The organism is Williamsia muralis (assembly GCF_051487485.1).
GTDB lineage: Bacteria > Actinomycetota > Actinomycetes > Mycobacteriales > Mycobacteriaceae > Williamsia > Williamsia muralis_B.
On sequence record NZ_JAHVCV010000007.1, the window covers coordinates 170,210 to 357,101 of the forward strand.

At 65.6% G+C, this 186,892-nt stretch carries 147 protein-coding genes, 1 tRNA gene and 1 pseudogene (1 of these 149 only partly in view); 77 read left to right on the forward strand and 72 right to left on the reverse strand.

Annotated features, from left to right (window positions below):
• The 3 genes in view from KXR83_RS19710 to KXR83_RS19720 are tightly spaced (at most 58 nt apart) and all read left to right on the forward strand, a layout consistent with a single transcriptional unit that may run on beyond the window.
• Positions 1–843: the 3' portion of an ABC transporter permease gene (locus KXR83_RS19710; protein WP_437426258.1), read on the forward strand. The gene continues 33 nt to the left of window position 1, outside the view; only the last 843 of its 876 coding nucleotides appear in the window; the start codon falls outside the window, past its left edge; its stop codon occupies positions 841–843.
• A gap of 58 nt (positions 844–901) precedes the next feature.
• On the forward strand, positions 902–1,957 hold the full coding sequence (locus KXR83_RS19715) for a taurine ABC transporter substrate-binding protein (protein ID WP_437426259.1): 1,056 nt from the start codon (positions 902–904) through the stop codon (positions 1,955–1,957).
• Positions 1,941–2,735 carry an ABC transporter ATP-binding protein gene (locus tag KXR83_RS19720; protein WP_437426260.1) on the forward strand — a complete coding sequence of 265 codons (795 nt, stop codon included), beginning with the start codon at positions 1,941–1,943 and terminating at the stop codon, positions 2,733–2,735. Before KXR83_RS19715 ends, KXR83_RS19720 begins: the two co-directional genes overlap by 17 nt.
• Before the next feature lie 585 nt (positions 2,736–3,320).
• Here KXR83_RS19720 and KXR83_RS19725 read toward each other — a convergent pair.
• Positions 3,321–4,064: a pirin family protein gene (locus KXR83_RS19725; protein WP_437426261.1), complete on the reverse strand. Its 744-nt coding sequence runs from the start codon at positions 4,062–4,064 to the stop codon at positions 3,321–3,323.
• Positions 4,065–4,225: 161 nt separating this feature from the next.
• Between KXR83_RS19725 and KXR83_RS19730 the strand changes: the two genes are divergently transcribed.
• Positions 4,226–5,866 carry an NTF2-like N-terminal transpeptidase domain-containing protein gene (locus tag KXR83_RS19730; RefSeq protein WP_437426262.1) on the forward strand — a complete coding sequence of 547 codons (1,641 nt, stop codon included), beginning with the start codon at positions 4,226–4,228 and terminating at the stop codon, positions 5,864–5,866.
• Positions 5,867–5,877: 11 nt separating this feature from the next.
• Here the strand turns inward: KXR83_RS19730 and KXR83_RS19735 are convergent, their stop codons facing one another.
• The 3 genes from KXR83_RS19735 to KXR83_RS19745 all read right to left on the reverse strand — a co-directional run bounded on the left by KXR83_RS19735 (position 5,878) and on the right by KXR83_RS19745 (position 9,540).
• Positions 5,878–7,239, reverse strand: coding sequence for an MFS transporter (locus KXR83_RS19735; RefSeq protein ID WP_437426263.1), 1,362 nt, complete (start codon positions 7,237–7,239; stop codon positions 5,878–5,880).
• 214 nt (positions 7,240–7,453) lie between these two features.
• Positions 7,454–8,443 (reverse strand): 3-hydroxybutyryl-CoA dehydrogenase, encoded by a 990-nt coding sequence (locus tag KXR83_RS19740; protein WP_437426264.1) that lies wholly within the window; start codon positions 8,441–8,443, stop codon positions 7,454–7,456.
• Positions 8,440–9,540, reverse strand: coding sequence for an NAD/NADP octopine/nopaline dehydrogenase family protein (locus KXR83_RS19745; protein WP_437426265.1), 1,101 nt, complete (start codon positions 9,538–9,540; stop codon positions 8,440–8,442). Before KXR83_RS19745 ends, KXR83_RS19740 begins: the two co-directional genes overlap by 4 nt.
• A gap of 135 nt (positions 9,541–9,675) precedes the next feature.
• On the opposite strand from KXR83_RS19745, the gene KXR83_RS19750 reads away from it, so the two are divergent.
• Positions 9,676–10,662 (forward strand): Lrp/AsnC family transcriptional regulator, encoded by a 987-nt coding sequence (locus tag KXR83_RS19750; protein WP_437426266.1) that lies wholly within the window; start codon positions 9,676–9,678, stop codon positions 10,660–10,662.
• A gap of 70 nt (positions 10,663–10,732) precedes the next feature.
• On the opposite strand, the gene KXR83_RS19755 is transcribed toward KXR83_RS19750, so the two are convergent.
• The 4 genes from KXR83_RS19755 to KXR83_RS19770 are packed head-to-tail and all read right to left on the reverse strand — an operon-like array spanning position 10,733 to position 16,010.
• Positions 10,733–12,094 (reverse strand): phosphotransferase family protein, encoded by a 1,362-nt coding sequence (locus KXR83_RS19755; RefSeq protein ID WP_437426391.1) that lies wholly within the window; start codon positions 12,092–12,094, stop codon positions 10,733–10,735.
• A 5-nt stretch (positions 12,095–12,099) separates the two neighbouring features.
• Positions 12,100–13,371, reverse strand: a complete 1,272-nt coding sequence (locus tag KXR83_RS19760) for an acyl-CoA dehydrogenase family protein (RefSeq protein ID WP_437426267.1) — start codon at positions 13,369–13,371, stop codon at positions 12,100–12,102.
• Positions 13,372–13,403: 32 nt separating this feature from the next.
• On the reverse strand, positions 13,404–14,420 hold the full coding sequence (locus KXR83_RS19765; RefSeq protein ID WP_437426268.1) for a cyclase family protein: 1,017 nt from the start codon (positions 14,418–14,420) through the stop codon (positions 13,404–13,406).
• Between the two features lie 21 nt (positions 14,421–14,441).
• Positions 14,442–16,010, reverse strand: coding sequence for a long-chain-fatty-acid--CoA ligase (locus tag KXR83_RS19770; protein WP_437426269.1), 1,569 nt, complete (start codon positions 16,008–16,010; stop codon positions 14,442–14,444).
• 259 nt (positions 16,011–16,269) lie between these two features.
• Here KXR83_RS19770 and KXR83_RS19775 point away from each other — a divergent pair, with 259 nt between their 5' ends.
• Entirely contained in the window at positions 16,270–16,935 is a 666-nt protein-coding gene (locus tag KXR83_RS19775) for a TetR/AcrR family transcriptional regulator (protein ID WP_437426270.1), read from the forward strand.
• Between the two features lie 34 nt (positions 16,936–16,969).
• On the opposite strand, the gene KXR83_RS19780 is transcribed toward KXR83_RS19775, so the two are convergent.
• Positions 16,970–17,710, reverse strand: a complete 741-nt coding sequence (locus KXR83_RS19780) for an SDR family oxidoreductase (protein ID WP_437426271.1) — start codon at positions 17,708–17,710, stop codon at positions 16,970–16,972.
• Positions 17,711–17,848: 138 nt separating this feature from the next.
• Here KXR83_RS19780 and KXR83_RS19785 point away from each other — a divergent pair, with 138 nt between their 5' ends.
• A complete protein-coding gene (locus KXR83_RS19785; RefSeq protein ID WP_437426272.1) occupies positions 17,849–18,751 on the forward strand; it encodes an RNA polymerase sigma-70 factor in 903 nt (300 codons plus the stop codon).
• Here the strand turns inward: KXR83_RS19785 and KXR83_RS19790 are convergent.
• Together KXR83_RS19790 and KXR83_RS19795 are read right to left on the reverse strand one after the other, a co-directional pair.
• A complete protein-coding gene (locus KXR83_RS19790; protein ID WP_437426273.1) occupies positions 18,741–19,145 on the reverse strand; it encodes a DUF3054 domain-containing protein in 405 nt (134 codons plus the stop codon). The two genes, KXR83_RS19785 and KXR83_RS19790, sit on opposite strands and share 11 nt — an antisense overlap.
• A gap of 30 nt (positions 19,146–19,175) precedes the next feature.
• Positions 19,176–20,333 carry a lysylphosphatidylglycerol synthase transmembrane domain-containing protein gene (locus tag KXR83_RS19795; RefSeq protein ID WP_437426274.1) on the reverse strand — a complete coding sequence of 386 codons (1,158 nt, stop codon included), beginning with the start codon at positions 20,331–20,333 and terminating at the stop codon, positions 19,176–19,178.
• Positions 20,334–20,448: 115 nt separating this feature from the next.
• Between KXR83_RS19795 and KXR83_RS19800 the strand changes: the two genes are divergently transcribed.
• The 3 genes from KXR83_RS19800 to KXR83_RS19810 are packed head-to-tail and all read left to right on the forward strand — an operon-like array spanning position 20,449 to position 23,646.
• Complete coding sequence (locus KXR83_RS19800; protein ID WP_437426275.1) at positions 20,449–21,747, forward strand: AI-2E family transporter; 1,299 nt, start codon at positions 20,449–20,451, stop codon at positions 21,745–21,747.
• Between the two features lie 8 nt (positions 21,748–21,755).
• Positions 21,756–22,994, forward strand: a complete 1,239-nt coding sequence (macS, locus tag KXR83_RS19805; protein ID WP_437426276.1) for a MacS family sensor histidine kinase — start codon at positions 21,756–21,758, stop codon at positions 22,992–22,994.
• Positions 22,987–23,646, forward strand: a complete 660-nt coding sequence (locus KXR83_RS19810; RefSeq protein WP_023955867.1) for a response regulator — start codon at positions 22,987–22,989, stop codon at positions 23,644–23,646. The genes macS and KXR83_RS19810 overlap by 8 nt, the downstream gene beginning before the upstream one ends.
• A 20-nt stretch (positions 23,647–23,666) precedes the next feature.
• Here the strand turns inward: KXR83_RS19810 and KXR83_RS19815 are convergent, their stop codons facing one another.
• Positions 23,667–24,278, reverse strand: coding sequence for a dihydrofolate reductase family protein (locus KXR83_RS19815; RefSeq protein ID WP_437426277.1), 612 nt, complete (start codon positions 24,276–24,278; stop codon positions 23,667–23,669).
• A gap of 211 nt (positions 24,279–24,489) precedes the next feature.
• On the opposite strand from KXR83_RS19815, the gene KXR83_RS19820 reads away from it, so the two are divergent.
• Positions 24,490–26,700, forward strand: a complete 2,211-nt coding sequence (locus KXR83_RS19820; RefSeq protein WP_437426278.1) for a DUF2339 domain-containing protein — start codon at positions 24,490–24,492, stop codon at positions 26,698–26,700.
• A 78-nt stretch (positions 26,701–26,778) separates the two neighbouring features.
• Here the strand turns inward: KXR83_RS19820 and KXR83_RS19825 are convergent, their stop codons facing one another.
• From KXR83_RS19825 to trmB, 3 genes are all read right to left on the reverse strand, one after another.
• Positions 26,779–30,093: an MMPL family transporter gene (locus tag KXR83_RS19825; RefSeq protein WP_437426279.1), complete on the reverse strand. Its 3,315-nt coding sequence runs from the start codon at positions 30,091–30,093 to the stop codon at positions 26,779–26,781.
• A 112-nt stretch (positions 30,094–30,205) separates the two neighbouring features.
• On the reverse strand, positions 30,206–30,946 hold the full coding sequence (locus KXR83_RS19830) for an NYN domain-containing protein (protein ID WP_437426280.1): 741 nt from the start codon (positions 30,944–30,946) through the stop codon (positions 30,206–30,208).
• Positions 30,943–31,743, reverse strand: coding sequence for a tRNA (guanosine(46)-N7)-methyltransferase TrmB (gene trmB, locus KXR83_RS19835; protein ID WP_437426281.1), 801 nt, complete (start codon positions 31,741–31,743; stop codon positions 30,943–30,945). Before trmB ends, KXR83_RS19830 begins: the two co-directional genes overlap by 4 nt.
• A gap of 122 nt (positions 31,744–31,865) precedes the next feature.
• Here trmB and KXR83_RS19840 point away from each other — a divergent pair, with 122 nt between their 5' ends.
• From KXR83_RS19840 to surE, 9 genes are all read left to right on the forward strand, one after another.
• Positions 31,866–32,708 carry a hypothetical protein gene (locus KXR83_RS19840; protein ID WP_437426282.1) on the forward strand — a complete coding sequence of 281 codons (843 nt, stop codon included), beginning with the start codon at positions 31,866–31,868 and terminating at the stop codon, positions 32,706–32,708.
• Positions 32,705–34,174 (forward strand): hypothetical protein, encoded by a 1,470-nt coding sequence (locus KXR83_RS19845; protein ID WP_437426283.1) that lies wholly within the window; start codon positions 32,705–32,707, stop codon positions 34,172–34,174. Before KXR83_RS19840 ends, KXR83_RS19845 begins: the two co-directional genes overlap by 4 nt.
• 110 nt (positions 34,175–34,284) lie before the next feature.
• Positions 34,285–34,629 (forward strand): DUF6802 family protein, encoded by a 345-nt coding sequence (locus KXR83_RS19850; protein WP_437426284.1) that lies wholly within the window; start codon positions 34,285–34,287, stop codon positions 34,627–34,629.
• A 203-nt stretch (positions 34,630–34,832) separates the two neighbouring features.
• On the forward strand, positions 34,833–36,665 hold the full coding sequence (locus tag KXR83_RS19855; RefSeq protein ID WP_437426285.1) for a phosphoenolpyruvate carboxykinase (GTP): 1,833 nt from the start codon (positions 34,833–34,835) through the stop codon (positions 36,663–36,665).
• Between the two features lie 57 nt (positions 36,666–36,722).
• Positions 36,723–37,817 (forward strand): esterase-like activity of phytase family protein, encoded by a 1,095-nt coding sequence (locus KXR83_RS19860; protein WP_437426286.1) that lies wholly within the window; start codon positions 36,723–36,725, stop codon positions 37,815–37,817.
• A gap of 202 nt (positions 37,818–38,019) precedes the next feature.
• Positions 38,020–38,802 (forward strand): ABC transporter ATP-binding protein, encoded by a 783-nt coding sequence (locus tag KXR83_RS19865; RefSeq protein ID WP_247210412.1) that lies wholly within the window; start codon positions 38,020–38,022, stop codon positions 38,800–38,802.
• Positions 38,803–38,816: 14 nt separating this feature from the next.
• The gene (locus KXR83_RS19870) at positions 38,817–41,339 is read left to right on the forward strand and encodes an ABC transporter permease (RefSeq protein WP_437426392.1); all 2,523 of its coding nucleotides are present in this window, start codon (positions 38,817–38,819) and stop codon (positions 41,337–41,339) included.
• Between the two features lie 105 nt (positions 41,340–41,444).
• Complete coding sequence (locus KXR83_RS19875; RefSeq protein ID WP_437426287.1) at positions 41,445–42,389, forward strand: PfkB family carbohydrate kinase; 945 nt, start codon at positions 41,445–41,447, stop codon at positions 42,387–42,389.
• Positions 42,386–43,153, forward strand: coding sequence for a 5'/3'-nucleotidase SurE (gene surE, locus KXR83_RS19880; protein ID WP_437426288.1), 768 nt, complete (start codon positions 42,386–42,388; stop codon positions 43,151–43,153). The genes KXR83_RS19875 and surE overlap by 4 nt, the downstream gene beginning before the upstream one ends.
• Here surE and KXR83_RS19885 read toward each other — a convergent pair.
• Positions 43,148–43,954: a class I SAM-dependent methyltransferase gene (locus KXR83_RS19885; RefSeq protein WP_437426289.1), complete on the reverse strand. Its 807-nt coding sequence runs from the start codon at positions 43,952–43,954 to the stop codon at positions 43,148–43,150. The genes surE and KXR83_RS19885 overlap by 6 nt on opposite strands.
• A gap of 57 nt (positions 43,955–44,011) precedes the next feature.
• On the opposite strand from KXR83_RS19885, the gene KXR83_RS19890 reads away from it, so the two are divergent.
• Positions 44,012–45,205 (forward strand): glycosyltransferase family 4 protein, encoded by a 1,194-nt coding sequence (locus KXR83_RS19890; protein WP_437426290.1) that lies wholly within the window; start codon positions 44,012–44,014, stop codon positions 45,203–45,205.
• On the opposite strand, the gene KXR83_RS19895 is transcribed toward KXR83_RS19890, so the two are convergent.
• Genes KXR83_RS19895 through KXR83_RS19905 form a run of 3 tightly spaced genes read right to left on the reverse strand, consistent with a single transcriptional unit; the run spans position 45,195 to position 48,795 of the window.
• Positions 45,195–45,662, reverse strand: coding sequence for a nuclear transport factor 2 family protein (locus tag KXR83_RS19895; RefSeq protein WP_437426291.1), 468 nt, complete (start codon positions 45,660–45,662; stop codon positions 45,195–45,197). The two genes, KXR83_RS19890 and KXR83_RS19895, sit on opposite strands and share 11 nt — an antisense overlap.
• 3 nt (positions 45,663–45,665) lie before the next feature.
• Positions 45,666–47,387: a hypothetical protein gene (locus KXR83_RS19900; protein WP_437426292.1), complete on the reverse strand. Its 1,722-nt coding sequence runs from the start codon at positions 47,385–47,387 to the stop codon at positions 45,666–45,668.
• Between the two features lie 19 nt (positions 47,388–47,406).
• A complete protein-coding gene (locus KXR83_RS19905) occupies positions 47,407–48,795 on the reverse strand; it encodes a PLP-dependent aminotransferase family protein (protein ID WP_437426293.1) in 1,389 nt (462 codons plus the stop codon).
• Here KXR83_RS19905 and KXR83_RS19910 point away from each other — a divergent pair.
• The 3 genes from KXR83_RS19910 to KXR83_RS19920 are packed head-to-tail and all read left to right on the forward strand — an operon-like array spanning position 48,794 to position 52,003.
• Positions 48,794–49,807: a DMT family transporter gene (locus KXR83_RS19910; RefSeq protein WP_437426294.1), complete on the forward strand. Its 1,014-nt coding sequence runs from the start codon at positions 48,794–48,796 to the stop codon at positions 49,805–49,807. The two genes, KXR83_RS19905 and KXR83_RS19910, sit on opposite strands and share 2 nt — an antisense overlap.
• 22 nt (positions 49,808–49,829) lie before the next feature.
• Positions 49,830–51,026 (forward strand): polysaccharide biosynthesis protein, encoded by a 1,197-nt coding sequence (locus tag KXR83_RS19915; protein WP_437426295.1) that lies wholly within the window; start codon positions 49,830–49,832, stop codon positions 51,024–51,026.
• Positions 51,023–52,003: an LLM class F420-dependent oxidoreductase gene (locus KXR83_RS19920; protein ID WP_437426296.1), complete on the forward strand. Its 981-nt coding sequence runs from the start codon at positions 51,023–51,025 to the stop codon at positions 52,001–52,003. The genes KXR83_RS19915 and KXR83_RS19920 overlap by 4 nt, the downstream gene beginning before the upstream one ends.
• 21 nt (positions 52,004–52,024) lie before the next feature.
• Here the strand turns inward: KXR83_RS19920 and KXR83_RS19925 are convergent, their stop codons facing one another.
• Positions 52,025–53,563: a DUF3068 domain-containing protein gene (locus KXR83_RS19925; RefSeq protein ID WP_437426297.1), complete on the reverse strand. Its 1,539-nt coding sequence runs from the start codon at positions 53,561–53,563 to the stop codon at positions 52,025–52,027.
• Between the two features lie 131 nt (positions 53,564–53,694).
• Here KXR83_RS19925 and KXR83_RS19930 point away from each other — a divergent pair, with 131 nt between their 5' ends.
• Positions 53,695–54,912, forward strand: a complete 1,218-nt coding sequence (locus tag KXR83_RS19930) for an acyltransferase family protein (RefSeq protein WP_437426298.1) — start codon at positions 53,695–53,697, stop codon at positions 54,910–54,912.
• On the opposite strand, the gene KXR83_RS19935 is transcribed toward KXR83_RS19930, so the two are convergent.
• From KXR83_RS19935 to KXR83_RS19945, 3 genes are read right to left on the reverse strand one after another with little or no spacing between them, the layout of a single operon-like run.
• Positions 54,814–58,974, reverse strand: a complete 4,161-nt coding sequence (locus KXR83_RS19935) for an alpha-(1->3)-arabinofuranosyltransferase domain-containing protein (protein ID WP_437426299.1) — start codon at positions 58,972–58,974, stop codon at positions 54,814–54,816. The genes KXR83_RS19930 and KXR83_RS19935 overlap by 99 nt on opposite strands.
• Before the next feature lie 35 nt (positions 58,975–59,009).
• Positions 59,010–59,210 carry a DUF2613 domain-containing protein gene (locus tag KXR83_RS19940; protein ID WP_023960227.1) on the reverse strand — a complete coding sequence of 67 codons (201 nt, stop codon included), beginning with the start codon at positions 59,208–59,210 and terminating at the stop codon, positions 59,010–59,012.
• Complete coding sequence (locus tag KXR83_RS19945; RefSeq protein ID WP_116917061.1) at positions 59,207–59,767, reverse strand: universal stress protein; 561 nt, start codon at positions 59,765–59,767, stop codon at positions 59,207–59,209. Before KXR83_RS19945 ends, KXR83_RS19940 begins: the two co-directional genes overlap by 4 nt.
• Positions 59,768–59,988: 221 nt before the next feature.
• On the opposite strand from KXR83_RS19945, the gene KXR83_RS19950 reads away from it, so the two are divergent.
• Both KXR83_RS19950 and KXR83_RS19955 read left to right on the forward strand, forming a co-directional pair.
• Positions 59,989–61,122: a glycoside hydrolase family 3 N-terminal domain-containing protein gene (locus tag KXR83_RS19950; protein ID WP_437426393.1), complete on the forward strand. Its 1,134-nt coding sequence runs from the start codon at positions 59,989–59,991 to the stop codon at positions 61,120–61,122.
• 106 nt (positions 61,123–61,228) lie between these two features.
• Complete coding sequence (locus KXR83_RS19955) at positions 61,229–61,825, forward strand: TetR/AcrR family transcriptional regulator (RefSeq protein WP_030174971.1); 597 nt, start codon at positions 61,229–61,231, stop codon at positions 61,823–61,825.
• A gap of 81 nt (positions 61,826–61,906) precedes the next feature.
• Here KXR83_RS19955 and KXR83_RS19960 read toward each other — a convergent pair whose 3' ends face one another.
• Together KXR83_RS19960 and KXR83_RS19965 are read right to left on the reverse strand one after the other, a co-directional pair.
• Positions 61,907–62,782, reverse strand: a complete 876-nt coding sequence (locus KXR83_RS19960) for a MaoC/PaaZ C-terminal domain-containing protein (RefSeq protein WP_437426300.1) — start codon at positions 62,780–62,782, stop codon at positions 61,907–61,909.
• Position 62,783: 1 nt separating this feature from the next.
• Positions 62,784–64,145, reverse strand: coding sequence for a 3-oxoacyl-ACP reductase (locus KXR83_RS19965; RefSeq protein ID WP_437426301.1), 1,362 nt, complete (start codon positions 64,143–64,145; stop codon positions 62,784–62,786).
• A gap of 156 nt (positions 64,146–64,301) precedes the next feature.
• Here KXR83_RS19965 and KXR83_RS19970 point away from each other — a divergent pair, with 156 nt between their 5' ends.
• On the forward strand, positions 64,302–65,597 hold the full coding sequence (locus KXR83_RS19970; RefSeq protein WP_437426302.1) for an acetyl-CoA C-acetyltransferase: 1,296 nt from the start codon (positions 64,302–64,304) through the stop codon (positions 65,595–65,597).
• A gap of 335 nt (positions 65,598–65,932) precedes the next feature.
• Entirely contained in the window at positions 65,933–66,097 is a 165-nt protein-coding gene (locus KXR83_RS19975; RefSeq protein WP_437426303.1) for a hypothetical protein, read from the forward strand.
• A 73-nt stretch (positions 66,098–66,170) separates the two neighbouring features.
• Here KXR83_RS19975 and KXR83_RS19980 read toward each other — a convergent pair whose 3' ends face one another.
• Positions 66,171–67,550, reverse strand: a complete 1,380-nt coding sequence (locus tag KXR83_RS19980) for a cytochrome P450 (protein WP_437426304.1) — start codon at positions 67,548–67,550, stop codon at positions 66,171–66,173.
• A gap of 461 nt (positions 67,551–68,011) precedes the next feature.
• Between KXR83_RS19980 and KXR83_RS19985 the strand changes: the two genes are divergently transcribed.
• Complete coding sequence (locus KXR83_RS19985) at positions 68,012–68,890, forward strand: siderophore-interacting protein (RefSeq protein ID WP_437426305.1); 879 nt, start codon at positions 68,012–68,014, stop codon at positions 68,888–68,890.
• Positions 68,891–68,902: 12 nt separating this feature from the next.
• Here the strand turns inward: KXR83_RS19985 and KXR83_RS19990 are convergent, their stop codons facing one another.
• The 3 genes from KXR83_RS19990 to KXR83_RS20000 are packed head-to-tail and all read right to left on the reverse strand — an operon-like array spanning position 68,903 to position 71,699.
• Positions 68,903–69,688, reverse strand: coding sequence for an ABC transporter ATP-binding protein (locus tag KXR83_RS19990; protein ID WP_437426306.1), 786 nt, complete (start codon positions 69,686–69,688; stop codon positions 68,903–68,905).
• Positions 69,685–70,680, reverse strand: a complete 996-nt coding sequence (locus tag KXR83_RS19995) for a FecCD family ABC transporter permease (protein WP_437426307.1) — start codon at positions 70,678–70,680, stop codon at positions 69,685–69,687. The genes KXR83_RS19990 and KXR83_RS19995 overlap by 4 nt, the downstream gene beginning before the upstream one ends.
• On the reverse strand, positions 70,677–71,699 hold the full coding sequence (locus KXR83_RS20000; protein ID WP_437426308.1) for a FecCD family ABC transporter permease: 1,023 nt from the start codon (positions 71,697–71,699) through the stop codon (positions 70,677–70,679). Before KXR83_RS20000 ends, KXR83_RS19995 begins: the two co-directional genes overlap by 4 nt.
• 31 nt (positions 71,700–71,730) lie before the next feature.
• Between KXR83_RS20000 and KXR83_RS20005 the strand changes: the two genes are divergently transcribed.
• The 6 genes from KXR83_RS20005 (at position 71,731) to KXR83_RS20030 (ending at position 77,649) form a co-directional block, all read left to right on the forward strand.
• On the forward strand, positions 71,731–72,666 hold the full coding sequence (locus KXR83_RS20005; RefSeq protein WP_437426309.1) for an ABC transporter substrate-binding protein: 936 nt from the start codon (positions 71,731–71,733) through the stop codon (positions 72,664–72,666).
• A gap of 118 nt (positions 72,667–72,784) precedes the next feature.
• Positions 72,785–72,907 carry a streptamidine family RiPP gene (gene amiA / locus KXR83_RS20010; RefSeq protein ID WP_023960198.1) on the forward strand — a complete coding sequence of 41 codons (123 nt, stop codon included), beginning with the start codon at positions 72,785–72,787 and terminating at the stop codon, positions 72,905–72,907.
• Between the two features lie 92 nt (positions 72,908–72,999).
• Complete coding sequence (locus tag KXR83_RS20015; RefSeq protein ID WP_437426310.1) at positions 73,000–73,713, forward strand: hypothetical protein; 714 nt, start codon at positions 73,000–73,002, stop codon at positions 73,711–73,713.
• Entirely contained in the window at positions 73,710–75,047 is a 1,338-nt protein-coding gene (locus KXR83_RS20020) for a CocE/NonD family hydrolase (RefSeq protein ID WP_437426311.1), read from the forward strand. Before KXR83_RS20015 ends, KXR83_RS20020 begins: the two co-directional genes overlap by 4 nt.
• Entirely contained in the window at positions 75,044–76,426 is a 1,383-nt protein-coding gene (locus tag KXR83_RS20025; RefSeq protein WP_437426312.1) for a YcaO-like family protein, read from the forward strand. The genes KXR83_RS20020 and KXR83_RS20025 overlap by 4 nt, the downstream gene beginning before the upstream one ends.
• Positions 76,423–77,649, forward strand: a complete 1,227-nt coding sequence (locus KXR83_RS20030) for an MFS transporter (RefSeq protein ID WP_437426313.1) — start codon at positions 76,423–76,425, stop codon at positions 77,647–77,649. Before KXR83_RS20025 ends, KXR83_RS20030 begins: the two co-directional genes overlap by 4 nt.
• On the opposite strand, the gene KXR83_RS20035 is transcribed toward KXR83_RS20030, so the two are convergent.
• Positions 77,563–78,339 carry a SagB/ThcOx family dehydrogenase gene (locus KXR83_RS20035; RefSeq protein ID WP_437426314.1) on the reverse strand — a complete coding sequence of 259 codons (777 nt, stop codon included), beginning with the start codon at positions 78,337–78,339 and terminating at the stop codon, positions 77,563–77,565. The two genes, KXR83_RS20030 and KXR83_RS20035, sit on opposite strands and share 87 nt — an antisense overlap.
• A 52-nt stretch (positions 78,340–78,391) precedes the next feature.
• On the opposite strand from KXR83_RS20035, the gene ykgO reads away from it, so the two are divergent.
• The gene (ykgO, locus tag KXR83_RS20040) at positions 78,392–78,514 is read left to right on the forward strand and encodes a type B 50S ribosomal protein L36 (protein ID WP_030174925.1); all 123 of its coding nucleotides are present in this window, start codon (positions 78,392–78,394) and stop codon (positions 78,512–78,514) included.
• A gap of 14 nt (positions 78,515–78,528) precedes the next feature.
• Here the strand turns inward: ykgO and ligD are convergent, their stop codons facing one another.
• The gene (gene ligD / locus KXR83_RS20045; protein WP_437426315.1) at positions 78,529–79,488 is read right to left on the reverse strand and encodes a non-homologous end-joining DNA ligase; all 960 of its coding nucleotides are present in this window, start codon (positions 79,486–79,488) and stop codon (positions 78,529–78,531) included.
• 136 nt (positions 79,489–79,624) lie between these two features.
• On the opposite strand from ligD, the gene KXR83_RS20050 reads away from it, so the two are divergent.
• A complete protein-coding gene (locus tag KXR83_RS20050; protein ID WP_437426316.1) occupies positions 79,625–80,425 on the forward strand; it encodes a HugZ family protein in 801 nt (266 codons plus the stop codon).
• On the opposite strand, the gene KXR83_RS20055 is transcribed toward KXR83_RS20050, so the two are convergent.
• On the reverse strand, positions 80,422–81,126 hold the full coding sequence (locus KXR83_RS20055; RefSeq protein WP_437426317.1) for an SDR family oxidoreductase: 705 nt from the start codon (positions 81,124–81,126) through the stop codon (positions 80,422–80,424). The genes KXR83_RS20050 and KXR83_RS20055 overlap by 4 nt on opposite strands.
• A gap of 142 nt (positions 81,127–81,268) precedes the next feature.
• On the opposite strand from KXR83_RS20055, the gene KXR83_RS20060 reads away from it, so the two are divergent.
• The 11 genes from KXR83_RS20060 (at position 81,269) to KXR83_RS20110 (ending at position 113,105) form a co-directional block, all read left to right on the forward strand.
• The gene (locus tag KXR83_RS20060) at positions 81,269–82,249 is read left to right on the forward strand and encodes a histidine kinase dimerization/phospho-acceptor domain-containing protein (protein ID WP_437426318.1); all 981 of its coding nucleotides are present in this window, start codon (positions 81,269–81,271) and stop codon (positions 82,247–82,249) included.
• An 82-nt stretch (positions 82,250–82,331) separates the two neighbouring features.
• Positions 82,332–84,131 (forward strand): ABC transporter transmembrane domain-containing protein, encoded by a 1,800-nt coding sequence (locus KXR83_RS20065; RefSeq protein ID WP_437426319.1) that lies wholly within the window; start codon positions 82,332–82,334, stop codon positions 84,129–84,131.
• Positions 84,128–85,942: an ABC transporter ATP-binding protein gene (locus KXR83_RS20070; RefSeq protein ID WP_437426320.1), complete on the forward strand. Its 1,815-nt coding sequence runs from the start codon at positions 84,128–84,130 to the stop codon at positions 85,940–85,942. The genes KXR83_RS20065 and KXR83_RS20070 overlap by 4 nt, the downstream gene beginning before the upstream one ends.
• A 187-nt stretch (positions 85,943–86,129) precedes the next feature.
• Entirely contained in the window at positions 86,130–86,408 is a 279-nt protein-coding gene (locus KXR83_RS20075; RefSeq protein ID WP_437426321.1) for a phosphopantetheine-binding protein, read from the forward strand.
• A gap of 8 nt (positions 86,409–86,416) precedes the next feature.
• A complete protein-coding gene (locus tag KXR83_RS20080; protein ID WP_437426322.1) occupies positions 86,417–87,289 on the forward strand; it encodes a sugar phosphate isomerase/epimerase family protein in 873 nt (290 codons plus the stop codon).
• A 32-nt stretch (positions 87,290–87,321) separates the two neighbouring features.
• Positions 87,322–88,911, forward strand: coding sequence for a (2,3-dihydroxybenzoyl)adenylate synthase (locus KXR83_RS20085; RefSeq protein WP_437426323.1), 1,590 nt, complete (start codon positions 87,322–87,324; stop codon positions 88,909–88,911).
• 114 nt (positions 88,912–89,025) lie between these two features.
• Positions 89,026–90,369: a lysine N(6)-hydroxylase/L-ornithine N(5)-oxygenase family protein gene (locus tag KXR83_RS20090; RefSeq protein ID WP_437426324.1), complete on the forward strand. Its 1,344-nt coding sequence runs from the start codon at positions 89,026–89,028 to the stop codon at positions 90,367–90,369.
• Positions 90,350–90,625: an MbtH family protein gene (locus KXR83_RS20095; protein WP_437426325.1), complete on the forward strand. Its 276-nt coding sequence runs from the start codon at positions 90,350–90,352 to the stop codon at positions 90,623–90,625. Before KXR83_RS20090 ends, KXR83_RS20095 begins: the two co-directional genes overlap by 20 nt.
• A gap of 36 nt (positions 90,626–90,661) precedes the next feature.
• A complete protein-coding gene (gene panD, locus KXR83_RS20100) occupies positions 90,662–91,069 on the forward strand; it encodes an aspartate 1-decarboxylase (protein ID WP_437426326.1) in 408 nt (135 codons plus the stop codon).
• Between the two features lie 65 nt (positions 91,070–91,134).
• Positions 91,135–112,080, forward strand: coding sequence for an amino acid adenylation domain-containing protein (locus KXR83_RS20105; RefSeq protein WP_437426327.1), 20,946 nt, complete (start codon positions 91,135–91,137; stop codon positions 112,078–112,080).
• A gap of 56 nt (positions 112,081–112,136) precedes the next feature.
• Positions 112,137–113,105, forward strand: coding sequence for an ABC transporter substrate-binding protein (locus tag KXR83_RS20110; RefSeq protein ID WP_062796892.1), 969 nt, complete (start codon positions 112,137–112,139; stop codon positions 113,103–113,105).
• A 96-nt stretch (positions 113,106–113,201) separates the two neighbouring features.
• Here KXR83_RS20110 and KXR83_RS20115 read toward each other — a convergent pair whose 3' ends face one another.
• Positions 113,202–113,891, reverse strand: coding sequence for a formyltransferase family protein (locus tag KXR83_RS20115; RefSeq protein WP_437426328.1), 690 nt, complete (start codon positions 113,889–113,891; stop codon positions 113,202–113,204).
• 60 nt (positions 113,892–113,951) lie between these two features.
• Between KXR83_RS20115 and KXR83_RS20120 the strand changes: the two genes are divergently transcribed.
• From KXR83_RS20120 to KXR83_RS20130, 3 genes are all read left to right on the forward strand, one after another.
• Positions 113,952–120,167: an amino acid adenylation domain-containing protein gene (locus KXR83_RS20120; protein WP_437426329.1), complete on the forward strand. Its 6,216-nt coding sequence runs from the start codon at positions 113,952–113,954 to the stop codon at positions 120,165–120,167.
• A 28-nt stretch (positions 120,168–120,195) separates the two neighbouring features.
• Complete coding sequence (locus KXR83_RS20125) at positions 120,196–122,031, forward strand: SIP domain-containing protein (protein WP_437426330.1); 1,836 nt, start codon at positions 120,196–120,198, stop codon at positions 122,029–122,031.
• A gap of 147 nt (positions 122,032–122,178) precedes the next feature.
• Complete coding sequence (locus KXR83_RS20130; RefSeq protein WP_437426331.1) at positions 122,179–123,129, forward strand: AMP-binding protein; 951 nt, start codon at positions 122,179–122,181, stop codon at positions 123,127–123,129.
• 33 nt (positions 123,130–123,162) lie between these two features.
• Here KXR83_RS20130 and KXR83_RS20135 read toward each other — a convergent pair whose 3' ends face one another.
• Positions 123,163–125,097, reverse strand: a complete 1,935-nt coding sequence (locus KXR83_RS20135) for a sigma factor-like helix-turn-helix DNA-binding protein (RefSeq protein WP_437426332.1) — start codon at positions 125,095–125,097, stop codon at positions 123,163–123,165.
• A 378-nt stretch (positions 125,098–125,475) separates the two neighbouring features.
• Between KXR83_RS20135 and KXR83_RS20140 the strand changes: the two genes are divergently transcribed.
• Genes KXR83_RS20140 through KXR83_RS20150 form a run of 3 tightly spaced genes read left to right on the forward strand, consistent with a single transcriptional unit; the run spans position 125,476 to position 128,432 of the window.
• Positions 125,476–126,456 carry an iron chelate uptake ABC transporter family permease subunit gene (locus tag KXR83_RS20140; protein ID WP_437426394.1) on the forward strand — a complete coding sequence of 327 codons (981 nt, stop codon included), beginning with the start codon at positions 125,476–125,478 and terminating at the stop codon, positions 126,454–126,456.
• Positions 126,453–127,547 (forward strand): FecCD family ABC transporter permease, encoded by a 1,095-nt coding sequence (locus KXR83_RS20145; RefSeq protein ID WP_437426333.1) that lies wholly within the window; start codon positions 126,453–126,455, stop codon positions 127,545–127,547. The genes KXR83_RS20140 and KXR83_RS20145 overlap by 4 nt, the downstream gene beginning before the upstream one ends.
• Before the next feature lie 45 nt (positions 127,548–127,592).
• A complete protein-coding gene (locus KXR83_RS20150) occupies positions 127,593–128,432 on the forward strand; it encodes an ABC transporter ATP-binding protein (protein ID WP_437426334.1) in 840 nt (279 codons plus the stop codon).
• 31 nt (positions 128,433–128,463) lie between these two features.
• Here the strand turns inward: KXR83_RS20150 and KXR83_RS20155 are convergent, their stop codons facing one another.
• On the reverse strand, positions 128,464–129,444 hold the full coding sequence (locus tag KXR83_RS20155; RefSeq protein ID WP_437426335.1) for an ABC transporter substrate-binding protein: 981 nt from the start codon (positions 129,442–129,444) through the stop codon (positions 128,464–128,466).
• A gap of 123 nt (positions 129,445–129,567) precedes the next feature.
• Here KXR83_RS20155 and KXR83_RS20160 point away from each other — a divergent pair, with 123 nt between their 5' ends.
• The gene (locus KXR83_RS20160; protein WP_437426336.1) at positions 129,568–130,344 is read left to right on the forward strand and encodes an SDR family NAD(P)-dependent oxidoreductase; all 777 of its coding nucleotides are present in this window, start codon (positions 129,568–129,570) and stop codon (positions 130,342–130,344) included.
• Positions 130,345–130,437: 93 nt separating this feature from the next.
• On the opposite strand, the gene KXR83_RS20165 is transcribed toward KXR83_RS20160, so the two are convergent.
• From KXR83_RS20165 to KXR83_RS20175, 3 genes are all read right to left on the reverse strand, one after another.
• A complete protein-coding gene (locus tag KXR83_RS20165) occupies positions 130,438–131,262 on the reverse strand; it encodes an HpcH/HpaI aldolase/citrate lyase family protein (protein WP_437426337.1) in 825 nt (274 codons plus the stop codon).
• 132 nt (positions 131,263–131,394) lie between these two features.
• A complete protein-coding gene (locus tag KXR83_RS20170; protein WP_437426338.1) occupies positions 131,395–133,227 on the reverse strand; it encodes an acyl-CoA dehydrogenase in 1,833 nt (610 codons plus the stop codon).
• A gap of 171 nt (positions 133,228–133,398) precedes the next feature.
• Positions 133,399–134,667, reverse strand: coding sequence for an APC family permease (locus KXR83_RS20175; protein WP_437426339.1), 1,269 nt, complete (start codon positions 134,665–134,667; stop codon positions 133,399–133,401).
• Between the two features lie 65 nt (positions 134,668–134,732).
• Here KXR83_RS20175 and KXR83_RS20180 point away from each other — a divergent pair, with 65 nt between their 5' ends.
• Entirely contained in the window at positions 134,733–135,488 is a 756-nt protein-coding gene (locus KXR83_RS20180) for a GTP pyrophosphokinase (protein ID WP_437426340.1), read from the forward strand.
• A gap of 4 nt (positions 135,489–135,492) precedes the next feature.
• On the opposite strand, the gene KXR83_RS20185 is transcribed toward KXR83_RS20180, so the two are convergent.
• Positions 135,493–136,266, reverse strand: a complete 774-nt coding sequence (locus KXR83_RS20185) for a deoxyribonuclease IV (protein ID WP_437426341.1) — start codon at positions 136,264–136,266, stop codon at positions 135,493–135,495.
• A 116-nt stretch (positions 136,267–136,382) separates the two neighbouring features.
• Here KXR83_RS20185 and KXR83_RS20190 point away from each other — a divergent pair, with 116 nt between their 5' ends.
• Complete coding sequence (locus KXR83_RS20190) at positions 136,383–137,783, forward strand: WS/DGAT/MGAT family O-acyltransferase (protein ID WP_437426342.1); 1,401 nt, start codon at positions 136,383–136,385, stop codon at positions 137,781–137,783.
• Between the two features lie 18 nt (positions 137,784–137,801).
• On the opposite strand, the gene KXR83_RS20195 is transcribed toward KXR83_RS20190, so the two are convergent.
• The 3 genes from KXR83_RS20195 to KXR83_RS20205 form a co-directional block, all read right to left on the reverse strand.
• Positions 137,802–138,650 carry an alpha/beta fold hydrolase gene (locus KXR83_RS20195; protein WP_437426395.1) on the reverse strand — a complete coding sequence of 283 codons (849 nt, stop codon included), beginning with the start codon at positions 138,648–138,650 and terminating at the stop codon, positions 137,802–137,804.
• Positions 138,651–138,745: 95 nt separating this feature from the next.
• Positions 138,746–139,855, reverse strand: a complete 1,110-nt coding sequence (locus KXR83_RS20200) for a DNA adenine methylase (RefSeq protein ID WP_437426343.1) — start codon at positions 139,853–139,855, stop codon at positions 138,746–138,748.
• Positions 139,856–139,968: 113 nt separating this feature from the next.
• Entirely contained in the window at positions 139,969–140,184 is a 216-nt protein-coding gene (locus KXR83_RS20205; RefSeq protein WP_023960130.1) for a hypothetical protein, read from the reverse strand.
• 180 nt (positions 140,185–140,364) lie between these two features.
• On the opposite strand from KXR83_RS20205, the gene KXR83_RS20210 reads away from it, so the two are divergent.
• Complete coding sequence (locus tag KXR83_RS20210; RefSeq protein WP_437426344.1) at positions 140,365–141,444, forward strand: phosphatase PAP2 family protein; 1,080 nt, start codon at positions 140,365–140,367, stop codon at positions 141,442–141,444.
• A 35-nt stretch (positions 141,445–141,479) separates the two neighbouring features.
• Here KXR83_RS20210 and KXR83_RS20215 read toward each other — a convergent pair whose 3' ends face one another.
• On the reverse strand, positions 141,480–142,406 hold the full coding sequence (locus tag KXR83_RS20215) for an alpha/beta hydrolase (RefSeq protein WP_437426345.1): 927 nt from the start codon (positions 142,404–142,406) through the stop codon (positions 141,480–141,482).
• 51 nt (positions 142,407–142,457) lie between these two features.
• Here KXR83_RS20215 and KXR83_RS20220 point away from each other — a divergent pair, with 51 nt between their 5' ends.
• The 3 genes from KXR83_RS20220 (at position 142,458) to KXR83_RS20230 (ending at position 144,536) form a co-directional block, all read left to right on the forward strand.
• Positions 142,458–142,676 carry a TetR/AcrR family transcriptional regulator gene (locus KXR83_RS20220; RefSeq protein ID WP_437426346.1) on the forward strand — a complete coding sequence of 73 codons (219 nt, stop codon included), beginning with the start codon at positions 142,458–142,460 and terminating at the stop codon, positions 142,674–142,676.
• 39 nt (positions 142,677–142,715) lie between these two features.
• On the forward strand, positions 142,716–143,063 hold the full coding sequence (locus KXR83_RS20225; protein ID WP_437426347.1) for a hypothetical protein: 348 nt from the start codon (positions 142,716–142,718) through the stop codon (positions 143,061–143,063).
• A 258-nt stretch (positions 143,064–143,321) separates the two neighbouring features.
• Positions 143,322–144,536 (forward strand): DUF222 domain-containing protein, encoded by a 1,215-nt coding sequence (locus KXR83_RS20230; RefSeq protein WP_437426348.1) that lies wholly within the window; start codon positions 143,322–143,324, stop codon positions 144,534–144,536.
• A gap of 201 nt (positions 144,537–144,737) precedes the next feature.
• Here KXR83_RS20230 and KXR83_RS20235 read toward each other — a convergent pair whose 3' ends face one another.
• On the reverse strand, positions 144,738–145,859 hold the full coding sequence (locus KXR83_RS20235; protein ID WP_437426349.1) for an EamA/RhaT family transporter: 1,122 nt from the start codon (positions 145,857–145,859) through the stop codon (positions 144,738–144,740).
• 118 nt (positions 145,860–145,977) lie between these two features.
• Between KXR83_RS20235 and KXR83_RS20240 the strand changes: the two genes are divergently transcribed.
• A complete protein-coding gene (locus tag KXR83_RS20240; RefSeq protein WP_437426350.1) occupies positions 145,978–147,144 on the forward strand; it encodes an ATP-grasp domain-containing protein in 1,167 nt (388 codons plus the stop codon).
• 8 nt (positions 147,145–147,152) lie between these two features.
• On the opposite strand, the gene KXR83_RS20245 is transcribed toward KXR83_RS20240, so the two are convergent.
• The 5 genes from KXR83_RS20245 to KXR83_RS20265 form a co-directional block, all read right to left on the reverse strand.
• Positions 147,153–147,989 carry an alpha/beta fold hydrolase gene (locus tag KXR83_RS20245; RefSeq protein WP_437426351.1) on the reverse strand — a complete coding sequence of 279 codons (837 nt, stop codon included), beginning with the start codon at positions 147,987–147,989 and terminating at the stop codon, positions 147,153–147,155.
• A 35-nt stretch (positions 147,990–148,024) separates the two neighbouring features.
• Positions 148,025–148,840 carry an acyl-CoA thioesterase domain-containing protein gene (locus tag KXR83_RS20250; protein WP_437426352.1) on the reverse strand — a complete coding sequence of 272 codons (816 nt, stop codon included), beginning with the start codon at positions 148,838–148,840 and terminating at the stop codon, positions 148,025–148,027.
• 13 nt (positions 148,841–148,853) lie between these two features.
• Complete coding sequence (locus KXR83_RS20255; protein WP_437426353.1) at positions 148,854–150,059, reverse strand: MFS transporter; 1,206 nt, start codon at positions 150,057–150,059, stop codon at positions 148,854–148,856.
• Positions 150,056–150,691 (reverse strand): GntR family transcriptional regulator, encoded by a 636-nt coding sequence (locus KXR83_RS20260; protein WP_437426354.1) that lies wholly within the window; start codon positions 150,689–150,691, stop codon positions 150,056–150,058. Before KXR83_RS20260 ends, KXR83_RS20255 begins: the two co-directional genes overlap by 4 nt.
• Before the next feature lie 76 nt (positions 150,692–150,767).
• Positions 150,768–151,202: a tetratricopeptide repeat protein gene (locus tag KXR83_RS20265; protein ID WP_437426355.1), complete on the reverse strand. Its 435-nt coding sequence runs from the start codon at positions 151,200–151,202 to the stop codon at positions 150,768–150,770.
• 123 nt (positions 151,203–151,325) lie between these two features.
• On the opposite strand from KXR83_RS20265, the gene KXR83_RS20270 reads away from it, so the two are divergent.
• Positions 151,326–152,747 carry a YibE/F family protein gene (locus KXR83_RS20270; RefSeq protein ID WP_437426356.1) on the forward strand — a complete coding sequence of 474 codons (1,422 nt, stop codon included), beginning with the start codon at positions 151,326–151,328 and terminating at the stop codon, positions 152,745–152,747.
• Positions 152,748–152,749: 2 nt separating this feature from the next.
• On the opposite strand, the gene KXR83_RS20275 is transcribed toward KXR83_RS20270, so the two are convergent.
• From KXR83_RS20275 to KXR83_RS20285, 3 genes are read right to left on the reverse strand one after another with little or no spacing between them, the layout of a single operon-like run.
• Positions 152,750–153,742 carry a fumarylacetoacetate hydrolase family protein gene (locus tag KXR83_RS20275; protein WP_437426357.1) on the reverse strand — a complete coding sequence of 331 codons (993 nt, stop codon included), beginning with the start codon at positions 153,740–153,742 and terminating at the stop codon, positions 152,750–152,752.
• Positions 153,739–154,737: an MBL fold metallo-hydrolase gene (locus KXR83_RS20280; RefSeq protein WP_437426358.1), complete on the reverse strand. Its 999-nt coding sequence runs from the start codon at positions 154,735–154,737 to the stop codon at positions 153,739–153,741. Before KXR83_RS20280 ends, KXR83_RS20275 begins: the two co-directional genes overlap by 4 nt.
• A 59-nt stretch (positions 154,738–154,796) precedes the next feature.
• Entirely contained in the window at positions 154,797–155,942 is a 1,146-nt protein-coding gene (locus KXR83_RS20285; RefSeq protein ID WP_437426359.1) for a DUF418 domain-containing protein, read from the reverse strand.
• Positions 155,943–156,019: 77 nt separating this feature from the next.
• On the opposite strand from KXR83_RS20285, the gene KXR83_RS20290 reads away from it, so the two are divergent.
• On the forward strand, positions 156,020–156,286 hold the full coding sequence (locus tag KXR83_RS20290; RefSeq protein WP_437426360.1) for a hypothetical protein: 267 nt from the start codon (positions 156,020–156,022) through the stop codon (positions 156,284–156,286).
• Positions 156,287–156,312: 26 nt separating this feature from the next.
• Here the strand turns inward: KXR83_RS20290 and KXR83_RS20295 are convergent, their stop codons facing one another.
• The gene (locus tag KXR83_RS20295) at positions 156,313–156,741 is read right to left on the reverse strand and encodes a hypothetical protein (RefSeq protein WP_437426361.1); all 429 of its coding nucleotides are present in this window, start codon (positions 156,739–156,741) and stop codon (positions 156,313–156,315) included.
• A 160-nt stretch (positions 156,742–156,901) separates the two neighbouring features.
• Between KXR83_RS20295 and KXR83_RS20300 the strand changes: the two genes are divergently transcribed.
• The 3 genes from KXR83_RS20300 to KXR83_RS20310 are packed head-to-tail and all read left to right on the forward strand — an operon-like array spanning position 156,902 to position 159,987.
• A complete protein-coding gene (locus KXR83_RS20300) occupies positions 156,902–157,558 on the forward strand; it encodes a response regulator (protein WP_437426362.1) in 657 nt (218 codons plus the stop codon).
• Positions 157,555–159,333 (forward strand): sensor histidine kinase, encoded by a 1,779-nt coding sequence (locus KXR83_RS20305; RefSeq protein WP_437426363.1) that lies wholly within the window; start codon positions 157,555–157,557, stop codon positions 159,331–159,333. The genes KXR83_RS20300 and KXR83_RS20305 overlap by 4 nt, the downstream gene beginning before the upstream one ends.
• Before the next feature lie 48 nt (positions 159,334–159,381).
• Complete coding sequence (locus KXR83_RS20310; RefSeq protein WP_437426364.1) at positions 159,382–159,987, forward strand: HdeD family acid-resistance protein; 606 nt, start codon at positions 159,382–159,384, stop codon at positions 159,985–159,987.
• Here the strand turns inward: KXR83_RS20310 and KXR83_RS20315 are convergent.
• Positions 159,981–160,757, reverse strand: coding sequence for a lytic transglycosylase domain-containing protein (locus KXR83_RS20315; protein ID WP_317712211.1), 777 nt, complete (start codon positions 160,755–160,757; stop codon positions 159,981–159,983). The genes KXR83_RS20310 and KXR83_RS20315 overlap by 7 nt on opposite strands.
• Before the next feature lie 209 nt (positions 160,758–160,966).
• Entirely contained in the window at positions 160,967–161,806 is an 840-nt protein-coding gene (locus KXR83_RS20320) for a DUF1542 domain-containing protein (RefSeq protein ID WP_437426365.1), read from the reverse strand.
• 102 nt (positions 161,807–161,908) lie between these two features.
• On the opposite strand from KXR83_RS20320, the gene KXR83_RS20325 reads away from it, so the two are divergent.
• Positions 161,909–162,478, forward strand: coding sequence for a DUF4334 domain-containing protein (locus KXR83_RS20325; protein ID WP_437426366.1), 570 nt, complete (start codon positions 161,909–161,911; stop codon positions 162,476–162,478).
• Positions 162,479–162,485: 7 nt separating this feature from the next.
• On the opposite strand, the gene KXR83_RS20330 is transcribed toward KXR83_RS20325, so the two are convergent.
• Positions 162,486–163,742, reverse strand: coding sequence for a DUF4185 domain-containing protein (locus tag KXR83_RS20330; protein ID WP_317712208.1), 1,257 nt, complete (start codon positions 163,740–163,742; stop codon positions 162,486–162,488).
• A gap of 120 nt (positions 163,743–163,862) precedes the next feature.
• Positions 163,863–164,513 carry a UdgX family uracil-DNA binding protein gene (locus KXR83_RS20335; RefSeq protein ID WP_437426367.1) on the reverse strand — a complete coding sequence of 217 codons (651 nt, stop codon included), beginning with the start codon at positions 164,511–164,513 and terminating at the stop codon, positions 163,863–163,865.
• A gap of 38 nt (positions 164,514–164,551) precedes the next feature.
• On the opposite strand from KXR83_RS20335, the gene KXR83_RS20340 reads away from it, so the two are divergent.
• Positions 164,552–165,190 carry a nucleoside/nucleotide kinase family protein gene (locus tag KXR83_RS20340; protein WP_317712206.1) on the forward strand — a complete coding sequence of 213 codons (639 nt, stop codon included), beginning with the start codon at positions 164,552–164,554 and terminating at the stop codon, positions 165,188–165,190.
• Here the strand turns inward: KXR83_RS20340 and KXR83_RS20345 are convergent.
• The 5 genes from KXR83_RS20345 to KXR83_RS20365 all read right to left on the reverse strand — a co-directional run bounded on the left by KXR83_RS20345 (position 165,174) and on the right by KXR83_RS20365 (position 168,732).
• Positions 165,174–166,661, reverse strand: coding sequence for a flavin-containing monooxygenase (locus KXR83_RS20345; RefSeq protein ID WP_317712205.1), 1,488 nt, complete (start codon positions 166,659–166,661; stop codon positions 165,174–165,176). The two genes, KXR83_RS20340 and KXR83_RS20345, sit on opposite strands and share 17 nt — an antisense overlap.
• Positions 166,662–167,168 (reverse strand): hypothetical protein, encoded by a 507-nt coding sequence (locus KXR83_RS20350; RefSeq protein WP_023960101.1) that lies wholly within the window; start codon positions 167,166–167,168, stop codon positions 166,662–166,664.
• 15 nt (positions 167,169–167,183) lie between these two features.
• Positions 167,184–167,405, reverse strand: coding sequence for a hypothetical protein (locus tag KXR83_RS20355; RefSeq protein WP_030175790.1), 222 nt, complete (start codon positions 167,403–167,405; stop codon positions 167,184–167,186).
• 183 nt (positions 167,406–167,588) lie between these two features.
• A complete protein-coding gene (locus tag KXR83_RS20360; RefSeq protein WP_317712204.1) occupies positions 167,589–168,296 on the reverse strand; it encodes a GAF and ANTAR domain-containing protein in 708 nt (235 codons plus the stop codon).
• Between the two features lie 169 nt (positions 168,297–168,465).
• Positions 168,466–168,732: a helix-turn-helix domain-containing protein gene (locus tag KXR83_RS20365; RefSeq protein ID WP_030175798.1), complete on the reverse strand. Its 267-nt coding sequence runs from the start codon at positions 168,730–168,732 to the stop codon at positions 168,466–168,468.
• A 91-nt stretch (positions 168,733–168,823) separates the two neighbouring features.
• Here KXR83_RS20365 and map point away from each other — a divergent pair, with 91 nt between their 5' ends.
• Positions 168,824–169,612, forward strand: a complete 789-nt coding sequence (map, locus tag KXR83_RS20370) for a type I methionyl aminopeptidase (RefSeq protein ID WP_437426368.1) — start codon at positions 168,824–168,826, stop codon at positions 169,610–169,612.
• Positions 169,613–169,634: 22 nt separating this feature from the next.
• Here the strand turns inward: map and KXR83_RS20375 are convergent.
• Positions 169,635–169,708, reverse strand: a tRNA-Gly gene (locus tag KXR83_RS20375).
• A gap of 101 nt (positions 169,709–169,809) precedes the next feature.
• Between KXR83_RS20375 and KXR83_RS20380 the strand changes: the two genes are divergently transcribed.
• Positions 169,810–171,177, forward strand: coding sequence for an HNH endonuclease signature motif containing protein (locus tag KXR83_RS20380; RefSeq protein ID WP_437426369.1), 1,368 nt, complete (start codon positions 169,810–169,812; stop codon positions 171,175–171,177).
• Here the strand turns inward: KXR83_RS20380 and KXR83_RS20385 are convergent.
• Positions 171,174–172,052, reverse strand: coding sequence for a sigma-70 family RNA polymerase sigma factor (locus KXR83_RS20385; RefSeq protein WP_437426370.1), 879 nt, complete (start codon positions 172,050–172,052; stop codon positions 171,174–171,176). The genes KXR83_RS20380 and KXR83_RS20385 overlap by 4 nt on opposite strands.
• A 94-nt stretch (positions 172,053–172,146) precedes the next feature.
• On the opposite strand from KXR83_RS20385, the gene KXR83_RS20390 reads away from it, so the two are divergent.
• From KXR83_RS20390 to KXR83_RS20400, 3 genes are all read left to right on the forward strand, one after another.
• Positions 172,147–172,605 (forward strand): carboxymuconolactone decarboxylase family protein, encoded by a 459-nt coding sequence (locus KXR83_RS20390; RefSeq protein ID WP_437426371.1) that lies wholly within the window; start codon positions 172,147–172,149, stop codon positions 172,603–172,605.
• A gap of 27 nt (positions 172,606–172,632) precedes the next feature.
• Complete coding sequence (dcd, locus tag KXR83_RS20395; RefSeq protein WP_099383528.1) at positions 172,633–173,202, forward strand: dCTP deaminase; 570 nt, start codon at positions 172,633–172,635, stop codon at positions 173,200–173,202.
• A gap of 71 nt (positions 173,203–173,273) precedes the next feature.
• Positions 173,274–174,632 carry a UDP-glucose dehydrogenase family protein gene (locus KXR83_RS20400; protein ID WP_437426396.1) on the forward strand — a complete coding sequence of 453 codons (1,359 nt, stop codon included), beginning with the start codon at positions 173,274–173,276 and terminating at the stop codon, positions 174,630–174,632.
• Here the strand turns inward: KXR83_RS20400 and KXR83_RS20405 are convergent.
• Positions 174,622–175,350, reverse strand: a complete 729-nt coding sequence (locus tag KXR83_RS20405; protein ID WP_062796964.1) for a MerR family transcriptional regulator — start codon at positions 175,348–175,350, stop codon at positions 174,622–174,624. The genes KXR83_RS20400 and KXR83_RS20405 overlap by 11 nt on opposite strands.
• A gap of 183 nt (positions 175,351–175,533) precedes the next feature.
• On the opposite strand from KXR83_RS20405, the gene KXR83_RS20410 reads away from it, so the two are divergent.
• A complete protein-coding gene (locus tag KXR83_RS20410; protein WP_437426372.1) occupies positions 175,534–176,580 on the forward strand; it encodes a hypothetical protein in 1,047 nt (348 codons plus the stop codon).
• A 1-nt stretch (position 176,581) separates the two neighbouring features.
• Here KXR83_RS20410 and KXR83_RS20415 read toward each other — a convergent pair whose 3' ends face one another.
• The gene (locus KXR83_RS20415; RefSeq protein ID WP_437426373.1) at positions 176,582–177,175 is read right to left on the reverse strand and encodes a TetR/AcrR family transcriptional regulator; all 594 of its coding nucleotides are present in this window, start codon (positions 177,173–177,175) and stop codon (positions 176,582–176,584) included.
• 119 nt (positions 177,176–177,294) lie between these two features.
• Here KXR83_RS20415 and KXR83_RS20420 point away from each other — a divergent pair, with 119 nt between their 5' ends.
• Positions 177,295–178,881: a DHA2 family efflux MFS transporter permease subunit gene (locus tag KXR83_RS20420; RefSeq protein WP_437426374.1), complete on the forward strand. Its 1,587-nt coding sequence runs from the start codon at positions 177,295–177,297 to the stop codon at positions 178,879–178,881.
• Here KXR83_RS20420 and KXR83_RS20425 read toward each other — a convergent pair.
• From KXR83_RS20425 to KXR83_RS20450, 6 genes and pseudogenes are all read right to left on the reverse strand, one after another.
• Entirely contained in the window at positions 178,863–180,341 is a 1,479-nt protein-coding gene (locus KXR83_RS20425; protein WP_437426375.1) for a flavin-containing monooxygenase, read from the reverse strand. The two genes, KXR83_RS20420 and KXR83_RS20425, sit on opposite strands and share 19 nt — an antisense overlap.
• 27 nt (positions 180,342–180,368) lie before the next feature.
• The gene (locus KXR83_RS20430; RefSeq protein WP_437426376.1) at positions 180,369–181,505 is read right to left on the reverse strand and encodes a PDR/VanB family oxidoreductase; all 1,137 of its coding nucleotides are present in this window, start codon (positions 181,503–181,505) and stop codon (positions 180,369–180,371) included.
• Positions 181,502–182,380, reverse strand: coding sequence for a metal-dependent hydrolase (locus tag KXR83_RS20435; protein WP_062796975.1), 879 nt, complete (start codon positions 182,378–182,380; stop codon positions 181,502–181,504). The genes KXR83_RS20430 and KXR83_RS20435 overlap by 4 nt, the downstream gene beginning before the upstream one ends.
• Positions 182,381–182,393: 13 nt before the next feature.
• Positions 182,394–184,187 carry an SDR family oxidoreductase gene (locus KXR83_RS20440; RefSeq protein ID WP_437426377.1) on the reverse strand — a complete coding sequence of 598 codons (1,794 nt, stop codon included), beginning with the start codon at positions 184,185–184,187 and terminating at the stop codon, positions 182,394–182,396.
• A gap of 86 nt (positions 184,188–184,273) precedes the next feature.
• A complete protein-coding gene (locus KXR83_RS20445) occupies positions 184,274–185,527 on the reverse strand; it encodes a pyridoxal phosphate-dependent aminotransferase (protein WP_031332719.1) in 1,254 nt (417 codons plus the stop codon).
• Positions 185,528–185,566: 39 nt separating this feature from the next.
• Positions 185,567–186,892, reverse strand: a pseudogene (locus KXR83_RS20450) (Fe-S oxidoreductase); the annotation flags it as partial.

Below are 186,892 nucleotides of genomic sequence, written 5' to 3' on the forward strand. Positions count from 1 at the left end.
GATCAGGACGGCGACCGGGCCATCGCGCCGGCATCGTCACCCCGTGGGCGGCGCAGCTCGAAGGTGTTGTCGCGCATCGGGTTGCCGGTTCTGTCGCTGATCATCTTCATCGGGCTGTGGCAGCTCGTGGTGAGCCTGAAGATCTGGAACGAGACCCTTGTTCCGGCCCCCAGTGCGGTGTGGGACGCCTTCGTCCAGACCTCGACGACCAACGACGGGGTGCGGGGCTACGCCGGCAAGTACCTGTACGAGCACCTCCTGATCAGCCTGGAACGAATCGCTTACGGCACCGTGATCGGCATCGCCGTCGGTATCGCCTTCGGTTTGCTGATGGGCACGTTCGGCAAGGTCCGCGCGGTCTTCGAACCGTGGATCACGTTCCTGCGCACCCTGCCGCCGCTGGCCTACTTCTCCCTGCTCATCATCTGGCTGGGCATCAACGAAGAACCCAAGATCACCTTGCTCGCCATCGCTGCGTTCCCACCCGTGGCCGTCGCCACCACATCTGCGGTGCTGGCAGCCCCGCAAAGTCTCACTGAAGCAGCAAAAGCGCTGGGCGGCAGCAAGTTCGACGTGATCAAGGATGTGGTGGTGCCGTCGGCATTGCCGGAGACCTTCACCGGGATCCGGCTCGCGGTCGGCGTCGCCTACTCATCGTTGGTCGCGGCCGAGTTGGTCAACGGTCTGCCGGGCATCGGCGGGATGGTGCGAGATGCGGCCAACTACAACAACACTCCGGTGGTGCTGGTCGGCATCGTCGCCATTGGTACCTCAGGGCTCATCATCGACGGTCTGCTGCAACTCATCGAGCGCAAGACCGTGCCCTGGCGTGGTCGCGCCTGACCCACGCCGCCTGAACTCCATACAGCAAGTCCCACAGAGAGAAAGAACCCGAACGAACATGAGTGATACAGCCCTGCCCGGACGCCTGCGTCGACGATGGACAACCGTGGTCGCCGCGCTCGCGGCGCTGACCCTGACGCTCGGCCTCGCCGCCTGCTCCGACGACAGTGACAGCGGCAAGACCATCACCATCGGATACCAGGCCTTCCCCAGCGGCGACCTCATCGTCAAGAACCAGAAATGGCTCGAGCAAGCGCTGCCCGACCACACCATCAAGTGGACGAAGTTCGAATCCGGAGCCACCATCAACCAGGCGTTCATCGGCAACTCGATCGACATCGGCGCAATCGGTTCGAGCCCGGTGGCCCGTGGGCTCTCCGGCGCCTCGCCCATCGGCTACAAGGTAGCGTTTGTCCTGGATGTCGCCGGTGACAACGAGGCGCTCGTCGCCCGGAACGGCACGAACATCAACAGTGTTGCCGATCTGCGCGGCAAGACCATCGGAACCGCGCTCGCGTCCACAGCTCACTACAGTCTGCTGGTCGCCCTCGAGCAGGCCGGTCTCAAGGCGAGCGACGTCAAGATCGTCGACCTGCAGCCCCAGGCGATCCTGGCGGCATGGGAACGCGGCGACATCGACGCCGCCTACACCTGGCTGCCAACGCTCGACGAGCTGCGCAAGACCGGCAAAGACCTGGTCACCAGCCGGGCCATCGGTGAATCAGGCAATCCCACACTGGATCTCGGCGTGGTGTCGAACAAACTGATCGAGAGCGACCCGGAAGCGGTCAACGCATGGCGCAAGGTGCAGGCCCGCGCCCTCGAGCTCATCAAGTCCGATCCCGCCGCAGCGGCCGGGTTCATCGCACCCGAACTGGGGATCAGCGCAGATGAGGCACTCGGCCAGCTCAAGCAGGGCGTGTACCTGACCCCGGAGTCGATCGCGTCGCCGCAGTGGCTCGGCACCCCAGGGGCTGTCGGCAACCTCGCCAACAACCTGCTCAGTGCTGCGGAGTTCCTGGTGGAGCAAAAGCAGATCGACAAGGCGCCCACCCTCGAGGAACTGCAGCAGGCGATCTACGTCGAAGGTTTGCCCGGTGCCTTCGCACAGTGACGCCTCGACGTCGGGCGCGATCCTGCTCGACAACGTCTCGCACCGCTATGGCAAGGGTTCGGACACCGTCACCGCGGTCGGTCCGGTGTCCCTCGATGTCCCGGCCGGGGAGTTTCTCGTCCTGGTCGGGGCGTCGGGATGTGGCAAGAGCACCCTTCTGCGGCTGATCGCGGGATTCGAGAGGCCCACCGAAGGGCGCGTCGACGTGCTCGGCCGCCCACCCATCCCGGGTGACTCGGCGGGCGTCGTGTTCCAGCAACCACGCCTCTTCCCGTGGCGAACCGTCGGCGGCAACATCGACCTGGCGCTGAGATACGCCGGCGTCGCCAAATCCGACCGGCCGGGCCGACGGGATCAACTACTGGAACGGGTCGGTCTCGAGGGCACCGCAGATCGGCGGATCTGGGAGATCTCGGGCGGACAGCAACAGCGGGTGGCCATCGCCCGCGCACTGGCCGCCGAGAACCCGCTGTTCCTGCTCGACGAGCCATTTGCCGCCCTCGACGCTCTCACGCGGGAGCGACTGCAAGAAGACGTGCGTGCGGTGAGCACCGAAACCGGCCGTACCTCGGTGTTCGTCACCCACAGTGCCGAGGAAGCAGTGTTCCTCGGATCCCGGATCGTCGTGTTGACCAGGCGGCCCGGCCGGATAGCACTCGACATCGAGGTCGACCTACCGCGAGGCGACGTCGATGCCGAAGCACTCAGGAGTTCGTCCGAATACAACGCATTGCGGTCGGAGGTCAGTCACGCGGTGAAGGCGGCTGCTGCTGTGTAATTGGCTCGCTTCGCTCGCGGGCTGACGGCCTGTGTGAGTCCTCGGCGACAGCATTGCTTGCCGACGCACGGCTTTGTGCCTCGCGCCCGTGTTCAAACTTGGGCGTGAGGCACAGACAGGTGCGGGAGTAGATGCGGGAAGCGACAGTCGGGACGTGGTTGGGGTTCTCCACCAACATCGGCCCCGTGACCTTGCACCGAGGGCGCATTCCCGTCCATGCATGGTGACGGGGACGTTTGTGGTGGGTTTGCGGGGATGCTCGGCCTATCAAGCCGGCTGTGTTTGTTGGCTCGCTTCGCTCGCGGGCTGACGGCCTCTCGCGCGTGCTCTTCCTTCGTCGACTCGGTCGCTGCGCTCCCTCGCTCCTCTGTCCAGAGCACGCGGGCCGTCTGCCGGGCGGTGTGCGTCCGCGAGGAGATTGTCGTGCGGGAGCTTGATAGGTGGGGCGAGGCAGTCGGGCCGTGGTTGGGTTCTCCACCAACATCGTCCCCGCGCCCTTGCACCGAGGGCATATTTCCGTCCGTGCACGTTGACGGGGACGTTTGTGGTGGATTTCCGCGGAGGGCCGGGGCAACCGGTTGTGAACTAGCGGCCCAAAGCCGTATGCATCTCCCAGATGAGGACTTCGGCGTCGGTGTGGGCGGTGAGTCTCTCTCCGCCGCCATCGGTGATCCGGACTGCGTCGCCGGCGTCTGCCTGGCCGGTGGATTCGAGATCCACAGACCCCAACGCCACGAAAACGTGGCCCCACGGCAGATCCGGCAAGGTGATCGATTGGCCGGCCGAGAGTCGGGCCACGTGCAGGGCAGCCGAGCGGTTCGCGATCCGGATCGCCGAGTCGTACTTCGGCATACCCGACGCCACGGTGACGAGCCCGCCCGACTGCAACTGATCGCCGATGTCGAGCTGGTCGTAGCCGGGCTCGATACCGGCTTCGTCGGGAAGCACCCACATCTGCACGAAGTGGACGGGGTCGGCGCCGGTTCCCTGTTGTAGCTGCCAGGTGTCGTTGCGTTCGGAATGGCGGATACCGGTGCCCGCGCTCATCCGCTGGGCGAGCCCCGGATAGATGACGCCGGAATGGCCCATCGAGTCCTGATGCACCAGCGAACCCGACAGCACCCACGTGACGATTTCCATGTCCCGATGAGGATGGGTGTCGAAGCCCTGCTGCGGGGCGACGCGGTCGTCGTTGTTCACCAGCAGCACACCGTGATGTGTGTTGGCCGGGTCGTAGTTGTCGCCGAACGAAAAGCTGTGCCTCGAATCGAGCCAGTCGATGCGGGTGGTGGGTCGTTCGTCAGCGCGGACCAGTTGATGGAGACTCACCCCATCCATCTTCCGCCTGCTCGGCCGTCGTCGCAAAAGTGGACGAATAGGGCCGAAAAGCAGCTGATTTAAGGGTAGTTACTCGATTGTGACGGTCTCGTAAGCAAGTCGGAAACTACATTGGTGCCATTCACCCTGTTACAGGAGTGAAAATTGTGACTATGCGTCGTTCCCCCGGCCGTTCCGCGGCCATTGCAGTTCTTGCGCTCGTCTGCGCGCTTGCCGCCACGTCTTGTGGCGCCTTCGGCAAGGAACTCGACACGGGCGCCGCGGCGATGCTGAACCAGTTCGCCGCTGCGATGGAAGACCAGGATTCGACTGCTGCGGCCGGGTTCACATCGGCGCCGGGACCGGCGGGCACCGCGCTGCAGGCCACCCTCACGGGGATGTCGGCACAGAAGGTCGACGTGAAGGTGGGGCACGCCCAGGAGTACACCGACGGCACCGCGACCTTCGACCTCGAGACCACCTGGCAACTCGGCGACGAGCGCGAGTTCACAACGAAGACGGCTGGCTCCGCTCGCAAGCTGTCCCTCGGCTGGAGGGTGAACTGGCAACCCGAACTACTAGCCGACAACATGCCCGCCGGGGGAAGCCTCCGGAACATCCGCACCGACGCACGGCCCTCCCCGGTGGTACTCGACCGCTCCGGCAAGCCGATGCTCAACCTGCAGACCATCAACGAGGTCGTTCTCGATCCCGGCGCCACCCGTGACCTGGGGGCGGCGACCACGGCACTCGCCGGGATCATCGCCCCGCTCGCGCCACTGGTCACCCCCGCCGTGATGACCCAGCAGCTCCGCGATTCGGGCAACCAGCCCGTCACCGTCGTATCCGTGCGCGAATCGGACATGGTGGCGCTGGCCGGCGACCCCAGGTCGGTGCCCGGAGTCTCGATCCGGAAGGTGCCGCAGCTGGTCCTAATCGACCGGCGACTGGATTCGCCCGTACTCGACGGCGTCCACGACTACTGGCAGGCCATCCGCGACGCCACATCCGGGTGGGCGGTCCAGATGCTGGCGCCCGGCCAGAAGCCGCTTCAGCTGGCCGGTGAGCAGGGGCCGGCCGGTCCGAACGTGCCCACCACCATCGACCCGATCACCCAGTTGGACGCCCTCGACGCCGTCGTCGAGGTCGCGCAACCGGCGAGCATCCTGGTGCTCGACGCCAAGACCGGGGCGATCCGCGCGTCCACCCGTAACGACCTGGCCACAGAGCACGGCATCACCATCGGCAGGCAGTACCCGGCGGGCACAACGCTGGGCCCGGTCGCCAAGGTCATCAACGAGGTTGCCGGATCCGATGATTCGAAGGCGGCCGCGTTGCTGGCTCAACTCGGCCTCGACGTGGACTTCACCGTCCCCGGTGTCCGCCCCGAGGGTGGTGGGCAGGGCATCGACGCCAAGCCGGTGACCTTCCGCTCCGAGGACCTCACCGTGTCCGCGCTGAACATGGCGACCCTCGGGGTTGCGATAGCCCGCGGCAGTTCGATCGCCCCGTCCATCATCGTGGGACAACCGGGCCGGGTGTCCGGGGGAGAACTCGGGACCGTGGATCCTGCGGTGCTCGGCACGGTCGGCAAGGCCATGCGCGACACCGCCACCACCGGTGACGCCAGCGACCTCACAAACGCGTCCGGGATGCGAGCGCTCGTGGGCACCAACGGCCCGCAGGGTCCGGGCTGGTTTGTCGGCATCTCGGGTAGCAAGGTCTTTGTCGTCTACTGCGAGGGCGAGCGGTCGGGCACCGCGGCACTTGCTGTGGCACAACGTTTCCTGACACCCCGGGTACATCCGCAGTAGTCCCGGATCGCTCAGTGGGTCCTGGCCAGGGCGTCCGCCTGGCGGCGTGCCTCGCGGCGGTCCTTGACCACCGGAGCGCTCTCTTTGATCAACAGCAGGCACACCAGACTCACCGCCATCAGGGCTGCGGCGTAGAAGCCGACGGGGATCACGCTGCCCGTTGCGCTCACCAGTCGATTGGCGATCATCGGAGCGAAACCGCCGCCCAGCACCGCCCCGACCTGGAAGCCGATGCCGATCCCGCTGTAGCGCTGGCTCACCGGGAAGAGCTCGGCAAACGTGGTGAGGATCGGTCCGTAGACGAACCCGGTCAACGCGAACCCGATAGAGATGACCGTGATGCATGCGGTGAACGACCCGTTCTCGGTGACCCAGAAGAGGTATGGCGCGAACAGCAGTGCGGTGACCATGCCGAACCCGATCACGGGTTTGCGTCCGATCCGGTCGGACAGATAGCTGCCCAGGACGACGGTTGCGGCGTGGCACGCAAGGGCCACGGTGATTCCGAGGACAACCTCGGAGCGGACGAAGCCCCGGCCGGGAGATGATTCGGTCAAGAACGAGAGCATGAACGTGAACAGCAGAAACGCGTAGCAGTTCTGGCCTATGTTCATGCCCGCGGCGAGTCCCACCCGCTTCCAGTTCTCCTTGACAACCGCGAGCGCCTTGGGGGCGTCGACGTCTTCTTCGGAGGTGGTCGCCACGAAGTCGGGTGTCTCACTGATCTTCACCCGGGTCCAGATCCCGATCGCGAGCACCAGACCGCCGGCGAGGAACGGGATCCGCCAGCCCCACGCGATCACGTCTTCCATGGGGAGCAGCAGCACGAGCGCGAACGACAGATTGGCCAGGATTCCGCCGACCGGTGAGCCCAGCGTGACAAAAGCGCCATAAAGTCCTCGGCGCTCGCGGGGTGCGTGTTCGGCGGCGAGCAGGGTGGCCCCGCCGATCTCCCCGCCTCGCGAGATGCCGTGCACCATGCGCAGGAATATCAGGATGATGGGTGCGGCCACACCGATGGCGTTGCTGTCGGGCAGGATGCCCATCACCAGAGTTGCCCCTCCCATCAGGAGGAAGGCAGTGGTCAGTGCGGTTCGCCGGCCGAATCTGTCACCGTAGTACCCGAAGATCACCGCGCCGATCGGGGCCATGATGAACCCGACCGCGAACGTGGCGAAGCCGAGGAACGTGCCGAACCACGGGTCGTCGACGTTGAAATACACCTTGTTGAACACCAGTGCGGTGGCGGTGCCGTAGATGGCGAAGTCGTAGAACTCCAGGATGGTTCCGGCGCCGGATGCCACCCCGATGCGAGTGGCTCCTTCGCGGCGGTCTTCGCCGGCTTGTGCGACTGGATGATTTGTGGCCACCATGTCTATGCTCCTCGTGACGGATGAAAAGTGCCGGGTCTGGCGAACGTGCCAGGGTCCGGGTCTGGCGGATGGATCGATGATGCGCGCATCGCGGCGCGCTGCGAATAGGGAAAAGCCTTACTGCGCAGCCACCTTGGCTGCGGCGTCGGGTTATCGGGGCAGCGTCGAGCGCAGCGCCGGGCAGACGCTGTCCTGAGAGTTGCTGTGTGCTGGTCTAAGTCGCGGGAACGAGGTCCCCGTAACGGGGGAGTTCACCCAATGCGTCGAGGATGCGGGCGAACTCGGCGGTCCGGCGGGCCTGGTACTCGTCGACGGTGAGCGGGTCGAAAGTATAGAATCCCTGCCCGTCGGAGATGCCTCGACGACCGGATGCCATGTTCGATTCGACGAGCTCTGCAGGCGAGAACCTCTCGCCCAGTTCACCTCTCAAGTAGTTCGACGCGTGGTACAAGATGTCGCACCCGCCCCAGTCGATGAACTCGAGGAGCCCCAGAACAGAGAACCGGGCCCCGAAACCGATTCGGACCGCACGGTCGATGTCTTCGGCACTGGCAACACCTTCGGCCACCATCCTGGCTGCCTCGTTCATCACCAGCGCCTGCAGGCGCGGCACGATGTAGCCAGGAGAAGGTGAGCAGGTCACCGGGGTCTTGCCGATGGCGATCATCAATTCCCGTGTGGCCTCGACCGCCCGCTCGCTCGTGTGCACGCCGGCGCTGATCTCCACCAGGGGGATGAGGTCGGCGGGATTGAGCCAGTGCGCGTTCAGGAATCGCTCTGGGTGGGAGACGAACTCGTAGAGGTCGGTCACGAGGAAGCTCGACGTCGTGGAGGCTATCGGTACATCGTCTGCGATGGTGTCCTCGATCCACGACAGGGCAACGCGTTTGACCTCCATGATCTCCGGGACTGCCTCGAATACCAGCTGAGCAGACGACATCGCGGTCAGGGCATCCGGTGCCGACACGACCGTGACCCGATCGAGCACTTCTTCCAGGTCTGTGGGGTGCAAGAGCCCAAGGATCACCTTTCGCTCCAGCATGGAGCGGATCGACGCCTCCACCGCCTGGAGGTACGGCCCCGTGTCGTCGCCGCGGTCACGGAGGTCCACGACGGACACCGTGACGTGCCCGAACGCGAGCGCCGCCGCGATTCCCTGGCCCATGCGCCCGGCGCCCACTATTGCGACATTCGAAATGGTCACCGAGAGAATCCGTTCCGCAGGAAGTCCGACATCGAGTCGCGATCGAGGTCGGACAGACCGAGCGCCTCGAGTGTGCGGCCACCGGTACCGGTGGCGCGTCCGGTGATCGCACCCGCGAGGGCGAGCAGGCCGTCGGCGACCGGTGTGGGCACCGATGCCCAGTGGCCGACCGACGACAGCAGCGCCAGCCCGATCTCCACGTCTTCGGTCATGTAACGGTGCGTGTGCAAATCGATCTCCTCGCGCCAATCCCCACTGTCCGTGAGCTTTTCGTGTGCCGCATTCCCGTACATCCACTCGTCGCCGTCGGCCGAGTAGTGGTCTGCGAGCGGGAAATGTGGGGCCGCGTAGCCCAGCGCCCGGCGTACGGCGATGCGCTCTGCATCCAATGCCGATGTGACCCTGCGGATCGAATCCTGGGTTCCCTCGTTGTGGATGTCCCAGGCCGGGAAATGTTCCAATGGGCCGGCATTCATGAGGATCAGCGGGGGATGGATGATCGGCCCGGCATTCATGAGCGCTCCGCTGAGTGCGTCCTCGACTCGTTCCACCGAAGGGTAGACCTCGGCCAAGGTGGCAAGTGCCCGGTCGGTGTGGCGTGCCGGGAACACCCCGGTGGGTAGCCGGGTGGCATACCCGCTCACGACCACCCTGGACTCGCCGTCCTTGCGGGCAAGGTAGGGGAGCGTACCGGTCTCCGCGAAGGCAACATCGGCCGAATTCCCCGAATCATGAAGTGCGCGAGCAAAGATGAACGAGCCGAAGCTACCTGGCGGCAGGTACACGACCTGCCCGTCCTGCAGATGTGGGGCAAGGGCGGTGGCGAGATCATCATGTGCGAAAGCAGGTATCGGGATGACGATCACATCGGCCGCTGCGACCGCATCACGGAGATCGGCAGTCACCGATATGCCGCCACCGTCGACCGGGATCCGGCGTTCTCCGCGATGGTCTTTGATGTCGAGGTGACCCACCGACGTGAGGGCGTCGAAAGCACTCTGCTCCCGGCGCCACCACGTCACATGGTGATCGTTCTCGGTCAGCTCTGCAGCCGCGGCATAGGCGCCGTGGCCACCACCGATGACACAAACCTTCATACCCGTTTCCTCGTCTCTCACCGTGCCGCTCGCGCAGCTCCAATTGCGATGCGAGAAAACTACAATCGCGACCCGCCGGCGTCTCGGCTCCGGCGTCGACTGAAAAATTTCGCGCTCATGTTGCACGATTGTGCTGTGACCGACGACATCGATGATCAGATCGTGCATGCACTGCAGGTCGCGCCGCGCGCACCGTGGGGAGCCGTCGGGGACGTACTCGGTATCAGTGCGGCAACCGCCTCGCGGCGGTGGGACCGCCTGGTGGAGAACGGGCTCGCGTGGATCGTGACGTACCCGGGGGGTGCGTATCTGGACAAGTGCTGCAGCGCATTTGTGGAAGTTCACACCGCGGCGCGCCCGAAAGGTCTACTCGACGAATTGATCCGGGATCGCCACGTGGCGACCATCCAACGCACTGCCGGTGACAGCGACCTACTGTTGACGGTGATGGTGCCCGACCTCGGTTTCCTCGGCGACTGGGTTCAGCGGCTGGCCGATACCGACGGTTCGGCCAGGACCCGCACCCGCGTCGTCATGCGTGTTCACGGCGAGAGTGAACGCTGGCGGGTGCACGCGCTGTCCGACACACAAGAGGCGGCGCTCACCGAGTACCGACCTGCGCCCGTGCCGATGACACACGAGCCGGACGAGGCGGACCTCGAACTGATGGCTGCCCTGGCCACCGACGGCCGCCGATCCGCGGTCGACCTCGCCAACCTCACGGGGCTCAGTGCCCCGACCGTGCGGAGGCGGCTGACCCGGCTGATGGCCGAACGAATCCTGTCGATCCGCTGCGAGGTGGCGCATGCCTACAGCGCGTGGCCGGTGACCGCCAACGTCTGGGCCCGTGGGAACTCACGCGCCCTCGACACCCTGGTCGAGTCACTCGACGCGTTTCCTCAGGTACGCGTCTGCTGCGAGGTGACGGGGACCGCGAACGTGATCATGACCGTGTGGCTGCACCACATCAGTGAGCTGTCGCAGTTCGAACACGAGCTGGAGCGGAGTGTGCCCGGGCTGACCGTGGTGGACCGGTCCGTCACGCTCGAGACCTCGAAGAGGCTCGGCTCCGTGCTCGACCGAGACGGCCGGCGGACCGGGTCCGTGCCGGTGGTGTTGTGACCGTGGCACCACCGCAAGCAGCAGGCCGCACGGCGAGCGAGGGCCGCTGCCGAACGGGCCCGCGTCGTTCCTACATGTTCAGATATCGCGGGTTGGCCACCATCAGACGATCCGTCACAGCGGCACGTGTGGCGGCCACCACTGCCGGGTCGTCGGCCGCGATCGACCCGGAGCGGATCGCCAGGGCCAACTCGGCCTCGGTGTCGAAGCCCAGGTCAGAGAGGCGACTCCATCGGCGCTGCTGCTGAACGCCCCCGTAGGTCAATTCACGCTCGACGATGTCGAGCACATTGGCGGCGACCCGGGCCTGGAATGCGAGCGCCGGGTCGGCGGCGGTCATCACGGACGCACGGAGGAACTCGGTGACCGCACCGACCAATTCCGGGGTGGTCGGCCTGCCGTGCAACTCGGTCCACGGCAGTTCGGTCAACTCGGTCGGAGCGGGGTCGGCCGGGTGACCGAGGGCGAGCAACAGGTCGTGCTCCTGCTCGCAGACCCGCCTGCCGATGGCGGCGAGCTCCACCGACCGGACCTCGCCCGACAGATGTCGCTGCGCCATCTGGGCGCAACCGATACCCCACCATGCCGTGCGGTAGATCTGCCACCAGCGAACCGCGTCCACGTCGGGCCGCGACCCGCTGATCTCGGCGTAACCGTCCAGCAGCTCGTCGATCGAGCCGAAACCACCGACCTCGGGTTCGGTACCGAAACGCCAGCACTTGACCAGCAGCCAGCCCAGGTCCTCCCGGGGATCGCCGATGTGGGTGAGCTCCCAGTCCAGGACGGCGGCCAGCCCTCCTTCGTCGATGATCAGGTTGCCGTTGCGGAAGTCGCCGTGCACCACTGCTTCCCCGACCGGTTCGGGTTGGTGAGCGGCCAACCACGCCAACGCGATCTCGGTGACGGCCGACGGTGTGTCCAATTCGAGGTAGAGAGTGCGCAGATGATCGAGATCCGCAGTCGGGGCACTACGCAAGGCCGGCACCGAGCCGAGCGGGATGGAATGGATCCGGGCCAGCGTCCGACCGAGCTCCGATGCCATCGAGCTGCGAGCGTCGGCATAGCGGTTGTCGCGCAGGATCTTCCGTGGAATGGTCTCGCCGTCGATGTGGTCGGCGATCAGGTACGGCGCGCCCAGTGCTTCACCGTCATCGGCGTAGTCCACCACACGGGGTACCGGGACGCCGGCAGCGTGCGCGGCCGCGATGGCCTCGGCCTCCCTTGTCATACCCATCGGGCCATGGCCACCACCGGGTTGACGACGCAGCACCATCCGCTGCACATGCGCGCCGTGGTGTGCCGCGAACGCCCACGTCTCACTGTTCGCCCCGGCAGTCAGCCGCTGCAGCTGCTCGATCCGGACCGCTTGGCCGAGAACAGATGTCAGTTGCTCGGCGAGGCGTGGCCCGATGTCGTCGGTGCCGGGTTCCATCGGGGTCACGCCTGCTTGTCGGTCTTGATCTTGCCGGGCCCGGCGAATCGGAACAGGTAGCCGGCCACCTTGCGGATCTGAACCTCTTCGGAGCCTTCGGTGATCCGGTACCGACGGTGGTGCCGATAGATGTGCTCGAACGGCATGTGGCGGGTGTAGCCCATCCCCCCGTGCACCTGGATGGCGCGATCGGCGGCATCGCAGACCAGCCTGTTGGCCCGGTAGTTGCACATCGACACCTTGTCGCTGATCTGCATGTGCGGCAATCGGTCCAGCTCCCACGCGGTCTTGCGGACGAGGCCGCGAACCATCTCGGCCTCGGTGTGCAATTCGACGAGGGGGAACTGGATGGCCTGCCTGCTCGAGAGTGGAGCGCCGAACGTGATCCGCTTGCGCGCGTATTCCACGCTGCGGTCGATGCAGTACTGCGCCGCACCGACTCCGGAGGCGGCCTGCCGGATCCGGTTCTCGTGGACAAACGTCTGCGCGACCGCAAGGCCTTCGCCTTCGGCACCGAAGATCGCCGAATTCGGTACCCGCACATCACTGATGGTGACTTCGGCGTGGTCTGTGGGCATGTTGAACGTCCACCACTGGAAATCGACGGAGAAGCCGGGCAGGTCGGTGGGAACGAAGAATGCCGTGATACCGCGGGCATCGCCGTCCTTGCCCGAGGTGCGCGCGAACACCACATCATGGGTGGCGTTGTGCATGCCGGAGTTGAATCGCTTGCCGCCATTGATGACCCAGTCGTCACCATCGCGACGGGCGGTGGTCTCCATCCACGTGGCATCGCTCCCGTGGTCGGGTTCGGTGAGACCGAAGCCGATGCGGGCTTCCCCGCGGATCATGGGCTCGAGGAACTCCTCGCGCTGCTCAGGGGTGCCGAACTGCATCAACATGTGGGCGAACGGGAAGTTCCCGACGATGGACGACTCGTTCTGCAGATCGTTGTGCAGACCCAAACCTTTGTGCGCCAGATGCTCCCGGATGACGGCCATGTCGAAGTTCGACCCGTCACGGCCACCGACCTCGGCGGGCAGCGCATACCGCAGCCAGCCGGCGCCATCGGCGAGCCGATGCATCTGGCCGAGCAGCTCTTCCCACTCCCGGCGGGGCACCCCGCCGCCCTCGAAATCGGTGCGTGCGTACTCGCGCCGATGGTCGAAGAACCGCATGTTGTCGTCGGCTTCTTGCAGAGGCTTGATCTCCGCCTCGATGAACTCGTCGATCTCCCTGAGTGTTTGCGTGATCGATTCGGGCAGGTCGAAATCCACTGAAATGTCCTTGCTGATCGGTGAGCGGGCGGTTACAGGATCGCGATGGGGTTCAATGGGGAGCCGACGGCGTTGGTGACGTTCAGCGGTGGGGCGGACAGGAAGAACTCGTAGCGGCTCTCGGCTGCACATGCCTCGGCGAGGTCGTCGAGCCACCACACCTCACCCAAGGTGAGTCCCAGATCGCGGATCAACCGGATGTGCAGTGGGTACAGGCGGTCGCTCGGGTCCTCGGCGGGCTCGACCTCGGTGGCGATGTTGTCCAGTGCCACGGCGGCGATCTCCTTGCGGTGGATCCACTCCACACAGTCGCGTCCGAGCCCGGGCGACCCGGCCGACCAGAACTCGGATTTGTCTGCGAGCGAATAGAACCAGGGAACATGCCCGGTGCGCAGCAACAAGATGTCGCCCGTGCCCACCGTGACCCCTTGCTCGGCGGCACAGGCGTCGAGGTCGTCGGGGGTGATCGCGACCCCGGGTTCCAGTCGGTCCACGCCCCGCCACCGGGCGAGGTCGAGCAGGACACCGCGGCCGGCGAGCGATGTCTTCAATTGGTGGATGGAGTTGCGGCCCGCGCCGCCGCCGGACTCGGTGTTGCCGATCCAGTAGCCGTTGTACATGACGTCGTCAGAACAGATGTGGGCCAGGCTGTCCCACTGGGTGCTGCCCTGCAGTGGCATGAAGATGTAGTCGTCGGCGCCCTGGATGCGCGGTGCGATCAGCTGTAGCTGTGAGCCGACCGTGAAGTCGGCGCCGGTATAACCGAACAGGTGCACCACCCCAGGCCGACTCGGGTGGACCGGGCCGGAAGCGTCCAGCGGAATCGCGCAACTGACAGTTTGTCCCGTACGAACCAGCGCCGCAGCGGCTTTGACCATGTCCGGGGTGATGAAGTTGGCGGTTCCCCGCTGATCGTCCTCGCCCCACCGACCCCAGTTGTTGGGCGCAGAGGTGTTGACGTAACCGACGCGCTTGCCCTTTTCGTCGACGGTGTAGTCCGGCGGGGTCCAGGCCAGTGACCAGTTGCCGCCGTCTTGTGTGCGTCCCATGGTGCTCCTGTCGTGAGGTGACTATTGCTGCGCCAGTTGGTCGCGCAACTTGAACTTCTGCACCTTGCCCACGGCGTTCCGGGGAAGGGCATCGACCACCAGGATCTCCGTCGGCTTTTTGTACGACGCGATCAGTGACTTGCAGTGCTCGGAGATCTCTTCCAGGGTGGGCGGGTCTGCGGGGTCGGAGGGAACGATCACTGCCACAGGGGTTTCGACCCACCGGGGGTGGGGTTTGGCCACCACGGCGACCTCGGAGACCTTGCTGTGGGAGTCGATGGCGTCCTCGACCTCGGCGCAGTAGATGTTCTCCCCGCCGGAGTTGACCATGTCCTTGGTCCGGTCGACCACCTTGATGTAGCCCTCATCGTCCATCACGCACAGGTCGCCGGAATGAAACCAGCCGCCCCGCATGGCGTCTGCGGTGGCATCCGGGTTGCGCCAGTATTCCTTCATGACGGTGGGTCCGCGGTACACGATCTCACCGACCTCACCGACCGGCACGTCGTTCATGTCGGGGTCCACCAGACGGACTTCGACATTCATCAGAGGCTTGCCCACCGAACCGTTCTTCCGGAGCGCGTCCTCACCGCGCAGAATGCAAGTGGCAGAACTCATCTCGGTCTGACCGAAAACGTTGAAGACCGGCACGTCGCCGAACGCGTCCGACATCGCCTGAAGCACCGACGGCGGAGCGGCCGAGGCGCCCCAGGCGATGCGTTCGAGTGAGTAGTCGAGCTTCCTGGCCGATGCGGCCTCGCAGATGGCCTTCCACTGGGTGGGGACGAAGTACCCGGCGACCACACCCCGTTCCGACATGGTCTCGAGCGCTTTGACGGGGTCGAAGTTGAGGACGTCGATGAGAATCGATGTGCCACCGACGAAGACGTAGGCGAGCATCCCTGACAACCCGCCGATGTGAAACAGCGGCAGGCCAGACAACCCGACTTCTCCGTCACCGCTGACCCCTTGCTCGAGGCAGACGTTGATGGTGTTCATCAGCAGGTTCATATGGGTGAGGACCGCGCCCTTGGGCTTCCCGGTTGTTCCCGAGGTGTACATGATGAACGCGGGCTCGTTCTCGTCGACGTCGATGTCGAGCGGGCCGTCGTCGGTCTCGAGGAGCGTGTCGTAGTCGATTGCCTGCTCGATAGTCTCGTGGTCGCCGCCGCTGACAACAAGGGTGCGCGACCCCGTCGCCTGTGTGGCCCTGGGCGCCAGCAGATGGTCCGCGAACAACACCGTGGCGTCCGAATCCTCGAGTACGTAGACGATCTCGGCCACCGACAGCCTGAAATTGACCGGCACGACAATCGCACCGAGCTTCAGTGCGGCGAAATAGGTCTCGATCAGCTCGAGGCGGTTGAGCATCAGCACGGCGACCCGGTCGCCACGTTCGACGCCCAGGGTCTGCATTCCGCGGGCCAGCCGGTTGGTGCGGGCGTCGAGTTCGCGGTAGCTCAGAGCGCGGTTGTTGTACTCGAAGGCGACGCGGTCGGGAACCTTCCTCGCGTTGCGAGCGAGCTGATCCCCGTGGGACATACGCCGTCCGGGCGCCACCGCCACCGTAGTGGTCTCGAATGTGCTCATGCTGCTCCTCGGCGTCGAGCTGGTGAACAAGCGTTCAGCGGCACCGTAACCGATGTCCCGATGAGCGCGCAGCGGTTTGCGGGACTGGCGCTGAGGCCCTGCTTCGACGGCCTTTTCGCATGCGATGGTTGGTAGACTGGCCATCGCCGGGTTGTTGCCGCCGTCAACTGGGCGCTGACTGATCGTTCACCGGCGGCCGTGTGATCATCGGTGCGCGCCCGGATCGGTGGACTGGAGATCGCCTGGTGAAGGGAGCCTGATGACCGAGCGTCCGAGGGGAACAGACCCGCGCTTCGTCACCGACCCGCACTTCACCACGGCTGCGGTTCGGGAAGGTGATGACCCCACAGCGCAAGCCATCCTCAGTGCTGCGGTGCAGATGATCGCTGCACGCGGCTACCACGGGACGTCGGTCCGGGACATCGCGGGATTTGCCGGGCTCAGCGCCGGGAGCATCTACAACCATTTCGGGTCGAAACACGATCTGCTGGTCACCATTCTGGTGCGCGGTGGTGACGCGCTGGTGGAGAGCACCGAGAAGGCGCTGCTCGACGCCCCCGCGAATCCGGCGGACCGGCTTGATGCGATCGTCCGCAACCATGTGGGAGTGCATGCCGAGAATCCACTCGAGAGTTACATCGGGAACTCCGAGCTACGCAGCCTCGACGCCGTGTCCCTCGAGCGCGTCATCGCCAATCGTGATGCGCAGCAACGAATCTTCGACCGGGTGGTGGCCGACGGTGTGGATCGCGGGGTATTCCTCACCACCAACCCGACCGAGGCGTCCCGATTTGTCGTCACCGCCTGCACTGCGGTGGCGATGTGGTTCCGGCCCACGGGGCCGGCGAGCGAGGAGCAGGTCATCGAGCGGTACCAGGCGGTGGCCCGCGACACGGTGGGTTACCGCTCGTTCACCGACAACTGAAGGCCGTTCGCCGACAACTGACGGCCGCCCGGGGTCAGCTGTACTTGTCCGTCAGGTACCGGGAGAACGTCTCGTGCCCGAAAGGTGTTCCGGGAACCAGGTTCTCGCCGTCCTTGAAAGCCGCAAAGGTCTTGCCCGGAAGCCGTACCGGAAGGTCGGGGCGGCGACGACCCGTCACGCGTTTCCATTCGGCCGACAGGTCGTGCGCCGTCCGCTGCTCCGGTCCGCCGATGTCGTCGACGCGTCCCATCGGATCGCCGGCCGCCAGGTCTACCAGTCGGGCCGCGACCTCGTCGGTAGCGATGGGCTGAAAGCTGATCGACGGATACAGCAGAACCGGCGAGAACCGCTGGGTGAGGAACATCTGCTCGACAAACGGATGGAACTGGGTGGCTCGCTGAATTGTCAGTGGGACCGGACCGGCGGTGGCGATCGCCTCGATCTCGAGTCGCTGACGGTAGAAGCCGAAGGGGATCTTGTCGATCCCGACGATCGACAGCAGGACGATGTGGTCGACGCGCGCCTCTGTCGCCGCACTCACAAGATTCCGCGCGACCTCGATGTCGCCGGCCCCGTTGGTGGTGGCCAGGTGGATCACGGTGTCGACCCCGTCCATCGCCTCGGCGATGCCGACGCCGGTTTTGAGATCGCCGGCGACTATGCCGTCGCCCGCACGCCGACTGAGCGCTTTCACGTCGTGCCCCGCTTGCCGCAGTCGGCTGGTGGTGGGGACACCGATCCGGCCGGTTGCTCCGGTGACCAGATAAGTCGTCATGCTCAAGCCCTTCGTCGTGGTGATCCTCTCGCAGTCAAAGACCGGCAGCCACCGGCGAATGTGACAAGCTCATGCGGGCAGAAGGGCCTCGAGCGTTCACCGGCAGAGGAACGGCCCGGCACGAAAGGGTGACGTCATATGGTGCAGGAAGCGGGACTGGCCGAGTTCGAGCAGGTCAGACCTCGTTTGTTCGGGATCGCCTACCGGATGATGGGTACGGCATCGGACGCCGACGATGTGGTGCAAGACACATGGCTGCGGTGGTCTCGAACCGACCGATCGGCTGTTCGCGACCCGGGGGCATTCCTGGCGACCACAGCAACTCGATTGGCCATCAACGCACTGACGTCCGCGAGGGCGACCCGGGAAACCTACGTCGGACCGTGGTTGCCCGAACCCGTATCGACCGCCGAAGATCCCGCACTAGGCGCCGAACGAGCAGAGGCACTCGAGATGGCCGTCGTGCGCTTACTCGAGCGTCTGGCTCCCAAGGAGCGCGCGGCGTACGTCCTGCGCGAAGCCTTCGACTACCCGTACCGCGACATCGCCGAGCTGCTGGACACCAGCGAGGCCAATGCCCGACAACTCGTGCGCCGGGCCCGCGACCACATCGCTGTCGAGAGGGCGGTACCGGCGGACCCGGACCAGCAGGCACAGATCCTCGGCGCGTTCCTGACCGCCGCGCAGTCGGGGGATCTGGCCGCACTCGAGTCGGTGCTCACCGCGCAGGTGACGGCGGTCAGCGACGGTGGCGGTGTGGTCAGCGCCGCGCGGGTACCGATCATCGGCCGCGCCAAGGTGGCGAGGTTCATCCTCGGGACACTCGAGAAGTTCGCCGCCGGCGCCTATTCGACGCTGGTGGAGGTCAACGGGTCACCGGCTGTGCTCACCATTCGGGATGGCCGGCCCGACACCGTGTTGTCGTTCGACATCGCGGCCGACGGGATCAACACGTTGCTGTTCGTCAGGAACCCCGACAAGCTGCACGCGGTCGCGACGTTGTCGGCGTCGATCGCGCCCGACGAGGCCGTCAGGTGGTGACCGTCTGGCGACGCCGAGTGAGCACCATGCGTGCCGCGCGCCAGCCGAGCAGGAAGAGGCCGAGCACGATGGTTGCCACGATGATGAAGCTGAGGGCCACACCCTGATGGAACTGCTGGCGCAGGATCATCCCGATGGCCACGGCGCCGACCCACACCAGGACTCCGTCCGGGAACACCCGCTCGGGGTGGAACGGGTAGTCGAAGCCGTGATCGGCGCGCATGTGCGCGTACAGGTAGGCGAGCGACCATCCGATCGCTGCACCCAGGGCAAAAGGCCAGGTGGTGCTGAACAGTCCGTGAAGCGACAGGCCTTCGGCATGGTTCATCCGACCGATGAAAGCGAAGACCAGCACCGCGAAGAAGTCTGCTGAGGCGGTGAACAATCGGCGCATAGAGGCCACCGTAGCGTTTTGCCGAGTGGCTCAGCGAACCGAATCGGGGGAATTGGGCTCGTCGTCGGGCGGATGGATGACAGGCGGGTCGGGGTCCGAAGTGCCCAGGTTGCGGTCCGTTGACGTGCTGTCTTGGAGCTGGGCGTCGACCTCTTTCTCCATCAACTCGACGTTCTCTTCATCGCGATATGTCCCCCGGAACATAACGAAGATCACCACCCAGCCGATCAGGGCGACCAGCAGGTAGCTGATCATCCGGTAGACCAGCACAGCGGTCACCGACTCCGCGGCGCCCATGCCGGCGGAGGTCAGCGCCGGAACCAGCACGCCGTCCACCACCCCGAGCCCACCCGGCAGAAGGGGGATGGCGGTACCGACCGCCTTGCCCGCCGCGTAGGCGACCATCAGGCCGGCGATGCTCGGCTGGCCGCCGACGGCGTAACAGGCGAATGCCAGACATGCGACGTCGGCCACCCAGTTGAACAGCGACCAGCCGAAGGCGATGGAGGTGTCCTTGGGTTTGAGTTGCACCGCGCGCAGCTGCACGAGGATCTCTCGCCAGCGGCCCACCCCGTGGTCGGCGGCTTTGTCGCGCAGATGATTGATCCACCGCAGGATCGAGACGCCGATTCCCTCGATCGACTCCGGATGCCGGGCGATGTACTGGGCCACGAGAGCAAACGCGATGAAACCGCTGATCGAGAAGATGATGGAGAACGGGCTCGTCTTGGCGCCGGCGAGCAGGGCGCCGCCAAGCCCGAGAACCGCCAGGCCGACGCCCATGAGCAGTCCCGACATCACCACCTGCCAGGAGGCAACGACAGGCGTTGCTCCCCACTTGCGGGTCTGGCGGTAGGTGAAGGCCGGGGCCATCACCTGACCACCGGGCATGGTCTGACTCAGCGAGTTGGCGGCAAGGATCACTGAAAGCGATTGCCACTGCTTGATCTTGAGGCCTGCGGACCGCAGGAGTGCGCGTTGGACCTGCGCGAAGCTGTCCATCGACAACATGGAGGCGAGGATGCAGAGCACCACCCATTCCCACTCGATGTCATCGATGTGGACCCAGGTTTCCTTCAGTTTCGGCCACACCAGGTAAGCCTCAACGGCCAGTACCACCAGGACGAGGGCGAGAACCACCCAACGCACCCACCAGAACCGGCGGCGGGCCCCGCGCGTCGCCGTCATGTCCAGCACCTTATCGGGCGGGTGTGCCACGGCTCGGAAATGGTCGGCCAGACGGTGTACTGCCGACGACATCAGTTGCCCGCGTAGACGGTGTTTCGGGTCTAGTGTTGCCCGGGTGAGCGATGGAAAGTCCCAGGACAGCGGTGTAGTCGATCGACTTCAGGTACATCCGGTCGTGCGGGCTGCCGCGGAATGGGCATGGCGCCTGCTGGTCATCGGCGCCGCCGTCTACGCATTGATGCGGGTGATCCAGTCTTTCGAAGAGGTGGTCGTCCCGATTGGGCTCGCGATCCTGGGTACTGCATTGCTCGTGCCGGTGGTGGACTGGCTCAACCGGCGGGGGATACCGCGGTCCCTGGCTGTGGTGGGAACTCTCATCGTCGGGATCGGTGCCATCGCCGGGATTCTGACCTTTGTTGTGCAGCAGTTCATCGACGGTGTACCCCAATTGACCGATGAGGTCACCAAAACGATTGACGACAGCCGGGGTTGGCTCGTCGACGGGCCACTGAACCTGAGCCAGGACCAGATCGACCACCTCGGCGACGACGCGATCAAGGTACTGCAGGACAACGAGGACAAGGTCACCTCCGGCGCGCTGGCCACCGCCACCACGGTGAGCGAGATCGTCACCGGCGCACTGCTGATGCTGTTCCTGATCATCTTCTTCCTCTACGGCGGCGGTCAGATCTGGCGGTTCCTCACCCTCGCCATCCCGCAGGCCTCACGGGAAAAGGTCTGGGAGGCAGGGCAACGCGGGTTTGGCTCGCTGGTCGGTTATGTGCGGGCGACCGTGGTCGTGGCGGCGGTCGACGCGATCGGGATCGGCGTCGGTCTGGCTATCCTGCAGGTGCCCTTGGCATTACCGCTGGCGTCGTTGGTCTTCATCGGTGCGTTCATTCCCATCGTCGGCGCGCTGGTGACCGGCAGCCTGGCGGTGCTGGTCGCGCTGGTCACCCAGGGGTGGGTCGCCGCTGCGATCTCACTCGCGATCGTCGTCGCGGTCATGCAGGTGGAAAGTCATGTGCTGCAACCATTCCTGCTCGGACGGTCGGTTCGCCTGCACCCCGTCGCCGTGGTGCTCGGTATCGCGGCCGGCCTGGTGACGGCAGGGATCATCGGTGGGCTCCTCGCGGTGCCGATCATCGCCTTCCTCAACACGGCGGTACGGACGTTGCAGGAGCGGACGGCAGAGGAGCACGGTGTTGCTGCGGCTCGGGAGACTGCCTTGCGGAAACACGGCGATGCCGAGCGCATGTACGAGGCCGAGCCCGATGGCCCACTGTGGGACCAGAAGGATGCTCCCGGTGTTCGCGGCGATGTGGTGGACGAGTCGCCGGTACCCGGCACATCCGATACCCGCGGAAAGCCCGAAACCGGTGGGACAGCGGGCAGTACCGCCGATTCGAGCTGAGTTCGGTGATGACGTACCGTCCCGGGCGGCTCGGATTCCTCACCCGGCGTGACGCCACCACCGACGACGCCGACCCGGTGGCGCCGTTGTGGCGGGCGGCGCAGGTCTTTCGCCTCCTGAGCTACATCTACGCCTTGGGGTTTCAGCTCGCTGTGTTCGGGGACTACGAGCGCGTTGCCTGGAGCTGGTTCCTCTTCGCGATGCTGACCTTCTGGACCGGCGTGAGCACCATCCTCTATCTCAAGGGCACCGGCCGCCGATGGCTCTGGGTGGGGATCGAGCTGGTGGTGGTGTGTGCGCTGATCGTCGCCACCAGGTTCGTCGCCTCTGCCGACTGGGCGGCGTTGAACCAGTCGTTTCCGACCACGCTGTGGGCGACCAACGCGGTGGTGTCCGCGGCCATCCTCGGCGGACCCCTGATCGGCGCAGCGTTCGGACTGGCGGTGCGAATCGCCAGCGCGGTGGCCAAGGGCGGCTACGACCTCAACGTGGGGCGAGACGCGACCGTGGTCGTACTGCTGGCCGTGGGAGTGGGGGTGGGACTGGCGTCGGTGACCGCCCGCCGTAATCATGTCCGGATCGAACAGGCCATGCGCGTGGCAGCTGCCGCCGACGAACGCGCCAGGTTGAGCCGCCAGGTACACGACGGCGTACTCCAGGTGCTCGCGCTGATCAGTCGGCGTGGGGCTGAGATCGGCGGCGAGACAGCTCAGTTGGCGGAGCTCGCCGGACAGCAGGAGCGATCGCTGCGCCGCCTGATCGCCGACATCGAACCGGCCTTGGTTCCCGGCGAGCCCGCAGAAATCGATCTACGTATGCTGCTCCGGCCCCACGCGAGCGACCTGGTCACCATCAGCGAGCCGGGTGAGCCGGTACCGGTGGATCACCGGCTTGCCGTGGAGTTGGAGGCCGCCGTGGTCAACGCCCTCGACAATGTTCGCCTGCATGCGGGCCCCGGTGTGCGCGCCTACGTGCTCATCGAAGACCTCGGCGAACAGGTGGTGGTGAGTATCCGCGACGACGGGCGAGGCATCGCCGAGGGCCGGCTGTCGCAGGCCGTGGCGGAGGGGCGGATGGGGGTGTCGGAGTCGATCGTGGCGCGGATCGAGGCGCTCGGGGGCACGGCCCGGCTCGACACGGCACCGGGGGAGGGAACCGAATGGGAACTCGAGGTGTCCAAACGGATGGCTGGCGGGAACGCGAGCCGGTCCGCAGACGATCAACGGAGGGGTTCTGCTCATGCCTGATGTGTTGCGGGTGATGGTGGTGGACGACCATCCGATGTGGCGAGACGGGGTGGCGCGTGACCTCTCCGACGCCGGATTCGAGGTGGTCGCCACCGCGGACAGCGTGGATTCGGCTGCCCGGCGCGGGGAGGCCGTACGCCCGGATGTGGTGCTGATGGACATGCAGTTGCCCGACGGCAACGGCGCTCAGGCGACAGTGCGTCTCCTCGAGGCGTCACCCGCCACGCGGGTTCTGGTGCTGTCGGCGTCCGATGAACGCGACGACGTCCTCGAAGCGGTCAAGGCCGGAGCCAGTGGGTATCTGGTCAAGAGCGCGTCGAAAGAAGAACTGTTGTCGGCGGTGCGTGCGACAGCCGCCGGCCAGGCAGTCTTCACCCCCGGGCTGGCCGGCCTGGTCCTGGGCGAGTACCGGCGAATTGCGCGAGACCCAGACCGCGGCGTTGACGCACCCGCTCTCACCGACCGTGAGACAGAGGTGCTCCGATACGTCGCGAAGGGCCTCAGCGCCAAGCAGATTGCGTCGAAACTGTCGCTCAGCCACCGCACGGTGGAGAACCATGTGCAGGCGACGCTACGCAAACTGCAGTTGGGCAACCGGGTGGAGCTGACGCGTTACGCCATCGAGAACGGTCTGGACACAGAACCCGGCTGACCTCGGTGTGTGCCCGAGTGTCACCGTTTGACGCGGTAACGCAGGTGGGCCACCCCGGGTGCCTCCAGAACCCGTTCGAGTTCGAGCTGCGGGGTCCCGGCGTCGAAACCGTCGAACAGCCGCTCCCCCGAGCCCAGGATGACGGGGCTCACCTGTAGGTCGATCTCATCGACGAGGCCCGCCTGAATCGCCTGCCGGGCGCACGAAGCACCGCCCGCGATGCTGATGGGGCGTCCATCGGCGACCGCCACGGCCTGGGCGTACGCGGACTCGATGCCGTCGGTGACGAAGTGGAACGTTGTGCCCTCGAGGGCAATCGGCTCATGGGCGTGGTGGGTGAGGACGAAGACCGGGCAGTGGTAGGGCGGCTCATCGCCCCACCATCCGGTCCAGTCCGAATCGCCCCAGTCGCCCCGAACCGGCCCGAACATGTTGCGCCCCATGATGGTGGCGCCCATCCCGTCCATCATCTCGGAAACTATCTGCTTGTTAACGGGATGGTCGCTGGCGTCCCCGATGTGCCAACCGTGCACCAGCTGACCGCCGACACCCAACGGATTGTCTTCGCTCTGATCCGGGCCGGCGACATAGCCGTCCGCCGACATGGACATGGAGAGGTTGGTGCGCGGCATGAGTGGTCCTTCTGGTTGAGGGGCTGACGTGAAGTCAGACTCGTGTGGGCGACAGAACTCATCGGCAAGGTACCGCGACACCTTGCCGGGGCGTTGCCTTCTCGGGCCGTCACATTTGGGCCGGGGTGGGTCGCCGGGTCGCGGTAAGTCCCTATGAGTAATGAGTAGAGTTACTCATCCGCCGCGGCGGGGCGTTCGCGACCATCGGTACATGACCGAACCGAATCAGGCCGTCATCAGCCGGCTCTCCGCTGACTTCAACTCGTTGTCGAGTCAATTCGCCCGGGTATCAGGCGAATTACTTGAGCTGGGCACCGTTCTGGCGCGTTCGTCGCAGGCCGAGCCCACTCACCGTCCAGCTGCAGAGGCCGCTGCACCGGGGGCCGCGGCACCGGAGGCTGCTGCACCTGAGGCAGCTGTGCAGTCGCAACACCAGCCCCCGCCCCACACGCAACCACCCCTTGGCGCCCAGGGGCCTCAACCACCCCAGTACCCACGGCCGGGCATGCCGGCCGGCTCATACGTACCCGGCCGGGCTCAGCAGGTTCCGCCGCAGCAGGTTCCGCCGCAGTATCCGTCGTGGATGATGCCGCAACCCCCGACAACCCTGGTGCAGCCGACCACGCAGTTCCAGAATCCCGGAGGAACTCGCCCGGCAGCCCACGGCCCAGCGCCCCAGGGTCCCGCGCCTCAAGGTCCCGCAGCCCAGCATCCCGGAAGCCAGAACCTCGCGGCTGCGACGGCGGCGCACTATCGAAGCGCTCTACAGAATCCGGCCGGTCCGCCGCCACCGGCGACACCGTCGCTCTGGCAACGCATGACCGCTGACCCGGGCGGGGGACTGATCGGGAAGATCCTTGCCGTTGCCGGTGTTGCCGTCACATTGGTCGGTGTGGTGATGATGCTGGTGCTCGCCGCTCAGGCGGGAATCCTGCGCCCGGAGATCCGGGTGGGTGCCGGTGCTGCGCTCGCCGTCGCTCTGGTGGTCATCGCGATGAGGATGTCCACCCGGCCCGGTGGGCGTGTCGGTGCCATCGCGCTGTCGGCAACGGGTATCGCGGCGGCCTACCTCGACGTGGTGGCGGTGACACGTTTCTACGACTGGCTCCCGGACTACGGGGGACTGTTGCTGGCCGCTGCGGTCACATTCGGTGGGCTGCTGCTGGCCCGGCGCTGGGATTCGCAACATCTGGGACTACTGGTGCTCATCCCGGTGTTCGTCCTTGCCCCGGTGCTCACCGACGGCGCATCACTTCTGCTCATCGGTTTCATGCTCGCCATGTCGATCGCTGCCTTTCCCATCCAGCTCGGCAAGGACTGGCCGCTGCTCCATGCAGTTCGGGTTGTTGCGAGCACATCGGTTCTCACACTCTGGATCTGCACGATCGCATGGGATGGCGGAAGTCATCTCGCCCTCACCGCCGTGGCGATCGCTGTGAACGCAGTGTTCGGTGTGGCGTCGTCGGCAGTGTTGTTGCGCACCACTGCCCTTCCCCATCTGGGTGCTCTCCTGGGCTGCGTCACAGTGATTCCCGTGCTGCTGTCCCCGGTTGCCTTGAGCAGGCCTGTTTCTGCTGGTCTCATCGCCGGGGCGTCGTTGTCGCTGCTGGCCCTGGCGGCGCTCGACCGTTCGTTGCCGGCGGTGTCGCGGCACATCTACGCAAGCACGTCGGCTGCCGCAGCGGTCATCGCCGTCGTGGTCGCGTTCGAGGGCCCGGTGGTTGCCCCCGTACTGCTGGCGATGTCGATGGTCGTTGCCGTCGGAGCACGCCGAGACCACGTGGCGCGGTTGATCGCTGTGGCGATCGGGTTGATCGGCGGTATGGCCTTCCTCGTGATCTGCTCGCCGGCCGATGTGGTGGAGGCGCCGACGATCGATGGGGGACAGGCCATTTCGGTGATCATGGGCAGCGTGCTCCTGATCGCCGCTGTGTGGACCAACTTCTGGGCCTGGTACCGGTCGCGTAGTGCCCGGCCGTCTGCGGACAACATCCAGGCCTTCGGCATTCTGTCTGCGCTCATCTCCCTGTATGCGCTCACTGCGCTGACCGTCACCGCAGGCGTCGCGCTCGGCGGACCGGACGGTGGATTCCTCGGTGGCCACGTCGCCGCGACGATCTGCTGGATGGTGGTCGCGGCCACCTTGTTGATCGTCTCGATCTCGATTGCCCGGGGACACAGGAGTTTCGGTGGACTCAGCCGGAACATGGCCGTCGGTGCGGGGCTCGGCTTGACCGCGGCCGCCGTGGCGAAGCTGTTCCTGTTCGATCTGGCGACCCTGGACGGGATCTTCCGGGTGACCGTGTTCATCGTGGTCGGATTGATCCTGCTCGCAGTGGGTGCCGGCTATGCCCGGGCGCTGGGGCAGGGGGCCGCTGAACCCGGCCGACCCACCAGCGAACCCGCGCCTGCCCGGCACTGATCAGCAGCCGTACGCAGCAACGCGCAAAGAAAGGTGACCGCCACCCAACCGGTGGCGGTCACCTTTCGTATGAGCAGGTCAGTTGTCTGACTCGGACCCGGACTCGGGACCGGGGCCATCGGTGCGGCGGCGCAACAGATCTCGCACGCTGATCTGACCGTCGCCGGCACCGCGGACGCGTCGGCGCCCGCTCGACGAGTCGTCCTCATCTGGTGCCGGTGCGGGTGGCGGTGGCGTCGGTCGTGGCGACGGAGGTGTCGGTGCCGGCCCGGAATTCTGCGGACGCTGCGCCTGCTCGGGGTTGAGCGAGGCGATCAACGGCTGACCTGCCGGGGTTGCCGGACCCAGGTCGGGCCGTCGGCGCAGTGGGCTGCTCGGGTCGCCGTCGGATCGGCCCGGGCGGTCCTGCCGGCCCGCGGGCACGCCGCGCGGACTCGAGACCGGTGGACCACTGGGCCGCGGCTCGGCCGGGCGAGGGTCCTGCTGCGGTCCGATGCGATCGGAACGGATCGGCTGCGGACGCGGTGGTCGGCCGGGTTGGCGATGCTGCTCAGAGCCGTTTTCGGACGGGCCGGGGGTGCCGTTCGCAGGAACGGGGTCACCCAGGCGGATCCCGCCGGCGCCGAGACTCCACCCGCCGGTGTCCGGACGGTTACGGCGGGCGTTCTCGCGATTGGGTGTGCGCGGCGCAACCGGGTCCGAATCAGGAGCGGGCCTGCTCGGTGCCCGCCGGACGACGCCGCCCACCGGAGGTTCGCTGGGTCGACCGGGCTGTTGGGGCTGTCCTGGCCGGGTCGGGTCGGGCCTGCGGACCTGACCGATGCGTCCGTTGGTGTCGGCCGGGCGGGGACCGGCATCCGACGTGCTGTCGGTCCACGACGACGGCTTGCGGACGCCACCCATCGCGGGAACCGGTGTGGCGCGTGGCTGCGGTTCGGAATCCTGCTGTGGCACAGCCCTATCCGGCGCCGGACGGGACATGGGGCCGGAAGGCCTCGGAGCCGGGGGGCGTCCGATCGGACCGGACGGGCGCGCTACGGGGGCACCAGCGGGAACCGGTCGACGACCGTCCGTGGCAGGTTGCATCCGCATCGCCGACGTGGGTGCCTCCGCGACCACGGTGCCGGCGCTGCGGGCCCCGCGGACAGCTCGCGCCGCACGGCCCGGGTCGTTCTCGTCGTCGAGGATGGTCTCACCCAGACCGATCTTCTCCTGGATCGCCTTCATCCACTGCGGGGCCCACCAGCAGTCGTCGCCGAGCAGCTTCATGATGGCCGGCACCAGCAGCATGCGGATGATGGTGGCGTCGAGGATCAGTGCGGCGATCATGCCGTACGCGATGTACTTCATCATCACGATCTCGGACAGCCCGAACGCACCGGTGACCACCACCAGGATGGCTGCGGCCGCGGTGATGATCCGGCCGGTGTGCGCGGTGCCGCGGCGGATGGCGTCGGTGGTGCTGGCGCCCTTCTGCCGTTCCTCGACCATGCGGGAGAGCAGGAACACCTCGTAGTCGGTGGACAGGCCGTAGATGATGGCGATGATCAGGACCAGGACCGCAGACATCAGCGGGCCCGGCGTGAAGTTGGCGATCGACGACCCGTGACCGTCGATGAAGATCCAGGTCAAGATGCCCAGCGTCGACCCGAGTCCCAGTGCCGAGACGAGTGCCGCCTTGATGGGCAACACCACCGAGCCGAACGCCAGGAACATCAGCAGGCTCGTCACCAGGATCAGCAACGCAACCATCAGGGGTAGGTCGTCGAGGAGCGCGTTGATCGAATCCTGCGTCAGGGCAGGGGTTCCCGCGACGTACATGTTGAGGCCCTGCGTGTCGATGTCACGCAATTCCTTGACCGCTTCACCTGCGGTGTTCTGGTCGATGAGACCGGCAGCCAACTCGACGACGTTGCCCTCGGCCTGCGCGCCGTCGAGGGTGAACTCCTTGGTGAAACCGGGGATCTTGTTGGCCTCGTCGGCGATGGTCTGCAGCTTGGCCGCGTCGTCGCTGCTCTCCGGGTTGTACTCGATGACGAGCTTGATCTCTTCGGTGCGCTCGGTCGGAAAGAACTTGTCGAAGTTCTGCTGCGCGATGCGGTTGTCGTTGTTCGGCGGCAGGTACTTCTCGGTGATGCCACCGAACTGGATGTTGGCGAACGGGATGACCAACGCGAGGAGTAAGAGCACAACCGGGATGGCTGTCTTGAGCGGGTGGCGCATGACCCAGCCGGCAAGGCGGCCCCAGAAGCTGTCCTCGACCTCTTTTTTGGTCTTGGTACGTCGCAGGAACGAGAAGCCCCACATGTCGATGCGTGGACCGAGGATGGCCAGGATCGCCGCGAGCACGGTGATCGAGCAGATGGCCGCGAGACTGACCGACGCGATCGCGCCGTACGCGACCGATTTGAGGAAGCCCTGCGGGAACAGCAAGAGGCACGCGAGAGCGGCGACGATGATGGTTGCGGAGAACACCACGGTCTGACCGGCCGTCATGACGGTCCGGCGCACCGCGTCCTTGGTGGTGTATCCCTCGGCCAACTCCTCGCGGAACCGGCTGACGATGAACAACCCGTAGTCGATGGCGATACCCAGCCCGATGAGTGTCACCACCGATTGGGCGAAGATGTTCAGTTCGGTGACCTGGGTGAGCAGCTTCATGATGCCCAGCGAGCCGGCGATGGTCAGGCCACCGATCACCACGGGCAGACAGGCAGCGATGACACCGCCGAAGATGAAGAACAACATGACGGCGACCAGCGGCAGCGCGATGATCTCGGCGCGCTTGATGTCTTCGTCCATCCCCGCCGACATCGCACCGGCCACAGGCTGCAGGCCGGCCATCTCGATGGTTGTGCCGGGTAGGTCGTACTTCTCCGGGAGGTCGTGGAAGAAGGGCTCGATCTTCTTGTAGTTGTTCAAGATGGTGGTGTCGTCGTCACCTCGGACACCGATGCTGACGAACCCGTGTTCGCGGGAGGCGTCGAAGAGCCGAGCCTGCACCTGCGCCTGGGTGGCCTTGTCGAAGTCGTTCGCGGCCGGTTTGAACGGGTCCACGATGCCGGGGTCGGTGCGGTCCACGACGTCACCGTGCTGTGCGATCAGGTCTTCGACGATCCGCTCGACCTTGGTGGCGAACGCCGGGTCGTCGACCTTGGTGCCCGCCGGCGGTGTCACCAACATGATGACGTCCGACTTGTGGTCGCGGCCGAGTACCTCGTCGCGCAGCTGCGAGCCCTCGACCGAGGGAGAGCCCGGGTCGAACCATCCGGACTGGCTCAGATGCTTGTTGAGGTCGAGCCCGTAGAGGCCGAGCCCGGCCATCAGGGCAACCATGACCGCGATGACCACAAAGCGCAGCCGGTATACGAAGTTGCCTATGGCACCAAACACCGCAGGTTCCTTTCCGTACTCGCTAGTTCGTCACTCGCTGGTTGAGAGTGGTCGCGCGGGGGACGTCCGTGACATCGCCGATCGTGCGTCGATGTCACAGCTCGCTCGTCGCTCAGGTGGGGCGGCCGGACAGCAGTGCCGACAACGGCCGGAACGGAGCCAGCCACGCGCCTTCTTCGGGCAACGAGTCCAGACTGATCCGGGGCAGGGGCTCCCGGAACACACCTGGAATGTCTTCTAGATCTACAAACTCCAAACTCTCCGACGTCAGTGCCCACGCTGCGTGCTCGCGGAATCCGAGCACCTGCACCGGGACCCCATCGGCGGCGACGTCCTCGAGAAGCTCGCGGAAGGCCTGCCCGTCCGCCGAGGCGACGATCAGACCCGCCAGCCCCACAGTGTGCCTGCGCATCTCGATGTGGTCGAGCATGTCCGAATCCACGTCACTGTCTTCGTCCACTTTGGGCTTGGCGAAAACAGCGAAACCAACATTACGCAACGCCTCGACCCAGGGGCGCACGACTTCGGCCGTACCAGGGGCGATGTTGGTGAAGACGGTCGCCTCGGGGACCGCGGCGAAGCTCCTGCGAGCACCTGCGGCGCCGTCGACCGACGGCGTGGTGGACGCGGAGATGTCGGCTGTGCGGCCCAGCAGCCAGCGCCCCAGGGCGTCGAACCTGGGCCGGTGAGCTGCGGTGGGCCTGCCGCCGAGGATCGACCCGAGACCCATGTCGAGGTTCGGTGCGTCCCAGATCAGCAGCACCCGGGCTTCCTGGCTGGCCCCCGAGATGGTGTGGGCGACCGAGTTGTCGGGTGTGCTGACGGGCTCGTCCGAATAGGTTGCAGGACTCATCGCGGGACCCTTGTGAGAACGAACTCAGTGACCGGGCGGCCTTCGCGTTCGGCGCGTCCCTCGAACTTCGTGACCGGCCGGGCCGTGGAGAACGGCACGGCGGTCTCGGCCGGCACCAGCAGGGACTGACTGCCGAGCACCTCCGCGATCGAGTGTGCGTAGTCGGCATGGTCGGTGGCGATGTGCAGCGCACCGTGGTCACGCAGCACCTCGGCGATCAGCTCGATGGTGCTGGGCTGCAGCAGACGCCGCTTGTGATGCCGTGCCTTGGGCCATGGATCGGGGAAGAACACCCGGACGCCGGTCAGCGAGGCGGGCGCGATCATGTGCCCCAGCACGATCACGGCGTCACCTCGGATGACCCGGATGTTGGTGAGGTCCTCCCGGCCGATCATCCCGAGGAGTTGCGCGATCCCTGGGCGGTAGACGTCGACGGCGATCACGTCGATGTCGGGTTCCTCGGCCGCCATAGCGGCAGTCGAGGTGCCCGTTCCGCAGCCGATCTCGAGGATCAGGGGAGCGCTGCGCCCGAACCAGGCCTCGGCATCGATCCGGTCGTTCTCGCTGACCTCTCGACCCACCGAAGGCCACAGCCGCTCCCAGTTGTCCTGCTGAGCGGGCGTGAGACTGCTGCGGCGCGACCGGAAGCTGGTCACCCGAGGGTAGAGACGCGCGCGTTCACGGCGGGCCGCGTCGATCTCGGCCTTGTCGTCCGGAGCCGACTGCTCGTCCGGCGCCGACAACACACTGCGTTGGGCCTTCGGGTTTGGGCTAGTCACCCGGCCATAGTCCCGCATTACTCACCGATGTGACAGCAGGGGTTTACCAAACCGCGATCAAGCCGTGTTGCGGCGAGGCGGAACCGGGCACCGCAATCGTGCGTCTGACCAGGTGGCAAGGCTCTTCGGGGAGGAATCGCATGTATCGGCACGATGATGGGGTGGCCGACTCTCGGATCGGCGAGTTGATGGACCGGCTGCACGCTCTGTGCGACCACCTGCCGGGGGCCGTCGCGTTGCGCCGCGCGGTCGACGATCTGCAGGGGCCGCTGCGGGTGGCCGTGGTGGGCCGCTTCGGTACCGGCCGCGACACCATGGCCCGCGCGCTGAGGCAGTCCTACGATGTCAGCCCGATCGGACCCGGCGACGACGCGGACGATGCCGATGCATGGCTCCACGTGCTCTCGGGTTGGCCCCGGCCGGACGACGTCGCCGCGATCGCCGACCTCGATCCCCGTCGAAGCCTGGTGGTTCTCGGGAAAGCGGACTCGCTGGGGTCGTGGCCGGCCGCTCGCGATCGCGCAGCGCAATGCGCTGCATCGCTCGGCCGGGCGGTGGTGCCGGTGATGCCGTTGCTGGCGGTACCGGATCTGCGGATGGACGACATCGACTTCATGGCCGCGATGGCCGCGGCAGGTGAACAGGTGCCGCCGATGCAGGCCGAGTTCCTCGACGCGGGCGGGCCGAATCAGCGCCTGCAACGGCTGTCGTTGTTGCGCAGGCTCGATACGTACGGCATCGCCAGTGCGCTGGCCCTGCTGAGCGGAGGGCCCCTGACCGCCGAGGAACTCGCCGCCCGGCTCCACCAGCGCAGTGGTCTCGACGCCCTGGCCGACCCGTTGACGGAGTTCGCGTCCCTCGCCGAGCACAGACGTGTCGGACGTGTTGTCGATGAACTCGAGATCATCGCGGCCCAGGGAATCCTGCGAGACGAGATCGAACACATCCTGTCCGGATCGATGCTGTCCGGAGCCCTGACATGACCGCGACCGCGGACCCGCAGGAGATGCGGGCCGTGGTGGCCGGTGTCTCGAAGCTGACCGGTTCGTCGATCGACCGGGCCGATTCCGACGTGGTGATCGTGGCAGGGCTCGGTCGCGTCGGGGTCACCTCGATCGCCGCTGCGCTGGGTGCCGCAGGCATCAATGCCTCCGAGTGGTCCGGGCCAGGTCAACTGAATGGGCTGGACGGTGATGTCCTCGGAAAAGGCGGCGGCGCGGCCATCGCCTTGTTGATCGTGGATCCCTCATCGGGGGTGGGGGAACCCGAGGTCGAACTGCTGCGAGCCCTGACCGCCACCGCATCGATCGTCGCGCTGGTCTGCAACAAGATCGATGCGTTCTGGGATTGGCCCACGTTGCTCAAGGCCAATCGGCAGCTACTCGACCCGCACGGACGGCTGCCGATCTTTGCCGTGTCAGCCGCGGCGGCTCTGGCCGGTCATCACACCGGCTCAGGGTTCGAGGCCCTGACGGGCTGGCTGCACGAGCAACTCCAGCCCACCGATCGCGGCGAACGGTTGGCGACCGTGACCGCTGATCGCACTCTCGAAGCGTTTGTCGAGGACTTGGCCACTGTCGACCATGGCTCGGACCCGGCCGCCGCATTGCTGGACGAGCGGGCAGTGCTCGCCGGAACCCGCGACCGCGGCCGGATGGACCGGTTGGCTGCACTGCGCGCCGGTGCCGGCCAGATCCGCGGCGACGTGACGGGCGCACTCGATTCGACGACGCGAGCCATCGACGCGGGGGCGACGGCAGCTGCCGTGCGACTCAACCGTTCCGGGGAGACGTCGTTCGTGCAGTGGCTCGAAGCCGAGCTGACAGAGTTCCGCGCCGGCATCCTCCACCAGCTCGACGACGAGCTCGACGGCCTGCAGGCGCGCACGATGCTCGGGCTCGAGGACGCGGCCCCCGCGGCGCCGGCCCGTCCCTACGGGACGGTCAATGTTCCCGCCCTGCCTGTGCCGCGCCGGGGAGCCGAGGAGGCGTTGCTCGTGGTGTTCGGGGCCTCGGCGGGTCTGGGTCTGGGCCGTCTGGTGGTGACGCCGATGGCGTCGGTCGACACGTTGCAGTGGATCTCGATGCCGCTGACGCTTGTCCTCGGCGTGGTGATCGCGGTGGGGATGGTCCGGATACGCCGGCTGTCGTCCAGACGGGCGGCGATGGCGACATGGGCGCACGACGCGGTGGGTGATGTGCGGTCACAGATCGAGCGGGAGATCGTGCGGCAGGTCTCCAGTGCGGAGTCGGTCATCGGCGGCAGGCTCACCCGCCACTACGAGAGACGGTCGCAAGGGGCGGCCTCCCGGATCGCCGAAATGGACCGCGAGATCAGGCGGGTGCGGCAGGCGGCGGTCGGTCGTCGCGACGGCGACCTCGCGAAACTTGCAGCTGCGGCCGAGGTGCGCGATCGACTCGACCCCCTCCTCGAGGCGATCGGACATTGATCTGACTCGACCTGCCTGATCCGACCTCGGTGTGCGGGAACCGTGCCGACGTGTTGCGCGTCCAACTCACCGGGACACTATTTTCTTCGACGGGCGGGTGGGTGCACGGTATGGACAACGACTTCCTTGCCGGATGCGGCGACGACCAGAATGAGCCGGTGTTCGTCCAACCGGCCTCGGCGCCGCCCATCGACGGCGTCTACGACAACCTCTGGATCGTCGAGAACGACCGGGTCTGGGATCTCGGGCCCGCCGACATCGACACCGACGCCGACGGGATCGCGGATTCGCTCACGAGGCCAGGACCAGCTGGTTTGACCGTCTACACCGATAGTGATCGTGACGGTCAGGTGGATCTGATCACAGAGGTGCGTGGTGATGGCGGCTACAGCTCACACCGGCTGGACCCGGCGACCGGGGAATGGACAGCCACCGACGCCGGTCGTCTTCGATAGTTCGGCTGGTCAGGGCACTGATGGGCTGACTACAATGTTCGTCACTCACATGGTGAGATGTGCCCTGATACACGCCCCGATTGATGCCAGCGGGTACGCCCGAAGTAATCTGAATAAAAGGCCGCCACGGAGGGGCTGACCGGCGCAGACGCAGAGCCTATGCGGTTCCTGTGCCCGTCGGTCACCGGTAGGAGAGATGACACATGACTTCAGCAACCATTCCCGGTTTGGATCCCGACAGCGCGCCGACGTCGCACGCCGAACTGTTGGCATGGGTGCGAGAAGTCGCAGAACTCACCGAACCGGAGCGGGTTGTCTGGTCTGACGGCTCCGACGACGAGTGGGATCGACTCACCACCCAGCTCGTCGCCGCCGGGACCATGACCAAGCTGGACGAGAAGAAGAAGCCCAACTCGTTCCTGGCCAACTCCGACCCCGCCGACGTCGCACGGGTGGAATCACGCACCTACATCTGCTCGAAGAACGAGATCGACGCCGGTCCCACGAACAACTGGGTCGATCCGACCGAGATGCGCGCGACGATGACCGAGCTCTACCGCGGCAGCATGCGCGGCCGCACCATGTACGTCATCCCGTTCTGCATGGGACCGATCGGCTCCGACGACCCCAAGCTGGGTGTCGAGATCACCGACTCCGAATACGTCGTGCTGTCGATGCGTGTGATGACCCGGGTCGGCCCCGAGGTCGTCGCGGCGCTGGGCGAGGACCGCTTCTTCGTCAAGGCGCTGCACTCACTGGGTGCCCCACTCGAGGCCGGCCAGGAAGACGTTCCGTGGCCGTGCAACGAGACCAAATACATCACCCACTTCCCGGAAGACCGCGAGATCTGGTCGTACGGTTCGGGTTACGGCGGCAACGCGCTCCTGGGCAAGAAGTGCTACTCGCTGCGTATCGCGTCGGCCATGGCCCACGACGAGGGCTGGCTCGCAGAGCACATGCTGATCCTCAAGCTGATCAGCCCGGAGGACAAGGCGTACTACATCGCCGCGGCGTTCCCGAGCGCCTGTGGCAAGACCAACCTCGCGATGATCCAGCCCACCATCCCCGGATGGCGTGCCGAGACCCTCGGTGACGACATCGCCTGGATGCGATTCGGCGAAGACGGTCGCCTGTACGCGGTCAACCCGGAGTTCGGTTTCTTCGGTGTCGCGCCCGGTACCAACTACAGCTCCAACCCCAACGCCATGAAGACCATGGAGGCGGGCAACACCATCTACACCAACGTCGCGCTCACCGACGACAACGATGTCTGGTGGGAGGGCCTCGAAGGCGACCCCCAGCACCTCATCGACTGGCGCGGGAACGACTGGACCCCGGACTCGGATACGCAGGCAGCGCACCCGAACTCGCGGTACTGCACCCCGATGAGCCAGTGCCCGATCATGGCGCCCGAGTGGGATGACCCGCAGGGTGTGCCGATCTCGGCGATCCTGTTCGGCGGCCGGCGCAAGACCACCATCCCGTTGGTGACCGAGGCCCGCAGCTGGCAGCACGGCGTGTTCATGGGCGCCACCGTCGGCTCGGAGCAGACCGCAGCAGCCGAGGGCACCGTCGGCGCCATCCGCCGCGACCCCATGGCCATGCTGCCGTTCCTCGGGTACAACGTCGGCGACTACCTCAACCACTGGATCGACCTCGGCAAGAACGCCGACGAGTCCAAGTTGCCGAAGGTGTTCTACGTCAACTGGTTCCGTCGAGGCGATGACAAGCGCTTCCTGTGGCCAGGATTCGGTGAGAACAGCCGCGTGCTGAAGTGGATCGTCGAACGCATCGAGGGCAAGACCAGCGGTGTGGAGACCCCCATCGGCATCGTGGCGACACCGGAAGCACTGGACCTCGACGGCTTGGACGTGTCCGAGGCCGACGTCGCGGAAGCGCTCGCGGTGAACCCCGAGGAGTGGCGCGGCGAGATCCCGTCCATCGAGGAATGGTTCGACTTCGTCGGCGAGAAGCTGCCGTCGGGCATCCGGGACGAGTTCGAGGCTCTCAAGCATCGGCTCGGCGCCGATTCTTGATCCTTCAAGTCACTTCTGAACGCGCGCAGGCGGGGCCGCGCCGGTAACATCCCGCTCATGAGGCGAGCGAAGCTGCGCGGTGTATTGGCAACGGCCACAGGAGTTGTCGCGGCTACGCTGGCAGCGGGTGTGATTGCGCCGGTGAATGCGGCGGCAGCACCTGTGGTGTCCGCGAAGTTCCTGTCGACGACAAACCTGCCGTTCGACTGGATCCCGGCGCCCGCCCGCTTCGGCGGCATCTCCGGCATCGACGGTGATGGTCGTGGCAACTACTCGGTCATCACCGACGACACCGGCGCCAACGGACCCACCCGTTATTTCGACGTCAGCGTTCCACTCAACCGTGACGGCATGTCGGTCGGCGCCCCCGCGCTGGTCGGCGGTGGTGTGGTGCTGGGGCCGGGCAACATCCCGATGCTGCCCGGCTCCGGCTACGAGTTCGAGGCCATCCGGCACTACGGCACCTCGTTGATCGTCGCCAGTGACGGGCCCGAGCCGTTCATCCGGATGGTCTCGGCCCCGGGGCTCCACCAGCGGGACTTCGCGCTCCCCGCTGCGTATGTCCCCAAGAAGGGCAGTGGGCTGCGGGGGCACCTGGGTCTGGAATCCTTGGCGGTGAGCGAGGGCGGCCTCATCAGCACCGTCACCGAGAACTCACTCGCCCAGGACGGCCCACGGCCCACCCTGGCCGCAGGCACCAGCTCGCGGCTGCTGCAACTTCGCGCCAACGGCAGTGTGAGCGGCGAGTTCGTCTATCGCACCGACCCGCTTGCGCCGGGTTCGTCCGGCCGGGCGTTCAAGGGTGTTTCGGAGGTCCTGGCCGTCAACAAGACCGACTTCCTGGTTCTCGAACGCGGTTACGATCCCGCGCGGAACTTTTACGACATCAAGATCTTCTGGACCACCACCAACGGCGCCGACCGGGTCACGGGTAAAGCAGCCCTGGCCGGGAACGAGAAGGCGATGCCGAAGCACTTGGTCTACAACCTGAGCAGTTTGTCGAATCTGAGGCCGGGCAACGTCGAAGGTCTGGCGTGGGGGCCGAGACTCTCGAACAATCGGCGCGCTCTTCTCGCCGTGTCCGACAACGGCTTCAACTCGCCTGCCGTGCCCAACAAGCTGCACGTGATGGCCGTGCAGTTCCCTGGCTGACCGGTATTCGCTGGACCGCGACCTCACTCTGCGGTACTACTGCGAGGGGGCCAAATCATCCTCACGGCCGATTCGTCGGCGGGATGTAGGGGGAAAGATCAGGGTGGTCCCCGATGATTCGGCGATGGCATGGCAGTCAGTATTTGTACTGCCGGTAGCCAGGCATCGTGCATCAACTGACCGAGAATGAGAAAGGCCAGACATGACCGCCCCACCCACCGCAGTTGCGGCCCGCGCGACCGATCTGAAGAAGATCTACGGATCCGGAGACACCCAGGTGCATGCATTGGCGGGTGTCACCGCGGAGTTCGTTCGAGGTGAGTTCACGGCTATCATGGGCCCGTCCGGGTCCGGCAAGTCCACGTTGATGCACTGCCTCGCCGGACTCGACACCGCGACCAGCGGAACGGTGAGCATCGGCGACACCAATCTGACCGATCTCTCCGACAAGCAGATGACGCTTCTGCGCCGGGACCGGATCGGCTTCGTGTTCCAGTCCTTCAACCTGGTGCCGACCCTGACGGCCCGGGAGAACATCACGCTGCCGCTCGATATCGCCGGCCGCAAACCCGATCAGCAATGGTTCGACACCGTGATCGGGCGCCTCGGTATCGCCGATCGTCTGGGCCATCGCCCCAGCGAGCTGTCCGGTGGTCAGCAGCAGCGCGTGGCGTGTGCTCGAGCACTGGTCGGGCAACCCGAGATCATCTTCGGTGACGAGCCCACCGGCAACCTCGACTCGAGGTCGTCGGGCGAGGTGCTCAGCATTCTTCGCGCCGCGGTCGACGAGTTCGGCCAGACCGTTGTGATCGTCACCCACGACCCCCGGGCGGCAAGCTACGCCGACCGGGTGGTCTTCCTCGCCGACGGCCAGATCGTGCAGGAGCTCCGCAATCCCGATGCCGACGAGATCTTCGAGTACATGAAGAACCTCGACGAGACCCCGTCGACCGGAGGCTTCTCGCGCGCTCCCAAGGAACTGTGATGGCATCGAATGCGATGCGCAAGGTTTCACTGAGAAACCTTGGCGCGCATAAGCTTCGCCTTGTCCTGACTGTTCTGTCGGTCGTCTTGGGTACCGCATTTGTCGCTGGTTCGATGATCTTCACCGCGACCGTGTCCAGCGCCTTCGACGGGATCTTCGACAAGGTCGCACTCGGTGTGGACACCCAGATCTCACCGGAGGACTCCAACTCGTCGGGTGTGCCCGATTCGGTCCTCACCCAGATCGAGGACAACAAGGCCGAGCTCGGAGTGGCAAAGGTGTTGCCGCAGTACAGCGGTCCGGCCACCATCGCCAAGGCCGATGGCAAGGCGTTGCAGACGGGCGGCGCCCCCAGTGTGGGCAGTGCCTTCCAGTCGCCGGACCAACGGCTGTCCGACACCGAGAGCAATCTCATCGACGGCCGTGCTCCGGCTGCCCCCAACGAGATCGCCCTCAACGATTCGTCCGCCGACGAGGCCGACCTGAAACTCGGGTCGACCACCAAGGTGGCGGTGGGCCGTGGCAGCGGCGCGCCGATGGAGGTGACGGTGGTCGGCATCCTCGACGTGCCGGGCGCCACCAGCGGTTTCACCAGCATCCAGTTCCAGGAGGAGACCGCCAAGGACCTGTTCACCGACGGCTCGCATTCGCAGGCGATCGACCTGCAGGCGGTGCCGGGTGTCAGCCCCGAGCAGTTGAAGGAACGCGTCGGAGGCCTGATCGGCGACGACTACAAGCTGCGTACCGGCGACCAGGTGCGTCAGGACGAGAAGGATTCGATCAACCAGTTCCTCGACGTCTTCAACTACATCCTGCTGGCGTTCGCCGCGATCGGGCTCATCGTCGGCACGTTCATCATCTACAACACCTTCTCGATGATCGTGGCCCAGCGGGTGCGAGAGTTGGCTCTGCTCAGGGCAATCGGGGCGAGTCGCAAACAGGTCACCCGTTCGGTGCTGCTCGAGGCGTTTGTCGTCGGCCTGATCGGCGCGCTGGTCGGATTGGTCACCGGCATCGGGATCGCGGCGGTGCTACGCGCCGTGACGTCCTCGACGGGACTGCCCACCGCGTCGCTGCAGGTCGGTCCGCCGGCGATCATCGCCTGTCTGTTGGTGGGCATCGTGGTGACGATGGTCAGTGCGTATGCGCCGGCCAGGCGGGCATCGAAGGTGTCGCCCGTGGAGGCGATGCGCGAGAGCCTCACCGACGGTCAGGCATCACTCAAGGTGCGCACCATCGCAGGCATCGTGCTGGCCGTCATCGCACTGGTGCTGCTGGCGATCGGTGCCTCGGGTGAGGGGTCCGGAGCTGCGAGCATCGTCGGACTCGGTGCCCTGGTGATGATCTTCGCGGTGGTGTTCGCCGCGCCTGCGCTGTCGCGTCCGGCGGTCACCGCGCTCGGTGCGGTGCTGGCCAGGCCTTTCGGCAAGATCGGTCAGCTAGCGCGTACCAACGCTGTCCGCAATCCGAGGCGTACTGCCGCAACAGCTTTCGCGTTGACACTCGGTTTGATGCTGGTGGCGGTGATCGGCACTCTCGGTTCGACGTTCAAGGGCACGATCGACGATGCGATCGACACCGGACTGACAGCGAATCTGCTGGTGTCCGGCGATCAGGGCAGTGGGTTCTCGCCCCTGGTGGTGGAGGCCATCGCCGAGATCGACGGGGTCGAATCGGTTGTCGGCTTCGGGGGCATCCAGGCCGAGGTCGATGGTCAGGGCGTGTTCGGGTACTCGCCCGACGGTGACATGTACTCGGTCACCCCGTACGAGATGGTCGAGGGTCCGCGAACGATCGAACCGGACGGCATGATCGTCGGCGAACGCACGTCGAAGGAGAAGGGCTGGAACGTCGGCGAGACGATCGAGTTCACCAACTACGACGGCACGGTGGTCCCGGTGAGGGTGACCGGCATCTTCAAGGACAACCCGCTGATCGATCCGTGGGCGATGGGCTCGGATGCCTACGAGAAGTTGATCCCGTCACCGCTGCGGCAAGAGGTCTTCGCCGCCATCAAGACGGTGCCGGGCGCCAACGTCGACGAGGTGAGCGACCGGGTCGAAGATGTCACCGCCGACTATCTGACGGTGAAGATCCGGACGCCTGCCGAGTTCAAGGGTGAGCAGTCATCGCAGATCGATCAGATGCTGAGCGTCCTCTACGGAATGCTCGGACTGGCGTTGGTGATCGCAGTCCTGGGCATCGTCAACACGCTCGCCCTGTCGGTGATCGAACGCAAACGTGAGATCGGGATGTTGCGGGCGATCGGGATGGCCCGTGCTCAACTACGGCGGACGATCTACGTCGAGTCGCTGTTGATCGCGATCTTCGGTGCGTTGCTCGGTGTGGTGCTGGGCGTGGCGTTCGGCTGGGCGTTGGTCCGCACCCTGAAGTACTGGGGTCTGGGTGCTCCGGTGTTGCCGTGGAGTCTGATCGTCATCACGTTGGTCGGCGCGGCCGTTGTCGGAGTGCTGGCGGCCCTGTGGCCGGCCTCGCGGGCGGCGAAGACCAAACCGCTGGATGCGATCGACAACTAGTTCACGACACTGCAGACAACAGAACCCCCGCGCCGATCCCGGTGCGGGGGTTCTGTCCGTTTTCCGGTCGACGCGAGCGGGTAAGCGGGCGGCGAGGAGGACATCATGAGTTCACATGGTCTGGTTTTTGCCCCGACCCCTTTACTGACCGTAACCATCGAAGCCGACGCCAGCGACGCTGCGGAGCTGCACGTCCATGCCGGAGGGCAGGGCTTCTGGATCGCTCGGATGATGGAGACGCTCGGCCTGAACACCACGTTGTGTGGGGTGTTCGGCGGCGAGTCCGGAAAGATCTTGCGCCCACTCATCGAAGGTGAGGGCGTCGCGGTGCGAGGCGTGGCGATGGGCGGCGAGAACGGCTCGTACGTCCACGATCGGCGCAGCGGCAACCGCCTCGAAGTGGTGAGTGTGCGTCCACAAGTGCTCACCCGGCACGAGGTGGACGACCTCTTCAGCAACTGCCTTGCCGAGGGGCTCACCTCAGGCGTTGCAGCGCTCGGCGGCCCCCATGAGGACGGGGTGATCCCGGACGAGACCTACGGACGCCTCGCGGCTGATCTGACGGCCAACGGCATCCCGGTGGTGGCCGACCTGTCCGGCCCGACGTTGCAGAGCGCGCTCGAAGGTGGCCTCGACATCCTCAAGGTGAGCCACGAAGACCTCGTCGAGGACGGGTTCGCGAAGTCGGAGAAACCTGCGGATCTTGCCACCGCGATGGAGGAATTCGGAGAAAAGGGCGCCAGGGTGGTGGTGATCTCGCGTGGTGAGGAATCCACGCTGGCCTGGGAGGACGGCCAGTTCTGGGAGGCCATCGCGCCGCCCGCCCAGTCGATCGACCATCGGGGTGCCGGCGACTCGATGACCGCTGCGCTGGCCGTGTCGACCGCGCAGGGTGATTCCCTCGAGTCGGGACTGCGGCTGGCGGTCGCGGCAGGTGCGGCAACGGTCACCCGGCGAGGACTGGCGACAGGCCACGGCGAGGTGGTCCGGAAGTTGGCCGAACGAGCCGAGGTCCGCAAGGTGGACCGACCCGGAAAGGGCACATCGTGAAGGTGCTGATCACCAACGACGACGGTATCGACCGCGCTGGGATCCGCGTCCTCGCGAGCGTTGCGGCTGACCTGGGTCTCGACGTGGTGGTCGCCGCGCCCGACCGGGAACGCAGCGGCGCGAGCGCGTCGCTCAGCGCCATCGAAGACGGCGGCCGGTTGCGGATGCGAGCCACAGACCTGACCGAATTGCCCGGCGTGACGGCTTACGCCGTGGACGCGTCGCCTGCCCTCATCGCGTTTGTCGCGTGCGACGGAGCTTTTGGGTCACCTCCGGATCTGGTGTTCTCCGGGATCAATCACGGACCCAACACCGGACACGCGATCTTGCACTCGGGGACGGTGGGCGCGGCCTTCACCGCTGCCGCCCACGGCGCTACGACGTTGGCGGTGTCGGTGGACGCCGCCGAGCCGCGCGATTGGGACTGCGCGGCCGAGGTCGCGCGCGTCGCAGCAGCGTGGGTGGTCGACAAGGCCCAGCCAGGGTCGGTGCTCAACGTCAACATCCCCGATCTGGCGAGAGCGGACTTGAAGGGGCTGCGGCGGGCATCGCTTGCACCGTTCGGGGCCGTGCAGGCCCGGATCGGGGAACGAGATGAGGAGTCGGTGGCGGTGACCTTCGATGAGATCCGCGCCCAGGAGCAGGACGACAGTCCTCCGGGTTCGGATGCCGCCCTCATCGCGGACGGGTGGGCGACGGTGACCGCTCTCCGGGTTCCGCCGATCGAGGCCCCGGAGACCGACCTCGACGGGCTCGTCCTATAGCGGATTCGTCGGGTCGGCCTTACGGAGCAGGAGCACCAGGTTGGTGCCCAGTACTTCCCGGATCAGTGGCACCTTCATCACCCACCACAGCCGCCCCGGGAGATACCGGGGAAAGGCGGCCACCAATGTCGCCTCGCTCGGTGGCACGGACCGTGCCCACCGCAGCCCGTCGGCGGCGGTGACCTTGAACAGCGATGTGCCGTAGAGGTTCTTGGGCCGGTGGCCGTGCTTCTTGGTGTACCAGCGGGCAGCCCGGGCGCCGCCGAAGTAATGGGTCAGACCCATCTCGTGGCCGCCGAACGGTCCGTACCAGAGGGTGTAGCTGAGCAGGACGAGGCCGCCGGGGCGAGTGACCCGCAGCATCTCTCGGGCCATGGACCAGGGCTCGGCGACGTGTTCGGCGACATTGGACGAGTAGCAGATGTCCACCACGGCGTCGGCGATCGGCAGCGCAGTTCCCGATCCACGGACACCGGCCTGCTGGGGGAGACCGGCGGCATGCATCTCGTCCGGGTCCGGTTCGACCGACACATAGTGAGCGCCGCGGCCCCGGAACACCTCGGCGAAGTAGCCGGGACCGCCACCCACATCGAGGACAACCTTGCCGTCGAGGCCGGCCGGGCCGCCGGGGTCGAGGTCCGTGACGCCGCGGTGCAGCGCCTCGATCAACTCCACCGAGTCATCGGCGAGAGCGCCGTAGAAGCGGTCGGGGTCGGACTGCTCGTACCGGAAGTGGTTCAGCAGGGTGGCCGAACGGACCACCGTGGCGCGCTGACGGGCACGGCGGGTGGTGTCTTTCACCAGCGAAACGATACGGGTCGGACGTCGGTGGTGATCCGGCCGCTACCCTGGCCAGCAGTGAAAAACGAACAACCTGACAACGTCGCCCACGGTGAGTCCACCGCGCCCGTCCGCGAGGTGCTGTTGCTGTGCTGGCGCGACTCCGACCACCCGCAGGGTGGCGGCAGCGAACGCTACCTCGAGCGCATCGGGGCCGAACTCGTCCGCGACGGGGTGCGCGTGACCCTGCGGACGGCCGGCTACCCGGGTGCCGCGTCTACGGAAATCCGTGACGGCATCCGGGTCTCGCGCGGCGGTGGCCGGCTCAGCGTGTACCCGCGGGCGCTCGCAGCGATCGTTGCCGGCCGGCTCGGCCGCGGACCGATGGCCGGACTCGATCCCGACGTGGTGATCGACACCCAGAACGGCATCCCCTTCTTCGCCCGCTGGGTGATGCGCGCACCGGTGGTGGTTCTGGTGCATCACTGCCATCGCCGCCAATGGCCGGTCGCAGGCGCCGCGATGGGCCGGTTCGGATGGTTCATCGAATCCCGCCTGTCACCGTGGGTGCATCGAGATTCGCAGTACCTGACCGTGTCGTTGCCGTCGGCCGAAGATCTCGTCTCGCTCGGTGTGGACGCCGGGCGGGTGTCGGTGGTGCGCGCAGGCACCGACCCGTCGCCCCACGTCGATGTCGAACCGGATCCTCGCCGGCTGGTGGTGCTCTCTCGTCTGGTGCCGCACAAGCAGATCGAACACGCGCTCGAGGTGATGGCCCGGCTCGCGTCCACCCATCCGGACGTGACGTTGGACGTGGTGGGCGACGGCTGGTGGTCGACGCGTCTTCGTGAACGCGCGACCGAACTCGGAGTCGACCGGCGCGTGAGTTTTCACGGGCATGTCAGCGAATCCGACAAGCACCGCATCCTCGCCGGGTCGGCGCTGCATCTGATGCCGTCGCAGACCGAGGGATGGGGACTTGCCGTTGTCGAGGCCGCTGGGCACGGCGTACCGACCATCGGGTACCGATCTTCTCGAGGCCTCACCGACTCAGTGGTCGACGGCGTGACCGGACTGCTCGTCGACGACCTCGACGAATTGGTCTCGGCCACAGCCGAATTGCTCGATGAGCCGGCGCGATGCCGCGAACTCGGCGACAAGGCGCGAGAGCGGGCCGGGGACTATTCGTGGTCGGCGGCAGCCGCCCGGGTGAAATACGTTCTGGCCGAAACGGTCTCAGGGCGACGTGTATCGGGCCTCGTCAGAGATTGAGTGCCGCACCGGGCTTCACCTTGAAGCTCGGTATGTCCTCGAGTGACACCGTGGCCTCGTAGGTGCGGTCGTAGCCGGTCGCGCTGATCTTCCATCCGTCTGCCGTCCGGATGTAGCGGTCGTTGTAGAACGCCGCCCCGAAGAGCATGAAGTTGAAGTCCGCGACGATGACCCGGTCTTGCAGATACCACCGGCCCGTGGCCTCGTCGCCGTCGACGGTGATCTCCGGGTGGTCGACTCGATGCTCGGTCAGCACTGCTGCCCCGAGCGACGACTTCATGAAGTCGACGAGCTCGACGCGGGTGGTGAACGACAGACTGTCGCCGTACTCCCCGGTGACGTCGTCGGCCAGGGTGGTCTCGAACTCGTCCCACGCCTTGGTGTCCAAGGCGCGGAGATAGCGGTACTTGACCTGTTTGATCGCTTCGATCTGTGTGAAGATTTCGAGCTCGTCCACTGCCTAGAGCCTCTTTCGGTGCGCCGTTCGGTGGGGCCATTTCAGCACAGCGGCGAGTAATCCATTGGCGATCAGCACAATCCACACCAGATGGGCGACCCACAGCGCGCCCCGCTCGGTTGTCGAGGGCTCACCGATTGCACTGTGCAAACGATCGACGTCCACCCGATAGACGCGCAGATCGGCACCGTCGAACGCGAGGTCGAGCTGGGCCAGGGTGCGCGGCGCCGCGTCGATGGCCGAATCGCCCTCGACGAGAACCCATCCGACTCCCAGTGCTGCGAGCGCGTCCGGTGACGACCCGGCGAGGAGTGCTTCCTCGGCGCGGGTGGCCCGTGAATCGGGCCGGTCGACACTGCGGCCATCGACCGTCAGCTCACCCGATTGCAGTACGTCGGCGCGCAGGAGTCTCGGGGCCGGATCCAGGGACACCGAATCGGCGAAGGCGTACTGGCGGTTGGTCCCCACCGGGAGCACGAGCACATCGCCATGCCCGGACGTGATGGTGTCGGCAACGGCGTGCCAGTCGCCGGGGTAGCGGATCGGGGCGAGCGAGCTGCCCACGCCCCACGCGAGGTCGGGCAGGGGGGCGACGATCAGCGCGGAGGCGACGACGGCGGCAAACCCCTTCGGCACGTGTCGGCCGGCCGATTGGACGGCTGACGCGGCCGCCAGCGCGTATGCCGGAACCGCGAGGGCGATCCATTTCTGGGTGTCGCGCAGCAGACCGGTGCCGGGCACCGTATCGACCAGCCATTCCAGGATCGCCATGCCGAACGGCGTGGCCGCGAGGGCGACCAGGACAACCGAACCGACCGCAAGGCCGCCCGCTGCTCCGATCACCGGGTTGCGACGGCGGTGCCACAGGCCCGGGAGCCCGACGAGGACAACAAGCAGCAAGGCGGCGGTGGCCACCAGCGCCCATGGCGAGGTCCGGCTCTCGGGTACGGCGTCGGCGTTCCACACGCCACCGAGGCCCAACAGCGAACCGACCGTTCCGAGCCACGGCTCCGCGCGGGCTGCGAACAGCGCGACGGATCCGGGATCAGCCGTACCGGTGCCCGCACCCAGGAACGATGCGGTCAGCCACGGGAGGGACGACGCCGCCCAGAGCGTGGACGCGGTCAGCGCCATCCGCCATTCGCGCCGGACAAGCGCCGGGATGACCAGACCGGCGAACAGCACGAATCCGGCGAGTAGCGAACCGGTCGGCGTGATCCCTGCGACGGCGAGCCAGCCCGCCAGCACCGACCAGCGAGCCCAGCCGCCACCGCGGCGGACGTCGACCGCGACGATCAGGATCCATCCGAGCGCTGCGTAGCCGACGAGCAGACTCCACTGACCCTGTAGAAGGCGTTCGGCCACATAGGGATTCCAGACGGCGATGACCGTGGCCGCTAGCATGCCGGGCGTCCCCGCCGCGGGCAGGACTCGCCGAGCCAGTCGTCCGTATCCGACGCCGGCCAGCACGATGGCCGCGAAAGTCAGTGCCTTGACCACGATTCCACCGTCGATCACGCCGGAGGCGACGGCGATCAGCCAGTCCTGTGGCACGGCCCGCGGCGCAGAATCGGACAAGCCGAGTGCCGAGTCGGTGACGAAGGAGCGGGGAGTGCTGACCATGTCGCGGATCAGCAGGTATCCCGGACCGAAGACGGGCCCGAGGATCGCCACCGACAGCGCGATGCTGGTCAGCCACAGGCTGAGCCAATGCCTGCGGGTCATGCATGGACCCTAACAAGCGCTAACGGAACACCTTCGCCAGTCGGGAGACGGCCTCACCGATGACGGGCACCGGCGTCTCCCCGAACGTCAGGCGCAGGTGAGAGTGGTCGGATTCGGCGGGAAACCACGGCGTTCCCTCGCCGACCATGACGCCCTCGGCGTGAGCGGCTGCCGCCACGTCCCGATCGTCGAGCCCGTCTGGGAGTCGTACCCAAAGGTGCATGCCGCCACGAGGCACCGCGGCGACCTCGATCTCTGGGATCAGCCGGCCCAGGTGCCCCAGAAGGGCATCCCTGCGCTCTCCGAGTGCCCGGCGCACCTGCCGGTTGTGCCGGGGCCACGAGGGAGAGTTGAGGAACTCGACGGCGGCCTCCTGCACCGGGCCGGCCACGTAGAAGTCGTCGAGCATCTTGGCCGCACGCAGGCGCGCCAATGCGGGTCCCCGAGCGCACAGGGCAGCGACCCGCATCCCGGGCCCGACGGGCTTGGTGAGCGAACGGATGTGCACCACATGGCCATTGGGATCCTGTGCCGTCAACGGTGGGGGCGGGTCACCATCGATGCCGAGATACCGCGCGTAATCGTCCTCGATCACGAACAGCGAATGCTGTTCGGCCAGTTCGATGATCTGTCTGCGGCGATGCGCGGCCAGCGTCACCCCGCTCGGATTGGCGAACGCAGGCTGCACGACGAGCAGGCGGCTGCCGGTGCGGCTGATCGCGTCGGCCAGCAGGTCGGTCCGGATTCCTTCCGAATCCATGGGCACGGGAATGACCTCGGCGCCATGACTGCGCACGATAGCGATGAGCCCCGTGTACGTGGGGCTCTCGACGATCACGGATTCTCCTGGCCGGATCAGCGCGCGAACCGCCACCGACAGTGCGGTCTGCCCGCCGGCGGTCACGATCACCTCCGACGCGTGGATGCCGTCGATCTCGGATGCGAACCAGCGGCGCAGTTCCGGACTGCCCTCGATGGGGTAGCGGCCCCAGCTCCGGGAACGTTTGATCGCCCGGGTCATGGCGGCGTCGAGTGCGGCATGAGGCAGCAGTTCGTCGTCGAGATACCCGCCTTTGAGCCGGACGACCTCGGATCCGGGGACACGCCACAGGTCGAGGGTGCGGGAGAGCTCGGGCGGCATCCGGGCGCCCAGTACCGACTCCTGCCACGAGGTGTCGGCCGGCGAGCGCGGTGGCGCCGCGGCTGCGACAAAGGATCCGGCTCCCGGTCTGACGTCGACGAGACCTTCGGTGGCGAGATCGCGCAGAACCCGCTGCACGGAGTTGGGCGAGACGCGGTGCTGCTCCTGCAGCGTCCGTACCGACGGGAGCCGGGTGCCCGGCGTGCTCTGGGTGATCAGGGCACGCAGACTTTCGGTCAAGACCGATACTCCGCTATCGTTGTACATGAAGATCAACGATAACAGTTCGCGGTTTTCGGCGATAGCAGATAACGGACGTCGAAAGTCGTCCGCTCACGCCGGCGTGCTTCTGGGTGGTCTCGGTGTCCTGGCCTTCAGTTTCTCGCTGCCCGCCAACAAACTCGCCGTCGCCGGAATCGATGCGGTGGGGGTCACGGTCTGGCGGGCGGCGCTGGCCGGGCTGCTCGCGCTGGCGTATCTGCGGATCGTCGGGGCGCAGCGTCCGGCCCCGCACGACCTCGCCGCATTGCTGTGTTCCGGTCTGGGTGTGGTCGTCGGGTTCCCGCTGTTCTCCTCGCTGGCGCTGGAGAGGATCGACTCGGCGACCGGTGCGGTGATCCTGGGGCTGCTGCCGGCCATGACCGCCACATTTGCGGCGTTGCTGGGCGGAGAACGACTGCCGTGGCTCTTCTGGGCCGCGACCGGTGCCGGCGTGCTTGTCCTCTGCGCGTTCCTGGTCTCGACGAGTCCTGACACGCTGTCCGGATTCGCGCTGAGCTGGGGTCACCTGTGGATGGTGCTCGCGACGGTCAGTGCCGGGTTCGGATACGCGGTCGGCGGAACCCAGGCGAAACGGATCGGCGGCGCGCAGAGCATCTCGTGGTCGTTGGTGCTGCTGCTGCCGATATCGGTTCCGCTGTGCGCGCTCACCGCCGCGACGGGCTCGTTCTCGCTGACCGGCCCGGTGGTGATCGGGATGTTCTACATCACGGTCATCTCCCAGTTCCTCGGGTTCTTCGCCTGGTACGGAGGGCTGGCCCGCGGTGGTATCGCCCGCGTGGGCCAGATCCAGCAGGTGCAGCCACTGCTCACCATCGCGTGGTCGGCGCTGCTGCTGGGCGAACACCTCGACCGGTGGATCTACCCGGTCGGTGTGGTGCTGGGCCTGCTCGTGTGGATTGCGCAGCGTGCGCGGTTCCGCGAAGCCGCGCGCGCCGCCCCACCTGTGCCGGCGGCCGTCGCACCTGATGTGAACGAGCCTGTCTCCCTGCGCCGCTGATCGCTCCTGCGAGACTGAACCCATGGCGATGGGTGCGATGGCGGGAGTGGGTGGCGTGGCCGCCGGCACGATGGTCGCCAACATCTGCGCCTACCTCATCCACCTGCCGGCCACCCGTTGGTTGTCGCCCGCGGAGTACGGCGAGTTCGCGGTGCTGCTCCAGGCGATGCTGGTGCTGGGTGTCCCGGCGTTGGCTCTGCAGGTTGTGATCGCCCGGGAGGTCGTGAGAGGGCGTGCCGTCGCCGACCTGATCTCGATCACCCTGCGGACCACAGCGGCGGTACTGGTGGCCGCGGCCGTTGCCGTACCGGTGGTGATGGCGGTGGCCGATACCGGCCTGGCGGCCACGATCGCAGCCTTCGCCACCGCACCTCTTCTGGTTCTGATCGCCGCCGGCCAGGGGATATTGCAGGGCGGACAACGGTTTTCGGTGCTGTCGTGGGTGCTGGCGGGTGTGGGTGTGGCCCGCACCGTTCCCGGCGTGGTCGCGTTGGCGGTCGGCGCGGGCGCGGCCGGTGCCCTCACCGCAACCGCAGTCGGCGCAGCCGTCGCCGCCGCTGTCATCTGGTTGATCGTGTTGGCGGACAAGCCCGCCGACAGCGCGATATCCGAGGGTTTGGCGCTGCGGCTCGTGCTGCACGCCTCGCAGGTGCAGCTTGTGCTGATCGCATTGTCGTCGGTGGATCTACTCGCCGCCCGGCCGATCCTCGGTGAATACGACGCGGGGGTGTACGCGCTCGGGACAATCGCCACGAAGGCGGCGTTCTGGTTGCCGCAGGCGATCGGCGTGGTGCTGTACCCACAACTCGCCGACGTCGCGAAGACGGCCGGCGCCCTGCGTACCGCGGTCGGGTGGCTCACCGCCATCGCCGCGACCGTGGTGGTCGGTGCGGCGATCTGCGGGCCACTGGTTCCGGTGATCGCCGGTGAGGACTACCGGCCGGTCGCCCCGATCCTCTGGTTGTTCGCCCTCACCGGGAGCGCGCTGTCGGTGCTGCAGGTGGGCCTCCTGGCGGCCATCGCGCGCGACCGCACCTGGATCGGCCTGCTGAGCTGGGCGGTTCTGGCCATCGAGGTGGTGCTGGTGGTCACCGTCGCAGACAGCATCGTCACGCTCGCGGTGATCGCTGCGAGTTGCGCGGTGGTCGGAACGGTGTCGACGCTGGTTGCGCTGAGCGTCACCCGCACGCAAGACCGCGGTCGTACTGTGGATGCATGAGCATCCGCCTCGGCTATCAGATCCCCAATTTCTCCTACCCCGGCAGCACCGCAGAGCTGTTCCCCACGGTCATCGCGCAAGCGCAAGAAGCCGAAAGATCCGGCTTCGACACCGTTTTGGTGATGGATCACTTCTATCAACTGCCCGGCATCGGAGCCCCTGACGAGCCGATGCTCGAGGCCTACACCGCTCTGGGTGCCCTCGCCACGGCCACGTCGACGATCAACCTGTCGACACTGGTCACGGGCAACACCTACCGCAATCCCGCGATGCTGGCCAAGACCATCACCACGCTCGACGTGGTCAGCGGGGGCCGGGCTATCCTCGGACTCGGTGCCGGATGGTTCGAACTCGAACACCACGAGATGGGTTACGAGTTCGGCACATTCACCGAACGCTTCGAACGACTCGAGGAAGCGTTGCAGATCATCGAACCGATGCTGCGCGGAGGCAAACCCGAGCTGGATGGCAAGTGGTACCAGGCGCACGGCACCCGCACCTCACCGCTGTTGCGCACCGACATCCCGATCATGCTCGGCGGAGGCGGCGAGAAGAAGACGTTCGGCCTCGCTGCCCGGTACGCGCAGCACCTCAACATCATCGCCGGCGTCGACGAGTTGCCTCGCAAGCTCGAGGCACTCGCGAAGCGATGTGAGGAAGCCGGCCGCGACCGGTCGACGATCCAGACCAGCTTCCTGGCCTTTGTCATTCTCGATCCCGATGGCGACAAGGCCCGCGCTCAGGCGGCAGATCTGCTGAAGGCCAGGGGAATTGACCGCGCCACCGCGACGGACGAGGAATGGGCGCAGGCGAACAGCAGGTTCTTCGTCGGTTCGCCCGACGAGGTCGCGGCACAGATCAAGGAACGCGTGATCGACGCCGGAGTGGACGGCGTCACCATCAACATGGTCACCAACGGTCACGTCCCCGGAATGGTGGAACTGGCCGGAAAAGCGTTGTCCCCGTTGTTCGCCTAGGACCGAGGCCGGCCCGCCGGACTATTCGCCGGGCCGGCGCCAGGGCTCGTCGCGATTGCGGCGCAGCGGATCATCCTGTGACTGGGGCATGTCGGACTGGGGTACGTCGGATTGCTGGGGCGTGGTCCAGCCCGGGTCGCCCGTCTGCGGTTGTTGCGCCGAACCGTCATCACCGATTCGTTGCTGATCCATGTACGGGTAGTGGTCGCCGACCTCGGCGAAACCGTCCCCACGGTCGTCGCGCACAGCGGGGATCTGGCGGGTCTGATCCGGGTCGTAGGGCTGTTGCTCATGCGAACCCATCGGTGCCCCGGCGGCGGGATAGACGTTGCCGCGGTCGTCGCCCCGGTACTGCCCGATCAGATCGGTGCGCTGCTGCTCGTTCGGGTCGTACGGCGAATCTGTAGCTGTCGCACGGGTTTTCGGTCCACCGCGCAGGAGCAACCACACGCCTGCAGCCAGCAGTAGGACGCCGAGGATTCCGATCACGATCGGGATCCAGCGACCCCAGAGCTTGATCGGATCGTCGAGACTCTTGGCGTCACTGGCCAATTGCTCCTGGGTGCTCTGGTTGTACGAGAAGACGACGTCCAGCGCGGTCAGTTGATAGTCGAGCATCTCCTGCGGGGAGTCCTCGCTGACATTGAGCTTGAAGTACTGCTGGACGTGCTCACGCTCGTTGATGATCGTTCCGCTGACCGGATCGACGTACAGGTCGCGAGTGGTCTTCTGGATCAACGAGGCAGGCAGCCGGTCGTTGTTCCGGGAACCCGGGAATCCGCCGTACCAACCGGCAGGCTGGTCGATCGAGGTTCCGGCGAGCTGCTGATCGTTGGCGTCGGTCAGGGTGCTCAGATCCATCTCGGGAACCTCTTGGGTGAAGTGATAGGTCTTCACGCCCTGGATTTCCTGCTCGTCGACAAAGGTCAACGGGTTGGTGGTGCGAGTCGGCAGATCGAAGTAGAGGTAACTGTCGTTCTTCTCGACGCCGAACGGGAACCGGTACTGCAGGCCCTTGCGGTCGGGGAGGCTGACGCTGTTCTCGCCGGCGTCGACCTGCACCTCGCTCTGTCCGCCACCGCTGATCTGCGGCTCGGCGGTCTCGCGGTTGGTGGTGATGCGGTCACGCGTGGCTGTGAGCAGTGAGCTCATGCAGCCGGAGTCGGCTCCGTCGGCGGGCGGGGTGACGGTCTCGTCGCCATCGGTGTACGAGTCGATGCGGACGGAATTGCCTGCCTGGAAGGTGACCTTGTCGGCATCGGCCGGGTCCACCACGAGCACGCGTTGCTGGTCGGTCAGGTGTGCGTCGGAGACCTCGGCGCGGGGGCCTTCCAGAGAGCATCGGTTGAAAATCTTCGCGGGCAGCGCATCGCTGCCCGAGACACCCTGCTGCGCTTGACTGTCCGACACGCTGGTGATGTCGAGGTCCATCGGCGTCTTCTTCAACGTACCCACGTAATAGAGGGGTAGCGCGATGGCGGCCACCAACAGCAGAGCCCCCAGGAAGATCGCGACTGGTCCGGCAAGGTCTCTGGCAGACATCCGAGGCCCTGTAGCCATACGTCGGTTCTCCTTCAGGTCTTCGATCGGTGCAGCTGGTGGTTTCTTGCGAGACTAACAGCCGAGGTCGGCTGGAACGGGCACGTCAGGACAGGGCGCAACACGATCGGCCACCGGTACATTGGCTGATCATGCGTCCGGATCAGCAGGCCAAGGGCTTCGTCCCCGCGCTCGAGGGAATGCGGGCGCTGGCGGCCATCGGTGTGCTGACCACTCACGTCGCCTTCCAGACGGGTTCGGTGGGCGACGACGTACTCGGCGCGGTCTGGGGCCGCTTCGACATGGCGGTGGCGCTGTTCTTCGCGCTCTCCGGCTTCCTGCTGTGGCGGCCGCATGCCGCGGCAGCCCATGACCCGACCGCCAGGGTGCCCGGGCTGGCGCGGTACCTGCGTCACCGCGTTCTCCGGATCTGGCCCGCATACGTGGTGGTCGTGGTGGTGGTGCTCAGCCTGCTCCCGGACGCGCGCCCCGCAAGCGCGACGGTGTGGCTGGCCAATCTCACCCTCACCCAGGTGTACGTCCCGCTGACGCTGACGGCCGGATTGACGCAGATGTGGAGTCTGTCGGTCGAGGTCAGTTTCTATCTGCTGTTGCCGTTGTTCGCGTGGTTCCTGGTGTGGTTGCGTGGTCCGCGGGCGCGGTGGCGGGTACCGGTCCTGCTGTCGGTCGCGGTGATCTGTCTGGCCTGGGCGTGGGTGGCCGAACAGCTCCCGCTCGCACAAGGTGTCGAGGCCAAGAACTGGCTTCCGGGTCACATGCCGTGGTTCATCGCCGGACTGGTGCTCGCCGAACTGGTTGTCGTACCCGCAGGCGGAGTGTTGAGCCGGGTTGGGTCGCGCCCGATTGTCATGGCCGTGGTCGCGGCCGGGGCCTTCGCACTCTCGTGCACCGAGCTCGCCGGGCCCACCGGTCTGGCCCCACTGGCCCCGTGGCAGTTCGCCGTCAAGATCGTCCTCGGCGCGGTGCTGGGTTTCGCGTTGCTCGGCCCGTTGGTGCTCGCTGAGCAGCGACCGCACCGCATCCTCGATTCCGGGCCGATGCAGGCCCTCGGCCGGTGGTCCTACTCGATGTTCATCTGGCATCTGGTGGTGCTGTCGGCGGTGTTCCCTCTGGCGGGGGTCCTCCCGTTCTCCGGGTCGATGCCTGCGGTGTGGGCCCTGACCGTGCTCCTCACGATCGGCATCTCGGCCGCCAGCTACTCGTGGCTCGAAGATCCCGCGCGGCGGTGGCTGCGTGGGTGGGAGGACAGATCAGGTAGGACGGCGGCGGCGCACCCGGAGCCGAATCAGCCACCGCGGCACGGCGATGGCGCTCCACGCGAGGATCACCAAGGCCAGTACAGCCGGTAGCTGAACCCACCAGTCCCAGCCGTTGTACCCCAGCGACGACCGCCAAGGTCCGGCGGCGAGGCCGAACGTCGCGGCCATCATCAGTGCGGCCACCCACGCGGGTGCGCTCCGCCGTAGGCGCAGCCGTGGGTGGGTGATGAGCACCGTGGTCCATGCGATCGCGACCGCGGCAGCGATCGCGAACCCGATCGGCCCGGTCAACAGGAACACGGCGGCGCCCAGGAACAACGGGCCCGCCAGAGTTGCCCGCAGAGGGCGCGAAACCGGCAGCGAGTCAGGTCTTGTGGTTCGGCGGGGCCAGAGCGTCATCGCGAACAACAGCACCACCAGGGCGAGCCCGACACCGATCGACCACCGGTACGGACGGTCGAGAGGAAAGGTGAGGTCGATCGTGCCGGCGTACCCGGCGGGGATGATCCAGCCCTGCTGCCAACCGCCCACCACGATGGGCGTCAGCTCGCGTCCGTCAGCGTGTGCCTTCCGGCCGACGTTCTCGCTCTCGGGCACGATGAGCACCCGTTCCTCGGCTGATGATCCGACGGTGACACTGCGATCGATCGACTCCCATTCCTGGACGGACACCGGTGTCGGGACCGCACGTGGTGTGGGACCGGCGGTGAGGCTCACCCCGGCGACGCTGAACGCATCGCCCGGGTTGACCATGAGTTCCTGCTCACCCGCGGGCAGCGTGATCCGGTCGGAGCCGCACGCGGTCGCCCGGATGGGCTCGCCGGAACGCAGCTGCTGAACCGTGGCCGACAGCGAGAAGCGCTGCGCCACACCGGCGATCGTGAGTCCCGGACCCTGGTCACAGCTCACGTCGATCCGTCGGTTCGGGTCGGCCGCCGGCTGCGGATCGCCGAGGACACCGATCTCCGAGATGCCGGTGGGCGACACCTCGGCGAATCCGAGACTGTTCACGTCGAGCACTTCGTCCTTCTCCAGCACGGTGATCGTGATCGTGGAGGTGACATGGGGATCGAGTTCGATGGTGCCGTCGGCGGGGATGTCGCGGACCTGCCTGCCGTTGCCCAGGTCGATGGCCAGACGTTGCGGGCGTGCCGGAAACTGACCCGGTGGCACAGTGATCCGCAATCCATCGACCTCGCGTGGGGTCGGAAGGGTGAGTCGAAGGGTGGGTCGCTCGGCCGTCGGGCCGCTGTCCCGGGCGACCCAGGTGGTCGTCGGGTCGCCGTCGACCGCGGCCGTGGCGTTGCCCCGCGGATCGGTCACGGCCGATTCCGCGGAGGCGCCTATCGAGCCGAGCCCGGGCAGCAAGGCGTTGAGCGCGTCCGACGGATTGGCGGTGACCGTGACCGAGGTGTCCACCGACGTCGTGGTCGGTACCGAGAGCACCCGACCGAACACGCCTGGCTCCTCGGCCGCCAGACCCAGCCCCGCCGAGCAGCGGGTGGCGTCGGGGCCGGGAACGCAGGCCGCGCGCGCGGGCAGCTCCGGTCCGAGTACCCAGCCCGAGACCTGTTGTCCGGCAACCAACTGCGGCAACACCACCCGATGCCGGATGGGGAGATCGCGGGCAGCAGCCGCGTCGCGCAGGGTCACCTCTGAGATCGCGAACTGATTGCCGCCGGTGTTGTCCTGGGTCGCGATGGCCCGGATCTGAACCCACCGGGTGGGTCCGCTCGGTGGCACCACCGTGGCAGGTGTGCCGGCCTTGACCCCGGTGGCGACCGTACTGCCGGCTTCAGTGGTGATGAGCAGGGTGTCCACCTCGGGGCCAAGTGCCTTGCCGACGGTGATGTCGACGGCCAGGCGCTCGCGGGGGCGGGTGAAGTCGAGCTGCAGATACTGCCCCACCGCAGAGTCGAGACCTCGGCTGACCCAGGCGGTGTTGGTGTCGCCGTCGAATGCTGCGGCGGGTGAGCTGCCCGGGGCGCTCTGCCCCAGTTGCGTTGCATCCGAGGCTGATCCGGACGCGCTGACGTTGAGCTCGCCAGGCTGCCCGTCGAGTAGCCATTCGCCGTGCACCAGGGGCTGGCCGGGCACCGGGTAATCGGGGACGGCGTTCTGGGTCAGGCGCCGGTCCTGTGGGGCCCGGATGGCCGAGCTGTGGTTGTCCACACGCCCGAAGTCGACCTCGCGATCGGTGGGGGTGTCGGTGACCACCACGGGTCCTTCGGCGAGACCCGCTCGGCGGGCATCGGATTCGAGCAGGGCCGGCCCGAGCGGCGGTTGTCCGGCAAGCGCGTCGTTGTTCTGCAGCGTCGCAAGGGCTTCGGGGCCGCCGGCCACCCGTGGCATCGACGACAGCGGAACGGTCGCGGGCCGCGTTCCCGGGAAAGACACCGTCGATTCGACCGCAAAGATCTGCACTGCAGGCAGTTTCGGACGAAGACCGTCGTCGGCGACCACATCCTCGATGGTGTTCGGTCCGACGTCCGGCCCGAACCGCGCGACCGGCACCATTCCCGGCGATGCCGCGACAGCGTGTTGGGCGAGCAGCGGCCGTGCCGAACGGGAGGTGGACGGATCGAGGTCGGCCCGCACCACCACGTAGGCGATGCCCTGCCCGGCAAGGGTCGCGGCCAGTCCGGGCGACGGCCTGCCGTCGGCGATGGTCCGCTGCACCGAGTCCAGGGCGCGGATGGCGCCGGGGGGAGTGAGCGGGATGGCATCACGCACTGCCCATGGCTGTTCGGTGAGCACCTGCAGAGGCTCGTCACGGGTCAGGCCCCAGGTCTGATTCGCAAACGGCGACCCCGGGACCACCAATGCGCGCCGATCCTCGTCGGCGCCATGGTCATCGAGCCACGTCGCCGCATCTTTCCAATACGACGGGATCGCGTGATAACTCGCGGGCGCCGCCAGCCCGGCGGTCCACACCATCGATCCCGCGGCCAGCAAGGCGACTACCACGACCACTGCGGCCGCCACCGGTCGCGACCGTTCCGGGTGCGCGAATACCCGACCGGTCTCGCGCCAGCCGACGATGTCCGGCGTCGGCACCCGGGCCAGCAGATGGGCGATGCCCAGCGCCAGCGGGATGCGGATCAGTGGGTCCCACTTGTGCACGTTGCGCAGTGGCGCGCCGGCACCGTCGAGGAACACCCTCACCGACTCGGAGATCGGTGAACCGAGCTGTCCGGGATAGCCGAGGCAGATGGCGAGCAGGCCGACGAATGCGATGGTGATCAACCGACCGCGACCCGGCATCGACCGCATCGCGAGTCCGGCCAATCCGGCGGCGGCGAGCAGGCCGGTGGCCAGAACCGCGTACGGCTGCGTCGCCAGGCCGGCGCCCGCGACCCGCTCCGGCGAGACGAATGGTGTCCATGCGCTGGTGCCACGGAGGACTTCGGTGAGCGACACCCATTCGGTTGTCACCCTTGATGACTCGATGAAGTCCAGGAACGGGGGGCTCACCCGCGACAGGATGAGCAGGGGCACCAGCCACCAGAGGCAGGCAAGGACGGAACCCAGCAGCCACCAGCCGCCGAACCGGAGCCAACGGGCGGCCGGACCACGAACGGGTGTGTGCAGCAGCCACCACAACACGGCAACCGATGCCGCGGCCAGTGTGGCGACGGCGTTCACCGCACCCATCAATGCCAGTGCGCATGCCGATTGGAAGGCGAGGCGCCGCAAAGAGTTCGTCGGCTGTACTCGGTTCAATGCGATGACCACCGGCGCGAGCACCCAGGGCGCCAGCATCACCGGCAGTGTCTCCGACGAGATGGATCCGATGGTGGTCATCACCCGCGGGCTCAGGACGAACACCAGGGCCGCACAGATGCGCGACCACCGCGATCCCACCCCGAGGGCGTCGGCGAGGCGTATGAAGCCCACGAACCCGACCCACAAGAGCAGCGCCCACCACAGGCGCTGGATCACCCAGGGCGGTATCGCGAGGAGATCCCCCAGCGCGAAGAAAGCACCGTGCGGGAAGAAGTAGCCGTACGCCTGGTTCTGCACCTGGCCGAGTGGGGCGATCGACGACCACAGGTGGGCCGCACGCCCGAGAAAGGCGAGGGGGTCGCCGGTCAGGTCGAGCTTGGTGTCGGCGGCGATCAGGCCGGGAGATTGAACGAATGACGCCAGCAACGCCCACAGAGCTGCAAAAAGCAGTCCCCGTTTGGTCAGTTTGTGACTCCGGCGTTGTCCCTGGTGCCGTAGTCCACCGAGCCCTTCACGAATCCGCTGTCGGCGTTGAAGCTGTTCACGTCGGTGGCGGGCTTGTCCTCGGACGTCAGTACTCCACCCAGAAATACCGCCGCGATGGCCACGACCACGCCCAGGAGTCCAGCAACGGCGCCGGCGATCAGGCGGTTGTTCATCATGGCAGCGAAGTTACCACCCGTGCTCTGGTGCGCAGGTCGGCGCGGGTATCCACGCGGCGCTTGGCACACCCCGCCGGCACCACGAGCACGGGTCGGTGGCAGTGCTTGAGGACGTGCTCGGAGACGCTGCTGTGGAGCAGTGCACGCAGGCCGGACGACCCACGGGTGCCCGTGACCAGGATGTCGACGTCGAGGGTGTCCGCGGCGTCCACCAGCGCACCCCACACGGTGGAATCGACCTCGGCGAGTCGTCCTTCGGCGCGCAGGCCGGCGGCGATCGCGCGTTCGACTCCCCGGGCGTTGCGGGTGCGGGCATCCTCGTGGAGGGCATCGTCGATGTCCTGGTCCACCACCGAGTGCAGCACGGGCTGCATGCCTCCCGAGAGTGCGGACAGGCGTGCGCTCTGGTGCACACCCGATTCCCATGCGGTGACCACAAACGCGCGGTGGGCGGCGAGGAAACGGCCGGCGTAGTCGATCGCGCGGTCCGCGTTCTCGGTGCCGTCGTAGGCGATCATGATGGTGTCTTGCTTGCCGGTACCGGACTGACTGGACATGGCGTTTTCCTCCCGTACGGGCTTGTAAGCCTCAGAATAGCGCTCAATGTAACCCACGTCACACTGTGGCGGCGTGCAACACTCGTGCCATGTTCGCTCGCCCCCGGCCCAGCCCGACCCGACCTCGCGCAAGGCTTGAAAGAGCCGGTCGACCTGCGTCGACGCGCGGCCGACGGCATCGCCCCGGCCGCACCCTCGCGGTGCTCGCGGTCAGCGTGTCGATGCTCGCCGCATGCAGCAGTGACGATGGAGGAAGCGGCCTCAGTTCCTCCACGGCCTACGCCCCGTCATCGTCGTCGGTGGCATCGTCGTCGTCGGCCTCCGCCGCACCGCGGGTGGTGCCGGCAGCCTGTGGCGCACGGGAACTGGCCGAGATGTCGCCTCGGCGCAAGCTGGCCCAGCTGCTGGTCGTCGGGGTGACCGGCACCGAGGATGCAGTGGACATCGTGCGCCGGGAGCAGATCGGTGGCGTCTTCATCGGCAGCTGGACCGACCTCGGGATGTTGTCCGACGGCGGGGTGGCTTCTGTACAGAAGGCGGCCGAGACGCCGGTCATGGTGACGGTCGACCAGGAAGGTGGCCGCGTCTCGCGGTTGTCCGGCCTCGGTATCGACAGTCCGTCGGCGCGCGAACTGGCCGCGACGATGACGGTGGAGCAGGTGCGTGCCCTGGCCAAAGAGCAAGGCCTGCAGATGAAAGAGCTCGGCATCACCGTCGACTACGCGCCCGTCGCCGATGTGAGCGACGAATCCGACGACGAGGTGATCGGGGACCGTTCGTTCAGCGACGACCCAGCAGAGGTGACCCGTTACGCGAACGCCTACGCGCACGGTCTGCAGGACGCGGGGATCATGCCGGTGTTCAAGCACTTCCCCGGTCACGGACACGGGTCCGGTGACTCTCACACGGGAACTGTGGCGACCCCGGATCTCGACGAACTGCAGAACAGTGACCTGGTTCCTTACCGGACGTTGATCCAGCCGGGGGTGGCGGTGATGGTCGGGCATCTGATCGTGCCGGGCCTGACCGGTCCGGACACCCCCGCCAGCATCAGCGAACCCGCGATGTCCCTGCTGCGCGACGGCACGGGATATGGCGGCAAGCCCTTCGACGGTCCGATCTTCACCGACGATCTGTCAGGCATGGCGGCCATCAGCGCCAAGTACGGCATCGAGAAGGCGGCCACCCTGGCGATCAGCGCCGGCGCCGACATCGCCCTGTGGCTCTCGACCGACAAGGTGCCCGCCGTGCTCGACGCACTGACTGCGGCGATGGGTTCCGGCACTCTGCCGGCCCAGCAGGTCGATGAATCGGTGGTCCGGGTGCTGCGTGCCAAGGGTGAACTCGACTGCTGATCAGAACTCGACTGCTGATCGGGCGCCGAGGCCCCTTGACGGGCCGCGGCGAACTTACCGGCTGGTAAGGTGACATTCGTCTGAATTCAAAGGGGGTGTGGTCGTCGTGGCCGGAGGAACGAAGCGTTTGCCACGCGCCGTACGAGAGCAGCAGATGCTCGACGCCGCTGTGCAAGTGTTCGCCGCCAACGGTTTTCGAGAGACATCGATGGACGCGATCGCTGCCCAGGCCAGTATCAGCAAGCCGATGCTCTACCTCTATTACGGCTCCAAGGACGAACTCTTCGGCGCGTGCATCAGCCGCGAAGGCGCACGGTTCATCGAGGCGATGAGTTCCGGGTTCGACCCCAATCTGCGCCAGCACGACCAGGCCCGCACGGTCATCTACAGCTTCCTGCGTTATGTGCACGACAACCGCGAATCATGGCGAGTGCTCTACCGCCTCGCCAGCGGTCAGGCCAAGTTCGCCGGCCTGGTGGCCGCGAGCCGCGCCCGGCTGATCGAGATGGTCGCCGATCTGCTGCGTCGGGGCACCACCGTCCCGCACCCCAGCGACACCGACTTCGAGCTGATGGCCGTAGCGCTCGTCGGGGCCGGTGAGGCTGTCGCCGACCGGATCTCCGAGGGCGACATCGACCTCGACGTCGCCGCCGACCTCATGGTCTCGATGGGCTGGAAAGGCCTGGCGGGCGACCGCCCCTGAACCGGCTGCCCCTGACCAAAGATGGTGGGTTCGGGCGAGCCCCACCAGGGGAAATGCTCGCCCGAACCCACCAATTCGGGGTCAGCGGATGGTCGCCGTGAGGTGCGGGTACCCCTTCTTGGGATGCAGCACCGAGAGGTCGAATCCGTCGCCGGTCCGGGTGGTGTAGAGATTCACCTTGGCGGGCAACACGATCGGCTTGCCGAACCGCACGTTGTAGGTGACCTTGTCGTCCAGTTGCCCTTCGACATTCGCCACCACGCGCGCAGCGGTCCACATCCCGTGGGCGATGGCCCGCGGGAACCCGAATGCCTTGGCGCCCAGGTCACTCATGTGGATCGGGTTGCGGTCGCCGCTCGCAGACGCGTACTTGCGAATCAGGCCAAGGTTGGCGACCAGCGTCGCGTCCGGGGGCGCCGGACGACGGTCCTTGGGGGCTTCGCCGCGTTCACCACCGGACAAGCTGGTGCGCTGCTGACTGAGGAACGTCGCGGTCTGACGGGTGACCAGCTCGTTGCCTACAGAGAACTCGGAGATCGCATCGACCAGCATCCCCTTGCGGTGCTCTCGCAGATTCTCCGTGTGTGTACGGATGCTCAGCGGCTCGGTCACCGCGACCGGGCGGATGCGTTCGATGGTGTTCTCCACGTGCACCGAACCCACCGCCGAGAACGGGAAGTCGCGGGCGACAAGCAGTTCCATCACGAGCGGGAACTGCATCACGAACGGGAAGGTCAGCGGCAGGGTGCCGCCGAACCGCTGACCGGTGCTGGCGCAGTACGCGCGCAGCTGGTCGAGGTCGACCTTCACATCGGACAGGGCCAGTTCGGTGTCGGGAAGGTGCGCGTCGGCCTTGACGGGGCCGGACTTGCCGATACCGGGCAACATTCCGACCACCGCGCGACGATAAATGTCGGAAGTGGCCGGAAACCCTTTCAGCTCAATGGTTTTCGGCACGTCACGCTCCCAGCATGCTCTGACCGCACACGCGAACCACGTTGCCGGTCACCGCGCTCGAGGCCGGATTGGCAAAGTATGCAACGGTTTCGGCGACATCGACGGTCTGACCGCCCTGCTGCAGCGAGCTGATCCGACGGCCCACCTCGCGGGTGGCCAGCGGGATGGCCGCAGTCATCGCGGTCTCGATGAAGCCGGGCGCAACAGCGTTGATGGTGATCTTCTTCTCCGCCAGAACCGGCGCGTAGGCGTCGACGAGCCCGATCACCCCGGCCTTGGACGTGCCGTAGTTGGTCTGACCGCGGTTGCCCGCGATGCCGGCGATGGACGACACATCGATGACCGCGCCACCCTCGCGCAGTGCGCCGGCCTCGAGCAGGTCGTCGACCAGCTGCTGCGGGGCGATCAGGTTCACGCCGATGACCGCGTTCCAGCGGGCGTCGTCCATGTTGGCGAGCAGCTTGTCGCGCGTGATGCCGGCGTTGTTGACGATGATGTCGATGCCGCCGTGACGTTCGAGTGCGTGCGCGGCGAGCTTGGCGCCGGCGTCGGGAGCGGTGACGTCGATCGGTAGCGCGGTGCCGCCGACCTTGTTGGCAGTGGCCGACAGCGCTTCACCGGCCGCGGGGATGTCGGCGGCGATGACGTGGGCGCCGTCGCGCGCGAGGACCTCGGCGATGGTGGCGCCGATACCGCGGGCGGCACCGGTGACAACGGCAACCTTGCCGGTCAGCGGCTTGTCCCAGCTGGCCGGGGCAACAGCATCTTTCTCGTCGACGCGGATGACCTGGGCGTCCACAAACGCCGACTTCGCCGACAACAGGAATCGCAGGGTCGACTCCAGTCCGCTCAAACCGGTCGTGGCATCGGGGGAGACGTAGACGAGCTGGGCGGTTGCGCCGTTGCGCAGTTCCTTGCCCAGCGAACGGGTGAAGCCCTCGAGCGCGCGCTGTGCGACATGCTCGCTCGGGTTCTTGATCAGCTCCGGAGTGGTGCCGATAACCACGAACCGCGCACTGTTGCCCGCCGACCGGATGGTGGGCGCGAAGAACTCGAACAGCTGCGACAGCTCGGACGACTTGGTGATGCCGGTGGCATCGAGCACCGCGGCGCCCAACTTGTCTGCTCCACGACCACTCGTGTTGTTCACAATCAGCTCATAGTCGTCTCCGAGAAGCTCACGAAGGGGCTCGATCAGCCGACCGTTGCCGCCGATCAGGACGGGCCCGGCCAGTGGAGGCTCGCCGGCCTTGTAGCGGCGCAGCGTGGGCGGCTGTGGCAAGCCGACCTTGCTCGCGATGAACGCGCCCGGTCCTGAGCTGACGATGGTCGAGTAAAGGTCGGTGGTTCCTGTGGCAGACACGTGCACTCCCTTTTCTTTGCTTTTGAACGCCTCGCGTACGGCATGTGTGTTGTGTGCACCACCCGAGTCGGGCATATCCCGGGGGCGGCTCGACAACGAACTTACTCGGGAGTAAGAATACGCCATAAGAGCCATCCACAACTTGGGAGATCCACAGTGGTATCGAATAACCAGACCCGTACCGTGCGACCTGTCGCGATCGTCGGCGGCAACCGGATCCCGTTCGCCAAGCAAGACGGGGCCTACGCCAAGGCCAGCAACCAGGACATGTTCACCGCCACTCTCGACGGCCTGATCAGCAGGTTCAGCCTGCAGGGCGAGCGGCTGGGCATGGTGGCCGGTGGTGCCGTGCTCAAGCACGCGCGCGACTTCAACCTCATCCGCGAGTCGGTTCTCGGCTCGGCGTTGTCGCCCTACACCCCCGCCTTCGACCTCCAGCAGGCCTGCGGCACCGGTCTCCAGGCCATCTCTGCTGTGGCCGACGGCATCGCGACGGGCAAGTTCGACGCCGGTATCGGCGGCGGCGTCGACACCACCTCCGACGCCCCGATCGCGGTATCCGAGGATCTGCGGCAGTCGCTGCTGGCGGTGAACCGGGCCCGCAGCACCGTCGACCGCCTCAAGGCCATCGCAAAACTCCCGACGTCGCTGGGCATCGAGATCCCACGCAACGGTGAGCCACGTACCGGCATGTCCATGGGTGAGCACGCCGCGATCACCGCCAAGGAGTTCGGCATCAAGCGGTCCGACCAGGACCAACTCGCCGCAGCCAGCCACAAGAACATGGCGGCCGCCTACGACCGCGGCTTCTTCGACGACCTGATCACCCCGTTCCTCGGGCTCACCCGCGACCAGAACCTGCGGCCGGGAAGCACCGTCGAGAAATTGTCGACCCTCAAGCCGGTCTTCGGGGCGTCCCTCGGCGACGCCACCATGACTGCGGGCAACTCGACTCCGCTGACCGACGGCGCTTCTGCTGTGCTGTTGAGCACCGATGAGTGGGCCGCGGAGAAGAAGCTGCCGGTGCTCGCACACCTCGTGGATGTCGAGACCGCCGCGGTCGATTACGTCAACGGGCCCGACGGCCTGCTCATGGCTCCCACCTACGCGATCCCGCGTCTCCTCGAGCGCAACGGCCTGACCTTGCAGGACTTCGACTACTACGAGATCCACGAGGCCTTTGCGTCGGTCGTCCTGTGCACGCTGGCGGCGTTCGAGTCCGACGCGTACTGCAAGGAGCGGTTGGGCCTCGATTCGGCGCTGGGCAGCATCGACCGCAGCAAGCTCAACGTGAACGGGTCCTCGCTGGCGGCCGGCCATCCGTTTGCTGCCACCGGCGGCCGGATCGTCGCCCAGACCGCCAAGCAGATCAAGGAGAACGGCGGTGGACGTGCGCTGATCTCCATCTGCGCTGCCGGCGGACAGGGCGTCACCGCGATCATCGAGGCGTGATCGAGCGCCGGGTATTGCACATCTGGAAAAACTTTTTTGAAGGTGTGTAACGCCCGGCGCCCCTACGGCGAAGTACTTGATAACTCCGGTTGAGCTGCACGACCCCCGACCCTGTAGCTCAACCGGAGCCCTATTTTCCCCGGTGTGACAATCCGCCGGTTCCTCTGGTCGCTCGTCGACCCGGCCCGTACCGCTCTCGAAGTGAGGCTCGCGGCCTCCCGATGTGGCGTCGGCTACAACCGTCCGTCGGACGCAATAAACAGCTGTCTCTTGACGTTTGGAATTTCGCTGTGTGAGTCAGCCGCCCTTGTCGGGCGGGAGATATCAGGAGGTGGATGATGAGTTCCTACTCGCCGCCGGCGACATGGACGTCACCGACGTTCCGTGCCCACACTCGTCCGATCGGCGACGAACCCGGGCCGGGCTGGTCGGGTTATCTGGTGGTCGCGGCAGTGCTCGGACTGCTGGCGCTGATGTTGATCGGCGCCACCCCGAGCTGACGTCCGCCGGGCCCGCCGCGTCTCGGCACCGGCGGGCCCCGGCCACAGCCCGATCACACCGCGGAAGGCCCGATCACACCGCAGAGGGCGCAGACACCTCGAACCGGAGACCGAAGTTGTTGAAGGTGAGGGGAAGCGGCGCGTCGGGCGACAGGTGTGGGGTGGAGGTCAGCGTGAAGCGCGCGCCCCGCAGCAGATGGGCCAGGAACGTGCTGGTGGTGAACAAGACGAGGTTCTCGCCGGGGCATCGAGCCGGTCCAGCGCTGAAGGGCACCAGATCCGGGCGTGCTGCGGCCCGGCCGTCGCTCCAGATGTCCGGGGCGAACGTGTTGGCGTAGTTCGCCAGTTCGGAGTCCCGATGGAAAACAGGTGCCTGGATGATGACTCCGGCACCGGCTTTGGCCACCATCGAGCGGTCGTCGCCCCAATAGGTGTCGGCTGTGGTGTCCCGCAGGATGCTGGGCGTGGTGGGCCACAACCGCACCGATTCCAGCATGCAGTCGCGAAGGAAGTCGTACGTGCGCGGCTCCGCGTCGTCGGATCCGACCTCGGACAACGCCCGCTGCATCTGCTCGGGATGCGTGGCCAGCAGTGCCAATGCACGGCTCATCGCCATTCCCGCGGCGTCGAATGCGAACAGCCAGTGGGGCATCTGCCCGATGGGGTCGACCGCAGGTGTTGTCGGTATCTCGCCGAGTGCCGCTGCCAGACTTCCGGGGGCCGGGTCGGCGACGTACTGGTACAGCCGCTCGATGAACCGCTCTCGTCGCATCGGGTGCGGACGTGACAGGAATGACCAGTTTCCGGCGGCCCGGAGTTTTCTCAACAGGTCGGTGGTCTGCTCGTCGTCGCGTGCAGCATCGCCGAACGTGATCCGCCGTACCGCTTTCCACCAGGCGATCACAAGGTCGTCGGCGCTCATCGACCCCGCTTCTGTCATCTGAGAGAGAAGGACGTCTGCTTCCTGGCCGGCGACGTCCGCGATGGTGCCGGCCATTCTGTGCAGCTCACGTGGGGTGTCGAGCGCGGCGACGTTGACCAGCCGCCGTTGCTCACGGAGATGTCCCTCCGAGATGAGAACCGCATGCGGCTGAAAGGGGTTGAGCGCAGCCTTCTTCTCCCGGGTCGCCGGATTGAACGGATCCGGCGATTCCTCGAGCACGCGCTGGACGTCGGCAGGATCGAGGATCACCAGAATCCGACGGCCGGGCAGCACCAGCTCGACGGGCCCGGACCCGTACTGCTCGCGCAGTCGGCACGCGCACTTGAGTGCGGTGGAGTCGGCCTGCACACGCTCGAGCCCGGCCATCACCAGTGGTCGGCGCACGATGACACCGGCAGCGATGGCGGCAAATCCGAGTTCCGCGAGCACGCGTAGTGCACCGGCGCCGCGAATCCTGGGTACCGGAGTGGTGTGCCCGGCGGACATGTTCGCGGATGTCGTTTCGGTCATGGGTGGTCCTCTCTGGCAAGAGCGCTTCGACTTCACAGAGTCGACCCACTGACGGCTGGTCTGGGCCTGTGCGCGATGTGGTGGCCGAATTCCCACTGCTGATGGGCTTAAACCCGGTCGACGGGGTTTGAAGTGGTGCCGTTGTGGGCACACTTCGCCGAGCGCGACGCGCTGTGTGCCCGCATTCCGTGGGCTCACCGGGGTGACTTATCGAGGTGGACTGTCTGATGCGTGGGGATTCGTCATCGATCCTGTGCCTGTGGTGCGGATTCGAGCTCGCGGCCTCAAGATTTGCTGGCCCGGCCGCCGCTGCTGCCGTGGCCACCGTGAACGGCTGGTCGGTGAGCGACCACCACACGCTGTGTCCGTCATGCGCCACGGCCTTCGCGGCAATCCAGCAGAACGTCCTGGATGAAGATCGCGGCTGCCCATCAACGGTTGGTTAGGGTAACCTTCCCCGCATGGGATTTTCGTATGCGCGGGTGGTCGAGAACACCGAGCTGAACCCGCGGCTCCGCCGGATCGTTTTCTCCGTACCTGACGTGGCCGTCCTCGAACTGCCTGATCTTGCGGATGAAGTGGTCGGCATCTACTTTCCGACCGCTGGTGGCGGCCGGCCCCCGGCGATGGAGAACCGGGATGGTGTCTGGGGCTATTACGACCAGGAGACCCCGCCGGAGGGTCGCAATTACACGGTGCGCTCCGTCGATCGGACTGCCAACACGATGGTCGTCGACTTCGTGGTCCACGACCATGGCGTCGCCACCTTGTGGGCGCAGGGTGCCCGGGTCGGCGACGAAGTCGGGATGTCACACGCTCGCGGCTGGTACCGCCCTGAGGCAACCTCCGAGTGGCAACTGCTGGTCGCCGACCTCGCGGGACTGCCCGCGCTCGCCCGGATCATCGAAGGACTGTCAGCCCAGACCCGGGTCACCGCCATCGTGGAGGTTGTCGACGAGTCCGACCTCGACTATCTGCCCCGGCGCGACAACGTGGACCTCATCAGTCTGATCGGCAGCGGAAATGGCTACGGCGACAGCCGACTCGGCGAGGCAGTCGAGCGGTTCGGTCATCCCGAGGGCCGCGGGTACTGCTGGTTCGCCGCCGAGGCGAAGGCATCGCGGACTGTGCGCAAGCACTTCCGTAAACAGTTCGGATGGAAGGCCGATCAGTGCGACATCATCGGCTACTGGCGATTCGACGGCGAGGCCTGGGCCAAGAGGTTCGAGAAGGTCGGTGGCGAGCTGTACGCGGTGTACGCGGCAGCTCTCGCCGAGGGCAAGAGCGAAAAGGTGGCTTCGGAGATCTTCGACGACGCGCTCGAACGCGCTGGGCTTTGATCTCGCCGCACTTCATTCCGCAGTGAACATCGGCCGCCCCGACACCGGGTCACGGCTGATCCGGGCGCGTACGTCGAACACCGTGTGCAACAGGTCGGCGGTCAGCACCTCGTCCGGATGACCGTCGGCGATGATCGTGCCGTCGCGCATCGCGACGATCCGGTCGCAGTATCGCGCGGCCTGGTTGACGTCGTGGAGCACCATCACAACCGTTTTGTCATGTGCGCGAACGAGTTCGACGATCAGTTCCATCAGATCGATCTGATGGCGGATGTCGAGATACGTGGTCGGCTCGTCGAGAAGCAGCACGCCCGTGTCCTGGGCGAGTGCCATCGCGATCCAAGCCCGTTGACGTTCACCGCCCGACAACGAATCGAGGCGCCGTTCGGCCATCGACGTCACTCCCGCCATCGACATCGCCCTGGCCATCACCTCGTCGTCGCGGCGACTGAGTATGGCAAGGGGACCGAGCCGCGGATACCGGCCCTGCTCCACCAGCTCACGAACTCGCAATCCTGCCGGGATCGTGGAGGTCTGCGGAAGGATCGCGAGCCTGCGTGCAACGTCGACCGTCTTGCGCGTGGCGATGGGTTGACCGTCCAGTCGAACCTCGCCATGGTGGGGGGTGAGTACCCGGGCCAAAGCCATCAGCAGCGTGGACTTGCCCGAGCCGTTGGGCCCCACCAGGGCTGTTGCGGTACCGGACTCGATTCGCAGGTTCAGGCCGTCGACCACGGCACGTCCGCGATAGCCGAGTTCGAGGTCGAATCCCTCGAGCAGCGGCGGACTTTGATTCATCTGCGTTCCTTTCGGACGAGCCAGATCAGGTACGGCGCACCCAGTGACGCGGTGACGGCGCCGACCGGGAGGCCGGTGACTGCCGGGCCACTCCCGGGCAGATCGAGTGTGATGCTGAAGGCCAGGAGATCCGCGGCCGACAGAGCGATTGCCCCGAGCACCATGCTGACGGGTATCAGATCCCGGTAGTCGCCGCCGACGAGGATGCGCGCCAGATGTGGTGCCATCAAACCGATGAATGCCACCGTGCCGGCTGCCGTGACGGCCGCTGCGGCCGCGAGCACCGCGACCATCAGCAGCACGAAACGGGTTCGCGCCGTGCGCAATCCCAGACCCGTGGCGGTGATGTCGCCGAGCGAGAGGACATTGACCCGCGAGGATGCGAGCAGAGCACACACCACCAGTACAAGGACCCAGGGCCACAGGGCATTCCAATCGGACTGCGTACGCGCGTTGAGTGACCCGATGAGCCATCGGAGCACCACACCCATCGGCTGCGCGTCGACGACAAGCAGCAACGAGGTGACTGCCCCGAGGATGGCGCCCAACAGGATCCCCGCCACCGCGAGTGAGCGTCGGCCGACCAGGTACAGCACGACACCGGCGGCGACTGCGCCGACCAACGATGCGATGGCTGCCATGTCCTGTTGTGGGAACACGAGTATGGCCACGACAACACCGAGTGCCGCGCCAGCTCCGACTCCGGTGGTTCCCGGTTCGGCGAGTGGATTGCCGATCACGGCTTGCAGCAGTGCGCCCGAGAGAGCAAGCAGGACACCGGCACCCATGCCGACGAGTACCCGGGGGAGGCGGTACTTGAGGACGATGACCTCGTGTGCGCGGACATCCGACGTGCCCGTCAGCACCCGAAAGGTGTCGGCGGCGCCGAGGTCGGAACGCCCGATCATCAGATGCGCCATCACGAGTGCGACGAGCACGACCGCGCCGCCGGCCAGGAGGGGGAGGGGCCGCAGCAGGTTCGGTTCCCTCATGCCGCCGAGTCCTGGCGGCGTAGTGCGATGAGCAGCGTCGGGACGCCGATCAGGGTGGTGGTGATACCCACTGGGATCTCGATGGGATACAGCGCAATTCGGGACAGAAGGTCGGCTGCGGTGAGCAACACCGCGCCCGCGACCGGGGTCAGCCAGAAGACCCGGCGGGCGCTTGTGGTGCGCAGCGCCCACCTGCACAGGTGCGGCGCCAGGAGGGCCACGTACGCCACCGGGCCGCACACGCAGGCGACAACCGCGGCCAGGACACCCGCGCACCCGAGCGCCGACAACCGTGCACGAAACACGTTGATGCCCAGGCCTGCCGCAACATCGTCGCCGAGCGACAGCGCTGCCACGCGGTGCCGCAGGAACAGGGCTGCCGGTACGGCGACGACGAGCCAGGGAGCGACCACCGCGACGTGTGGCCAGCCGCGATCGCTGAGGCTCCCCAGCAGATAGCGAAACAGCAATGGCAGGTTGCCCTCGGTGCCCAGGCTCACGAGCGCGATCACGAGTCCAGACGCCAACGCGGTGACCGCCGAGCCCATCAACAGCATCGTGGTGGGGTCGTGGGTTTTTCCCACTGCCACCAGCACCGTCGAGCCGGCCACTGCGGCGCCGAGCAGTGCGACGTACGGCAGCTGGTGCAGTCCCACCGGCAGCGCGAGCACGGTCACCGCGGTCAACACCACGGCAGCGCCCGAGGACACGCCCAGGAGTTCGGGACCGGCGATGCGGTTCTGCATCGCGTCCTGCATCAAGATGCCCGCCAGGCCAAGGGCGGCCCCGCACATCACCCCGAGCAGGGCTCGTGGCAACCGGGAATCAGCCACGTAAGGGTGAAGGGGATCGGACGCGTCGGTGAGTGCGGCGAAAGCCTCGAGTGGCGTCGCCACCGGGTCCCCGGCGCACAGGGCGGCCACCACCACGACTGCGATCGCGGCCGTACCCAGCAGCAACGAGCCGAGGAGCCGTCGGTTGGGTCGCCTCTGGGCAGTCGTATTGACAATGGTTATCATTTCGCTCAACATCATCTGCAAGGGAGATCGAATGCGCAAGTCCACCGCTCTGTCCACCACCCGCGGCCTCGTCGCGGCCGCATCGGCATTGGCGTTACTGGGGGTGGCAGCCTGCGGCACCGACAGTGACGAGCCGGCCGCCGAGTCGATCGTCGTGACCGACGCAACCGGCACCACGGTCACCTTGGAGGGCCCGGCCGACCGAATCGCCTGTCTGACAATGATCTGCGTCGATGCACTCAAGGAAGTGGGGATCACCCCCGTCGCTTACCGGGAGGAATTGGCCCTCGATGAGCGGTTCTTCGGACCCGACGCGGACATGCGAAAGATCACCGGCGGCTTCGGTGAGGAAAACGTAGAAGACATCGCCATGTCCGAGCCCGACCTGGTCATCGGGCTCGGTGGAGTACAAGACGGGCTGCGAGCAGCTGTCGAGGAGTCCGCGCCGTTGTATCTGGTCGATCCGTCCTCGTGGCAGGACTCGGTCGAGTTCTTGCGCACCGTAGGGCAATTGACGGGCAAGCAGGCAGAGGCGGACGCTGCGGCCCAGTCGTTTGTCGAGCGTGTCGAAACCGCGCGCCAGAACCGCAGTGGCCTCACCACGTTGTCGATGTACGGGGAGCCGGGAAGTCTCGGTGTCGACTCCGTCGAAACGCCGGTCGGTTCGCTTCTTGCCGAGGTCAGTGACTACCCATGGCCTGCCGGTACCGATGCCTTCGCAACCGTGTCGGTTGAGCAGATCGCAGGCGTCAACCCTGATGTCATCTTCGCGCAGGCATTTTCGTCCGGCGACGACGCGGAACCGCTGTCGGCGCGACTGGCAACGAATCCGATCTGGCCCTCGATCGCGGCAGCACAGAACAACCGCGTGGTCGAGGTCGAGGCGAGCCTATGGGCAACCGGTCGCGGAACCGTGTCGTTGGGCATTGTCCTCGATGAGGTGACGGGCGAGTTGGCAAAGTCCTGACGGATGGCGCCACGCTATTGAAAATGATTGTCAAATAGCCTAGCGTGAGTACTGGTCGTTCGATGAGCGACCGATTCGGTTGCGATGCAGCCGAATTCACTACAAGCGAAGGAGATTCATGAACGACAATGAGTTCTTCCGTTCCATCCAGGCGCCGGTGAGCTTGGCGACCCATTCCGCGGGCCACAGCAACGCACTCGTCGAGAACCCGTTCGACGACGCGCAGGATTCCGAGGACTGATAGGTCCCCGCATCACCTGATGTGTCAAGAGCCCGCGTGCCATTCGAGTGACGTCCCGGGTGGCACGCGGGACCGGATGAGAAGCGAGACTCGTGCAGCTGTCCCCGAATACCGCCATATATCAAGCACATCAGGGCTTTGTCCTGCGCACCGCCGACGACGAGCACTTCGAACTCACTCTGGGTGGTGACGAGGTGCACGAGCTCTTGTCGGTGCTGTCCGGCGATGCGCCACCTGCCTCGGGCAGGGTCAGTGCCGCCCTGAGTGCGTTGGTCGACGCGGGTCATGTGGTCACCACCGTCGCGTGGCCGACGGTGGCAGTGCGTGGGCAGGGCAAGATCGCGGCCGCGACCTCGAACAGACTGGGAGCGCGGGTGTCCGGTGACATCGCGAGCGCTGACGTCGTCTGTCACGTCAGCGACGAACCCATTGATCCGGCCGAAGTCGGCGCCGTGGACCTGGCCAGCTACCGCGACGGGATCATCCAGGTGATCACGCCGCAGGCGGTCGGTGTCGCGGACGTGGTCGGCCGGCGTCGTGCCTGCGCCATCCATCGTGACCGGATGCAGTCGCATCACCGACCGGTTGACGGCGGGCTGCGGCTGGAATCGACCCTGCATCCGGTGTCTGATCGGGCAGCTGATGTGATCGCAGACCTCATCGTCAGCGAGATCGACGAGCGACAGGGTCGGTCGATCACCGAGTCGCCGACGAGCCGCTCACAGCATCTGCTGGTCACTGTCGACCTACGCACCCTGCGGATTGTCCGGCGACCTGTGTTGCCCATTCCCGCTGTGCCGCAATGACTTGTTCGCTGACCGATGCCCAGGTCGACGGACTTCACACAAATGTTTTCCTGCCGGACACCGCGCCGAGGTCCATCCTCATCATCCGCACGCCCTACGATGCCGCCGCCTATCGGGCAGAAGCGCACGCATGGGTTCGTCGGGGAATCGCAGTGGTCACCCAGGATGTCCGGGGACGGCACCGGTCCCGCGGCCGTTTTCGGCCGTTCGAGAACGAGGGGGCCGATGGGCTCGCGACCCTGCAGTGGGTTGCGAGCCGATCCTGGGCCGGCGCACCGGTGATCCTGTACGGCACGTCGTACTCCGCGCACTGCGCGGTGGAGACTGCGATCGCCGCGGCACAGGCGGGGGTCCACGTCGGCGGGGTGTCGGTGGCGGTTCCCGCGCTCGGTCTCGGTGAGACGGCCCGCAATATCGATGGTTGCCTTTATCTGCAGTCGCGGGTGGGCTGGTGGCTCGAACACGGAGAAGGACCCGAATCGCCCGGCGCCGCAATCCCTGAGGGTCTGCTCGACACGCTGCCGGTGGCCGACATCGGTCGCCGCGCCACACCGCCGATCACGGCGTGGGAGAGAGTGATTCGAGCCGGCCGTCGAGACCGTGAACGAGGTGGCGAGGTTTCGCGGCTACGCTGTCCGTTGCTTGCCATCGGTGGCATGGCGGATTGGTTCGCGCAGGACACCGTCGACCTCTGGACGTCCTGGGGTGGCCCGGCGGCGCTGGTCATGGGCCCCTGGGACCACAGCCTGCTTGGTTCCGACCGAGCCCACCGCATGGAGTCGTGGATCGATGACGTGTGTGCGGGCACCCCCACAACCGGCGCGCAGGTGCACGGCCTGCCTGGAGGGACGGTGGACCTGACCAGGTGGCCGAGCACTGTGTTGTCCACCGTTCTGTCGGGCGGCCGATTTCCTGCCGACCCCACCGATCCCTTCCCTTCGATGGCTAACAGGGCAGACGTCAGCGAGGCGGCCGCGCGGCCCGATTGCCTTGTTCTCGACCTGCCGAACCATTCTGACGTGGTCGTCGGAACGCCCACTGTGCGAGTGCATTCGACTGACACCGTCGGTCACTGGGGCGCTCTGCTCGCCATCCGGCGCCGCGACGGTCGACTCGAACAGGCGGCGCACGGTATGTCCACACACACGACGATCCACCTCACCCCGGTGGCCGCCCACCTCGACACAGGAGAATCGATGGTCCTCATCCTCTCGGCGCATTCCTTCCCTCGCCACGCGCGGGATCTCCAGTCGCTCAGCGATCACCTCGCCGGCACCGAAACGCGTGCAGTCCTGCGCGAGGTCGAGTCCGTCACGTTGGATATGCCGGCATGAACCCGACTGTGGCAGAGTCGAACACATCGACCGTCCTGTCGGCCGAGGACCTGATCGATCCGTACGCCGGCGTCATCCGGGCTCTGCACCCCGTGGATCGGCTCGACGCGATGCCCGAGCGGTATGTAGGACTGACCGCCGAGATCGCCGACACCAGAACGCATGGGAACTGGCCGAGTGACCTGGTGTCTCTCGGAACCACCTTCGCCGACGAGGCGGGTGCCCGTATCGCGGCGATCGGCGAGGCGGTCGAGCGGTACTGCGGCAACTACGTGCCGAAAGACTTGCTGCGGGCGACATCTCGGGAGTTACGCAGCGCGGGTGTGCGCCATCTCGGGCCCGATGAACTGAACTTCTTCGCTGAGTGGCAACTCGAGACGCCGCGGTTCCCGTTCGAGCGGTTCACCCATGACACCGTGATCGCGTGGTGCGAGGGCCGCGGTGATGACGGGGAACCGACCCTGGTGCCTGCGTCGTACGTCTATCTCAACTGGCGTACCGGCACCCGTAAGCGCGACCCCTGGCTACACCATCTGAACTACGCGGGCATCGCTACCGGAGCGGGCCTGGACGATGCCGCCGCCCGAGGGTTGCTCGAACTCGTCGAACGGGACTCACTGTCGTTGTGGTGGCATCTGAATCTGCCCGCCCGCGGTATCGACATCGGTAGCGTGCCAGGCCTGGCCGAGGACCTCGGTGACACCCGATTACGTTGCCACCTGCTCGAATTGCCCGCATACTTCGGTGTCCCGGTGGTCGCTGCGGTGATCCACGATCCGGAGCTGGGGATCGTGGCGGGGGGGTTCTCCGCCAAGCTCGACCCGGCCGAGACCGCCCGAAAGGCGGTACTCGAGGCCATTCACAGCTGGGTGTTCACGCGGGGCCTGCTCGAGCCCGACGGTTGGGTGTTCGGCTCCATGGAGGCCGGGGTGCTCTCGCGCGGGTTGTATCTGGACCATCGGGCGGACCGCAGTTACCTCGACGCCGCCGGTGTGCGGAGTGAGCATGTCCGCGATCTCGGGGCGCAGGCGCAGGTGTGGCTGGATCCACTGACGCAGGAATCGCTGCTGCCGCGCTTCACCGAACCGGCCACCACGGTGGGTATCGACGAACTGCCCATCGGCGACCTCCGCAATCTCAAGCACCGACTGCGAGCCGCCGGCCACCAGATCGTTGTCTGCGACATCACCACCCCCGACATCGCACTGACGCCGCTGCGGGTGGCGCGGGTGTGCGCCGCCGGGTTGATCCCGAACGCCCCGGCGGGGTTCCCTTACTTCGGTTTGCCGCGGTGGCGGGAGGTGGCCCGAACAGAGGCGACGGGCTGCGACCCGGACGAACCGAATTCGTTGCTGCTGGTGGCCCCTCCGAGCTTATGAACCCGTTTCGCACATTCGTCGTCGCGCGCGCGATCTGCTGGGCGGGCAACGCCGTCACGCTGGTGGCACTGCCGCTTCTCGTCTATCAGCAGAGCGGCTCGGCACTGCTGTCCGGTGTGACGTTTGCCGTCGAGTCGCTGCCCTATCTACTGTTCGGGCTCTTCGCCGGGGCGGTGGCGGACCGGTTCGACCGCAAGTCCATCCTTGTTGTCGCCCAGATGCTGAGTGCGGTTGCGCTGGCGTCGATCCCGTTGGCAAACATTGCTGGGGACGTCCTGATCGTGCACGCCCTCACCGTTGCCTTCCTCGTGTCCACGCTGTTCGTGTTCTACGATGCGGCATCGTTCGGGGTGGTGCCCGCTCTGGTCGGGCGAGACCGGATAGCCGACGCCACAGGAACTTTGGTGTCCGTGGGTACCGTCATCGGCATCGCCGGACCGTTGTTGGGTGGTGTGGCGGCCACTGCGCTCAGTCCCGCCGGTGCGATCGCGATCGATGCGTGTTGCTATCTGTCGGCGGCGGCACTCACCGCCACCATCGCGATCCCCCCGAACGCCGTCGAAGCCGTTCCGGGCCGGCGTATCTCGGACCAGATAGGTGAGGGATTGCGATACATCTGGCAGCAGCCAGTGGTGCGCGCACTGACTCTGGTGGGAATCGGAGTGAGCCTCGCCAACGGGGTGGTGGTCGGACTGATGGTGGTGGTGGGTGTCCGGCAACTGGGCCTGGACGACGGCGATGCCCGACTGGGTGCGCTGTATGCGGCCACCGCGCTCGGGGCGTTCCTCATCAGCCTTGTCAGCGCAAAGATCCAGCGTGTCGTGGACACCGGAAAGATCACCCTCGCCGGGATCGCCATATCTGCCGGGGCGATGCTGCTGTGGGCACAGACGCCCTGGTTTGTCGCTTCGCTGGTGATCCTGGTTGTGTACCAGGCGGTCAACACGATGATCATCGTCAACGGAATCGTTGTGCGGCAATCGATCACGCCCGACGAGTTGCAGTCGCGGGTGAACACGACGGCGCGGATGATCGCCATGGGCGGTACCCCGTTCGGCGCTGCCATGGGTGGGGCGGTGGCGCAGGTCGGCGGTGTCGGTGTGGCGGTGTCCGCCGGCGCGGTGGCCCTGCTCTGTTCAGCCGTCGTCGGCTGGCGAATGGGGGTCGCCCGCCTGCCGTTGCTCGCCGACCTCACAGCGAGCGCCCACGGCAAAGGCGAGTAGTGGGACCTGGCTGCGCTGCAACGCGAGCATCTCGCTGATCCGGTTGTCATAGAACCCGGATATCGCGCAGCAGGCGAGGTCGAGTGCGGTGGCGATGAGGTACAGGTGTGCTGCAGCCAGGCCGGCATCGACATGCAGAGTGCGGTAGTGCCGCTCAGAATATTTGGTCAGGGTCACTTCGAGTTCGCCGACGAGAATGACGACAACCGGTGCGCGTCGGGCGAACTGCGGTTGAACGAGACCCTGTGCGAGTGCGCCGCGTACGTCGCCTGTTCTGCGCCGGAGCAACCGGTGGTCGCCGCGGTCGAACTCGTACACACCCACGGGTATCTCGTCGAGTGCTTGCAGCGCAACCACGTACGCGGTGGTCGACGGCAGGCCACCGGCGCTGGGGTGGAAAGTCACGGAGCGCTCCTCTCCGTCGCCGGTTCGTACGGTGCGCTGTGGACCGAGCGCCCACCGCAGCAACGCTGACAGGTCTGGGTGGCCGAGCGGGCCGTAGCTGTACCGCGAGCGCCGGTCGCGAAGCACGCGGTCGATGGGAATCGTCGGCGCGTCGGCGGGTTCGCTCAGCGTGATCACCCCGTTGTCCTCGGCCAGCCGGATCGGCGACACCGGAGGGCCCGAGTCGGTGAGGGCACTGTGAACTGCGCGTGCGCGCTCGACTCTGGTGCCCGGCAAACTATCCACCCATGTAGTCTAATGAAAATCATTCCCAATAGCTACATCTAGGAGTCTCATCGTGAAGGTTCGTGCATCACTCAAGTCGTTGAAGAACCAGCCCGGCTCGCAGGTCGTGCGCCGTCGCGGCAAGATCTTTGTGATCAACAAGGGAAACCCGCGGTTCAAGGCCCGGCAGGGGTAGTTGACTCAAGGGGTTCAGTGATCGCCGGGCCAGTCGACGTCGGCGGGCGACTTGTCGTCGCGCAATCCCTTCCAGCTGGGATGGCGGAGTTTGCCGGTGAACTCGCGGTACTCGACATCTCCGACGTATGTCGGCGTCACCCAGTGAGCGTCTTTCGTGATGGCCCGTGGGGGAGTCTGGGCGAACGGCGGAGTCGATGTCTCGATCTCGGTGAGCATCTCGATTAGTTCTCGCCGCATCGCAGACGAGAATCCTGTACCGACGTGTCCGATGTAGACGAGTTCGCCGTCTGCGTTATGAGCGCCCAGGAGCAGCGAGCCGATTCCGCCCGAAGCGGCGCCAGACCCTGGAACCCACCCGCCGACAACCACTTCGGTGTTGCTGCGCAGCGGGGTCTTGATCCAGGCGGGTGACCTGCGGCCTGGTCTGTACATCGAATCGGTCTTCTTGGCCACCACGCCCTCCAGGCCGTTCTGACGGGCGATGTCGAGCATCGTCTCGCCGTCGACGTCGGTCCAGATGGGTGGAACGCGAACCCGTTTCGATTCCAGGCCGAGGTCGTCGAGTAGTTGCCGCCGCGTGAGGTAGGGCAGGCCTGCTACGTCGTCGCCGTCGAGCTCGAGGATGTCGAACACGTAGAAGGTCGTGGGTACGTCCTTGCGGAGTTGTGCGCTCGGTTTGAGTACGTGCATGCGTTGCTGAAGGCGCGCAAACGACGGTCGGCCCGTGTCATCCAACGCAACGATCTCTCCGTCGAGCACAACCGGGCGGCTGGCCACGGCGTCGGGCAGTGCGTCGATGAGTTCGGGGAAACTGCCGGAGACGTCGTTGCCATTGCGGCTGACGAGGCTGGCCGAGGCCGAGTCGACAACCGCGATCGCCCGCTGTCCGTCCCACTTCATCTCGTATGCCCAGCCGGAACCGGTCGGCGGTGTGCCGAGGGTGGCAAGCATCGGAAGCGGCGCGTCTGTCATACCGTTCGAGTCTGCACCGTGAGGCGAGGGATGGCACCACCCCAGCCGGCGGAGTCCGGGTCTGGAAGTGAGCGCGTGACGCTGCAGGTCATCAAGGGTTGACCCGGTCAGGGTCCGGTCGAGTAGCGTTCGGCGTATGGCTCTCGATCACGGTGACCCCGGCGACGCTCCTTCTGTGCCACCTCCGCTGGCGGACATCGCCGACACCACGCGGCCGTCCGCGGCAGAGGAAGCGCGAACGCTCGTGGCCTCGACGAACATCGGCACGCTCGCCAGCCTCACCGCAGACGGCGACCCGTGGGCGTCGTTCATCACCTACGGTCTGCTCGACGGGTCGCCGGTTCTGTGCGTCTCACACATGGCCGAACACGGACGCAATCTCGCGGGCAATCCTCGGGCCAGCATCGCGGTGGTGACACCCAACGCCGAGGCCGACCCGTTGGCGAGCGCCCGCATCACGCTGGCCGGTCATGTGGAGAAGCCGAGCGAGGCCGAGTACGCGGCAGTGCGCCAGGCGCACCTGGACGGGGTGCCCGCTGCGAAGTACTACGTCGATTACAGCGACTTCTCCCTCTGGGTGTTGCGCGTCGAGCGCGTGCGGTGGGTTGGCGGGTACGGCCGCATGGACTCGGCATCCGCCGAGGCCTATGCCGCAGCGTCGCCTGATCCGGTGATCCCCAACGCCGCCGGCGCGATAGAACACCTCAACAACGACCACCGCGACTCCCTGCTCGCCATGGCCCAGACACTCGGTGGTTTCCCCGACACCACAGAGGTGACCTGTACCGGCGCCGACCGCTACGGACTCGATCTGCGTGTCACCACGCCGCGAGGCGTGGCGTACACCCGCGCGGGGTACGCATCGCCGATCAACTCGATCGACGAATTACGTTCGGCCACGGTGGAACTCGCCCGCCGCGCGCGTGGTGCTCTCTAGTTGACCAGCTGGGGATAGAGCGTCTCGATGCCGGCCGACAGGCCGGCCTTGACGTTCGCGCTGATCTCGTCGGCGATCACCTCGTAATCGCCCGCCGCGAGCCCGTCGTAGGCGAGCTGGACGATGTCGGCGGGATCGTTCTTCTCCGCGTCGACCGCGGCGGTCATCGGGGTGTCGGTGTAACCGAGGTGCAGCCCCATCACGTGCGTTCCCTGCGCCGCGAGTTCGATCCGGAACGAGTTGGTCGCCGACCAGAACGCGGCCTTGGATGCGCTGTAGTCCGCGGCGATTCCGATCCAGCTCAGTACCGAGTGCACGTCGAGGAATGCTCCTCCGCCGTTCGCGGCCAGAACCGGCGCGAACGTTCGCACCACCTGGATGGCGCCGAAGAAGTTGACCTCGAAGGTCGCGCGGATGGTCTCGATCGATGTGGTGCTCAGGTTGTCGCCGCCCAGGATTCCGGCGTTGTTGATCACGATCGTGGTGTCGCTTGCGAGTTCGGCGGCAGCTCGGATGGAGCGGTCGTCGGTGACGTCCAGTGCGATGGGGACGATGCGGTTGTCGGGCCAGTCGCGCGGACTGCGGGCCGAGGCATAGACCTTCGCGGCTCCGCGGACGAGTGCCTGCTCCACGAACTCGCGGCCCAGGCCGCCGTTTGCTCCGGTCACCAGGACCACTGCACCTTCGAAGTCGACGGACATGTTTGTACTCTTTTCTGCTGTCGGGATCTGGCTTTGGTAATCCAAAGCCAGGGGTGATGTGTTTTATTCCGCCGAAGGAGTGATGGACCCTCGTGCGAAGAAGGTTCAGTCCCCTCTTACCTTCGTGGACCACACTGGGATCGTGATCGTCAGTCCGTTGCGTCGCCTCGCGCGTCGAACCGCCGTGCGACGTCGCGGCGCCGGGCGCGCGCCGCGACGTTCGTTGCGATGGCAGATAACCGTGCTGGCAGGGGCGGTTGTGGCGGTGGCCGCCGCGGTGATGGCCCTGGCCGCTTACCTGGTGGTCAGCGACGGGCTGAACGAACGCGTCGACGACAACCTGAAGTCGCGGGCTCTGTCGGTGACGACCTGGGTGAACCAGGGGATCGAGGTCGAGGACCAGGCATCACTGGAGATGGTCGCGCAGACGATCCGGTACGGCGACAACGGCATCTACTTCGGACTCGTGCTGCAGAACGGGCTGACCGTTCGCACCGGTCCCATTCCGATCGGGCCCGGTCAGCGCGAAGTGATCGAGGGCAAGCGGGAATCGTCGCTGTCGAATGTCGACGGCCATCGTGTTCTCGCCCAGAGGCTCACCGATGGGGTCACGCTGGTCCTCTCCAAAGACCTGACCTCCACACACGCAGTGCTGACCCGGCTCGCCTGGGTGTTCGGCATCATCGGCGGGTGCGGCGCCATCCTGGCCGGGGTGGCGGGCACAACGGTCGCGCAGGCAGGCCTCCGGCCGGTCGACCGATTGATACGAGCATCTGAACGGGTTGCGCGAACCGATGATCTCCGCCCGATCCAGGTGGCCGGGAACGACGAGCTGGCCGGGCTCGCCTCCACGTTCAACACGATGCTGGCCGCGCTGTCGGATTCGCGTGATCGGCAGTCGCAGCTGATCGCCGACGCCGGCCACGAGCTCCGGACCCCGCTCACCTCGTTGCGGACAAACCTCGAGTTGCTGATCGCCGCGAGCAAGCCGGGTGCATCGGCGATGTCCGAAGAAGACATGGCGGAACTGCGGTCGGATGTGATCGACCAGATCGAGGAATTCTCCGCGCTGGTCGCCGATCTGGTGGACGTGGCACGGCCGCCGACGATGGGGCGTTCCTAGGGGCAACCGCGCCGCTTAGGATGCCCTAACTTTGTCGATAGGGGAGTCGCTCGGGCGTCCGAAGGTAGGATAGCCTAATCATGTGTTGAACTCTGGGCGGTCCGATCGGCTCACGATCGACACCGGCTCGCGGCTTCCGGTGTTCTTCGTGCCGCCCGCAGAGCCGGTGCGCAGCAAGCAGATCCGAGTCGATGCCGACACCACACCGAAAACGTTGGTCATCCGCACCATCTTCGGGGCCGGGAAGTACACACTGCCGGGCATGGCCCTGATGGTCGGGCACTTCGTCGGTGAAGCGCTGGTGCCGGTGGTCATGGGAATGGCGATCGACCGCGCGGTGTCCACCGGCGATGTCGGGTCGCTCATCGCCTGGCTTGTTGCACTGGCCGCTGTCTTCCTCCTGCTGTCGCACACCTGGCGGTTCGGTGAGCGTCTGACGATGTACGCGCACGGTCTGGTGGAGCACCAGTTCCGGATGCGGGTCACCGATCGACTTCTCGACCCTCGGGGGATGGCCGGCCCGGCGCGACTGCCGGGCGTCTCCCTCAACATCGCCACCTCCGACGTGATGCGATTGTCGAGCGCTGTGTTCATCGCCGTCTTCCCCATCGGGGAACTCGCGGCGGTCATCGTGGCGGGGGCCGTCCTGCTGTTCATCTCCTGGCCGCTCGGGCTGGCGATCCTTCTCGGGGCGCCGACCCTCCTGTGGATTCTCGACCTGGCGGGTGGACCGCTGCGGGCACGGACCGAGCACGAACAAGAACTTGCCGGCGACGCAGCGGGCACGGCCGCAGATCTGGTCGCCGGATTGAGGATCCTCAAGGGACTGGGTGCCGAGCCCGAGGCCGGCCGGCGGTACCGGATGGCGAGCAGTCGCGCGCGCGTCGGTGCAATCCGCGCTGCCGGATCGCAGGGCGCCTACATCGGCGTGATGCAGATGGTATCGGCGTTGTTTGTCGTGGGGGTGGGAATCGTGGCGGGTCTGATGGCGGTCGAAGGGCAGATCAGCTTCGGTGAATTGATCACGGTCGTCGGTCTCACCCAATTCGTGATGGGGCCGTTGAACGCACTGGGTACCAACTTCGGCGCCGTCTGGAACGGTGCGATTCCCTGTGCCAAACGTGTGCTGTCGGTGCTGCAGGCCGAATCGGCGATCGAGTCCGGGTCAGTCCGGAACGCCGAAGGTCCGTTGTCCTTCGATGACATGACGGCCGGGCCGGTCGCCGGACTGACCCTTGAACTGCCCCCGGTGGGACTGGTCGCAATTGTCTGCGCCCCAGAGGAAACCGACGCCCTCGTCGCCGTCCTCGCACGCAAGAAGGCACCCGAGTCAGGCGTCGTGAGGCTCGGTGATGTCGACCTGTTCGACCTCGGCCACGACGTAGTACATCAGCTGGTGCGAGCAGTGCCGCACTCTGCGGATCTCTTCGAGGGTTCGGTGCTCGAGAACATCGAGGCCGGTGTGGACGACGATGTCGCCGACCGTGATTCCCGCGTCACCCGCGCGATCTTCGCGGCCGCCTGCGACGACGTCGTCGAGGTGTTGCCCGCGGGCCTCGACACCCCGGTGGGCGAGGCCGGCCGCATGCTCTCGGGCGGGCAGCGCCAACGTGTCGGTCTGGCCCGCGCGCTGGCGGCGGAGTCGAAGGTACTGATCCTCAACGACCCCACCACAGCAGTGGATTCGGTCACCGAGGCCACCGTCGCGCGGCGGCTCCACCTCACCCGTGAAGGTCTGAGCACGGTGGTGTTCACCAACTCTCCGGCGTTCCTCGAAGCGGCCGAACACGTGGTGATCATCTCCGGCGGGTCACTGGTCTACCAGGGTGATCTGGCCGGCGCGGGCCTGCTGCCCGCCGGATCGACCGAGGCCGTCCGATGAGCGCCGCGACCGGGGATGCCACACCTGAGGTCTCGACGGAGAAACTCGCGATTGCGAACTTTCGCGTCACGATGGGCTACCTGGGCGTCGAGGTGCGCAAACAGATCTGGCCCCTGGTGCTGCTCGCCGGGATCATGACGGCTGCAGCAGCTCTGGGGCTGGTCACGCCAAGAGCCCTCGGGGAGATCGTCGACATCGCCGACGAAGGTGGCGCCACCGGCGAGATCTGGCGCCTGGCCGGGATCATGACCGCTTCCGCGGTGGGCGCCGCCGTGCTCGCCGGACTCGGGGTCCGGCTGTCCGCGAAGATCTTCGAGACGATTCTGGCGCATCTGCGAGAGACCATGCTGGCCGCCTCGCTACGGCTGCCGCTTGCGCGCGTGGAGGCCGCAGGCAGTGGTGACCTGGTGTCGAGGGCCACCGACGACGTCAGCACAGTGAGCCAGGCCATCGGATCGGTGGTACCCGCCCTTCTCACAGCCACTTTCACCATCGCCGTGACGTTTGTCGGCCTGGCGCTGCTGGATTGGCGTTTCCTGCTGGTTCTCGTGGTGGTCATGCCGGTCTACGTGAACGGTGTGCGGATGTTCCTGAAGAAGGCACCCGCGCTGTTTGCCGCGGAAAGGGCTGCCACCGCTGAGCGGGCTCATCACGTACTCGGCTCGATCCGCGGGCTGGACACCGTGCACGCATTCGAGTTGTCGCAGTCGCTGAACGGCCGGATCGAGCGTCATTCGTGGTCGGTGGTCCGCTGGTTCATGCGTGCGATCGTGCTGCAGAACCGCCTCGGCGCACGCATCAACTTGGGCGAGTTCGTCGGCATGACAACCATTCTGATCATCGGGTTCGTGCTGGTCGGGTCGGACTCGCTCACCGTCGGCGCTGTGACCGCAGCCATGCTCTATTTCCTGATGTTGTTCGACCCGATCGGACGGGTCATGTTGCTGGTGAACGACTTGCAGTCCGGCGCAGCCGCTCTCGGTCGCATCGTGGGCGTGATCGAGGAGGCGGACCGCGCGGCGACCACCACGACGGCCGTCGACACCAAGTCGGCCCGGCCTGCGCCGGGGGCGCCACTGGTTGAGATCCGCAACGTCAGTTATTCGTATTCGCCGGAGCACGAGGTGCTGCACGACATCTCGCTGTCGATCGCGGCGGGAGAACACATCGCCGTGGTGGGATCATCGGGCGCCGGGAAGACAACACTGGCCACCATCGTCGCCGGTATCCACATGCCGTCCGAGGGACGTGTGCTGTTGGGTGGCAGGGACATCACGTCCATCGACCGCACCGAACTGGCGCGTTCGACAGCGCTGGTCACGCAGGAGGTGCACGTCTTCAGCGGAACGCTGGCCTCAGACCTTCGAATCGCCGCGCCGGACGCCGACGATGATCAGCTCTGGGCCGCACTGGATCTCGTCGATGCAGGTCCGTGGGTACGCGCGCTGCCCGATGGCATCGAGACGGTTGTCGGCGAGCAAGGGCACCACCTCACACCGATGCAGTCGCAACAACTCGCCCTGGCCCGGATCGTTCTGCTCGACCCCGAGATGGCGATACTCGACGAGGCGACCGCGGACGCCGGCAGCGCAGGTGCGGGTGTCCTCGAGGCCTCGGCGGAAGCGGCCCTGCGTGGACGCTCGGCACTCATTGTGGCGCATCGCCTGAGCCAGGCGGCTCGCGCCGACCGCATCGTCTACATGGAACGCGGACGGATCGTCGAAGTGGGTACACACGCAGAACTCGTCTCGCTCGGAGGTCGTTACGGCAACCTCTGGCGGGCTTGGTCACGGGGCCGCACGCAGAGCTGAGCTTGGCCCACCTCACATTTCGCACGCTTCCCTAACTCGCCAGATAAGTATAGGCTTAGTTGCAAGCGCGGCGGTACGATGTGTCGCCTCATCGTCGGAGTCGTTTGCGACTCCTCGCGCCTGACATGGCGGCAATGCCGTTGTCCCGGTGGCGTTTCGCCCCGACATCGCGAGTGAGGAGCTGCAGTTGAGTCAGCAAGATGTGTCCACGAGTTTGTCGGAGGAGCAGATCGTTGCCGACATCGCGGGAGCTCTCGGCATGGCTCCCGCCGAGATCACGCACGACCTGGATCTCCTTGACGCCGGCCTTGATTCGATCCGGCTGATGTCGTTGGTGGAGAAGTGGCGCAGCGCGGGCTCGGCCCACGTCGATTTTCCCGTGCTTGCTTCCGATCCGGTGGTCGGCACGTGGATCGAGGTCCTGCTGACGAGTACAGACGCCGCCGGCCAGGGCGTTGTCTCATGAAAACGTGCATGGCAACGGTGTCTCTCGGTGGCGGTCTGGAGGAGAAGATCGATGCGATTGCCGCCGCCGGGTTCGACGGTATCGAGTTGCTGGATGCCGACCTTCGAGAGTCGGCGATGTCCCCGGGCGAATGTGCTCGCCGCTGTGCGGACCTCGGATTGACCATCGACCTGTATCAGCCGTTCCGGCGAGCCGAAGGCGTGTCGCACGACGAGTTCGGTGCTGTGCAAGCTCGTTTTCGACGCGAGCTGGAGGTGATGCGGGAGATCGGTGCCGACTCCATTCTCGTGGTCTCCAACACCGATGATGACGCCGCCAGCAGCCGTGACCTGTCGGTGGCGCAGCTGTCGGCGCTGGGCGATGTGGCCGCCGAGCACGGCGTGACGGTGATGTTCGAAGCTCTGGCGTGGGGTACCCAGATCAGCCGGGTCGCAGATGCGTGGGAAGTGCTGCAGCGCGCCGATCATCCGAACCTGACCCTGGTGGTCGACACGTTCCACCTGATCGCCCGCGGCGAGGACATCACCATCTTGTCCGAACTCCCAGCCGGCTCGGTGGGATTTCTCCAACTGGCCGATGCGCCTTTGCTTTCCATGGACCTCATGCAATGGAGCCGTGGGCATCGCTGTTTCCCCGGTGAGGGGCAGATGGATCTCCTCGCCCCGATCGGCACCGTCCTGGCATCGGGGTATGACGGGCCCCTCTCGCTCGAGATCTTCAATCCTGGCTATCGCGAACGCGATACGCACGAGGTGGCCAGGGCCGGGGCAGTAGCGCTCGGCGAGTTCATCGATGAGCTGGGAACAAAGGCGGACGCCCCGTCATCGACGTGGACAGACGACGGCGTGCAACGCCTTTCGGCGCAGGTGGGTTCGCTGTGAGCGGGTTGCGACCGTTGGAACTGGACGGGGTCGTGCCATATCCAGCCGACTTTGCCGCCCGGTACCGCGACGAAGGGTACTGGACCGACCAGACGCTGTCCGAGATGTTGTTCGAGACGATCGAACGGTCGCCCGATCAGATCGCGATCATCGCCGAAGACACCCGGATGACCTATCGCGAGCTCGGGGACCGGACGTTGACGTTCACGGCGGGTTTCGAAGCTCTCGGTGTCGGTCGTGGCGACCGTGTGGTGGTGCACCTGCCGAACGTGCCCGACTACCTGCCGATCCTGTTCTCTTTGTTCGAGCTGGGGGCGGTGCCCGTCCTTGCCCTTGCCGCGCTGCGCAGGCATGAGATCGAGTACTTCGTGGAGTTCACCGAGGCGGTTGCCTATGTCACCGTCGAATCCCACGCCGGCAACGATTTCGGGTCACTGGCGAGGGAGCTGAGACAATCGTCGGCGGGCCGGCTCCACACCGTCGTCTTATCCGAGGACGGTGCGGGTGATGATGTGGAGCAATTGCTTTCAAGCGGCCTGTCGGCGCACCGACGCAGATCCCTGCCGTCGGACGTCGCCTTCTTGCAGTTGTCGGGCGGTACCACCGGTCAGCCCAAGGTGATTCCCCATACCCACGAGGACTACCTGGCTTCCGTGCGGGCCAGTGCGGAGATCGGTGGGATCACCGATGGCACCGTACAACTGGTGGTCTTGCCGATGTGCCACAGCTTCGCGATGCGTTCGCCGGGGTTTCTCGGAGTGCTCTACAAAGGCGGCACCGTGGTGCCCGCGCCGAACGGAAGTCCCGACGTCACGTTCCCTCTGATCGAGCAACACGGGGTGACCGACGTGTCGGTGGTCCCGCCGCTCGCGCTCGTGTGGCTGAACTCGTCGCTCAAACACCGGTATGACCTGCGAACTCTGAAGGTCCTACGGGTGGGTGGGGCCAAGTTCAGTGCAGAGGCCGCCCGCCGGGTGCGTTCGGAGCTCGGTGCGACCGTGCAGCAGAGCTTCGGGATGGCCGAAGGGCTCACCACTTTCACCGGGCTCGATGAGGACGAAGAGACGATCACCACCCGGCAAGGCCGCCCGACGCTGGAGGCCGATGAGGTGCTGGTGGTGGACGACGAGGGACATGAGGTGCCTCTCGGCACCTCCGGCCATCTGCTGACGCGCGGACCGTCGACCATCCGCGGTTACTACCGCGCGCCCGAGCACAACGCCGCCAACTTCACCGCCGACGGGTTCTATCGAACGGGCGACATAGTCCGCGCGGACGAGCGCGGCTACCTCACGGTGGTGGGGCGGTCCAAGGACCAGATCAACCGGGGCGGAGAGAAGATCGCGCCCGAGGAGGTCGAAAACGTCCTTCTGACATCGGAATCGGTTCACGATGTGTCGGTGGTCGGAGTGCCCGACGAGCTGCTGGGGGAGCGCACCAAGGCGTTTGTCATCCCACGGGAGGGAAGTGATAGGTCGACGCTGTCGCTCCCGGCCATCAGGAGATTTCTCACCGACAAGGGTCTTGCCGCATACAAGATCCCGGACGTCGTGGAACTGGTCGACGAGTTCGAACGAACCGCGGTGGGCAAGGTCAGCAAACTCCACCAACGCGCACGCTGACTTCACCTTCTACTTAAGTTAGCCTATACTTACCAGAGTGAGATGTGAGGTCGTGTTCCCCATGATCGTTCGAGTTGTCGGTTCCGCTGGGAGCCCGGCAGGAGGAGTCGCTTCATGACCACCGATGAGAGTGCTCCGTTCGATGTGGTGGGCGTCGGTTTCGGACCGGCGAACCTCGCGCTGGCGATCGCGATCGAGGAGTACAACGACCGGGCCCGTCCGGCAGACCGCCTGACGGCGAAGTTCGTGGAGAAACAGCAGCGGTTCGGCTGGCACCGGGGCATGTTGATCCCCGGCACCACGATGCAGATCTCGTTCCTCAAAGACCTTGCCACCCAACGGGACGTCTGCAGTCCCTACTCATTCCTGAAGTACCTGTCCGAGCGTGGCAGGTTGACGGACTTCATCAACCAGCAGAGCTTCTTCCCCACCCGGCTCGAGTTCCACGACTACCTCGAGTGGGCGGCCGGGAAGGTGACGTTGCCCATCGCCTACGGGACGGAGGTCAGCTCGGTGAACTGGACCGGCGACGTGTTCGAGGTCCAGGTGCCGGGTTCGGTTCCGGTGCGCGGGCACAACGTGGTTCTCGCCGGCGGCCTGCGTTCCAAGGTGCCCGCGGGTGTCGCGCAGAGCGCGCGTGTGTTCCACAATCACCGCTTGCTCGAGCACCTCCGGGATCTGCCGCGCATGCGCCACCAGAGACTGATCGTGGTGGGTGCCGGGCAGAGTGCTGCAGAGGTGGCCGCCTATCTGCACGAGACGTATCCGGAGTCCGAGATCCATGCAGTCTTCGGCAAATACGGGTACACCCCTGCCGACGACAGTCCCTACGCCAACCGGATCTTCGATCCGGACGCTGTTGTCGACTTCCATCAGTCGTCCGACGAACTCCGCGCGCAACTGCTCAGCTATCACCGTGGAACCAACTATTCGGCAGTGGATCCACCGCTGATCGAGGAGCTGTACCGCCGCGAGTACGGGGAGCGGGTGTCGGGGCGCCGGAGGTTGTTCGTACGTGGTGCGTCGGAGGTCAGCTCGCTGGTCGAGACGGATGACGGTGTCGCCGTGCAGATCCGCCATCGACCGTCACAGGGTGTCGACGAGTTCAGCTGCGACGCAGTCATCTTCGCGACGGGCTTCGAACCGGTCAGCCTCGCCGAGCTGCTCGGTCCGCTGGCGGCGGCCTGCGATGTGGACGACCAGGGTCGCCCCGTCGTGGACCGTCAATACCGGGTGACCACCAGCGGACGCATCAAGGGCGGGATCTACCTGCAAGGCAACACCGAGCACACCCACGGCCTCACGTCGACCCTGTTGTCGAACCTGGCAGTGCGCTCGGGGGAGCTGGTGGACTCGATCGTCGCCTCGGTCAGGCGAACCGAGGCGGAGGCCGCCGTGCACATCACTTCTGAATCGAGCGAGCAGAGAGAAGACGACTTTGTCTACCAACCCCTTTGATGATGACGAGGGCACGTTCTATGTGCTCGTCAACGATGAAGAACAGTACTCACTGTGGCCGACGTTCGCGGAGGTACCGCAGGGCTGGCGGATCGTCCACGGAGCAGACGGCCACGCCGGCCGGCAGGAATGCCTCGACTACGTCGACGAGCATTGGACGGACATGAGGCCGAAGAGCCTGCGTGACGCGATGGACGCGGACGCCACGAATTCGGATGCCACGGATTCGCGGGCACGCCACAGCGTTTCTCCCTGAACAACTCACAGCATCTGACGAACCGAGGACAGAAACATGCTCCGCACTCTGGTGAACGGTAAGATCCACCGCGCCACAGTCACTCAGGCCGACCTGCATTACGTCGGCTCCATCACGGTCGACGAGACATTGATGAAGGCCGCCGATGTGGTAGAAGGTGAAAAGGTTCAGGTCGTCGACGTCACGAACGGCGCGAGACTGGAGACCTACGTGATCACCGGCGCCGCCGGTTCAGGGGTCATCTGCATCAACGGGGCAGCGGCTCATCTGGTGAACCCGGGTGACCTGGTGATCATCATGTCGTTCCTGCAACTCGACGAGGCCGAGGTCATCGTGCACGAACCCAAGGTGGTCCACGTCGACTCGGACAACGCGATCGTGGCTCTGGGAAATGATCCGGCGCAACCGGTTCCGGGCGCGACCGATCAACTGTCGAGCCGTTAGACACGATCGACGACCGTCTCGCATCGGCGAGCGCAAGGGAATGTGGTTTGGCGATGGGACGTGGCATGAGGCTCTCGGGTGCGCAATGGGGCGTGTGGTTCGCTCAGGAATTGGCGCCTCGGTCGCCGGTGTTCTCGATCGGGCAGCTCCTGTGGCTGCCTGCGGGGTGCGATAGCGAAATCCTGGCTCGTGCCGTGGGCATCGCCGTTCACGACGCCGACGTCCTGTGGTGCCGTTTCGACACCGGGACGCAGGGGCCGGTGCAGTCGATCCAGGTGCCGACTGCCCCGCCGCCGATCGAGGTGCGCAACCACGTGGGCACCGCCGATTCACTTCGGGCACAGGCGCGCACGCGGATGTCCGAGGCGCTACCCCTTGCTGAGGGCCCCTTGTTCGCCGCCACGGTGTGGTCGCTCGACGATGGGCAGATCGTCTGGGAGTTCAAGGCGCACCACATATTGCTCGACGCGTACGGGCTGTCGTTGCTGACCCGCCGGGTGGCACAGGTGTACACCGCGCTGTCGCGGGGTGCGGCCGTACCGGAGTCGACGTTCGGCACCGTGGCCGAGATGATCACGGCCGAGGACGAATACGAGCGCAGCGATGTCGCCGCGCGCGATGGTGAGTACTGGAGTGCCTTCGCCGAATCGCTGGGAGACTCCGCAGCGTCGCTGGTGCCGGCGTCTCCGAGCGCGAGTATGCCCATCGGCGTGTCCGTGTCGATCGACCGGGAGGTCATCGACAGGGTCGACCAACTGGCTCGATCGGTCGGCGCCACCTGGGGTGAGGCGATGATCGCCCTCTGGGCCTGGTACGACTCGCATCGGTCGGGCAGTACAAAGGCGACCATCGGGATCCCGATGATGGCTCGGCGCGGGGTGGGCCTGCGTACCCCGATGATGCAGGTGAATGTTCTGCCCGTGTCGCTGGAGATCGATCCACACGGCAGCGTGGGCGAGTGGATCAGCCGTGCGGCGGGCGAACTCGGCGGCGTGCGCCGGCATCAGCGTTACCGGGGTGAGCGCCTCACCCAGGTGGCCGAAGGCGTCAAACCTGCTCTGTCGCAGGTCAATCTGCATGTATTCGACTACCACGCCGATTTCGCGGGAACGGTCGCGGTCACCGAGGAACTCGGCACCGGGCCGGCCGACGACCTCAATCTGTTTGTCTACAACGACAAGGTGAAGGGGTTCGCGCTCGAACTCAAGGCCGACCCCACCCGGTACGACGAATCAGAACTGCGGATGCATCTGCGACGGATCGAGAGCGCAGTCCGCAGGCTGTCGTCGCTGTCGGCCGACGATCGTCTGCGCGCGCTGGTTCCTGCCGACCCCGTGGACACCGAACTGTTGTCGGAGTGGGTGTCCGGGCAACCCGAGTTCAGCCGCGAGGTGACGATCGACGAGCTGTTGCAGACGGCAGCCAGGGTGCATCCGGAGCGTGTCGCGGTGGCCGTCGATGATCGGCACCTCACCTATAGGCAGTTCGATTCGCGGGTGAACCGCATTGCCCGGCACCTTCTCTCATCGGGTGTGCGCACCGGCGACCGCATCGCGGTGATGGCCGCGCGCGACGAGTGGCTGCCCGTCATGCTCGCGGCAGTCATGCGCGCGGGCGCCGTGTACGTTCCGGTTGACCCGGACTATCCAGACGACCGGATCGAGTTCCTGCTGCAGGACGCCGCACCGAGTGCAGTGCTGACCAACTGTGGGGACGCTCTCGACATCAGGCGGTTCGCCGACGTCGTGGGGACGCCGATCATCGACGTCGCGGACCCTGTGGTGGTGCGGCACCTCGACACCGTGTCGCCGCAACCGGTCGGCGACGCCGACCGCACCCGCAGACTACTCCCCACAGATGCCGCGTATCTGATCTACACCTCGGGCACGACCGGTCGTCCGAAGGGCGTCATGGTCAGTCACACCAACGTCATCGCACTGTTCGACGCCACCACACACTTCGACTTCCGCGCCGACGACGTGTGGATCTTGTTGCATTCGTACGCCTTCGACTTCTCCGTCTGGGAACAGTGGGTGCCCCTGACCACCGGGGCGGCGCTTGTTGTCGTCGGCCAGGATGTCCTGCGCGACCCGGTCCTCATCGGAGATGCGATCCGGAGGCATCGGGTCACCGTCCTCAATCAGACACCGTCAGCGTTCTATGCGTTGATCGACACCGAACAGCACCGGACGGACGACCCGGACCTCGCGCTGCGAACGGTCATATTCGGCGGCGAGGCACTGAATACGGCCAGACTCGCGCCATGGCTGGATCGCCACCCGACCACGCCGACGTTGATCAACATGTACGGCATCACCGAGACCACGGTGCACGTCACGCACACCGTGGTGCCGCTGCACGGCGATGTCGCAGGAGCGTCGGTCATCGGGCGGGCGCTGCCCGGCCTGCGTGCCGACGTCCTCACCCCTCATCTGCAGACGACGCCGATCGGCGTCGTCGGAGAACTGTATGTGGCCGGACCGCAGGTCGGTCTCGGATACCGCGGTCGTCCCTCACTGACCGCAACAAGATTCGTCGCCGACCCGAACGGGTCCGGAACCCGTATGTACCGCACCGGCGATCTTGCGAGGTGGAACGCCACGGGCGAGCTGGAGTATCTGGGCCGCATCGACGACCAGGTCGAGATCCGCGGATTCCGTATCGAACCGGGTGAGGTCGCCGCCGCTGTGCAATCGCACCCGGATGTGACGGCAGCTGCCGTGGTCGCCGTCGATCGGGGTGCCGAATCGAGTGGCGCCGAGAATCCACCTGCCGCAGCAGGAACGGTTCTCGCTGCCTACTATTGCGCGTCGGTCGAGTCCGACTCCGAAGGGCAGCCGCTCGATGCCGCACTGCGTGTCTGGGCCGAGACTGCGCTGCCCGCCCACATGGTGCCGTCGTTGTTCGTCCGGGTGGACGCATTGCCGATGACAGCGAACGGCAAACTCGATCGCCGAGCGCTTCCCGCAATAGATCTCGGCGCGCGCAGCGGCCAGGGGCGCGAACTCGGCACTGCCGCAGAGCACATCATCGCCGCAGTCTTCCTCGACGTACTCGGCCTCGATCCGGCGACCCAGCTGTCGGCCGACGATGACTTCTTTGCCCTCGGTGGCGACAGCATCGTCTCCATCCAGGTGGTGTCGCGAGCCAGGCGCGCAGGACTGGTGACCACAGCCAAGACGGTGTTCGAGCAGCGCACGGTTGCGGCGATCGCGGCGTCGGCTGTACCCGCGGTTGAAGGCCGTGAGGTCTTCGGACAGGACCAAGCGGCGGGAGGCGGCCACGGCGGCCTCGCTCCGCTGATGCCGATCGCCCATCGCCTGATCGATGTACCCGGATTCGATTCCTTCGCACAGACATTTGTGTTCGTGACCCCCGAGGATCTGACGTGGGAGCGGCTCCGCGACGCGCTCGACCAAGTGGTCGGACGACATGGGGCATTGCGCGCGCGGGTCGTCGGGTCGGGCGAAGCACGCCATCTCGAGGTCGGTGCCGTCGCCGCGGATGCGGCAGACGGGCTCGATCGTGACGAGCGCGTTGATGGACAGCTCACTCGGTGGAGCACCGAGACGCGGCAGCAGCACCTGAGAGAAGTCGCGACCGACCTCGCGCGTGCGCTCGATCCAGCGGCAGGCGTGATGTGGCAAGCGCGGTGGATCACCGATTCGGCGAGCGCCACAGGGCGCCTCGTCATGGTGATACATCACCTCGTCGTGGACGGGGTCTCTTGGCGGATTCTCGCTGACGACCTGGCTACCGCGTCGTCCTCCGATGCGCGCACGCCTGATGCCGGCCTGTCGAACGCAGGCACCGGGCTGGTGGCGTGGGCCCAAGCGCTGACAAGCCAGGCCGCCGCAGGCGCTTTCGATCATCAGAGACCGCTGTGGCTGGCGATGGCCGGGCAGACCGAGGCCGTCCTCGGGCATCGGCAACTCGATCCGCAGCGTGACACCTGTGCCCATGTGCGGCGAGTGAGTGTGACGATTCCCGCGCTTACCGCGTCCGCTGTACTGGCCGACGTCCCGCGGATCGCTGCGGGAACCGTCGACGACGTCTTGCTCGGCGCGCTGTCCGCGGCGCTGTCCCAGGTGTTCACCGATCGTGATGAGTTGTCGCACGACGGGTTTGTCATCGGGCTGGAGGGTCACGGCCGCGAAGAGGGAGTCGTCGACGGCGCGGACCTGTCGACAACAGTCGGATGGTTCACATCGTGGTACCCGGTGCGGCTTCCGCTGCCTGGCAGTGAGGTCGGACAATCCGAAGCCGACGGGTTGCACGGGAAGCGCGCGCTGGATGCAGTCCTGACCGTGAAGGAGACGCTTTCCTCGATACCCGACAAGGGCATCGGTTACGGAGTTCTTCGCCACCTCGCCACCGGACCGGCGACTGAGCTTGCCGCCCTGGACCACCCGCAGATCGCGTTCAACTACCTCGGCCAGTTCCGAGGTGCCGGTGTTGGTGGCGTCAACAGCGAATTGCCGTGGCAATCCGCTCCGGAGACAGCGGGATTGGGTCTGCACGCGGCCGACGAGATGCCGGCTCCGGCGGTCGTCGACATCACCGCCAGGGCAGTCGTGTCCGATACCGGAGTCGAGCTGCACGCAGACTTTGCCTACGTCGAGTCGGTCATCGACGAAGCCGCAGTGCGTGCACTTGCCGACCGATGGACGACGGCGCTGGCGGCACTCGCGGAGTATGCCACCTCACCCCAAGCGGTTGTGGCACACTCGCCCAGCGACTTTCCCCTGGTCGACGTGTCGGCGGACGACATCTCGACGTGGGAGCGCGATCACGGGGAACTTCTCGGGGTGTACCCACTGACGCCAGCCCAGCGCGGTGTCCTCTTCCACTCCGCGCTCGACGCGTCCGGAGGCGTCGATCTGTATACGGCGCAACACGTTCGCGAGGTTGCCGGCCCGGTACAGCCTGACAGGCTCCACGCCGCATGGCGAGCGGTGTTGACGAGGTATCCGCAGCTGACGATGGCTGTGCGGACCGCCCACGACGGCACCCCCGTCGCCGTCATCCCGGTGACCGTGGACGAGCCGTTGACGGTGATCGACCTGCGCGCTAGTGCCGATCCGGAACACGATGCCGCCACGTTCATCGAGGATGACCGGGCGCGGGGCTTCGATGTGGAGCACGGCTCACCCATTCGTCTGACGCTGCTGCTCACCGACGACGCAGCAGGTGTTCTTGTCCTCACGTCGCACCACGCGGTAGTCGACGGCTGGTCCACTCCACTGCTCGTCCAAGAGCTGCTGCGGGCCTACCAAGCGCCCGAAGCCGTTGCCTCGCAGGTAGACGACACGTTCTTCCGTTTCGTGCGCCGAATGGCGGAGTCGGACGCGCGGCACGCCATCGATGTCTGGCAGGGTCCGCTGGCCGCGGTCACCGAACCGACCCTGGTGGCCGGTGGCTGGCAACCGGACGACACGTCTTTCCCCGACACTGCCGAGACGGTTCTCTCCGCGCCCGTGACCGCAGAACTCGCAAACCTCGCCAAGCGCAGATCGATCACACTGAACACCGTCGTCCAGGCCGCGTGGGCGCTGACGCTACAGATCCATACCCGCTCGGCGACAACGGTCTTCGGGTCGGTGGTCTCCGGGCGGTCCGTGGACGTCGACGGCATCGACACCGCCATCGGCATGTTCGTCAACACCATTCCCACGGTCGTGACCGTGTCACCCGACATGACAATCGATGCAGTGCTCGACACCGTGCACGCCTTCAACGTGGCGGTGCTCGAGGGTCATCAGGTCTCGCTCACCGACATCCACCGTCTCAGCGGGATGCCGGCATTGTTCGACACGCTTGTGGTGATGGAGAACTACGTCAACGACGACACCGTGCTGGGTGAACTGCAACGCGCCACCGGACTCTCTCTTGCGCTACGGCAGTGGCGCGATTCGACGAACTATCCGCTCACGCTGCGCGTCGTTCCCGCCGCCGAATTGTCTGTCGAGTTGTCCTACCACCCCGCCGGCGTCGACGCCGATTCCGCCCGCAGGATCCTGGACACCTTCACCCGCGTTCTCGAGGCATTCGGAGCGGGGACAGACACACTGATCGCGCGACTGAACACCGTGGGCGCCTCGGATGCCTCGGTGATCAAGCAGGTCTCGGCCGGACCCGCGCTGCAGGTACCGCCGGCTACGACGGTTGATTCGCTGCTGGTCGCGTCTGCGCACTCCCACCGCGACCGGACCGCTGTGGTCCACCGGGATGTGGAGTTGACCTACGCGCAGTTCGACGCGCAGGTGAATCGGCTGGCCCGGTACATGCTCGTCTCCGGTGTCCAGGTCGGTGATCGCGTGGCCCTGATCGGTGGTCGCGATGAATGGCTACCCATCTGCGTTGCGGCCATCATCCGTGCGGGTGCGGTCTACGTCCCGGTGGATCCCGAGCATCCCCGGCGACGCCGAGACCACATCCTGGCCGAGTGCACACCCACCCTCATCGTGAGCACGGTGGTTCCCGACTCCCTGGGCTCCGATTCCCTTGGTGGCGAAGAGGATCTGTTCGGCGACGGACGACTCGTGAACCTCCGAGATGAGTTGACCCTCAACACGATTGCTGCGGTGTCCGGCGAACCGATCGCGGAGTCGGAACGAAACCGGCCGTTGCTGGCCGGTGACCTGGTGTACGTGATCTACACCTCGGGTACCACGGGTGCACCCAAGGGTGTGGAAGTGTCGCACCACTCCCTGGTGAACCGCCTGTCCTGGGGCGCCCATCTCATCGGCGACAGCGACGACGTGGTCGGCGTTGCCAAATCCGGTCTCGGTTTCATCGACGCACTCACCGAGATGCTGCACATCGTTGTGGTCGGAGGCCGGCTGATCGTCGCGACCGCCGACGAGGCGAAAGACCCAGCACAACTGTCAGAGCTGTGCGCGCGGGCGGGTGTCACCGATGTGGTGATGGTTCCGTCCCTGGCTCGAGGCATCGCGGCTTCCGTTGCGGCACAGGGCGGCATGCGCCGACTGACGGTGTCGGGTGAGCGGCTCGATATCCCGACGGTCGAGCAGCTCACGTCCACGTGGCCAGACGCGGCGGTGACGAACTTCTACGGCTCCACCGAGGTCACCGGTGACGTGACCACCCACCCGTTGTCACCGGGCGGAAGCGGGTCGGTGCCCATCGGCCTCCCGGTCGCCAATTCAGCTGTGCTGGTGCTCGATCCGATGCTGCGACCGACACCCATCGGTGTCGTCGGAGAGTTATACGTGTCGGGTGCCCAGGTGGCTCGCGGCTATCGCGGGAGATCCGGTCTGACGGCATCCCGGTTTGTCGCCGACCCGGCCGGCTCGGGCCAGAGGATCTATCGGACAGGCGATCTCGTCCGGTGGACCACCACCGGGGTCCTGGAGTACTCGGGCCGCGCCGACGACCAGGTGAAGATCCGGGGCCAGCGCGTGGAACCCGGCGAGGTCACTGCGGTACTCGGCTCGCACCCACACATCTCGTCCGCGGCCGTGGTTGCGGTCGAACACCCGGTGTCGGGCACGGTACTCGCCGCCTACTACACAGAAGCCGGCACCGGAACGTCCGACGCCCACGCTGTCGCGTCGATGGCCGATGGGTTCGACGACGAACTGCGCGAGTGGGCAGCGACGCGATTGCCCGCCCACATGGTCCCCTCTGCGTTCGTTCGGCTCGATGAGCTCCCGCTGACCGTGAACGGGAAGCTGGATCGAAGTGCGTTGCCGGCAATCGATCTGGGCGCAGGCGCTGGACGTGGCCGTCCATTGTCGACGGAGACCGAACACACCGTTGCTGCGCTGGTGGCCGACGTCCTCGGCCTCGGGGAAGTCCCGTTGTCGGCCGAGGATGACTTCTTCGTCCTGGGCGGGCACTCGTTGCTGGCCACCCGGCTGATCGCGTTGCTCAACGCGCGATGCGACCGGGGATTGACGCTGCGCTCGGTGTTCGATCACCCCACCATCGCCGGTCTGGCTGGGACCTTGGATGCGGCGGGTGGCCCCGGTGATTCTTCGGCGTTGCCTCGGCTCGTGACCGTGAACCGCCCGGAGCACATACCGGCTTCCTCGGGCCAGCAGGCTCTCTGGGCCATCGAGGGTCTCTCGGAAGCGAGCGGCCGGTACGTCGTGCCGGTGAAGTGGTATGTGGAAGGGCATTTCGACCAGGCGGCCTGGGAGCGGGCACTCGAAGTGGTCGTCCGCCGCCACGAGTCGCTGAGGACCCGATTGGTGGAGGCCGGGGAACACGGTCTTGTCCAGATCGTGGAACCCGCAGACTCCGTGGGTCGGTGGCTGACCACCCACCATCTGCACCTGGACGGGTCCGATGTCGACACCGACTGGGACACGGTGGAGAACTGGGTGCAGAGTCCGATCTCCCTCGATACGGACATGCCGATCCGCTCGCTCGTCGCACCGCGTGACAATGGCGGCCACATTCTCGCGGTTGCGATACATCACGCGTTTGTCGACGAGTGGTCGATGTCCACGGTCGCGAGCGAGCTCTGGGCAGCGTACGGCGCCCTGAGCGAGAAGCGGGAACCGGCACTGCCGCCGGTTGTGTTGCAGTATGCGGACTTCGCGGTGTGGCAGCAGCAGCTCGTCGACACCGTTGCCTTCGAGCGAGGCACTCAGTACTGGGCCGATACCGTGGCCGGGGCGCCCGAGTTGTCCACCCTTCCACCCGATCGGCCGCGACCGGCAACACCCACCTTCCAAGGCGGCCACACCGGACTTGTCATCGACGAGGCGACAACCGCTGCCCTGCAACAACTCTCTGCTGACACCGACGCCTCGATGTTCGTGGTGGTCCACGCCGCGGTCGCGCTGAGCTTGCACAGGCTCGGGGCCGATTCGGACATGGTGCTCAGCTCGCCGACCGCGGGACGTCCGGATGCGGCAGTCATGTCCACGGTCGGCTACTTCATCAACACCGTGGCCGTCCGGCACCGCCTGCAACCGAAGTGGACGCCGAGAGAGTTCTTGAGCGCCACCCGGGAAACAGTGCTCGCAGCTCTCGACCACCAGTTGATCCCTTTCGACAGGGTTGTGGCGGCATCAGGCGTCGACCGGATTCCGGGAGCGAACCCGCTGTGTCAGGTGCTGCTGAACTTCGTGACCGAGCACGAACAGATCAGAGACGACACCCTTCAGGCCGCCGGCCTGTCCCATTTCGAGAGAGTCGGCGGTGTCCTGAAGACCGTCAAGGCCGACCTCGAAATCGAGTTCCAAGTGGTGAACGGCGTTCTGACGGGTGGTGTCTCGTATGCCGCCGAGCTGTACACACCGGCCTCCATCGAACGTTTCGTCGACGTGTTCACCGCCGTTCTGGACGTGATGGTCAACGCTACGGACAAGCCGCTGGGTGCTGTCGAATTCGGTCCCGTGCCGGTGGAGGGTGCTGGACGCAGCGAGAGCCTGACGGCCGTCGAGTACCCGACCGTGGACGCCATGCTCCAGGCCGCCGCCCGTGAGCGTCCGTCGGAACCTGCGCTGGTCTTCGGAGAACAGACCTACACCTCGGCGCAGTTCGATCAGCGTGTCAACCGGCTGGCCCGCCACCTGATCCGATCCGGCGTCGAGGTCGGTGACCGCGTGGCGGTCCTGATCCACCGGCGCCCGGAGCTGCCCCTTGCACTGGCCGCGGTGGTGCGCACCGGCGCCGCGTTTGTTCCCATCGACCCCGCCTACCCGCTCGAACGAATCCGGTTTCTGATCGAGGACAGCGGCGCTGCGGTGTTGATCACCGCCGGTCGCGACGGCGATGGCTCGATGTACGGCCACACCAACACGTTTGATCTGGCCGATCCAGTGGTGGCGTCGAGGATCGACATCATGGAGCCGTCGCCTGTGGGCGACGATGAACGCTCGCGTCGGTTGCATGCCGACGACTCGGTCTACTTGGTGTACACCTCGGGCACCACCGGACGCCCCAAAGGCGTCGACATCACGCATCGGGCATTCGGTGAGCTGATCCGTCGCCGCCAGGACCTCTGCGAACTGGCTCCCGGTGATGTCGTGATGGCCAGAACGGCAATCGGTTTCGACCCGGCGGCGGCGGAGTTGTTCTGGCCGCTGGCCTTCGGCGGTGTTGTGCACTATCTGGATGACACCCAGTTCGTCGACCCCGGATACATCGCTGAGCTGTTGAACAACAACCGCTTCGCCTGGATCGACTTCACCCCGTCGCTCATGGAGGAAGTGCTGCGGCAGGGCACCCTGACGGAGCTGGCACCCAATGTTCTGTCGCTGGGTGGCGAAGCGGTGCCGTTGTCGCTTGCCCGTGACCTGCACACGAGATTCGGTGTGCGGGCATGGAACATCTATGGGCCGGCCGAGGCGACGATCGAGGTGGTGCTCGGCCAGTTCGACCCCGGGGCCGACTACCCGGACGGGACCCTTCCGATTGGGCGTCCGCTCACCAACACCGCTGCCGTGGTGCTGGATTCGTGGTTGCGGAGAGTGCCGGCAGGTGTCGTCGGTGAACTGTATGTGTCGGGCGTGCAATTGGCGCGCGGGTACCACCGCCGCCCAGGCCTGACGGCCGGGAGCTTTGTCGCCGACCCACGGGGGTCTGGTGGTCGCATGTACCGGACGGGCGATTTGGCCCGATGGAATGCCGATGGCCTTCTGGAGTATCTAGGACGCGTCGACGATCAGGTGAAGATCCGGGGCCAGAGGGTGGAGCCCGGTGAGGTTGCCGCGGTGGTGGGCGGCCACCACTGGGTCGGGTCCGCCGCAGTGGTGCCGGTCGAACATCCGGTCGCCGGGATGACTTTGGCGGGGTACGTAACCGCACTCGGCGATGGTGCCCACCTGTCCGACGACCTGTTCGCTGAACACTTACGCGAGTGGGTCGGCGCCAGGTTGCCTGCCCACATGGTCCCGTCGGTCTTCATGCGTCTGGACGTGCTGCCGATGACTGCGAACGGAAAGGTGGACCGCAGGTCCCTGCCTGCCGTGGACGCGGGTGTCCCGAGCGGCCGGGGGCGCGAGCTGGAAACCGAGACAGAACGTGTGGTCGCGACGACGGTCGCCGGGGTTCTCGGGGTGGACGCCGACGTCGTGATGGCCGCCGGTGACGACTTCTTCGCCCTCGGTGGGCACTCGCTGACCGCAACGCGGTTGGTCGCGCTGTTGAACGACCGGTGTGGAACCGATCTGACGTTGCGGTCGGTGTTCGATCACCCGACCATTGCCGAGCTCAGCGCCGCTGTGGACGCAGCGATGAAGACCGCCGCGCCGGCCACGCATCCGCAGCCAGGCACGACCGAACGGCCGGCGCACATCCCGGCTTCGTATGGCCAGCAGGCGCTCTGGGCGATCGGCCAGGCAACCGGGCCGAGCAGCCAGTACGTCATCGGTGATGCGTTACAGGTGAACCCGGGTCTTGAGGCAGAGACCCTGCGGCGGGCTGTGGTGTCGGTGGTGCGGCGCCACGAAGCGCTGAGAACTCACTTCGACTGGCGTGCGGGAGATCTGGTCCAGGTCATCCGTGACGCACGCGACGCCGACGGTGTTCCGTACGACGTCGTCGACGTCGCCGAGGCTGACGTAGCGCGCACGGCCGGTGAGCGCCTCGGACGGCCACGTGACGGCTCGGAGGCGTGGCTTGTCGAGTTCGTGCACCTGCGCAGTGCCGGTCGTCAGTGGCTGCTGGTGGCGGGGCACCACATCGTGTTCGACGAGACGTCGTTCGACGTCTTCCTGTCCGATCTCGACCTCGCTCTGCGGGCTGAGAGTGACGATGACCCTGCGCGACAACAACTTGCCGACGGACAGGGACGTCTGCGGCAGTTCGCCGACTGGGCGATCCAGGAACGGTCCGTGCTCGATTCGGCACCGGGCGGGCGCTCCGCCCTCATCGAGCGGATCACGACGCGGCTTGCGGACCACGTGGTGTATCCGTACCTGCCCTACGACCACGCGGGCCCTGGCCGGCCTGCGACGTCGACGGCCGCGGAAGCCGAATGTGTTGTGCCGAAACAGCTCGTCGAACAGGTACAACAATTCGCCGCCCAGAGTCGTGTCACGCCGTTGATGCTCCTCAACGCCGCACTGTCTGCCGCGTTGTCATCGCACGGCGCCGCGACCAGGTCCGTCTTCGGCACCCCGGCGACCCTGCGCCAGGGTCCTGATGCCGAGCAGTCGATCGGGTATTACCTCAACACGGTTCCGGTGCCGGTGTCGACCGAACCATCCGCGAGCTTTTCCACCAACGTTGCCGAATCGCGTCGGCTCCTGCTCGAATCCCTCGATGCCCGAGATGTGCCGTTCGAGTTCGTGGCATCGTCACCCGGTCTGCGCGTGAGTGCCGAGAGCACATCGCCGGTCTTTCAGGTCATGACGGCATACCGCGCCGGCGGGACACCTGATGAGTCCTACCGATATCTCAGTCGCGCGATCGATGTCCTCGATGCCGGGCGCTCCGAGTCGGTTGCGAAATTCGATCTCACCGTTGCCATCATCGACAACGACGGCGCCTGGACCCTGTGGTTCAGCTACGCATCGGCCCTGTTCGAGCCGGCCACCATCGAGAACCTGATGGCGACCACCGCGTTCCTGCTGATCGCGGGCAGTCAGTCGCCGACGGCGACAGTGCAGCAATTGTTCTCGGAGTACATCGCGCCCGAGCAGTCGCGACCGGGCGGGATGCCAACCGACGACCGAACAGCGGAAACCCCTCTCTCGGAGACTGTTCCGCTGCCCGGCTCCCGCTTCACCGTCAGCGACGTACGCGCGGCCGCGTTGCGGGTCCTCGGCTGGGGCCTGACCGGGTCCGGCGTGGTGCAGATGCCGTTTGCCGTGGATCGGGACGGACCGCGGCCGGCAGAGGCAACACCGTTGATCGTGTGTTCGACCTCCGACGGCGTGCTCGCCGACGACTTCGACATCCGCGTGCCCGGTGACGGCCGGTTCGACCTCGAATCGGTCGGCGTGATCAAGACTCTTCTGTTTGCGGTACTGCAAGCCCCTGATGCGGATCGGTTGCAGATCGATCTGCCACCGGTCGGCCTGATCGACGCCGAGCGTGACGTCGCGGGCGAACGCGTCGACGACCACAGTGACCGATGGCTGGCTTTCGCCGATGATGTCGACATCGCCGATCCGGTCACGCTGGCCGTCGATGACCGAGACCCGCGCGTCGGTCGCAGTGTTGTGAATGTTGATGCCGCAACCGGGCCGGTCGCCCTGGCAGACCTGCGTGCGTCGGTGGTGTCGTCGACGGTGCAGGCCCTGGTCGCCATCGATGTCCTGACTCCGGCGGACCTCGTCGCCGAAGGTGTCATCATCGACATCGAAGAACCGTCGCGCGAAGACCTGCGGCAGTACATCATCGGGCGAGCGCGGCGGACGTTCCCAGTATTGGTCCGATGGGCCTCGGAAACAGGCGATCTCGCCGACGAGACTCGCGATGCCCTGGCGATGACCCCCGCCGAGGCCGAGGGCTATGTGATCCTGCGCGACCACAGCCCTGCGACCATCGGCGTCTTCGATGAGCTTCCCGAGGCGCAGATCGCGATACGGCTCCACCACGCGACTTCCCCTGTGGCGCCCGGCATCACCGCATCACCGGGCGACCAGCCACTGGTGCTCGATGTGGTTGTGGCCGGTACGGAGAGTTCCGGGGTGGCTGTGGCCGTGGACGTCATGACAACGCTGGCGGTCGATGCGGTGGGCCTGGCAGAACGAGTTGCCGCCGCCCTGACAGCAACCGGATCGGTGGTCGGCCTTCTGACCTCACCCGACCCGTGGGCCGACGGTGTTGTATACGAACAGATCGCGGCCCCACAACTGGTGGAGGTCGGTGCGAATCTCACCGAAGAACTGTCGGCCACGTTCGGCCAGGTCGCCGAGATACTTCCGGTCAGTCCTCTCCAAGAGGGGCTGCTCTTCCACCTGCTGACGGCGGAGGCTGCCGACTCGACGGACGTCTATTCGTCACAGTTCGTGATCGACTTCGTCGGCGCCGTCGATCCGGACCGGTTCCACGCCGCGGTCACGGCATTGCTGTACCGCTACCCGAACCTGCGGGCCGGATTCCATGTGCACGGTGAATCCACCTTCCAGATCGTCCAGGCCAAGGTGGAGGTGCCCTGGACCTGGTATCGGCAGGCAGATACCGCCCGCCTCGGGCGCGACTCGATCCTGCAGGAAGAACGCCGCCGGCCGTTTGCAGCGGACGCTCCGCCTCTGATGCGGTTCGCCCTGTTGCAGAACGACTCCGAGAAGTGGACGTTGTCCGTCGTCTTCGAGCATCTGCTCATGGACGGCTGGTCGAGCGGCCTGATGTTGGAGGCGTTGTTCACGCTGTACAACGAGATCGATGTCGCGGTCGATGAGATGCCCGATCGAATCACCCCCGCAGAGCCGTCGTTCCGGGACTATCTGCAATGGCTCCAGACCCGTGACACCCCAACAGGTTACGCAGTGTGGGCCCGCGAATTGGGCGGTATCGAATCGCCGACCCTGATCCGCCCGGGCGTCACCGAGCCCGCCCGCGCCTCGCATGCGCGGGACCACGAGATGGATCTCGACGAGACGCTGTCGGCTTCGATACGTGCTGCGGCAGCTGACGCCGGCGTCACCGTTGCGACACTGCTCTATACAGCGTGGGGTGTGCTGCTGAGCAAGCTCGTGGGCCAGAACGACGTGGTGTTCGGCACGGTCGCCTCAGGCCGCAGCCCGGATCTGCAGGACTCCGACCAGATCATCGGTCTGCTGTTCAACACGGTTCCTGTGCGCACCACGGTGCGCCCGGGAAACACGATCCGTGAACACCTACGCGCTCAGCAGCGCAGCCAGCTCGAGACGATCGAACACCCCTATGTGCAGCTGTCGCAACTGCACAGCGCGGTGGGCGTGGACCAGCTGTTCGACACGCTGTTCGTGATGCAGAACCACCAGTGGATCGACACCGACGCGCAATGGTCGCAGATCGGTCCGGACGGCTCGGTCTCGGTGGACGATGTGTCGCTGCAGGACGCGACCCACTACCCGGTGTCGATCGCATGTCATCCCGGCCGAACCATCCATCTCCGATGCGCCTATCGCAGTGACCTTCTCACCACGGACGAGGTCACCACCCTGATGGCGCGGTTCGTGCGAGTCGTGCGCGGGTTCGTCGACGATGTGGATGCGCCGATGGCCAGGATCTCGGTCCTGTCCGAGGACGAGTCCGTTGCCGGTGTCACCGCAGACCTGGTGCGTCAGGACATCCCGACGGAGTCCATAGCGTCGCTGCTGGCCCGTCAGGTGCAGGCACATCCCGACCGGACTGCGTTGGTGTCGGGCCGGACTCACCTCACATTCGAGGAGATGTCGGCGCACGTGCGCACATTGGCGGCCGAACTGGTCCGACGGGGTATCGGATCGGAGGATCGGGTAGCTCTGTACCTCGAGCGCGACCACAACATGGCCATCGCGATGTTCGCCGTCTTCGAGATCGGCGCTGCCTACGTGCCGATCGACCCCGAATTGCCCCCTGCCCGGGTTGGATACATCCTCGATGACTCGGAGTCCTCGATCGTGTGCACGTCGGCGATGCTGGCGTCATCCCTTCCCGAGACCGCGCCCGACTTGCTGCTCGTGAGTGAGACCTTGTCCAAGGCCGATACCCCGGTGCCTGAGACGGTGCAGCGCGCCGTCGATCCAGCCGGCCTGGCGTACATCATCTACACGTCGGGTTCCACCGGTACGCCGAAAGGCGTTGCGGTCCCGTACGGCGGATTGATCAACATGTTCTACAACCACGTCGATCGCATCTTCCGTCCGGCCACCGAAGGGCGTGGCGGTGCGCCGATGAAGATCGCGCACACCACATCGTTCTCGTTCGATGCCTCGTGGGAGCAGTTGTTCTGGCTGCTGGACGGACATTCGGTGTACGTCATCAGTGAGAGCATGCGCAAAGATCCTGCTGCGCTGCTGTCCTACTACACGCAGAACCGCATCGACGGATTCGACGTCACGCCCTCCTACGGTGAACTCCTGGTCGAATCCGGCCTGTTCCATACCGAACCCGGCTATGACGGCATCTCGTTCTTCTCACTCGGAGGAGAGGCGGTCCCGGAGACGTTGTGGGCCACGCTGCGTGAGCGACCCGGTCTGTGGTCGTACAATCTCTACGGCCCAACGGAATACACGATCAATGCGCTCGGTGCGAATCTCGCCGACAGTGACCGCCCGAATGTCGGCAGGCCGATCTTCAACACGATGGCACTGTTGCTCGACCGGTCGCTCACCCCGGTGCTGGACGGCGTGGCGGGCGAGTTGTATCTAAGCGGCGCCGGAATGGGCCGGGGCTACCAGGGTCGGCCTGATCTGACGGCCGCGTCGTTCATCGCCCACCCGTGGCGGTCGGGCGAACGGATGTACCGCACCGGCGACCTGATGAGGCGTCAGCCCGACGGATCGCTGGAGTACCTGGGGCGCTCGGACGACCAGATCAAGATCCGCGGGTTCCGCATCGAACCGGCGGAGATCGCCAGTGCCCTCGTCGATCGTGACGACGTGTCGCGCGCGACGGTGGTGGTCCGAAAGGGCGCATCCGGTAAGGCGTTGCACGCCTACGTCGTTGCCGCGGGGGAGGCGAAGATCGAGGTCTCCGACCTGCGTGATCATCTTGCGGCCCGGTTGCCCGACTACATGGTTCCCTCGGCGATCGGGGTTGTCGAGAACATCCCGTTGACGGTGAACGGCAAGGTCGACGTACGCGCTCTGCCCGAGATCGAACTGGCAGAAGAGGTTGCGCGCGAGCCCCGAACCGAGTTGGAGAAGACGATCGCTGCCGCGGTCGCAGACACCCTCGGGATCTCTCAGGTGTCGATTGATGCGGACTTCTTCAACATGGGTGGTCATTCGCTGCTCGCGATGCGTCTGGCCGGACGGTTGAGCAACACACTGGGTCATCCGATCTCTGTGCGTGCGATCTTCGATCACCCGACAGTGGCGGAGATGGCGGCCGCCATCGACGGCCACGACAGTCCTGGCGACGTCGAGAAGGCACCCGGACTGCCGCGGATCGGCGAGATCGAGCGGCCGGACCAGATCCCGGCTTCCTTCGGGCAGCAGGCACTGTGGGTGATCGACGAGATGGCGGGTGCGGGGTCGACCTACACGGTGACCATCCTGTGGCACGTCTCCGGCCGTCTCGAACCCATCGCGTGGGCCGCCGCACTGCGTGACCTCGTCGTCCGCCACGAGCCGCTGCGGACCCGACTGTCAGAGGCCGACGACGGCTCGATCGTGCAGGTCATCACGCCACCGGATTCGGTCGAGCGGTGGCTGCAGATCGATCACGTCGACGCGGTCGGATGCAGCGACGACGAGACCGTCTCGCTCATCGAGCAGTGGGGGAGCAGGCCACTGTCCGTTGCTGCGGACTCGACCTTGCGAGGCGTGATCGTGCGCCGAGGCGACGACCAGTTCGTTGTGGGTATGGCGTTGCACCATGCGTTTGTCGACGAGGGATCCATTGGCGCGGTGTCCGGGGATCTCTGGAATGCTTACTGCGCCCGTCTCAGCGGTGAGGCACCCGTCTTCGAGCCTCTCGCAGTGCAATTCGCCGATTACGCGGTGTGGCAGCGATCGCTGTTCGACCAGGGCCGATTCGACGAGTCCGTGCGCTACTGGAACGACCAGTTGGCCGGTGCGCCGGAACTGTCCACCCTGCCTCCGGATCGCAGCCGGCCGAGCAGGCAGAGCTTCAAGGGGATCGATCTCGAGATCTCGCTGGACGACGGACTGGTGTCGCGCGTCCGCGAGACCGCGGCCAGGCTGGACGTCTCGATGTTCATGATCCTGCACGCGGCGGTCGCCGTGGCGATGAACCGGCTGGGTTCGGGCACGGACCTCGTGCTGGGATCGCCGACGGGCGGCCGAGCGGAGGAGACCGTCGCCGATACGGTCGGCTATCTCGTCAACACGGTGCCGCTACGGCATCGCCTGCTTCCGCAGGACACCTTCCGAACCGTGCTGCAGCGCACGAGGAACAGCGTGCTGGCCGCGTTCGAACACCAGCGGGTACCGTTCGACCAGATAGTCGCCGCGGGGAACGGCGCTCATGTCGCCGGCGCGAATCCGTTGGTGCAGGTGCTGGTGAGCTATGTCGCCCAGTCCGGCGGCTCACACGAGCGTGGCCTCCTTGCGAAAGCCGGTCTGGGCTTGCTTGATCCACTGGGTGGCAGTCTCGGAGTGGTCAAGGCCGACCTCGACGTCTTCTTCGTCGACGACGGCGAGCGGATCGATGCGAACCTGGCCTACGCGGTCGACCTTTATGAGGAATCGACGATCAGGCGTTTCATCGAGACGCTGGGGCAGGTACTCGAAGTGGTGGCCGAGGATCTCGATACCCCGCTCGCTGCTGCGCAGTTGCTACCTGTCGAGTACGTCGACATCACCCGATCCGCTCAGGCCTCCGGGACAACGCCCGTGCTGGAGGACATCACGGTCGACGGGTTGTTGCGAGGCGCTGCAGACGAATTCGCGTCGAGCGTTGCGGTTGTACACGGCGCGATCGAGTGGTCTTTCGCAGAGCTCGACGGCCGGGTGAACCGGTTGGCGCGCCATCTGATCGATGCGGGCGTGCACGTCGGCGACCACGTCGCCGTGGTCGCGCAACGGGACGAATGGCTGCCGGTGATGATGGCTGCGGTGTTGCGCGCCGGCGGTGTCTACCTGCCGATCGATCCCTCCTATCCCGAAGAGCGGATCACCTACCTGCTCGAGGACTCTTCTCCGACTGTGGTGGTGACCAATTCGCCGGACTGGAACGGTTCACCCGGTACCGGCGACATTCCGGTGATCGACGTCCTGGAAATCGGTAGCAGTGCCGACGAATCGGATGCGCCGATCACGGACGACGACAGGAGCCGAGCTCTTTTCGCGGATGACGCCGCGTACCTGATCTACACCTCGGGGACAACCGGGCAGCCCAAGGGCGTTGTGGTCTCGCACCGGGCGCTGGCCAACCGGTTGCAGTGGGGTCGCCGGCGGTACCCGCTGACCGGGCCGATTCTTGTCAAGACACCGATCGGGTTCGATGTGTCGCTGCCCGAACTGCTCTCGCCGTTGGTGGAGGGTCACGCCGTGGTGGTTCTCGGTGCGGGCGACCATCGTGATCCGTGGAAGATCGTCGACGCGGTGACTCGCCACGACATCGAGCGCGTGAACTTCGTGCCGTCGATGGCCGACATCCTCGTGGAGAACGTCGACGCGGACTCCGGGGCCCGGGTGGCCGAGGTCCTGCTCGCCGGCGAGGCACTTCGCTGGAGTCTGGCCGACTCGGTCGAGTCGTCGCTGGGCGCCAACGTCCTCAACATCTACGGGCCGACAGAATCGGGCGAGGTGATGTATTTCGACTGTGGAGCGGTACCCGGTGAACAACGTGAAGGATTCGTCCCGATCGGATGGCCGGTGGCCAATTGCGGTGTGCTGGTGCTCGATCCGTGGCTGCGACGAGTCCCGGCGGGTGTGGTGGGCGAACTGTACTTGTCAGGCGCGCAGTTGGCCCATGGTTACCACGGTCGATTCGGGCTGACCGCGTCAAGGTTCATCGCAGATCCGGCCGGAACCGGTGGACGTCTCTATCGCACAGGGGATCTGGTGCAAACCGACGGCGACGGTGTGCTGGAATACGTCGGACGCGTGGACGACCAGGTGAAGATCCGAGGCCAGCGTGTGGAACCAGGCGAGGTCGCTGCAATCCTGGACGGCCACCCCCGGGTGTCGTCGGCCGCGGTGATCGCAGTCGACCACCCATCGTCGGGAAAAACCCTGGCCGCGTACTACACAACGGGCGAGGCCACTGACGACCCGACCGCGTTCGATGATGATCTGCGCGACTGGTGCGGTTCTCGACTGCCGGCTCACATGGTGCCCACGGCGTTCACCATGCTCGAGGTGTTGCCGGTGACGGCCAACGGAAAGCTCGACCGGTCCGCTCTTCCCGCGGTGGAGGTGAGCGGGCACGGCCGTGACGGGCGGGCTCTGTCACCCGGAACCGAAAGGGCCGTCGGGGAACTGGTTACCCAGGTGCTGGGACTCGGTGACGTCGAACTGTCGGCCGACGACAACTTCTTCGATCTCGGAGGGCATTCGTTCACCGCTGTGCGGCTGGCATCCCGAATAGCCGCCGAGTTCGGTGTGAAGGTGGGTGTTCGCAACATCTTCGAGAGCCCGGTGGTCTCGTCGATAGCGAACCTGATCGACCGGTCCACCGATCACTCGGATACCGATCATCTGCGAGACTCTGTGCTGCTGAGGCTTTCTCCGACGGCCGAGGCGGCGTATACCGAGCACCTGTTCTGTGCCTACCCCGCCTCGGGATCAGCCGTGATGTACGACCGCTTGGTGGCCCACGTACCGGACGGCGTGGCCGTGTACGGGTTGCAGAACGTGTCGCTGTTCGATCCCGAGATGGACATGGGCGATCTGGATGCGACGGCGCGCTGGTACTTCGACCTCGTCGACCGCATCGCCGATGGTGGCGACATCCATCTGCTCGGCTGGTCGTACGGCGCGCACCTCGCATTTGCACTCGCCAAACTGATCGAGAAGCAGAGCGACTCTAAACTGATCAGCCTGACGCTGCTCGACTCGGGCCCGACACCGGAGCCGGGTTACCTCACGGGAGCGATGTCGCTACAGGAGTCGATCGACGACTTCTGCTACGCATTCAGCATCGACCACCGTTTCTCGACGGTGGACGAGCTCGTCGATCACGCTGTCGATGTGGCGCCGCTGTGGCCGGGGATTCAAAAGTCCGACGTACGAGGCATGTTGAAGTCGGGCGCGACCGCCACTGAGCATCTTGCGAGCCCGACGCAAGGACAGGTACATGCAGATGCTTTGCTGTTGCAGGCAGGGGTGGACGGCAATCTAGACACCTTTAACTGGCGTCATCACATCGTTGGAAAGGTGGAATATTCATCGACCATAAAGGGGCATCGAGAGATGCTTGACGACGACGTCGTTGCGGATTGGGGAGATCGGTTGCGCCGGTTCATCTCTGATACCCGAAGCTGAAAGACCTTTTGATAAACACTCCGGAACATTTCCGGAGCAAGAATGGAGAACTGACAATGAAGAAGTCTCGAAGACTGCGGCTGTGGTCGTTGTTGGCTGCGCTGCCACTGCTTTTTGTGGTCCTGCTGACCGGATGCTCGGACGATTCCGACAAGGATTCGGCCTCGGGCGAGACCCGGACGGTGGAGACTGTCGATGGTCCTGTCGAGATCCCGACCGACCCTCAGCGCATCGTGGCGTTGCGTGGCTCGGCAGAAGCACTGCTCAGTCTCGGTAGCGACAAGGTCGTCGGCGTACCGGATCTCTACACGGCCGACTACTTCGGCACCGACACAGCCGCTTGGGACAAGTACCAGAGCCTGCCCAAGGTCGGCACCATCGCGCAACCGGATTATGAGGCGATTCTCGCGCTCGAGCCCGACCTCATCGTCGGTAACGTTCTCGAAAAGCACTGGGAAGCAATCGACAAGGAGAAGCTGAAGGCCATCGCGCCGGTCGTGAACCTCGAGGGCGGGTCACTGTTGGTCACCGACTGGTACGAGACCTTCGACGAGGCGGCCGACATCGCGGGCATGAAGACCGAGGCCGAGGAGCAGAAGCAGCAGTTCCACGCACGCGCCGACGAGATCCACCAGAAGTACGCCGACAAGATCGACGGCACCAAGTTCGTCGCGGTCGCGTCGTGGTCACCGGGCACTTTCTGGGACCAGAACGCCGGAACGTATGTGCCACACAAGCTCGAGGCCGCGGGTCTGACCTTCCCCACGGGCGAGGGACAGGAACGTTCGTATGAGCAGCTGGGTATGCTCGCCGACTACGACGTGATCGTCTACCCGACACGCGCAGACGGAACCACCACACCTGAGGTGCAGGCGATGCTCGACTCCGAGCTCTTCAAGAGTCTGCCCGCAGTACAGGCCGGACGGGTTTTGGCTGTGGCATACACGGATCCGTTCACCTACGCATCCGGAATGGCCAGCCTGGACAGCCTGGAAGCGCAGTTGGAAAAGCTCCCGCAGAAGTGAGTACCTGACTCAGATCGATGATGGCGCCGGCGTTTGCCGGCGCCATCATTGCGTAGCGTGCCTTGCCGCCGTCGGAAGCGGAGGTGTGGGTGAAGGTCAGGTGCGGTAGGGCGCGAACAGATCCCGGTACGCCGGGTAGTGGTCCTCCAGGACGCCGAGTTCAGTGGCCCGGACGAAGTTCGGATGGTTCCGATACTTGCCGATGCCGGCGAGTTGCTTCATCCCGTAATAGCCTGCGGGAGCGACGGAATCGCTTACAGAGGCCTGCGCCGGGCTTCGATCGAGGGAATCGATGTTGTCGACGAAGATGTCGTGGCAAGCCTGCGTCACCTCCATCGACAGTTCCTCCAGCGTCATGGACGCAGTGAGGGCGATAGCCCGTCTGTCGATCACGTCGCCGGTGTCGATCCCCGCGTCGACGCGATGGAGTGTGACACCGAAGTTGTTCTCACCGTTCAGAATTGCGAATACTGCGGCGGCAAGGGGCAGGCCCCGATACTGGGGTAGCGGACCGCCGTGAATGTTCACGATGGTCACTCCGAGTTCCAGGATCGGCTCCCGAAAGATGAACGGATTGCCGGTGGAACACACCAGCCCGTCTGTACAGATCTCGTCGATGCCGTCAGCCAACTCGTTGACGTCGTCGGTGCCGGCGCATTCGAGATCGGACGCCCACGCGGGGACGGCTTCGCCTTCTGGGTGGATGACAACGTCGACCGGGGTGCCCACCGAGGCGGCATGACCCGCGGCACGCCACAGCAGAGCTCCTGAGCCGACCAGAATCACGAGAACTTCCCTTCGCCCGCGGTCTTCGAACCCAATTGAACCTAGGGTAGCCTAAACTTCATGACGACTTTCGGGCACCCCGGGGACTCGGCCACGATCCAGGTGGACATTTCGGAGCTGCACGAGCGATGGAATGACCGAACGACACCGACGACCACCACAACCGTTCCGGAGTTGTTCGCTGCGGCGGCCCGATCGACGCCCGATGCGCTTGCACTCGTTGATGGGCGTACCCGGCTCACGTACCGCGAATTGTCCTCCAAGGTGGGTGAATTGGCGCAACGACTACGTCAGTCGGGGCTACCCGCCGAGGGTGTGGTTGCCATCGGTATGTCTCGCTCGGCCGAGATGGTTGTTTCCGTACTGGCCACGATGGCAGCCGGTGGCGCGTTTGTTCCTGTCGACCCGCACTGGCCTGAGACTCGTCGGCGACAGGTGAGCGCCGACGCATCGGTGAGAATCGCACTGACAGCTGCCGACGACCGCACGGACTGGGGCACGGTGACGATCGCGGTGAGCCTTGCCGACTGGCGGTTCGGTGATTGTGTGCCGGACCCATCCCCGCTGTGCGTGCAGGGAAACCAATTGGCCTACGTGATTTTCACCTCCGGGTCCACCGGGACTCCCAAGGGGGCGATGATCCGGCACGAGGCGATCTGCGAACGACTTGTGTGGCAGCGTGATCAGATACTCATGTTCGGACGAGACGACGCCTCACTGTTCAAAGCGCCTCTCGCGTTCGACATCTCGATCAACGAGATACTGCTGCCACTTGTCTCGGGTGGGTACGTTGTGGTGGCGGCGCCCGGAAGTGAGAAGGATCCTGAATACCTACTGGATCTGATTGCCTCGGAACGGGTCACCTACTTGTATCTGGTGTCCTCGATGCTCGACACCCTGTTGGCACTGGATCGCGACCGGTCGACCACGTCGGGGTCGGCCCTGGCTTCGGTCAGGCACATCTGGTGTGGTGGAGAGGTTCTGACACCCGATCTCTTCATGCGATTCCGGCAGCAGTTGTCCACCACGCTCTATCACGGCTACGGACCGGCCGAGGCGACGATCGGTGTATCGCACGTCATCTACCGTGACGAGGCCGAGAGAATCGCCACCTCGATCGGTCGTCCCAATCCGCACACCCAGCTGTACGTGCTGGACGAGCAGCTCGAACCGGTTCCGGTGGGCGTGGGTGGTGAGCTCTACGCTGCCGGATTCCTGCTCGGCCGTGGATATGTCGGCAAGGCCGCGATGACTGCGTCGAAGTTCGTGGCCAATCCGTTCGACCCCGACGGCTCACGGATGTACCGCACGGGCGACCTGGCCCGCTGGTGCGACAACGGTTCGCTGGAGTTCCTCGGCCGGGCGGACAACCAGGTGAAGATCCGCGGGAGGCGAGTCGAACTCGAAGAGATCGAGGTGATCATCTCCGGCCACCCACAGGTGCGACAGGCGGTGGTGACACTGACGGGCAATACCGCCGGCGCCGACAGTCTGTCGGCCTACGTGACCGAGAACCCTGGCGCTGCAGTGGATGTGGAGAGCCTACGGGCGTGGTGCGTCGACAATCTCCCCGACTACATGGTGCCGTCGAACCTGATGGTCCTGGAATCTTTCCCCATCACCGCCAACGGCAAGGTGGACCGCCGCGGGCTGCCTGCGATGACCCCCACCCGGCAAGGCGCATTCATCGCGCCGCGTACACCCCACGAACAGCTCCTGTGCGACATCTTCGCGACAATTCTCGGTGTGGAGAAGGTCAGTGTCGACGACGACTTCTTCGCTCTGGGCGGAGACAGCATCGTGGCGGTCAAGGTTGCCTTGGCGCTGCGGCCGGAGGGATTCAGGCTCCGCTCACAGGACATCGTCTCTCACCGCACGCCCGAACATCTGGCCACTGCACTCACGGCGTCGGGTCCGGCGACAACAGCCCTGACAACCGACGCGCCTCTTGTTGCACTCGAGGACGACGAGTCGGACGAAATCCGTTCCCAGGTTGATGGTTTGCGTGAGGTGCTGCCACTGACAGCCGTCCAATCCGGCATCTATTTCCATTCGATCGCGGTGGATGATCACGACCCCTACATGGTTCAGCAGATCGTCGAGTTGTCCGGGCAACTCGATGTCGACAGGCTCACCGAGGCCGTAGACGCGGTGATCCGCCGACATACGGCACTGGCGGCGGGCTTTCGCACCACGCGGTCGGGCCGGGTGATCTCGACCGTGGGATCGACGCCCGCACCGGAGTTCCGGACGCTGAGTCTTGTTGATGAATCGGAGCTGGGGACAGCGCAATTCGTGGACAGGGTTGCCTCTGAGGAACGCAGCCGCACGTTCGATCTCACTCGGCCGCCGCTGATGCGCTACACCTTGATCACCATCGGGGAAGGGCGATACCGGCTCATCCAGACGGTGCACCATCTGATCGCCGACGGTTGGTCGGTGGCTCTGATCTGGAACGACATCATGGCTGCATACCGCGGCGAGACGTTCGACTCCAGCGCACCGCAATTCAGCGACTTCCTGAGGTGGTGGACACAGGGACGAACGCCACAGAGCGAGGTGGAAGCGTGGAAGAACTACCTCGCCGACATCGGAGATCCGACACTGATCTCCGACCACCTGCCGCGCGGTGCGGGCAGTGGCTTCGGTCGGCGCCGTCGTCCGTTGGGGCCCGATCACCGACAGGCTCTGACGGCGTACGCCCGATCACGATCGGTCAGCGAGGGTGCCGTGATGACCGCGGCATGGGGTGTTCTGCTGGGCTGCGTCATGGGTCGGACCGATGTGGTGTTCGGTTCCACGACGGCGGGTCGTGGCGAAGATGTGGACGGGATCGACCGGATCGTCGGGATGCTGCTGAACACCGTGCCCACCAGGGTGCGCTGGTCCCAGCGCGACACCATCGACGGTGTGGTCCAGAACTTTGTCCGCGCGGAGACCGAAGTGCTCGACCACCAACATGTTCCGCTCGTGGATCTGCATTCGGCGTTGGGTGTTCGCGAGTTGTTCGACACCCTGTTCTCGATCGAGAATCTCGAACGTCCCGAAGATGTCGGCGATCTGCGACTCGGGGCCATCGAGTACATCCAGGCCCCTCACTACCGGTTGACCGCGCTTGTCACACTGCACGAGTCGGTGTCGGTGGCGTTGACCAACGACCGGGCGGCGATCGACGACGCGGTGGCAGACCGGATCGCGGATCTCTACCTCGGTGTCGTGGAGCTGATCGTTGCCGGATCCGATCGAGGTACCAACGCCTTTCGTGCGATCACCGCGACATCTCCGAATGACCATCGCACCGTGATCGACATCTGGAACCCGCCGTCGAAGACAGCGGAACTGCCCGACTCGGTGGCTCAGCTCATCGAACGCCGGATCGCCGAGTCGACAGAGCTGGTGGCCCTGGTTCAGGGTGACGTCACCTTGACCTACGGTCAGCTGGGAGAGCAGGTCAATCGATTGGCACGCTTGCTGATCGAGTCAGGCGTCGGCCCGGAGTCCCGGGTGGCGTTGCTCCTTCCGCGCTCGCCCGATCTGGTCACCGCACTGCTCGCCGTGATCGCGGCCGGCGGCGCGTATGTCCCGATCGATCCACGTCATCCCACCGAGCGGATCAGCCACCACCTGACCGACTCGTCCCCAATCGTGGTTCTGGCCACCGAAGCAATCGCGGTGACGCTCCGGACGGCCGGCGTCGACATCCCGGGCCGGCTGATCTGCCTGGACGATGCTGCGATCAACGGCCGGGTGTCTGCATTGGCGGCGGGCCCTGTCCTCGCGACCGAGCGGCAGACCGAGCTGCGCGGGGACAACGCCGCCTACGTCATCTACACCTCGGCGTCGACCGGTAACGCCAAGGCAGTGGTGGGATCTCACACCGGGCTGGTCAATCGTCTCGAATGGGCGAAGGCGAGTTGGAACGACGGCAACAGTTCCCTCGGAGGTGTTCGACTGGCCAAGAGTTCGATCGGCTTCATCGACGGGTCCACCGAGATCTTGGGTGCTCTGTTGGCCGGATGTCGGTTGGTGATCGCCGACGATTCCGAGCTGGCCGACGCGGATCGCCTGGCGGAGGTGGTGCGGAGTCACGGCATCACTCAACTCACCGGGGTGCCGACCCTGCTGCGTGCCGTCGCCGAGGTGGGAGCCGAGCGGGTAGGTGTTGTCCGGCAATGGATCTGCAGCGGCGAGGCGCTGTCCTCGGCTGTTGTCGACGAGATCAACCGGGCATCACCGGGTGCAACGGTGATCAACTCCTACGGTTCCTCCGAGGTGGCCGGTGACGTCACATTTTCCTCGCGGTCCGCTGCGGTGGCCGAACCCATCACTATCGGCGCGCCTGTGCCGGGCAGCCAGATCTATCTGCTCGACCCCTGGCTACGTCCGGTGTCACCTGGAGTCACCGGGGAGTTGTACGTCGGCGGGGCGCAGGTGGCCCGAGGCTATGCCGATCGGCAGGCCCTGACCGCTGCCACGTTCGTGGCTAACCCTTTCGGTCCGGCAGGCGCCCGTCTGTACCGAACCGGCGATCTGGCCCGCTGGACCACAGACGGCTCGCTGCAGTATCTGGGCCGCCGCGACTTCCAGGTGAAGGTGAACGGCGTCCGCGTCGAACTTGAGGAGGTCGAGGCCGCGCTCGCCGCTGTACCCGGTGTGGCCGCCGCCGCTGCCTCGGTTCACCGATCCGGCGGGTCCAGTCGACTGGTGGGGTATGTGACGGCGGCAGAGGGCGCGCACCTGGACGGCCGGACGGTCCGCGACGCGGTGACCGCTGTTCTGCCCGTGCATGTTGTACCGATCGTGCTTGTGGTCGACGCCCTGCCTCTCACACCCACCGGGAAGGTCGACCGAAAGGCGCTGCCGACACCCGATTTCAGTTCACTCACCACAGCATCGCGCAAGCCGCATGGCGCCGCCGAGGAGATCCTGGTGTCGGCATTCGCCGAGGCGCTGGGACTGCCCACGGTCGGTGTCGACGACGACTTCTTCGACCTGGGAGGCGACAGCATCTCCTCGATCGCGGTGGTTCGGCGGGCTGGGCAGCGCGGTCTGGACCTCACCATCCAGGACGTGTTCGCACTGCGTGCGCCGGCGCGCTTGGCAGAGGGCCGAACTGTGGCGCCCGGCGATTTGTCCGAGTCATCGGTGCCACCAGAGCCCGTGCAGGTGGTTCCCCCGGTTGAGCAACATCGACTCCGCCTGTCCGGTCTCGACATCGAGCAGCATGTTTTCACCGAGGTCGTCGATCTGCCGCACCCTGTGGAGCCCGCGCAGCTGGCGTCGGCGGTCGACACGGTGCTCCGCGAGTTCGAGTGCCTGCGGTGGCGGGTGAACCCACGTCACCGATTGCTGTGGAACACCGACGTACTCCCGTACACAGAACATCTGGCATCGGAAAGTGTTGCAGCACTGGATCAGTCCGGTACGGACGCCGAAGGCGCTGTCAGGACAGCGCGTGACCAGGTGGTCGAGCGGGTGGACATCACCGCGGGTCGGCCACTGCATGCCGCTCTCCTGCGGTCTTCGCAGGGCACCCACCTCATCGTGGCCGTACACGGGGTGGTCGCAGACCGGTACACCGTCCACCAGGTGGCGAAGCGCTTGACCGCACTGCTGGATGGATCCGACTCCGGTGCGCCGACCATGGGGTCCACCGCGGACGCAACGGCCGCGTTGGCCGAACGTGCGCAGTCCGCCGATGCCGATGCGGCCCTGACTGATTCCATCGATCTGCTGCTCGCCATGCCGTCAGTCGACGAGGTGGACGGAGACGCCGGACTGGTCGTACGTGTTGCGGAGCTGTCCGGTCACATGAACAAGTCTGCCGACGCTGTGGAGGCCGCCTTCGTGGCCGCCATCGCGCATGGGTCGCCGGCCGTACGCACGGTCGACCTCGAGTGGGACCTACGAAACCATCTGGTTGTGAACGATTTTCACCCCGGCGAACGCGACGGCCTACCGGGTGCGTTCACCGCCGTGTACCCGGTGCAGGCGGGGATCAACGGGTTCGAACGGCCACCTTATGCGCCCTGGTACGACTTGTGGCGCTTCCAGCACAGCGTCGGACGCAAGAAGTTGCGCCGGGCACCCACTGCAGGAGTGTTGCTGACCCGAGTCTTCGGCCCGCTCGCCGATCCCGCTCGGAGGGAGGGTTTCGAGACGCTCTACGGAGTGGTCGGCCGGTATGCGATCCACGGGGATCGCGTGGAATTACAAGTTCTGGGCCTGGACGCCGCCGACATGGCGGACCGTTGGGCCGCCGCCCTGAACCCGTGAGTGTGGGACGACCGACGAAGGAGGAGCCGTGGCCGGTTCGGTGCGCGATCTGACAGTGAGCCCGATCTGTTTGCGCGAGTTCGATGTTCTGCGTGTGTGGGACGTGACGCCGGGGATGCGACGTGTGGTTCTCGGCGGTCCGGCCATCGGCGAGCACACACGTGACGGCGTTGTCCTGCCCCCGGTGCAGACCAGCGGATTCGACGACGACGTGAAGATCATGCCTCCCGACCCGGTCACCGGAGGGTTTCCCTTCGAGGTGCCCCGTAACACCGGTGCGGGCCTGATCGACTGGACGCCAGGCAGTTTCGAGTACACCCGCACCTACACCGTGCGCGACTTCGACGCCGGTGCGGGCGAGTTGACCATCGACTTCGCCCTTCACGAGACCGGACTCGCCTCGACGTGGGCCCGTCGCGCGGTGCCGGGGGAGAAGATCCTGGTCGCCGGTCCCAAACACTCGGCCGGACTGCCGACAGCAGCCGACTGGATGCTGATCGGAGGCGACGAGACGGCGTTGCCGGCGATCGGGCACTGCCTCGAGATGCTGCCGCCATCGCTACCGGCAACGGTGGTGATCGAAGTGGCCGACCCTTCACATCGCCAGGAATTGCCCAGCGCCGCAGAGGTTCACATCACCTGGCTGTTTCGAAGTGAGGCTGACGGCAGGTCGCGACTGGCCGAGACACTCCAGTCGGTCCCGTGGCGCGACGGTCAGCCATACCTGTGGGTCGCAGGGGAAGCCATGGTGGTCAAGCCGCTCCGCAGATGGGCCAAGCGAGAGAAGGCGATACCGAAGGAGTTCACCGACATCGCCGGCTACTGGCGTGAGCGCGCGGTCGCCACCGTCGCGGGCGATCCCGAGGTCGTCGACGTCGCCACGCAGGCGCCCGACCCCTTCGAACGCGTCCACGAGTATTCGGAGCTGTTGCCCGCGTGTGCGTTACGCGCAGCAGTGACGCTGGGGGTGTTCGCAGAGATCGACGCGGGTGCGGTCACCGTGCAGGAGATCGCCGCTGCTTGCGGGGCACGTCCCGACCCGCTGCACAAGCTGGTACGTCACCTCGTGGTGATGGGTCTGCTTGTCCGAGAGGGAAATATCTACTCACTCAGCGAGGTGGGCGCGGTGCTCGCCGACCCCGACACCCCGTGGGTCGAGGGATTGCGGATGGACTCCGCCCAGACGCAGATGCAGCTGTCGTTTCTCCGACTCCTCGACGTGGTGCGAACCGGTGATCCGGTCGGAATCGGGGGGTTGTCGATCGAGGATTGGACGGATGACCCCGAACGGGCCGATGGCTTTCACGGTGAGATGGTCGAATGGCCGACCTATCTCGCGCCGGCGTTGACCGAGGCCATCTCGTTCGAGGGTGTGCGCACTGTCGCGGTCGTCGGCGAAGGCGGTGGTCCCTACGTGGACGCGATGCTGCGCGCGTATCCGTCGCTCGAGATCAGTGTTGTGGGCATGCCGTCGCTCACCGAGCGCATGCTCGGGGATGTGACCGCCGAGAGACGACCTCTGGTCAGGAGTGTTGCAGGTAGTCACGTCGCGCCGCTGCAGACGAAGGTCGACCTCCTTCTGGCGGCAGGCGTCGTGGAGACCCTGCCCGACGGTGACGCGGCGGTTGCGCTGACGGCGTATGCCGAGTCTGCCGGCCGGGTGGTGATCCCAACTCGGCTGATGGACCCGGAGACCACAAACGACTACGAGACAGAAGAAGATCTTCTCCGGATGTGTGTGTTCGGGTCGGGCTCTCGAACGGAGGCCGAAATGCGCGCCCTCATCAACTCGGTCGGCGTCGGCTCACTGCACGTCGGGCCGCTGGGGTGGGGCGCGTACGTCGTCGAATATCGGCCGAATTGAGAAGCCGTCTAGACTTTTGAACTCTTCCAAGGCTAGCCTTACCTCAATTGGTGGGTGGAGGCCCACGAAAGCCGGGTGAATGCAGACCATTTCCGCCTCGGCTTCGAATTGAGCTTCGCGAAGCTACTTGGAAGAGGGGTGTATCCAATGGGTGCGGCGCAGCTGAACACATTTCTCGACAACACTGTTGATCGTCATTTCAGCCGCCCGGCCGTGGCGTGCGGTGATCACGAAACCGACTTCGAGCGTTTTGATGAGTCAGTGCAATGGCTCGGCGAAGACCTGGCGTCGCGGGGTATCGGCGCACGTCAAAGGGTTGGTGTCTGTGTAGGCGGCGGGTGGGAGTTCCTGCTCGCATTCCACGCGTTGGTGCGGTTGGACGCCGTGGTGGTGCCGATCGATCCCTATGACGAAACGTCGGTGACCGCTGCCGCCGGATTGGACCTGCATTTTGTTCTCACTCATTGCGCCGAGGACTTTCTTCTCGAAGAGAATGTCGGGCTCATGTGCGGGGACCGAATACCCCCAACATTTGATGTGGCAGAAGAGTTCCGTTTGATCGCAATTTCGCCGCGGTCGCCCCTGCAGACCGAAGGCGGTCTGATCCTCAACGACCTCGGCTTCCGATTCTGGGGAAACGGAGAAGTGGCCGAACGTATCGGGGGCCTGCAAACCGATCTCGACCTGGATGCGGACGCTCGTGCCGTGATCTGTGGCCCATGGAGTTGCCCCTCCGCTGTGCTGCTGGTGCTCGCCTGTGCAGCGTCGGGCTCGTGTGTGCATGTTGTCGACCACGTGCGTGATTCCGTGACGGTGCACGATGCGCTGGGTGAGGGTGACGTGTCGGTGGTCTTTGCCCCGCCGCTGGTCATGCACGACCTGATGCGCGCAGCAGACCCCTGGACCTGGGGTCCGAGGCGCCCACGGATGGTGCTGCCCGACGGTGAGGTGCTTCCCGATGTGGTGCTGCGCCGCCGGGGTCTGACCCGTCAGACCTGCGATGACCCACCGGTCTACCGGTTTGGAGTTGCCGACCGGCGTCCTGCGGTTCAGCCCGGCTACGGCCGGGGATCAGCCGAATTGCGTCCGGTCTCCTGACGACCCCACCGAATTGTCGACCACACCGAATCGTCAGCTGAGAGCTGCGGTGACAAGCGCGGCTAAGTCGACCTCTTTGCGATGCTCCAGCGTGGAGACGACGGTCGCCACATCCGAGTCGTCGGGCAGGAAGAGTGACGTGGCAACCGCCGCGATGAGGTTGTCACGATCAGCCGGCGCAGGCTTCCGGTGGCCCAGTAGCGCAAAGATCTGATCCCTCGGCTCTGCCGACTCGCCCACGGAGCGACGTACGACGTCGAACCCGTCCGGCGAGAACTCGAGGAAGATCTCGTCGCCCAGTGCCAGGCCCAGGTCGCTGACGAAGCGTTTGATGGTTCCCACTCGTGCCTGCACGGACACCCACATCAGCGACTGTGGTCCCAGTCGCGACGGCAGCTTCAACGGATTCCCCGGGCCTACGCCGATCAGACCCGCGAGAGCTGACGGAATGTTGAACGCCGACCCTTTGAGATGCGCGCCGGACACCGTTGTGGCCCAACGGATCACGTCACTCTCACAATAGAGACACCGAGTCTTTGCGGGCGACTTCCGGTGGACGTAGCGTTCGCTGCGCCGGGTCACCACATCATCTCGCGTCACGAACTCGCCGGCTCCCGCGTACGCACGGATGCTCGATTCGGTGACGTCGTACTTCTCGCTGATCTGCGACACCAGATCCTCGATGCCGATACTGCCGCCCGCAGCGTCGAGGATGTGACCGATCTGCCGATGGACCGGCTGGTATTGATCACCGCCCCAACGACGCAGCCCATAGGTGGTGCGATCGGTCTTGACGATCCGGTCGTCGGTGACCAACGCATTACGGACGCTCGATCGGGAGCGTGGCCTGCCGGCGAGCCCGGTCACAATCTCTTCGAAGGTGCGGGGCGCTCCGGCGATCGACAAGACCGCGCACACCAGATCCGCAGTGGACGTCGAGCCTTTGACAACATGGTCGTCGAGCACGGTGAATCCGCTGCTGTTCAACCACCTTGTCGCCTCGGGCTCGGACAGGTTCAGCTTGGCGGCCACGATCCGGACCGGGACGAGCGCCTCCTCACCCGCGTGCGCATCGAGGACGTCTTCGACGAGATCGGCGATCTGCGCGGGGGTGCGGCTGATGATCCATCCGTCCACGCCCGCAAGGTCGTTCGATCCGGCGATGAGCAGCTGTCCGACGGAGACCCCAAGCGCGGGTATTTCGGTGGCGAAGAGTGGCAGGGTCTCGGCCACCCGGGCAGAGTCCGCCACCGGGTCGGCCAGTGCCACCGTCTCGGCGAGAAGCCGGCGCAGGTCCACCGAACTCTCGACGGTCTCCGACAGTTGCAGCCGCAGAGTCCGGTCGAGCTGGTTCACCCGCTCGCGCGACAACCCGAGTTCCTTGGCCAGGTCGGCCTGGGTACGGGGCTTGGCCGCAAATATGCGCTCGTGGAGGATCACCCGATCGCGTTCATCAACGGACTCGATGAACCTGAGCAGGTGAGGATCTGCCAGTACCCGGCCGCCGCTTCGATCGTCCTCGCCGTGCGGTGCCCGGGTCGCCTCGGCCACCAGTGCTGCGACGACGTCGATGATGGTGGTTCGGCCGACCCCAGGCAAGTGCAACAGGTGGCCGGCCGAGTGGGCAAGGACGTCCGAAACGACTCGAATGCTGTTGTCGTGTAACGCTGTGACTGCGTGAGGCTCCAACTCGAGTGCGGTCACGGGCGCGCCTCCGGAAACCGTCGGGAAGTCGTCGGCAAGCGTCATGTCCGCGCGGTCGGTCACATGCCGCAGGGCAACGAGTTCGCAGAAGCGGCTGAAGTTGTTGGCGTTCAGTGCCTCTGCTGGGCTCCCGTCCAGCCAGGCGTTGGGGATCAACTCGTCGCTGGCGAGGATCGATGGCCCAGACCGGTACTCCTCGAGCCACGGCAGGAGCATGGGCCACGCCGTCTTCGAGAACGGCCGCGCCGTGTTCGAGTCGGGCATCAGCAGTGGGCCTTTCGTGGGCTGCGGTCACGGCACGAAGTGGCCGGTCAAGATGGGCGGTAACGGAAGATTAGCCTATCTGTAAACCTGGTTAGTTGCCGCAAAGTTGCGGAACGGGCGGCTCCGGCGGACAGCGTGGAAAGCGGCCCTAACTGCGATGATGCCGTCAACCGACGGGCTGCGGTAAGGGACCCTGCGTTTGCACTAAGGTGAGGGTTACCTACTGATAGATGGGGCTGAGATGCAGGACAACGCGTGCCGGGCTCGGACGTGACTGTCGGTGCCGACCCCGGCCTCCGGGTGGACCTGACAAAGAGCGCAGATGGTTCGGCGGCGCGCCGCCGTGCTCAGGGTTTGGCGCAGACCAACACCAGGCGGATGCTCGGCTGGGTTGCCGGGGTTGTCATCCTGGCTGCGGTCTGCATGCTCAGCATCGCCATCGGCGCCAAAGACGTGCCGTTCTCGACGGTGTGGGATGCGCTGTGGTCGTACAACAACTCCGGGGACCACATCATCGTTCGCGACCTGCGTATCCCGCGCACCATCCTCGGCCTGATCGTCGGGGTCGCGTTGGGGATCGGTGGAGCTCTCATCCAGGCGATCACCCGAAACCCGTTGGCAGATCCCGGGATTCTCGGCGTCAACGCCGGCGCCGCGTTCGCCGTCGCCCTCGCGGTCGGGGTGTTCGGAGTGGCGAGCATCTGGTCGTACATCTGGTTCGCGTTTGCGGGTGCGGTGGTGGTGATGGTCTTCGTGTACGCGCTGGGGTCCATCGGCAGAGGGGGCGCCACCCCGATCCGGCTCACGTTGGCCGGAGTTGCCATCGGTGCCGTGCTCACCGGCATCACGTCGGGACTCATCCTGCTCGACCCGGAAGCCTTCGACCAGATGCGGTTCTGGAACGCGGGGTCGATCGCCGGACGCGGACTCGAGGTGTCGGGTGCGGTCGCGCCGTTTGTTGTGGTCGGGCTGGTGCTCGCGTTTGTCATCGCCCGTCCGCTCAACGCTGTCGCCATGGGTGACGATCTCGCGCGGTCACTCGGGGCGAACGTGGCCCGCACCCGGGTCATCGGAGTGATCGCGGTGACGCTGCTCTGCGGCGCCGCCACCGCGGCCGCCGGACCGATCAGCTTTCTGGGACTGATGGTTCCGCATGTGGCCCGCTGGATCGTCGGGCCCGATCAACGCTGGATCCTGGCGTACACGCTGGTGGGTGGGCCGATCGTGCTCCTGCTGTCCGACGTGATCGGGCGTGTGATCATCCGGCCGGGTGAGATGCAGGTCGGGATCGTCACCGCGTTTGTCGGTGCACCCGTACTGATCTTCCTGGTTCGACGAGGCAAGGCGAGCGGCCTGTGAGCGTCGACGCGCAGAAGCAGGACAAGCCGGCGCTCCCTGGGGATATCGACTTCGGACGTAAGGTCGCGGTGCTGCGCGTGCAGGGTGGCACGTTGTCGGGGCGGATCGACGTTCGCGCCGTGGCCGTGATCGTCATGCTGGTGGCCGCTGCGCTGGTGGTTGCGGTCTTTGCGCTCGGCACCGGGGACTACCCCGTGTCCCCCGACCGGGTGGTTCAGGCGATCTTCGGCAACGGGTCCCGGATCGAAGAGCTCGTGGTGATGGAATGGCGGATGCCGAGGGTGCTGCTCGCCCTGATCCTCGGGGCCGCACTGGGCGTCAGCGGGGCGGTGTTCCAGTCGATCACCCGAAACCCGTTGGGCAGTCCCGACATCATCGGCTTCAACACAGGCGCCTACACGGGCGCACTGGTGGTCCTGCTGATCATCGGTGGCGGCGGCTATTACGACACCGCGATAGGCGCACTGGTAGGAGGCATGATCACCGCGCTCCTGGTGTACCTGCTGGCCTTCAAGCGTGGTGTCCAGGGATTTCGGCTCATCATCGTGGGAATCGCCATCAGCGCGGTCCTGTCGTCGGTGAACGCCTGGCTGATCCTGCGAGCGGACCTCGAGGATGCGATGTCCGCCGCGGTGTGGGGTGCCGGATCGCTCAACGGACTGGGCTGGACGCAAGCCCGCCCTGCCCTCATCCTGTTGGCGGTCCTCACCCCACTGCTGGTTCTGGCGTCCTACCGGATGCCGATGCTCGATCTGGGTGATGACGCAGCCAAAGCGTTGGGCATCCGCGCAGAACCGACGCGATTGGTGCTGATCGTCCTCGGTGTCGCACTCACCGCCGTTGCAACCGCAGCTGCGGGTCCCATCGCCTTCGTGTCGCTGGCCGCACCACAATTGGCCCGCAGGCTGACCCGCACCCCAGGCGTGGCCATGCTCCCGGCGGCGGCCATGGGCGCGTTGCTACTGGTGGCCAGCGACCTCATCGCGCAGCGCGCCTTCACGCCCACCCAGCTTCCGGTGGGAGTTGTCACGGTGTCGGTGGGCGGCCTCTACCTGGTGTGGCTGCTCGCCCGAGAGGCGCGTCGCCAATGACCCGACAATCTCAAGACGTCCGATGATGAGGTGCGAACAGTGGACATGAGCAAAATCGCGGACCAAGAAGTACTGTCCGCGGCGCGAGGCGGCGACGGGGTGCACACCCGGTTGCAGGCTCAGGACGTCACCATCGGCTACGACAAGCGGGTGATCAGCGAGTCGTTGAGCGTTGACATCCCAGACGGTGCCTTCACCGTGATCGTCGGACCCAATGCCTGCGGCAAATCGACTCTGCTGCGTGCACTTTCGCGACTTCTGGCCCCCACCAAGGGGTCGGTGCTGCTGGACGGTAAGGCGATCAGTTCATATCCGGCCAAGGAGGTGGCGCGCAGGCTCGGTCTCCTGCCGCAGTCATCCATCGCGCCCGACGGCATCAGGGTCGCCGACCTCGTCGCCCGTGGACGTTATCCGCACCAGAAGCTGATCCGGCAGTGGTCAGCCGACGACGAATCGGCCGTGATCGAGGCGATGACGGCGACCGGCGTGACCGAGCTGTCGGGGCGACTGGTCGATGAACTCTCCGGCGGGCAGCGTCAAAGGGTGTGGGTGGCAATGGTGTTGGCGCAGCAGACTCCGCTGATGTTGCTCGACGAGCCGACCACGTTCCTGGACATCGCCTACCAGATCGACCTGCTCGAGTTGTGTGCCGAGCTCAACAAGACCGGCGGTCGAACGCTTGTCGCGGTGTTGCACGACCTCAACCACGCCTGCCGCTACGCCGACCACATCATCGCCATGAAGGCCGGTGCCATCGTGGCGGAGGGCCGACCGGCCGACATCATCACGGCCGATCTTGTCCGCGATGTGTTCGGCCTCCCGTGCAGGATCATCGACGACCCGGAATCGCATACGCCCCTTGTGATCCCGCTCGTCCGACGCTAGCTGTCGCAGGCGAGTACGGCCGAGCGGTGAATCACTGCACGCGCTCGGCGATCAGGGGTACAACCGTGTCGAGCGCGTACTGGATGGACAGCACCGAGTTCGTCGAGTACGCCCGCGAGATCGTGAGGTCGTCGAAGACGAGGTAGCGGCCGGCGGCGACGGCGGGCACGGACTTGAACAGCGGGTCGCCTTCCACCTCGGCGGCCGTGCGCTGGATCGGGAAGACCACCACCATGTCGGCATCGAGCAACCGCAGGTTCTCGTCCGCGATGGGGACCGAGAACCCCTTGGCATCAGCGGGATCGATGGCGGGATTGGGCGAGAAGCCCAGTTTGACAAGGAATTCGACCCGTTCGGTATCGGGGGAGTATGCGCCCCAACCCGTCCCGGAACGCGCTGCCACCGTGACCGTCTTGCCGCGGAACTCAGGATTTTGCGCAGCAACCTCGGTGAACCGGCCATTGAGCTGCTCGACCAGTTCGGTCCCCTTCTCCGGGACGCCCAGTGCTTGCGACACCATCGTCACCTGTTGTTCGAGGGTGGTCTTGTAGCTGTCAGCGCCTGCAGGCAACGCGACGGTCGGGGCGATCTCGGCCAACGTGTCGTATCTCTTCTGATCTCCCGAGCTCTTGGTGTCGAGGATCAGATCGGGTTCGAGAGCGAGAATCTGCTCGAAGGACGGCTCCCGGGTTCCGATGATCTCGGGCTGGTTGTCGTAGAGCCCCTCGGCCCATGGGCCCACACCCTCGCCGCCGAAGTCGAGCCAGTCGCTTGCTCCCACCGGCTGCACGCCGAGGGCAAGTGCGGTCTCGGCGTCGCCCCATCCGAGCGCGACCACCCGGGTCGGCGGCTTCTCGATCGTCACCGGGCCGAACTTGGTGGCCACGGTGACCGGGAACGCGCCGGTCGATGCGCCGGAGGGCGGGGTTTGCTCCTGATCGCTCTCGTCGGAACAGGCGGCCACGAACAGAAGGGCGAGAATGCTGAACACAGCTAGGGCACGGCGGAACATGAGATGAGGCTAGCCTATGCTTAGCGAGGCTCAGCAATGGGCCGTGCGCCTGTGAAGTGCTTGTCCGGCGCGGCCTTACGCAAACACTTGAACCGAGCAAGCGCTCGGTCGTAGGCTGCGTCCGTGGATATCAATGGAGCAAGTGCAGTAGTTACCGGTGGCGCATCGGGGATCGGCGCCGCAGTCGCGCGCCAGCTCGCCGGGCTGGGAGCCAAGGTTGTCATCGCCGACCTTCAGGCGGACAAGGGTGAGGCCCTCGCCAAGGAGATCGACGGGGTGTTCGTCAGCGTCGACGTGACCAAGACCGAGCAGATCGAGGCCGCCGTGAACAAGGCGACCGAGCTGGGACCGCTTCGGGCACTGGTGAACTCGGCGGGCATCGGCTCGGCGCAGCGCACCATCGGGCGGGATGGCGAGTTCTCGTCGGCCCACGACCTGGACGCATTCCGAAAGGTCATCAACATCAACCTGATCGGCAGCTTCGACGCGACCCGCTTGGCCGCGACCGCGATGAGTCGCAATGAGGCCACCGAATCCGGTGACAAGGGCGCGATCGTGTCGATGGCCAGCGTTGCGGCGTTCGACGGCCAGATCGGCCAGGCCGCATACTCGGCATCCAAGGGCGGCATCGTCAGCCTGACCCTCACCGTGGCACGCGACCTCGCCGCTGCCGGCATCCGGAACAACACCGTTGCCCCCGGCCTCATCGAGACCCCGATCTACGGAACGGGTCCCGAATCGGAGGCGTTCAAGGCGAAGCTGGGAGAGAACGTCCTGTTCCCGAAGCGGCTCGGTACCCCGGATGAGCTGGCGTCGATGGTGATCGAACTGATCACCAACTCGTACATGAACGGAGAGGTCATCCGCGTCGACGGCGGCATCCGGATGCCACCGAAGTAACTCTTCCGACAAAAGCGGTCAACATCGTCCCCCTGGACGGCCACTGAGGGAATTACTCCCTTGGTGCGCTGTCAGGGGGACGATTTCTGTGTGTCAGCTGGTGTATTCGGCGGCGAGTCGTGCGATCTTCTCTGCCCGCTTGAGGCGGGGCGGATCGCTGCCGTCGCGAACCACCCGGCCGCGGGCCTCGAACTCTGACAAGAAGTCGGTGGCCCATGCGGTGTCTTCCGAGCTGGGGCTGGCGACGCGGTTGATGACAGCCGGCTGCGAGGCGTTGAGGCACAGCTTTCCGGTGAGTCCGAATGCAACCGATGTCGCCGTCTTCGCCTCCAGCACGGCCACGTCGTCGGTGACCGCCGGACCGTCGATGGGGCCTGGCAGTTCGGCGACCCGGCTGGCCACCACCAGCCGCGACCGCGGGTACGCCATCACGGCGTCGTCGGCCGCGGTGCCGGTGTCGTGGCGGTAGTCGCCGCTGCCGAACGCGAGGCGCAGGACGCCGCGGGCGCGGGCGATCTCGACGGCGTTCTCCACTCCGATCGCTGACTCGATGAGTGCGATGACAGGGGTGTGCCCGCCGAGGCGGTCGAATGTCTCGCTCACCTGCGCGGCAGTCTCGGCCTTTGCCAGCATCACACCGGCCAGGCCCGGTGCTCCGCGCAGCCGGTCGATGTCGTCGGACCAGAACCGCGTGGTCCTGTCGTTGATCCGTACCCAGGCCGTGGCGGTGTCGAGCCAGGCACACACCCGTTCGCGCGCCGCGCCCTTCCCGCGCGGGTCGACGGCATCTTCGAGATCGAGGATCACCTGGTCGGCGTCCGATCTGGCGGCGGCGTCGAAGTCGCCCTGGGCGGCGTTGACCAACATCCACGAGCGGGACAGTTCGGGAGTGACGGATCGGGCGATCGTAGAGGGCATGCCCCCAGTGTGCGACCAGCGGCAGAAGCGGGCACCCTTTGAGTTCATTACGTTCACCCGCGAGCTGTAGCGAACAATAAAACAGAGTGGGCCGCCCCCTGACGGTGCGGCCCACTCTTTCAACGCTTCGGACTAGAAGGAGGCTTCGTCGAGCTCCATCACGTCGTTGTCGATGTTCTCGATGATGCCGCGTGCGGCGGTCAGTTCGGGCAGGACGTTCTTGGCGAAGAAGCTCGCGACGCCGATCTTGCCGTTGTAGAACGTGGTGTCTGCTTCGGATGCACCGTTGTCGAGTGCGGCGAGGGCGACCTCGGCCTGGCGCAGCAGCAGCCAGCCGATCATGAGGTCTCCGACGGCCATGAGGAAGCGGACGCTGCCCAGTCCGACCTTGTACAGCTCGGTCGGCTGCTCCTGGGCTCCCATGAGGAAGCCGGTGAGGGTGGCGGCCATGCCCTGGACGTCGTCGAGTGCGGTCTTGAGCAGAGCGCGTTCGGCCTTGAGTCGGCCGTTGCCTGCTTCGGACTCGATGAACGAGCTGATCTGTCCGGCGACGTGGGCCAGTGCCTGGCCTTTGTCGCGGATGATCTTGCGGAAGAAGAAGTCCTGCGCCTGGATGGCGGTGGTGCCTTCGTAGAGCGAGTCGATCTTCGCGTCGCGGATGTACTGCTCGATCGGGTAGTCCTGCAGGAAGCCGGAGCCACCGAGGGTCTGCAGCGATCCGATGAGCTGCTCGGAGGCCTTCTCGGAGCCGACGCCCTTGACGATCGGCAGCAGGAGGTCGTTGACGCGGAATGCCATCTCTTTGTCGGCACCCGAGACGAGCTGTGCGGCAACCACATCCTGGTGCGATGCGGTGTAGAGGTACACCGCGCGCAGGCCTTCGGAGTAGGCCTTCTGCAGCATCAGCGATCGGCGAACATCCGGGTGGTGCGTGATGGCGACGCGCGGTGCGGCCTTGTCGGTCATCTGGGTCATGTCGGCGCCCTGGATACGCTCCTTGGCGTATTCCAGTGCGTTCAGGTAACCGGTGGACAGGGTCGCGATTGCCTTGGTGCCGACCATCATTCGCGCGTGCTCGATGACGTCGAACATCTGCGCGATGCCGTCGTGTACCTCGCCGACGAGCCAGCCCTTGGCGGGGACGCCGTGCTGACCGAAGGTGAGTTCACAGGTGGCCGATACCTTGAGGCCCATCTTGTGTTCGACGTTGGTGACGTAGACGCCGTTGCGCTCGCCCAGTTCACCGGTCTCGTGGTCGAAGTGGAACTTGGGCACGAAGAACAGGGAGAGTCCCTTGGTGCCGGGCCGTGCGCCTTCGGGGCGGGCCAGCACCAGGTGGATGATGTTCTCGGTCATGTCCTGGTCGGCGGAGGTGATGAAGCGCTTCACGCCGTCGATGTGCCAGGTGCCGTCGTCCTGCTTGACGGCCTTGGTGCGGGCGGCGCCGACATCGGAACCGGCGTCGGGCTCGGTCAGCACCATGGTGGCGCCCCAGCCGCGCTCGGAGCTGATGGCAGCCCACTTCTTCTGCTCTTCGGTGCCGTTGTTGTAGAAGATGTTGGAGAAGCCGGCGCCGGCGGCGTACATGAATGTGGCCGGGTTGGCGCCGAGGATCAGTTCGCCGATGGCCCAGTACAGCGACCGCGGGGTCGGCAGGCCGCCGAGTTCTTCGTCGATGCCGAGCTTGTCCCAGCCGCCGTCGGTCAGGGCCTTGTACGACTTCTTGAAGGCCTCTGGAACGGTGACCGAGTGGGTCTCGGGATCGAAGACGGGCGGGTTGCGGTCGGACTCGGTAAACGAGTCGGCCAGCGGCCCTTGTGCGAGGTTGTTCACCTCCCGCAGCATGTCGATGGCGGTCTCGCGATCGAGATCGCCGAACTCACCACTCGCGAGGACCTCATCGAGCTTCAACATCTCGAAGAGGTTGAACTGGAGGTCGCGGAGATTGCTCTTGTAATGCCCCATTGCAGAATCCTTTGCAATCGTAAAACTGCCGTTGAGAGTGGCGAGTGAGCGCCCATGGGCTCGTTGCACGCTAAGTTACTCACCAGTAACAACTCAAATATACATCCGCATACCACGACGCACAAACGCTGTGTCGAAGAGAAAAGATGATTTGCGCCACTGCGCGGGCGATCAGTGATCTGCGGTTGACCGGCGGCGGAGCAGGCGCAGCCCGTAGAGCGCAGCGCCGATGGCGAGAACGCCCACCCCCGCGATCACCGAGGTGGCAGGCAGGCTGAATCCGAGCACCAAACAGCCGATCAGCCCGACCACCGGAACAGCTTTACGCCACCACTCCCGTCGCCCATCGAGTGTGAGAGCGCTCAGGTTCGCGATGGCGTAGTAGATGAGGACGGCGAACGCGGAGAATCCGATGGCGTCGCGTACGTCGAACGTCGCGGCCAGCACCGCGACGACGATGCCGACGACCACCTCGGCGCGATGAGGGACGTGGAAGCGTGGATGGACCGCGGCGAGGGCGCGGGGTAGATGGCCGTCGCGAGCCATGGCGAGTGTGGTGCGCGAGACACCGAGGATCAAGGTGAGCAACGCGCCGAGCGCAGCCAGGGCCGCGCCGATGGTGACCACCGGGACCAGGGCCGGTGCGCCCGCAGCGCGCACCACGTCCACAAGCGGGGCGTTGGAGTCGCTGAGCGCATCGGCGCCCATGACGGCCAGCGCCGCCACCGCCACGAGCGCATAGATCACCACGACCACCGCCAGCGCGATCGTGATCGCCCTCGAGATGGTGCGGACCGGATCCCGCACCTCCTCACCAAGGGTGGCGATGCGGGCGTAACCGGCGAACGCGAAGAACCACAAGCCGGCGGCCTCGAGGAGCCCGGTCGCCGACAGGCCCGATGTGGGGTCGAGGCGTGCGGCGTCGACATCGGGTGATGCCGCGACTGAGACCACCACGGACAAGAGCACAACGAGCACCACCGCGACGAGTAGCCGGATCACCCACGCCGACTTCTGGATTCCGACGTAGTTGATCGCGGTCAGTGCCAGCGTCACCGCCACCGCAACGGCGTGCGCGTGGTCGGGCCACAGGTAGAAACCGGCGGTCAGCGCCATCGCCGCGCACGACGCGGTCTTCCCGACGACAAAACCCCAGCCGGCGAGGTAACCCCAGAACATGCCGAGGCGCTCACGGCCGTATACGTAGGTCCCGCCTGCCGACGGGTACTCGGCGGCCAGTCGCGCCGACGAGTTCGCATTGCAGTAGGCGACAACCGCTGCGATGGCAAGCGCAACCAGCAGGCCGGATCCGGCAGCGCCCGCGGTGGGGGCGAGGGTGACGAAGATACCCGCGCCGAGCATCGCGCCGAGTCCTGTGACAACGGCGTCGCCGAGTCCGAGTTCGCGGCGCAATTGCGGAGATTGCGGTGTGACGGTCATGATGCCGGATCCTCCCCGAGCCGCATGTGGGTCAGTATGCCGCACGGCTCAGGCACGATGGACACATGACCGACCTGACCGACCGCACTGATCTGCCCCGAACTGATCTGCCCGGACAAGATGAGCCAAGCCAGGCGAACACACCGCTGGTCCGATGGCTCACCGCCGAAGGCGTGGAGCGTGATCTGGCGCCGGCTGATCTCATCGAGATCGGTCACGGTCTGCGAAAGTTCATGCTGCCGTTCCAGTTTGCGATCAACGAGATCGTCACGAAGATCGAGATCCTGCGCGACGAGTTCGCCTACCTCAACGACTACAACCCGATCGAGCACATCAGCTCACGAGTCAAGACCCCCGAGAGCCTGCTGGCCAAGGCCCGGCGCCGCGACATCCCGGTGGACCCGGAATCGCTGGCAAACCGTCTCGACGACATCGCAGGCGTGCGTGTGACCTGCAGCTTCATCTCCGATGCGTACCGGCTCACCGAGCTGCTCTGCGCGCAGCCCGACGTGCGGACACTGCAGACCAAGGACTACATCGCAGAGCCCAAGCCGAATGGCTACCGCGGCCTGCACACCATCGTCGAGACGCCGGTGAACCTCAGCACCGGCCAGTTGCCGGTGAAGGTGGAACTACAGGTTCGGACCATCGCCATGGATTTCTGGGCGAGCCTCGAGCACAAGATCTACTACAAGTACGACCGCACCGTGCCGGCCCATCTGCTGGACGAACTGACCGTCGCGGCCGGCACCGCCAACGTGCTCGATCAGCGGATGCAGGCCATCCGCAACGAGATCCACGGTGTGACCGGTGAGCGTTGAATCCTCAGCTGAGGGCTTCGCGTAGGTATTTCACGTCGTCGGCGAGACCCTCTTCTGGGGTTTCCAGGATCACCGGCGCGTCGGCGGCCCTGGCGACGGCGACGAGAACGTCGGGATCGATGTGACCGGACGTGAGGTTGGCGTGCCGGTCGCGAGCCGAGTCGAACTCGTCGCGCGAGTTGTTCAGGTGGAGCAGGTCGATGCGACCGGTGATCGCCCTGACCCGTTCGACGATGTCCACGAGATCTTCGCCCCCGGCCCACGCGTGGCAGGTGTCGAGGCAGAAGCCGGCGTTGTCGAAATCGCCGACGGCCTCCCACAGGCGCTCGATGTTCTCGAGGCTGCGGGCCAACGCGTTGTCACCACCGGCGGTGTTCTCGATGAGGATCGGGACGGGGAAACCACCCTTGTCGGCGGCCCGCTCAAAGAGCTTGCGCCAGTTCTCGTATCCGGTGGCCGCGTCTTCGTCGTCGCGGAGGTGTCCACCGTGCACGACCAGCCCGAAGGCGCCGAGATCGGCGGCCGCCTGGGCCTGGTTGATGACGGCCTGCCGCGACGGCATACGCAGCCTGTTGTTGAGGCTGGCGACGTTGATGCGGTACGAACTGTGCACCACGACGTCGATCGGGGAGTCCCGGATCTGCTGGGCCAGGGGGTGCGGGTGGGGCTTGCCCCACTCCTGTGGATCGGTGACGAACATCTGCAGCACCTCGGCGCCGAGTTCTTCGGCTCTGCCGATGGGATCGCTGTCTTGTCGTACGTGGGCACCAATGCGCATGCGTCCACCTTATGGCGTCTGCCCTTATCGCTGAACCACAGGTATTTCTCTGCCGGTGCGAGCAGAGTGGGACTGGTCAATGGGGTGGAGCAACTTTTCTTCGAAAGGTGTTAGACGTGGAACGGTTGAGTGGTCTTGACGCGTCCTTCCTCTATCTGGAGACGCGGTCGCAATTGATGCACATCATCGGGTTGATCGAGCTGGATCCCGAGACGGTGCAAGGGGGCTATTCGTTCGCGAAAATGCGCGACGAGCTGGAACGACGGATCGGGGCGTTGCCGACGTTTCGGCGGAAGGTCCGGGACTCGATCCTGAACCTCGACCACCCCGTGTGGGTCGAGGACCGCAATTTCGACATCGAACGGCATGTGCACCGGGTGGCGGTGCCTGCGCCCGGTGGTCAGCAGGAGCTCGCCGATTTCTGCGCGCACATCGCTGGGGTCCCGCTCGACCGCAGCAAGCCGTTGTGGGAGATGTGGGTCATCGAAGGACTGGCCGACGGCAAGATCGCGGTGTTGCTACGGATGCACCACGCCGGTGTCGATGGCGTGACCGCCTCGGACCTGCTGGCCCAATTGTGCACTCTCACACCGGAACCGCCGGAACTCGATGACGTTTCCCTGTCTCACACCGCTGGCGACTCCTCGCTGATCGGCCTTGCCGCCGACGGTGTTCTCCAGATTGCCAGGCGGCCGCTCAGCTTCGCGCGGCTGCTGCCCAAGACCGCACAGGTTCCGTTCGAGTGGGTGTCGCGTGCGTTGCGCGGTGAGGCCATGCCGGCCCCGTTCCGGGCTCCACGGACGCCGTTCAACAGGTCGATCACCCCGCATCGCAGCATCGCCTACACACAGGTGTCGCTCACCGACCTCAAGAGGATCAAGGACCACTTCGGGGTCAAACTCAACGACGTGGTGCTCAGCGTGTGTGCCGGCGCGCTACGCAACTACCTCGACGACCGAGGTGAACTGCCGGACCAGCCGCTGGTGGCGATGGTCCCGGTGTCGGTGCACGGCGACAACGACGACGACCTGGTCACGCAGGGAACCAACAAGGTGACCGGCATGTTCACCAAGTTGGCCACCGACGTGGCCGATCCGGTGGAGCGCATCACGACGATCGGTGAGCAGGTGCGCAAGTCGAAGGACCATCACGGCTCGATGGACTCGAACCTGCTGCGTGGCTGGGCGCAGTTCATCCCACCTGCCACGATGGGTCTGGCGATGAGGCTGTACTCGTCAAACGAGTTGGCCGAACATCATCCGCCGGTCTTCAACCTGGTCATCTCCAACGTTCCCGGGCCCGATTTCCCGCTGTACTACCTCGGCGCCAAGATCGACGCGATGTACCCACTCGGGCCGGTGTTCCACGGCTCGGGCGTCAACATCACCGTCTTCTCGCAGAACGGGCACCTCAACATCGGAGCCATCGCCTGCAAAGAGCACGTGCCCGACCCCTGGCCGCTGATGCACGCGTTCGAACACGAGGTGAAGGCACTGCTCGAAGCCTGCGATCCGTGACCGCTTGATGCCGCGGGCCTAGACCGGGGCGGTCTCCTTGACGTGTGCGGTGACGCGCCGTGCTGCGTCCAGGAACTTCGGGATGAACTCGTCGGCTTCGAGCACGCAGCACGCGTGTCCGCCGTTCACCTCGACGGTGAGTACACCGGGGATGTTGTCGGTCAGCAGTCGTTGGCGCCATAGCGGGATCACGCGATCCTTCAGCGAGAGCAGGACTGCGGTGGGCACATCGATCTCGCCCAGCCACGGCTGAGAGTCGAAGTAGCTCATGCCGTCTCCCAGGGTGCCCAGCCGCGACACCGGGGTCGAGAGGAATTGGCGTAGCGCCCATACGGTGTCGGGCACGGAACGGTCGTCGAGTTTCGCGGCCTCGGGTTGCACGTGAGGCGGGTGGATCACCTTCATCAACCTGCCGATGTTCGACATGTTGGTCTGCCGCTGTGGGTCGTGACTGCCGAAGAATGGTCCGGTGGAGCACAGCACCATTGCAGTGACCCGGCCCGGATGCCGTCGCCAGACCAACTGCGCGATACCGCCTCCCATTGAGAAGCCGGCGGCCGTGAAGGTGTTGATGCCCAGGACGTCGGCAAGGGCGGCGACGTCGTCTGCGCAGTCGTCGAGGTCGAATGGCTTGTTGCGGATACCGCGGCCATGCCAGCGTTGGTCGAGGGTGATCACCCGGAACTCCTGGTTCAGCTGGGGGATCAGCGGGTACCAGCACAGCAGGCCGGTGGTGAGGACCGAATGCAGCAGGAAGATGGCCGGCGCGTCCTTGGGTCCGGAGTCGGTGACAAACGTGGAGCCACGCCCCGGCAGGTGAATCATGTGGCCGTGAGGGAGGTCGTGCACGGGGTACGGCTCGATCATCTTGTCGACGCGCGACAGGACCTGATTGCGGACCGACTGCAGCACATTTCGCACCGCACCGACGTTACGGGAAAACGGTCGCAGCGGTCGGCCGGTCAGATCTTCTCGACCAGATACAGGTGCTCGGTGACGTGGGTGTTCCGACCGCCGAGGTTTCGGCTGCCTCGGAAAGTGTTGTAGCGCTGCGTGATCTCGGTGACCGGACCGACGTCGGCGAGGATTTCGCGCATCTGTTCCGGCGAGATGTATCCCTCGTCGTTGTAGGAGATGAGGACGAACTTGGTGTCGAGGTCGTCGATGAGACGCGCCAGCAACGGGCCGGCGGTGGACCGCACGTTGTATCCCGATCGATTCCAGTCACGGGGGATGCCCGATACGCGGCTCATCTGCGCGGGCTCCCGGTTCTCGGCGATCAGGTTGAGCATGAAGTAGTTGGAACCGTAGGGGTGCTGGTTGTACGGGGGATCGAGATACGCCACGTCCACCGGCCCGATGAGGTCGGGCAGTTGGCCGGCGTCGGCCTGCAGGATCTGGCGTTCGGCGTGGTGAACACTCAAGATCGGTGGGGTGAGGACGATCTGTCGGGTGATGCGGCCCAAGGCGTCGGCGGCGGTACCGCCGAACCTCCCGATGCCCGTTCCCCGGTCTTTGTAGAAGCCCTTGAACACCCCGGAAGTGTTGGCGTGCACCGACGCAGCCGAGAGCAGCGGTCCGAGTAGGAGTGACCGCATCGGCTGCGGCCGGGCATGGATCAGCGCGACGTACGCGTCGAGACGACGGGCGTTGTCCGTGGTGTAGAAGACCCGCTCACCCTGCGCGATTCGGCTGTCGTCGGCGGGTGCATAGTGGCGGGCGATGAAACCGTCTGTGCGGAAACCTGATTCGACTTCGGAATTGATCTCGGCGACGGCAGAACGGATTGCCCCATCGTCGATCTCGCTCGTGTTGGTCAAATAGCATTCGCTGATTACGCGCGCGTAGCTCTCGAGGTCGTTGCTGATCACGACGTTCGACCGGGCTTTTGCGAGCCGGGAAACGACGCCGCTACCCGAGAACGCATCGAGTGTCACCAACGGCCGGCCGAGCCGCTCTTGCACGGACGCCAGTGCGTCATCGACCATGCCGAGCAGCTGTCGTTTGTTGCCGAGGTAGGTGATCAGCTGGGTGGTCCGGTAGATGACCTCGTCATCTGCAGAAGGGGCCACGGACACAGCCCGAAGCCTATCGCTCACCTGTGGGAGTTCTGGCGGTGTCACGGTGCGGCGGTGTCTGGGTGGGGCTGTGTCTTGGTGTGGCGGTGTCTGGGTTTCCCGGTGTGTCAGTCGTCGAGGCAGAGTTCGGTTTCGATGCTGATGGGCACGCCCGTGGCGATGAGTAGTCGGCAGGGGGCCTCGGAGTCGCGGTAGAGGTTCAGCCACTGGTGCCCACGGCTGCCATCGGCGTAGACCGCCTCCAGCGTGCGATTGAGCCGCGCCTCGGCCTCGTTGTTGATGATGTAGCGCTGGTCGCCGTATCGCAGATACTTGTTGGGCACGCGGATAACCTCCACCGGCTTGATCTGTTCCGTCCACGTTCAGTGTGACTCAGACCACGAAATGTGTTCACCGGTTTCATCCGGCAAGATCCGGCAGTCTTCGCCTAGGTTGTTGGTGGGAACATTCTGCGAATTCTGGGCGAACAGCGGGTATCGAATGCGTATGCGGGGGCCTCGACGATGAGCACACAGGAGGTCGAGCGGTCCGACGTGGCGTCGGAGCGCACCGTGGACCGGCTGCCGATGCCTTGGTGGCGCAATCTGCGGGTGTGGCGGTGGGTTGCGACAACCCTGTGGTTGGGCGTCGTCGTGGCGCATCTGATCTTCCTCGGCCTCGCGTTCGACCGGACCCGCTTGATCTTGCTGATGTGCCTGGGTCTGGCCGCAGCGAGTATCGGGCGGCGACGGGTCACCACGGTGATCATCGACTGGCTGCCGTTTGCCGGGATACTTCTGCTCTACGACTTCACCCGGAACATCGCCCAGTGGATGGGGATGCCGACGCACTGGTCGCTCGCCGCAGACTTCGACCACATGTTGTTCGGGGTGAATCCGACGGTGTGGTTGCAAGAACGTCTGAAGCAACCCGACACGCCTTGGTGGGAGGTCTTCACCAGCGTCGTCTACATGTCGTACTTCATCATCCCGTATGCGGCTGCCGCAGTGTTGTGGCTGCGCAATCGCCACGCGTGGCGGCGTTACGCAGCCGGCTTCCTGATCATGACGTTTGTGGCGCTGGTGGGGTACACCCTGCTGCCCGCCGCGCCGCCCTGGGCCGCCGCCCGGTGCACCTCGGAGCAGGTTGCGGACTATCCGCGAGCACCCGAATGCATGAATCAGCTCTACGCCGATGATGGCGGACTGCTCGGGGAGCTGAAGCCGCAGAACGCGGGCGCCCAGCCCTACGTCGAACGCATCTCCGCGCGCGGGTGGGAAGTGCTGGACATCCACGCCGCTTCCAACCTGCTCCAGTTGGGTCAGGCGAAAGCCAATCTCGTTGCTGCGATCCCGTCGTTGCATGCGGGGTTGACGATGTTCCTGGCGCTGTTCATGTGGCCCCGTGTGCGTGCGCTCGGGCGAACGCTGTTCGTCGGCTACGCCGTTGCGATGGCCTTCACGTTGGTCTACACCGCCGAACACTATGTGCTCGACATCCTCCTCGGATGGGGCCTCGCTGCTGTTGTGGTGGTGGGCGTCGATGTCGTGGACAAGCGGTTGATCGCCCGAAGAAACCGATCGGCGGTCCCGCAGTCGGTGTGAGCGGCTCGGCCGTTCGATGGGTAGGGGCGGCGGCCTCATGTGGCCAGCGATTCGATCACCGCGCGGACGGCCTCTTCGAGCTGGGTCAATCCGGGTTCTTCGATGGGATAGTGCCCGCAATTGGTCAGTCGGACAATGGTGTTCGGGCCCGGTACCTTCTCCAAGAACCGCTCGCTGAGCGCGGCCGGGGTCCAGCGGTCGGCTCCCGGGTGTGCCAAGGTGATCGCGGGGCCGCCGTAGTGCGCCGGTGCGGTGTGTCGGTAGGTGAACCAGTCGGAAAGGAATCCGAGCGGGACGCGACCGCCACCTCCTCGGGGGTCTGCCGCGCACAGCCGGGTCAGTTCAGGGTTGTTGCTCATGGCGGTCATCCGGGCCAGCCATCGAATCGGCACCATCACGTTGCCTGCCCATGGCGACAACAGGGGGAGAGTGTGTGGAGCGCTCATGCCGAGAGGCGCCCAGCGGGATGCGGCTCCTCGAGCGGAGCGGTCCGCCGGGTCCAGCAGGCAGGTTGCAACCACACCTGCGACAGTGCCTGTGCGACTGGCCGTTTCGTAGGCCAGCATGCCGCCCATGCTTGCGCCGAACAGAACCAGGGGCCTCGGGTCGGCTCTGGTCTCCTCCGTCACGAAGTCGCACAGCAGATCAACCCAGTCTCCGTAGCGGACCTTCGCGGGGTCGGCGGTCTCGGTGCGTCCGTACAGCGGAAGATCAAGTGCCAGTAAGTCTGCGTCGTCGGGGGTTGCTACCGCGGTGAATGGCCACAGCGCGCCCGAATGGCCGCCGGCTCCGTGGATGATCAGCACTCGTGCCGGCGCAGACGGGTTCTCGGCCCGTGCCACGTGCATGAGGTGACGACGCCAGGGCCACCAGGTGGTGACCGGTGCCTGCATTGCCATTCGATAGCGCTGCGGAAGGAACCGGGCGTATTCGGCGACGTCGCTATATTCGACTTCGTTCATCTTCTGAGCATCAACGGAGGTCGAGGGCATGGCAACTCGCATTGAGGTCTCATGAGCCGTGCCCGGAAAACGCCTGTTCAGGACCGATCTCGCTTCATGGTCGACGTGATCCTGGAGGCAGCTACTCGCGTTTTCGACAGCGAAGGTGCAGCCGGGACGACCAACCGCATCGCCGATGTTGCCGGAGTGTCGATCGGATCTCTGTACCAGTACTTCCCGAACAAGCACGCGATCATGGCCGCGCTGGCGTGGAGGCATCTCGATGAGTAGCGGGCAGCCCTTACGGAGCTCTGCGACAGCTTCGACACGATGGCGCCGACTCGCCTCGAGATGGTCACCACAATGGTCGAGATGGTGGTGCGGCTCAACGGCAGTCATCCCCGCACCTTCGCGGTTCTGCGGGAACACGCACCGCGGACTCCCGAGTTGGTCGAGGCGTTCACGGCCCTCACCGCTGATATGGCAGCGCGACTCGTGCCGCACCTCATCCGTACCGGCACGCCGTCTGCGGACGCCCCTCTGCAAGCCCGCCTGCTGGCGGCCTCCATCGACGGGCAAGTGCATCAGTTGATCGCGACCGCCGCCACTGCCGACGATCGAGAACGATTGTGCGCTGCCATCGTTGGAGGTCTGATGGCGACCGAACAGCCGTTGTGACGCCGGCCCGCAGCGGCTGGACAGCACGCCCGAACGACCCTGGAGATTGACTTTCGCCCACATGAAGGTTGGACGCGGTCGGGGGTCGAATGGATTCACCCAAACGATCTACATACGAACATGTGTTCGATTTAGTAGGGTGATGGCAGCTGATCGTCCGCAAGACCTGACTCTGAGATACGTGTGACTACGCCACCATTGTGATCGGCTGTCCCAATGTTGTTGTCCCAATGTTGTTGTCTTGGAGGGGGTGTGGTGATGACTGTTGTTCATCTGGTTGATGAGGTCAGCGGGGTGGGGTTCCCTGAAGATCCGGCCGGGGTGGTTGCGGTGGTGAAAGATCTGATCACCCTGCGTAATGCCGTCGAGGCGCGGTTGGCGGCCGGTGCGGTGATCATCGACCGCCTGGGTGTGGCCAAGCGTATGGGGTCGACAACGTCGAAGGTGTTGCAGGCCAACGGTGCCGCGCCAGCGGCGGTGGCGCGATGGCTACGAATCGGGGTCGGCGTGGTGGGGTTGGAGCGTACCGCCGGATATTTCCGGGACGGGTTCCTCTCCGCCGAACACGTCGATGCAGTTGTTCGAGGTGTCAGCCATGTTCGCGGCCGGATGGTGGGTGTGATGAGTGATGACGTCCGATCTGAGGTCGAACGAAAACTCCTGGCTCAGGCGATCTCTGGTGCACCATCCGCGGAGATCGGGCGGATCGCCCGGACGATGGGTAACGAGGTTGCCGAGGAGTCGGGTGGGGTGCCGGCCGCCGAAAACGCCTCGTTAAACACCCTGGATTACGCCATCACCAGTGACGGCCGGTTGGCAGGCAGGTTTGATGTTGATGCGGTGACCGGGGAAAAAATGATGTCCGCGCTCGACGTGTGGTCCAGGCCTCGACCTGAACCGGACGGGAGCGCCGATGCTCGCACACCGACACAACGACGCGCTGACGCCCTGCACCAACTCCTCGACTGTGGCGGCGGTGGGCAAGCGCTGATATCGGCACCGAGAACGGAAGTGGCCGTGACGGTTCCGGCTGATCATCCCGACCTAGCGTCACTGCGGTGGATGGGTCCGGTCACCGAAGCGACCGCCGCAGCAGCTGCGTGTGATGCCGTGATCACCTCGATCACCCTCGATGGGCAGCAGGTGCCGATCGATTTGAGTCCACCCAAACGTTTGTTCACCGGGCCAGTGCGGAAAGCGATCCTGATCCGAGATACCTGCTGCATCAAATGCGGGGCACCAGCGACCTGGTCGGACTGCCACCACATCGTGCACTGGGCCGACGGAGGACCCACCACCCTCGCGAATGGGTGTCTGCTGTGCCGGACGTGCCACCGCGCCGTGCACCACACCGACTGGGACATCGTCATGGGCACCGACGGGCATCCCTGGCTGATCCCGCCCGCCGACATCGACCCCACCAGACAACCACTACCGGCCTACAACCGCCGAACCCTCACCCTCGCAGCCTGACTCACGCGAACCAGCACCGCACAACACCGCACCCGCCACATCGACGGGACCGCGGACGCACCCTGACAACTCCATAGTGTGAACGGCCGCCGCGTGAAGGGCAGGGCCGTACTCACGGTCGAGCCGTGGAGAAGATCTGCCGTGGAGAGGTCGGGCTGTGGGAGGGTCGGCCGTGTTCAGGGCGGACCGATCGGGCCGGGGTCAGGTAGTGCGTCGGCTGCGTTGACTGTGCGACCGATCCGACCGCTCTGGCCGATCTGCCCGCTCTGACTGATTCGGCGGGTTGCCTTGATTGGGTCTGTCCGTTGGAGTGGTCGGCGAGGCGTGTGAGTCGCCCTTGCCCCAGTCGTCCCCGGTGCCCAAGTTGTCCCCGGTGCTCAGGTTGTCCGCGTTGCCACGGTTGCGCAGGCGCCAGCCACCGTTGTCCGTGTCGGATTCGCCGAAGTGGTCGGCGTCCACGGAGCTGTACAAGGCAACCAGGACTGCACCCACCACGGCGCCGACGAACCCGATGACGGCAAGCCAGCCCAGGCCGGGCTTTGCGCTGTCGCTGAGGAAGACCACGCCGATGATGCCGGGGCCGGCCGTCTCGCCGACCACCAGCACAGCGGTGACGCCGTTGACCTGCCCGAGCTGCAGGGCGACGGTGTGGACGTAGAAGCCGACTGCACCGGCGATGGCGATGGTCCACGCCGCGGGGTCGGTGAGCAGGGTGACGATGTTGAACGGATCGATCCCGCGCAGGATGCGGACCGAGATCGCGATGACACCGAACAGCAGGCCGGCGGCAGCACCGCCGACGATCGCGCCACGCTTGCCGAGCTTGTAGACAGCAAGCAACGCGAGTCCGGCCAGAACGCAGGTGGCGAACAGCAGGCCGTAGTGGAAGCTGCGCTGTTCGCCGCCGCCGCCCTCATGCGACGACGACAACCCGAGCGCACACAGTGACGTCACCACCACGCACATTGCGACCCAGTCGCGACCGTGCAGTCGAATGCCCAGCACAGCGGTGCCGACGAGAGCGGTGACGATGAGGTTGGCCGAGACGATGGTCTGTGACAGAAAGAGAGGAAGGAACCGGGCGGCCACCGCGCCGGCGCCGAAGCCGATCACCACCAGCGACGTGCCGAGGATGAACTCGCGGGTCTTGAAAGTGTCAACCGTCGAGGAGACCGAGGGGCCACCTTCGGTGGTCAGCTGGTGTTCTCTGTCGTGCTCGCGAGCGGCAACTGCCGCCTTGCGGGCCCCGAGGGCGCGCAACACGGTCGACAGACCGTAGGCCACGGCAGCCGCACTGGCGAACAAGACACCGATCAGGAACACCCCGACACCCTCCGTCGCCGCCCGGAATATTCGAGGCCCACCCGGCGCCTGTCCGACGGCGAATATAAGCTACCATGTCGCTGGTGAAAGCCATTCTTCGGTTCGGCAGCGAGGCACGATGACCACTCGCAGCGGAAAAAATGTTCTCATCACTTTCGGGCGTTCATTTCTCACCCTTGATCTCGCCAGATTGATGAATGCCGGCGGGCACTATGTATTCATCGCCGATTCGATTCCATTTCCCATCACACGGTTCTCGAATTCCGTACAAAAGGTGTTCCGGGTTCCGCGGCCGAAGTTCGAGCCACGCGAATATGTGGACGAAATCGCGCGTATCGTCCGGGCCGAATCGATCGACCTCGTCATACCGATTCACGAAGAGACCGACATCCTTGCGATGGCGCAGGAGCAGTTCCCGCCCGAGTGCCGCCTGCTGCTCTCCGATTTCCTGACCGAAAACCGGCTGCATAACAAATACGAGTACCAGGTGCTGCTGGAGACCTTGGGCGTGCCCACCCTGAAGTACGCACAGGTTCGCGATGAGGCCGAGTTGGCCGCGCTGGATTTCGAAAGTCCATTTGCGCTGAAACAGGTTTACTCGCGAGGTTCACAGCAAGTTTATAAAGTGAATCCCGGAGAAATACCCGACGGCCTCACATTTGATCCGCTTAATCCTTGGCTGGCGCAGGAGTGGCTCAAAGGTGATAAGTACTGCACCTATTCGGTGTGCCACGAGGGCAGGGTCTACGCGCATGCAATCTACCCTGTGCGATATGCAATCAATGGTCAGTCGTGTCTCAGTTACGAGCCGGTCGAACATTCGGGAATCACCGACTGGGTGACCGAACGGGTGAAAGAAATCAATTTCACCGGTCAGATCGGATTCGATTTCATCGAACACCCGGAGCGGGGGTTGTTCACCATTGAATGCAACCCGCGTTCTACAAGTGGCATTTTGATGTTCGAGCCGCACAACAGAGTCGACCGCGCATTCTTTGGAGAGAATGACGACGTGATCACCCCCGATCCCGATGTGCGCAAAATGGTCGGGCCGGGAATGCTCCTCTACGGCTGGCGCAAATCTGCACTCGAGGGCAACACGCTGCGCGGGTTCGCTCGGGATTTCCGCCATACGGACGAGATCATCACCCGACGCGACGACATCGGTCCTTTTTTGGGCATCCCCTTCGCCTTGAGCAATATCCTCACGAACTCACTCAAGTATCGCGTGGGTTTGGCGGAAGGTTTCATGCACGACCATGAATGGGACGGCGAGCAGATCTGACCGGGCCGTCAGCCTGAGTGCTGACGGCAGAACTCCACGATTCGCTCGACGCTGTCGCCGGGGCCGGTGAACAACCCGCCGTGGCCTGCGCCGTCGATCTGGACGAACGCCGAACCGGGGATGCGGGCCGCAGTGGCTCGGGACAGCTCGGGCGGGAAGAACAGGTCGTGTTCGAACGCCAGTACCAGGGTCGGCACATCGATGGCGGCCAGATGCTCGGGCAGCGGCTCGCCTGACTTGATCCACTCGTAGGATGCGGTCAGCTGGCCGGTGAAACCGTCCGGGCTCGCCCAGCCTCCATCGGAACCGCTGAGCATGTCCCGCCAGCCGGACACGGTGGCCGGATCCTGCAGCAGCGTGGTGTGCAACGTGGTCATCAGTTGCTCGAAAACCAGTACTGCACGGGGTATCTCGCCGATCTGCTCGATGAGGCTCAGCTCCATCTCACCGACGAGTGCACCGATCGGGCTGGGCTGTAGTCCGGCGAAAAGGACTGCAGCTTTGACCAATTCGGGACGGCTCCGCAGCATGGCCTGAGTTGTGTAGCAGCCCATCGAGTAACCGACGACGAGTGCGTCGTTGACGCCGAAATGGTCGAGGAGTGCCGCGGCGTCATCAGCGAGGTCGGCCACCGAGTAAGGCGAAGGGGGCGCCGATGACGGAGCCAGGCCGCGCGCGTTGTAGCTGATCACGGTGAATCCTGCGTCCGCGAGGGCCGGGGCGAGGCCGCAGATGTCCCACACCATCGACGGCATCCCCAGGCCGCCGTTGAGCAGCACAACCGGTCCTTCTCCGACCTTGGTCACGCCCAGCACGGTCCCGTTCGGCAGCGTCGTCGCGTCCATGATCAGCCCTTTCCCAGTGCTCCCCAGGACATGGTTTATACCAAGCGGGACTTGCGGGAGAAGTCGATCTGCGCGGCCGGGTTGCTGACCGCGGTCACCATCCCGGTCCCGTACGGTCCCTTCCGGTCGTACAGGGTGGCGGTACCCACCGAGATCCCGTCGGCGGTGATGTGGCTGTCCGCCTCGATGCCGAGCTCGGCACCCTCGGGCATGCGCGACAGTGCCATCGTGAGGTCGCAGTTGATGTAGCCGATTCCGTCGGTACCCAGGTTGGTAACAAGACTGGTCGACTCCGCGGACTGCACCGCGTGGACAAACGGTGAGGCGGGTTCATTCGGCAGCACGGGCATCGCGGTGCTCCACGCTCGTTTGCGCGAGGCATTCTGGTGACCGCCGATATCCCGCGTCCAATCGGCGTCGCCGGACTGCAGCCACGGGTGTCGGAGCGTGTTGTCTTCCGACTCGTCGGTCGGCGGGGTGAAGGTGCCCGACGGCTGCCATTCGGCGCCGGGGGGCGGCGCCGAACGCCGCAGGAACACGGCCGTGGCGCGTGCGACGGTGACGTTGTCCTGCCGGACCTCGGCGTCGGCGACGATGATGCGTCGGCCCGAGCGGACCAGCGACGTGGTGACCACCGTCGGCCGGTTCCGCGCCGCCTTGAACAGGTCGATCGTGATCCGCGCGGGCACGAAGTCCGGATCGGCGAACTCACGCTCGATGGCGCGGGCCGCCACAGCACAGACGGCCGGACCGTTCAGCTGATCCGGGCCCCAGGCGCTGCCGGACCACTTCGTGGGTATCAGCGTGCTGTCGTCGTCACCGGGAACAAAAAAACTACGAGGTTCGGGCACGAGATCGATAGTGTCAGAGCTGGGCCGATGCGAGCGGGGCGGGTGCGGGCGACGCAGACGGCAGGTCGCGGCGTGACCGCCGACTGATCATCGCGAGTGTGGCTGCGGCAGCGACGGCACCGAACCCGAACATCCAGGGATAGGTGACCCCGGGGATGTAGTCGTGCAGATATGCCAACGTGGCCGGGACCGCGAACCCGAGATAGGTGAGGGCGTAGTACACCGCTGTCAGGCCGGCGAGATCGCCCGGCTGCGCGATCCGCTGGACCTCGGACAATCCGGCGACGAGGGCGATCCCGTAACCGGCGCCGAGCACAACAGCGGCGACCAGCACCGCCCAGATGGTCAGGATCGAGGAGGCGAGCGCTGCCAACGCCATGCCGGCCACGAGCAGGAGCAAGGCCACCTGACTGGCCCGCGCCGAGTCGGGACGGTCGATGCGGCGGGCGAGGGCCTGGATGCCGAACCCGCAGCTGAGCGTCACCACGGAGATCAGCGCTGCGAACGCCATGGGGGCGCCGCCGACCTTCGGTGCCATCAGGGTGGGCAGGATGGCCTGGCATCCGATGGCTGCGCCGAAGACCCACGGCGCCAACGGGACAACGACGTACAGGAACCGTCGATGGCCCAGCGAAGGGATCTTCAGATCATCTCGTAGGCGGGTCGGTGCGGTCGCTCGCTGACGGGTTTCGGGAACATTCCATACCCACACCGCGCCGAGCAGGCACACGCCGGCGTTCAGGACATAGGACAGCACGTGAGGCCAGGGTCCCCACTCCGCCAGCACCCCGGCCAGCCCGGCGCCGACACCGAACCCCGCGGTCAAGCTCATCGCGGCCCGCTTGGCGCCGTTGTCGACGGACAGTTCCTTGATCCAGCTCGTCCCCACCGCCATCGCAAGGCCGATCGCGATGCCACACAGGATGCGACCCACGGCGAGGAGGGGCACCTGGTCGGCTGCGGCTGCCAGCACCAGCGATCCGGCTGCGGCGATGAGCGCGGCGGGGCGCATGATCGGCCGGCGTCCGAACCGATCTGACAGTGGCCCGCCGATCAGGAGCGCCGGGATCATCCCGAGGACGTAGGCGAAGAGCAACACATCGACGGTGGGACCGGACAGCTCGTACTCGCTCTTGTAGAACACGAGCAGGGGAGTGAACTCGTTTCCGCCCCAGGCGATCGCGAACATCGCGGCGCTCACGCCGCGCCAGTTCCTCATGCCGGAGGCCTGCGCAGATCGTGCACTGCCGCCAGGTGTGCGGCGAGCGAGGCGGCGAACCCGTCGGTGTCACCCGCCTCGATCAGGTCGGTCAATTCGTTGTGATGCTTGATGATTCGCTCCATCTGGGCCTTGTCGCGCAGCACCGACGTGCTGGTCATCCGGAGTTGGCGATCGTGCAGGGTGTCATAGAAACCGGACAGCAGCGGATTGTTCGCGGCCTGCACGAACAAGCGATGGAAGCCGGCGTCCTCGATGGTGAACTGGTCCACCTCGGCTGCCTCGGCGAGACTCTCGAGCCGGGCGATGCTCTGACGAAGCGACTCGACGATCGCGCCCCGGTCGGTGTGCGCCAACGCGCGGACCGCGGCGGTCTCGACCGCGTGGCGGGCCCCGATCACGTGTTCTGCCTCGTCGGCAGGCACTGGCACGATCAATGCCCCCCGTTTGGGATAGAGCCGCATCCACCCCTGGGTCTCCAGTCGCAGGAAAGCCTCTCGAACCGGTGTCCGCGAGATGCCCAGTGCTGCGGCGACCTCACCCTCACTGATGAGTTCGCCACCGGCCAGCGAACCGGAGAGGATCCGGCCCTTGACGTCGCGGTAGGCGCGCTCAGCGGCAGACAGGTTCATGGACACAACTTGTATCTAAGCAGTTGGCGCGCGGTCAGACCAGAGTCGCGACGTGTGATCTTGGTCAGCCGTGCGGTTAGGGCCGGGCGGTGGGGGCGCCTGCCAAGGCGGCTGCGGCAGCGTCCCGCAGACCGAGAGCTTTCCGGTGCTGACCTGCGGCAGCGAGGGCGTCCGCGGTGCGGCCGTACAGCTCTGCGGCTTCGGTGTGCCGACCGAGGCCGGACAAGGTGGTGGCCATGTGCCCGACCACGTCGACGGTGTCGGGGTCGGTGGGGCCGTGGGTGAACATGTACTTGGCGAGCAGGTCCCGGCACAGCGGTTCGCACGCCTCCCACTTGCCCAGATGCACCAGGCAGCGGATGACGTCGTGCAGGTTGGACAGGCACATCAGCGAGTAGGGGCCTTCGCGCCGCGCGCGGATCTCACGCAGTACCGAGAACTCCGCGAGCGCATGGGTGTACTCGCCTGCCTGGAACAGTTCGGTGGCCTCACGCTGCATCTCGTCGAGCACCCATTCAGTTTGCCGTCCGGACCCGCCGTGCTGGGCCGAAACGGGCAAGACGGGCCGAAACGGGCATCCGGGCCAAACCTGGCGACGTAGGGCAACGCGGTGATTTCTGCCTAAGGTGACCGGGTGACACAGCCACAAGACCCCGGGGATTCGCATCGGCACCATCACCACGGTCTCGCGGCCGTCGACCTGCATCCGGCGGTCGCCAAACTGGTGGTGGGGTTGCTGACGGCGTGTGCGATCGCGGTTGTCGCGGGTCTGGTGATGCTCTGGCCGAGCGATCGTGACCACGACATACCGGTGCAATTCCAGTCGTCGGGTGGTGGCTCGGTGGAGATCGAGACCGGGCAGGTGGTCTCACAGACGATGGCTGATTGTCTGAACTCACAAGCGGGTCAGGTTTTTGCGGGTGCCGCGACCGTGACGACGGTGAAGAACGGTCCGTGCATCCAGAACACGGTGGAATTGACGTCCGGGCCCAACAAAGGTGCCAACACGCTGATCGAGGTCCCGACCAACCGGGTGCAGGCCGGACTGCAACAGGATTCCGGGAGCGACGACCTCAGTGACGCCCAACTGGGCAAGCCCCAACCGGGCCAACCCGACCTCGCCGTCGGCGACTCGATCAAGCTGTCTCGGGCGGCCAGTGTCGACGGTTCGGAGAACTACTCGTTCTTCGACTTCGCCCGGTCCACGTCGATATGGGTGTGGGCGGCAGTGTTTGTCCTGGCCATCGTCGCGGTGGCGGCATGGCGCGGCCTTCGGTCGGTCATCGGCCTGGTGTTCGCATTCGTGGTGTTGTTCGGCTTCACCCTGCCGGCCATGCTGGACGGGGAATCGCCGGTGGCGGTGGCCATCGTCTCGTCGGCGGCCATCCTCTTCGTGGTGATCTATCTGGCGCACGGGGTGAGTCTGCGCACCAGTGCGGCATTGCTGGGCACCCTCGCGTCGCTGATGGTGGCGGCGTTCTTGTCCTGGCTGTCCATCGAGACCATGCACATCTCCGGGCTGTCTCAGGAGCAGACCACCAATCTGCAGATCTACAACAACGCCATCTCGCTGAACGGTCTGCTACTCGCAGGATTCATCATCGGTGCGCTCGGCGTGCTCAACGACGTCACGATCACCCAGGCTTCCGCGGTGTTCGAGCTCTCGGCAGTGGACCAGACCGGGCCCCTGCACACGTTCAAGGCCGCGATGCGGGTGGGCCGCGACCACATCGCCAGCACCGTGTACACCATCGTATTCGCCTATGCGGGTAGTACTTTGCCGCTGCTGCTGTTGTTCTCGGTGTCGGGGCAGTCGTTCTCGACGCTCATCACCACCGACATGGTGGCAGTGGAACTGGCACGCTCGTTTGTCGGAGGGATCGCGATTGCGCTGTCGGTTCCACTGACCACGGCGGTCGCGGTGCTGCTCTCGACACCGGGGGGGCGTCAGGAGAAGGAAACGGTTGCCCAGCCGATCGGACGGCCGATCGATCGGCCCATCCAACAGCCGGCCGAACAGCCACCGGCGCACGGCAGGCATTGGCTTCCGGAGTGAACTCAGGCAGGCTCTGCCACGGTGTTGGTCACCGAACCGATGCGGTCGATGGTGAGGGTGACCTCGTCGCCCGGGGTGATCCAGCGGTCCAACTCGAGGCCGCACCCCATCGGCAGGGTGCCCGATGTGATCAGCTCGCCCGAGTGCAAATTCTCTGACTGACTTGCGTAGGCGACCACTTCGCCTGGGCTGTAACGCAATCCGTGGGTACTGGTGGACGACCACACCTCGCCGTTCACCCGCACGGTCGCCTCGAGCTGGTCGATCTCGGACAGCACCTCGTCGGCCGTGACCACCACGGACCCGATGGAACTACCGAATGTCTTGGTCTTGACCACGGGTCCGAAGACGCCGCGACGTTGCTCGTCCCACTGGACGTCACGCGCACTGAAGTCGTTGAACACGACGAACCCTCCGATGGCTGCCGCAGCTTTCTCCGGGGTGGCGTCGCGCACCGGATGGGCGATGATCATGCCGAACTCCAGCTCGAAATCGAGCTCGCTGCTGTATGCCGGCCACGGCATCGGTTCACCATCACCGATCACCGTGAGGTGATTGCCGGTGTAGTAGACGGGATGGTCGTAGAAAGCGGAATTGGGTCGCAGCGGCGGAAACACCCTGTGCGTCAACCGTTCATAGCCGCGGATCAGCGGGCGGGTCGCTGGCAGGTTACGTTGCACCAGACCGTGGGCGGCCTTGGTCCAGTGTTCCTCCCAGCCGAGGAAGCACCGCAGCGAACTCGGGTAATACGGGATCGACGGCGCCGGGTCGACGGCCACGCCGACCCCCTTGCGTGCAGCACGGTCCACGATGTCGATGACGGTGGCCCGAGACCGTTCGCCGGTCGCGAGCAGGGCGAGCAGATTTGCGGGCAGGTGGGACAGCTCGTCGAGTCGGCCGCGGGAATCGAGGGCTGCGCGCAGGCTGATCCACGTCTCGGTGGGCTCATGCAAGATGGCAAGCGATGCGGGGTCGGTGAGGCGGCGGATCTTCATCGGCTGCGTTCGCGTAACAGTTTCCCGGCATCCGCGAAGGCGCGGGCGCGGCGTCCGAAGGTGGGTGGAGCTGGTGCCTCGCCCTTCCACAGCCGGTAGAGGGTGCTCAGGTTCAGCACGATGCGCTCCGGGGAGTCCCAGTGCGCATACGGCCGAAAGTCGCTGCTGGTCAGGAGTGTTCGCGCGGCCTGGAGGGGAGACCGGCCCCCGTCGAACTGAGCACGCCCCTCTCGGTCGAGCCACGACCAGTAGTCGCGGAGCAGCTCGATCTCGGTACGCCCACAGATGGGGCCGTGGCCCGGAACGTACGTCGCCGCGTCGAGACCGAGCAGATGGTCGAGAGCATCTTGCCAATTGCTCAGTGGGCCATGCCAAATCACCGGTGTGGCCCCGATGAACAGCAGGTCGCCCGTGAACACCACCCCTGAGTCGGGTACATGGACGATGACGTCACCGGGCGTGTGGGCGGGACCCAGATCCCGCAGCAACACGGTGCGTCCGCCGACGATGATGGTGTCGGTGCCGGCGAATGTGTGGTCCGGGAGCCGGGGGACCCGGGTGGGAAGCGATGCCCCTCCGGTGACGCGGCTCATGTAGGAACCCAGTGCTCCGGCCGGCCCGGGCAGTGCCGATGCCACCGAACCGAGTTTCGAGAATCGTGCCACCGCCGCTGGTGGGGTGTCTTCCTTCATGGCGTGCAGGGCCGACGCCGCAGTGGTGATGCGCGCCGACGCCGGCAACGTGTCGTTTCCCCACCAGTGGTCACCGTCGGAATGGGTGTTGACTGCCTCTGTGATGGCTGCCGATCCGACGAGATCCGGCCAGGCCTGCGCGATCGACTCCGCCCGCGAGGTGTCCCAGACCGTGTCGATCACCATCGACGCGTCGTCACCCACCACCAGGCCTGTGTTGGTCTGGCCCCAGCCGCCGGGGAGATGCATGAAAGCATAAGTGCCACCGTCGATCTGGGTGAGGCTGTCTTGCCGAACTGGCATCGGTGGTCCTTGCGAGAGGCGGTGGTGGAGGCAGCAGTGCAATGACTCGACTGTACCGATCAGACCCCGGATCGCGCTGGTACTCGGCGACTACCCGAGCTCCGCCGGGCGATCGAGGAGATGAGACCTTCCACCGGACCGCGACCGTACCGGGCAAGCCATACGGTCGAGAATGCGACCGCGACCAGTACGAAGACGATCCAGGTGAGCAGCCCCTGCCATGGGTACAGGCCGTCGCGACCGCGCTCGGAGAACAGGCACAGGATGAAGATGGCCACAATGTGCGCGCTGTACACGGTGAGCACCATGGATCCGGTGGCGCGCAGCGGGAAACTGAACCGTCCGGGCCGTCGGCAGAGCAACAGGCACAGCCCGATGACCAGCATGCTGATCCCCGCCGAACCGAACACGTCGAACGGGGTGCCCGAATGTGGTTCGGCGCCCAGCATCGCCTGCAGGTCGGCCCATTCCCACAGGAAGTCTTCACCCGGGTTCTCCGAGGGTGCGTAGAACTGGGACGGTGGCTCGTGCGTTCCGTCGTCGAAACCGGACAACGCCGCAGACAGTGAGTACGAGGCCACGGCGATGCCGGCACCGAACCCCGCAAGTCGGCGGGCGACCATCGGCGACCGGAGATCCAATCGTCCGATGCCCAGTCCCAGCAGCAGATAGGCCGCCCAGATCAGCCCCGGGTATCCGCCGCTGATGAGGATGTCGGTCAGCGCGTTGAACGGAGATCCCCACGCCCCGAGTGCAGCGTGGATGATCGGCACCAGAAACGGCATGACCACTGCCACCACACCGGCCGCGACGAACAGCGTCGGCGGCGAGACCCGCAGCAACGGCAGCGAGACGACAAACAGGAAGCTGTACATCACCAAGATGATCAGGACCGGGGTGCCCAGCATCTGGAGCAGTCCGCCCAGCAAGAAGATGCAACATGCTCGAACCAGGAGTTGATGGCGCGCGACCACAAGCTGTTCGGCGTCGAGCGCGGTGGTGCCGCCGGTGACAAGGGCGATCGAGACCCCGGCCAACACCGCGAAGGTGACGGCCGAGTGGCCGTTGACCACCGAACCCCACGTCTCCGGTTCGGCCCATCGCAGGTCGCCGAGGTCGAGGATGTGCGCGGCGAACATGCCCAGTACCGCCAGGGCCCGCGCGATGTCGACGCCGGGTATGCGCGCCGATCGATTGGCCGTCATCCAATCATCTTCACTTACTGCGCGTGCCCGTGGTTTTCCGTAGACACCTAGCTGGGCCACTGTTAGCGTCCGCTGTCATGAGCAGCGACGCGCAGGACATTGCCGACCTCAGGCGGCAGGTGCAGCGACAGGGTGAACTGATCGACGACCTATACCGCAGGCTGGGCCTGGACGGGCCGCCGGCACCGGCGGCTCCGACCGCCGAGAACATTCCCCCTGAGATCGCCGACGCAATCCGGGCGGGGAAGATGCCACTGGCTCTGAAGCTCTGGCATCAGCGGACCGGGGTCAGTCTCTCGGAGGCCAAGGACCAGATCGACGCGTTCGCGCGCTCGATGCGCTAGCTGCGCCGTAGCGGTCCGGTGACTTCCTAGGCCCGCGACGCCGCGGCGGCCGACGACCCGGCATCGGTTCGCTGCACCGTGAACGGCTTGCTCATCACCAATGCGATGGTCACCACGGTGACGACGACAAAGACCGCGACCAGCACCACCACGGGGCCCGGGACATCGGACACAAAGAAGGCCGGAACGGCAGACAAGGCTGAGAGGAACCGGGTGACGACCACACCCCGGATGGCGTTGCGGCTGTGACGTTTCCAGGCCAAGGCCGCGAAAACGATGGTCAGCACCCCCATGATTGTGGTGAACACCAGCACGCCGATGGGTGGGCCCGCCGCGTCGTCTTCCGGGGCCGGCATGGCGAGGCTGATGATGTCGAGAACGCCCAGGACAACAGCAATTGCCAAGCCGATCTTGACCTTCTTGTTCAAATCGAGGGATGTGGTTGCAGAGTTCATCGTGGTGACCGATCGCTGAGAAGAGGATGTGACGGATCCAGGATGGGGCTCTGATCGCCACCGGTCATGGGGGTAGGCACCCAGAGCGCCGGGCAATCGCCGCGTGGTGAGGGGGTACAACACCTGGTCAAAGCCGCCGGGCGGGGTCAAACTCGTTCCCATGGTCTCAGTTCTCGTGGTCGACGACCACCCGGTGGTGCGTAGCGGGATCCGCGCGCTGCTGTCGTCGCTCGACGGCATCGAGGTGTGCGGTGAAGCCGAGTCGGGTGCGGCCGCGCTGAAGGAGGCCCATCTGCTGCGGCCAGATGTGGTGATCATGGACATCCAGATGCCCGGCGGCGACGGGATCGAGGCGACGCGCAGGATCTGCGCTGCACTACCGGACACGGCAGTGCTGGTCCTGACTATGTTCGAGGACCAGGCGACGGTACTGGCGGCCCTCGCGGCCGGCGCTCGGGGTTACCTGCTCAAAGGCGCCGGACAACAAGAAATCGAACACGCGTTGCATGCCGCAGCCGTCGGCGAGACGGTCTTCGGGCCCTCGGTCGCCCAGCTGCTGCTCGATGCCGCCGTCGGAACACAGCCGTCCCCGGCGAACGCTTTTCCTCAGCTCACCCCGCGTGAGCTTCAGATCCTCGACCGCATCGCACGCGGAGAGGCGAATGCGGCCATCGCCCGATCGTTCGACGTCGCCAACAAGACCGTCAGTAACCACATCTCGGCGATCTTCGCCAAACTGCGGGTTGCCACCCGCGCCGAGGCGATAGTGCTCGCCCGCGAACACGGTCTCGGTCGAAGCGCGGCCGGTGGCCCGTGATCGTCTCCGCGGGCGGACTGGCCGTGTCCATCGCGTCTGTGATCAGTGGCCTGTGGATGTTGTGGTGGATGCGCCGTCACGCCGATGGACCGGGATCGCCTGTGGTCGCTTCCGGGTTCGTGGCCTTCGGTGTGGTGCTCGGGACCACGCTGCTACTCGTGATCGTCGATGCCGGCCCCGACGACCTGCGGCGCGCCCTCGTTGCCGTCGCTCTCGGACTCGTCGCCCCACTGACGTTGTGTCTGTACCCCAGCCGGGACAGGTCGTCGGTCTCCGACCTCGCCGTCGTTCTCGTAGGGATCGCCGGCGCAGGCATCGTGGTCGGATCCTGGTGGACGCCGGTGCTGACCGTTGCCGTACCGGTCTCCGGCACGGTGCTGGTGGCTCTGGTGTGGTGGCGAACCGACAGGTCCACCGGGCGGGACCGACGGTGCATGCTCTGGCTGGTGACCGTGACCGCGACGGCTTTCCTCGTTCTCGGACACCTTCTCTTCTTCGCCGATTCTCCCGACGGAGAAGTCTTCCTCGTGATCGCCGCGCTGCTGGCTCCGACGGTGCCCCCGCTCCTGGCGCTCGGCATGACGGTGCCCGATGTGGTCGACATCAGGTTGCTGATCAGCTGGATCGTTTTGTACGCGGCGATGTTCGAGCTCACCGTTGCGGTGTTCTCGGCGGCGACGGTTCTCATCGAGGGAGCCTCGGGAACGCCGACGTCGCGGGCAACCGGAACGCTGATCGCGTTTGTGATCGCGGCGGCATTCGGGCCCGTCGCGGCCCGGCTCCGTGGGGTGGTGGACGAAGTGCTGTTCGGGAGCAGGGGAGACGCGGTACGGACGCTGTCGGGATTAGGTGAGAAGTTGTCGGCGGCAGGCGGTCCCGGCAACTGGGTGGTGTCACTGCAGGAGGCGATCGGTGTTCCGCGAATCGAACTGTGGGACAACGATCATTGCATCGCCGCTGCGGGATCCGGTGGTGCCGAGGAGTTCATCGTGACGTTGACCGCGGACGGGGATGAGGTCGGCCGCCTGGTGGTCGGGGTGCCTGCCGACTCACGCGGCCTGCACCCGCAGGTGCGATCGGTGCTGCAACTGGTGGCGGCGCCGTTGGCGCGTGCGCTGCAGGGAATCAGCCTGACCGCGGATCTGCGTGAGTCGCGCGGACAGGTTCTGACCGCACTGGAAGAAGAGCGCCGGCGTCTGCGTCGCGATCTCCACGACAGTCTCGGCCCCATTCTTACGGGGGTGGCCTTCACCACCGATGCGGCGCGTAACCACGCATCGACCGATTCGGCCGAGACGATTCGGTTACTGGATACGGTGCGCGCGGAGACGGCAGGCGCGATCGTCGAGATCCGCCGCCTTGTCGAAGGGCTGCGCCCTCCCGCGCTCGACGAGATGGGCTTGGTAGGTGCGGTGACACAGCGTGTTTCGCAATTGCGAACTGCCGATGGCGAACCGTTGATCGTGTCGGTGAATGCCCCTGGCAGGCTCCCTCAACTGCCCGCAGCTGTCGAGGTCGCGGCGTTTCGGATCATCGTCGAAGCCGTGAGCAACGTGGCGCGTCACTCGGGTTCGGCCTCGGCAACAGTCGAACTCGGCGTTGTCGGAGGCGAGTTGGAGGTGGCCGTGCGCGACGAAGGGCAGGCGGCCGACCACTGGATCCCGGGCACCGGCTTGCAGTCGATCCGCGAACGCGGTGAACAGCTGGGTGGGACGGTGACGATCCGATCAGACGGGGGCGGTGGCCTCGTGAGGGTGAGCATTCCCTTCGCGTGAAACCCGGACACCTGCGCTGACAGGCGTCCGAGTTGTAAGTTCAACCCCATGACCAACGCCACGGGCCCCACATCGCCCCGCACCAACGCCTTTGTCCCTCAGTCTTTTCCCGATCAACTCCGCAATGCCGTGCGGGCGGGGCTGATCGCCAGCGCCATCATCGGCATCATCATCGGGATCGTGGCCCTGGTGTGGCCGGAACCGACGTTGCTGGTTGTTGCCCTGCTGTTCGGGATCACGCTCATCTTCACCGGCGTGTACCGGCTGACCGTGGCGTTTTCGGCGAAGCTGCTGCCGACCTCCATGAGGGTGTTCTTCGGCATCATGGGTGCGATCGTCCTGATCGCGGGCATCATCTGCCTGTTCAACCCCGGTGAGTCGCTGGTGCTGCTGGCCATCGTGATCGGCGTGGGCTGGATCTTCCAGGGGGTGCAGGAAATTGCGGCCGGTTTGGCGGGTGCGCACTATGCGCCGAAGTGGTTCCTGATCGGGTCAGGTGCGTTCTCGGTGATCGCAGGCATCATCGTGCTGTTCCTGCCGGGCGCCGCGATCGCGACATTCCTCATCGTCGGCGCGATCCTGCTCGTGGTGGTCAGCGTGGTGACGCTGTTGACACTGCCGCGAGCGGCCCAGACCCCGAGCCAGACTCAGTAACCCGCTGCCCAGCCTCGCACGTCGGACACGTATTCCATCGAGTTGTTGTACCTGAGCACTGCGGCGACCTGCTGCTCGGGATCACGCAGATCGAGGCCGCCGTCGCACAGGTAGCGGCCGGTGGTCAGGGCGGCGTCGAACAGGTTCTGGGGATCGATCACGCCGTCGCCGTTGCCGTCCGCGGCGTACATCTTCCAGGTCTCGGGAAGGAACTGCATCGGCCCGACTGCGCGGTCGTAGTTGGGGTCGCCGTCGAGTTGACCGCCATCGGTGTCGTGGATGACGTTGTTCCCGGCGAGGCTGCCGTCGAGTACCGGGCCGAGGATGGGCGCGAGTAGCTCGCCGTTGTCGCCGGCCTTGCCGTTGTTCGCGTGGGTCGACTCGACTCGTCCGATTCCGGCGATCAGCTGCCACGAGATACCGCAACCCGGTAGTTCCTGCGCCAGCTTCGACCCGGCCGCGAAGTAGGCCTCGTAGTTGACCCGGGGGATCTGACCACTGGTGACGCTCGCGGGCACGACCTCGGGGGCCGGTGCCGGAGCGGGGGCAGGCGCGGCAATCTGGGCGACCGGCTCGACCACCGGAGCGGGAGCGGGAGCCGGCGTCGACGACTGCGGGGCCTGACGGGTCTCGGCCACCTGCTTGGTGGAGTCGGTCAGCTGGTGATCGGCCTCGGCGGTTGCTGCTGCGGTGACCAACCCGATGGGTACGAGAGCTGCCAGAGCGAAAGGTGAACGCGACTTTCTCTTCGGCGCTGAATGCTTACCCAATCGGGGACCTCCTGATACGGCCTTTGTCTAGGCCTTTTACGACCGCGCCGACGGTACCCGAAACACGGCGTTAACCGTTATCGATCCGTGACCAAATGGCCGCGACACCGGAGCGTGAACCCGGGTCTTCGCAGGTAAGCCGTTAGCAAATCGAAGTTTGTGATCCTCGCCATACGGTCGGGCGGACGAGCTTGCGGAACCGCGGTCGGTCAGAAGCCGCCGAAGTCGCCGCCACCGAAGTCCCCGCCTCCGAAGTCGCTGTTGCCGTAGTCCCCGCCACCGAAGTCATCCCCGGACGCGCTGTAATCGGTACCCGCATCGCCCGAATCGCCTGGGTCTCCCGGGTCGCCGGGGTCGGTACCGCCGTCACCTGCGTCGAGGCCGTCTTGGTAGCCGTCGCCATAACCGCTCTCGAAAGCTTGGGCGTCGTATCCGACGCCGGCCATGCCGCTGAACATGGCATTGAACAGCAGTACCGATCCCAGGCCCCAGGCGCCGGCGACCAGGGCCGGCTTCCACCACGGCTCGGAATACCAGCCGGCGGGGACTGGGCGGCCGGCGACGCGTCCGCCGGGGAAGTAGTTCGGTGTCTGGTCTGACGGCTGGGGTGACGCGGCAACCCGGCGACCTTCGTACTCGATCTCCCGTTTCTCGCTGACTTCACCCGAACTCTTCTGGCCCACCAGCGTGCCGATCTCGGGTCCCGGGTCCATGTTCATCGCGACCCGGGCGGCTCGTACGTAGTAAAGACCTTCCAGTGCAGTCTGTTTGGCGAGTTCGGCTTGCTTGGGTGTGGTCGCCTGCTCGATCTGGGACCCGGCTGCGTTGAAACGTTCGGACGCGTCGGCAAGTGCGGACTTGGCCGGTTCATTGGAGCCGACGAGGTTGTAGACCTGGCCGCCGAGTCGCTCGATCGCTTGTCTCGCATCGGCTTTCGCGTCGGCAAGGATGGTTTCGTCGGCGCGACGCCGAGTCGAGCCCTGGTTGCGGGCGAGCGCGACGATGCCGATCACCACAACGATCACCGCGATCAGCAGGATCAATTCCATCGGGGGCCTCTCGATCGTGACGAACTAGCACTTCCAGGCTACTGATGTCAGTTGTTCCCACTGATGGCACGAATTACTCTCCGATTCGCTACCTTGAGGTCCATGTCGGTAGCGGAGCAGATGGTCAGGGACGAGCGCGCAACAACCGAGGAGGCCATCGCGGTGTTCGACGCCGCCGAGCCCGTCGAGACAGATTTCATGATCGGCACCTGGCGCGGCGCGGAAGTGCAGACCGGTCACCCGATGGACGGCATGCTCGTCGCCAGTGGCTGGTGGGGCAAGCAGTTCGTCGACGGGGAGACCGTGCACCCCTTGTTGTTCCCGACCGCGGACGGCAAGGCTCTGTGGGCGCTGGACCCCAAGCGTCTCCCGGTGAGCGTGCTGCTCAACGCCCCGTTGCCGTCGCTGGAGAACCGCTCACTCGGCGGACTGGTGAACGCCGCACGCCCGTTGTTGCAGACCAAGAAACCGAAGGCCAGGTTGCGGACAACGCAGTACCGCGGCGTCGACACCGCGACGATGGTCTATGACGCGCAGCCGATCAACGACATCTTCCGTCGCGTCTCCGACGACACGGTGCTCGGGCTGATGGACCTGCGCGGCTCGGCCAAGCCCTACTTCTTCTCGCTACGCCGAGACGATTCGCTGCCAGTCCGCGCGAACCGCCGCTGAGCGAATCTCAGAGCCGGTGGAGATCGGTTCTGAGCAACATCACGTTGTAGTCCGACCAGCGCGAGGCCGTGAAGTAGAGATACCGGCCATCGGACGCCGGGTGGATGTACGGCGCGTAGATGCCGCCCGTGGTCTGCGCGAGATTGAGAAGGGTCTTCGCGTCGCTCCAGGGTCCTTCGGGTCGATCAGCAGTGCGAAGCACCAGTCGCCCCTGCGATTCGATGCCGTGCAGCATCACATACTTCTTCAGGTGCTCGTTCCATGCCACCGACATCTCGCTGACGGGTGCGGGAGCAATCGCCTTCAGGTCACCCATCGTGTCCGGCCAGTGATCGGCCGGGTTATTGGAGTAGTACTCGTACTTCGTGAGGTCGAGGATGTCGGCGGCCTTGACCCGGGCGAGGTACACGGCTCCGTAGCGGCCGTTGGGAGTGCCGTACTGGTAGATGAAACCGTCGTTGCCGCGCAGGTACGCGCCCATCTGGAACTTGCTGTTGTCGGCGTGGAGTTGTTCGACACCCTCGATGGTGACCCCGGAGTTCACCCGGACGGTCCCGAGTTCGGGAGCCCAGGTCTGGCCGTTGTCCCGCGAGACCGCGATCGCCGAATAGTTGGTGTCCCAGTGACCGGGGTTTCCCCACGCGCGGACAGACATGTAATTGATGTACTGCGTGTCCCCGACCGAGATCGCGGCGGTCGGGATCGTCGTGATCTCCACGGCGGGCAGGTCCAAGGCGTCGATGATCTGTTGCGAGAACCGCGGGCGTTCGGCGGTGACAACCGAACCCGACCGCCGGTTGCCGGGTGCGGGGTCCGGGACCGAGATCCCGTCGGCGAGGTTGACGTCGTCCGAACGCAGGAGCACGTTGTGCCGCCATTCCTGAGCTGCGGCACCACAATCGCCGAAGGTGTCACCGAAGGCCATCAGCGTCTGTCCTGACCCGTTGTCCCAGCTGATCCCGAGGTCGGTGCCGGAAATACCGAAGCGGTCGAGGGTGCGGTTGTCGCTGCGAGGGCCGGTGACCCAGGAGACGGCCTGCGTGTTGCCTCCGACGATGGTCGGGAGCGGTCCCTGCGGCCCGGCGTCGACGTTCCCCGTTCCGCTGCTGCTGCCGAAGTCACCGATCCCCGGGATCAGGCTCGAACCGTTGCCACCCTGATTTCCGCACGGTGCCGCAGTTGCCGGCGCAGCCAGCGCCATTGTTGCGGCCGCGGTGAGCGCCACCACGATCGACCCGATCGTTGCCGAGCGGAGGGTGGGCATGTGGCTGCTCCTAGCGTGAAACCAAAGTGGCGTAAGTGACTGATGTGGTCACGAAGACTCACTGTTCCACACGTCCACCGGAAGTCGCGTCTCGCTTCCGCAACGATTCGCCCGAGCCCGTCAGATCAGCTCGGCGGCCCCCCTCAGGTCTGCGACCAGCGCATCAAAACCTTGCGCGCGGTCCTCGGACGGCCCCCGCAACAGCGCGGACGGGTGAATGGTGGCGACAACACGCGTCGGCGCCGTGACACCCGAGAGCGCGCCGTCGGTACCCAGATCGAACACCTCGCCGCGGTGCTCGGTGAGCCGAAAGCTGGTGCCCAGCAACGTTTGGGCGGCCGTGGCACCGAGGCAGACCACTACCTCCGGCCGCACGGTCTCGATCTCGGCCGTGAGCCACGGTGTGCAGGCGACGATCTCGGTTCGTCCCGGCTTCTTGTGGATCCGGCGTTTGCCGCCGTCGGCGCGGGTGAACTTGAAGTGCTTCACCGCATTGGTGACGTAGGTGGTCGTTCGATCGATGTCCGCTGCGGCCAGCGCCTTGTCCAGCAACTTGCCCGCCGGACCCACAAAAGGTGCTCCGGCCCGGTCTTCCTGATCCCCGGGTTGCTCGCCGACGAACATGATGCGGGCGCGGGCCGACCCGGCACCGAACACGGTTTGATCGGCGTCCTGATAGAGGTCGCATCCGCGACAGCCGCGTGCGGCGTCCGCTAGTACCTTCAGGTCGTGGGTGTCTGGGACGAACTCCTGAGCACCTGGCGCTTTCATCGCAACCGAATACCCACATCAATCGGGAGGAACACGTCGTGATCGCCGACATCGCAGACCTGCTGGCTCATGTGGCGCGTCTGCGTGAAGGGCGTGAACGGATCATCATCGGTGTGGTCGGGGAGCCGGGTAGCGGTAAGAGCACCGTTTCCCAGGCGCTGATCGACCGGCTGGATTCGGCGGCGGTCACCGTGCCGATGGACGGCTTTCATCTGGCGAACAACGAACTGCAGCGTCTCGGACGGGCCGACCGGAAAGGCGCGATCGACACCTTCGACGCACACGGATTCGTCAACCTCGTGCAGCGTCTGCGGGCGCGGGCCGAGTCTGTGGTCTACGCGCCCGACTACGTCCGCGATATCGAGGAAGCCATCGCCGGGGCCATCGCCATCCCCAGCGATACGCCGGTGATCATCACCGAGGGCAACTACCTCCTGGCGCAGGACGAACCGTGGAACCGTCTTCGCGAACTCGTCGACGAGATCTGGTATCTCGACACACCCGCGGATGTCCGGGTGGAACGACTCATCAAGCGGCACATCCGTTTCGGGAAGACTCCAGACCACGCGAGGCAGTGGGCACTCGGGCCGGATGAAACCAACGCGCAGTTCATCCGAGACACCCGCAAAGCCGCGGATCAGACGATCGACGTGCTCGCGTTCAGTCGCTCTCTGTGAGCGATCGGGCGCGGGGACGGGTCAGCGAGTAATCCGCCAGGTTTGGGGTACTGAGATAACTCTTCAGAGTCGCCAGATCGAACGGCCACAGATCGACACTGCCGTCCTCCTTGAAGTACCAGCTCTGGCACCCGGTGTTCCACACCGTCGGTTCCAGCGCCCTGCGCACCTCGGCGTTGAATCGATCGGTGGCAGAGGTGGTCACCTCGACGGTGGCCATCTCGCCGCGGGCATGCCTCTCGATCCACGCCACGATGTGGTCGCACGTCAATTCCGCTGCCGTCTGCAGGTGGATACTGCCCACCGGACTGTTGGGTCCGAGGATGGTGAAGAAGTTCGGGAAGCCGGTGATGCTTGTCATCGCGAACGCATGCGGACCCGAGTCCCAGGCTTGGTCGATGGTGATGCCGTCGCGGCCGGTTACCGACATCGGCCGCATGTAGTTGTGGGCTCGGAATCCGGTGGCCAGAACGATCGCGTCGAGATCGTGATGCCTCCCGTCGACGGTGACGATGCCGGTGGGGTCGACATGATCGATCCGATCGGTGATCACTTCCACGTTGGGGCGTGAGATGGCCCGAAAGTAGTTGCCCGACAACACCTGTCGTTTACACAACGGCTGATAGTCGGGCCGGAGACGCTCGCGGAGTTCCCTGTCGCGGATCAGGTACAGGCAGAGCCGCGCGTAGGTCTGGACGGCGGTGCGTTTGAACCCCGGATGGATGGTGAGGTCGGTGAACAGTGCGCTGGCCCGCACGGAAGCCCGGTACGAGGCCTGCGCGGCGGACGGAAACCGGTTGAACAAAGCCGTCAAGAATTTCGGCTGCCGCACTGTGGTGGGCGCCCACAACACCCACTGAGGTGTGCGCTGAAAGACCGCGAGTGATCGGACGGTCGGGGCCAACGCCCCGGTGAGCTGCACGCCGGTGGATCCGCCGCCGATGACGGCGACCCGCTTGCCGGCGGTCTCGAGGTCGGGGTCCCACCGAGCGGTGTGCACCACCTTGCCGGTGAAGTCGTCGAGACCGGGGATGTCGGGTGTGTTCGGGTGATGGAGAACGCCGGTGGCCGCGACGACGAAGTCTGCGGTGAGCCGGTCGCCGGCAGCGGTGTCGACATGCCATCGACCATCGCGGAAGCACGCGCCGGTGACCTCGGTGTCGAGCCGTATGTGCGGCCAGAGGTCGTGGGTGTCGGCAACGTCGCGGTGGTAGCGGTGAATATCGTCTCGCGCCGAGAAGACCTTCGGCCAGTCGGTCTTGTTCTGGAACGAATAGCGGTACAGCAGCGATGGCACGTCGCACGCCAGCCCTGGGTAGCGGTTCCAAAACCACACCCCGCCAACGTCACTGCCCTTCTCCAGGATGGTGAAGTCGTCGAAACCGGCTGCCTTGAGCTTGACTCCCATCGCGAGTCCGGACATGCCCGCACCGATCACCACGACGCGGGGGTTGCTCACCCCACCGCGCATCTACGTGCCATCGATCTGGAAACCCACCTTGCGAAAGTACTCTTCGAAACCCTCGATGTGGTCACCGAGGTGATGCAGCAGCTTCGCGGTGTCGTGTTCCCACTGTGTGGTCTTGAGTCCTTGGATCTCCACCGCCCATGGCAGTACGGCCCGGCCACCATCGGCCACCACGTAGGTGAACCGGTCGACGAGAGCGCCGCACCAGAAGAAGTCGGCGAAGGCGAGACGAACCCGGCTGTCCGACAGCACCTTCGACCATTCGTACGTGCGGTCGTGCGCGCGTTCGCCGTGATGTTCGAAGTCCAGGCTCATGCCCCAGCCCACCGTGAGGCTGATGTCGGGCTTATACGACGCCGTGGCGTAGTGGGTGTTGACTTCGAGGCGGTAACCGTCTTTCGAAACGGTCCCGGCGAGCCAATCGTGATAGCTCGGGCCCTGGTGTTTGATCACGTACCAGTCGTCGGGGTCGGAGGCCTGGACGATGCGCCGGAACTCATCGAGTCTCACTGCGCGTTGCCCGCTCTACTTTCCCTCGTCCGACAGTCGGGCGAGGTTGCTCTTGGCTTCCTCGAGTACCTGATTCGCTTCGGCGTCGGGCTCGGACAGGGCATTGCCCTTCTCGCGCAGGTCATCGATGAAGCGTTGTGTCTGATCGGCCAGTTCGGTACTCCCGTGGTCGAGCGCACGCTGCCGCGTCCGTTCCGCCTCTTCGATGAGAGCTGTGATTTCTGGATGCAAAGTCATGTTCACGATGGTTCCACAGAGCGTGCACCTGTTCCGGCGGATCGCCGAATAGGTTATCGATCCATCGCGCTGGGTAGTCGGAGGCAAGGCAACGGTGTCACCGCGGAGGCGTCGTTGATCAGGCGCCCCCGGTTTCACAACATATGGCGGGGGCGCCGCCTTGTGTGGTTGTCCACGTCCGAACTACCGGGCGCCCGACGGATGGTCGTTCTCGACCAACTGGAGAGCGATCTCGTAGAGACGGATGTTCGATTCCTGAGACAGCTTGCGTAACAGGTCGAATGCCTGGATGGCGTTGACGCTGTAGCGCTCCATGATCATGCCTTTGGCCTGCCCGATGGTGTCGCGGCTGGCCAGCGCGCTGCGGAACTGTTCGCCTCGCTGCAATGCGCCCCAGACCGTCGCCGCATGTGCGGCGAAGATGTAGCCGAGGTCGCGTGATTCCTGGTCGAAGGCGCCGGGGTCGTCGGAGTACAGATTCAAGGCACCGACTGCGTCGCGGGTGGTGAAGAGCTGAAATGCGGCAATGGATCTGATCGGTGTCTGCACCAAGGCGTCTGTGCAGAACAGTGGCCACCTGGTCTCGTCCATCAGGTCGTTCACGTGGTAGCTCTCGTGCTCGACGGCAGCATCGAAGCACGGGCCCTGATGGTACTTCTGCTGCAGCGCGTCGAGAACGCGGGGGTACTCGTCCGTGGCGGCCGGGGTAACAACGCCCTTGTCCTGCCTCGACACCACCGTGATCCCGGCATAGCGTGCGCCCGGGATGTGGTCTACCGCGTTGTGGATCAATTCATTGAGCGCGGTTGCCGAGTTGCTGGGCAGATGCTCGCTCATCTCGCGGGCCAATTCGGCGATCCGCTTGTAGGCATTGTTGTTTTCGGTGCTCATTGCTTGAGCTCCATCCGCTCGCCACCGAGCAAGATGCACGATATTGAACAAAGTGTAGTCCTGTTGTCTACATCGAGACAGTGAACGCGACTTCACCAAGATCGGCCCCGTGGGACTGCTTCGAGGGCATATTTCCCTCGGGTGGCGCTACCGGGGATGAAGTTGGTGCTCAGCCGCTTTTCTGGAGGTCCTCACGTACGAGACAGATGTTTGCCAGATCGTCTAGGGGCAAGGCTAGTACCCGGGCCAGAGCGGCGATGGTGGTGAACGCCGGCGTCGGCATCCGGCCGGTCTCGATCTTCCGCAGTGTTTCCGGCGATATGGCCGCTTCTTGTGCGACCTCGATGAGAGTGCGCTCGCCTCTCGCCTGGCGCAGGTATGCGCCCAGGCGCTGGCCGGTGGCGACTTGGGCAGGAGTCAACGGGAGGCGAACCATGCGGCGAGTCTACCTGGCCCGGTATGAAAATACCGGACCGACGGCTACGCTGGTATTTAAATACCGGGAGTGCGTTGGTGAGAGGATATCTGTGCTGGAACTGAAGACGCCGCGAGAGATCGAGGCAATGCGTGTCACCGGGTTGTTCATCGCCGAACTGCTCGATGACCTCGCCGGGCGTGCTGCCCCGGGGGTGAACCTCCTTGATCTCGAACACCGTGCCCGTCACCTGATCGACGAGCGCGGCGCCACCTCGTGCTACTGGGACTACTCGCCGTCGTTCGGCCGCGGGCCGTTCCGCAACGTCATCTGCTTGTCGGTCAATGACGCTGTGCTGCATGGGTTACCGCATGACTACGTGCTGCGCGATGGCGATCTGCTGAGCATGGACATCGCGGTGTCGATCGACGGGTGGGTTGCCGATTCGGCGCGGAGCCTGATCGTCGGTACCCCGCGTCCTGAGGATGAGCGGCTCATCGAGGCCACCGAAACGGCGCTGGCAGCAGGGATCGCCGCCGCGGTCATCGGCAACCGCCTGGGGGACATCTCGGCCGCAATCGGCGGCGTGGCAACAGATTTCGGATATCTCGTGAACACCGAGTTCGGTGGTCATGGCCTCGGGCGCACCATGCATGAAGATCCCCATGTGTCGAATGTCGGACGGGCAGGACGGGGTCTCAAGTTGAAGCCCGGCCTCACTCTCGCGCTCGAACCGTGGCTGGCGCAGGGCACCGACAAGATCGTCTATGACAAAGACGGGTGGACCATTCGTTCGGCCGATGGGTCACGCACCGCTCACAGTGAACACACGATTGCTGTGACCGACTATGGGCCGGTGATCCTGACGAGTCTGGGTCGGGATAGGACTTCTGTGAAGTAGGGGGAGGGCGCTTGCCGCTTGGTGGAGCCGATGACGGGAATCGAACCCGCGTATGCAGCTTGGGAAGCTGCCGTTCTGCCATTGAACTACATCGGCGTGCGGCGTTGGCCGCGAGAGCGATGTTAACAGGCGTGCCCGGCAGTGGTGGTCAGCGCTCGGTCTGACGGATTGTCAGACCTCGAACGTATGATCGAATCATGAGTTGGGCGGGGGCCACCACGATGGATGCTGAGGCATCAGAGTTGTTGTCGCGGGTGCAATCTGGGATTCGCGAGGTGAATCGGGCGTGGGCTCAGCGGCTGGATGACGGCCTCGAGTACTACCGGTACATCTCCAGCAACGACGACGAGAACGGCACTCGGGCGGCCGCATGCGAGATTGCGGTCGCCTGGCGATGCACCACCGGGCAGGCTGACCATCTGCTGCGGTGCCGGCGATTGCTCGACCATCTGCCGTCACTCGCGGACGCATTCGCCTGTGGCGAGCTGAGTGTCGAGAAGCTCAAGGCGATCTATCACCGCGCTTCGCGCGGCTACCGAGATGCGCTCATGGATCTGGACGGTGTGCTCGCCGAAGACGCAATGCTGTTGGGCGACAACTCGTTCGCCGAAGAACTGGACAGGCATCTGATGCCGTTCGAGCCGGACGTAGCGGACGATGGTGACCTCGTCGATCCGGCGCGGAGGGTGGTGGTGCGTCGGCGAGCAGGTGGGATGGCCAGCCTGATCACCGCGTGCACGGCCGAAGAAGCAATCCGGGCCAAGGCTCAGCTCGAAGAGATGGCACCCGATGATCATGTGAGGCAGGTGGATGCGGTGCTCGATGCAATCGCGGAGGCGAATACGGCTACCGGCGACGAGACGCCGGCGGCGGCTCAGGCGCGCACCGCGGCCGACCAACCCAAACGTGCATGGACCGAGCTGGTTGTTGATCTGCCGACAGTGTTGGGATTGTCGACGAACCCCGGCTACCTGCTCGGATACGGTCCGCTGGATTGTGAACAGTCGCGGTCGCTGGCGGGTCGATCGCGGTGGAAGGGCCTGGTGACGATCGGGGAGCAGGCGCTCGCAGCGGTGCTCCACCTGATCAACTCTGCCGGCGAAACACCGATCACCAGCGAAGACCTCACGGCCGCGCTGATGAACTCGGTCGACGGCGGCAGTCGAATCATATTGGGGGAGAGACATATCGGCCCGTCACCGCCGATCAAAGCGTCGGCGACCCCCGATGGCCACGGCGGGTGGAGTACTGCGCCGCCCGGCGCCCTGCGATACCGGCCCGGCTCGAAGCTGGCCCGAATGATCCGGGCCCTGGACGGGCACTGCCGCTACCCGGGCTGTGCCGTGCCCGCAGACAAGTGCGAAGTCGACCACATCGTCCCGTTCAACCATGCCAACCCGTCGGCCGGTGGATGGACCATCGAGGCAAACCTCGAATGCCTGTGCAAGGAGCACCACGACATGAAGACCCGCGGGATCATCCGGGTGGTCCTGCACGGCAACCGGACGATCTGGTTCAACACCCGCGCCGGACAACAGGTGATGACCCGGGCCGTGGTCCGCTAGATGACGCCCGAGAAATCGAGCTGCGCCAACCGCTCTGGATCGGCCACGATGTTCATCGCCACCACACGGCCATCGGACACCGTGAACGCTGCAACCGACGACACCATGTCGCCGGAGAAGGCGAGCACGCCGATGCCGCCGTTCATGCGCACCATCTGCGTCCGCTCGGTGAACCGCTGGAACGTGATCGCGCCCCGGGCAGCAGCCTCGGCGCCCAGCACCTCAACAGGTGCGCGGTCGGCGGCCACGTCGGTACGGATGACGATGTTCGGATCCAGCACAGCCATCAGCGCCTCCAGGTCGCCACCCCGAGCCGCAGCCGTGAAGGCCTCCACCACCCGCCGCTGCTCGGCCAGACCCTCCGACCGCGGCGTCGCCCCCTGCACCCGAGAACGCGCACGACTGGCCAACTTGCGGGCAGCCGCCGGCGTCTTGCCCACAATCGGCGCCACTTCATCGAATGGCATCGCAAACAGATCATGCAGAACAAACGCCAGACGCTCACTAGGGCTCAACGTCTCCAACACCACCAACAACGCAACACTCACCGAATCGGCCAGCACCGCCTGCCCCTCCGGATCGTCGGCCGCATCGAGCGGAGCCAGGATCGGGTCGGGCACATGGGCGATCTCGAGCGGCTCCTCATGGCGAGTCCGCCTCGACCGCAACATGTTCAAACACACCCGCGACGTGATGGTGGTGAACCAGCCCCCGATGTTCGAGATCTCATCGGTGTCGGCGCCGGCCACCTTCAGCCATGTTTCCTGAACAGCGTCCTCGGCCTCGCTGAGCGAACCCAGCATCCGATAGGCCACAGCACGCAAATGCCCGCGATTCGCCTCGAACTCGGTGAGCAGAAAATCGTTTGTCTCCATCGGTCACATTCCCCTTTTCCGTCGTGTCAGAGCTATGAACCGCCCGACACGGCCGATGTGACACAACATCGCCGCCCCGATGAAGGAGTCCGCAATGACCGCACGTATGACCAACCCCGCCACCGTTCTGCCGCAGGCAACCAAGGCCATCCCACACTTGTTCGGAGCAATGGACCAAGGCGGTCTGTCAGCCTCACTTCGCGAAATCCTCGCACTACGGGTCAGTCAGATCAACGGCTGCGCCGCCTGCGTTCACTCCCACGCCAAGAGCCTGAAGGCGGAGGAGGAAAGCGACGACCGCATCTCCACCGTGGCCGTCTGGCGCGAATCGCCCTTCTTCACCGAACCCGAACGCGCAGCGCTCAACCTCGCCGAGTACGCCACCCGCCTGGCCGACTCGCGCGGCCACGCCGTACCCGACCCCGTCTGGGACGAGGCTGCCGACAACTTCGACGAGAAGGAACTGTCGGCGATCATCTTGCTGATCGCCACCACGAACTTCTTCAACCGCATCAACGTGACGATCCAGGAACCAGCAGGCACCACCTGGTGAGCGCACCCTGGCAGCTAACCTCTTCGTGTGCTGCTCTCCGACCGCGACATCCGCGCCCAGATCGCTGATGGCCGCCTGGCCATCGAGCCCTTCGACCCCGTGCTGGTGCAACCCTCCAGCATCGACGTCCGGCTCGATGGCCTGTTCCGGGTGTTCAACAACACCCGGTACACCCACATCGACCCCGCCCAGCGACAAGACGATCTGACGACGCTGGTCGAGCGAGAAGAAGGGGAGCCGTTTGTCCTGCACCCCGGCGAGTTCGTCCTCGGATCAACGCTCGAGGTCTGCACCCTGCCCGACGACCTCGCGGGCCGCCTCGAGGGCAAATCGTCGCTCGGCCGCCTCGGACTGCTGACCCACTCGACTGCCGGGTTCATCGACCCGGGCTTCACCGGACACATCACGTTGGAGCTGTCGAACGTCGCCAACCTGCCCATCACCCTCTGGCCGGGCATGAAAATCGGTCAGCTGTGCCTCATCAAGCTGTCCAGCCCGGCAGAGTTCCCCTACGGGAGTGCCTCGGTCGGCTCCAAGTACCAGGGGCAACGCGGACCGACCCCGTCGAAGGCCTACCTGAACTTTTCGCACGAGTGACCTCTGAACGTCACCTGAACCACCCCGGCGCGACAGACATAAACCGTACGTAGATGGGTATGACCAAGCGTATGAAGGTGACAGTTTTCGGTTGTGGATATCTCGGTGCCACACACGCAGCATGTATGGCCGAACTCGGGCACGAAGTCCTCGGTGTGGACGTGGACGAAGCGAAGATCGCGACCCTCGTCGCCGGCGACCTGCCCTTCTACGAACCCGGACTGGTCGAGGTCCTGCGCCGCAACATCGACAACGGGCGTCTGCGGTTCACCACCGACTACGACGAAGCGGCGAACTTCGCGGCCATCCACTTCCTCGGGGTCGGAACGCCCCAGAAGAAGGGGGAGTACGCCGCCGACCTCCGACACGTTCACAGCATGGTCGACGAGCTCGCGCCGCGGCTGCGGGGCGAGCACCTCATCATCGGGAAATCCACAGTGCCCGTGGGAACCGCGGGCGATCTGCAACGCCGCGTGACCGCGGGAGCGCACGAGTCGGCGACGATCGAGGTCGCCTGGAACCCCGAGTTCCTGCGCGAGGGCTTCGCGATCCAGGACACCCTGCACCCCGACCGCATCGTGCTCGGCACAGACCGCTCCAATGCAGGCAGCCACGCCGAGAAGCTGGTGCGCGAACTCTACGCAGACCTGCTCGCCGAGGAGATCCCCTTCCTGCACACCGACCTGGCGACCGCCGAATTGGTCAAGGTATCGGCGAACGCCTTTCTCGCAACCAAGATTTCATTCATCAACGCCATCAGCGAGGTGTGTGAGGCGAGCGGGGCCGACGTGTCGATGCTGGCCGACGCCATCGGATACGACAACCGCATCGGCCGCCGATTCCTCAACGCCGGACTGGGTTTCGGAGGCGGCTGCCTGCCGAAAGACATCAGGGCATTCATGGCTCGAGCCGGCGAACTGGGCGCCGACCAGGCGCTGACCTTCCTACGCGAGGTCGACTCGATCAACATGCGTCGCCGCACAGCCATGGTGGAACTGACAACAAAGGTGTGTGGTGGCAGCCTGCTGGGCGCCAACATCGCCGTTCTCGGCGCGGCATTCAAACCAGAGAGCGACGACGTGCGCGACTCGCCCGCGCTTAACGTCGCGGGTCAACTGCAGTTGCAGGGTGCCACCGTGAACGTGTTCGACCCGAAGGCAATCGACAACTCCCGCAGGGTGTTCCCGACGCTCACCTACGCCGCGTCCGCGCGAGAGGCCTGTGAGCACGCCGACGCCGTGCTCGTGCTCACCGAATGGGCCGAGTTCGTCCACATGGAGCCCGACGAGCTAGCACCCGTGGTGCGCAAGACCAACATCGTCGACGGCAGGCGATGCCTGAACGCCGGCCAGTGGATCGCCGCGGGATGGCAGTACCACGCACTCGGCGGCAACACGAACACCGGAGTCGCAGAACTGGTCAGTCCGTAGCTTTGCGGAGGTAGTCGTCGAGCTGATGGGCGAGATCGCGGTCAAGGGCACGGTCGAGTGCGCTGTGAGCCGAGATGGTCGCGGTCCGGCGCATCTCGCCGATCAGCTCTGCGGCCCAGTCGCTTTCGGATCCCTCCGAGGGAACCCAGCCCTCACCGCGTTCGGATTCGACCACGTCGCGGCCGGCGGAAATGAGGGTGGAGGCGACAGCGGCCATCTCCTTCTCGACCTTGCCGTGCACGTCTAGGATTTTCGACAGCGTCAAACCCAGTTTGGTGAGCCGTCCGAAGGCGTATACGGTCTCGCGGTCGCGCAACACATAGTCGTCACCGTCGGCCTCGATCAGGCCGAAGTCTTCAAGCCTCTTGTAGTGAGACGGGTTGCGGGAGTTCAACAACGACTTGAGGGCCTCGGCCGAGATGGTCTCCGATCGCGCCTTCGACCACGGTTCGGTGACCACCTCCCGGATCCCGAGGACGTCGACGAGGTCGTCGCCGCGTTGCACACCCAGGAGGAAGTCGGCGATGTGGCGGATCGTGAAACCGCGGTGCAGCAGGTCGTTGATCACCTTGAGCCGGGCGAGATGGGTGTCGGTGTAGATCGCGATCCGTCCGCGACGCGTGGGGCGGGGCAGCAGCCCACGGTCCTGATACCCACGCACATTGCGCGTGGTGGTTCCCGCGGCGCGTGCGAGGTCGTCGATCCGGTACTCGGTCACCCCGAGATTCTAAACCGGCTGTCACGATGCCAGTTCTAACCGTGACATTGACAAATGACACGTTTGTTGATGACACTCGGATCGCTGTGCGGGGACGGCTGAACAAGACATACAGGACAGTCCCGTGCAGAATGGCCATCGAACGGTTGCTACTGGTGAATGACGACGAGGAGGTCGGGAGCAGTGATCTGGCTCGACCCATCGCTTCTGCGCACGGTTCGTGACCTCCTCCACTCGGCATCCGGCCAGGTCGGACCGGCGTTTGCCCTGATCGACCTCGACGACGGCGGTCTGCGTGGTGCCGCGGTCGACTCCGCCACCGGTCAATGCCTGATGCAGCTCGACGACCATGACCTGCAGGGCAGGGCGTTCGACCGCTCGGTGGCCGACTATCTGGTTCGCACCGGCAAGGCCCCGATGCCCGAGAACGCCGAGTGGGCGCGTGAACTGCTCGACCTCATGACAAAAGCCCGCTCGGCGCTCAGCCGTTCGGACGGAACGTTCGTGATGGGGCGCGAGTACGTCGGAATGCTGCGAGTGACCCGGACCGACCTCGACGATGCCCTGGCGCCCGCGGTGGCGCGTGCGGTCAGCGTGGCGCGATCGATCGCCGCCGGCTCACCTGCCCCGGTCACGGCCGTGGTCCTGATGCCCGACCACGTGATCTGGCCAGGTCTAGGGGCGGCACTGACCGCCGGACTGCATGACCTACCCGTCCTGGCGATGCACGCGGACGTACCCCTGGCGGTACCGGGACGGCATGCGCGGCCGGCACCGGTCGCAGAACCGGAACCGGAACCTCAGCTCGCGCAGGAAGCCGAACCGGCGCCCCCGCCCGTGGACAACCGGCGCCAGAACCGGCTTGTGCTGATCGGTGCGGCGCTGCTCGCCGGACTCATCGTCGTTGGCGGCGCCACCCTGGTGGCTGCGCCGTGGAGCGAAGACACCGGTCAACCGCAGTCGCAGCGGTATCTGCGCACGCCGGAGACGAGTACTGCGGTGTCGGCAACCCCTGGCCCCGCGCAGTCGCCGACGACCGCGTCATCGGTCCCGACCACAACCCCGCCGCCCCTGCCGCCGATCAACACCGAAGCCGCGCTCGCCCCCGTGATGCGCTACACCGCGCCCCCGCCGCCTCCTCCGCCGACGACTACACGGCGACCGGCACGGCCTGCCCCGAACACGATCCCCAACCCCATCCCGGGGTTGCCTCCGATTCTGTTGCCCTGAGTCAGGGTGCGACGCCTCGGCTGATCAGATCGAGGGTCTGGGCGTAGATGAACTCCCAGTGGTTCGTGGTGTCGGGGGGCCCGGCTCCATCGAGTTCCAGGCTCACGGCCCCGTGCACACAGGACCAGATCTGCAGCGTGAGGTCCATCGGCTCGCCGGCCCGGATGGTGCCGGCGGCCTGTCCGTAACGAACGATTTCGGTGAGCGCACCGAGGGCTGCTTCTCCGACTTCGCCTTCGGGCGCGCATTGGCCCGAGAACATGAGCCGGTAGAGCGTCGGTGATTTGTGCGCGAACGCGCGATAGGTATGACCGGCGCGGTTCAGCCGGACGTCGGCGTCAGAGTCGACAACGCTGCCTATCATCTTTCGAAGCTGCGAAAAGCCCTCTGTGACAAGGGCATTGATCAAGCCATCCTTGCCGTCGAAGTGGTTGTAGACGCCCATCGGCGCGACCTTGGCCTCTGAAGCGACCGCTCGCACAGTCAGGCCGCGCACGCCGTGGGTATCCAGTACGCGCAGGGCGGCATTGAGGAGCAGCCCCCGGACATCTCCGGCAGGGGTCCGTGATGCCGCCCTTGGCGATTTCGATGCCACGTCGTCGATCCTTTCACACCACTTGCACGATCCCTCTTGACATCGCAGTAGCACGCTGTTCTTCTTATATAGAACACTGTACTACAACACTAGAACAGCATCCTACTTCAGGAGAGTCGATGAGAAAGACAGAGCTGGTCGAACACAACACCGCTGCCCGGTCGCGCAATCGCTGGTGGGGTCTGGTCGCCCTCTGTGGCGCTGTGCTCCTGGTGATGATCGACAACACCATCGTCAACGTCGCGCTGCCGACCATCAGTCGGGATCTCGGCGCGAGCAACTCGGGACTGCAGTGGGTGGTGGACGCCTACACCCTCACATTCGCCGGATTGCTGCTCACCGCAGGTCATTTCGCTGACCGGTTCGGCCGCCGAAAGGTACTGGTCATCGGCGTCATCGGGTTCGCGGCGGTGTCGGTGCTCGCTGCCGAATCGAGCTCGCTCGGACAGCTCATCGCCACCCGTGCGGGGCTCGGATTGTTTGCCTCACTGGTCTTTCCGGCCACTCTGGCCATCCTGATCGGCATCTTCCCCGATCTCAAGGAGCGGGCCATCGCAGTCGGCATCTGGGCCGGCACCACCGGTATCGCCGTGGCCATCGGTCCCGTGCTCGGAGGTTGGCTGCTCGAGCACTACTCGTGGTCGTCGGTGTTCTGGGTCAACCTGCCGATCGCCGCAGCAGTGCTGGTCGGTGTCTACCTCGCGGTGCCCAGCGGCGGCAAAGCCCAGCCGGGCCCGTTCGACCTCACCGGCGCAGCAACGTCCATCGCCGGCGTGACCCTGCTGGTCTACACCCTGATCGAGGGGCCGAACCACGGGTGGGGATCACTGCAGACCATCGGTGGATTCATCGGTGCGGCAGCGCTTTTGATCGGATTCGTGTACATCGAACTGTGCTCGCGCCATCCCATCCTGGACGTGCGCCTGTTCAAGAACCGACCGTTCGCGGTGGCCTCGGGGCTTATCGCGGTCGCATTCTTCAGCCTGTTCGGGTTCATCTTCCTGATCACCCAGTACTTCCAGGCCGTCAAGGGCTACGGTCCGCTGGAGGCCGGACTGCGCACCCTGCCGTTCGCGATCGTGATGGCCGGATTCTCGCCGCTCGCGATGGTGTTCGCCCGCAAGCTGGGGCCCGGGCGGGTTGCGGCCCTTGGATCATTGACGATGGCCGGGGGGTTCGCCTTGGTTCTCCTCGCAGGCAAAGACGCCTCCTACTGGGGGCTGATCATCTGGTCGATGAGCCTGATGGCGGCGGGCCTCGCCCTGGTGCAGGGGCCGGCCACCAACATCATCACCAATTCCCTTGCCCCGCAGCAGGCAGGCGCGGGCTCGGCGGTCAACGACGTGACGCGCGAGATCGGCGGCACCCTCGGGGTTGCCGTGCTCGGCTCGGTGCTGTCATCCATCTACACGTCGGGGATCGGTGACAAGCTCGATGGCAGCGGTCTGCCCCCAGAAGCCCTTGCTGCATCCAAGGATTCGGTGATGGCCGGTGTGCAGGTCGCCTCGGCCATCCCGGGTCCCGGTGGTCAGCAGATGCTCGAGGTGATCCGTGACGCGTTTGTCGACGGGCTGCACGGCTCGGTGGTGGTGGCCGCCGTTGCCGCGGGCCTCGCTGCGCCGATCGCCTGGATCACCCTGCGGACCAGACAACTCGGTGCCGCGGTGGTGGTGGAGGACGATGCGCGTCAGGCGGAGTATTCGTAGCCGTCCTTGAGGGCTTTGCGCAGCGACAGGATCGACTCCACCCGGCTGGTCGGTCGAAGGTAGGGCGAATCACCTTGAGCGTTGATGTAGTAGGTGTTCGACCCGGCGCAGCGCGGACTCGCAAAGACCGTGCTGCGCACCTTCTTGCGCATCTTCTCGACGAACTCTTCGGTCTGCTCATCGGTCGCGCTCACCCGGCCCGCGCCGGACTCGACGGCTTTGGCGACAACCCGCACGGCGTGGGTCACGCAGAGTTCGATGGTGTCGAACCACGAGAACCCGATCACGCCGTAGGGTCCCGGCGCCAGGAACAGGTTGGGGAAGTCCGGGACGGTGATGCCCTCGTAGGCGTGCATACGTTCCGAATCCCAGGTGTCGCCGAGATCCTGGCCGCCGACTCCGCGGATGGTGTACGGGAGATCGAAGATCTTGAAGCCGGTTGCGAGGATGAGCGCATCGATCTCCAGACGTCGGCCGTCTGCGAAAACGATTCCGCTACCGGTGATCTCGGTGATCGGCGACGTCTCCAGATCGACGTTGTCGCGGTTGAACGTGGGGAAATAGTCGTTGGAGAACGACGGACGCTTGCAGGCGTAGCCGTAATGCGGGGTGAGTTTGGTGCGCAACTCGGGGTCCTTGACCTGACCCCGCAGGTGACGCAGGCAGAGCTTCTCCATTCCCCTCGTGATGGCGGGCAACTGCTTGTTGTAGACCACGCCGAGTGTCTCGGCTATCTCGAACGTCGAGTCGATCAGAAAACGCGGCAGCAACTGCAGTTTCGGCGCGAACCGGTACACACCACGCAGGCGGTCGGGGATCGGCGCGTTCGGTTTGGGCAACACCCAGATGGCCGTGCGCTGCACCACGGTCAGGTGCTCGACGTCGGGTGCGATGGTGGGGATGATCTGGATGCCGGTGGCCCCGGTGCCGATGATGGCGACCCGCTTGCCCGTCAGGTCGTAATCGTGGTCCCAGGAGGCCGAGCGCAGCACCTTCCCCGAGAAGTTCTGCAGGCCGGGCAGTGCGGGCGTGGCCGGGGTGGACAGCGCACCATGGCAACTGATCAGGAACCGGGCGGTGACGGTGTCGCCGGATGCGGTGGTGACGGTCCACAGGTCGGTGGTCTCGTCGAAATCGGCCTCGGTCACCGCGGTGCCGAACCGGATGTGCTCACGGATCCCGAACCGCTCGGCGATGTCGCGGGCGTACTGCAGCAGTTCCGATCCCGGCGCGAACACCGCGGACCAATCCGGGTTGAGTGCGAACTTGTAGGAGTAGGTGACCGACGGGATGTCCACCTCGACACCGGGATACTGATTGGCCAGCCACGTGCCGCCGACGTCGTCGTTGCGGTCGAAGATCACGTAGTCGTCGATTCCGCGTTCTTGCAACTTGATCCCGGCAGCGAGCCCGCCGAATCCAGCACCCACGATGGCGACGGTGAATTGAGGTTCGGGCACGATGATGTTCTCCGTTGCTGTTCGGGTTCAGAGGTCGAGACGAAGGTGGTCACCCTCGGCCCGTGACACGCAGGTGAGCATCACACCGGCGTCGCGTTCTGGTTCGGTGAGGATGTTGTCGCGGTGTTCGACCTGCCCTTCGAGCACCCGGACCTTGCAGGTGCCGCAGAAGCCTTGCTGGCACGAGTACGGCACCGACGGCAGAACCCGGCGAACCGCCGCCAGAGTCGACTCGGTGGCACCGACCGCAACGTCACCGCCGGTGCTGTCGAGGGTCACCCGGAATGGCCGGCCGTCGAGAACCGGTGGTGGAGAGAACCTCTCGAAGTGCAGTTCGATGTCGGCCCTGCCCGCCAGCGCGGCACGGATGGAGTTCAGCATGGGGACCGGGCCGCAGCAGTACACGGACGTTCCGGGAAGCCCCGGTGAGTCGGCGTCGTCCCCGCCGAGAAGATCATGCGCGGTGGGGATGCCGTCGGTGTCGTCGGTGCGCAGCGTGATCCGGTCACCGTAGCGGGCCAGTTCGTCGACGAAGGGCAGGGAGTCGACGCTGCGGCCGGTGTACACCATCGACCAGTCCAGGCCCAGCCGCTCGGCGGCCTGCAACATCGGCAGGATCGGGGTGATGCCGATGCCGCCGGCGATGAATCGCAGTCGGCGTGCCGGTGATCCATGACCGGGCAGTGCGAGGGGAAAAGCGTTGCGCGGTCCCTTGATCCGCAACAGGTCACCAACCCGGAGCTGCTCGTGGACCTCCACCGATCCGCCGCCACCGTCCGGTATCCGCCGCACGGCGATCCGGTAGTGGTCACGATCGGCGGGGTCACCGCACAGCGAGTACTCCCGCATGCGGCCGGACGGCAGCAGCAGGTCGAGGTGAGCGCCGGCGTACCACGGTGTGAGTTCGCCGCCGTCGGGGTCGGCGAGGGTCAAGGCCACCACGTTCTCGTCCTCGGCCACCACCTCGCGGCCGATGATCCGCACCGTGGTGACGCGGTGAACCTCTTTCGGCACAGGGGTTTTGGTGAGAGTGCTCCACAGCGGGAACCACACCTTGCCGAGCAGTGTCGCGATCCGCATGGCCGGGTCGTGCTGATACCGGTTGTACAGATGCGGCGGCGGCGCCGTCATCGACGTCGTGTGCGGGTGGTGACGCTGATTCATGGGTGTGCGGTCCGGGCCGCAGGTGACGTCGCAAGGTAGGCGACGGCCTGGGCTGTCGACCCCACCTCCATCGGGGAGAAGTCGCGCCGGAAGTAGCTGAAGGTGGCGAAGACGATGGACCGCAGGGTGGGCAGCAGTCCGTTCCGGGCTCCGGAGAACCATCCCAGCCACAACCGGGGGTAGCTCACCTTGCCTGCCGGGTCGCCGTGGGCGATGAAGCGGATGCCGCGGTGGATGACAAAGAGCAATGCCGGCAGAGCGACCAGCATGGCCCGGCCACGTTTGAGGTAGCTGTCGCCGAAGTAGGTGGCCACATCGTGTGCCACACAACGATGTTCCACTTCTTCGGCGCCGTGCCACCGGAAGAGGTCGGCCATCATGGGGTCGGCGCCGTGCTCGTCCCACTTGTTGTTCAGAGCGAAGTCACCGAGTACGGCGGTGTAGTGCTCGATGGCGGCGATCAGCCAGAGCCGCTCGACGAGGTGCTTGTACCGGGCTTTCGCGGTGCCCTTCTCGGAGGGGCCGAGGATCTTACGGAAGATCCACTCCATCTGGCGCTGGAACGGCCGGGGGTCGAGACCGTTCTCGTCGAGGAACTCCCACAGCACCCGGTCGTGGGCTTCGGCGTGCATCGCCTCCTGTCCGATGAAGCCGCGCATCGCAGCCGCGAGCACCTCGTCCTTCACCAGGGGCAGTGCCTCGTTGTACGTCTGCACGAACCAGCGTTCACCCTCTGGCAGCAGCAGATTGAGCATGCTGATCACATTGGACGACACCGGATGGTTCGGAATCCAGTGCAGCGGGGTGTTCTTCCACTCGAACTCGACGTTGCGGGCATGCAGTTCAACTGGTCCGGGATCAAAAGCGTGGGTCATCGCGGTCTCCTGTTCAGAACAACTTTGCGCGGGCCATCAAACGCGAGAGCCCGGGTGTGAAGCGGTAGATGCGGTACCAGGCGTGCGCCTCGGGGGTCACCGGTACCACCGCCTTGTTGTTCTCGATCGCGCCGAGAATCGCGGACGCCACCTTGTCCGGCGTGTAGCCGCGGCGGCGGTACATCCCACTCATCTTGTCGCGCAACTGTTGTTGCGTGTCCGCGGTGGATCCGGCGAACTCGGTGGCCGCGACGATGTTGGTGTCGACGATGCCGGGACAGATGGCCGAGACCCCGATGTGATGCTCGGCCAGCTCGGCCCGGAGCGATTCGCTGAACATCAGCACCCCGGCCTTGGTCGCTGCGTAGCTGCCGAGGCCCTGCTGTGGTGTGAAGGCAGCTGCCGAGGCCAGATTGACGATCTGGCCGCCGAGACCGCGTTCCACCATCGCCCGGCCGAAGACCCGGCTGCCGGTGATGACCCCGAGCAGGTTGATGTCGATCAGGCGCCGGATCTGTTCGTCGGTGGCATCGAGGGCGTGTCCGGCGAAACCGATACCGGCGTTGTTGATGACGATGTCGGCCACTCCGTGGCGCTTGGACACGTCGTCGGCGAATGTGGCGAATGCGTCCTGGTCGGCGACGTCGAGCCGGTAGGCGGTGGCCAGTCCGCCGCTGGAAGTGATTGCGGCAACGGTGGTCTCGGCTGCATCGAGGTTGATGTCCGCCACGATGACCTCGGCCCCGTTGCGGGCTAGCAGAACTGCCGTCTCTTTGCCGATGCCGCTGCCCGCGCCGGTGATGACCGCGAGTTTGCCGGACACAGAGGTGTTCTCACCCCGCCGGCGGGCACGCTCGATGACCGGCGACACCTCACCCCCGCGGATCGTCTCGATGAAGTCGCCGGCGATCTCGGCGAGATAGCCAGGGTTCGTGTACGGCAGCCAGTGGCCGGTCTCGGTGTCGCGACGCCACAGTTTGTCCGTGTAGCGCGGAGTGTTGGCGAAGATCGCCTTGCGCAGAGCGATGTCGCGCGTGTTCACCACCTCGAACACCGGAACGGTGGTGCTGCGTGGATCCGGATTCGCCAGTCGCGGTCGGATGTTGGCGCGGTAGTACCGCAATCCCGACACCGCATCGGCACGGAACGTCGGTGCGAAGGTGAGGTTCGCCGGGTCGGTGCCTTCGACGGCGGTGAGCAGCCGTTGCCACGTCGCGGGGTGCATGGCCGCGCCGAACAGGGCCTTGGGTACAACCGGGAGCTGGAACACGGCCGTGTAGCTCGACGACACGAGCTGAGAGACCGCCTGTCCCACGGACTTGGGGGTGGGTCGACGCAGTCGCTCGCGGGTCCATTCGCCGAGGTGGTCCAGATTGGGTCCGGACACCGAGATGAACGAGGCGATCCGGTCGTCGGCGCCGGGTGTGCACACGCCTTCCCAGGTCTGGACCGAACCCCAGTCGTGCGCGAGGACGTGAACGGCCTCGCCGGGGCTGACCTCATCGATCACGGCGAAGAGATCGGCTGCCAACTCGGGGAGCCGGTAGGCGGCGTCGCCGTCGGGCTTGGCGCTCTCGCCGTAGCCGCGGGTGTCGTAGGCAACCACGTGATAGCGCTCGGCGAGGATCGGCGCCACCGACTGCCACAGATGGTGGGTGTCGGGCCATCCGTGCACGAGCACCACGGTCGGGTGGTCGGATGACCGCTCGCCCAGCTCGAACACGGCCAGCTCCACGCCGTCGCGGATCACGGTGCGTGACCGCCAGGCGGGCTCGGCGGCCCTCTGATTGCTGTCGATAGCAGTCATCAACTCCCCCTTGAGTGATTGAGTGAGTTAGACGTTACCAGTCGTCACACTTAAATCAAGGGGGTCTGAGCTGCGGTTATGTGGTTCTACTGCTTGTAGCTGGCCAAGAAGTTGCCCATTCGCTGCACCGCGTCACCCAGATCGCGCGACCACGGGAGCGTGACGATGCGGAAATGGTCGGGGTTGGGCCAGTTGAATCCGGTGCCGTGCACAACAAGAATTTTCTCGCGGACCAGGAGGTCGAGGACAAACTTCTCGTCGTCGTGGATGTCGTGCACCTCGGGGTCCAGGCGTGGGAACGCGTAGAGCGCACCCATCGGCTTCACACAGCTCACGCCGGGGATCTCGTTGAGCTTCTCCCACGTGATGTCGCGTTGTTCCAGGAGCCGACCGCCGGGCAGCACAAGATCCTCGATGCTCTGGTACCCGCCGAGCGCGACCTGGATGGCGTGCTGACCCGGAACGTTCGAACACAGGCGGGTCGACGCCAGCATCTTCATGCCGTCGATGAAGCCCTTCGCGTGGTCCTTCGGCCCGGTGATGGCCACCCACCCGGCCCGGTAACCGCACACCCGGTAGGCCTTGGACAGGCCGTTGAAGGTGAGGCACAGCAAGTCCGGCGCCAGCGACGCGAGATTGATGTGCTCGGCATCGTCGTACAGGATCTTGTCGTAGATCTCGTCGGCCAGGAGCAACAGCGAGTGCTTACGGGCCAATTCGACCAGCTGCGTGAGGACTTCACGTTTGTAGACCGCGCCGGTCGGGTTGTTCGGGTTGATCACCAGCAGCGCCTTGGTACGCGGCGTGATCTTCGACTCGATGTCCGCGATGTCGGGGTTCCAGTCGTTTTCCTCGTCGCAGAGGTAGTGGATCGCCTTGCCCCCGGACAGCGCCGTCATGGCGGTCCACAGCGGGTAGTCGGGGGAGGGGATCAGCACCTCGTCGCCGTCGTCGAGCAACGCCTGCATGGTCATGGTGATCAACTCGGATACACCGTTGCCCAAGATCACGTCGTCGACGTCGAAGTACGGGAAGTCCGGGATCAGTTCGTACCGGGTGACCACCGCGCGACGAGCCGGCAGCACCCCCAGGGATTCGCTGTACCCCTGGGAGTACGGCAACGCGTGGATCATGTCGCGCATGATCACGTCGGGCGCCTCGAAACCGAACTGGGCAGGATTGCCGATGTTCAGCTTCAGGATCCGATGCCCCTCCGCCTCCAGGCGAGCGGCGTGGGCCGTCACCGGTCCGCGGATCTCGTAGGCGACATTGCGAAGCTTCGCCGATTGCTCGAGTGGTTTGAGGTCGCGGTACACCGTCGACACATGTGGTCTGCTCACCTGCTTATGGTGCCAGCCTTTCGCAAATCGTTTTCGGGTTCAGCGTTTACCAGGACGCTTCTTGCCTGCTGCGATGCCGAATCCCTTGGCCTTGGAGGGGCCTGATTCGGCCAGCGTCCGGCTGTCGGCCGGTGCGTCGCCGTTGGTGGCAACTGCGCCGTTGTCGCTCTCGGTTGCTGCCGGTGCGGCTTCTGCCACCTCAGCGGTTTCGGTTGTTTCGACGGTCTCCGTTGCCTCAGTCGGCTCAGGGGTCGGCTCGGGCTCGGTCTCGGGCTGGGTCTCGGGCTCAGGGGCTGGAGCAGCCTTGGCCGCACCTGGCTTCTTCGCACCCGGACGCCTAGCCTTGCCGCCGATGGCCAGACCCTTGACGGGAACGGAAGGCGACGGTTCTGATGCCCCGCCCTCCGCAGTACCCTCCGCGGCCGGTTCACTGACCTCTGGCTCGTCCACCTTCGACGGCTCGTCGGCCACCGGTGCGGGTGCGACATCCTCGTCGGGCTTGCCTGCCCCCGGCTTCGGGGCCCCGGGACGCTTGGCTCCTGGACGCTTGGCACCTCCGCCGATGGCCAGGCCCTTGACCTGAGCGGCCGGCGGCTTCTCGCCGGCCTGGCCCGTGGTGGCCGGCTCTTCGGTGACCGATGTCGCTTCGGACTCGATCTCGGTCGTAGCCTCCGCAGCGGGCTCAGCGGCAGCGGCCTGCTTTGCTGCACCTGGCTTCTTGGCTGCGCCGCCGGGCTTGGGTGCTCCCGGACGCTTGGCACCGCCGCCGATGGACAGCCCCTTGACGGGTGCGGCCTTGGTCTCGGTGGCCTCGGCTGATTCGGTCGTCGCCTCCGCGGCCTCGGGCGCCTCGGCTGCCGGCTTCGCCGAACCCGGCTTCTTGGCTGCGCCACCGGGTTTCGGTGCTCCCGGACGTTTGGCGCCACCGCCGATCGAGAGGCCCTTGGCGCCGTCGGCTGCGGGCGCGGTCGCCTTCTCGTCGGAGGTCGGCTTGGCTGCGCCGCCCGGCTTGGGTGCGCCGCCGCCCGGCTTCTTGGCTGCGCCGCCGGGCTTGGGTGCGCCCCCGCCCGGCTTCTTCGCGCCGCCGCCGATGCCCAGTCCGCCGCCGACCTTCGGCTTTTCCTTGGTGTCGGTGGCTGTCGCCGCTGCCGCCTTGGCGGGCTCGGCTGCCGGTTCCTTCTTCTCGACCGGCTTGGCCTCGGGTTCGGCCACCGGCGCGGACAACCCCAGCGACGCTGCGCCGAGGAAACGGCCGCCGCGCTTGATCTCCGGGGCACCGCGCCTGACGGAGTCGAGGATCAGCTGAGCGACGTCGAGCACCTCGACCTTGTTCTCGAGCTCGGTGCCCGAGGTCTTCGCGGTCAC

Bases quoted from the DNA above. Each gene is read 5' to 3' on its own strand.
- KXR83_RS20020 (WP_437426311.1), top strand. From the start codon at position 73,710: ATGACTTGTTCGCTGACCGATGCCCAGGTCGACGGACTTCACACAAAT.
- KXR83_RS20110 (WP_062796892.1), top strand. From the start codon at position 112,137: ATGAAGAAGTCTCGAAGACTGCGGCTGTGGTCGTTGTTGGCTGCGCTG.
- KXR83_RS19765 (WP_437426268.1), bottom strand. From the start codon at position 14,420: ATGGGACGCACACAAGACGGCGGCAACTGGTCACTGGCCTGGACCCCG.
- KXR83_RS20390 (WP_437426371.1), top strand. From the start codon at position 172,147: ATGACCGCACGTATGACCAACCCCGCCACCGTTCTGCCGCAGGCAACC.
- KXR83_RS20105 (WP_437426327.1), top strand. From the start codon at position 91,135: ATGAGGCTCTCGGGTGCGCAATGGGGCGTGTGGTTCGCTCAGGAATTG.
- KXR83_RS20005 (WP_437426309.1), top strand. From the start codon at position 71,731: ATGCGCAAGTCCACCGCTCTGTCCACCACCCGCGGCCTCGTCGCGGCC.
- KXR83_RS19795 (WP_437426274.1), bottom strand. From the start codon at position 20,333: ATGACGGCGACGCGCGGGGCCCGCCGCCGGTTCTGGTGGGTGCGTTGG.
- KXR83_RS20120 (WP_437426329.1), top strand. From the start codon at position 113,952: ATGACGACTTTCGGGCACCCCGGGGACTCGGCCACGATCCAGGTGGAC.
- panD (WP_437426326.1), top strand. From the start codon at position 90,662: ATGCTCCGCACTCTGGTGAACGGTAAGATCCACCGCGCCACAGTCACT.
- KXR83_RS19840 (WP_437426282.1), top strand. From the start codon at position 31,866: ATGTATCGGCACGATGATGGGGTGGCCGACTCTCGGATCGGCGAGTTG.
- KXR83_RS20255 (WP_437426353.1), bottom strand. From the start codon at position 150,059: ATGAGGAACTGGCGCGGCGTGAGCGCCGCGATGTTCGCGATCGCCTGG.
- KXR83_RS20430 (WP_437426376.1), bottom strand. From the start codon at position 181,505: ATGAATCAGCGTCACCACCCGCACACGACGTCGATGACGGCGCCGCCG.
- KXR83_RS20170 (WP_437426338.1), bottom strand. From the start codon at position 133,227: ATGGGGCATTACAAGAGCAATCTCCGCGACCTCCAGTTCAACCTCTTC.
- KXR83_RS19995 (WP_437426307.1), bottom strand. From the start codon at position 70,680: ATGAGGGAACCGAACCTGCTGCGGCCCCTCCCCCTCCTGGCCGGCGGC.
- KXR83_RS20300 (WP_437426362.1), top strand. From the start codon at position 156,902: ATGGTCTCAGTTCTCGTGGTCGACGACCACCCGGTGGTGCGTAGCGGG.
- KXR83_RS19905 (WP_437426293.1), bottom strand. From the start codon at position 48,795: ATGTACAACGATAGCGGAGTATCGGTCTTGACCGAAAGTCTGCGTGCC.
- KXR83_RS20050 (WP_437426316.1), top strand. From the start codon at position 79,625: ATGGCTCTCGATCACGGTGACCCCGGCGACGCTCCTTCTGTGCCACCT.
- KXR83_RS20355 (WP_030175790.1), bottom strand. From the start codon at position 167,405: ATGACTTTGCATCCAGAAATCACAGCTCTCATCGAAGAGGCGGAACGG.
- KXR83_RS20220 (WP_437426346.1), top strand. From the start codon at position 142,458: ATGAGCCGTGCCCGGAAAACGCCTGTTCAGGACCGATCTCGCTTCATG.
- KXR83_RS20325 (WP_437426366.1), top strand. From the start codon at position 161,909: ATGTCGGTAGCGGAGCAGATGGTCAGGGACGAGCGCGCAACAACCGAG.
- KXR83_RS19855 (WP_437426285.1), top strand. From the start codon at position 34,833: ATGACTTCAGCAACCATTCCCGGTTTGGATCCCGACAGCGCGCCGACG.
- KXR83_RS19915 (WP_437426295.1), top strand. From the start codon at position 49,830: ATGGCGATGGGTGCGATGGCGGGAGTGGGTGGCGTGGCCGCCGGCACG.
- KXR83_RS20070 (WP_437426320.1), top strand. From the start codon at position 84,128: ATGAGCGCCGCGACCGGGGATGCCACACCTGAGGTCTCGACGGAGAAA.
- KXR83_RS20440 (WP_437426377.1), bottom strand. From the start codon at position 184,187: ATGACTGCTATCGACAGCAATCAGAGGGCCGCCGAGCCCGCCTGGCGG.
- KXR83_RS19985 (WP_437426305.1), top strand. From the start codon at position 68,012: ATGGGATTTTCGTATGCGCGGGTGGTCGAGAACACCGAGCTGAACCCG.
- KXR83_RS20055 (WP_437426317.1), bottom strand. From the start codon at position 81,126: ATGTCCGTCGACTTCGAAGGTGCAGTGGTCCTGGTGACCGGAGCAAAC.
- KXR83_RS20240 (WP_437426350.1), top strand. From the start codon at position 145,978: ATGACCACTCGCAGCGGAAAAAATGTTCTCATCACTTTCGGGCGTTCA.
- KXR83_RS20285 (WP_437426359.1), bottom strand. From the start codon at position 155,942: ATGACGGCCAATCGATCGGCGCGCATACCCGGCGTCGACATCGCGCGG.
- KXR83_RS19990 (WP_437426306.1), bottom strand. From the start codon at position 69,688: ATGAATCAAAGTCCGCCGCTGCTCGAGGGATTCGACCTCGAACTCGGC.
- KXR83_RS19810 (WP_023955867.1), top strand. From the start codon at position 22,987: ATGCCTGATGTGTTGCGGGTGATGGTGGTGGACGACCATCCGATGTGG.
- KXR83_RS19780 (WP_437426271.1), bottom strand. From the start codon at position 17,710: ATGACGACTTATCTGGTCACCGGAGCAACCGGCCGGATCGGTGTCCCC.
- KXR83_RS20365 (WP_030175798.1), bottom strand. From the start codon at position 168,732: ATGGTTCGCCTCCCGTTGACTCCTGCCCAAGTCGCCACCGGCCAGCGC.
- KXR83_RS20280 (WP_437426358.1), bottom strand. From the start codon at position 154,737: ATGCCAGTTCGGCAAGACAGCCTCACCCAGATCGACGGTGGCACTTAT.
- KXR83_RS20290 (WP_437426360.1), top strand. From the start codon at position 156,020: ATGAGCAGCGACGCGCAGGACATTGCCGACCTCAGGCGGCAGGTGCAG.
- KXR83_RS20080 (WP_437426322.1), top strand. From the start codon at position 86,417: ATGGCAACGGTGTCTCTCGGTGGCGGTCTGGAGGAGAAGATCGATGCG.
- KXR83_RS19940 (WP_023960227.1), bottom strand. From the start codon at position 59,210: ATGATGAACAACCGCCTGATCGCCGGCGCCGTTGCTGGACTCCTGGGC.
- KXR83_RS20260 (WP_437426354.1), bottom strand. From the start codon at position 150,691: ATGAACCTGTCTGCCGCTGAGCGCGCCTACCGCGACGTCAAGGGCCGG.
- KXR83_RS19730 (WP_437426262.1), top strand. From the start codon at position 4,226: ATGCGTCGTTCCCCCGGCCGTTCCGCGGCCATTGCAGTTCTTGCGCTC.
- KXR83_RS19865 (WP_247210412.1), top strand. From the start codon at position 38,020: ATGACCGCCCCACCCACCGCAGTTGCGGCCCGCGCGACCGATCTGAAG.
- KXR83_RS20380 (WP_437426369.1), top strand. From the start codon at position 169,810: ATGAGTTGGGCGGGGGCCACCACGATGGATGCTGAGGCATCAGAGTTG.
- KXR83_RS19845 (WP_437426283.1), top strand. From the start codon at position 32,705: ATGACCGCGACCGCGGACCCGCAGGAGATGCGGGCCGTGGTGGCCGGT.
- KXR83_RS19735 (WP_437426263.1), bottom strand. From the start codon at position 7,239: ATGGTGGCCACAAATCATCCAGTCGCACAAGCCGGCGAAGACCGCCGC.
- KXR83_RS19980 (WP_437426304.1), bottom strand. From the start codon at position 67,550: ATGACCGAAACGACATCCGCGAACATGTCCGCCGGGCACACCACTCCG.
- KXR83_RS20215 (WP_437426345.1), bottom strand. From the start codon at position 142,406: ATGAACGAAGTCGAATATAGCGACGTCGCCGAATACGCCCGGTTCCTT.
- KXR83_RS19790 (WP_437426273.1), bottom strand. From the start codon at position 19,145: ATGCGCCGATTGTTCACCGCCTCAGCAGACTTCTTCGCGGTGCTGGTC.
- KXR83_RS20320 (WP_437426365.1), bottom strand. From the start codon at position 161,806: ATGGAATTGATCCTGCTGATCGCGGTGATCGTTGTGGTGATCGGCATC.
- KXR83_RS20210 (WP_437426344.1), top strand. From the start codon at position 140,365: ATGAGCACACAGGAGGTCGAGCGGTCCGACGTGGCGTCGGAGCGCACC.
- KXR83_RS20225 (WP_437426347.1), top strand. From the start codon at position 142,716: ATGGCGCCGACTCGCCTCGAGATGGTCACCACAATGGTCGAGATGGTG.
- KXR83_RS20025 (WP_437426312.1), top strand. From the start codon at position 75,044: ATGAACCCGACTGTGGCAGAGTCGAACACATCGACCGTCCTGTCGGCC.
- KXR83_RS19910 (WP_437426294.1), top strand. From the start codon at position 48,794: ATGAAGATCAACGATAACAGTTCGCGGTTTTCGGCGATAGCAGATAAC.
- KXR83_RS20135 (WP_437426332.1), bottom strand. From the start codon at position 125,097: ATGCCCGACTCGAACACGGCGCGGCCGTTCTCGAAGACGGCGTGGCCC.
- KXR83_RS20180 (WP_437426340.1), top strand. From the start codon at position 134,733: ATGACCGACCTGACCGACCGCACTGATCTGCCCCGAACTGATCTGCCC.
- KXR83_RS20330 (WP_317712208.1), bottom strand. From the start codon at position 163,742: ATGCCCACCCTCCGCTCGGCAACGATCGGGTCGATCGTGGTGGCGCTC.
- KXR83_RS20360 (WP_317712204.1), bottom strand. From the start codon at position 168,296: ATGAGCACCGAAAACAACAATGCCTACAAGCGGATCGCCGAATTGGCC.
- trmB (WP_437426281.1), bottom strand. From the start codon at position 31,743: ATGCGGGACTATGGCCGGGTGACTAGCCCAAACCCGAAGGCCCAACGC.
- KXR83_RS20000 (WP_437426308.1), bottom strand. From the start codon at position 71,699: ATGATAACCATTGTCAATACGACTGCCCAGAGGCGACCCAACCGACGG.
- KXR83_RS20150 (WP_437426334.1), top strand. From the start codon at position 127,593: ATGAGCAAAATCGCGGACCAAGAAGTACTGTCCGCGGCGCGAGGCGGC.
- KXR83_RS19745 (WP_437426265.1), bottom strand. From the start codon at position 9,540: ATGAAGGTTTGTGTCATCGGTGGTGGCCACGGCGCCTATGCCGCGGCT.
- KXR83_RS19820 (WP_437426278.1), top strand. From the start codon at position 24,490: ATGACCGAACCGAATCAGGCCGTCATCAGCCGGCTCTCCGCTGACTTC.
- KXR83_RS19950 (WP_437426393.1), top strand. From the start codon at position 59,989: ATGCTCGCCGCATGCAGCAGTGACGATGGAGGAAGCGGCCTCAGTTCC.
- KXR83_RS20195 (WP_437426395.1), bottom strand. From the start codon at position 138,650: ATGATCGAGCCGTACCCCGTGCACGACCTCCCTCACGGCCACATGATT.
- KXR83_RS20435 (WP_062796975.1), bottom strand. From the start codon at position 182,380: ATGACCCACGCTTTTGATCCCGGACCAGTTGAACTGCATGCCCGCAAC.
- KXR83_RS19945 (WP_116917061.1), bottom strand. From the start codon at position 59,767: ATGTCCAGTCAGTCCGGTACCGGCAAGCAAGACACCATCATGATCGCC.
- KXR83_RS19815 (WP_437426277.1), bottom strand. From the start codon at position 24,278: ATGCCGCGCACCAACCTCTCCATGTCCATGTCGGCGGACGGCTATGTC.
- KXR83_RS19830 (WP_437426280.1), bottom strand. From the start codon at position 30,946: ATGAGTCCTGCAACCTATTCGGACGAGCCCGTCAGCACACCCGACAAC.
- KXR83_RS19930 (WP_437426298.1), top strand. From the start codon at position 53,695: ATGCGTCCGGATCAGCAGGCCAAGGGCTTCGTCCCCGCGCTCGAGGGA.
- KXR83_RS19755 (WP_437426391.1), bottom strand. From the start codon at position 12,094: ATGGAACCCGGCACCGACGACATCGGGCCACGCCTCGCCGAGCAACTG.
- KXR83_RS20140 (WP_437426394.1), top strand. From the start codon at position 125,476: ATGCTCGGCTGGGTTGCCGGGGTTGTCATCCTGGCTGCGGTCTGCATG.
- KXR83_RS20420 (WP_437426374.1), top strand. From the start codon at position 177,295: ATGAGAAAGACAGAGCTGGTCGAACACAACACCGCTGCCCGGTCGCGC.
- KXR83_RS20185 (WP_437426341.1), bottom strand. From the start codon at position 136,266: ATGCGCATTGGTGCCCACGTACGACAAGACAGCGATCCCATCGGCAGA.
- KXR83_RS19785 (WP_437426272.1), top strand. From the start codon at position 17,849: ATGGTGCAGGAAGCGGGACTGGCCGAGTTCGAGCAGGTCAGACCTCGT.
- ligD (WP_437426315.1), bottom strand. From the start codon at position 79,488: ATGACAGACGCGCCGCTTCCGATGCTTGCCACCCTCGGCACACCGCCG.
- KXR83_RS19770 (WP_437426269.1), bottom strand. From the start codon at position 16,010: ATGAGCACATTCGAGACCACTACGGTGGCGGTGGCGCCCGGACGGCGT.
- KXR83_RS20245 (WP_437426351.1), bottom strand. From the start codon at position 147,989: ATGGACGCGACGACGCTGCCGAACGGGACCGTGCTGGGCGTGACCAAG.
- KXR83_RS20130 (WP_437426331.1), top strand. From the start codon at position 122,179: ATGGGTGCGGCGCAGCTGAACACATTTCTCGACAACACTGTTGATCGT.
- KXR83_RS19975 (WP_437426303.1), top strand. From the start codon at position 65,933: ATGATGAGTTCCTACTCGCCGCCGGCGACATGGACGTCACCGACGTTC.
- KXR83_RS20335 (WP_437426367.1), bottom strand. From the start codon at position 164,513: ATGAAAGCGCCAGGTGCTCAGGAGTTCGTCCCAGACACCCACGACCTG.
- KXR83_RS20155 (WP_437426335.1), bottom strand. From the start codon at position 129,444: ATGTTCCGCCGTGCCCTAGCTGTGTTCAGCATTCTCGCCCTTCTGTTC.
- KXR83_RS19875 (WP_437426287.1), top strand. From the start codon at position 41,445: ATGAGTTCACATGGTCTGGTTTTTGCCCCGACCCCTTTACTGACCGTA.
- KXR83_RS19860 (WP_437426286.1), top strand. From the start codon at position 36,723: ATGAGGCGAGCGAAGCTGCGCGGTGTATTGGCAACGGCCACAGGAGTT.
- KXR83_RS20310 (WP_437426364.1), top strand. From the start codon at position 159,382: ATGACCAACGCCACGGGCCCCACATCGCCCCGCACCAACGCCTTTGTC.
- KXR83_RS19870 (WP_437426392.1), top strand. From the start codon at position 38,817: ATGCGCAAGGTTTCACTGAGAAACCTTGGCGCGCATAAGCTTCGCCTT.
- KXR83_RS20400 (WP_437426396.1), top strand. From the start codon at position 173,274: ATGAAGGTGACAGTTTTCGGTTGTGGATATCTCGGTGCCACACACGCA.
- KXR83_RS19775 (WP_437426270.1), top strand. From the start codon at position 16,270: ATGACCGAGCGTCCGAGGGGAACAGACCCGCGCTTCGTCACCGACCCG.
- KXR83_RS20090 (WP_437426324.1), top strand. From the start codon at position 89,026: ATGACCACCGATGAGAGTGCTCCGTTCGATGTGGTGGGCGTCGGTTTC.
- KXR83_RS19925 (WP_437426297.1), bottom strand. From the start codon at position 53,563: ATGGCTACAGGGCCTCGGATGTCTGCCAGAGACCTTGCCGGACCAGTC.
- KXR83_RS20345 (WP_317712205.1), bottom strand. From the start codon at position 166,661: ATGCGCGGTGGGGTGAGCAACCCCCGCGTCGTGGTGATCGGTGCGGGC.
- KXR83_RS19920 (WP_437426296.1), top strand. From the start codon at position 51,023: ATGAGCATCCGCCTCGGCTATCAGATCCCCAATTTCTCCTACCCCGGC.
- KXR83_RS20030 (WP_437426313.1), top strand. From the start codon at position 76,423: ATGAACCCGTTTCGCACATTCGTCGTCGCGCGCGCGATCTGCTGGGCG.
- KXR83_RS20275 (WP_437426357.1), bottom strand. From the start codon at position 153,742: ATGAAGATCCGCCGCCTCACCGACCCCGCATCGCTTGCCATCTTGCAT.
- KXR83_RS20295 (WP_437426361.1), bottom strand. From the start codon at position 156,741: ATGAACTCTGCAACCACATCCCTCGATTTGAACAAGAAGGTCAAGATC.
- KXR83_RS19850 (WP_437426284.1), top strand. From the start codon at position 34,285: ATGGACAACGACTTCCTTGCCGGATGCGGCGACGACCAGAATGAGCCG.
- KXR83_RS20385 (WP_437426370.1), bottom strand. From the start codon at position 172,052: ATGGAGACAAACGATTTTCTGCTCACCGAGTTCGAGGCGAATCGCGGG.
- macS (WP_437426276.1), top strand. From the start codon at position 21,756: ATGACGTACCGTCCCGGGCGGCTCGGATTCCTCACCCGGCGTGACGCC.
- KXR83_RS19715 (WP_437426259.1), top strand. From the start codon at position 902: ATGAGTGATACAGCCCTGCCCGGACGCCTGCGTCGACGATGGACAACC.
- KXR83_RS19900 (WP_437426292.1), bottom strand. From the start codon at position 47,387: ATGACCCGCAGGCATTGGCTCAGCCTGTGGCTGACCAGCATCGCGCTG.
- amiA (WP_023960198.1), top strand. From the start codon at position 72,785: ATGAACGACAATGAGTTCTTCCGTTCCATCCAGGCGCCGGTGAGCTTG.
- KXR83_RS20230 (WP_437426348.1), top strand. From the start codon at position 143,322: ATGACTGTTGTTCATCTGGTTGATGAGGTCAGCGGGGTGGGGTTCCCT.
- KXR83_RS20165 (WP_437426337.1), bottom strand. From the start codon at position 131,262: ATGCCCTCTACGATCGCCCGATCCGTCACTCCCGAACTGTCCCGCTCG.
- KXR83_RS20175 (WP_437426339.1), bottom strand. From the start codon at position 134,667: ATGACCGTCACACCGCAATCTCCGCAATTGCGCCGCGAACTCGGACTC.